Annotated in this window: 239 protein-coding genes, 5 tRNA genes, 1 other RNA gene and 2 pseudogenes (2 of these 247 running past the window's edge); 164 read left to right on the top strand and 83 right to left on the bottom strand. The window is 65.8% G+C overall.

Annotated elements, in window-relative coordinates; genetic code table 11:
• The 3 genes in view from fadD32 to H7J73_RS08960 are tightly spaced (at most 58 nt apart) and all read left to right on the top strand, a layout consistent with a single transcriptional unit that may run on beyond the window.
• Positions 1-894, top strand: the 3' end of a protein-coding gene (fadD32, locus tag H7J73_RS08970) for a long-chain-fatty-acid--AMP ligase FadD32 (protein WP_264066972.1). The gene continues 996 nt to the left of window position 1, outside the view; only the last 894 of its 1890 coding nucleotides appear in the window; the start codon falls outside the window, past its left edge; the stop codon is at positions 892-894.
• Between the two features lie 58 nt (positions 895-952).
• Complete coding sequence (gene pks13, locus H7J73_RS08965; protein ID WP_264066971.1) at positions 953-6364, top strand: polyketide synthase Pks13; 5412 nt, start codon at positions 953-955, stop codon at positions 6362-6364.
• Between the two features lie 7 nt (positions 6365-6371).
• Positions 6372-7922, top strand: a complete 1551-nt coding sequence (locus tag H7J73_RS08960) for an acyl-CoA carboxylase subunit beta (RefSeq protein WP_264066970.1) — start codon at positions 6372-6374, stop codon at positions 7920-7922.
• On the opposite strand, the gene H7J73_RS08955 is transcribed toward H7J73_RS08960, so the two are convergent.
• Positions 7919-8605, bottom strand: a complete 687-nt coding sequence (locus H7J73_RS08955) for a class I SAM-dependent methyltransferase (RefSeq protein WP_264066969.1) — start codon at positions 8603-8605, stop codon at positions 7919-7921. The genes H7J73_RS08960 and H7J73_RS08955 overlap by 4 nt on opposite strands.
• Positions 8606-8650: 45 nt before the next feature.
• Here H7J73_RS08955 and H7J73_RS08950 point away from each other — a divergent pair, with 45 nt between their 5' ends.
• Positions 8651-9070, top strand: coding sequence for a MarR family winged helix-turn-helix transcriptional regulator (locus H7J73_RS08950; protein WP_264066968.1), 420 nt, complete (start codon positions 8651-8653; stop codon positions 9068-9070).
• Positions 9071-9149: 79 nt separating this feature from the next.
• Here H7J73_RS08950 and H7J73_RS08945 read toward each other — a convergent pair whose 3' ends face one another.
• Positions 9150-10352, bottom strand: coding sequence for a PucR family transcriptional regulator (locus H7J73_RS08945; protein WP_264066967.1), 1203 nt, complete (start codon positions 10350-10352; stop codon positions 9150-9152).
• A 133-nt stretch (positions 10353-10485) separates the two neighbouring features.
• Between H7J73_RS08945 and H7J73_RS08940 the strand changes: the two genes are divergently transcribed.
• From H7J73_RS08940 to H7J73_RS08920, 5 genes are all read left to right on the top strand, one after another.
• A complete protein-coding gene (locus H7J73_RS08940; protein WP_264066966.1) occupies positions 10486-11460 on the top strand; it encodes a polysaccharide deacetylase family protein in 975 nt (324 codons plus the stop codon).
• Between the two features lie 12 nt (positions 11461-11472).
• On the top strand, positions 11473-13017 hold the full coding sequence (locus H7J73_RS08935; protein ID WP_264066965.1) for an AMP-binding protein: 1545 nt from the start codon (positions 11473-11475) through the stop codon (positions 13015-13017).
• A complete protein-coding gene (locus H7J73_RS08930) occupies positions 13014-13856 on the top strand; it encodes an enoyl-CoA hydratase (RefSeq protein ID WP_264066964.1) in 843 nt (280 codons plus the stop codon). The genes H7J73_RS08935 and H7J73_RS08930 overlap by 4 nt, the downstream gene beginning before the upstream one ends.
• Positions 13857-14022: 166 nt before the next feature.
• The gene (locus H7J73_RS08925) at positions 14023-15603 is read left to right on the top strand and encodes an AMP-binding protein (protein WP_264066963.1); all 1581 of its coding nucleotides are present in this window, start codon (positions 14023-14025) and stop codon (positions 15601-15603) included.
• A 304-nt stretch (positions 15604-15907) separates the two neighbouring features.
• A complete protein-coding gene (locus H7J73_RS08920; protein ID WP_264067108.1) occupies positions 15908-17197 on the top strand; it encodes a lipase family protein in 1290 nt (429 codons plus the stop codon).
• A 180-nt stretch (positions 17198-17377) separates the two neighbouring features.
• On the opposite strand, the gene H7J73_RS08915 is transcribed toward H7J73_RS08920, so the two are convergent.
• From H7J73_RS08915 to H7J73_RS08880, 8 genes are all read right to left on the bottom strand, one after another.
• Positions 17378-18259, bottom strand: a complete 882-nt coding sequence (locus tag H7J73_RS08915; protein WP_264066962.1) for an MBL fold metallo-hydrolase — start codon at positions 18257-18259, stop codon at positions 17378-17380.
• Entirely contained in the window at positions 18259-21432 is a 3174-nt protein-coding gene (locus H7J73_RS08910) for an arabinosyltransferase domain-containing protein (RefSeq protein ID WP_264066961.1), read from the bottom strand. The genes H7J73_RS08915 and H7J73_RS08910 overlap by 1 nt, the downstream gene beginning before the upstream one ends.
• Positions 21429-24689, bottom strand: coding sequence for an arabinosyltransferase domain-containing protein (locus H7J73_RS08905; protein ID WP_264066960.1), 3261 nt, complete (start codon positions 24687-24689; stop codon positions 21429-21431). The genes H7J73_RS08910 and H7J73_RS08905 overlap by 4 nt, the downstream gene beginning before the upstream one ends.
• An 80-nt stretch (positions 24690-24769) precedes the next feature.
• On the bottom strand, positions 24770-27946 hold the full coding sequence (locus H7J73_RS08900) for an arabinosyltransferase domain-containing protein (RefSeq protein WP_276031079.1): 3177 nt from the start codon (positions 27944-27946) through the stop codon (positions 24770-24772).
• 92 nt (positions 27947-28038) lie between these two features.
• A complete protein-coding gene (locus H7J73_RS08895) occupies positions 28039-29892 on the bottom strand; it encodes a galactan 5-O-arabinofuranosyltransferase (protein ID WP_435405451.1) in 1854 nt (617 codons plus the stop codon).
• A gap of 1 nt (position 29893) precedes the next feature.
• Positions 29894-30676 carry a decaprenylphospho-beta-D-erythro-pentofuranosid-2-ulose 2-reductase gene (dprE2, locus tag H7J73_RS08890; protein WP_264066958.1) on the bottom strand — a complete coding sequence of 261 codons (783 nt, stop codon included), beginning with the start codon at positions 30674-30676 and terminating at the stop codon, positions 29894-29896.
• Positions 30677-32077, bottom strand: coding sequence for a decaprenylphosphoryl-beta-D-ribose oxidase (gene dprE1, locus H7J73_RS08885; protein ID WP_264066957.1), 1401 nt, complete (start codon positions 32075-32077; stop codon positions 30677-30679). It abuts the gene before it with no gap.
• A 33-nt stretch (positions 32078-32110) separates the two neighbouring features.
• Positions 32111-32554 (bottom strand): GtrA family protein, encoded by a 444-nt coding sequence (locus H7J73_RS08880; protein ID WP_264066956.1) that lies wholly within the window; start codon positions 32552-32554, stop codon positions 32111-32113.
• 101 nt (positions 32555-32655) lie between these two features.
• Here H7J73_RS08880 and H7J73_RS08875 point away from each other — a divergent pair, with 101 nt between their 5' ends.
• A complete protein-coding gene (locus tag H7J73_RS08875; RefSeq protein WP_264066955.1) occupies positions 32656-33288 on the top strand; it encodes an HD domain-containing protein in 633 nt (210 codons plus the stop codon).
• Position 33289: 1 nt separating this feature from the next.
• On the opposite strand, the pseudogene pdxR reads toward H7J73_RS08875, so the two are convergent.
• Positions 33290-34687: pseudogene (pdxR, locus tag H7J73_RS08870) on the bottom strand (MocR-like pyridoxine biosynthesis transcription factor PdxR); the annotation flags it as partial.
• A gap of 50 nt (positions 34688-34737) precedes the next feature.
• On the opposite strand from pdxR, the gene H7J73_RS08865 reads away from it, so the two are divergent.
• The 3 genes from H7J73_RS08865 (at position 34738) to H7J73_RS08855 (ending at position 37534) form a co-directional block, all read left to right on the top strand.
• Complete coding sequence (locus H7J73_RS08865; protein WP_264066954.1) at positions 34738-35208, top strand: carboxymuconolactone decarboxylase family protein; 471 nt, start codon at positions 34738-34740, stop codon at positions 35206-35208.
• A gap of 79 nt (positions 35209-35287) precedes the next feature.
• The gene (locus tag H7J73_RS08860) at positions 35288-35722 is read left to right on the top strand and encodes a pyridoxamine 5'-phosphate oxidase family protein (RefSeq protein WP_264066953.1); all 435 of its coding nucleotides are present in this window, start codon (positions 35288-35290) and stop codon (positions 35720-35722) included.
• A 117-nt stretch (positions 35723-35839) separates the two neighbouring features.
• Positions 35840-37534: an HNH endonuclease signature motif containing protein gene (locus H7J73_RS08855; protein ID WP_264066952.1), complete on the top strand. Its 1695-nt coding sequence runs from the start codon at positions 35840-35842 to the stop codon at positions 37532-37534.
• 11 nt (positions 37535-37545) lie between these two features.
• Here H7J73_RS08855 and H7J73_RS08850 read toward each other — a convergent pair whose 3' ends face one another.
• From H7J73_RS08850 to H7J73_RS08825, 6 genes are all read right to left on the bottom strand, one after another.
• Complete coding sequence (locus H7J73_RS08850) at positions 37546-38211, bottom strand: hypothetical protein (protein WP_264066951.1); 666 nt, start codon at positions 38209-38211, stop codon at positions 37546-37548.
• An 87-nt stretch (positions 38212-38298) separates the two neighbouring features.
• On the bottom strand, positions 38299-39129 hold the full coding sequence (wzm, locus tag H7J73_RS08845) for a galactan export ABC transporter permease subunit Wzm/RfbD (RefSeq protein ID WP_264066950.1): 831 nt from the start codon (positions 39127-39129) through the stop codon (positions 38299-38301).
• A complete protein-coding gene (glfT1, locus tag H7J73_RS08840; RefSeq protein ID WP_264066949.1) occupies positions 39126-40022 on the bottom strand; it encodes a galactofuranosyltransferase GlfT1 in 897 nt (298 codons plus the stop codon). Before glfT1 ends, wzm begins: the two co-directional genes overlap by 4 nt.
• Complete coding sequence (wzt, locus tag H7J73_RS08835) at positions 40015-40815, bottom strand: galactan export ABC transporter ATP-binding subunit Wzt/RfbE (protein WP_264066948.1); 801 nt, start codon at positions 40813-40815, stop codon at positions 40015-40017. Before wzt ends, glfT1 begins: the two co-directional genes overlap by 8 nt.
• Positions 40816-40822: 7 nt before the next feature.
• Positions 40823-41338, bottom strand: coding sequence for a bacterial proteasome activator family protein (locus H7J73_RS08830; protein ID WP_264066947.1), 516 nt, complete (start codon positions 41336-41338; stop codon positions 40823-40825).
• Between the two features lie 2 nt (positions 41339-41340).
• Positions 41341-43305 (bottom strand): DUF6541 family protein, encoded by a 1965-nt coding sequence (locus tag H7J73_RS08825; RefSeq protein ID WP_264066946.1) that lies wholly within the window; start codon positions 43303-43305, stop codon positions 41341-41343.
• 133 nt (positions 43306-43438) lie between these two features.
• Here H7J73_RS08825 and H7J73_RS08820 point away from each other — a divergent pair, with 133 nt between their 5' ends.
• The gene (locus H7J73_RS08820; RefSeq protein WP_264066945.1) at positions 43439-44635 is read left to right on the top strand and encodes a cysteine desulfurase-like protein; all 1197 of its coding nucleotides are present in this window, start codon (positions 43439-43441) and stop codon (positions 44633-44635) included.
• A 7-nt stretch (positions 44636-44642) separates the two neighbouring features.
• Here the strand turns inward: H7J73_RS08820 and H7J73_RS08815 are convergent, their stop codons facing one another.
• The gene (locus tag H7J73_RS08815) at positions 44643-45620 is read right to left on the bottom strand and encodes an NAD(P)H-quinone oxidoreductase (protein WP_264066944.1); all 978 of its coding nucleotides are present in this window, start codon (positions 45618-45620) and stop codon (positions 44643-44645) included.
• A 65-nt stretch (positions 45621-45685) separates the two neighbouring features.
• On the opposite strand from H7J73_RS08815, the gene H7J73_RS08810 reads away from it, so the two are divergent.
• From H7J73_RS08810 to H7J73_RS08800, 3 genes are all read left to right on the top strand, one after another.
• Complete coding sequence (locus H7J73_RS08810) at positions 45686-46198, top strand: MarR family winged helix-turn-helix transcriptional regulator (RefSeq protein WP_264066943.1); 513 nt, start codon at positions 45686-45688, stop codon at positions 46196-46198.
• A gap of 19 nt (positions 46199-46217) precedes the next feature.
• Positions 46218-46307, top strand: a tRNA-Ser gene (locus H7J73_RS08805).
• 376 nt (positions 46308-46683) lie between these two features.
• Positions 46684-46995: a hypothetical protein gene (locus H7J73_RS08800; RefSeq protein WP_264066942.1), complete on the top strand. Its 312-nt coding sequence runs from the start codon at positions 46684-46686 to the stop codon at positions 46993-46995.
• A 61-nt stretch (positions 46996-47056) separates the two neighbouring features.
• On the opposite strand, the gene H7J73_RS08795 is transcribed toward H7J73_RS08800, so the two are convergent.
• Positions 47057-47881, bottom strand: a complete 825-nt coding sequence (locus H7J73_RS08795; protein ID WP_264066941.1) for a crotonase/enoyl-CoA hydratase family protein — start codon at positions 47879-47881, stop codon at positions 47057-47059.
• Positions 47882-47918: 37 nt separating this feature from the next.
• Between H7J73_RS08795 and H7J73_RS08790 the strand changes: the two genes are divergently transcribed.
• Positions 47919-48467 (top strand): TIGR03086 family metal-binding protein, encoded by a 549-nt coding sequence (locus tag H7J73_RS08790; RefSeq protein WP_264066940.1) that lies wholly within the window; start codon positions 47919-47921, stop codon positions 48465-48467.
• Here the strand turns inward: H7J73_RS08790 and hisC are convergent.
• Complete coding sequence (hisC, locus tag H7J73_RS08785; protein ID WP_264066939.1) at positions 48464-49513, bottom strand: histidinol-phosphate transaminase; 1050 nt, start codon at positions 49511-49513, stop codon at positions 48464-48466. The genes H7J73_RS08790 and hisC overlap by 4 nt on opposite strands.
• A 115-nt stretch (positions 49514-49628) precedes the next feature.
• On the opposite strand from hisC, the gene H7J73_RS08780 reads away from it, so the two are divergent.
• A tRNA-Ser gene (locus H7J73_RS08780) sits at positions 49629-49715 on the top strand.
• A 40-nt stretch (positions 49716-49755) separates the two neighbouring features.
• Positions 49756-49828: transfer RNA gene (locus H7J73_RS08775), tRNA-Arg, on the top strand.
• On the opposite strand, the gene H7J73_RS08770 is transcribed toward H7J73_RS08775, so the two are convergent.
• Positions 49794-50096 carry a helix-turn-helix domain-containing protein gene (locus H7J73_RS08770; RefSeq protein ID WP_264066938.1) on the bottom strand — a complete coding sequence of 101 codons (303 nt, stop codon included), beginning with the start codon at positions 50094-50096 and terminating at the stop codon, positions 49794-49796. The genes H7J73_RS08775 and H7J73_RS08770 overlap by 35 nt on opposite strands.
• 183 nt (positions 50097-50279) lie before the next feature.
• Between H7J73_RS08770 and H7J73_RS08765 the strand changes: the two genes are divergently transcribed.
• From H7J73_RS08765 to H7J73_RS08445, 66 genes are all read left to right on the top strand, one after another.
• The gene (locus tag H7J73_RS08765; protein WP_264066937.1) at positions 50280-50513 is read left to right on the top strand and encodes a hypothetical protein; all 234 of its coding nucleotides are present in this window, start codon (positions 50280-50282) and stop codon (positions 50511-50513) included.
• Complete coding sequence (locus H7J73_RS08760) at positions 50510-50965, top strand: hypothetical protein (RefSeq protein ID WP_264066936.1); 456 nt, start codon at positions 50510-50512, stop codon at positions 50963-50965. Before H7J73_RS08765 ends, H7J73_RS08760 begins: the two co-directional genes overlap by 4 nt.
• Positions 50966-51029: 64 nt before the next feature.
• Positions 51030-51791 (top strand): CDGP domain-containing protein, encoded by a 762-nt coding sequence (locus tag H7J73_RS08755; protein WP_264066935.1) that lies wholly within the window; start codon positions 51030-51032, stop codon positions 51789-51791.
• Entirely contained in the window at positions 51788-51964 is a 177-nt protein-coding gene (locus H7J73_RS08750) for a DUF7433 family protein (RefSeq protein WP_264066934.1), read from the top strand. Before H7J73_RS08755 ends, H7J73_RS08750 begins: the two co-directional genes overlap by 4 nt.
• Positions 51961-52260, top strand: coding sequence for a hypothetical protein (locus H7J73_RS08745; protein ID WP_264066933.1), 300 nt, complete (start codon positions 51961-51963; stop codon positions 52258-52260). The genes H7J73_RS08750 and H7J73_RS08745 overlap by 4 nt, the downstream gene beginning before the upstream one ends.
• A complete protein-coding gene (locus H7J73_RS08740; RefSeq protein ID WP_264066932.1) occupies positions 52257-52607 on the top strand; it encodes a DUF3850 domain-containing protein in 351 nt (116 codons plus the stop codon). The genes H7J73_RS08745 and H7J73_RS08740 overlap by 4 nt, the downstream gene beginning before the upstream one ends.
• A 6-nt stretch (positions 52608-52613) precedes the next feature.
• Positions 52614-52823, top strand: coding sequence for a zinc finger domain-containing protein (locus H7J73_RS33965; RefSeq protein ID WP_435405450.1), 210 nt, complete (start codon positions 52614-52616; stop codon positions 52821-52823).
• Positions 52820-52972, top strand: a complete 153-nt coding sequence (locus H7J73_RS08735) for a hypothetical protein (RefSeq protein ID WP_264066931.1) — start codon at positions 52820-52822, stop codon at positions 52970-52972. The genes H7J73_RS33965 and H7J73_RS08735 overlap by 4 nt, the downstream gene beginning before the upstream one ends.
• The gene (locus H7J73_RS08730) at positions 52965-53294 is read left to right on the top strand and encodes a hypothetical protein (protein ID WP_264066930.1); all 330 of its coding nucleotides are present in this window, start codon (positions 52965-52967) and stop codon (positions 53292-53294) included. The genes H7J73_RS08735 and H7J73_RS08730 overlap by 8 nt, the downstream gene beginning before the upstream one ends.
• The gene (locus tag H7J73_RS08725) at positions 53284-53424 is read left to right on the top strand and encodes a hypothetical protein (protein ID WP_264066929.1); all 141 of its coding nucleotides are present in this window, start codon (positions 53284-53286) and stop codon (positions 53422-53424) included. Before H7J73_RS08730 ends, H7J73_RS08725 begins: the two co-directional genes overlap by 11 nt.
• Positions 53421-54497 carry a PD-(D/E)XK nuclease-like domain-containing protein gene (locus H7J73_RS08720; RefSeq protein ID WP_264066928.1) on the top strand — a complete coding sequence of 359 codons (1077 nt, stop codon included), beginning with the start codon at positions 53421-53423 and terminating at the stop codon, positions 54495-54497. The genes H7J73_RS08725 and H7J73_RS08720 overlap by 4 nt, the downstream gene beginning before the upstream one ends.
• Positions 54498-54524: 27 nt before the next feature.
• Positions 54525-55967, top strand: a complete 1443-nt coding sequence (locus H7J73_RS08715) for a hypothetical protein (protein WP_264066927.1) — start codon at positions 54525-54527, stop codon at positions 55965-55967.
• Positions 55968-56123: a hypothetical protein gene (locus tag H7J73_RS08710; protein WP_264066926.1), complete on the top strand. Its 156-nt coding sequence runs from the start codon at positions 55968-55970 to the stop codon at positions 56121-56123.
• A 5-nt stretch (positions 56124-56128) separates the two neighbouring features.
• Positions 56129-56719: a hypothetical protein gene (locus tag H7J73_RS08705; protein WP_264066925.1), complete on the top strand. Its 591-nt coding sequence runs from the start codon at positions 56129-56131 to the stop codon at positions 56717-56719.
• Positions 56716-57048, top strand: coding sequence for a hypothetical protein (locus H7J73_RS08700; RefSeq protein ID WP_264066924.1), 333 nt, complete (start codon positions 56716-56718; stop codon positions 57046-57048). Before H7J73_RS08705 ends, H7J73_RS08700 begins: the two co-directional genes overlap by 4 nt.
• Positions 57049-57193: 145 nt before the next feature.
• The gene (locus H7J73_RS08695) at positions 57194-58057 is read left to right on the top strand and encodes a hypothetical protein (RefSeq protein WP_264066923.1); all 864 of its coding nucleotides are present in this window, start codon (positions 57194-57196) and stop codon (positions 58055-58057) included.
• Positions 58044-58469, top strand: a complete 426-nt coding sequence (locus H7J73_RS08690; protein WP_264066922.1) for a hypothetical protein — start codon at positions 58044-58046, stop codon at positions 58467-58469. Before H7J73_RS08695 ends, H7J73_RS08690 begins: the two co-directional genes overlap by 14 nt.
• 372 nt (positions 58470-58841) lie before the next feature.
• Complete coding sequence (locus H7J73_RS08685; protein WP_264066921.1) at positions 58842-59114, top strand: hypothetical protein; 273 nt, start codon at positions 58842-58844, stop codon at positions 59112-59114.
• Positions 59111-59383, top strand: coding sequence for a hypothetical protein (locus tag H7J73_RS08680; RefSeq protein WP_264066920.1), 273 nt, complete (start codon positions 59111-59113; stop codon positions 59381-59383). The genes H7J73_RS08685 and H7J73_RS08680 overlap by 4 nt, the downstream gene beginning before the upstream one ends.
• On the top strand, positions 59380-59730 hold the full coding sequence (locus H7J73_RS08675; protein WP_264066919.1) for a hypothetical protein: 351 nt from the start codon (positions 59380-59382) through the stop codon (positions 59728-59730). Before H7J73_RS08680 ends, H7J73_RS08675 begins: the two co-directional genes overlap by 4 nt.
• Positions 59727-60200: a hypothetical protein gene (locus tag H7J73_RS08670; RefSeq protein ID WP_264066918.1), complete on the top strand. Its 474-nt coding sequence runs from the start codon at positions 59727-59729 to the stop codon at positions 60198-60200. Before H7J73_RS08675 ends, H7J73_RS08670 begins: the two co-directional genes overlap by 4 nt.
• 340 nt (positions 60201-60540) lie before the next feature.
• Positions 60541-61131, top strand: a complete 591-nt coding sequence (locus H7J73_RS08665; protein ID WP_264066917.1) for a hypothetical protein — start codon at positions 60541-60543, stop codon at positions 61129-61131.
• Positions 61104-61514: a hypothetical protein gene (locus tag H7J73_RS08660; RefSeq protein WP_264066916.1), complete on the top strand. Its 411-nt coding sequence runs from the start codon at positions 61104-61106 to the stop codon at positions 61512-61514. Before H7J73_RS08665 ends, H7J73_RS08660 begins: the two co-directional genes overlap by 28 nt.
• 178 nt (positions 61515-61692) lie before the next feature.
• Positions 61693-61839 carry a hypothetical protein gene (locus H7J73_RS08655; protein WP_264066915.1) on the top strand — a complete coding sequence of 49 codons (147 nt, stop codon included), beginning with the start codon at positions 61693-61695 and terminating at the stop codon, positions 61837-61839.
• Positions 61836-62207 carry a hypothetical protein gene (locus tag H7J73_RS08650; protein WP_264066914.1) on the top strand — a complete coding sequence of 124 codons (372 nt, stop codon included), beginning with the start codon at positions 61836-61838 and terminating at the stop codon, positions 62205-62207. The genes H7J73_RS08655 and H7J73_RS08650 overlap by 4 nt, the downstream gene beginning before the upstream one ends.
• A gap of 332 nt (positions 62208-62539) precedes the next feature.
• Complete coding sequence (locus H7J73_RS08645; RefSeq protein WP_264066913.1) at positions 62540-62866, top strand: DUF732 domain-containing protein; 327 nt, start codon at positions 62540-62542, stop codon at positions 62864-62866.
• Between the two features lie 74 nt (positions 62867-62940).
• The gene (locus tag H7J73_RS08640; RefSeq protein ID WP_264066912.1) at positions 62941-63144 is read left to right on the top strand and encodes a hypothetical protein; all 204 of its coding nucleotides are present in this window, start codon (positions 62941-62943) and stop codon (positions 63142-63144) included.
• Positions 63144-63554, top strand: a complete 411-nt coding sequence (locus H7J73_RS08635) for a hypothetical protein (protein WP_264066911.1) — start codon at positions 63144-63146, stop codon at positions 63552-63554. Before H7J73_RS08640 ends, H7J73_RS08635 begins: the two co-directional genes overlap by 1 nt.
• 91 nt (positions 63555-63645) lie before the next feature.
• Positions 63646-63900, top strand: a complete 255-nt coding sequence (locus H7J73_RS08630; protein WP_264066910.1) for a hypothetical protein — start codon at positions 63646-63648, stop codon at positions 63898-63900.
• Positions 63901-63921: 21 nt separating this feature from the next.
• Positions 63922-64251, top strand: coding sequence for an HNH endonuclease (locus H7J73_RS08625; RefSeq protein ID WP_264066909.1), 330 nt, complete (start codon positions 63922-63924; stop codon positions 64249-64251).
• 93 nt (positions 64252-64344) lie between these two features.
• Entirely contained in the window at positions 64345-64677 is a 333-nt protein-coding gene (locus H7J73_RS08620; protein ID WP_264066908.1) for a DUF7213 family protein, read from the top strand.
• Positions 64674-64925 (top strand): hypothetical protein, encoded by a 252-nt coding sequence (locus H7J73_RS08615; protein WP_264066907.1) that lies wholly within the window; start codon positions 64674-64676, stop codon positions 64923-64925. Before H7J73_RS08620 ends, H7J73_RS08615 begins: the two co-directional genes overlap by 4 nt.
• A 74-nt stretch (positions 64926-64999) precedes the next feature.
• Positions 65000-65161 (top strand): hypothetical protein, encoded by a 162-nt coding sequence (locus H7J73_RS08610; protein WP_264066906.1) that lies wholly within the window; start codon positions 65000-65002, stop codon positions 65159-65161.
• Between the two features lie 206 nt (positions 65162-65367).
• A complete protein-coding gene (locus tag H7J73_RS08605; RefSeq protein WP_264066905.1) occupies positions 65368-65715 on the top strand; it encodes a hypothetical protein in 348 nt (115 codons plus the stop codon).
• A gap of 103 nt (positions 65716-65818) precedes the next feature.
• On the top strand, positions 65819-67213 hold the full coding sequence (locus H7J73_RS08600; RefSeq protein WP_264066904.1) for a terminase large subunit domain-containing protein: 1395 nt from the start codon (positions 65819-65821) through the stop codon (positions 67211-67213).
• On the top strand, positions 67210-68718 hold the full coding sequence (locus H7J73_RS08595) for a phage portal protein (protein ID WP_264066903.1): 1509 nt from the start codon (positions 67210-67212) through the stop codon (positions 68716-68718). The genes H7J73_RS08600 and H7J73_RS08595 overlap by 4 nt, the downstream gene beginning before the upstream one ends.
• Positions 68718-70637 carry a VG15 protein gene (locus tag H7J73_RS08590; RefSeq protein WP_264066902.1) on the top strand — a complete coding sequence of 640 codons (1920 nt, stop codon included), beginning with the start codon at positions 68718-68720 and terminating at the stop codon, positions 70635-70637. Before H7J73_RS08595 ends, H7J73_RS08590 begins: the two co-directional genes overlap by 1 nt.
• Positions 70634-70831 (top strand): ribosome modulation factor, encoded by a 198-nt coding sequence (locus tag H7J73_RS08585; protein ID WP_264066901.1) that lies wholly within the window; start codon positions 70634-70636, stop codon positions 70829-70831. Before H7J73_RS08590 ends, H7J73_RS08585 begins: the two co-directional genes overlap by 4 nt.
• A 183-nt stretch (positions 70832-71014) precedes the next feature.
• A complete protein-coding gene (locus H7J73_RS08580; RefSeq protein WP_264066900.1) occupies positions 71015-71605 on the top strand; it encodes a hypothetical protein in 591 nt (196 codons plus the stop codon).
• 18 nt (positions 71606-71623) lie between these two features.
• On the top strand, positions 71624-72526 hold the full coding sequence (locus H7J73_RS08575) for a phage major capsid protein (protein WP_264066899.1): 903 nt from the start codon (positions 71624-71626) through the stop codon (positions 72524-72526).
• Positions 72527-72529: 3 nt separating this feature from the next.
• Positions 72530-72766, top strand: coding sequence for a DUF7302 family protein (locus tag H7J73_RS08570; protein ID WP_264066898.1), 237 nt, complete (start codon positions 72530-72532; stop codon positions 72764-72766).
• Positions 72767-72838: 72 nt separating this feature from the next.
• On the top strand, positions 72839-73288 hold the full coding sequence (locus tag H7J73_RS08565; protein WP_264066897.1) for a hypothetical protein: 450 nt from the start codon (positions 72839-72841) through the stop codon (positions 73286-73288).
• Complete coding sequence (locus tag H7J73_RS08560) at positions 73288-73644, top strand: hypothetical protein (protein ID WP_264066896.1); 357 nt, start codon at positions 73288-73290, stop codon at positions 73642-73644. The genes H7J73_RS08565 and H7J73_RS08560 overlap by 1 nt, the downstream gene beginning before the upstream one ends.
• Positions 73631-73891 (top strand): hypothetical protein, encoded by a 261-nt coding sequence (locus H7J73_RS08555; protein WP_264066895.1) that lies wholly within the window; start codon positions 73631-73633, stop codon positions 73889-73891. The genes H7J73_RS08560 and H7J73_RS08555 overlap by 14 nt, the downstream gene beginning before the upstream one ends.
• Positions 73888-74328, top strand: coding sequence for a hypothetical protein (locus H7J73_RS08550; RefSeq protein ID WP_264066894.1), 441 nt, complete (start codon positions 73888-73890; stop codon positions 74326-74328). Before H7J73_RS08555 ends, H7J73_RS08550 begins: the two co-directional genes overlap by 4 nt.
• Entirely contained in the window at positions 74325-74936 is a 612-nt protein-coding gene (locus tag H7J73_RS08545) for a phage tail tube protein (protein ID WP_264066893.1), read from the top strand. Before H7J73_RS08550 ends, H7J73_RS08545 begins: the two co-directional genes overlap by 4 nt.
• A gap of 104 nt (positions 74937-75040) precedes the next feature.
• Complete coding sequence (locus tag H7J73_RS08540; RefSeq protein WP_264066892.1) at positions 75041-75553, top strand: hypothetical protein; 513 nt, start codon at positions 75041-75043, stop codon at positions 75551-75553.
• An 8-nt stretch (positions 75554-75561) separates the two neighbouring features.
• Positions 75562-75939 (top strand): DUF5361 domain-containing protein, encoded by a 378-nt coding sequence (locus H7J73_RS08535; protein ID WP_264066891.1) that lies wholly within the window; start codon positions 75562-75564, stop codon positions 75937-75939.
• Positions 75939-79892 carry a tape measure protein gene (locus H7J73_RS08530; protein ID WP_264066890.1) on the top strand — a complete coding sequence of 1318 codons (3954 nt, stop codon included), beginning with the start codon at positions 75939-75941 and terminating at the stop codon, positions 79890-79892. Before H7J73_RS08535 ends, H7J73_RS08530 begins: the two co-directional genes overlap by 1 nt.
• Positions 79892-81064 carry a hypothetical protein gene (locus H7J73_RS08525; RefSeq protein ID WP_264066889.1) on the top strand — a complete coding sequence of 391 codons (1173 nt, stop codon included), beginning with the start codon at positions 79892-79894 and terminating at the stop codon, positions 81062-81064. The genes H7J73_RS08530 and H7J73_RS08525 overlap by 1 nt, the downstream gene beginning before the upstream one ends.
• A gap of 7 nt (positions 81065-81071) precedes the next feature.
• Positions 81072-82268, top strand: coding sequence for a Gp37-like protein (locus tag H7J73_RS08520; RefSeq protein WP_264066888.1), 1197 nt, complete (start codon positions 81072-81074; stop codon positions 82266-82268).
• 100 nt (positions 82269-82368) lie between these two features.
• A complete protein-coding gene (locus tag H7J73_RS08515; protein WP_264066887.1) occupies positions 82369-82872 on the top strand; it encodes a Gp37-like protein in 504 nt (167 codons plus the stop codon).
• Entirely contained in the window at positions 82872-83327 is a 456-nt protein-coding gene (locus H7J73_RS08510; RefSeq protein ID WP_264066886.1) for a phage gene 29 protein family protein, read from the top strand. Before H7J73_RS08515 ends, H7J73_RS08510 begins: the two co-directional genes overlap by 1 nt.
• The gene (locus H7J73_RS08505; protein ID WP_264066885.1) at positions 83324-84451 is read left to right on the top strand and encodes a hypothetical protein; all 1128 of its coding nucleotides are present in this window, start codon (positions 83324-83326) and stop codon (positions 84449-84451) included. The genes H7J73_RS08510 and H7J73_RS08505 overlap by 4 nt, the downstream gene beginning before the upstream one ends.
• An 11-nt stretch (positions 84452-84462) precedes the next feature.
• Positions 84463-84909 (top strand): hypothetical protein, encoded by a 447-nt coding sequence (locus H7J73_RS08500; protein ID WP_264066884.1) that lies wholly within the window; start codon positions 84463-84465, stop codon positions 84907-84909.
• On the top strand, positions 84909-85982 hold the full coding sequence (locus tag H7J73_RS08495) for a DUF7257 domain-containing protein (protein ID WP_264066882.1): 1074 nt from the start codon (positions 84909-84911) through the stop codon (positions 85980-85982). Before H7J73_RS08500 ends, H7J73_RS08495 begins: the two co-directional genes overlap by 1 nt.
• Positions 85983-85993: 11 nt before the next feature.
• Positions 85994-86314, top strand: coding sequence for a hypothetical protein (locus tag H7J73_RS08490; protein ID WP_264066881.1), 321 nt, complete (start codon positions 85994-85996; stop codon positions 86312-86314).
• Positions 86311-86517 (top strand): hypothetical protein, encoded by a 207-nt coding sequence (locus H7J73_RS08485; RefSeq protein WP_264066880.1) that lies wholly within the window; start codon positions 86311-86313, stop codon positions 86515-86517. The genes H7J73_RS08490 and H7J73_RS08485 overlap by 4 nt, the downstream gene beginning before the upstream one ends.
• 60 nt (positions 86518-86577) lie before the next feature.
• Positions 86578-87948, top strand: a complete 1371-nt coding sequence (locus H7J73_RS08480; protein WP_264066879.1) for a hypothetical protein — start codon at positions 86578-86580, stop codon at positions 87946-87948.
• 23 nt (positions 87949-87971) lie between these two features.
• A complete protein-coding gene (locus H7J73_RS08475) occupies positions 87972-89024 on the top strand; it encodes a heparin lyase I family protein (RefSeq protein ID WP_264066878.1) in 1053 nt (350 codons plus the stop codon).
• Between the two features lie 17 nt (positions 89025-89041).
• On the top strand, positions 89042-89986 hold the full coding sequence (locus H7J73_RS08470; protein WP_264066877.1) for a hypothetical protein: 945 nt from the start codon (positions 89042-89044) through the stop codon (positions 89984-89986).
• Positions 89987-90039: 53 nt separating this feature from the next.
• Positions 90040-90867, top strand: a complete 828-nt coding sequence (locus H7J73_RS08465) for a peptidoglycan recognition protein family protein (protein WP_264066876.1) — start codon at positions 90040-90042, stop codon at positions 90865-90867.
• Entirely contained in the window at positions 90867-92078 is a 1212-nt protein-coding gene (locus H7J73_RS08460; RefSeq protein ID WP_264066874.1) for an alpha/beta hydrolase family protein, read from the top strand. Before H7J73_RS08465 ends, H7J73_RS08460 begins: the two co-directional genes overlap by 1 nt.
• Before the next feature lie 24 nt (positions 92079-92102).
• The gene (locus H7J73_RS08455) at positions 92103-92414 is read left to right on the top strand and encodes a hypothetical protein (protein ID WP_264066873.1); all 312 of its coding nucleotides are present in this window, start codon (positions 92103-92105) and stop codon (positions 92412-92414) included.
• Positions 92414-92854, top strand: coding sequence for a hypothetical protein (locus tag H7J73_RS08450; RefSeq protein WP_264066872.1), 441 nt, complete (start codon positions 92414-92416; stop codon positions 92852-92854). The genes H7J73_RS08455 and H7J73_RS08450 overlap by 1 nt, the downstream gene beginning before the upstream one ends.
• Positions 92851-93273: a hypothetical protein gene (locus H7J73_RS08445; RefSeq protein ID WP_264066871.1), complete on the top strand. Its 423-nt coding sequence runs from the start codon at positions 92851-92853 to the stop codon at positions 93271-93273. The genes H7J73_RS08450 and H7J73_RS08445 overlap by 4 nt, the downstream gene beginning before the upstream one ends.
• On the opposite strand, the gene H7J73_RS08440 is transcribed toward H7J73_RS08445, so the two are convergent.
• Positions 93270-94223: a tyrosine-type recombinase/integrase gene (locus tag H7J73_RS08440; RefSeq protein WP_264067106.1), complete on the bottom strand. Its 954-nt coding sequence runs from the start codon at positions 94221-94223 to the stop codon at positions 93270-93272. The two genes, H7J73_RS08445 and H7J73_RS08440, sit on opposite strands and share 4 nt — an antisense overlap.
• Positions 94224-95031: 808 nt before the next feature.
• A complete protein-coding gene (locus H7J73_RS08435; protein WP_264066870.1) occupies positions 95032-95637 on the bottom strand; it encodes an Rv1733c family protein in 606 nt (201 codons plus the stop codon).
• Positions 95638-96114: 477 nt separating this feature from the next.
• Between H7J73_RS08435 and H7J73_RS08430 the strand changes: the two genes are divergently transcribed.
• The 5 genes from H7J73_RS08430 (at position 96115) to H7J73_RS08410 (ending at position 100821) form a co-directional block, all read left to right on the top strand.
• A complete protein-coding gene (locus tag H7J73_RS08430; RefSeq protein ID WP_264066869.1) occupies positions 96115-97512 on the top strand; it encodes an ammonium transporter in 1398 nt (465 codons plus the stop codon).
• A 4-nt stretch (positions 97513-97516) separates the two neighbouring features.
• The gene (locus tag H7J73_RS08425; protein ID WP_264066868.1) at positions 97517-97855 is read left to right on the top strand and encodes a P-II family nitrogen regulator; all 339 of its coding nucleotides are present in this window, start codon (positions 97517-97519) and stop codon (positions 97853-97855) included.
• 98 nt (positions 97856-97953) lie between these two features.
• Entirely contained in the window at positions 97954-98871 is a 918-nt protein-coding gene (locus H7J73_RS08420) for an alpha/beta fold hydrolase (protein WP_264066867.1), read from the top strand.
• A gap of 93 nt (positions 98872-98964) precedes the next feature.
• The gene (locus H7J73_RS08415; protein ID WP_264066866.1) at positions 98965-100506 is read left to right on the top strand and encodes an arylsulfatase; all 1542 of its coding nucleotides are present in this window, start codon (positions 98965-98967) and stop codon (positions 100504-100506) included.
• Positions 100507-100563: 57 nt separating this feature from the next.
• Positions 100564-100821, top strand: a complete 258-nt coding sequence (locus H7J73_RS08410) for a hypothetical protein (RefSeq protein WP_264066865.1) — start codon at positions 100564-100566, stop codon at positions 100819-100821.
• Positions 100822-100828: 7 nt separating this feature from the next.
• Here the strand turns inward: H7J73_RS08410 and H7J73_RS08405 are convergent, their stop codons facing one another.
• The gene (locus tag H7J73_RS08405) at positions 100829-101686 is read right to left on the bottom strand and encodes an LLM class flavin-dependent oxidoreductase (RefSeq protein WP_264066864.1); all 858 of its coding nucleotides are present in this window, start codon (positions 101684-101686) and stop codon (positions 100829-100831) included.
• A gap of 208 nt (positions 101687-101894) precedes the next feature.
• Here H7J73_RS08405 and H7J73_RS08400 point away from each other — a divergent pair, with 208 nt between their 5' ends.
• The 5 genes from H7J73_RS08400 to H7J73_RS08380 all read left to right on the top strand — a co-directional run bounded on the left by H7J73_RS08400 (position 101895) and on the right by H7J73_RS08380 (position 106330).
• Positions 101895-102887, top strand: a complete 993-nt coding sequence (locus H7J73_RS08400) for an Lrp/AsnC family transcriptional regulator (protein ID WP_264066863.1) — start codon at positions 101895-101897, stop codon at positions 102885-102887.
• Between the two features lie 154 nt (positions 102888-103041).
• The gene (locus H7J73_RS08395) at positions 103042-104835 is read left to right on the top strand and encodes an alkaline phosphatase family protein (RefSeq protein WP_264066862.1); all 1794 of its coding nucleotides are present in this window, start codon (positions 103042-103044) and stop codon (positions 104833-104835) included.
• 31 nt (positions 104836-104866) lie between these two features.
• Positions 104867-105268, top strand: coding sequence for an SRPBCC family protein (locus tag H7J73_RS08390; RefSeq protein WP_264066861.1), 402 nt, complete (start codon positions 104867-104869; stop codon positions 105266-105268).
• Positions 105269-105272: 4 nt separating this feature from the next.
• A complete protein-coding gene (locus H7J73_RS08385) occupies positions 105273-105794 on the top strand; it encodes a M15 family metallopeptidase (protein WP_435405449.1) in 522 nt (173 codons plus the stop codon).
• Between the two features lie 266 nt (positions 105795-106060).
• Complete coding sequence (locus H7J73_RS08380; protein ID WP_264066860.1) at positions 106061-106330, top strand: hypothetical protein; 270 nt, start codon at positions 106061-106063, stop codon at positions 106328-106330.
• Position 106331: 1 nt separating this feature from the next.
• Here H7J73_RS08380 and H7J73_RS08375 read toward each other — a convergent pair whose 3' ends face one another.
• From H7J73_RS08375 to H7J73_RS08350, 6 genes are read right to left on the bottom strand one after another with little or no spacing between them, the layout of a single operon-like run.
• Positions 106332-107093 carry an SDR family NAD(P)-dependent oxidoreductase gene (locus H7J73_RS08375; RefSeq protein WP_264066859.1) on the bottom strand — a complete coding sequence of 254 codons (762 nt, stop codon included), beginning with the start codon at positions 107091-107093 and terminating at the stop codon, positions 106332-106334.
• Positions 107090-108280 carry an acyl-CoA dehydrogenase family protein gene (locus tag H7J73_RS08370; protein ID WP_264066858.1) on the bottom strand — a complete coding sequence of 397 codons (1191 nt, stop codon included), beginning with the start codon at positions 108278-108280 and terminating at the stop codon, positions 107090-107092. The genes H7J73_RS08375 and H7J73_RS08370 overlap by 4 nt, the downstream gene beginning before the upstream one ends.
• Positions 108277-109275 (bottom strand): phosphotransferase family protein, encoded by a 999-nt coding sequence (locus tag H7J73_RS08365; protein WP_264067103.1) that lies wholly within the window; start codon positions 109273-109275, stop codon positions 108277-108279. Before H7J73_RS08365 ends, H7J73_RS08370 begins: the two co-directional genes overlap by 4 nt.
• Positions 109276-109334: 59 nt before the next feature.
• The gene (locus tag H7J73_RS08360; RefSeq protein ID WP_264066857.1) at positions 109335-110627 is read right to left on the bottom strand and encodes a threonine/serine exporter family protein; all 1293 of its coding nucleotides are present in this window, start codon (positions 110625-110627) and stop codon (positions 109335-109337) included.
• Positions 110624-110983, bottom strand: a complete 360-nt coding sequence (locus tag H7J73_RS08355; RefSeq protein ID WP_264066856.1) for a DUF1622 domain-containing protein — start codon at positions 110981-110983, stop codon at positions 110624-110626. The genes H7J73_RS08360 and H7J73_RS08355 overlap by 4 nt, the downstream gene beginning before the upstream one ends.
• A gap of 29 nt (positions 110984-111012) precedes the next feature.
• A complete protein-coding gene (locus H7J73_RS08350) occupies positions 111013-111660 on the bottom strand; it encodes a TetR/AcrR family transcriptional regulator (protein WP_264066855.1) in 648 nt (215 codons plus the stop codon).
• Between the two features lie 135 nt (positions 111661-111795).
• On the opposite strand from H7J73_RS08350, the gene H7J73_RS08345 reads away from it, so the two are divergent.
• On the top strand, positions 111796-112410 hold the full coding sequence (locus H7J73_RS08345) for a TetR-like C-terminal domain-containing protein (protein ID WP_264066854.1): 615 nt from the start codon (positions 111796-111798) through the stop codon (positions 112408-112410).
• Here H7J73_RS08345 and H7J73_RS08340 read toward each other — a convergent pair.
• Positions 112407-113396, bottom strand: a complete 990-nt coding sequence (locus H7J73_RS08340; protein WP_264066853.1) for an Rv2253/PknI dimerization domain-containing protein — start codon at positions 113394-113396, stop codon at positions 112407-112409. The genes H7J73_RS08345 and H7J73_RS08340 overlap by 4 nt on opposite strands.
• Positions 113397-113537: 141 nt before the next feature.
• Here H7J73_RS08340 and H7J73_RS08335 point away from each other — a divergent pair, with 141 nt between their 5' ends.
• The 4 genes from H7J73_RS08335 to H7J73_RS08320 all read left to right on the top strand — a co-directional run bounded on the left by H7J73_RS08335 (position 113538) and on the right by H7J73_RS08320 (position 116670).
• Positions 113538-114473 (top strand): CE1 family esterase, encoded by a 936-nt coding sequence (locus tag H7J73_RS08335; protein WP_435405448.1) that lies wholly within the window; start codon positions 113538-113540, stop codon positions 114471-114473.
• A 33-nt stretch (positions 114474-114506) separates the two neighbouring features.
• Positions 114507-115892 carry a serine/threonine-protein kinase gene (locus tag H7J73_RS08330; protein WP_264066852.1) on the top strand — a complete coding sequence of 462 codons (1386 nt, stop codon included), beginning with the start codon at positions 114507-114509 and terminating at the stop codon, positions 115890-115892.
• A 101-nt stretch (positions 115893-115993) separates the two neighbouring features.
• Positions 115994-116392: a hypothetical protein gene (locus H7J73_RS08325; RefSeq protein ID WP_264066851.1), complete on the top strand. Its 399-nt coding sequence runs from the start codon at positions 115994-115996 to the stop codon at positions 116390-116392.
• A gap of 53 nt (positions 116393-116445) precedes the next feature.
• Positions 116446-116670: a hypothetical protein gene (locus H7J73_RS08320; RefSeq protein WP_264066850.1), complete on the top strand. Its 225-nt coding sequence runs from the start codon at positions 116446-116448 to the stop codon at positions 116668-116670.
• Positions 116671-116745: 75 nt separating this feature from the next.
• Here the strand turns inward: H7J73_RS08320 and H7J73_RS08315 are convergent, their stop codons facing one another.
• Both H7J73_RS08315 and H7J73_RS08310 read right to left on the bottom strand, forming a co-directional pair.
• Complete coding sequence (locus H7J73_RS08315; protein ID WP_264066849.1) at positions 116746-118197, bottom strand: S1C family serine protease; 1452 nt, start codon at positions 118195-118197, stop codon at positions 116746-116748.
• A 157-nt stretch (positions 118198-118354) separates the two neighbouring features.
• Complete coding sequence (locus H7J73_RS08310) at positions 118355-120058, bottom strand: metallophosphoesterase (RefSeq protein ID WP_264066848.1); 1704 nt, start codon at positions 120056-120058, stop codon at positions 118355-118357.
• Positions 120059-120161: 103 nt separating this feature from the next.
• On the opposite strand from H7J73_RS08310, the gene H7J73_RS08305 reads away from it, so the two are divergent.
• A complete protein-coding gene (locus tag H7J73_RS08305; RefSeq protein WP_264066847.1) occupies positions 120162-120704 on the top strand; it encodes a DinB family protein in 543 nt (180 codons plus the stop codon).
• Between the two features lie 3 nt (positions 120705-120707).
• Here H7J73_RS08305 and H7J73_RS08300 read toward each other — a convergent pair whose 3' ends face one another.
• Entirely contained in the window at positions 120708-121178 is a 471-nt protein-coding gene (locus H7J73_RS08300; RefSeq protein WP_264066846.1) for a VOC family protein, read from the bottom strand.
• Between the two features lie 190 nt (positions 121179-121368).
• Between H7J73_RS08300 and H7J73_RS08295 the strand changes: the two genes are divergently transcribed.
• Entirely contained in the window at positions 121369-121671 is a 303-nt protein-coding gene (locus tag H7J73_RS08295; RefSeq protein WP_264066845.1) for a DUF4193 domain-containing protein, read from the top strand.
• A gap of 3 nt (positions 121672-121674) precedes the next feature.
• On the opposite strand, the gene H7J73_RS08290 is transcribed toward H7J73_RS08295, so the two are convergent.
• The gene (locus H7J73_RS08290; protein WP_264066844.1) at positions 121675-122925 is read right to left on the bottom strand and encodes a cytochrome P450; all 1251 of its coding nucleotides are present in this window, start codon (positions 122923-122925) and stop codon (positions 121675-121677) included.
• Positions 122926-123083: 158 nt separating this feature from the next.
• On the opposite strand from H7J73_RS08290, the gene H7J73_RS08285 reads away from it, so the two are divergent.
• Positions 123084-124364, top strand: a complete 1281-nt coding sequence (locus tag H7J73_RS08285) for an acyltransferase family protein (RefSeq protein ID WP_264066843.1) — start codon at positions 123084-123086, stop codon at positions 124362-124364.
• Entirely contained in the window at positions 124361-125074 is a 714-nt protein-coding gene (locus H7J73_RS08280; protein ID WP_264066842.1) for an HAD family hydrolase, read from the top strand. Before H7J73_RS08285 ends, H7J73_RS08280 begins: the two co-directional genes overlap by 4 nt.
• Here the strand turns inward: H7J73_RS08280 and H7J73_RS08275 are convergent.
• Together H7J73_RS08275 and H7J73_RS08270 are read right to left on the bottom strand one after the other, a co-directional pair.
• Positions 125046-125792, bottom strand: coding sequence for an alpha/beta fold hydrolase (locus tag H7J73_RS08275; protein ID WP_264066841.1), 747 nt, complete (start codon positions 125790-125792; stop codon positions 125046-125048). The two genes, H7J73_RS08280 and H7J73_RS08275, sit on opposite strands and share 29 nt — an antisense overlap.
• A 9-nt stretch (positions 125793-125801) precedes the next feature.
• On the bottom strand, positions 125802-126320 hold the full coding sequence (locus tag H7J73_RS08270) for a hypothetical protein (RefSeq protein WP_264066840.1): 519 nt from the start codon (positions 126318-126320) through the stop codon (positions 125802-125804).
• A gap of 172 nt (positions 126321-126492) precedes the next feature.
• On the opposite strand from H7J73_RS08270, the gene H7J73_RS08265 reads away from it, so the two are divergent.
• The 6 genes from H7J73_RS08265 (at position 126493) to H7J73_RS08240 (ending at position 135840) form a co-directional block, all read left to right on the top strand.
• Positions 126493-127197, top strand: coding sequence for a response regulator transcription factor (locus H7J73_RS08265; protein WP_264066839.1), 705 nt, complete (start codon positions 126493-126495; stop codon positions 127195-127197).
• A gap of 6 nt (positions 127198-127203) precedes the next feature.
• Positions 127204-128718: a sensor histidine kinase gene (locus tag H7J73_RS08260; protein WP_264066838.1), complete on the top strand. Its 1515-nt coding sequence runs from the start codon at positions 127204-127206 to the stop codon at positions 128716-128718.
• Between the two features lie 45 nt (positions 128719-128763).
• Positions 128764-130638 (top strand): ArnT family glycosyltransferase, encoded by a 1875-nt coding sequence (locus tag H7J73_RS08255; protein WP_435405447.1) that lies wholly within the window; start codon positions 128764-128766, stop codon positions 130636-130638.
• 62 nt (positions 130639-130700) lie between these two features.
• Positions 130701-131960 carry a bifunctional glycosyltransferase family 2/GtrA family protein gene (locus H7J73_RS08250; protein WP_264066837.1) on the top strand — a complete coding sequence of 420 codons (1260 nt, stop codon included), beginning with the start codon at positions 130701-130703 and terminating at the stop codon, positions 131958-131960.
• A gap of 10 nt (positions 131961-131970) precedes the next feature.
• Complete coding sequence (locus tag H7J73_RS08245; RefSeq protein ID WP_264066836.1) at positions 131971-133926, top strand: ArnT family glycosyltransferase; 1956 nt, start codon at positions 131971-131973, stop codon at positions 133924-133926.
• A 36-nt stretch (positions 133927-133962) separates the two neighbouring features.
• The gene (locus H7J73_RS08240) at positions 133963-135840 is read left to right on the top strand and encodes an alkyl/aryl-sulfatase (protein ID WP_264066835.1); all 1878 of its coding nucleotides are present in this window, start codon (positions 133963-133965) and stop codon (positions 135838-135840) included.
• Between the two features lie 70 nt (positions 135841-135910).
• Here H7J73_RS08240 and H7J73_RS08235 read toward each other — a convergent pair whose 3' ends face one another.
• From H7J73_RS08235 to H7J73_RS08225, 3 genes are all read right to left on the bottom strand, one after another.
• Entirely contained in the window at positions 135911-136255 is a 345-nt protein-coding gene (locus tag H7J73_RS08235) for a hypothetical protein (protein WP_264066834.1), read from the bottom strand.
• A 99-nt stretch (positions 136256-136354) separates the two neighbouring features.
• On the bottom strand, positions 136355-136975 hold the full coding sequence (locus H7J73_RS08230) for a TetR/AcrR family transcriptional regulator (RefSeq protein ID WP_264066833.1): 621 nt from the start codon (positions 136973-136975) through the stop codon (positions 136355-136357).
• Entirely contained in the window at positions 136972-138045 is a 1074-nt protein-coding gene (locus H7J73_RS08225; RefSeq protein ID WP_264066832.1) for a zinc-binding metallopeptidase family protein, read from the bottom strand. Before H7J73_RS08225 ends, H7J73_RS08230 begins: the two co-directional genes overlap by 4 nt.
• 58 nt (positions 138046-138103) lie before the next feature.
• On the opposite strand from H7J73_RS08225, the gene H7J73_RS08220 reads away from it, so the two are divergent.
• Positions 138104-138712, top strand: coding sequence for a histidine phosphatase family protein (locus tag H7J73_RS08220; protein WP_264066831.1), 609 nt, complete (start codon positions 138104-138106; stop codon positions 138710-138712).
• Between the two features lie 3 nt (positions 138713-138715).
• Here H7J73_RS08220 and H7J73_RS08215 read toward each other — a convergent pair whose 3' ends face one another.
• On the bottom strand, positions 138716-139729 hold the full coding sequence (locus H7J73_RS08215; protein ID WP_264066830.1) for a hypothetical protein: 1014 nt from the start codon (positions 139727-139729) through the stop codon (positions 138716-138718).
• 178 nt (positions 139730-139907) lie between these two features.
• On the opposite strand from H7J73_RS08215, the gene H7J73_RS08210 reads away from it, so the two are divergent.
• Entirely contained in the window at positions 139908-140711 is an 804-nt protein-coding gene (locus H7J73_RS08210) for a transglutaminase-like domain-containing protein (protein WP_264066829.1), read from the top strand.
• On the opposite strand, the gene H7J73_RS08205 is transcribed toward H7J73_RS08210, so the two are convergent.
• Complete coding sequence (locus tag H7J73_RS08205; protein ID WP_264066828.1) at positions 140708-141055, bottom strand: LapA family protein; 348 nt, start codon at positions 141053-141055, stop codon at positions 140708-140710. The two genes, H7J73_RS08210 and H7J73_RS08205, sit on opposite strands and share 4 nt — an antisense overlap.
• Before the next feature lie 102 nt (positions 141056-141157).
• Here H7J73_RS08205 and H7J73_RS08200 point away from each other — a divergent pair, with 102 nt between their 5' ends.
• The 5 genes from H7J73_RS08200 to H7J73_RS08180 are packed head-to-tail and all read left to right on the top strand — an operon-like array spanning position 141158 to position 145299.
• Complete coding sequence (locus H7J73_RS08200; protein WP_276031033.1) at positions 141158-142114, top strand: ABC transporter substrate-binding protein; 957 nt, start codon at positions 141158-141160, stop codon at positions 142112-142114.
• A gap of 8 nt (positions 142115-142122) precedes the next feature.
• Positions 142123-143217 (top strand): ABC transporter ATP-binding protein, encoded by a 1095-nt coding sequence (locus H7J73_RS08195; protein WP_264066827.1) that lies wholly within the window; start codon positions 142123-142125, stop codon positions 143215-143217.
• A 2-nt stretch (positions 143218-143219) separates the two neighbouring features.
• On the top strand, positions 143220-143897 hold the full coding sequence (locus H7J73_RS08190; RefSeq protein ID WP_264066826.1) for an ABC transporter permease: 678 nt from the start codon (positions 143220-143222) through the stop codon (positions 143895-143897).
• Positions 143894-144697, top strand: coding sequence for an ABC transporter permease (locus tag H7J73_RS08185; RefSeq protein ID WP_264066825.1), 804 nt, complete (start codon positions 143894-143896; stop codon positions 144695-144697). The genes H7J73_RS08190 and H7J73_RS08185 overlap by 4 nt, the downstream gene beginning before the upstream one ends.
• Positions 144694-145299: a putative glycolipid-binding domain-containing protein gene (locus H7J73_RS08180; RefSeq protein ID WP_264066824.1), complete on the top strand. Its 606-nt coding sequence runs from the start codon at positions 144694-144696 to the stop codon at positions 145297-145299. The genes H7J73_RS08185 and H7J73_RS08180 overlap by 4 nt, the downstream gene beginning before the upstream one ends.
• On the opposite strand, the gene H7J73_RS08175 is transcribed toward H7J73_RS08180, so the two are convergent.
• Positions 145262-146200, bottom strand: coding sequence for a prephenate dehydrogenase (locus H7J73_RS08175; protein ID WP_353961993.1), 939 nt, complete (start codon positions 146198-146200; stop codon positions 145262-145264). The genes H7J73_RS08180 and H7J73_RS08175 overlap by 38 nt on opposite strands.
• A 109-nt stretch (positions 146201-146309) precedes the next feature.
• On the opposite strand from H7J73_RS08175, the gene H7J73_RS08170 reads away from it, so the two are divergent.
• The 4 genes from H7J73_RS08170 (at position 146310) to H7J73_RS08155 (ending at position 149114) form a co-directional block, all read left to right on the top strand.
• Positions 146310-146837 (top strand): tRNA adenosine deaminase-associated protein, encoded by a 528-nt coding sequence (locus H7J73_RS08170; RefSeq protein WP_264066822.1) that lies wholly within the window; start codon positions 146310-146312, stop codon positions 146835-146837.
• Positions 146827-147276, top strand: a complete 450-nt coding sequence (locus H7J73_RS08165; RefSeq protein ID WP_264066821.1) for a nucleoside deaminase — start codon at positions 146827-146829, stop codon at positions 147274-147276. The genes H7J73_RS08170 and H7J73_RS08165 overlap by 11 nt, the downstream gene beginning before the upstream one ends.
• A gap of 141 nt (positions 147277-147417) precedes the next feature.
• Positions 147418-147508, top strand: a tRNA-Ser gene (locus H7J73_RS08160).
• A 208-nt stretch (positions 147509-147716) separates the two neighbouring features.
• On the top strand, positions 147717-149114 hold the full coding sequence (locus tag H7J73_RS08155; protein ID WP_264066820.1) for an NAD-dependent succinate-semialdehyde dehydrogenase: 1398 nt from the start codon (positions 147717-147719) through the stop codon (positions 149112-149114).
• 111 nt (positions 149115-149225) lie between these two features.
• On the opposite strand, the gene H7J73_RS08150 is transcribed toward H7J73_RS08155, so the two are convergent.
• A complete protein-coding gene (locus H7J73_RS08150) occupies positions 149226-150077 on the bottom strand; it encodes an SDR family NAD(P)-dependent oxidoreductase (protein WP_264066819.1) in 852 nt (283 codons plus the stop codon).
• An 84-nt stretch (positions 150078-150161) separates the two neighbouring features.
• On the opposite strand from H7J73_RS08150, the gene H7J73_RS08145 reads away from it, so the two are divergent.
• Positions 150162-150620, top strand: a complete 459-nt coding sequence (locus tag H7J73_RS08145) for a VOC family protein (protein ID WP_264066818.1) — start codon at positions 150162-150164, stop codon at positions 150618-150620.
• 31 nt (positions 150621-150651) lie between these two features.
• Here H7J73_RS08145 and H7J73_RS08140 read toward each other — a convergent pair whose 3' ends face one another.
• Positions 150652-151233 (bottom strand): TetR/AcrR family transcriptional regulator, encoded by a 582-nt coding sequence (locus H7J73_RS08140; protein WP_264066817.1) that lies wholly within the window; start codon positions 151231-151233, stop codon positions 150652-150654.
• A 126-nt stretch (positions 151234-151359) separates the two neighbouring features.
• Here H7J73_RS08140 and H7J73_RS08135 point away from each other — a divergent pair, with 126 nt between their 5' ends.
• From H7J73_RS08135 to H7J73_RS08100, 8 genes are all read left to right on the top strand, one after another.
• Positions 151360-152094 carry an SDR family NAD(P)-dependent oxidoreductase gene (locus H7J73_RS08135; RefSeq protein ID WP_264066816.1) on the top strand — a complete coding sequence of 245 codons (735 nt, stop codon included), beginning with the start codon at positions 151360-151362 and terminating at the stop codon, positions 152092-152094.
• The gene (locus H7J73_RS08130; protein ID WP_264066815.1) at positions 152095-152532 is read left to right on the top strand and encodes a nuclear transport factor 2 family protein; all 438 of its coding nucleotides are present in this window, start codon (positions 152095-152097) and stop codon (positions 152530-152532) included. It begins immediately after the preceding gene.
• A 63-nt stretch (positions 152533-152595) separates the two neighbouring features.
• On the top strand, positions 152596-153177 hold the full coding sequence (locus H7J73_RS08125; RefSeq protein WP_308207401.1) for an NADPH-dependent F420 reductase: 582 nt from the start codon (positions 152596-152598) through the stop codon (positions 153175-153177).
• A gap of 97 nt (positions 153178-153274) precedes the next feature.
• Complete coding sequence (locus H7J73_RS08120) at positions 153275-154471, top strand: cytochrome P450 (RefSeq protein WP_264066814.1); 1197 nt, start codon at positions 153275-153277, stop codon at positions 154469-154471.
• The gene (locus H7J73_RS08115; protein ID WP_264066813.1) at positions 154468-155037 is read left to right on the top strand and encodes a TetR/AcrR family transcriptional regulator; all 570 of its coding nucleotides are present in this window, start codon (positions 154468-154470) and stop codon (positions 155035-155037) included. Before H7J73_RS08120 ends, H7J73_RS08115 begins: the two co-directional genes overlap by 4 nt.
• A 10-nt stretch (positions 155038-155047) precedes the next feature.
• Entirely contained in the window at positions 155048-155485 is a 438-nt protein-coding gene (locus H7J73_RS08110; protein WP_264066812.1) for a hypothetical protein, read from the top strand.
• A 195-nt stretch (positions 155486-155680) separates the two neighbouring features.
• The gene (locus tag H7J73_RS08105) at positions 155681-156454 is read left to right on the top strand and encodes a class II aldolase/adducin family protein (protein WP_264066811.1); all 774 of its coding nucleotides are present in this window, start codon (positions 155681-155683) and stop codon (positions 156452-156454) included.
• A 153-nt stretch (positions 156455-156607) separates the two neighbouring features.
• Positions 156608-156841 carry a hypothetical protein gene (locus H7J73_RS08100; RefSeq protein WP_264066810.1) on the top strand — a complete coding sequence of 78 codons (234 nt, stop codon included), beginning with the start codon at positions 156608-156610 and terminating at the stop codon, positions 156839-156841.
• 13 nt (positions 156842-156854) lie between these two features.
• Here the strand turns inward: H7J73_RS08100 and H7J73_RS08095 are convergent, their stop codons facing one another.
• Positions 156855-157319: a hypothetical protein gene (locus tag H7J73_RS08095; RefSeq protein WP_264066809.1), complete on the bottom strand. Its 465-nt coding sequence runs from the start codon at positions 157317-157319 to the stop codon at positions 156855-156857.
• A 146-nt stretch (positions 157320-157465) separates the two neighbouring features.
• Between H7J73_RS08095 and H7J73_RS08090 the strand changes: the two genes are divergently transcribed.
• Genes H7J73_RS08090 through H7J73_RS08080 form a run of 3 tightly spaced genes read left to right on the top strand, consistent with a single transcriptional unit; the run spans position 157466 to position 159799 of the window.
• Complete coding sequence (locus H7J73_RS08090) at positions 157466-157903, top strand: QcrA and Rieske domain-containing protein (protein WP_264066808.1); 438 nt, start codon at positions 157466-157468, stop codon at positions 157901-157903.
• Between the two features lie 54 nt (positions 157904-157957).
• Positions 157958-159322 carry a WS/DGAT/MGAT family O-acyltransferase gene (locus H7J73_RS08085; RefSeq protein WP_264066807.1) on the top strand — a complete coding sequence of 455 codons (1365 nt, stop codon included), beginning with the start codon at positions 157958-157960 and terminating at the stop codon, positions 159320-159322.
• Positions 159323-159331: 9 nt separating this feature from the next.
• Positions 159332-159799: an NUDIX hydrolase gene (locus H7J73_RS08080; protein ID WP_264066806.1), complete on the top strand. Its 468-nt coding sequence runs from the start codon at positions 159332-159334 to the stop codon at positions 159797-159799.
• Here H7J73_RS08080 and H7J73_RS08075 read toward each other — a convergent pair.
• Both H7J73_RS08075 and H7J73_RS08070 read right to left on the bottom strand, forming a co-directional pair.
• Positions 159786-160313, bottom strand: coding sequence for a lipoprotein LpqH (locus H7J73_RS08075; RefSeq protein ID WP_264066805.1), 528 nt, complete (start codon positions 160311-160313; stop codon positions 159786-159788). The two genes, H7J73_RS08080 and H7J73_RS08075, sit on opposite strands and share 14 nt — an antisense overlap.
• A gap of 116 nt (positions 160314-160429) precedes the next feature.
• Complete coding sequence (locus H7J73_RS08070; protein WP_264066804.1) at positions 160430-160867, bottom strand: lipoprotein LpqH; 438 nt, start codon at positions 160865-160867, stop codon at positions 160430-160432.
• A 62-nt stretch (positions 160868-160929) separates the two neighbouring features.
• Here H7J73_RS08070 and tgt point away from each other — a divergent pair, with 62 nt between their 5' ends.
• The 3 genes from tgt to H7J73_RS08055 all read left to right on the top strand — a co-directional run bounded on the left by tgt (position 160930) and on the right by H7J73_RS08055 (position 165881).
• Complete coding sequence (gene tgt / locus H7J73_RS08065; RefSeq protein WP_264066803.1) at positions 160930-162168, top strand: tRNA guanosine(34) transglycosylase Tgt; 1239 nt, start codon at positions 160930-160932, stop codon at positions 162166-162168.
• Positions 162169-162431: 263 nt separating this feature from the next.
• Positions 162432-164615: a putative bifunctional diguanylate cyclase/phosphodiesterase gene (locus H7J73_RS08060; protein ID WP_264066802.1), complete on the top strand. Its 2184-nt coding sequence runs from the start codon at positions 162432-162434 to the stop codon at positions 164613-164615.
• Positions 164616-164651: 36 nt separating this feature from the next.
• Positions 164652-165881, top strand: a complete 1230-nt coding sequence (locus H7J73_RS08055; protein WP_264066801.1) for a cytochrome P450 — start codon at positions 164652-164654, stop codon at positions 165879-165881.
• Here H7J73_RS08055 and gluQRS read toward each other — a convergent pair.
• On the bottom strand, positions 165871-166758 hold the full coding sequence (gene gluQRS / locus H7J73_RS08050; RefSeq protein ID WP_264066800.1) for a tRNA glutamyl-Q(34) synthetase GluQRS: 888 nt from the start codon (positions 166756-166758) through the stop codon (positions 165871-165873). The two genes, H7J73_RS08055 and gluQRS, sit on opposite strands and share 11 nt — an antisense overlap.
• A gap of 17 nt (positions 166759-166775) precedes the next feature.
• Between gluQRS and H7J73_RS08045 the strand changes: the two genes are divergently transcribed.
• Together H7J73_RS08045 and H7J73_RS08040 are read left to right on the top strand one after the other, a co-directional pair.
• Positions 166776-168140: an alpha-amylase family protein gene (locus tag H7J73_RS08045; RefSeq protein ID WP_264066799.1), complete on the top strand. Its 1365-nt coding sequence runs from the start codon at positions 166776-166778 to the stop codon at positions 168138-168140.
• The gene (locus H7J73_RS08040; protein ID WP_264066798.1) at positions 168137-169126 is read left to right on the top strand and encodes an NAD-dependent epimerase/dehydratase family protein; all 990 of its coding nucleotides are present in this window, start codon (positions 168137-168139) and stop codon (positions 169124-169126) included. Before H7J73_RS08045 ends, H7J73_RS08040 begins: the two co-directional genes overlap by 4 nt.
• Here H7J73_RS08040 and H7J73_RS08035 read toward each other — a convergent pair.
• From H7J73_RS08035 to H7J73_RS07990, 10 genes and pseudogenes are all read right to left on the bottom strand, one after another.
• On the bottom strand, positions 169123-170196 hold the full coding sequence (locus H7J73_RS08035; RefSeq protein ID WP_264066797.1) for an ATP-dependent DNA ligase: 1074 nt from the start codon (positions 170194-170196) through the stop codon (positions 169123-169125). The genes H7J73_RS08040 and H7J73_RS08035 overlap by 4 nt on opposite strands.
• 170 nt (positions 170197-170366) lie before the next feature.
• On the bottom strand, positions 170367-170654 hold the full coding sequence (locus H7J73_RS08030) for a hypothetical protein (protein ID WP_264066796.1): 288 nt from the start codon (positions 170652-170654) through the stop codon (positions 170367-170369).
• A 152-nt stretch (positions 170655-170806) separates the two neighbouring features.
• Complete coding sequence (locus H7J73_RS08025) at positions 170807-171043, bottom strand: hypothetical protein (protein WP_264066795.1); 237 nt, start codon at positions 171041-171043, stop codon at positions 170807-170809.
• A 118-nt stretch (positions 171044-171161) separates the two neighbouring features.
• Entirely contained in the window at positions 171162-172166 is a 1005-nt protein-coding gene (locus tag H7J73_RS08020) for a serine hydrolase domain-containing protein (RefSeq protein WP_264066794.1), read from the bottom strand.
• An 11-nt stretch (positions 172167-172177) separates the two neighbouring features.
• The gene (locus H7J73_RS08015) at positions 172178-173422 is read right to left on the bottom strand and encodes a L,D-transpeptidase (RefSeq protein ID WP_264066793.1); all 1245 of its coding nucleotides are present in this window, start codon (positions 173420-173422) and stop codon (positions 172178-172180) included.
• 421 nt (positions 173423-173843) lie between these two features.
• Positions 173844-174788 (bottom strand): M56 family metallopeptidase, encoded by a 945-nt coding sequence (locus tag H7J73_RS08010; protein WP_264066792.1) that lies wholly within the window; start codon positions 174786-174788, stop codon positions 173844-173846.
• On the bottom strand, positions 174785-175171 hold the full coding sequence (locus tag H7J73_RS08005; protein ID WP_264066791.1) for a BlaI/MecI/CopY family transcriptional regulator: 387 nt from the start codon (positions 175169-175171) through the stop codon (positions 174785-174787). Before H7J73_RS08005 ends, H7J73_RS08010 begins: the two co-directional genes overlap by 4 nt.
• A 76-nt stretch (positions 175172-175247) precedes the next feature.
• The gene (locus H7J73_RS08000; protein WP_264066790.1) at positions 175248-176162 is read right to left on the bottom strand and encodes a M23 family metallopeptidase; all 915 of its coding nucleotides are present in this window, start codon (positions 176160-176162) and stop codon (positions 175248-175250) included.
• A 242-nt stretch (positions 176163-176404) separates the two neighbouring features.
• Complete coding sequence (locus H7J73_RS07995; protein WP_264066789.1) at positions 176405-177064, bottom strand: DsbA family protein; 660 nt, start codon at positions 177062-177064, stop codon at positions 176405-176407.
• A gap of 217 nt (positions 177065-177281) precedes the next feature.
• Positions 177282-177413: pseudogene (locus H7J73_RS07990) on the bottom strand (DUF3703 domain-containing protein); the annotation flags it as partial.
• 234 nt (positions 177414-177647) lie between these two features.
• Between H7J73_RS07990 and H7J73_RS07985 the strand changes: the two are divergent.
• Positions 177648-178448, top strand: a complete 801-nt coding sequence (locus H7J73_RS07985; RefSeq protein ID WP_435405446.1) for a serine hydrolase — start codon at positions 177648-177650, stop codon at positions 178446-178448.
• Positions 178449-178762: 314 nt separating this feature from the next.
• Positions 178763-179797: a non-homologous end-joining DNA ligase gene (ligD, locus tag H7J73_RS07980; RefSeq protein WP_264066788.1), complete on the top strand. Its 1035-nt coding sequence runs from the start codon at positions 178763-178765 to the stop codon at positions 179795-179797.
• A 109-nt stretch (positions 179798-179906) separates the two neighbouring features.
• On the opposite strand, the gene H7J73_RS07975 is transcribed toward ligD, so the two are convergent.
• From H7J73_RS07975 to H7J73_RS07965, 3 genes are all read right to left on the bottom strand, one after another.
• On the bottom strand, positions 179907-180815 hold the full coding sequence (locus H7J73_RS07975; protein WP_264066787.1) for a sterol desaturase family protein: 909 nt from the start codon (positions 180813-180815) through the stop codon (positions 179907-179909).
• Between the two features lie 73 nt (positions 180816-180888).
• Positions 180889-181659 (bottom strand): helix-turn-helix domain-containing protein, encoded by a 771-nt coding sequence (locus H7J73_RS07970; RefSeq protein WP_264066786.1) that lies wholly within the window; start codon positions 181657-181659, stop codon positions 180889-180891.
• Between the two features lie 102 nt (positions 181660-181761).
• Positions 181762-183597 carry a CocE/NonD family hydrolase gene (locus H7J73_RS07965; RefSeq protein ID WP_435405456.1) on the bottom strand — a complete coding sequence of 612 codons (1836 nt, stop codon included), beginning with the start codon at positions 183595-183597 and terminating at the stop codon, positions 181762-181764.
• Positions 183598-183739: 142 nt separating this feature from the next.
• Here H7J73_RS07965 and H7J73_RS07960 point away from each other — a divergent pair, with 142 nt between their 5' ends.
• Together H7J73_RS07960 and yaaA are read left to right on the top strand one after the other, a co-directional pair.
• A complete protein-coding gene (locus H7J73_RS07960) occupies positions 183740-185194 on the top strand; it encodes an aldehyde dehydrogenase family protein (RefSeq protein ID WP_264066785.1) in 1455 nt (484 codons plus the stop codon).
• A gap of 36 nt (positions 185195-185230) precedes the next feature.
• Entirely contained in the window at positions 185231-185977 is a 747-nt protein-coding gene (yaaA, locus tag H7J73_RS07955; RefSeq protein WP_264066784.1) for a peroxide stress protein YaaA, read from the top strand.
• A gap of 9 nt (positions 185978-185986) precedes the next feature.
• On the opposite strand, the gene H7J73_RS07950 is transcribed toward yaaA, so the two are convergent.
• The 4 genes from H7J73_RS07950 to H7J73_RS07935 all read right to left on the bottom strand — a co-directional run bounded on the left by H7J73_RS07950 (position 185987) and on the right by H7J73_RS07935 (position 189161).
• A complete protein-coding gene (locus H7J73_RS07950) occupies positions 185987-187033 on the bottom strand; it encodes a S1C family serine protease (protein WP_264066783.1) in 1047 nt (348 codons plus the stop codon).
• 72 nt (positions 187034-187105) lie between these two features.
• Positions 187106-188179 (bottom strand): NAD(P)H-dependent amine dehydrogenase family protein, encoded by a 1074-nt coding sequence (locus tag H7J73_RS07945; protein ID WP_264066782.1) that lies wholly within the window; start codon positions 188177-188179, stop codon positions 187106-187108.
• A 54-nt stretch (positions 188180-188233) separates the two neighbouring features.
• On the bottom strand, positions 188234-188992 hold the full coding sequence (lucA, locus tag H7J73_RS07940; protein ID WP_264066781.1) for a lipid uptake coordinator LucA: 759 nt from the start codon (positions 188990-188992) through the stop codon (positions 188234-188236).
• Between the two features lie 84 nt (positions 188993-189076).
• A tRNA-Ser gene (locus H7J73_RS07935) sits at positions 189077-189161 on the bottom strand.
• An 80-nt stretch (positions 189162-189241) separates the two neighbouring features.
• Between H7J73_RS07935 and ffs the strand changes: the two genes are divergently transcribed.
• From ffs to H7J73_RS07915, 4 genes are all read left to right on the top strand, one after another.
• An RNA gene (ffs, locus tag H7J73_RS07930) (signal recognition particle sRNA small type) lies at positions 189242-189336 on the top strand.
• 41 nt (positions 189337-189377) lie between these two features.
• Positions 189378-190667, top strand: a complete 1290-nt coding sequence (locus H7J73_RS07925) for an aspartate aminotransferase type Ic (RefSeq protein WP_264066780.1) — start codon at positions 189378-189380, stop codon at positions 190665-190667.
• Positions 190668-190741: 74 nt separating this feature from the next.
• Positions 190742-191131: a DUF2784 domain-containing protein gene (locus H7J73_RS07920; RefSeq protein WP_264066779.1), complete on the top strand. Its 390-nt coding sequence runs from the start codon at positions 190742-190744 to the stop codon at positions 191129-191131.
• An 81-nt stretch (positions 191132-191212) separates the two neighbouring features.
• Positions 191213-193144: a DNA polymerase III subunits gamma/tau gene (locus H7J73_RS07915; RefSeq protein ID WP_264066778.1), complete on the top strand. Its 1932-nt coding sequence runs from the start codon at positions 191213-191215 to the stop codon at positions 193142-193144.
• A gap of 7 nt (positions 193145-193151) precedes the next feature.
• Here H7J73_RS07915 and H7J73_RS07910 read toward each other — a convergent pair whose 3' ends face one another.
• Positions 193152-194468, bottom strand: a complete 1317-nt coding sequence (locus tag H7J73_RS07910; RefSeq protein WP_264066777.1) for a class I SAM-dependent methyltransferase — start codon at positions 194466-194468, stop codon at positions 193152-193154.
• On the bottom strand, positions 194465-195853 hold the full coding sequence (locus tag H7J73_RS07905; protein ID WP_264066776.1) for an FAD-binding oxidoreductase: 1389 nt from the start codon (positions 195851-195853) through the stop codon (positions 194465-194467). Before H7J73_RS07905 ends, H7J73_RS07910 begins: the two co-directional genes overlap by 4 nt.
• A gap of 101 nt (positions 195854-195954) precedes the next feature.
• Between H7J73_RS07905 and H7J73_RS07900 the strand changes: the two genes are divergently transcribed.
• A complete protein-coding gene (locus H7J73_RS07900; protein WP_264066775.1) occupies positions 195955-196392 on the top strand; it encodes an SRPBCC family protein in 438 nt (145 codons plus the stop codon).
• Between the two features lie 89 nt (positions 196393-196481).
• On the opposite strand, the gene H7J73_RS07895 is transcribed toward H7J73_RS07900, so the two are convergent.
• Positions 196482-197258, bottom strand: a complete 777-nt coding sequence (locus H7J73_RS07895; protein ID WP_264066774.1) for an Rv3717 family N-acetylmuramoyl-L-alanine amidase — start codon at positions 197256-197258, stop codon at positions 196482-196484.
• A gap of 98 nt (positions 197259-197356) precedes the next feature.
• On the opposite strand from H7J73_RS07895, the gene H7J73_RS07890 reads away from it, so the two are divergent.
• Together H7J73_RS07890 and recR are read left to right on the top strand one after the other, a co-directional pair.
• Positions 197357-197689, top strand: coding sequence for a YbaB/EbfC family nucleoid-associated protein (locus H7J73_RS07890; RefSeq protein WP_264066773.1), 333 nt, complete (start codon positions 197357-197359; stop codon positions 197687-197689).
• Between the two features lies 1 nt (position 197690).
• Entirely contained in the window at positions 197691-198302 is a 612-nt protein-coding gene (gene recR, locus H7J73_RS07885; protein WP_264066771.1) for a recombination mediator RecR, read from the top strand.
• A gap of 13 nt (positions 198303-198315) precedes the next feature.
• Here recR and H7J73_RS07880 read toward each other — a convergent pair whose 3' ends face one another.
• A complete protein-coding gene (locus H7J73_RS07880) occupies positions 198316-199032 on the bottom strand; it encodes a type 1 glutamine amidotransferase (RefSeq protein WP_264066769.1) in 717 nt (238 codons plus the stop codon).
• Complete coding sequence (locus tag H7J73_RS07875) at positions 199025-200266, bottom strand: Mur ligase family protein (protein ID WP_264066768.1); 1242 nt, start codon at positions 200264-200266, stop codon at positions 199025-199027. Before H7J73_RS07875 ends, H7J73_RS07880 begins: the two co-directional genes overlap by 8 nt.
• 89 nt (positions 200267-200355) lie before the next feature.
• Between H7J73_RS07875 and H7J73_RS07870 the strand changes: the two genes are divergently transcribed.
• On the top strand, positions 200356-201345 hold the full coding sequence (locus tag H7J73_RS07870) for a DEDDh family exonuclease (RefSeq protein WP_264066767.1): 990 nt from the start codon (positions 200356-200358) through the stop codon (positions 201343-201345).
• Positions 201346-201357: 12 nt separating this feature from the next.
• Here the strand turns inward: H7J73_RS07870 and H7J73_RS07865 are convergent, their stop codons facing one another.
• Entirely contained in the window at positions 201358-201741 is a 384-nt protein-coding gene (locus H7J73_RS07865; RefSeq protein ID WP_264066766.1) for an SHOCT domain-containing protein, read from the bottom strand.
• A 247-nt stretch (positions 201742-201988) separates the two neighbouring features.
• Positions 201989-203809 carry a 2-isopropylmalate synthase gene (gene leuA / locus H7J73_RS07860; RefSeq protein WP_264066765.1) on the bottom strand — a complete coding sequence of 607 codons (1821 nt, stop codon included), beginning with the start codon at positions 203807-203809 and terminating at the stop codon, positions 201989-201991.
• A 192-nt stretch (positions 203810-204001) separates the two neighbouring features.
• Between leuA and H7J73_RS07855 the strand changes: the two genes are divergently transcribed.
• Entirely contained in the window at positions 204002-205036 is a 1035-nt protein-coding gene (locus tag H7J73_RS07855; protein ID WP_264066764.1) for a hypothetical protein, read from the top strand.
• On the opposite strand, the gene H7J73_RS07850 is transcribed toward H7J73_RS07855, so the two are convergent.
• The 7 genes from H7J73_RS07850 to H7J73_RS07820 form a co-directional block, all read right to left on the bottom strand.
• A complete protein-coding gene (locus tag H7J73_RS07850) occupies positions 205033-205674 on the bottom strand; it encodes a type II toxin-antitoxin system RelB family anti-toxin (protein WP_264066763.1) in 642 nt (213 codons plus the stop codon). The genes H7J73_RS07855 and H7J73_RS07850 overlap by 4 nt on opposite strands.
• 17 nt (positions 205675-205691) lie before the next feature.
• Positions 205692-206888 (bottom strand): NAD(P)/FAD-dependent oxidoreductase, encoded by a 1197-nt coding sequence (locus H7J73_RS07845; protein ID WP_264066762.1) that lies wholly within the window; start codon positions 206886-206888, stop codon positions 205692-205694.
• Positions 206885-208225, bottom strand: coding sequence for an FMN-binding glutamate synthase family protein (locus H7J73_RS07840; RefSeq protein WP_264066761.1), 1341 nt, complete (start codon positions 208223-208225; stop codon positions 206885-206887). Before H7J73_RS07840 ends, H7J73_RS07845 begins: the two co-directional genes overlap by 4 nt.
• The gene (locus tag H7J73_RS07835; RefSeq protein WP_264066760.1) at positions 208225-208908 is read right to left on the bottom strand and encodes a GltB/FmdC/FwdC-like GXGXG domain-containing protein; all 684 of its coding nucleotides are present in this window, start codon (positions 208906-208908) and stop codon (positions 208225-208227) included. Before H7J73_RS07835 ends, H7J73_RS07840 begins: the two co-directional genes overlap by 1 nt.
• On the bottom strand, positions 208896-209792 hold the full coding sequence (locus H7J73_RS07830; protein WP_264066759.1) for a class II glutamine amidotransferase domain-containing protein: 897 nt from the start codon (positions 209790-209792) through the stop codon (positions 208896-208898). The genes H7J73_RS07835 and H7J73_RS07830 overlap by 13 nt, the downstream gene beginning before the upstream one ends.
• On the bottom strand, positions 209792-211108 hold the full coding sequence (gene glnT / locus H7J73_RS07825; protein WP_264066758.1) for a type III glutamate--ammonia ligase: 1317 nt from the start codon (positions 211106-211108) through the stop codon (positions 209792-209794). The genes H7J73_RS07830 and glnT overlap by 1 nt, the downstream gene beginning before the upstream one ends.
• Positions 211109-211225: 117 nt before the next feature.
• Positions 211226-212488, bottom strand: coding sequence for an ammonium transporter (locus H7J73_RS07820; RefSeq protein ID WP_264066757.1), 1263 nt, complete (start codon positions 212486-212488; stop codon positions 211226-211228).
• 150 nt (positions 212489-212638) lie between these two features.
• Between H7J73_RS07820 and H7J73_RS07815 the strand changes: the two genes are divergently transcribed.
• The gene (locus tag H7J73_RS07815; protein WP_264066756.1) at positions 212639-213067 is read left to right on the top strand and encodes a hypothetical protein; all 429 of its coding nucleotides are present in this window, start codon (positions 212639-212641) and stop codon (positions 213065-213067) included.
• A 12-nt stretch (positions 213068-213079) separates the two neighbouring features.
• Here the strand turns inward: H7J73_RS07815 and H7J73_RS07810 are convergent, their stop codons facing one another.
• Positions 213080-213643: a nitroreductase family protein gene (locus H7J73_RS07810; protein WP_264067095.1), complete on the bottom strand. Its 564-nt coding sequence runs from the start codon at positions 213641-213643 to the stop codon at positions 213080-213082.
• Between the two features lie 115 nt (positions 213644-213758).
• Between H7J73_RS07810 and H7J73_RS07805 the strand changes: the two genes are divergently transcribed.
• From H7J73_RS07805 to H7J73_RS07795, 3 genes are read left to right on the top strand one after another with little or no spacing between them, the layout of a single operon-like run.
• Positions 213759-215024 (top strand): aspartate kinase, encoded by a 1266-nt coding sequence (locus tag H7J73_RS07805; protein ID WP_264067094.1) that lies wholly within the window; start codon positions 213759-213761, stop codon positions 215022-215024.
• A gap of 35 nt (positions 215025-215059) precedes the next feature.
• Positions 215060-216100 carry an aspartate-semialdehyde dehydrogenase gene (locus tag H7J73_RS07800; RefSeq protein ID WP_264066755.1) on the top strand — a complete coding sequence of 347 codons (1041 nt, stop codon included), beginning with the start codon at positions 215060-215062 and terminating at the stop codon, positions 216098-216100.
• Between the two features lie 25 nt (positions 216101-216125).
• Positions 216126-217271 (top strand): DUF4185 domain-containing protein, encoded by a 1146-nt coding sequence (locus H7J73_RS07795; protein ID WP_435405445.1) that lies wholly within the window; start codon positions 216126-216128, stop codon positions 217269-217271.
• Between the two features lie 152 nt (positions 217272-217423).
• Here the strand turns inward: H7J73_RS07795 and H7J73_RS07790 are convergent, their stop codons facing one another.
• Positions 217424-217582: a DUF6131 family protein gene (locus H7J73_RS07790; RefSeq protein WP_234835069.1), complete on the bottom strand. Its 159-nt coding sequence runs from the start codon at positions 217580-217582 to the stop codon at positions 217424-217426.
• Between the two features lie 239 nt (positions 217583-217821).
• Here H7J73_RS07790 and H7J73_RS07785 point away from each other — a divergent pair, with 239 nt between their 5' ends.
• Positions 217822-218097 carry a hypothetical protein gene (locus tag H7J73_RS07785; protein ID WP_264066754.1) on the top strand — a complete coding sequence of 92 codons (276 nt, stop codon included), beginning with the start codon at positions 217822-217824 and terminating at the stop codon, positions 218095-218097.
• Between the two features lie 4 nt (positions 218098-218101).
• Here the strand turns inward: H7J73_RS07785 and H7J73_RS07780 are convergent, their stop codons facing one another.
• A complete protein-coding gene (locus H7J73_RS07780) occupies positions 218102-218296 on the bottom strand; it encodes a hypothetical protein (protein ID WP_264066753.1) in 195 nt (64 codons plus the stop codon).
• Between the two features lie 118 nt (positions 218297-218414).
• On the opposite strand from H7J73_RS07780, the gene H7J73_RS07775 reads away from it, so the two are divergent.
• The 7 genes from H7J73_RS07775 to egtB form a co-directional block, all read left to right on the top strand.
• Complete coding sequence (locus H7J73_RS07775; protein ID WP_264066752.1) at positions 218415-218897, top strand: hypothetical protein; 483 nt, start codon at positions 218415-218417, stop codon at positions 218895-218897.
• 65 nt (positions 218898-218962) lie between these two features.
• Positions 218963-219415 (top strand): Fur family transcriptional regulator, encoded by a 453-nt coding sequence (locus H7J73_RS07770; RefSeq protein ID WP_264066751.1) that lies wholly within the window; start codon positions 218963-218965, stop codon positions 219413-219415.
• A complete protein-coding gene (locus H7J73_RS07765) occupies positions 219412-220980 on the top strand; it encodes a catalase (protein WP_264066750.1) in 1569 nt (522 codons plus the stop codon). Before H7J73_RS07770 ends, H7J73_RS07765 begins: the two co-directional genes overlap by 4 nt.
• Positions 220981-221073: 93 nt before the next feature.
• The gene (locus H7J73_RS07760; protein ID WP_264066749.1) at positions 221074-221502 is read left to right on the top strand and encodes an organic hydroperoxide resistance protein; all 429 of its coding nucleotides are present in this window, start codon (positions 221074-221076) and stop codon (positions 221500-221502) included.
• A 1-nt stretch (position 221503) separates the two neighbouring features.
• On the top strand, positions 221504-222151 hold the full coding sequence (locus H7J73_RS07755) for a sensor domain-containing protein (protein ID WP_264066748.1): 648 nt from the start codon (positions 221504-221506) through the stop codon (positions 222149-222151).
• Positions 222152-222247: 96 nt separating this feature from the next.
• Entirely contained in the window at positions 222248-223534 is a 1287-nt protein-coding gene (gene egtA, locus H7J73_RS07750; protein WP_264066747.1) for an ergothioneine biosynthesis glutamate--cysteine ligase EgtA, read from the top strand.
• Positions 223531-224666, top strand: the 5' portion of a protein-coding gene (gene egtB / locus H7J73_RS07745; protein ID WP_264066746.1) for an ergothioneine biosynthesis protein EgtB. It continues 169 nt past the right edge of the window; 1136 of the gene's 1305 nt are visible here — the first part of the coding sequence; the start codon lies at positions 223531-223533; its stop codon lies off the right edge, out of view. The genes egtA and egtB overlap by 4 nt, the downstream gene beginning before the upstream one ends.

The raw sequence follows: 224666 nt of genomic DNA, 5'->3' as shown, positions 1-224666 counted from the left end.
TTCCAGCCGAAGGCGATCAAGCCGTCCTACGGACTGGCCGAGGCCACCCTGTTCGTCTCGACCACCCCGATGGGTGTGGAGCCGAAGATCATCCACGTCGACCGGACCGCGCTGAACGAGGGCCGCTTCGTGGAGGTGCCCGCCGACGCGCCGACGGCCGTCGCGCAGGCCGGCGCAGGCAAGGTCGGGGTGGCCGAGTGGGCCGCCATCGTCGACCATGAGACCGCCACCGAGCTGCCGGACGGTCAGATCGGTGAGGTCTGGATCAGCGGCCAGAACATGGGCAGCGGGTACTGGGGCAAGGCTGACGAGACCTTCGCGACGTTCAAGAACATCCTCAAATCGCGGGTCGAGCCGTCGCATGCCGAAGGCGCCACCGATGACGCGACGTGGGTGCGCACCGGCGACTACGGCACCTTCTACGAAGGCGAGCTCTACATCACCGGCCGAGTCAAGGACCTCGTCATCATCGACGGCCGCAACCACTACCCGCAGGATCTGGAGTGGTCCGCGCAGGAGTCGACCAAGGCGATCCGCACCGGTTTCGTCGCCGCCTTCTCCGTGCCCGCCAACCAGCTGCCCGACGAGGTGTTCGAGAACGCCCATTCGGGTCTGACACGGGATCCCGACGACACCTCCGAACAGCTGGTGATCGTCGGCGAGCGGGCCCCCGGCACGCACAAGCTCGATCAGGCGCCGATCGCCGACGACATTCGGGCGGCGATCGCGGTGCGCCATGGCGTCACCGTGCGTGATGTGCTGCTGACCCCGGCGGGCGCTATCCCCCGGACCTCCAGCGGCAAGATCGGCCGTCGCGCCTGCCGGGCCGCCTATCTGGACGGCAGCCTGCGCACCGGCAAGATCGCCAACGCGTTCCCCGACGCGACGGACTAACACAAGAGATACATATGGACGAGCCGAAGGTCAGGCTCGACCCGAGGTGAGGCCTTCGATGTCTGAACAGAACGAGATTCCCACAGAAAAGCGCGGCGAACTGTCCGTCCCCGAGATGCGGGCGTGGCTGCGCAACTGGGTGGGCACTGCCACCGGCCAATCCCCGGACGGGATCAACGAATCCGCGCCGATGGTCGAACTCGGCCTGTCCTCGCGCGACGCGGTGGCGATGGCGTCGGATATCGAGGACCTGACCGGTGTCACCCTGAGCGCAACGGTCGCCTTCCGGCACCCCACCATCGAGGCACTGGCGCAGGTCATCGTCGAGGGTGAGCCCGTCGACGAGAGCGCGGACGGGGAAGACGAAGACTGGTCGCGGACAGCCGATCTCGACGATATCGCGATCGTGGGCATCGGCACCCGGTTCCCCGGTGACATGAACACCCCGGAGGAGACCTGGCAGGCGCTGCTGGCCGGACGCAGCGGTATCACCGACCTGCCCGACGGCCGGTGGGAAGAGTTCCTGGCCGAGCCGCGGATCGCCGAGCGAGTCGCGCGGGCCCACACCCGCGGCGGATACCTCTCGGATATCAAGGGTTTCGATTCCGAGTTCTTCGCGCTGTCGAAGATGGAAGCCGACAACATCGATCCGCAGCAGCGGATCGCGCTGGAGCTGACGTGGGAAGCCCTGGAGCACGCCAGGATCCCGGCCTCCAGCCTGCGTGGTGGCGATGTCGGTGTGTACATCGGCGCCTCGAACAACGACTATCAGTTCCTCGCGGTGTCAGACGCGACCACCGCGCACCCCTACGCCATCACCGGCACCGCGAGTTCGATCATCGCCAACCGGGTCTCCTACTTCTACGACTTCCGCGGCCCGTCGATGGCCATCGACACCGCGTGCTCGTCCTCGCTGGTCGCGGTCCACGAGGGGGTCAAAGCGCTGCGCGCCGGTGACGTCGACGTGGTGCTGGCCGGTGGCGTCAACGCGATGATCACCCCGCTGGTCACCATCGGTTTCGACGAGGTCGGCGGCGTGCTCGCGCCCGACGGCCTGATCAAGTCGTTTTCGTCTGACGCCAACGGTTACGCCCGGTCCGAGGGCGGCGGCATGCTGGTGCTCAAACGCGTCGCCGACGCGCGCCGCGACGGCGATCAGATCATCGCCGTCATCGCGGGCAGCGCGGTCAACCACGACGGCCGGTCCAACGGCATGCTGGCGCCCAACCCGGACGCGCAGGCCGACGTGCTGCGCAAGGCCTACAAGGACGCCGGGATCAACCCGCGCACCGTCGACTACATCGAGGCGCACGGCACCGGCACCATCCTCGGTGACCCGATCGAGGCCGATGCGCTGGGTCGTGTCGTCGGTCGAGGTCGCACCGCCGAGCAGCCTGCGCTGCTGGGTGCGGTGAAATCCAATGTGGGACATCTGGAATCGGCCGCGGGTGCCGCCAGTCTGGCCAAGGTCGCCCTGGCCCTGCAGCACGACAAGCTGCCGCCGTCGATCAACTACGCCGGACCGAACCCATATATCGACTTCGACGCGATCCACCTGAAAGTCGCTGACACCGTCACCGATTGGCCGCGTTACAGCGGCCACGCCATCGCAGGCGTGTCCGGCTTCGGCTTCGGCGGCGCGAATGCGCACCTGGTGGTCCGCGAGGTGCTGCCCAGCGATCTCGTCGAGCCCGAGACGGAAGCAGTCACAACTCCATCCGCCAAGGCCGCCGAATCGGCGGGCCAGTTCATCGGCGGCGTCCGGATGGACGAGTACGGCGAGTTCATCCACGATGACGACGACGCGGACGACGAATACAGCGCGGCCGGTGCCGGTTATGCCGCCGAGGACGAGCTTGAGCTCCCCGGCCTGACCGACGAGGCGTTGCGCCTACTCGAGGTCGCCCGTGAGGAGCTGGAGTCCGAAGAGCGGCCGACACCGGTTGTGCCGCTGGCAGTTTCGGCCTTCCTGACGTCCCGCAAGCGTTCTGCGGCCGGGGAGCTGGCCGACTGGATCGACAGCCCGGAGGGCCGCGCGTCCTCGCTCGAGTCGATCGGCCGGTCCCTGTCACGGCGCAACCACGGCCGCTCGCGTGCGGTGGTGCTGGCGCACAACCACGACGAGGCGATCAAAGGCCTGCGGGCGTTGGCCGACGGCAAGCAGAGCCCGCTGGTGCTCGCGGCCGACGGCCCGGTGTCCAACGGTCCGGTGTGGGTGCTGGCCGGTTTCGGTGCGCAGCACCGCAAGATGGGCAAGAGCCTGTATCTGCGCGACGAGGTGTTCGCCGAGTGGATCAACAAGGTCGACGCCCTGGTGCAGGACGAGCTGGGCTATTCCGTGGTCGAACTGATCCTCGACGACTCCCAGGACTACGGCATCGAGACCACCCAGGTCACCATCTTCGCGATCCAGGTCGCACTCGGCGAACTGCTCAAACACCACGGCGCGAAACCCGGTGCGGTGGTTGGGCAGTCACTCGGTGAGGCCGCGGCGGCCTACTTCTCCGGCGGTCTTTCGCTGGCCGATGCCACCAGGACCATCTGCTCGCGCTCGCACCTGATGGGTGAGGGCGAGGCGATGCTGTTCGGCGAGTACATCCGCCTGATGGCGCTCGTCGAGTATTCCGCCGAGGAGATCAAGACGGTCTTCTCGGACTACCCCGATCTCGAAGTGTGCGTCTACGCGGCGCCGACCCAGACGGTGATCGGTGGCCCGCCCGAGCAGGTCGACGCGATCATCGCCAGGGCCGAGGCAGAGGGCAAGTTCGCCCGCAAATTCCAGACCAAGGGCGCCAGCCACACTCAGCAGATGGACCCGTTGCTCGGCGAGCTCGCGGCCGAACTGCAGGGCATCGAGCCGCACCCGCTCAACATCGGCTACTTCTCGACGGTGCATGAGGGTGGCTTCATCCGCCCCGGTGGCGAGCCTATCCACGATGTCGACTACTGGAAGAAGGGGCTGCGCCACAGCGTCTACTTCACCCACGGCATCCGCAACGCGGTGGACAGCGGCCACACCACTTTCCTTGAGCTGGCGCCCAATCCGGTCGCGTTGATGCAGGTCGGCCTGACCACGATGGCCGCGGGTCTGCATGACGCCCAGTTGATCGCGACGCTGGCACGCAAGCAGGACGAGGTCGACGCCATGACCACGGCGATGGCCAACCTCTACGTCCACGGCCACGATCTGGACATCCGGACGCTGTTCACCAAAGCGGAGGATCCTGCGACGGACTTCGCCGACATCCCGCCGACCCGCTTCAGGCGCAAGGAGCACTGGCTCGACGTCCGGTTCTCCGGTAACGGGGGATCGCTCATACCGGGCGCCCACGTGGCCACTCCTGACGGTAAGCACGTCTGGGAGTACGAGCCGCGCGGCGTGACCGACCTGGCTGCCCTGGTGAAAGCGGCTGCGGTGCAGGTGCTTCCAGATGCCCAGCTGACGGCGGTCGAGCAGCGGGCGATTCCCGGTGACGGCGCCAAGCTGGTGACGACGTTGTCGCGCCACCCCGGCGGCGCGACGGTGCAGGTGCACGCCCGCATCGAGGAGTCCTTCACGCTGGTGTACGACGCGATCGTGACCCGCGGTGGCGCAGCGACCGCACTGCCGACAGCCGCTGCAGCCGGCGCCGCGGTGGCCGGTACCGAACTGGTGCCGACCAGCACCGCGATCGAGGCGGTCGTGGTGGACGACGCAGAGATCCTGTCCGACAACCTGACTCAGGGCGCCAACCTCGGTGCCGGTTTCGCCAAGTGGTCCCCGGATTCCTCGGAGACCGTGGGGGACCGCTTGGCCACCATCGTCGGCTCGGCGATGGGCTACGAGCCCGAGGATCTGCCGTGGGAGGTGCCGCTGATCGAGCTGGGCCTGGACTCGCTGATGGCGGTGCGGATCAAGAACCGGGTCGAATACGACTTCGACCTGCCGCCGATTCAGCTGCAGGCCGTGCGCGACGCGAATCTCTACAACGTCGAGAAGCTCATCGGCTATGCGATCGAGCACCGCGACGAGGTGGCGCAGCTGCACGAGTTCCAGCAGACGGCCAGTCCGGAGGAAGTGGCGAAGGCCCAGGCCGAGTTACTGGGCGGCGCGACAACGGCCGAGGAGATCGAGCAGCGACTGTCCGAGGTCACGCCCGCCGAGATTGCGGAGGCCGCTGAGGAACTGAACGTAAAGGCTGCCGAGACGGCGTCGACGGTTCCGGTACCGCCCCCGCCCACCAATCCGGTGCCGCCCCCGCCCACCAACCCTGGTGGACCCGGTGCACCGATCCCGCCCCCGCCCACCAACCCGGCCGGTCCGGCTGCTGCTGCCGAACCGGCCGCTGCGCCCGAGCCGAATCTGGCGGCGGCCGCTGCGGCACTCAACCAACAGGCGATCGCCGAGGCGCTCAATTCCGATGTGCCGCCGCGTGATGCGGCCGAACGGTTGACGTTCGCGACATGGGCGATCGTCACCGGTAAGTCGCCCGGCGGCATTTTCAACGCGCTGCCCGAGCTCGACGGCGAGGCAGCCGCGAAGGTGGCGCAACGGCTTTCGGAACGTTCCGAGGGCACCATCACCGTCGACGATGTCACGTCCGCGCCGACCATCGAGGCGCTGGCCACGACGGTGCGCGAATTCCTGGAGGCCGGTGAGCTCGACGGGTTCGTCCGGACCATCCGGGCCGCCGAGTCCGACGACCAGGTGCCGGTGTACGTCTTCCACGCGGCAGGCGGCTCGACAGTGGTCTACGAGCCGCTGCTGAACCGGTTGCCTGCGGGGACGCCGATGATCGGCCTGGAACGTGTCGAGGGCACGATCGAGGAACGGGCGGCGCAGTACGTGCCGAAACTCCTTGAGCTCAATGGGGATAAGCCGTTCATCCTGGCGGGCTGGTCACTGGGCGGAGCACTGTCCTACGCCTGCGCGATCGGCCTGAAGGAAGCCGGCGCCGATGTCCGGTTCGTCGGCCTGATCGACGCCGTCCGTCCGGGCGAACCGATCGAGCGGACCAAAGAGGCGACCCGCCAGCGCTGGGATCGTTACGCGAAGTTCGCGGAGAAGACGTTCAACGTGCAGATCCCGGAGATTCCCTACGAGCAGCTCGAGGAGCGCGACGACGCCGGCCAGGTCGAGTTCATCCTCGAGGCGGTCAAGCAGAGCGGCGTGCAGATCCCCGGCGGGATCATCGAGCACCAGCGCACGTCCTACCTAGATCAGCGCACCCTCGACCTTGCCGACATCCAGCCCTACGACGGCCACGTCACGCTGTACATGGCGGACCGGTACCACGACGACGCCATCATGTTCGAGCCGGCGTACGCTACCCGCCAACCCGACGGCGGCTGGGGTGAGTTCGTCAGCGATCTCGAAGTGGTGAACATCGGCGGCGAGCACATCCAGGCCATCGACGAGCCCTACATCGCCAAGGTCGGGGCGCATATGAGCCAGGCGATCAACGAGATCCAAGCCACCAAGGGAAAGTGAGCGCGACGTGACTGCTAACACCACCGCGGAAAAACTTGCCGAACTCCGCGAAAAGCTGGAACTGGCCAAAGAACCCGGTGGTGAGAAGGCCGTCGCCAAGCGTGACAAGAAGGGCATTCCCAGCGCCCGGTCGCGCATCCATGCGCTGCTCGACCCGGGCAGCTTCTTCGAGATCGGTGCGCTGGCCAAGACACCCGGCGATCCCAACGCACTCTTCGGCGACGGTGTGGTCACCGGCCACGGCACCATCGACGGCCGTCCGGTCGGGGTGTTCAGCCACGACCAGACGGTGTTCCAGGGCACGGTCGGCGAGATGTTCGGCCGTAAGGTCGCCCGGCTGATGGAGTGGGTGGCCATGGTCGGCTGCCCGATCATCGGCATCAACGACTCCGGCGGCGCCCGCATCCAGGACGCGGCGACGTCGCTGGCCTGGTACGCAGAGCTGGGCCGCCGGCATGAGCTGCTGTCCGGCCTGGTGCCGCAGGTGTCCATCATTCTCGGGAAATGTGCTGGCGGCGCGGTGTATTCGCCCATCCAGACCGATCTGGTGATCGCCGTGCGTGACCAGGGCTACATGTTCGTCACCGGCCCGGACGTCATCAAGGACGTCACCGGTGAGGACGTCTCGCTCGACGAGCTCGGCGGCGCCGATTATCAGGCCAAGTACGGCAACATCCATCAGGTCGTCGAGGATGAGAAGGCCGCCTTCCAGTACGTTCGCGACTATCTGGGCTTCCTGCCGTCGAACACCTTCGACGACGGACCCATCGTCAACCCGGGGCTGGAGCCCGAGGTGACCCCGCACGACCTGGAGTTGGACGCCATCGTGCCGGACTCTGACAACACCGCCTACGACATGCACGAAGTCCTGCTGCGCATCTTCGACGACGGCGACTTCCTCGAGGTCGCCGCGCAGGCCGGGCAGGCCATCATCACCGGCTACGCCCGGGTCGACGGACGGACCGTCGCGGTGATCGCCAACCAGCCGATGGTCAACGCCGGAGCGATCGACAACGAAGAGTCCGACAAGGCCGCCCGCTTCGTCCGGTTCAACGATTCGTTCAACGTCCCACTGGTTTTCGTGGTCGACACCCCGGGGTTCATGCCAGGGGTTCAGCAGGAGAAGAGCGGCATCATCAAGCGCGGCGGCCGGTTCCTGTACTCGGTTGTCGAGGCCGATGTGCCGAAGGTGACCATCACCGTGCGGAAGTCCTACGGCGGCGCGTACGCCGTGATGGGCTCCAAACAGCTCACCGCTGATATGAACTTCGTCTGGCCGACCGCTCGCATCGCCGTGATCGGCGCCGACGGTGCCGCGCAGCTGCTGGTGAAGCGGTTCCCGGATCCGACCGCTCCCGAGGTGCAGAAGATCAAGGCCGACTTCATCGAGGGCTACAACCTGAACCTGGCGACGCCGTACATTGCCGCCGAACGCGGTTACGTCGACGCGGTCATCGAACCGCACCTGACCCGTCTGCAGCTACGCAGTGCCATGAGACTGCTGCGGGACAAGCAGATTCAGCGCGTCCAGCGTAAGCATGGCCTGATCCCCATCTAACCCAGGTGGGCCGAGAGTAGCCAGGCGCGTACCGATGTGCGGCCGTTGCCTTCGTCACGCACCGCGTCGCCGGCGAAATCCCGGAAGCCGGTGAAGTTCTCGGCCACGTTGGCGTGGATGCGGGCCGGCCGGATCTCGTCGATGACCCAGTACTTGCCTACGGCCTCGCGCAGTTCCGCTTCGGTGACCGCGTTGACCGGGGTGCCTTCGGGCATCGTCGTGCTGTCGAAGACCAGGACGTAGTAGGACGCACCCGGCGCCGCCGCCCGGACGATGGACTGCTGGTAGCCGTCGCGCAACTCCACCGGCATCGAATGGAACAGCGTGCTGTCGACGATGGTGCCGAAGCGGCCGTCGTAGCCGGTGAAGGCGCTGATATCGGCGACGTCGAAACTCACGTTCGTCAGGCCGCGCTTGGCGGCCTCGGCACGGGCCAACTTGATGGCCGTCGGTGACTGGTCCAATCCTACTGCGGTGAAACCTTTTTCGGCCAGAGCCAGGGCGGTCGCGGCCTCGCCGCAACCGGCGTCGAGCACGTCGCCGTGGAATCTGCCGGCGTCGATCAGCGCGGCGATCTCGGGCTGCGGTTCGCCGATACTCCACGGCGGTTTGGTGCCCAATCCGACCTCTGCGGCCTCGCCGCGGTAGGAGGCCTCGAACATTTCATTGGTCGCATGTGTCATGCCCCAGGTATATCAATCACATTGATATGTGTCAATATGATTGACATGAGTTTTCTTGAGGGCCAGCCGCTGGGCTACCTGCTGAGCCGTGTCGCCTCGGCCCTGCGCACCCAGGTCGTCACCACCGTGCTGGAACCGCTGGAACTCGCATTCCCGCAATACATCTGCCTGCGGATGCTGTCGCACTCGCCAGGGCTGTCCAACGCGGAACTGGCCAGAGGCGCCAACGTGTCGAGGCAGGCGATGAACATCGTGCTGCAGCGCCTTGAGGACCGCGGCCTGGTTACGCGACCCGATTCAGTACGGTCCGGGCGGGCGCTACCCGCCGAGCTCACACGGGCCGGCCTCGATCTGCTTGCCCAGGTGGATATCGGTGTAGGCGAGGCTGAGCGCACCGTGCTGGCGAACCTCAGTGAACGGGACCGGCGGGAGCTCAAGCGGTTGCTCGCCGCGGTGGGCTCGTAGCGGGTCGACATGGCGCCTCGGTGATGCTCCCAACTGCGCCGAGCGCTCTTCCGTCTTCGATGTCGTCCCCGCTGCGTGGCTATCGCTCTTGGTTGATCTCGCTGGGAAGCGCTGGTCGCACCGCGAGGGCGACACGCAGCGAGAGGTCTTCTGGGTCGATCGGGTATCCCAGGATCTCCTCGATGCGTCGTATGCGTTGGGTCACGGTATTGGCGTGTAGCCCCAGTCTGCGGCCACACCGTGACGGACTACCCGAGGTCTCCAAGAAGTGTTGCAAGGTAGCCAACATCCGGTCACGGCTCTCGTGCTGCAGGAGGGGACCCACCCGGTCCTCCACGAAACGCCGCGCCAGATCGCCACGCTGGGAGACGAGTATCTCGACTGCCACATCCGGGAAGCAGGCGTGCTTGTTCGCCTGCGGAGCCACCCGGGCACTCAGCAGAGCCTCCTCGTGGGTGTGTCGAAAACCTTCGATCCCGGTCCGAGGAGCGCCGAAGGCTACGCCCACGCCGGGCGGCAGTTCGAGGTCACGCAGCCGGCCATACGCCGACAAAGAGATCGGCGTGAACCATCCGTGTACGCTCGCCACTCCGGCTGGCACGGCGAGATGCTGTCTGGCCAGAGCCGCGATGCAGCGGCGCATCGGCTCACCCACTTCCCCGGCACCGCTATCGGACACCGACCAAGCGACGTACCCGATGTGGGTGTCGTCGGCGCGGTAGCCGAGACCGTCCAGCAGGTTTGTCGCGTCGACCGAACCAGCGAGGACCCCCTTGACGATCTCGCCGCGTCGCGAATCGCGTTCCTGCGTCACCGAAATGCGGACCTGGTTGAAGGCGGCGACGGTCGCACTCGTCATGGCTTGCATGTACTCGAACATGCGGATCGAACCCGCCTCCAGCTCGTCCGCGCGCGACGCGTGCGGAAGCGACGAATCCCGCAGGAAACGGGTGTAGCCGCGCCAAATGCTGGCGTGCCCTACCTCATAGGACCGAAGAATTCCCGACAGCGAAGCGTCGGCCAGCGCCATGTACTCCACGAACTCGCGGGCGGCGCACGGAAGGGGCACAGCCCGGTGCGGATCGCCGAGGAAGCTTGCCCGAAGAACAGCGAAGTGCGAGACGACAGACGAGCGAAGCACTTCCCGCGTCCCCGGAGGGCTGCTGTGCAGCGCGGGAACCTGCGACCAGAGTTCGTCGGCGAGTTCGGCGAAACCCTCCACTCCGACTTCGTCGAGCCAGACGACGAATGGAGGCGACGCAAGTCCCGGATCGTTCGCCATGACCTGAGCCTATAGAGCACCGGCGATGAATGTGAGTGTGATCACACCACACACAAAAGTGTCACTTGGGCACATCGACTCCGATTGTGGCGCAAATCATGCTTGCTCTGCCCGCAGACATAAGGAGTTCGCAATGAACCGCTCAATTGACCCGCTCGCCGGATTGCGCGTCGCCGTGACCATCGACGACCAATTCCAGTGGACGGGCATCCCCTTTCCCGCCGGGCACGGACCGAAGTCCGTCAGCCAGGCGATGATCGAGGCTTTCGCCAATCACAACGTGCCCGAGGTGTACGCGTTCAACAGCACCGCGCCGACCGAGGATGACCCCGGCATCTTGAAGATCCTCGACGACTGGTGCGCCGCTGGTCACCACGTCGGCAACCACACGCATCAGCACATCAGCCTCAACTGGATCGATGCCGAGACCTACCTCGGTGATGTCGACAAGAGTGAGAAGATCCTCAGCCCGTGGCTGGAGCAGGCACCGTCGCGTTACTTCCGCTACGCCTTCGCGATGGAAGGCGACACCCTGGAGAAGACCCGCCAGGTTCAGACCCATCTCACCCGCACCGGCTACCTGTCCTCACCGGTCACGCTGTGGTTCTACGACGCACAATTCGCCGTCGCTTACCAGCGTGCACTGGCACTGGCCGACGTTGACTCCCAGAAGTGGCTCGAAGACACGCTGGTACGCACCGCCATTACTCAGGTCCGGGAGCAGGCCGCCGCAGCTGCCGGCGCACTCGGGCGCTCGCCCGCCCATATTCTGCTGATCCACGGCACCACGATCGCCGGCGTGACTGTCGACCGCATTCTCGCAGAGCTGGCCAGGTTGGGCGTGCAGTTCATCACCTCCGAAGAAGCCATGCGCGATCCAGCCAACGCCATCGGATCGCCCCTCACCACGCGTCAGTTCCGTAACTCCTCGCAAAAGTGGGCTGAGTTCGCCGGCGTGGAGGTGAAGGACACGCCACCAGCAGTCCTCGCCGAAGTCGAGGCCGTATCGGTGCTCGAAGGCCAGAGCTGGAACGAAGTGCTGGGAAACGCCACCGCCGAGTGGGCCAGGCGGATTCCGTTCACTCCCTCTCCGGCCGACTTCCACTGAATGGACGCGACAATGACCCAATCCGCTCGGATCACCTGCGGACCGTACGAAAGGTCCCTCAGTGCAGTGCAGGAACGCGCCGCACGGATAGCCACCGCCCTCGACAGCGTCGGCGTCGGTCAAGGCGACCGCGTCGCCATCGTCATGCGTAACGAGGTGGCCTTCATCGAGCTCACGCTCGCGGTGACCCTCCTTGGCGCGGCGCCGGTCCCGATCAACTGGCACTGGACCGGTGACGACCTGGCGCACGCGCTCGCAGATAGCAGCGCCAAAGTGGCCGTTGTTCACACCGATCTGCTCCCGAATGTGCAGGAGCGGGCCGGGGATGACGTCATCATCGTCGAGGCCGGCGTCCCCGCCGAGGTCGCCCGCGCCTACGGCCTCCAAACACCGCAGATCACCGGCGAATTGCCACTGCTGGAGCAGTGGAGCACATCGCCCGAGCCGTGGTCACAACCGGCGCTGCCCGCCCCGATGAGCGTGATCTATACCTCGGGAACAACCGGTCGCGCAAAGGGAGTGCTACGCAATCCCATCCAGGACGAGGACCGGTCGGCCGTCATCTCCACCGTCGCCGAGCTCTTCCATCTCAAGCCTGGTGGAACCACTGTGATCCCGGCACCGCTCTACCACTCAGCGCCCAATGTGCACGCGATGTTCGCGGTGGCGATGGGAATGAACGTCCACCTGATGCCTAAGTTCGACGCCGAAGAGTTGCTTCAACTCATCGAAAAACACCGGGTGGACAGCCTGCAGGTGGTCCCCACCATGTTCAACAGGCTTCTGCAGCTCCCACCGCAGAAGCGTGCGGCCTACGACCTGTCGTCGTTGACCGCCATCGTGCACGCCGCCGCACCGTGCCCGCCGCACGTTAAAGCGGCGATCATCGATTGGCTCGGTCCGATCGTCCACGAGTACTACGGGGGCGCGGAGATCGGCGCCTTCACCACGTGCGACTCTGGCGAGGCACTGTCCCACCCGGGAACGGTCGGTCGACCAATTGGTGACGCGGACATACGCATCCTCGATGAAGACGGTGCCGAGGTACCCGACGGGACAGACGGACAGATCTATGGACGCTGCTTCACCGGCTGGCCAGATTTCACCTACATCGGCGACGACGCGAAACGTCGTGCGATGGAACGTCACGGCTACCTGAGCCTGGGCGACGTCGGTCACCTCAAGGACGGGTACCTGTATCTCAGTGATCGATTGACCGACATGGTCGTGTCCGGCGGTGTGAACATCTATCCCGCCGAGATCGAGGGCGCTCTACTGGAGTTGGACGGCGTCGCCGACGCCGCGGTCTTCGGGATCCCAGATCCAGATCTGGGTGAGGTGATCGCTGCGTACATAGAGCCGACCCCGGGTACCGACCTCGACGTCGAGGACATCCGCGCGCACGTCGCGGCACGCCTGGCTCGCTACAAAGTCCCACGAGAAGTGGTCGTGGTCGACTCCCTACCGCGGGAAGACACCGGCAAGTTGTTCAAACGCCGGTTACGCGAGCCCTATTGGCGAGATGTGGCGGAGTTGACCGCGATGCAGGCACGATGACGTCCCTCGTTCGCCGGGACACGCCGGCACCCGGGGTCGCCCGACTTGTCCTCAATCGTCCCGAGCGACGAAATGCCCAAAATCCGCAGATGCTCTATGACCTCGACGCCGAGTTCGTAAGCGCCGCCGGAGACGACGGCGTGAAGGTCATCATTCTGGCCGGGGCCGGGCCGGACTTCTCGTCCGGACACGACGTCAGCGAACGTGACTCGCCGATCCCGGGAGATCCCGTGGCGACACTCGGTGTCGGCCTGAGTACGCCGGGGATCGAGGGTCGGCATGCCTTCGAATGCGAGGCCTATCTCGGTCTGTGTCGGCGATGGCGTGATCTGCCGAAACCGACGATTGGGCAAGCTCACGGCCGCGTCATCGCCGGCGGGCTCATGCTGCTGTGGCCGATGGATCTGATAGTCGCGGGCGAGACGGCAACGTTCGCCGATCCCGTCGTCGCCTTTGGCCTCAATGGGGCGGAGTATTTCTCCCACATGTGGGAGGTCGGACCACGTAAGGCCAAGGAGATGCTGTTCACCGGTGCGGCGGTGACGGCCCAAGAGGCCCACGAGCGCGGCATGGTCAACCACGTTGTTCCAGACGGACAACTTGACCAGTTCACCGTGGACCTGGCGACGCGCATAGCCGAGATGCCTGCTTACGGTCTGCGGCTCGCCAAGGCGAGCATCAACGCCGCACTCGATGCCCAGGGCTACGGAGTGGCCATCGATGCCGCCTTTGCCCAGCACATGCTGGGACACGCCAACAACATGGCCAAACACGGCGACATCATCCACCCCGCTGGTGTCGAGGCAATCCGTGGACTTGCACGCCGCGGCCAAAGCTGAGGCTCCTCGGGCGAGCAGCGACTGGACCAGCACACGGGTCCGCCCAACCACAACACCTCACGAGACACCCCAACAACGTCTCGCCAAAACACATCCACCAGGAGAGTCTGTGCCGAATCCCTCTGCCGCCGCGCATGATACCGAGCCCGGTAACGGGGTCCGGTCAATGTCCGATCAGCTTGAACTGTGGCTCACCCGATACGGCGCGCCGAGCGCGAACGCCACCGAGTTACTTCTTGATCGGCACAACCCGGCCGACACCGCATTCATCGAATTGCACCTGGATGGCGACTCGCTTGTGGCAGAACAGCTCACCTACGGTGATCTTGGCGACCGGTCCAAACGTCTGGCGTCCGCGCTGGCGGCGAGGGGAGTCGGCCGCGGAGACGCCGTCGGCGTGCTCATGGGTAAACGCAGCGAGCTGGTCGTGACGCTCCTGGCGATCCTCCGGCTCGGAGCTGTACATCTGCCGCTGTTCACCGCGTTCTCGACTCCGGCAATCGACATCCGCCTCACCGCGGGGAAGGCGAAAGTCGTTGTCACCGAACCAACACAGGCACCCAAGCTAGCTGGCATCGACGGACTCACCACGATCGTCGCCGGGAAACAGTTCGACTCCCTCGTGGCGGAAAGCGAGCCCATGACCGAGTCGGTGACGGTCGGCGGTGACGGAGCACTGATCCTGCTGTTCACCAGCGGTACCACTGGCTCATCCAAAGGGGTGGTGGTGCCGCTGCGTGCGCTGGCCTCGATCGTCACCTACATGCGCTGGGGACTCGACGTCGCTGAGGCCGATGTGTTCTGGAATGCCGCCGATCCTGGGTGGGCCTACGGCCTGTACTACGGCATTGTCGGACCGCTGGCCATCGGGGCGCCGAATCTTCTTCTGCACGAACCATTTTCCGCCTCACTGACTGCCCGAGTTCTCGCTGAACTCAACGTCACCAACTTCACCGCAGCTCCCACCGTGTACCGGGCCCTCTGTAAAGATCAGACCGACGTCAACGGCGTTTCGCTGCGATGCGCGTCATCTGCCGGAGAGCCGCTGACGCCGGATGTGACGCAGTGGGCCGAGCAGGCGCTGGGCACGGAGGTACGCGATCATTACGGGCAAACCGAACTGGGCATGGTGGTCAACAACCATTGGGCAGATGGGCTGCGCCGTCCGCTGACTCCCGGCTCGATGGGCCAATCAATGCCTGGCTTCACCACGGGCATCGTCGACGGTCGGATTGCGGTCAATGTGCCGGAAAGCCCGTCGATGTGGTTCAGCGGCTACCTCAACGCACCGGAGCAGACGGCTGCACGTTTCGTCGACGGCGGACGGTGGTATCTGACCGGCGACACCGGGCACGTCGATGACGCCGGCAATTTCTATTTCTCCGCACGTGACGACGATGTGATCATCATGGCGGGCTATCGCATCGGCCCGTTCGAAGTCGAGAGCGTATTGATCACCCACCCGTCGGTCGCCGAAGTTGCGGTGGTCGGGCGACGGGACGAGCTTCGGGGTGAGGCTCTCGAAGCATTCATTGTGCTCACCGACACGTCGGTGGACACAGAGGAGTTGAAAGCTGAACTGCAACAACTAGTTAAGACGCAGTTCGCGGCGCACGCCTATCCGCGCGATGTGCATTTCGTTACCCGCCTGCCGAAAACGCCGAGCGGCAAGATTCAGCGTTTCGTTCTGCGTCGGCAGATGGATGTTCAGTCAAGCGGCCACAACGCTCCGACCGAAAGTCCGTAACTCCGGATTCTGGTTCCCAGAGTGGCTGTCTAACAGTAGTTTAGCCACCTAAGTAGCGGCGCATCCCTGAGTACGCCTGTTCTAGACCACGCCCCAAAGGTCACGTGAGCGCCGAGACCCGCGCGACCGTGAGCAGGTGGCCTCACAATCCTTCGCACCGATCAAGCAGGCATCTGAGGCGCTACGTCCAAACCCACACGAAAGGCTGGTAACCCTGGTGACGCACGTTGGAGTCGAGCGAATTTCTCGAATATCAAGCCGACGAACCCCCTGGCTTGCGACCTTGCTGACCGCCATTGCCGTAATGGCCCCTGTCGCACAGACCATCCCCGTCGCGCATGCCGACGAAAGTCGATACGAGCAGTTTTATACCCCTCCTGACCCCCTTCCGAATGGCCATAGTGGCGACCTGATCCGCACAGAGCCTTCACGTTTGGTACTCGAGCCTTCCGGACAGCTCGGCGCATTTCTCGGTACCGGAACCCGAATCATGTACCGCAGTAGCGATGCACAGGGCAATCCCGTCGCAGTGACCGGCACTTACATCGAGCCGGACAACCCGTGGCCGGGAAAAGGTCCACGGCCGCTGATTGCCTACGCGACAATTCCCTACGGGATGGGTGAGCAATGCGCGCCGTCGCGGATGTTCAATCAGGGCATCCACGCATCCCTGCAAACGGGGTTCGACCTGATGTTCAACGTCGAAGAGGGTTGGATCGCAACGCTACTTGCCCGCGGCTTCGCCATAGTTGTCACCGATGGCGTCGGAGCAGGTGTGCATGGCTCGATGTCACCGCAATGGTTGAACCGCGTCGCCGGCGGCACCGCATTGATCGATGCCGCCCGCGCAGCGATGAAACTGCCGGGCACGTCGCTGGACCCACATGGCCCAGTCGCATTTTGGGGATGGCTGTCCGGCGGTCACGCCGCATTGTCGGCCGCCGAGCTGGCGGAATCATACGGACCAGAACTCGACGTGGTTGGTACGTATGCGGCCTCTGCGCCTACCGATTTGGCGACCGTTCTAGCCCCCATGGACGGAGACTTCCTGGCAGGAGCAACCGGTTACGTCTTGCGCGGCATCTTCGCGTCCTATCCGGAATTAGAACAGCCAATCCGCGACACTTTGACCCCACGCGGTCTGGAGATGCTCGACAACACCGGCCGCCAGTGCCTGCTGCAAACCGGAATCAACTACATGTTCCGCCATTTCGACGGCTGGTTCAACAACAACATCTACGAGGCCGTTGCGGTTGATCCGTTCAAGAGTCTGCTTGCCGCACAACGTATCGGCAACGTCAAACCAACCGGTCCGGTCTACTTTGAGCACAACCGCTGGGATCCGTTCGCTCCGTACATGTCAGTGCGTCAAACGGCAGCGGACTGGTGCGCCAAAGGCGCCGACGTGACCCTCTGGACCAACGAGCAACCTCCGTTCTTCAACAAACTCGATGTCAACTCGTTGGTATCGCCGTTTGTCGACGGTGAACGAAGCATGAGCTGGCTGACCGACCGGTTCAACCACGTACCGACCACGCCCAACTGTCACGAGATCGAAGCACCGCCTCCAGACGAAGAGAGCCACGCGCCATAACGCTGCAAAACCGGACTGCCGGCGGGGACTGTCGGATAAGCGGTGGATCTGACTTGGCATTGGTTACTCTGCTGCGCAACCACATCAGTCCCACTCAGCGCGCGATCCCTGGCCCGCCCACCGATGAAACCCCCACCCAACGTTTCACCGCGTTCCGGGTCAACCACCGACTACCGACAACTAGATCGCTTCGAGCCCCAACCACCGGTCGACCGCGAACGTCTCGCCGTCGGCGCGCAGTAGCGCCCCGCCGTGGCCGGGATAGTGCGCGGGCACGAGGTAGGCGCCGAGCCGCGCGGCGTCGGTGAACACCGCAGAGCGGGACCGTGTGGCAGCCGCCACGTCCACGTCGAAGGCGCACGGGTCGTCCGGGCGGACGATCTGAATGGGGCAGTGGGTGAGATCGCCGACGAAGGCGGCGCGCACCCCGGCGTCGAGCCATACCACCGATGAGCCGGGCGTATGACCCGGCGCCGGCCGCAGCGTCAGCGACGGGCTCACCTGGTACTCGCCCGACCACAAGACGATCTGCTCCTGCACGGGAATGACGCTGTCGGAGAACACCAATCGCATGCCGTCGTTGACACCGGGTCCGTCCGGGCTGAAGAACCGGTAGTCAGCCTCGGGCATCAGATAACGGGCATTCGGGAACGTCGGCACCCAGGCATCGCCGCGGCGGCGGGTGTTCCAGCCGACGTGGTCGGTGTGCAGGTGCGTATTGATCACCACGTCAACGGTTTCCGGGTGCACACCGGCCCGGCCCAACGCGGCGAGGTAGTCGGTGTCGAGGTGATCCAACGGCGGCATGTGCGGCCGCTCGCGCCCGTTCCCGACGCCGGTGTCCACCACGACAGTCAGGCCGTCGACGTGGATCACCCAGCTCTGCATGGCAATTCGCCATAGCTGCCGATCCAGGGCGACGAACGTCGGCGCCAGCAGGTCGGCATGCTCTGCCCAGGCCTGGGGCGGGGTGTCCGCGAACAGCCCCGTGCGCATTTCGATCGTCAGTTCCAGCACCCGGGTCAGTACCGCGTGACCCAGCTGGATCCGATCTCCCGGCATCAGGGCTTGATGCGGATCTGGCCCGGACTCCACAGTCCGCTGCGGGTGGCGGTGCCCAGATCGATCTGTGCGGGGCTGGCGTCGACGATGCTGCTGAACTGACGCAGCGAGCCCCAGTCGCGGCCCCAGTCGCGCGAGAGGTAGGTCGCCATCACATGGGCGCGCAGCAGCACATCGGTGATACCGAGTAGGCCGCCGTTGATGCCGTCCTCCCAGGTGTCGGTGTCCTTGCGCTTGGCGTCGTAATCCGGGGTGATCCGGAACTTGGGTACCTCGGTGACGCCGTCGGCGTGCAGCATCGGCTGCTGGCAGGGGAACGCCAGGCCGACGGCCCAGTCCATCAGCACGGGCTGCTGCGAGCCGACGAACTCCTGCACCGATTTCACGTCGGGGACCCGCGGCGGCGTGACGGCGATCCAGTCGCCTGGGGTGAGTGACTTGTCCTCGGCGATCACCCGGACATAGGTGGCGTCGGCCGGGATCTGATCGCGCGGGAACCTCAGATTGCGCCAGGACGGCGCCGGTCCCAGGTCATAGGGCGTGACTCGGCCGGTCGGGATCGGTGCGCCGGAAGGTCCGGCGTGTCCGTATTCGAGTTCGACGGACTGGCCCTGGGTGAGTCCGTTGAACACGCTGATGCCGGTGATGGTGCCGGCCGCGGTGACCACCACCAACGGATGTGCATCGTCGCGTGGGGGCAACTGGTACCACGCGGAGTTCAGCGTCGCCTGCTGCTGCGGGCCGCTGATATAGCTGCCGGCGAGCGGAACACGCGACGGGTCGAGGCCGTAGGGCAGCGGCACAGTCGAGCCGTTGATGCCAGGCGTCTTCAGCGCCACCGGCTGATTCCAGTCGTCGTCGGTACCCGGCATCGGGTTGTCCATCCGAATCGCCTCGGCGACAATGTGATCCGGTACACCGTTCGGGGTGAAGCCGACCGGCTTGTCTCCGCCGAGTGGCCCGAGTGGCCCGAACGAGCCCGGCAGCGGCGTCAGGAATCCGGCGTTGGCGTCGGGTTCCACCAGCACGTCGTCGGCCAGGCCGCAGCCACCGGCGAACGCGCGCACATTGGACCAGCCGTTGGAGAAGGTCGGATACTGGCGTACCACTCCGATCACCAGTGACGCGACGAACGCGAGCACCATGAACCCGGCCACCAGCGGGATCGGCGCGGCGGTCAGCAGCCGCGCCACCCGGCCTTCGCCGCGGTCACGGGGCGCGAAGTGCAGCCAGGCCGCGTAGATCGCGACGATGACGAACAGGGCGAGAAACAGTGTGCTGATCGTGATTCCGGCGATGGCCGGTTTCGCGTTGTTGAACGGCACGCCGTAGCTCGAGACGTACCACCAGCCGTTGGTGGTCGCCCAGCACAGCGCCAGGATGAACATCAGCGCCGCCAGGAACGCCATCCGGTTACGCGACCAGCGCAGTACCGCCGGGGACACCAGCACCGTCGTCACCGCCGCCATCGCGGCCCCCACCGCCGCGAACAGGCCGAAGTGGTGCACCCACTTGGTGGGGGTGAACATCAGGAAGAACACGGTGCCGAAGATGATGCCCATCAGGCGCCACACCGGCCCTCGGGCGACGCCGGGTATCCGCTTGCGGCGCAGCATGATGAACATGGCGGTGAACAGGCTCAGCGCAGTGATCAGGAAGCCGAACCGCCGCGACAGTGAGCCGTCGACCGTCGGCAGGATCAGGTAGTAGTAGCGCAGGTTCTCGGTGTACCAGGCCTGACTCGGCCCGATGGCGGTGCGAATCCTGGTGGCTTCCAAGACCGTCGACAGCGTCTGGTCGGCGAAGACGGCGGTCAGGATCACGGTTCCCGCGGCGAGCAGCGGCAGGATCAGCGGCCAGGTGCCCACCATTGTGCGGCGGCGAACCAGGATGCGCACGATCGGTCGGCCGCCGGCGAGCAGCGCGGCCACCGCGATCAGGCCGGTCGGCTGGATGCCGAGGGTGAAGGCGGCCACGGTGATGGCCAGCGCCGCCGGTGTCAGACGCCCGGACCCGATGGCCCGCTCGATGAGCACGTAGGTGATCAGCGCGCCGGTGGCGATCTGGCCCTCGGGACGCAGCCCGTTGTTGAACGGCATCCAGGCGGCCATCAACACCAGGCCGGCCGCCCACAGGGCGGGCCTACTGGCGATCACGGCGGGTCCGAGCCGGGGCAGCACCTCACGGGACAGCAGCAGCCAGCAGACCAGCGCACAGATCAAGTCCGGCAACCGCATCCAGATGCTGGCGTCGCTGACGTGGGTCATCAGTGCCAGCACGTTGTAGAACCAGCCGAACGGATCCTCGGGGCTACCGAACCAGCGGAAGTAGTTCGTCATGTAGCCGGCATGGTCGGCGACGCGCGCCATCTGCAGGATGTAGCCGTCGTCGGACGAGTTGGCGCCCAACACATGCCAGAGCAGGAACCCGCCGATCACTCCTGCGTCGACGGCGGTGAAGGTCCGCCAGCGGGCTGGGATGATGCGCTGCATCCGACGGCCGTCGAGTTGGTCGAGCCGCCACAGCGCCACCAACGCAACGATGGTCGCCAGTACGGCCAGCGCCATCGCTGTCAGCTTCAGCGGGGTGGGGCTGGTGGTGAACCGGGTGTCGATGGTGGCCGAGAGCGAAAGACCCTGGGGCGCAGCACCTGTCAGGTCGGTGAAGACACCGACGATGGCGGGCCGCAGGTTCGGGTCGGCGAATCCGGACGACTGCGCCGAGCCGTCGGACTTCTTGAGCCCGACGAAGGTCGCGAAGGTGCCTGCGGTGCTCGAGGTGATCTGGATCTTCTGGCAGGCGGGGGAGACCACGTCGGCGCGCGGCACGCTGGCGACCACCACATTGCGGTCGGTGATGTCGACCCGCTGCGTGGTGACGTTGACGAACAGGGCGTTCAGGGGCGCATCTTTGCCCTTGGGCGGCGCGGTGCCGAGCACCAGGCCGCCCTCGGCAGGCATATCGCGGATGACCTGGCACGGAATCGTCGCCGTCATCGATACCGGCGACAAGCTGATCAGCGGCGCGGTGACATTGGTGAGCTCGCCGGCCTGCGGCCAGTTCAGGGTGGCCGTGGTCTGGGTGACCGGCAGCACCGGGGTCGCCACCGACAGCAGGAAACCGATCAGGCCCGCGATCATCGCGACCCAGCGGGTGATCTTGACGTCACTCATGGCAGGGCCCGGATCGGTCCGCTGCGGTGCCAGCCGAAGACGCTCATGGTGCCCTCGTCGATGACGGCGTTGGGCGCCTGCGTCGCGGGGACGACGCGGTTATAACGTTCGATCGAACCCCAGTCCCGGTACCAGTCGCCTTGCAGGTACGTCGGGACCGCCGTGGTGCTCAGCAGCGCCTGGATGAACAGGAACGGGCCGCCCTTCTGCGCGGACTGCCACTGATTCGAGGACACCACAACCTGTTTGGCGTTCGGCAGGATGCGGAACTCGGGCAATTCGGCGACCCCGAGGTGCTCCGAGAACGGGCGCTGGCATGGGAAGTTCGCGGCTGTCGCGATGTCCATCAGGACCGGTGTCTGCGAGCCGAGGAAGCTCTGCGCGGTCTGCAGCTGGGGCACCCGCGGCGGGGTGAAGCCGAACCACTGATCGGTGCTGAGGTTGGGATCGTCGGCGACGATGCGGGCGACGTTGGCCTCCGGCGGCGCCCATGCCAGCGGGAAACGCAGGTTGCGCCAAGCATATTGGGCGAACACGTCGATGGGCTGGACCTGTCCGAGCGCCTGGTAACTGCCGTCCGGCCGGTGCACGCCCCACTCCAACTTCAGTGATTGGCCGTAGTGGAACTCGTGTTCCTCGTCGTAGTACCAGATGGCGCCGGCCGCGGCGACGGTGACCAGCGGCCGATCCGGGCTGCGCGGGGGCAACTGGTACCAGGCCGAGGTGGCCTTGGCGGCCACGGAATTCTCGCCGTAGCTGCCCATCACGGGGGTGCGCTGCGGGTCGAGCCCGAACGGCAGGAACACCCGCGAACCGTTGACGCCGACCGGGCCGTAGCCACCGCCGGTGCCGGCGGCGAAGCCGATCCCGACGTTCGGCTTGTCGGGGTCACCGTCGGAGTTGACCGTGCCCGGGTTGGCGACGACGGGGTGCGGCGGTGCGAGGCTGTCGCTGATCCCGTTGGGGGTGAACCCGACAGGATTCTGCCCGCCGAGTGGACCGTAGATGCCGACCGGCTGCCCCGGGACGGGCGTCAGCATGCCGGCGTTAGTGTCCGCCTCGACCAGAACGTCATCGGCCATGGCGCAACTGGCGTTCGACAGCCCAGAGCTCAGCGCCGCGGCGTTCGCCTTGGCGACGGAGTACAGCGGATAGCGCTGCGCGGCGCCCTTGAGTAGGGAGCCGACTTCCAGGACCACCATCACTACGGCCACCACCAGCAGTGGGGTCGAGGCCAGCGCGCGGTTTCGCCCGGTGTTGGCGACCTCGGTGTGCCCGGCGTAGTCCAGCCGGAAGTGCAGCCACCCTGCCAGCAGGCCGGTGAGGATGGCCAATGCCAGGAACATCGTCGTCACCGGGTGCCCGGCCAGCACCGGCTGCCGGTCGAACCAGGGAACGCCGTAACTACTGACGTAGAACCAGGAGTTGAGCCCGGATGTCGCCCAGGCCAGCACGAACAGCAGAGCGGTCACGTATAGCGCGAGATTTCGACGACTGTGCAGGCCCACCCGGGCGAACGTGAATGCGGTCACCCCGCCCAGCGCTCCGGCCAGCCCCGCGAACACGCCGAACTGCACGGCCCATTTGGTGGGGGTGAACGTCAGGAGCAGGAGCCCCACCGCGACAGCGCCGATCAGCCGCCACGTCGGCCCGCTGCCCGCGCCGGGAACGCGGCCGCGACGCAACAGCACCGCGAGCATGCCGAACAGGCAGAGCAGCAGAACCAGCACCGCGAAGCGTCGGGTCAGGGATCCGTCGACGCTGTCCTCGACGGTCAGGAAGTAGTAGCGCAGGAAGTCCTGGTACCAGGGGATCGTGGGTCCCACCTTGTACTTGATGCGGGCCGACTCGGCGATGGACGCCAGGGTCTGATCGCGGAACACCACCACGAAGATCAGGGACAGTGCGGCCGCCAACGGAATCACCGATGCCAGCACCGCCAGGCGGCCCTCCGCGCGTCTGCGACGGATGACACCGGCGACGGCGCGGCCGCCGACCAGGAGCGGGGCCAGCGCGATCAGGCCCTGCGGCGCCAGCGTCACGCTGAACACCGCGACGACGATCGCCACCGCGGCAGGCCAGGTACGTCGCGTCGCGATGGCGTATTCGACCAGCGCCCACGTCGCGATGGTGCCGAAGGCGATCAGCGGTTCAGGGCGCAACCCGTTGTTGAACGGCAGCCAGGCGGCCAGGAAGACCGCACCCGTGGTCCACATCGTCACCCGGTTGACCGCCAGCGCCCGCCCCAGCCGGGGCAGCACCCAACGGCTGAGGATCAGCCAGGTGCCGATACCGGCCAGCGTCGCGGGAATCCGCATCCACACGCTGGCAGTGCTGATGGCGGCGAACTGGGCCAGCACGGACTGGTACCAGTCGAACGGCGCCTCGGTGGCGCCGAAGTAACGGAAGTAGTTCGTGACGTAGCCGGCCTGGTCGGCCACTCGCGCGATGGTGAGGTTGTAGCCGTCGTCGGACGACAGCGCACCGATGACATGCCACACCAGCAGCGTGCCGATGACGCCGACGTCCGCCAGCCACGTGGCCCAGCCGACCCGCCACAGCCGCGTCCAGGCGTGCGCGACGCGGCGGCCACCCTGTCGGTCCAGCACGGCCAGGGCGGTGATGGAGGCGATGACGCACAGCACGCCGAGGATCTCGGCTGCGAGCTTGAGCACGGTCGGGGAGGTGATGAACCGGGTGTCGATGTCGATGCGCGCGGACAGGCCGGGCTGCGCGGCCACCTTTAGCTCGGTGAAGATCCCCGCCACCTGGGGCTTCTTGTCGGCGGACACGGTGCCGGTGGCGCCGGGCAGGCCGACGAAGTCGGCGCCGACGCTGCCGGCGTTGGCCCAGATGTGCAGGGCGCTGCAGGTCCCGGAGGCGACGGCCGACCGTGGCGCGACCGCCGCGACGGTGTCCCGGAAGGCGACGACGACGGTATCCGCGTCGGCTCGCACGAACAGCCCGTTGCGGCTCGCGTCGATGCCGTTGGCCGGCACAGTCGAGAAGACGAGGCCGCCTGCTGCGGGCAGGGTGGCGATGGCCTGGCAGGGGATGGACACGTCGAGGGCTTGGGGGGCGCCGGAGACCAGCGGTGCGGTCACGTCGGCGACGAGTCCGTCCGGGCCGGCAGCCTGTGGCCACTGGATGGTCGCGGTGGTCTGTTCGACCGGCAGCAGCGGCACGATCCCGCAGAGCAGGACGCCTGCGATACCCGCTATGACAGCGACCAGACGGGCGATGCGGTGGGCGGGCACGAGGCTCGATGGTAGGCGACGTACTTAGGTGCGTTCACGATGCGGGGCCGTGCCACGCCTGTGATTGCCTGTTTTCTCAGCTATGTCGGCCGTAGAGGTGCCGGACTCCACAGACCGCTGCGCGTTGCCGTGCCCAGGTCGAGTCGGGCGGGCTGGGCGGCGGGATAGAAGAGGTTGAGCTGCTGCAGGGAGCCCCAGTCGCGGAACCAGTCGTCCTTGAGGTAGGTCGGGACGGTGGTGGCGCGGAACAGCAGCTCGCTGATGCCCAGCGGACCGCCGCCGATGTTGTCCATCACAGGTGAGTTGGCCTCGGCGCCGAACCGGTCGGGCAGGATCCGCCACTTCGGTACCTCGGTGACGCCGTACTGGTGACCGAACGGCCGCTGGCACGGGAACGCCATGCCGACCAGCCAGTCCAGCAGCACCGGATCCTGCGATCCGACGACGTCCTGCAGGGTGCGCAGCTGTGGGATCCGGGGCGGGGTCAGGGCGATCCAGTGCGTCGGGGAGAGGTCGTTGTCCTTGGCCACCAACCGGATCCGGGTGGCGTCGGACGGGATGCCCGACAATGGGGCCCGCAGGTTGCGCCAGGCGGGCGCCGAGCCGACATCACCGAAACCGATGGCTCCCTTGGGTTCGGACTCGGCTTCGTCGCCGGTGGTCCACTGCACCATCAGATCCGAGGCGTCGAACCGGCCGGCCGCGGACACCACCAGCAGCGGTCCGGCTTGGTCGCGCGGGGGCAGCGGGTACCACGCGCTGCGCAACAGTGCAGGCTGCTGGGCTCCGCTGCGCCAGCTGCCCATGATCGGGGTGCGGGCGGGGTCGAGGCCGAACGGCAGGCGCGCGCGGGAACCGTTGATCCCGGCCGACGGGGTGATCCCGCCTCGGGAGTCTTCTTCGCCGCCGGTGTCGCTCGAACTGGAGGTGTCGGCGAAGTTGTCCTCCTGCTGACCGATGACCGGGTCCGCCGACACGTCGACGGGGATGCCGTTCGGGCTGAAGCCGGTGGAGGTGGCCGCGGTGCCCAGTCCGTCGGCGACGGGAACTCCGATCGGGGTGAGTAGGCCGACGTTCGGGTCCTGTTCCACCAGAACGTCATTGGCCAGGCCGCAGGTCTTACCGGTGAGCGCCTCGAGATTGGACCGCCCGACACTCCAGGCGGGGTACTGCTCGGTCATTCCGAGCGTCAGTGACACCACCTCGAACAGCACCAGGGCCCACGCGGCAATCATCAATGGGGCCTGGGTGATTCGGCGCCAGCGGGGCCCGTCACCGTCGGTCGGCGAGTGGTCGCGGCCGTTGAAATGGAACCAGGCGGCGACTAGGAGGGCGACCACCGACAACCCGAGCAGCATGGTGGTGAAGCCGAAGTGCCACTCGGGGAAGGAATTCGACCACGGCACACCGAAATTGGAGACGTACCACCAGCCGTTGACGGTGGCGAACGACAGGCCGGTCAGGAACAGCACGACCGCGGCAAACAGCGCCCGGTTACGTCGCGAGCGCATCGCGGCCGCACTCACGGCGACGGCGGCCAGTGCGCCCAGCGACCCGGCCAGGCCGGCGAAGACGCCGAAGTGATGGGTCCACTTCGTGGGGGTGAACATCATCGCCAGGAACGAGATGATCGTGATGCCGATGATGCGCAGGCTGGGACCCGCTGCGGTGCCGGGGATCCGGCCCTTGCGTAGCGTCATCGCCACGGAGACGGCCAGGGCCAGCAGCAGGGTCAGAACTGCGAAGCGCCGGGCCACCGAACCGTCTGGGCTGGTGGTGAACAGGCGCTCGTAGCGGATGTGCTCGTCGAACCAGGCCAGGCTCGGACCGACCGCGGATTTGAACGAGCTGGCCTGCAGCTCGCCGATGAAGGTTTGGTCGCGGAAGATCAGGATGATCGTGACGGTGCAGGCGGCCAGGATCGGCGCCAGCAGAGCCAGGTAGCCGAACCGTGAAGTATGCCGGGCGACAATCGTTTTCAGCGGGCCGATCGCGACCAACAGGGCACCGACGGCGGCGATTCCGGTGGGCCCGGAGAACAGCGTCAGGGCGCCGATGATGATGGCGATCGCCACCGGAAGCAGCCGACTGGTCGCCACCCCCCGCTCCACCGAGCACCAGGTCAGCAGGAGGCCGAGCGCGATGATCGGCTCGGGCCGCAACCCGTTGTTCAGCGGCAGCCAGAAGGCCAGGAACATGCCGGCGGCCGTCCACGCCGCCACCCGGTTGCGTTTGACGGAGGCGCCCAGGCGGGGAATCACCTCACGGCTGATCACCCACCAGGAGGCCAGCCCGATCAGCAGGGTCGGGAGCCGCACCCAGACGCTGTGGGTGCTGACATGGGCCCACAACGCCAGCAGGTCGTAGTACCAGCCGAACGGTGCTTCCGGGGTGCCGAACCAGCGGTAGTAGTTGGCCATGTAGCCGGCATGCTCCGACACCCGGGCCATCGTCAGGATGTAGCCGTCGTCGGAGGTGTTGGCGCCCACGAAATGCCACCAGACGAGCATCGCGGTGACCACGCCGTCCAACGGTTTGATCGACCACCAGTGGGTCGGCAGGAAGCGGCGGTGCCGCATGCCGTCGTCGGTGTCCAGCACGTGCAGCGCACCGAGCGCGATGACCGTCAGGGCCACCCCGACGATCATCGCCAGCATCTTCAGCACCGTCGGCGAACTGCTGTAGCGGGAGTCGATCGTCGCGGAGAGCTTCAACCCGGGCGGGGCGGGCCCCGACAGATCGGTGAAGACGCCGACGATCTGCGGCCGGAAGTCGTACCCGGTGCGCTCGCCGCGCAGCGGTTGGCCGGGGTCGTCCTGATCGGGACCCTCGACGAGGCCGACGAATTCGCCGGTGACCTTGTCGGCCTTCGCGGTGAACACGAGTTGTCGGCAGGCGGGGCTGAGCACTTGGCTCAGCGGGGCGGTGACGATAGGGGTGTTCCTGACGATGACCAGCAGGTTGTTGCCGACCCGCTCGATCAGCAGTCCCCGGTCGACGGCCTTCGGCGCCTGTTTGGGGACGGTCGAGAGCAGGACCGTCCGGGCGGCGTTCTCGGGTCCGGCCAATCCCGCGGCGGCCTGGCACGGGATGGTGATCGTCAGATCGGTGGCGACGTACCCGATGAGGGGAGCGGTGACGCTGTCCAGCACACCGTTCTGCGGCCAGTTGAGCTCCGCGGTGGTCTGTGTGACCGGCAGGAACGGGGTGGCGACGGCCAGCAGCGCGCCGAGTAGTCCGGCGACGATGGCGACCATGCGGGCAGTCCGATGGTTGGTCCCCGTGCCGTTCACGGAGCTAGATGGTAATTCCCCTGTCTGAGGGGGTGCGCCCGGCGCCCCTGCGGCCATCAATGCGGATTCCGGATGGCCAGCACGAACGGCCCGATGTCCTTGACGGTGAAGTGCGGACCGGCGAACAGCGCCGAGCCCAGGTCGACGGTGTAGCGGCGCACGTTGGGCTGGTTGGGGTAGACGTCTTCGGCCAGACGCAGTGTGTAGGAATCGCCTGCACCGCGGCGCATCAGGAAGACGGTCGGCGGCTCCCAAGGCAGTTCGTCGAGAGCCTGGACGAACGTGTCGGCGGTCTTGATGTCAGCCCAGCTGCCGATCGCGGCGGAGCGTTTGTCGAACTGCGCCAATGGGTTCGCGTAATGCGAGGTCAGACCTTGAAAGCCCAGGTAGGGGTAGAACGACAGGAAGCTGTAGTCGGCCGTCAACACCACGGTTTCGTCGCGGGGCCGTCCCGTCGCGGCCATGATGGCGGCGTCGATCTCGGCGTAGTACTTCTCGGCGCCCGGTGGTCGACGGTCGCCCCGTTGCCCGCTGCCGTCGGTATCGGTGTACGCGACGTCGAGGTCGGGGCGCAGCACGTCGGGGATGTCCTGGCTGAATGCGACGGCGCCGACCAGCCCGATTGCGGCGGCGACCGTGACGAGGTTGCGGTTCCACCGCGCGGCCGCCGCCAGGGTGACCTCGATGAAGCCGAACGCTCCTGCGGCGGCCAGCAGCACGGTCAGCGTCGGCTGCAGCCGGAACGACAGCAGCGTCGTGCCGACGAGCGTGGTCAGCATCGACAGCACCGACCACAGATAGAAGGCCACCACGCCGATGGCCAGCGCTCCGGCCCGCACGGAGGTCCGGGCGCGGACGATCAGCCAGAGCGTGCCGAGCATGCACAGCGCACCGAGCAGTGAGAACTGCATCATCGGGAAGGTCAGTACCGCGCCGTCGGCGGGCAGGTAGTGCTGGGCGCTGCCGGTGCCGGTGAGCGGTTCACGGGCGGCGCGCAACAGGAACGGCAGCCAGGTGATCAGGCCGATGACGATCGAGATCCCACCGATGACGACCAGGCGGATGATCGGTTGCCACGAGCGCCGGGTTACCGCCAGCAGGAGCGCCATCAGCGTGAAGGTGAGCGCGGCGAGTCCGAGTAGCAGTGTGTAGAACGTCGCGGTGACGCCGAGGAAGATCCCGACGCCGACGATCGCGCCCCAGCCGCCCGTTTTCGGCGCCCGCAGGCCAGACCATGCCAGCACCAGCACCGGCGGCAGCAGGACCGTGATTATCGCGCTGTAGGGCTCGGACGATGCGTAGGCCAGCGTGACCGCCGCGGTCGCGGTGGTCACGACCAGGGCGTACTCGAAGCGGATCAGCTTGGTCCAGAGCACGAATGCCAGTACGACCGCGACGGCCATCGAGGTGATCGCCCACGGCTTGTACATCTCCCACGCCGGGGTGCCGGTCAGTGCGGCCGCACGGCCGCCGATCCAGAACCAGCCCGGCGGGTAGAACGGCGGCAGACCGGCATACGTCATATCGCGCAACGCGGGGCTGTCGGCCAGGCGGGTGATGTATTCGGTGCGGAACTGCTGATCGACGGAGATACCGAACAGGTACAACTTCGTCGCGCCCAGCGGCATCGCGATGGTCGCCACGGTGAATGCCGCCAGGAATACCACCGCTGTCGCATGTGCGAGTAGCTGGCGGCCGCGGCGCCACAGCAGTCCCGCGCCCAACAGGGCGACCAGGCAGACGAATTGGCCGACGGTGGTCAGGGCGTGCAGTTGGTTCGACGACGGGAACGCCGGCCACTGGACACGGCCGATCGCGATCAGCGCGACGGCAGACAACACCACGGTGGCGACCGCTGCCACCACCATGTGGCCGAGTGTCCTGCCGGCACCTGCCAGCGCGGTTCTCATGTCAGATGGGCAGTTTGCGGAAGATGGGACGCGGGACGTGGCGCAGCACCATCATCACGTACCGGAAGGCGCCCGGCGCCCAGACCAGGTCCTTCCCCTTGGCCGACGCGGTGACCGCGAGGTTGGCCACGTACTCCTTGTCGACGGTGAACGGAGCCTCCTTGGCGCCGGTCGCCTTCCAGTGTGCAATCGTCGTCGACGTACGTACCTGCCCGGGACGGATGACCAGCACCCGAACTCCGAACTCGCGCAATGCTTCTCCCAGTCCCAGATAGAAGCCGTCGAGGCCGGCCTTGGTGGAGCCGTAGACGAAGTTGGATCGCCGGACCCGCTCACCCGCGGCGGAGCTCATCGCGATGATCCGGCCGGAGCCCTGGGCCCGCATCTTCTCGCCGACCAGCACGCCGACGGAAACGGCTGCGGTGTAGTTGATCTCGGCGATCTGTACTGCTTTGCGCTGGTTCTGCCACAGTTCCTCGGCGTCGCCGAGCAGGCCGAACGCCACGATCGCGACGTCGACATCGCCGGCGGCCCAAGCATTGTCGATCAACTCGGGATGGCTTGCGGTGTCGACACCGTCAAAGTCCAGCCATTCGACGGACTTGGCGCCGGCCGCCTCCATCGTGGCGATGGCCTCGTCGCGGCGCGGATGGTTCGGCAGGTCGGCCAGCACCACCCTTGCCGACGAATTCTGCAGGTAGCGCGCGCAGATCGCGAGGCCGATTTCGGAGGTGCCGCCCAGAAGCAGGATGGACTGCGGGTTACCGGTGCCGTCGAGGACCATTTACAGCAACTCCAAACGTCGGGCCATATCGGATGCGAAGACGCCGTTCGGGTCGGCCTTGCGGCGCACGGCGACCCACTCGTCGATGCGGGGATACATCTTGTGAAACCTCTCGGCGTTCACGCGAGAGTCTTTGGCGGTGTAGACGCGACCACCGAATTCGAGCACCCGGTCGTCGAGGCCGTTGAGGAAGGCATCGACACCATTCTTGGTGGGAAAGTCCATGGCCACATTCCAGCCGGCCATTGGAAAGCTCAGCGGCGCACGGTTTCCCGGGCCGAAAAGCTTGAACACGTTCAACACGGAGTAGTGTCCGCTGGCTTGGATCGACCGGATGATGGCTTTGAACTCCGCCATCGCATCGGGTGGCACCAGGAACTGATACTGGGCAAAACCTGCGGGTCCGTATGCGTGGTTCCATCCGCCCACCAAGTCGAGTGGGTGATAGAACTGCGTCAGGTTCTGCACCTTGTTCGTGTAGTTGCCTCCACGCCGGTAGTACAACTCGCCGATGATGCTGAACGAAAGCTTGTTCATTGCGCTTATCGGAAATACGTCCGGCACCGTCATCAGTTGCGGCGCATCGAATTTCAGCGGATTCTTGGCGAGTTTCGCTGGTAGCTCGTCGAGCTTTGCCAGTCTTCCGCGGGTGATCGCGGCCCGGCCCAGCTTCGGTGGCGGACTGATGGCATCAAACCAGGCGCTGGAGTAGGTGTAACTGTTCTCGCTACCGTCCAGGTGAACTTCGACCGTCTCATCGAGGTTCTTGGTGGCGATGCCGTCGTTGATGAAGTAGGCAGTCTCCGTGGGCGTCATCGCGATTCGGGCGCGCACGATGATGCCGGTCAGCCCGTTCCCGCCCACGGTCGCCCAGAACAGGTCTGCTTGCGCGCCATCCGGAGTCAGCGTGCGGATCTCGCCGTCGGCCATCAGGAGCTCCAGCGACAACACATGATTGCCGAAGCTGCCCGCACTGTGGTGGTTCTTACCGTGAATATCGGACGCGATGGCACCCCCGATCGTCACCTGTCGTGTGCCGGGCAGCACAGGTACCCACAGCCCGAACGGAAGTGCCGCTTTCATCAGTTGGTCAAGGCTGACTCCACCGTCGACGTCTGCGATCTTGGTGTCGGCGTCGATGGAATGCACGGTGTTTAGCCGGGTCATGTCGATGACCAGACCGCCGCCGTTCTGGGCATGGTCGCCATAGGAGCGTCCAAGACCGCGGGCGATGACGCCTCGTCGCAGAAACGACGGACTTGCTGGGCTGGCATCGGCCACCTCTTTGACTGCGGCGGCGATCAAATCAAGGTCGGGGGTAGCCAGTACTTGAGCGACTGACGGTGCGGTGCGCCCGAACCCCGAGAGGGCGCGCGAGGTCGTCGGCAGATTCGTGGACATCGTGGAACGAGGGTACCGTCTGGGCCCGCAAGCTCAGTGCAGCCGGAAGATCACAGCTCGCTGAACGATGAAGTTGATCACGGTCGCGGTGCCCTGGGCGATGACGAATGCGACCGGCACCCGCCACGGCTCACCGGCGAACTGGAAGTAGAAGACGTGGTTGATGCCGACCTGGACGAGGTAGGTGACGGCGTACAGGGCGACGACCGCGATGAACCTGGCCCGGCTCGGCGGCGCCTGGAAGGTCCAGCGCCGGTTTATCAGGTACGCGGTGGTCGTGCCCGCGATGAAGCTCAGCGTTTTGGCGACGTTGACGCGCACGTCCTCGCTGGCGTCCCAGGACGATGCGAACAGTCGCAGGAACACCAGGTACAGGCCGAAGTCGACGATCGCCGACAGCCCGCCGGTGACGAGAAAGCGCCACACCTGGGTCATCAAACTCAGGCGTGTGTCGTCCTCAGGGCGTAGTTCGGCCATCGCGCGAAAGCCTAGCGAGTCGACCGATGCCGGCGAGGGACGAGGTGGTTGAGGAGCGAGCGGTAGATCTAGCCGGGGGACCTGGCTGCAAGAATGATCTCGTGCAGGATCTGGTCGAGGCGTGGCACAACTTGCTTGCCCCCTACAGCACGACGGGCGATATCGACGGGACGGGCCGCGCCGTTCTGGCTCGCTGGGCGGAACCGCACCGCCGCTATCACACGCTCGAGCATCTACGGGGTGTTCTTGTCGCCGTGGATGAGCTGGCGCCCGCCGTCTTGCACACAGCCACGGATGTCGCTGCGGTCCGGCTGGCCGCCTGGTACCACGATGCCGTCTACGCGGGCCGCTCCGACGACGAGGAACAAAGCGCCCGCCTGGCCGAGACCGACCTGGCTGCGCTGGGGCTGCCGACCGAGCTGGTCGCCGAGGTGGCGCGGTTGGTGCGGTTGACGGTCGAGCACGACCCGGCACCGGATGACCGCAACGGTGCGGTCCTTTCTGATGCGGATCTGGCGGCCCTGGCACTGCCGCGGGCGGATTACCTGGCCAACGGCAAGGCGATCCGCACCGAGTACGCCCATGTCCGCGAGAGTGAATTCCGGGCCGGCCGGTCCCGCATCATCGAGGCGCTGTTGGCCACTCCCGCCCTCTACCGGACGCCGGAGGGGCGGCAGCGCTGGGAGCGGGCGGCGCGGGAGAACCTGGCCGCGGAGCTGGCTGCTCTGCGGTAACCGCGGCGAGAACCGCGCACAGCGCATCCACCGCTGCGGCGAAGCCGTGGTCGGCCGGCGTCCCGAAATTGACCACCACACCGTCGGGTCGGGGAACCGTTGGCGCTGCGAGCGGGTGACGCAGCCGGGACAGGCCGGCGATCCCCACCCCGGCTTCACCCGCCCGCCGAAGCACCTCATGCTCGGTGCCGTCGGGCAGGGTGAGCAGCAGGTGCAGCCCCGCAGGCACCCCGCTGACCGAGATCGCCGGCGCGAAGGCGGTCAGTCTGTCGATCAGGACCGTTCGGCGCCTGCGGTAGGTGTTGCGCATCCGGCGGATGTGCCGGTCGTAGCCGCCGCTGGCGATGAAATCGGCCATCGTCAGCTGGGAAAGCGCATCGACGTACCACTGCTGCCCGGCGACGGCGATCACGTCGTCGACGAGATCGGCGGGCAGCACCATCCAGCCCAGCCGCAGCGCCGGCGTCAGGCTTTTGCTGGCTGAGCCCAGATAGATCACCCGGTCGGGGTCGAGGCTCTGCAGGGCGCCGATCGGCTGGCGATCGTAGCGGAACTCACCGTCGTAGTCGTCTTCGATGACGTAACCGTCGGTGCGCTGCGCCCAGTCGACGACGGCGGTCCGCCGCGACGGGTGCAGTGGCACGCCGTGCGGATAGTGATGCGCAGGGGTGAGCAGGGTCGCGGGTGTGTTCAGCCCGTCCAGATCGGACACCACCGCGCCCATCTCGTCGAAGCCGATCGGCACCGTCGGCACTCCCGTCGCGGCGATGCAGTCGCGAAAAATGAAGAGCCCGTACGCTTCCAGCGCCATCGGGGCGGCGGGCCCGAACATCCGGGCCAGTACTTCGACGGCATGCCGGGTGCCGGCGCTGATCATGACGTTGTCCGGCGAGACCCGGACGCCGCGGGCACGGGCCAGATATTCGGCGACGGCGATCCGCAGCTCGGGTCGGCCGCGGGGGTCGCCCAGTCGCAGTGCCTCGGTTGGTGCGGCGTTGAGCGCACGACGGGTCGAGGCGAGCCAGGCCGCCCGGGGGAAGGCCGAGACGTCTGGGGACCCGGGCAGGAAGTTGTGGGTCGGTTCGCCGTGGGTGCCGCGGGGCCGGGCCGGTAGCTGGTTGCCGGTGGCGTTGACCACCCAGGTGCCGACACCCTGCCGCGATGCGAGCCAGCCCTCGGCGACCAGTTCGGCGTAGGCGTCGGCGACGGTGTTGCGGGACAGACCGAGGTCGGCGGCCAGGCTGCGCGACGGTGGCAGTGCCGTTCCGGTGATCAGCCGGCCGGATCGCACCGCATCGCGCAGCGCGCTGAGCAGAACCTCGCGAACTCCGCGACTGCCGGGAGTGATCGCCTCCCGCAGATCGAGGTGCAGGTCTGCGCTATTGGCCCACGAAACCACGGCCGAATTGAACCATGAATATGGGCCTTTGCGGTTCTAGCGTGGACAACATGACCGAGACACTCAGCAGGCCGACAACCCGCATCAACCTCAACCGCGTCTCGCCCGAGGTCTACGAGGCGATGGTCGCCCTCAACAACGCAGCGGCCAAAGATCTGGACCCCGGGCTGGCCGAACTGATCAAGATCCGTGCGTCGCAGCTCAATCACTGCGCGTTCTGCCTGGACATGCACACGCACGACGCCCGCAAACGCGGCGAGACCGAGCAGCGCATCTACCTGCTGTCGGCGTGGCGGGAGGCCGGGGACCTCTACGCCGAGCCGGAGAAAGCCGCGCTGGCCCTGACCGAAGAGATGACGGATCTGCCCGGCGGTGACCACGTGTCCGATGAGGTCTACGCCAGGGCGGCGGAGGCCTTCGGCGAACGTGAACTGGGCCAGGTGATTGCGATGGTGCTCACCATCAACGCCTGGAATCGCATCGGGGTGACGACTCGACTGCGCGCGCCGCGCAGGCACTAGGGCGTTCGAGGCCTTTCGGCCTTCGCGGGGGTGCCCCGCGTCCCTAGCGGGCGCCGGCGTGCCCGAAGAAACATGAGGTATGGCCATCGACGTAGCACCAGTGACCGAACTGAGCGCGGACGAGAGCTGGCAGCTCGTCTCGGCGATGGCGCTGGGTCGCTTGGTGACGGTGGCCGCGGGTCGGCCGGAGATCTTCCCGGTGAACTTTGTGATCCAGCGACGTACCGTGCTCTTCCGGACGGCCGAGGGCACCAAGCTCTTCAGTACCGTTGCCAACGATCAGGTGCTCTTCGAAGCCGACGACCACAACGTCGCCGACGCCTGGAGTGTCGTCATCCGCGGCACGGCCCACGTGCTGAACACGGCCGACGAGATCCACGAGGCCGAGCGCGCCGGGCTGTACCCGTGGATCGCCACCCAGAAGCTGCGGTTCGTCCGCATCACCCCTGGTGAGATATCTGGCCGCCGGTTCACCTTCGGACCCGAGCCCGACGTGGGTTCTGTTGCGGGCTGAGCCTCCGCGCTTGTGAAACCTGGGCGGAAATCTGGCCTCGAAATCGCCCACGTTTCACGAACGTGAGCCGCCTCTGGTGTCGGTGAGGTGTCGGTGGACAGTGGCATAATCGAACGCATGTTCGATCGGTCGTCGTTGTTGGAGCCCGCGGAGCTGTCCGCGGTCTCTGATGATGCGCTGATCGATGCGATTGCCGCTGCTGCGCGTGCGTCGGCGGCGGCGGATGCGCGTCGGCTGGCGGCGATCGCCGAGTTGGCGCTGCGGCGCTGTGGTGATGAGGACGACGAGCGTCACCTTTGGGTGTGTGATCCGGTCGCGTCCGCGGCCGCTGAGGTGGCGGCGGCGTTGAATATCGGCCAGGGCCGGGCGGTGGGCCAACTCAAACTTGCCGCGCTTCTTCGGGATCAGCTGCCGAAGATCAATGCGCTGTTCCTGGCGGGATCGATCGATTACAAGATGGTCAACACGCTGCGGTGGCGCACCCTGCTGGTCAGCGATGACAGTGTGCTCGCCGGACTCGACGCCGGCCTGGCTGACAGCGTCGTCAGTTGGGGGCCGCTGTCTGAGCAGAAGCTGGTGCAGAAGATCGACGCGCTGGTCGAGGCGGTCGATCCTGACGCGGTGTGGCGTTTGCAGGTTGCGGCGCGTGGCCGCGATATCAGCTTCGGGGATCGTGATGACAAGACCGGCACCACCTCGATCTGGGGCCGTCTGCTGGCCTCGGACGCGGCCATCGTCAAACAACGACTCGATGCGATGGCCCGGGGTGTCTGCAAGGACGATCCCCGCACTCTGGGACAACGACTGGCTGACGCGTTGGGTGCCTTGGGTGCCGGCTCGGATCATGTGGCGTGCCAGTGCGGTTCCCCGACCTGCCCTGCCGGCGCTGATGACAAACGCGGATCCAGCGTCGTCATTCACATCGTCGCCGACCAGAACGCCGTGACGGCTCAACCCGACCCCGCCCTGCACGGGCAGGGACCCCTTGCGGCGCCAGCCCACGAGAGTCAGCAGCTCGAGCCCGAGACTCAGCAGACCGAGGCGGATCCGGCACCGTGCGCGGAGCCCGAGGCTCGGCCCTTACCGGCCTCGGCGGCGGTGCGTCGCGGTGTCGGAGTGATCCTGGGTGGGGCCATCGTGCCTGCCCCGCTGCTGGCCGAGCTGATCCGCAACGGCGCGACAGTCCGCGACGTCAGCACCCCTGGCCCGGACCTGGAACCCCACTACACGCCCTCAGCCAAACTGGCCGAGTACATCCGGATGCGGGATATGACCTGCCGCCACCCCGGATGCGATCGGCCCGCCGACCTCACCGACATCGACCACACCCAGCCCTGGCCACACGGCGCCACCCATCCCGGTGACCTCAAGTGCTACTGCCGGATACATCACCTGATCAAAACCCACTGGTTTGGTGATGGTGGCTGGTCAGATCGGCAGTTACCCGATGGCACTGTGGAAGTCACCACCCCCGCGGGTAAGACCTACACCACCAAACCTGGTGCCAGCCTGCTCTTCCCGGGGTGGAATATCACCACCACCGAGGCGCCGCCCACCGGAAAGCCACCCAGCCCCCCCGATCGAACCGGGCTTGCCGTGCCCAAACGAAAACGCACCCGCGCCCAAGATCACGCGTACCGCATCCGTGCCGAACGCGAACGCAACGCTGCCCTCATCACGCAAGCCCAAGCCCGCGCCGAAAAAGCCAAAGCCCTTCTAGCCCAACGTAGAGCGGCATCGACGCGCAACGCCCCCCACCGCAGCGAAGCTGCCGCGCCAACTCCGCAAGAGGGCGACCCGCCGCCGTTCTGATTCTGGCTCTGTCAGTCCGCGACGGCAACGGCGACGGCCTGGCGGACGCCGTCGCGGGCAGCGTCGAACTTCTCGCCGACGCTCTGCCGAGCGGATGCCGCGGCCGCAGCCAGTTCGCGCCACTCCTGGTCGATGGTGTCCCTGACTTCGCCGCGCTGGATCGCGACGGTCGCCACGGTGAAGGCGGCGTCGACGGCGGAGGACAACACGGTCCCCTGCGCGCGGACCACTGATCCGGTCACTTCGGCGGTACCGCCGATGACAGCATTCGGCAGGTTCGCCTGACCGCTGATGTAGTCGCCGATCGCGGAGCGGATACGGTCACCGGCATCGGTGACGACGTCCTGCAGCACGCTGCTGCTCTGGGTGAAGGCGGCAGGCAGAGTCGCCCCACCGCGGACCGCGCCGAGCACTACAGCGGGGGCCTCGGCGACGGCGGCGGTGACACCGCTGGCCACGTAGAGCAGCTCACAGCTCAGCGCCTGACCGGCCGCGAGCTGGCGTTCGAGGACCTCGCGAACGGCGAGTGCGACGCGGGCCCCTTCTTCGGTGTCGTCGGGGTCGTCGGTATCCACTACGACGGCCTGGAGGTCCTCAAGGTCGAGCGGCGCCGCGACCGTGTCCGGGGTGATGCCCGCCGGGTCGGCAGCCATCTCGCTGATCTCTGTGTCGGTCATGAGCGCCATTGAACGCCCCGCCGCCGAAGCTGCGATGACGCCGAAGTGACCACTTGAGCCCCGGCAGGCGACGAGCTAACTCGGAAATCAGACCCAGTACGGCACGCGGGCGCGGTATTGCCGCAGGGCCAGCGCAGCGACGATCCACCCGACCACCGTCAACACGATCACCACCACCCAGTGATGCAGTTCCTGCGGCGCACCCAGCAACGGCGCCCGCACGATGTCCAGGTAGTGCAGCAGCGGATTCAGCTCGACGATGGTCCGCCACCGGCCGGCGCCCTGCGCCTCCAGGGTGGCGTCGTTCCAGATGATCGGCGTCATGAAGAAAAGCAGCTGCACGAGCGAGAACAGCAGCGGACTGATATCGCGGTAGCGGGTCGACAGGATGCCGAAGCACAGCGATACCCAAACACAGTTCAGCATGATCAGGAACAGCGCCGGGATGAACGAAAGGTCAGCCCACGACCAGTGTTTGGGGAAAATGATCGCGATCACCACGTAGATCACGATGTTGTGCGCGAACAGAATCATCTGCCGCCACACCAGTCGGTAGACGTGCACGCTCAGTGGCGTCGGCAGCTGTTTGATCAGGCCCTCATTGGCTACGAAGACGTCCGCACCTTCCAGGATCGACGCGTTGATGAGGGTCCAGACGATCAGCCCGAGGGTGACGTACGGCAGGTGTTCGGACAGCTCGAGATGGAACAGCTTCGAATAGAGCCCACCCATTGCGACGGCGGTGGTGCCGGTGGCGATGGTGATCCAGAACGGGCCCAGCACACTGCGCCGGTAACGCTGCTTGATGTCCTGCCAGCCCAGGTGCAGCCAAAGCTCGCGACGGTTGAATCCGTCGACCAGGTCGCGGCGCGCCCGGTAGAACGTTTTCGACTGCGCCGCGGCATCGGTGAAAGTCATTTGGCGAACCTTTCGCGTCTACCCAAGCGCCGCAGGCGGATCCACTCACGTAGACCGGCCGGGTCGCGGCGGGATACCAGGAAAAACCAGCCGAACCGCAGCCATTCCTGCGGCAAGAGCTTGCGCAGGCCTGGCTGGGACAGCAGATAGCCGCGATTGCGGTAGGTGAAATAGCGCTTGGTCTCATCGTCCGGGTACTGGGTGTGCATCCGTCCGCCGAGGATCGGCTTGAACTCGTCGCCGCCCTGCGGGTGCAGGTAGACCGCGTCCAGACAGGTACCGAACGGTAACCCCGAGCGCACCAGCCGACGGTGCAGTTCCACCTCGTCCCCGCGGACGAACAGCCGAAGATCGGGCACCCCAACGGCTTCCACGGTGTCGGCGCGGAACAACGCACCGTTGAACAGGGACGTGATCCCGGGAAGCAGGTCTTGGTCCGGCCCTTCGGTGCGTAGCTCGGACGCCCGCCGTCGCCACACCAGCCCGCGGCGCAGGGGGAATGCCAGGCGTTCGGGATCGTCGAGATCGCACACCATCGGCGACACCTCGGCCAACGCGTGCTGGTGCGCACAGGCCAGCAGGGTGGCCAGCACAGTGGGCCCCTGCGGCCGACCGTCGTCGTCGGCGAGCCAGATCCAGTCCGCGCCCAACGCCAGCGCGTGCAGCATCCCGAGCGCGAAACCGCCTGCACCGCCTAGGTTTCGGTGCGATCCGAGATAGGTGGTCGGGACGGGCTGGCCGGCCACCAGTTCACGCACGCCGTCGTCGAGGTCGTTGTCGACGACGATCAGATGATCGGGTATCCGGCTCTGGGTGGTCAACACGTCCAGCGACTTGGCCAGTGAATCCGGGCGGCGGTGGGTCACCACGACCGCGACAACACACTCAGTCATGCGTGTGTGCTGTCTCCTGCAAGACTTCCCGCACATGCCGGGCCGCGTCTTCGCCTTCGTACGCGCGCACGACGTCCTCGATGCCGCCGGTCATCCTGATGGTGCCGTGGTCGATCCACATCGCGGTCTTGCACAGCCGCGCCAGGAACTCATTGGAATGGCTTGCAAACACCAGGATTCCGGAGCGTTCCACGAGTTTCTGCAGTCGCGTCTGGGCCTTTTTGAGGAAGTCGGCGTCGACCGCGCCGATGCCTTCGTCGAGCAACAGGATCTCGGGGTCGATACTGGTGACCACGCCCATCGCCAGTCGTACCCGCATCCCGGTGGAGTAGGTGCGCAGCGGCATCGACAGGTATTCGCCGAGTTCGGTGAAGTCGGCTATCTCGTCGACCTTGGCCAGCATTTGTTTGCGGGTCTGGCCGAGGAACAGGCCGCGGATGATGATGTTCTCGAAGCCGGAGATCTCCGGATCCATGCCGACGCCCAGATCGAACACCGGCGCTACGCGCCCGCGCACGGAGGCGACTCCGCGGGTGGGCTCGTAGATGCCCGAAAGCAGCCGCAGCAGAGTCGATTTGCCCGCCCCGTTGTGGCCGACCAGCCCGACGCGATCGCCCATCTCCAGCGACATGGTGATGTCCCGCAGTGCTTCGATGACCACCACGTTGGAGTCATTGCGTCCGATGGTCCCGCCGGCCTTTCCGAGGAACGCCTTCTTCAACGACCGCGATTTGGCGTCGAAGATCGGGAATTCGACCCAGGCATCGCGAGTCTCGATATGCGGGTGCGTCATTGGTGATCTAGAGGTACTGCCCGGTCGCCGGCGAGCCGCCGCCGCGTGGGTCCCCGCCGACGAGGCCGGGCGGTAGTGCGCCCTGACGCATCTGCTCGAGCTGGGCGCGGGCAGCCATCTGCTGGGCGAACAGCGCCGTCTGGATACCGTGGAACAGCCCTTCGAGCCAGCCAACCAGCTGGGCCTGGGCGATCCGCAGTTCGGCATCCGAGGGCACGACGTCCTCGCTGAACGGCAGTGCCAGCCGTTCGAGCTCGTCGCGGAGCTCCGGCGCCAGGCCGTCTTCGAGTTCGCGGATGCTGGACTTGTGGATCTCGCGCAGCCGGTTTCGGCTGGCATCGTCGAGCGGAGCTGCCTTCACCTCTTCGAGAAGCTGCTTGATCATCGTGCCGATGCGCATCACCTTGGCGGGCTGCTGCACCAGGTCGGTCACCGACTTGTCGTCGTCCCCGTCACCGGGTCCGACCAACAGCGGATCGGATCCGCCGATGATTTCGATGTTGTCGTCGTCGTCGATACTCACGTTCAGTCCGTTCCTCCGCGCCACTCGTATATGCGGGTCTGGCCGTTGTCGTAGATCCTCGCCCACGACTTCGAGTCATCCAAAGACACTAGTCCGTCGGGCATCTTGAACCCGCGCACGACGGTCGTGCTGGTCAGCACATAGCGGATATTGAGCGCCTTGACGGCTTTGGCGATGCGGGGATCATGGTCGGCGTCGTCGGCGAAGGCCCAGAAGATGAAACGCTCATAACCGGGCCCCTGCTGGACGGGGTAGTCGTAGTGCGTCCACAGCGGATGCAGGCCCGCCACGGCGTACATCCATGCGGTGCCGTCGGTGTTGGCGTTGCCGATCAGCGTGTCCTTCGCCCCGGGCAGGGTGGCCAGATAGGCGAAGGCTTCCAGGTCCTTGTCGTTCATGATCACCGAGTCGTATTTCTCGCCGATCAGCCGCTTGTGGCGGGGGAAGTAGTGATAGGCCAGACCGACGCTGACACCGACCAGCAGTATCGCGGTCGACGCGATCCAGAACGCCCGGCCCGGCGCGCGCCGGGACACGCGCTCGGTGAGTAGCCGGGCGCCGGCCACCACGAGCAATACCGCCGCGAACAGAGCGATCCCGGCCATCGGGGTGATCAGCATGGTGACCACCGCGGACAGCCGGCGCGGATCGCTGTAGAACAGGTCGCTGAAGCGGCCGGTAACCGCGCCGAGTGGGCCGCCGAACGGTGCCGAGCTGTGCACGATCGACACCACCAGCAACACCCAGACCGCGGCCGGCCAGTAGACGCGCCTGCACACCAGAATCAGCCCGCCCGCCGCGGCCAGTGCGATCAGGATGTTCTGGATCGGATAGTCGTTGAGGTGCCGGGTGTGCTGCACGATCGCGTCGAACAGGCCCTTCTTCTTGCCCTCGTGGGTGATGAACGCGTGCCCGGCGATGACCTCGGCCTGCTGGAACACCGAGAGAAACTGCGGTAACAGTGCAAGTAGCGCAGGCGCCGCGACGACCAGCAGCGTCAGAAAGTCGCGTAACCGACCGCGCACCGGGTGCCACAGTGCGTCGAACAGCCACCACATCACGACGAACACCACCGTCACCACGCCGCCGGTGGTGTGCACCGAGAACACCCCGAGCAGTGCCAACACAGCGAGGGGGATCCGGTCCCGGTGTCGCAGGCAGGACATGATGAGCACCGCCGTCGGTACTGCGACGCCGTAGGCGGCCATGTTGGGCATCGAGGCGGTGTCGAATTCGACGTAGGGCACCGAGGTGAACGACGCGGCCAATGCCGCCGCTGTTGCCGATGCGCCCGCGGCGCGCCACTGACTGGTGCGCGGACGTAGCAGCGTCCAGGTCAGCACCGCGGCGCTGGCCGGGAACAGCCAGACGGCGGCAGCCAGTGAGTTCAAGGTGTATGCCGTCGTCGGGGCGGCGCCGAACACCTCGCACTGCATCGCCGCCAAGGCGTGGAACACCGACGGGTAATACAGCTGGGCGTGTGTCTCGACGTTGCGCAGATCGCCCATGTGGGTCGACGACGCCTGCCCGGTTTCGAGGATGTAGCGGATCTCGTTGGCGTGCCAGACGGCGTCCCAGGTACTTGGGATGGACTGCCAATGCGGGATTCCCTTGTAGGCGGCGATGAAGATCAGCGCGGCGCCCAAGACGGTGCCTGCAGCGACAACCAGGGCCGGTCGCAGCGTTATCACGCGGGATTCGCTGTCGTGATCTTGGTAGCGGGACAGGAGCTTGGGCAAACTCGCCGCGATCGCGGTGACGACGACGAGGGCGGCCAGCGCCGTCAAGGCGTTCCAGGGGATTCCAAGTGCGCCGAACGGAATGATGGCAAGGCCTACCACGCCATATGTGAGTGCTGGGCCAACTGCGACGGCTATCGGTAGAGTTAGCCGTGCCGCCAGCGCAACGATCGTGCCAGGTACCACCAGCAACAAGAGCGCTTGTAGCAGTCCGAACCCAAAGCTCACTGGACTAGTATGGCTGGCCAGGTGGCAGGGTTTGATACCGCGTGGGGGCGCCACTCCCGCACGCGGGTCCAACAGCAGGCGAGATGGCTCCTGGTCTCAGGAAAAGATCGAGTAACTCCGAAGGACGGCTGGCATGGCATTTGACGTCGCCCGGGTGCGTGGTCTGCATCCAACGTTGGGCGACGGTTGGGTGCATTTCGACGCCCAGGCCGGAATGCTGATCCCCGATTCGGTGGCGACGACGGTCTCCACGGCGTTCAGGACATCGAAGGCCAGTGCGATCGGTCCCCATCCCGCTGCGCGGCGTAGCGCCGCCCTGCTGGAGGCGGCTCGGCAGGCGGTCGCCGATCTCGTCAACGGTGATCCCGCGGGCGTTGTCCTCGGCGCGGACCGGTCCGTTTTGCTGAGTTCGCTGGCTGATGCGTCGTCATCGCGGGCCGGGCTCGGATATGAGGTCGTCGTCACCCGTCTCGACGATGAGGCGAACATCGCACCCTGGCTCCGGGCCGCCAACCGCTACGGCGCGAAGGTGAAGTGGGCCGAGGTCGATATCGAGACCGGTGAGCTCCCCGCCTGGCAGTGGGAGAACCTGATCACCGCGCCCACCCGTCTGGTCGCGATATCCACCGCGTCCTCGACCCTGGGCACTCTGGTCGATCTGCGGCCGGTGACCAAGCTGATGCGTGATGTCGGCGGCCTGGTGATCGTCGACCACAGCGCGGCGGCTCCCTACCGGCTCATCGACATCGACGATCTCGACGCCGACGTGGTGGCGTTGAACACGGTCGGCTGGGGTGGTCCGCCGATCGGCGCGCTGGTGTTTCGCGACCCGTCGCTGATCGACACGTTCGGCTCGGTGTCGATGAACCCGTATGCCGTCGGGCCCGCGCGGCTGGAGATGGGCGTGCATCAGTACGGCCTGCTCGGCGGCGTTGTCGCCAGCATCGAATACCTGGCCAATCTCGACGAGGCTGCGAGCGGCACCCGGCGGGAACGGCTGGCGGTGTCGATGCAGTCGGCGGCCGCCCATATGGACCAGCTGTTCGATTATTTGCTGGCGTCGCTGCGCTCGCTGCCGCTGGTGATGGTCATCGGCAGCCCCGAGCTACGGATTCCCGCAGTCAGTTTCGCGGTGTCCAACGTGCCCGCCGAGCGTGTCGTTCAGCGATTGGCGGATAACGGGATTCTCGCCATCCCGAACGCGAGTTCACGTGTCCTGGACGTCATCGGCGTCAACGATGTGGGGGGCGCGGTGACCATCGGCCTCGCGCATTACTCGACGACGGCCGAGGTGGACCAGTTGGTTCGCGCGCTCGCCTCGTTGGGCTAGACCTCGGTTATACCGCCAGCAGTACCTTGCCGGTGACCTTGCCCGACGCCAGCAGCCGATGCGCTTCGCCGGCCTGCTCGATCGGGAACAGCGCACCCGTGATGGGCCGGACCTGACCGTCGGCGAGCATCGGCCAGACCGAGTCGACGACAGCGCGCGCGATGGCGCTCTTGCCCATCGGGCCCCCAATATGCCTGCCGCGCAACGCTGTTCCGATCACTCGGGTGCGCTTGCCCACCAGCTTGCCGATGTTCAACTCGCCCTTGACCCCACCTTGCATGCCGATCACGACCAGCTGGCCGTCGAAGGCCAGCGCGTCGAGGTTCCGGTCGAGGTAGGACGCACCCATGATGTCGAGGATCACGTCAGCTCCGGCCCCGTCGGTCTCGTGCTTGATGCGGTCGACGAAATCTTCGTCGCTGTAGTTGATACCGATGTCGGCGCCGAGTTCGCGGCACAGCTCGAGCTTGGCCGCGGACCCCGCGGTGACGGCGACCCGGCTACCGAGTGCTTTGGCCACCTGGATGGCATGGGTGCCGATACCGCTTGCGCCACCATGGATCAGCAGTACCTGACCGGCAGCCAGGTGCGCGGTCATGACCAGATTCGACCAGACCGTGCACGCCACTTCGGGCAGGCCCGCCGCGTCCACGAGGGAGATGCCGGGTGGGATAGGCATGACTTGACCCGCGGGCACCGCCGCATACTCCGCGTACCCGCCACCGGCGAGCAGCGCGCACACCTCTTGTCCGATGGGCAGTTCCGCGGTTCCCCCGCCGAGTGCCGCGACGGTGCCGGATACCTCCATGCCCAGGGTCTGGCTGGCGCCCGGCGGCGGCGGGTAATGCCCGGCGGCTTGCAGGAGATCGGCCCTGTTGAGCCCGGCCGCAGCAACCTTGATCAGGATCTCGCCGTGGTCTGGTTGGATGTCGGGGACATCCCGCCAGACGAGTTGCTCAGCAGATTCAGCAACGATTGCGCGCATGGCGATCAGGCTACTACCTGCAAGTTTGTCTACCCGCGTGCGTCGCGGTCACCTAGCATGACGCCATGGAGGGGATTATTGCCGGGCGGACTGCTAGCGATATGCCGGGATTGGATATCGCAGAACAACGATCGTGGCAGAACTTTCTCGACTCGGCGCTGCGGATGTACGCCACGTTGAATCGGGGGTTGACCGAACAGCACAAACTCACGCTCATCGATGTTCGGCTGCTCGACATGCTGGACAAATCGGAGACCGGGTCGGCGCGGATGGGTGACCTCGCGGAGGCCCTGATGTCGCTGCCGAGCCGAGTGACGAGACAGATTCGCCGGCTTGAGGCGCAGGGGCTGGTCAAGCGGACCGCCAGCCCGGACGACGGCCGAGGGGTTCTCGCGACCATCACCGTCGAAGGCCGGGAACTGGTCCGCAAGGCGATGATCACCTACTGCCAGGGGGTGCGGTTGCATTTCCTCGGCCAGTTGTCCCGGCCGCAGATGGCGGCGATGGGGGAGAACTGCCGGCGCATCAGCACCGGGTTGAAGAGTTCGGGGTCCACCGCCACCTTCGGCCGCGCCTGACTCCATTAGTCTGTTCGACGGTGGCGTGGCAGAGCGGCCTAATGCACTCGCCTTGAAAGCGAGAGACGGCTAACACCGTCCGGGGGTTCAAATCCCTCCGCCACCGCCAAAATCCTGCCCGAGCGCCCGCTGGATAGCGGCCGCTAGCTCGGCTGGCTCGGCTGTGAATCGACTGACGACGACGATTCGGCAACCAGTTGGGCCGCGGTAGCTGCCGGTCGGGGTAGCTAGCGCGCTTAGGTCGCTGACGTGGGTCGATAGCTTCGAGAGTCAACCTCTGGGCGGCTCCCAGCCGGCGGGTCCGACGGGCCGGGATCGCCTGTGGATCAATCATAGGTTGTCTGTGGATCCGCTTGCGGTTCGGTTAGTTTCGCCATTTCAGGGCTACAAAGGAAGAAAGGCGCAGACATGCGGCCGATTCGTCACGAGTGATGAACCGGCCTAGTGGCGCACGCGCCCGAAATTTCTGAAAGGCGGCTTCTTCGATGGCTTCTCGTAACCTGCTGGCGCGTGTCTCCGGTACCCGTAGCCGCTCACTGGCAGCGGCGGTCGGCTGTGGCGCCATCGTCGTGATGGGCGCATTCACCGTCACCCATGGCGGTTTATCGCCTGACCCGGCGCGGATCACCTCCGACTCGGGTGACGAAACCAAGTTCCCGCCTTATTCGTCGCCCGTCGTCCCTGCGATGAAGACGGCCTCGAACATGTCGCTCGGCGCCACCACCACAACGGAAGCCCCGGAAACTGCGCTGGCCATCGAGAAGGCTGCGCCCACTCTCAAGGCCACTCCCGGCTAACCAGCAGCGATGAATTCTGGCCCATTGCCCGGTCTGTCTGGGCATGGGCCAGAACTGCGTTCTATTCGCCGGTAAAGTTCGGCGGCCGCTTGCCGAACATCGCCGTAATACCCTCGGTGAGGTCCTTCGACGGCAGGAACGCCGAGTTCCAGGCCGCGACGTAGCGCAGGCTGGCGGACACGGCGGCGGTCCGCTGCTCATCGAGAACATCTTTGATGCCGTTGACCACCAGCGGCGGGTTGGCTGCGATCTCGGCGGCGGTGGCATGCGCGGCCGCCAACGATGCCTCCGCGTCCTCGTAGACGTCGTTGACCAGACCGATCCGTGCGGCGCGCTCTGCGCTGATGTCTCTGCCCGTCAAGGCCAGTTCGCGCAGGTGCCCGTCGCTGAGAATCAGCGGCAGCCGCGCCAGGCTGCCCACGTCGGCGACGATCGCCAGCTTGACCTCGCGCACCGAGAACTTCGCGTCCGCACTGGCATAGCGGATGTCGACGGCGCTGATCAGATCCACGCCGCCGCCGATGCACCAGCCGTGCACGGACGCGATCGTGGGCGTCCGGCAGTCCGCGACCGCAGTGATGGCCCCTTGCATCGTCTTCAGTCGAGTGTGGAAATCGGCCCTCGGCTTGGCCAGCGCTCCGTCGGCCATCATCGGGCCCAGCGTGTCGCCCATCGCGGCCAGATCCAGCCCATAGCTGAAATTGCGTCCCGAGCCGGTGAGCACGATCGCTCGCACGTCGGGATCGGCGTCCAGGGCGGCGAATACTTGCGGCAGTTCGGCCCAGAAGGCCGGGCCCATCGCATTGCCCTTACCCGGACCGATCAGCGTGACCTGCGCGACCTGGTCTTTGGTCTCGATCAGGACGGATTCGTAAGCGTCAGCCATAGACGTGAGGTTACCTACCCGAGAAGGAGAAACCGAGATGGATGAACTCGCCGGCGCCCAGGCCACGTTGGCTGTTTTGGAGCATGTGCTGCAGCCGATCGGCGGTGATGACCTTGCCCGGCGGACGCCGTGCCGGGAGTACGACGTCGTCGGGCTGACCGATCACCTGCTCAAGTCGATCACCACTCTCGGTGGCGCAGCGGGGGCAACGTTCCCCGAGCGCGATCCCGGCGCCTCGGTGCACCGTCAGGTGATGGCCGTGGCGAGGCCCGCAGTGGACGCCTGGCAGCAGCGCGGGCTGGCCGGGGACGTCGATTTCGGGGCCGGCCCCTTCCCGGCCAAGGTGGCCGCCGGCATCCTGTCGATCGAGTTCCTGGTGCATGCGTGGGATTACGCCGCGGCCACCGGCCAGGAGCTGGTGGTGCCGGACGAGGTGTCGGCCTGTGTGGAGCAGTTGGCGCACACCATCATCACACCGGAGGGCCGGGCATCTGTCGGGTTCGATCAGCCGCTCGAGACACCCGCCGGGGCGGCCGCACTGGACCGACTACTGGCGTTCACCGGACGCAGATCGGCGGGCGTCTAGATCCAGTCCCTCGCGAAGGCCAGGAAAGCGTCATTCTCGTCGGCAGCGCCGATGGTGACCCGCACCCCGTCGGTGCCGTAGGGCCGGACCACCACACGGGCGGTGTTGGCGGCCTGCTCGACGAAGTCGAGTGTGCGGTCGGCCAGCGGCAGCCAGACGAAGTTCGCCTGCGACGGCGGCAGTTCGAAACCGGCCTCACGCAGTGCGGTGCTGACCCGGGCGCGTTCGGCGACGATGGTGTCGGTGCGGGCCAGCAGTTCGTCGGCGGCGTTGAGGGAGGCGATCGCGGCGGCCTGCGACAGGCTGGTCGCCGTGAACGGCACATAGACCTTGCCCAGCGCGGTGATGATGTCCGGGTCGGCGACCGCGTACCCGACCCGGGCGCCCGCCAGGCCGTAGGCCTTCGAAAACGTCCGGATGACAACGACATTGCTGTGCGCGCGGACCAGCCCCAGACTGTCGGGCAGCAGACCGTCGCGGATGTACTCGACGTAGGCCTCGTCGATGACGATCAGGATGTGGTCCGGGACGGCCTCGATGAACCGGTTGAGCTCGTCAGGCTCGACGACGGTTGAGGTCGGGTTGTTCGGGTTGCAGACGAAGATCAGCCGGGTGCGGTCGGTGACGGCGGCCAGCATCGCGTCCAGGTCGTGCGTGTGGTCCTTCAACGGAATGGCCACCGGAGTGGCACCGGCGGTGCGCACTTGCAACGGGTAGACCTCGAAGCTGCGCCAGCCGAACATCACCTCGTCGCCCACCGAGGACGTGATCTGGATCAGCTGCTGGCACAGGCTGACCGACCCGGCGCCGGCGGCGATGTGCTCCGGCGCGAAGTCGACATGCTTGGCCAAATGCTCCTTGAGGTCGACGTAGCCGTTGTCCGGGTAGCGGTTGATGGAGTCGACGGCCCTGTCGATCGCCGCCCGCACACTGGGCAGCGGACCGTGCACTGTTTCGTTGCTGGCGAGTTTGATGGCGCCCGGCACGGTCTTGCCCGGGGCGTAGGCCGGGAGGTCGGCCATTTCGGGGCGGAGGCGGGCAGTCACCCGGCTAGTTTAGGCGAGTGAGCCAGGCTCCAGACCTGCCAGTGAGCCCGGCATCGGATCTGCTTTGCCTTCCGTAGTACGCCCTGTGTACTCTTTCCCCTCGGCGGTAACGTCAGGAGGCGTGCCAGAGCGGCCGAATGGGACTCACTGCTAATGAGTTGTCCCCTCGCGGGGACCGGAGGTTCAAATCCTCTCGCCTCCGCGGCGGTTGACCTAGGTCAGCCACCAACAATTGAAGATAGGCGCCCGTAGCTCAACGGATAGAGCATCTGACTACGGATCAGAAGGTTGGGGGTTCGAATCCCTTCGGGCGCACTGAGTCTGGATCCTCGGGGGGATACCAGCCGCCGTCGCCGGTTTCCAGCCAACTAATTGGAACGCCGGTCGCAAGGGCCCACGCATTCAAATAAATTTTGCGGACGGGCCCTTTGCCTTTCTCAGCATTGGAAATAACCGTTCGGCCGACTCCCATCATGTCGGCGAGTTCCTGCTGTTGTAGTCCCGCTTCGAGCCGTGCGATCAAAAGCCGGTACGGCTGCCGGCTCGGCGGGATGTTCCCCTGTTCGAAAACTGCTGATGTCATGAACGCGATACTAAGACATAAACGCGCGCCCGCGCAATATGTGAACTAAGTCGCAAAGTCAACAACCCACGGCCTGACGGTTGATTTAGTCAGGAGTCGGCAAACATGCATGCCCCAGCAACGCGGTAAATGTGCAGCGTGTCGCGATTGCACCAACGCGACATATGTCGTTAAGTTGGGCGCATGACCCCCACCGAGACCACGGCGACGGAACTCACCGTCTCCGAAGCTGTAGCAGCACACGAGATTCCGAAGCGCTCTCTGCACCGCGCGATCGAACGCGGACAGGTGCCCGCTCGAAAGATCGGACCGATGTTCCTGGTCGACGCCGAAGCGGCTCGGCTGTACGGAGCAATCTTCGCCGCGCGCCGCGCGCTGGCCGCGTACACCGGTCAAGCCGACGAAGACGACGAATGATCGGCGCCGTCGAATCGCTCTGCACCATCGCCGGCGACGCACTGAGCGGGCTCGGAGCGAAGCTGCGCACCCGCCGCGAAGGGTTCTCTGACTACCACGCCGGCGAGTTCCTGCTGTCCGGCGCCGACGTGCGCGCCGGCCGTGTGTCCGGCCGCATGGAGTCCGACGGGCCCGACCAAACCGAGACAATCCCGGCCGACGCCGTTCGGTTCGGGCTCAACGATCTTCCCGATTCCGAACTGATGACCATCGCGGCGACCGTGCTCGAAGGCTGGACGCCGCTCCTATTCAAGGCCACCGGCGCCACAGCCTGCGCCGACCTCCTGGTCGCCGCGCTGCGCGATCGCGCTTCCCAGTTCCGGGCTGTCGAGCTCGACGCCGGCGAACCGTTCCTGACTCCTGCCCATCTGGGCGCCCACCTGACCCGCTCGGCGCAACCCGCGTCCGAGTGACGGAACGGCCGGCGCCCCGCTGCACGGAACGCCGGCCGACGACACCCGAAGGACTGACCATCGAATGTCTGAACCAACCGTACGGCCGATCTGGACCCCCGACGATTACCGCGAAACCGTGCGCGACGCAGCGAAGCACCGCGGCGTAATCGGCGAAGTCGTCGCCGTTGAGCACCAGCCGGACGCGCTCTTGCCCGGAACCCGCATCACCTGGAAACCGTATTTCGACGAGCCCGCAACCGACGGGACGATCGTCGGCGTCGACTTCGCCGACCCATGGTTCGGGCTGCTCTACACCGTCGAATGGACCGAGAAGGGGCGCACGCTCCGCGCCAACATCAGGCCGGACCGCGTGCTGACCTGGTTCGTCGACGAGGACCAGGGCGACGAGCCCGCGCCGGCCGGCCGTCACCGGGTGCCGACTGTCGTCGGGATGCGGCCGCGGCGTGCCCGGACGATCGCGCGGACGTTGATCGTCGTCGGGACCGTGATCCTCGTGATGGCGCTTGGCGTGCTGTGGGCGACGGAGGCGAAAGCGGATCCGCCCGGTATGAAATGCGTGGATCAGTTCTGGTTGATCCCGTTCCAGTCCAACCGGCGCACCATCTGCGACGGGCCGATCCAGCCCGACGGAAGCTGGAATCGGATCCGCGAGTTCTACTCGCCGGCCTACCGCGTACCGGTGCGAACCAGCTGCTACGGAACGTATTCCTTCAGCTGCACCACCACTGGCGGATACGTCCAGCCGATGACGTCGCAGGGCATCGAGCCCTACGTCGTGACACCGGAAACCGTGCTGGCCGACGAGCCCGGACACCTCGCATGAACCCCGGAAGCATGGACAACGAGCGTGTCCGCGTCGTCAACGTCAACCAAGAAACAGTGCTGGCGCTGCTTTTCTTTCCGAGCGGCCACGTCGACATCAAATCGCAGGTGCCGCGCGACCAAGCCGTCGCAATGCTCCGCGCGACGGCCGACGTCATGGAGGCCGACCAGTGATCCGCCGGCTACTGCGCGCCGTGTTCCACACCGGCCGGCACCACGTCCATACCGCGCGCCGCGACGACAACGGCGCACTGGTCACCGTGTCGACGATCGCCGCGCGGATCCGCCGCGAAGCTGCGCTCGCCTGGGCGAAAACCGTCGACGGCAGGCCGTACAGATACGGCGGAATGTCGATCGCGGTCGTCCCAGACGTCGAGCGGTTCAGCCCGCGGCTGGAAAACCTGCTCGCGCTCTACGCCGAAGGCTGCGCTCGCGCGCTGCCTGAGCAGTTGGGGGCGATGTCGGTATGACGACACACGACGTGAAGATCGAACCGCGCTGGTTCGACCGGATCCAAGGAAACGAGAAGTTCGCCGAAGTCCGCTTCGATGATCGGGACTATCAGACCGGTGACACGGTTCGGTTCTGGCGCAACGACACCGAACCCGAGTACCGCTACAGCGTCGAGCGGCGGATAACGCACGTCCTCCGCGCGGCCGACGGGCTCGCAGGTGGGTACGTCGTGCTGTCGCTGGCCGACCCGCGCGTCGACGACTACCGCAGCCGGTGGGAACGCGGGATCGCCGAGAACGAACGGCTTGCCCGCTCGAACGCCGGCCTACGCGGCGTCAACACGCGACTTCGGAACGGCGCGTGAGCAGCGATGCGGTACGGCGACGGCAAGACCAAGGGGCAACGGCTGGCGGACCGGCGCGATCCGGTAGTACGCGGCGCGCTGAAACGACGGTGCCCGGACTGCAACTCGAAGCCGGACGAGTGGTGCGTCGGGATCGCCGAGAACAGTCGCACGAAAGGCCGGCGCCGATCGCGTCTGCACTTCGCGCGCTGCCACTTCACAGCGGAGGAAGCGTGAGGACTGTCGCCGGTGGCGCCGCGGCCGGCACGCTGATCGGCGTCCTGGTCCTGGCCGTCGGTGTCACCGTCGCCGCGTGGATTGCTGTCGTGATCGCCGTGCTGGCGATCGTCGCCGGCGCCATCGACTACGTGCGAACCCATGGCTGACGGCCGGGAGTGGCCCGGATTCCAGATCCGGTTCTGCCCGGTCTGCCGGACTGAAACCGGCACGCACCGCGAGCCCGTCGGCGACAAGCGCGGCGAACTGGTGGCCTACCACGACCACAACGACAGTTCCGACGTCCGCTGCCGGATGGCCGGCGAACGCGCAGCGATCGGCGCCGTCGCGTTCACCGCCACCGACACCGGCATATCCCCGCGGCTGGCAGCCGAACGCCAACTGAGCCGGCCGCGCGGATCCCGCGCCGTCGACGACCTACTCGAACGACTCATAGAACAGGAAACCAATGCAATTCGGAATGGACGCTAAGACGTCCGAGCGCGTCGACCTCCTGGTCCTCGCGCTCAATCGGCAGGCGCAGGCGAACGATCGGCTCGCCGCTGCGCTCGAAGCACACAACGCCGCCGTCGACGTCGAGCAGAACGGGCCGCGCGGATGACCGCGACTGGTCTGCCCCGCGAGAACTGCGAAAACTGCGGGTACGCAAAGAAATACAGCCGGCAAGAGGCCGGCGAACGGCCGGCCTACTGCGCCAACCATGACAGCTGGTTGTGCGCCGGCTGCCGCGCGTTCATGGGCTGCGACGAGAAAAAGCACAAGATCGAAGCGCTGCCGCCGCGTATCGACGTGACCGGCGTCCCGGCCAACGACGGGATTTACGCGAACATTCCCGACGACGTGTATCACGCCGATCTGGGTTCGCTGTCGTCGTCCGGTGCCCGCGCGCTGCTGTCGAAGACACCCGAGGAATTCAACTTCGAACGGCGATCGCCACGGGATCCGAACCGCAACTTCGACTTTGGGCACGCCGCACACAAGATGGTTCTCGGTATTGGGTCGCGACTGGCGATGCTCGACCCGAAAGTCTGCGGGCACACCGCAGACGGGAAGCTCGCGAAAGTCCCGTCGGCGACGTCAGAGTGGAAACAGGCCGCGGCGAAGGCCCGGCGCGAAGGAAAGCTACCAATTCCGAAGTCGGACATGGAAAAAGCGCAGACCATGGCCGGCCGCGTCTTCCAGCACCCGATCGCCGCCCGCCTACTCGGCGCCGGCCAGGCCGAACACTCGATCTACTGGCACGACGACGCGACCGGCGTCCGCCGGCGGATCCGCCCCGACTTCCTCACCGAGGGTCTGAAACGGCAAATCTACGTCGAGTACAAGACCGCAACTTCCGCTGATCCCAAGCAGTTTCAACGCGCGGTCTTCGAATACGGCTACCACATGCAGCAGGCATACCAGGAAGACGGGCTCGCAGAAATCGGGCTGACCGACGTCGGCGTGCTGTTCATCGTCCAGTCGAAGACCGCGCCCTACACGGTGTCGGTCTGCCAGATCGACCCGGAAATCGTCGAGCTGGGCAGGCGCCAGAACCGCGTCGCGATCGAGCTGTTCGCGCGCTGCACGGCAGAGGATCGCTGGCCCGGCTACGAGGGGATCCAGTCCGTCGGGATGGCCGGCTGGGCGAAAAAGCAGATCGAAGAATCCCTCGAAGTTCTCGAAGTCGCATAACCCACCACCAGGAAAGGCACCAAACGCATGACTTCTACCGAAATTGAGCAGCGCGATCCCGACGCCGGGACGCTCGAAGTGTTCCCGCCGGCGCGGGCCCACGCGACCAGCGCTGTCGCGATGCTGCACGAACACGCCGAGGTGTACAACACCGCGTGGAAACTGGCCGGCCAACTGGTCCAGACGACGATGGTCCCGAAACGGTTCTTCCGGAAGCAGGGCGACGCGACCGCGGCGATCCTCTACGGCGCCGAGCTCGGGCTGAACCCGATCCAGTCGTTACAGCGCGTGATCCCGATCCACGGAATGCCGTCGCTCGAAGCGCGGACGATGGTCGGGCTACTCAAGGCGAAGGGCTATCGGGTCCGCACGACCGAGCAGTCCGACACGTCAGTGACCGTCGAGGGCATCTCGCCGGACGGCGAAAAGTACACGAGCACTTGGACGATCGAGCGGGCGAAGCTCGCCGGCTACGTCCCAACGCCGGCACCCGGAGTGAAGAACCCGCGGCCGGACGAAAAAGACGACTGGGTGACCGTCTCGAAGACGTGGGACGGGAAGACCACAACTTCGATTCTCGGGAACATGAAGTACGTCACCGACCCGCAAACCATGCTGAAAGCCAAAGGGCAAGCGGAGGTTTGCCGCGAGCTGGCGCCCGACGTGCTGATGGGTATCAGCTACAGCCGCGAAGAACTGGAATCCGAAGATCAGCGACAGTTCGATCGCTTCGAAGAGCGCGGTGCTGTGCCGGCGCGTGTCCAGCAGGCGAAGGTGACCGTCGACGAAATCTTCGCCGACGAGGTTCCGATCCCCGACCAGACGCCCGCGGATCCGGTCGAGGCCACACCTGAGCAGATCGCCGAACAGGTCGCGGCTGGTAAGTCCGCGGAAGCGGCGGCGCGTGAGCGGATCGCCGAGCGCACCGCGGCCGAGACGCCGGCCGGCGACGTGACAGAGGACCAGGGCGACGGAGCCCCGGATCCAGAACCGTCGCCGGCCGAGCAACCCGAGACGGTACCCGATCCCGTCGAGCGTGCCGAAGCTCTGGTCGCCGAAGGCAACGCGGCAGTCCAGAAAGTCGTTGAAGCCGAAGCGAAGGCGACGTCGAAAAAGGTTGCGGCGAAGCGCTCGACGGCGCCGGCCACGAACCCGGATAAGCCGAAATCACGGATGCGGCAAGCACTTGAGAAGCGGCTGTTCGCGCTACTCGGTGACGCCGGCCTGACCGCTGCCGAGGATCGCGACGGGCGGCTCGCCGTCTACCGCACGATTCTCGACCGCCCCGAAGTCGACACGACGGACGACCTCGACGACGTGGCCGTCGCGAAGGTCGCTGACCAGCTGTACGCGTGGCAGCAACAGAACGCACTCGACGAGCAGATCGCCGGCATCCTGTCCGACGCCGCGCGCGACGAGTCCGAATCCGCAGCACCCGCAGCGGATCCCACCAGTGAAGGGACCGAGTAAGTGTTTCAAACCGACAACGAGCGGTTGGCGCGAAAAGTCGCGCTACAACTCGCGATCGACAACGGGCGCGGAGCGGAAGCCGACGTGATCGTCACCGACGCCGAGAAGTTCCGCCGGTTCCTTACCGGCACCCCCACCAGCGAAGGGAACAAGTAACCGAAATGGCACTGATCACAGACAGACCCGAAAACCTGCCCAGCGGGAACGACCTCGACAACGTGGAGGATCCCGACGCGCCCGCCCCCAAGCAGCGCACCGAAATGTACCTGTCGGGAGCCCACGTCTTCACCCTCGACGACGTACCGAGCGGTCTTGAGCGGTTTACGTTCATGGTCGACGTCGAGGTCTACGAGGCTGGCGGCGTCCGCTTCACCGGCGAGGACGGCGAGACGCGAGTCCCGATCTGCAAGGTGCGTCGCATCGGCGACATGTACTTGCCGGGCACCACGCGCCCACCGTCGAAAGACGAACTCGCCGCGCAGCAGGCGGCGGCGAAAGCCCAAGCCGCTCGCGAGAAGGCAGCTCAGGAAGAGGCCGAGCGCGCCGAGCGGGAGAAGAACGAACCGCCGATGTTCACCGAGGACGGCGATCCGCTCGACCCGGATGCGCCGAAACCGCCTGCCGGCGACGGAATTGTCGACGCCGAAGTCATCGAAGACGACGAACCATGGCCGGGCGACGTCGACCACCAGGCCGATAAGCCGGGTCTGTCCGTTGTCGGGCCGGCGTTCTCGGACGGCGCGAAGTCGTGAAGCGGCCTATCGTCGTCCGCCAGTCGGAGGCGGGCCCGAACGCGAACAACGTTGGGGACTACTGGTTCACGGTGTCGAGCGGCAACGGCGAGACCACGCTGACGTCGAAGATGTACCGCGAACGGTGGCGGGCCAACCGTGCGGCGCGCGCATTCATCGCGTCGATCGGCGACACCCCAGTCACGTTTACCCGCTGGGAGGGCTACACGCCCGTGCAGGAGGCCGAAGCGCTCGCACTGGGCCGGAAACCCCGCGGGAAGCTGACGCACGTCACCGAGCGGATCCGGCACCGCGGGTTCGTCAGCACGCAGATCACGCGCACGCAGTGAGCCCGGCAGACGCCGGCCCGTCCTGGTTCAGCGAGTGCGTCGCGTGCTTCGCGATGTTCCGCGACGGGCCAGAACAGGCCGGCGTTTGCACCCGCTGCGGGCACGAAAACCACTATGCCGATGAGGATCTGTGACAGCTCCACCAATGCTGACCGATGAGCTACTGGCCCGACTGCGGCGGCACTACATCAAGCCCGGCGAGGCCCTTCCTGGCGGCGTGTTCCTACCTGAGTGCGGGTGGAACGGCCCCGGTGGTACCCGCCAGGTCGATGCGCTGTACGCGGGATTCACAACTACCAGCGGTCGAATTCTCATCGGGCACGAACTCAAGGTGTCACGCGCCGACTGGCTTACCGAGCTGAAAACACCGGGCAAGTCCGATGATTGGGCCGACCAGTGTCACGAATGGTGGCTCGTCGTCAACGACCCGGCGATCGTGCGCCCCGGTGAGCTGCCCGCCGGATGGGGCCTGATGAGTCCGGGACGTTCTAAAACACGCATGGATGTTCACACCGTCGCCGAGCGGAAACCACGCACGCACGCGCCGTCCTGGGATGCGACGCGGTCAATCATCGCCCGTCAGGACACACTGCGGGCCCAAGCCATCGGCGCGGGCATTAACGCCGGAATTGCGCGGGAGCGCAAAGAGATCGAGAAGAACTATCAACTGCGCGTCGCAGCCGAAGTAGCCCGTCTCACCCAGTACCAACCCGACGCCGAGGCATTGCAACTGAAGCTGAAAGACATCGAGTTAGCGCTTGGGGGTCCGATCGACTGGGACGCGGAAGAACGCGGCTACATCCGGCGTGGCGAGTGGGTCGGCCTGTCCGAATTGAAGCTGGTCGCCGACGCCGTTCGCGCCGCGGGATCGGTAGCCGCTGCGCTGGAAAACGTCGTGGGGCGCTACGCAAACCCTGTCGCGCGGACCCGCACTGCCGTCGATGAGCTCGACAACGCGCTTCAAGAACTGCGCAACGCATCGACGAAAGATTCACATGGGCAGGCGTAATCCGATCCACGTGATCGGCGAGCCGATGCGCAAAGGCGTCACGTGGATATCCGACGAGCTGATCCGCTCAGCGGCTCACGATGACGTGTTGGGGGCCGACGGGTTCGTGGCGATGGCGTTCTTGCTGTCCTGGGCGCCCGCAAGCGGCAGTAAACGCGCTTGGGAGACATCAGCGGCTCAACTGTCAGAGCAATTCGGTTGGGGCGCAAACCGTCGCCGCGCCACACAGGCCCTCGAAGCCGCCGTGAAAGATGGCCGGCTGCTGATACGCGAGTACATCCGCGACGGCGAGATCGTGCCCCGCCGTTGCTCATACCTCGTCTGCGCGGGGGGCCGGCGGTTCACCGAAGAGGAACACGCGCAGTGGTCGAAGGCGATCGAACTACCGTCGCGACTGGACCCCGAATGCTGACCGCACCTTGCACCAAAACAGTGCAACACCGAGACCCGGAACATGCACCAAAACGGTGCAACACAAAAGCTGACGCCATGCACCAAAACGGTGCAACATCACCAACTTTCGAGACCGGCGATCTTGCACCAGTAGGGGTGCAACATAACGACCCCGGAACATGCACCACAGCGGTGCAAGGTGTCATGCACCTTTTTGGTGCAACACAGGAAAACAGAACCTACTTACGTAGGTACGGACAACAGATCCCGTCATGCACTGCGTGCAAGACGGTCGTTTTCCCCTACCGCAACTTGACGGCCATCCCCAGTAAGCAACTCAACCCCCGAGGTAACCAACAGACCGCGAGCGCGGAGACAGGAGCGGGTAGCGATGCCCGATGAGACGAAGCGACACCCGGACCTCGATGCGTTCGACGAGGCTCTGGCAGCGTACGAAGCTCAGGCCGACGGCGACCGAGCCGGCGCCGGCGAAGACCTCGCAATCGCCAGAATCAGCGCGATCGCGAAAGCCGCCGGCTACTCGTTCGGGATGCTTACCGACGGCACGATCGTTCTCGAACCGCCGGCGGATCCGAACTGCTGCGGAGTCTGCGCCGAAGCCGCGCTCGCCGAGTTCAAGCAGCTAGGGCACGTCGAGCGATGACGACCGCGATCGAGATTCTGTCGCCCGCCGAGGTCCAGGCCGAAGCGATCGCCGCGATCCGGGCCGCGCTGCCGGCCTGCTATGGCTGCGGGCTCACCTACGCGTCCGGCCGTGAGCACCGGCCCGACTGCACCGTCGAGCCGTCGCCGCTGCTCTGCGAGGACTGCGACGCGATCCGACTCCCATCCGAGCAGGGACCGGCCTGGCACTACGACACGAAAACCCGCACGTACCACTGCAACACCCACCAGAAAGGCACCACCGCATGACAACAATCCCGGAAAGCTGGGATGGCGCCACGGCCATCTCTGCCGAACGTACCCGGCAGCTGTTCGACGAGGGATACTCGCTCGAACACGATGCCGCGCACGGCGCGATTCAGCTGATAGACGCTGCACTCGCGTACACCGTGCAAGCCCAAGATCGACTGTCAGAAGCAGCCGGCGAAGGCGTCGGTAGCGATGGGCCGGAACACTATTGGCCGTGGGATCCCTCCACGTTCCGCCCCGACGATGACGCATTGCGCAGCATCGCGAAAGCAGGCGCACTTCTCGCCGCCGCGTACGACGCGGTAGCCGCTCAACGGTCCGCCAGCGCGAGCGGATCCGACCAGTGACCGCCGGGAAGGAAAACGTCGCGATCTTCAACCCGCTCGTTCTGCCGCTGCCGTCGTGGCACCCGGACGGGCCCGACGGTGCTGTCGACGGGTACCGGATCCCGTTCGTTTTCCCCGACGATCGCACCAGCGGCCGGCAACCGAACCGCGCCGCGTACCTACGCGTCTACCCGACCGAACACGGTTGGCGGGCATCGCTGCGCAACTGCCAAGACCACGCCGAAACCGCCGAGCAGGCACGCGCATTCGCCGGCGCCTGGATCCGCGCCGCCGAAGTCCTCGAAAACGTGGCGACCGCCGAAGCCGCACGCGCCGCGGCCGACGACGGAATCGTCGACGCCGAAATCGTCGAAGACGACGAGGACCAGGACGACGGCGACCAGCTACCGGCCGGCGCCGAGTCGATGCACATCTGCGTCGAAGGCTGCTCGGAAGACGCGCACATCGCGACCGACTGGACCACACGATGAGGCGCCCGAGCCCCCAGACAAGCGCACTTCGCGATCAGATCGTCGCCACCCTGCGAGATCGCGGAGCACCAATCACAACCGATCAGATTGTGGCGCTTGCACATCCAGTCGGGCAGTGCACCAGCAGTTCCGGCGAGTGTGTCTACATGGATCGGGACCGCAGGCCGTGTCCTGGTCACTGCTGGAAACCGCGGATCTACAACTCACTTCGCGCGTTAGAACGCACAGGTGTCGTCGCGTGCCATCGCTCACCAGAGCTGTACGCGGTGAGCTGGTCTGCGGCCGGCGAGCCAACCGACGCGCAGATGAACGCGCTGCTCGACGCATTGGAGCGGGAACTGTGATCGCCGTCGGGATTGACCCGTCGCTCACGTCGAGCGGGGTCGCCGTCCTGGTCAATGGAAAGCTGATGCACTACGGCCGATACGGGCGTGAAGGGCACAACGGCGCGACCTACACGTCGCGATCACGGCGCATTCGGAAGATGATTCGCGAAGTCACCGAAGCCGCGCTCGCCGGCGGAACACCAGACGTGTTCGTGATCGAGGAACACCCGTACGCCGTGGGCAACCAGGGCAACGAGTTCGATCGAGCCGCGGTCTGGCACGGCATTTACGGCAACATGGACGCCCGCAACGTTCCCGGCGTCGTGGTAAACAACTCGACCGGCAAGGCGTGGGTTACCGGCGCCGGCAACGCGAACAAAGTCGCCATGATCGCAGTGATTGACGAGTGGTACGCCGGGCAGATCGTCCCGCCGCTGGCGAAGCTACGGAAGACCGTCGACCACCCCGACGACCTGGCCGACGCGATCGGATACGCCACCATGGGCGCCTACAAGCTCGGCGATCCACTCCCATTCGAGCCGAAAGAGCGCCACCGCACGGCGTTATCGTTGCTGCCGTGGCCGAAGATCGCGACCGTCCGATGAACCCGCCGTGCCGCCGTTGCGGGCACTTGGGCCGCTGCCGGTCGTGTGTTGCCGATCCTGAATTCGAGTTCCGACCAGCGATTCCGCGCGTCTCGGAAGACGACTGGTTCTACCTGCTGAAATACCCCGATCACACCGTCGTCCAATGCGCCGGCGACTGGGACGTCGCGCTCAAGCACCTCCGGGCGCTACGAATCGAGTACGAGGCCGAGCAGCTGGCGGCGACCGGCCGGCGCGCGGAATCGACCGTCGTCCTGATCGGCGCATACGGCCCGAACCGCGTCGGCGGACCCGAAGGCCGCGGCGGCGTCCGCTCCTTCGGCATCACCCCGACACTGATCGGCTCGATCGACGTCCCCCGCGCAGAATGGATCCCGGCATGATCCGCTACTACTTCGCTGGTCAGCGCGTCGGAAGCGGCGTGATGAGCTTCAAGGTCGCCGAATCTGGCTGGTACTGGACTCAGACAGTCGACGACGAACTCGGAGGATTCGCAATGTCACGCATCCCCGGCGGATTTTGGTCCGGCCTGCGAACGCGGCTCACGGGTCGAGTCGGCTGATGGCCTACGCCAGAAACCGCGCCGAAGCGTGCTCGTCGACCATGAACGACGGATCCGACCACGTCCACCAGTGCGAATTCGCCGCCGAACACACCGACTGGGACCACGACGGCACCCACCAATGCGAATGCGGGGCGATCTGGTGAGCGAACGCCCCGACTTTGTGATGGTCGGCGGACAGTCCGACGGGAAATTCTTCCTACTCGCGTCAAAATCGCTAAACCACGTCGAACTGAGCATGGAGCGCGATCGGATCCAGGCTTACGGGGTATGGCCGGAACCGTGGGGCCGGCCGCGGCACACCGTCACGGCCGACATGCGCGATTACGTGACGATCATCGCCGACAGCTACGCCCAAGCGTTCCGGGATCTGTTCGACGTCTGGGATCCCATGCCAGGGCGCGCGGAGATCGCCGGCGTTCGCGCTGTCACCCAGCGCGGCCGGAACATCGCTTACCACGAACTCGGCGTCGAAACGCCGGCGCTCGACGCACCGAAAGCGATCGAGCGATGACCGCTATGCCGGTGACATATTTCCAGGCCAAGTGCGATATGTGCGGCGCGCTGTATGACGGAGAGGACGACGGCAGCGCCTTCGATACCGCCAACGATGCACTCGGAGTTGCTGAATCGTGCGGCTGGCTACGCGAACGGACCACGCTGCTGACATGCCCGGACTGCTTGAAGTGCGCCCGATGCAGCGAAAGCCCCGCATGGGTTGGCGGCGCCGGCCTGACAGCACGACATAGCCAGGTTCTCTGTGAGGACTGCGAACCCGGCCCGGCCAAGCTGACGTAAAGACGGATTATCGGTAACAGCTTTCGTGAGCACGGCGACAATGCACACATGAGACGCACAGCGATCCTCACAGCCACCGTCGCCGCATTCGCGATCGCGGCGCCGGTGGCGCCGGCCAACGCCGGCGAAGCCGGATACCTGACCCGACTCGCCATCGACTACGGCTACACGATCACCGCCGAGACCACGCCGGCCGCGCTGCGAGCCGGATACCTGCTCTGCGACGAGATGCGCAACGGCGGCCACCGCGACGAGCTCTCCGCCAGCGTCTACCAGGCGATCCCGAACGCCACCCGCGACCAGGCCGGCGGCATGGTATTCGCCGCGCACGAAGAACTCTGCCCGGATGCGGGGTCGAATATCCAGAACGGATGATCGTCGGCGACATTCTCGCCAGTCCGACATAAGTCGCCTTTGCGACATATGTCCCGATATGCGACAATTGTCGCATGGCCACCACTGCATCCCAGACCAGCCCAATCGGGTTCATGGAACCCGTCCAGTTCTCCGGTCGTCCCGTCGTCCACTACGCAGCACCAGACGGCAACGGCAACGTTTTCCCAGCCTGCGGGCAGCGAATCGGCGCCTACGCGCTGCCGTGGCGCCCCGGCCCCGGCAAGGTCGTCGACTGCAAGAAATGCGGGAAGCTCTGATGACCGGCTACAAAGCCGGCGACGCGCTCACATGGACCGCCGCGCCGGCCTGCGGCGGGCACAGCCACGACCACCAGCGCGTGAGCTTCCGCCGCTACGTCGGCACCGGTTACGCCGAAGTGATGACATGCCGCGGTTCACGGACCGTGCCAATCACTGAGCTCTATCCGACACCTGAGACGAACGACGAGAACCCGCACGACGCCTACTACGCCGCCAAGGCCCGCGTGATCGAAGCGCTCACCGCACACGGCGCAACCAGCCTCGAAACCGCTGTCCAAGGATTCACCCTCGGCGATGAGCTCGACGAAGCCGCCTACATGGTCGCCGCCCGCGGCGCCGAAGTGAAATATCGGCCCGGCGTCGGCTACTGGATCGGCCGCACCCGCAACAACGGTCGCGCGACATAGACGCCCGATATTCGCGCCTCAACGACATATGTGCCCTTCCGACTATCGTCGGAGGGGCGCATTCGTATTTCCGACCAGGAGGTTTCCCCACATGGCACTACGTGACTACACCAAGACCGACACCCCGGATCCGGCCACCGACACCGGCGAGGCCACCACAAGCACCACCGAAGCCGACGCTTCCACGCAGCCGGCCGCCACGGATCCACAGCGCGTCGTCATCGAGCAGGCACCCGCCGAACCCGCCGTGTTCTACGGCGAAGGCGGAATCGTGCCCAGCGCCGTTGCCACCACAGACCCCGATCAGCCATTCACCCCGGCCGAATACAAGCCGTTCGAGTGGTAACGGGCGGGTAGGTCCGCGCTGATGGCCGGACAGCGGAACACAGCGACTCGCGACCGGCATCGCCGAGCCATACAGCGCGGACACCCCGACTGCGGCAGCACACACCACGACTGCCGACGCAAGCACCCCGACTGCGGGATCTGCGGCGAACCCATCGACTACGAGCTCCCCCACCTCGACCCGTTCGAGTTCGTCGTCGACCACGTTGTCCCGCTCATCGCAGGCGGGCCCGACGAGCTCCCCAACAAGCAAGCCGCGCACCGGTGCTGCAACCGCGACAAATCCGACCACGTCGAAGACGAACAGCAGGCCAGCACGGGCGTCGTATTCGTCACCGCTCGCACCTGGTGACCCGTTAGCCAGATCCTTTCCGGAAAGGATCTTTGATTGCAGCGCAGAACATTTCAGCAAGAGCAAAGTTTGCCCACCACCGCAGAGGACACCATGAGCGACACCGATAACACCGCCCAGCACGACACCGAGCACTTCATCGCCGACGATGGGCACTGCACCAAGTGCCGGCACGACGTCGCATTCGAGCAGCTGGACCGCGCCATTGATGCGTGCGTGAGGGTATCGGGCTGCGATGGCGTGGCAGTGGATGCCGTGCTCATCGTGGGACTACAACACGTCGAAGACGACGGCTCACGCACAGGCCACGTCGAGGTCTACCCACGCTCAGGAGCGCAACCGAGCTACATCACGCGCGGCCTGATCAGTGAGGGCACAGCACTACTCGACGCCATCTACGCCAAGGGACTGGACGACGACCAATGATCGGCATCGTCGCCAAAAACCACGACCGCATTGCCACCATCGTGCGCGACCTTGGTCTCTACGGCACGGACGTCGTGCGGATCCCACTCCGCACGATCGAATACGCAGCACGCGGCGCCGTGCTCGACACCCTGCTCGTCGACCACACCGCAGCAGACGCAGACCTCAGTGGTGTGCTGCCATGCCTGCACACCACCAAGGGCACGGTCTACTACCTCGTCACGCTCCCGATCGGCACCCAGCCGTGAACCGGTCGCAGCGTCGAGCAGCACGACGGGGCCGTGGTCCATTGGCCGGCAAGGTGTGCACGCACGGCAACGTGATGAAAACCAACGGCCGCGGCGAACCCAACTGCCCACACGGCTGCGGGTTCACTCAGCCCGACGTCGACAACCGCGGCCGGCCCACGCCCACCCTGCGCGAGCACCTGGCCGAGCAGATCGCACGCGCGCAGACACCCGACTACCGCGGACGCGGCGCATGAACAGCCCACCGGCGTCCTGGTGCCCCCGCTGCGACGACGCCTACCCCGGACCCCGACCCGCCGGCCCCTGCCCGCAGTGCGGCACACCAGCACCCACCCCGGGTGACCCCTACCCCCGCCCCCAGCCGCCTCCCATGGCATAGGCGCTGCCCCCCCTGGTTCTTCAAAAAAAAGAAACATTGTTTCGAGAAAGGCGGCACGGCACGATGGCCGATCGCGCACGGCGACCGTTGGCGGTCGTCCAGGGCGATGGGAAGGCGCCTGCGCCGGCCAAGAAGCCGCCGGCCAAGAAGCGTGCGCCGGCCAAGCCGCGGACGATCGCGCACGCAGTCAAGCTGTCCCGAAAAACGCTTCTCGAGACGCTCCGGGATCGGATCGCGGCGGCAATGGACGATCCGCGCGCGCACCCGCGTGACGTCGGAAACCTGATGAAACAACTACTGGACGTCCAGAACCAGATTGATGCGCTGAGCGCCAAGAACACCCCGACAGCCGCCGAGCCATCGGCCGTAGCGAATACCCCGAATGAGTCCTGGGACGAAGACGCCATCTAGGCGGGCGCCGGCCAAGTCGAGCACCAGGCCTGCGTCGCCGAAACCGTCGAGTCGTCCGCCGGCGCTGACGGGTCCGAAGCTGTCGGAGGTTGCGCGGCACGTCGTGCGGCCAGACGGGATCGTCGGGACGGCGTGGCCGCGGATCCGCGACACCTGTCGGAACATGGGCTGGACGTTCGATCGCTGGCAAGACGGGCTAGGCCGGCTGATTCTGGCGCTGGACGGGACCGGGCTTTACGCGTCGGACACCTCGGTGATTTCGATCCCGCGGCAGGTCGGCAAGACGTACCTCATCGGCTGCATCGTGTTCGCGCTCGCGCTGCTGACACCCGGCCTGACTGTCATTTGGACGGCGCACCGGACGAAGACCGCGAAGGAAACGTTCGCCTCGATGAAGGCGATGTGCGAAAACCCGCTGGTCAAGCGGCACATCAAGAACGTAAGCGACTCGCGCGGCGACGAGGGGATTTACCTCAAGAACAACTCGCGGATCCTGTTTGGCGCCCGTGAGAACGGGTTTGGCCTGGGTTTCGCCGGCGTTGGCGTCCTGGTGCTCGACGAGGCGCAGCGGCTCACGTCGAAGGCCATGGACGACCTGATCCCGACGATGAACACCGTCAAGAACCCGTTGGTGCTGCTGACGGGCACACCGCCGCGGCCGACGGATGCCGGCGAGGTGTTCACGATGCTTCGACAGGACGCGCTCGACGGCGAGTCCGAAGGGACGCTCTACGTCGAGTTTTCGGCGGATGAGGGCGCGGACCCGGACGACCGGGCGCAGCTGCGGAAGGCGAATCCGTCGTATCCGCATCGGACGTCGGAGCGGGCTATCCGGCGGATGCGGAAGCTGCTTACCGAAGAGTCGTTTTTGCGTGAGGCGTTGGGGATTTGGGATAAGACGACGCACCGGCCGGTGGTCACCGCGGCGCGCTGGCGGACGCTACTCAGGGTCGGGCCGGCGGACGGGATCAAGCCGAACGGGTTCGGCGTCGACATGAGTCACGCGCGGCAGATATCGGTTTCCGCGTGCTGGATCGACGAGGACCAGGCGCACACCGAAGAGGTGTGGGCCGGCGACGATACCGACGCCGCTGTCGTGTGGATTGCGGACGCGTGGCGGCGTGCCGGCCGGCGGACTGTCGTCGTCATCGACTCGGAATCGCCGGCCGCTTCGATGATCGTGGACCTGGAAAACGCCGGCGTAACCGTGGTCGTCACGACCGGTCCAAACATGGCCGCAGCGTGCGGCGCAGTGGAAAACCGGCTGAAAGCTGGCACCCTGACACATAGCGGACAAATGTCGGTAACGGACGCAGTGGTGAAAAACGGCAAACGTCGGCCCATTCGTGGCGCTGGCGGTTGGGGTTGGGATCGGCGGAACCCGTCGGACCAGATTCAGCAGGCGGTCGCGATGACGTTGGCGCTTTTCGCGGCGACGAAGAACAAAAGGGCCGTCCGACGGACTGCCGGGACAGGTAGAGAGGCGGTAGTGCTGTGACGGCCGAGCGGACCACGAAAGCGGCGACCCAGTTCAAATTCGCGATCCCAGAACTGAACGGCGACACGCTCGACCAGATAAATGGGCTGTACCAGCAGCTGGTCGACAAGACACCGCGGAATCTACTTCGCGCGTCGTTTTACGACGGCAAATTCGCCCTTCGACGGATCGGCGAAATCATCCCGCCGAGCTACCTTCGCGCGGAAACCGTGCTCGGCTGGTCGGCGAAAGCAGTGGACGCGCTCGCGCGCCGCTGCAATCTCGATAACTTCTTTTGGCCCGACGGCGACTTCGATTCGATCGGCGGGACTGAACTCTGGGACGACAACTTCTTCGCGACAAAGGCGAACTCGGGCATGGTGTCGTCGCTGCTTCATGGGCCGGCGTTCCTGATCAACACCGAGGGCGACGAACGGGCCGGCGAACCCAAGTCGCTGATCCACGTCAAGAGCGCGCTCGAAGCGACGGGCACCTGGAACTCACGCCGCAACGGGCTCGACGAACTGCTTTCCATCACCAGCCGCGACGACGACGGCAACCCGTCCGGGATCGCGCTCTACGAAGACGGTTTGACGCTGACGGCGGACCTCGACGAGGACGGCGACTGGCAGGTCGATATCCAAACGCACAAGCTCGGCGTCCCGGTCGAAGTGCTGCCCTATCACCCGCGGGAGGATCGCGCGCTCGGCTCGTCGAGGATCACCCGGCCGGCCATGTCGCAGCAAAAACGCGCGCTCAAAGCGATCATTCGCATGGACGGGCACATGGACGTCTACAGCTTCCCGCAGCTGATCTTGCTCGGGGCGTCCGGCAAGGCGTTCCGCAACAAAGACGGCACGCTCAAAGCAGCGTGGCAAGTCGCGCTCGCGCGAGTGTTTGCGCTCGAAGACGATCCCGACGAGCCCGACGCCGGCCGTGCTCGCGCGGACGTGAAACGCTTCGAAGCGGCGAGCCCGCAGCCCCATATCGACGCGCTCGAACAGATCGCGATGCTGTTCGCCGGCGAGACGTCGATCACCGTCGAAGCGCTCGGGTTCAATAACCGGGCGAACCCGACGTCGGCCGAGTCCTACATTGCGTCGCGCGAAGAACTGATCGCCGAGGCAGAAGGCGCGACGGATGACTGGTCGCCGGCGTTCCGGCGGTCGTATATGCGCGGGCTGGCGATCAAAAACGGCGAACCGACGATCCCGAAGCAGTGGAAGTCGATCGACGCGCGATTCCGGTCGCCGCTGTACCTGTCGAAAGCAGCGCAGGCGGACGCCGGCGCAAAGCAGCTCGGCGCGGGCCCGGAATGGCTCAAGGAAACCGAAGTCGGGCTCGAATTGCTCGGGCTAGACCCGCAGCAGATCAAACGCGCGCTGGCTGAGAAGCGGCGCGGCAACTCTACGAGCATTGTCGACGCGCTGATCGCGGCGAATAGTGCCGGCGACCAGCCCGCGGCCGGCGATAATGCCGCGGCCGGCGACCAGCCGGCGGATGGCGCCGCGCAACGCGCCAGCTGATGACAACCGGAGCGCCTGAACTTCGCGCCGCGCTGGTCGCAATTGGCCGCGCGCTCGACAGTGACGTCGCAAAGTTGGCGATCGCGTTGTCCCCGCTCGGCAAGAGCGAAGCGCTTCGGTACATCACCGACGCATATCCGCAAGTGGTGTCGCCGTATCTGGCTGCGGCCGGCGATCTGACCGCGACCTGGTACGAGGACCAGCCGTTGGCGATAGGCGCGAAGGCGTTCACCGCGACGCCGGCCGAGCTGCCGGCCGTCGACCAGCTGGCGGCGAATGGCCGCTGGGCGATGCTGCAACAGTCACCGTCGACGGCATTGCAGGGCACGAGCCGGCGCCAAACGTTCCAAACTCACCGCGACACCGTGATCGAGAACGCCGACCGCGAAGGCGTCCCGTGGGTTCGTGAGGCGCGGCCGGGTGCGTGCGGGTTCTGCCGGATGCAGGCAACGCGGACGCTGACTGCGAGCCGTGGCGGCGGGGCGCCAGGCCTGTATCGGTCCGAGCAGTCGGCCGGCGGGAACTTCCACACCTCCACCGTGACCGGCCACGACTTTTGCCGATGCGTCATGGTCCCGATGCGAAACGGCAAGCCGTACACCGTTCCCGGATATGTGCATGACTGGCTCGACGACTACGACGCGGTGTCGCGCGATGCGGCCGGCAACCTGTTGTCGGCGCCACAGATCGCGGCACGGATGGAGGCTCGCGCGGCCGGCCGCGGCGAAGTGTTCGACGCCGCGGCGCAGTCGGTTACGCCGGCCGCGGCGAGCCCGAAGGTTATCGACCTGAACACCGGCCGTTCGCTGGTGAAGGTCGCAAGCGAACGCGTTGCACCGGCCGCGCTGTCGCTGGCTCAGGGTGTGGTCGAGCGGTTGGCGATCGAAGCGCCTGCTCGGCAACTCGCACTGAACCGGAAACCGGCACCGCTCGCGCTAGAAGCGGCGCGGCAGCCGAAGATGCTCACCGCGGCACCTGGCACGCCGGCCGTCACACCGCCGGATCCGCACGCGATCGCCGAATGGCTCGACGCCGAGGACGTGCACCGGCGCGCCGTCGAGTATTGGCGTCGCGTCGACACCGAGGATCTGCACACGCTGCCGGCCGCGGAGGCGATCGCGGATCCGCCGGCGCCGCCGGACCTGCCGCCGGCCGCGGCGACACCTGTCGAGATACCGGGTGATGCCGCGCCCGTCGCCGACGTCCGGGCCGTCGACCGCGCCGGCGAATCCGAACTAGATCGCTCTGTCCGCGAGTTCGAAGCGGCGATCGAGGCCGGCGACGACGCTCGGATCGAAGCTGCCGCGGCGGCGATGGACCGCGCCGAGCAGGCCGAGCAGTTGGCAGCGACCAGGGCCGCGCAGCGCGCAGCGAAGGCCGAAGCCGCATCCGCAGCCGAAAATGACCGGATCCTGGCGGCGATCGAGGGCGGCGAAGATCCTGTCTACGCCGAAGCGGACGTGCTGATCGACCGGCCGTCGCAGCGGCAGAAGATCCGCGACATGGTGAAATCCGGGCTGTACGACGAAGAGGCGGCGAAGAAAACCGTTTACGGCCAAGTCGTCGAGCGGATCCGCCGGCGCGACTTCATGGCCCAAGCGCGCGCGGACGGGCACAGCGGCAAGGGTTTCGACGACCTGCTCGACTCGGTGTTCCAGCGGCGCGTCGACGAAATCTATATCGAGGCCGAGAACGCGACGAACGGGCAGATGGTGAAGCGGAAATACGCGCTCACCTACAACCCGAAAAAGTTCTGGTACGTCAACGATGCGACGGCGCGGAAGTACATGTCCGACGAGCTTGCTCAGTGGTTCGATGAGAACGGCCGGATCACGCGGCCGATCATGCGGCAAATGGTGCTCGACGGATCGAACAACTTCGACGCGTACACAGTGATGCAAGGAGACTTCCTGCAATGACGTATCGCGAGGATGCCGAAGCTGCCTTGCGCGCCGGCCAGAACGCCGAGCTCGGCGACGCGAATCCGTACAACGGTAAGTCGCCGGCGTTGGCGAAACTATGGCAGCGCGGCTATCAAACCATGCTGAAAACACGGGCCGCGGCGACGCCGGCAATGCAGGAATACCTACAAGGCCGGCCGGAATCTAGCTAGGTCTACCCGCTCGACGCTCGGCGATTCCGCGCGCTTTGGACGCGCGACATATGTCGGGTAGGGCTGTTTTGTGGGAAACCGACATATCCTGTCGACAGAGCTTGCGCCGGCACTCGGCAATGGCTCGCCCGCCGCGCACTGCGACGGAACCCACCAGACAAACCCGAACCGGGAGCAGGACACATGAAGTTCGATCGACGCAAGCTTTACCTTCCCAACGACGACGGCGGCACGGACGGCGGCGCAGACGGCGCTGGCGCGGGTGGCGGCGCTGGCGCTGGCGGGGGAGACGACACGAAGACCGGCGGCGCGGGTAACGCCGGCGGATCTGACAAGTCGTCGAAGCGCGATCCGCTCTACGCCGACTTGCCGGACGATCATCCGCTGGTCAAGGCGCACCAACGGCTCAAGGATGACAACAAGGTCTTGAAGCCCAAGGCGAAGCTCGTCGACGACGCCGAAGAGGCGAAGAAGACCGACGGGCAGAAGATCGCGGATCTGCAATCCAAGCTCGACGCACAGCCGGCCGCAGTCGCCGGCGCGCTTCGCGAGCACCTGGTCGCGCTCCATGAGTTCGACGCCGAAGACGTCGAAACGTTCCTGACCGGCAACACGCCGGAACTGCTGCTCAAGCAATCCGCACGGCTGCTCGATCTGCGCGGCGGCGGCAAGCGTCAAAACCATGTGTCCAAGGAGGGCACGAAACTGTCTCGCCCGAAGCCGAACTCGACGACTGAGTTCATCAAGTCGTTTACCAACCGCGACGGGCAGTAACCCCGAAGGGAAAGCACCATGGCTGTTTTGCAGTCGACCGACCTGTTTCTGCCGACGAACATCGCGGACGGAATCGTCGAGAAGTCCAAGACCGGTTCTACGGTCGCCGCACTGTCCGGTCAGGAGCCGATGCGGTTCGGCAAGACCGAGATCATCACGTTCGACGACGACCTGACGGCCGAGTTCGTCGAAGAGTCGGCGGCGAAGGGATCCGACGACGCGAAGCCTGGCCGCGTGACCGCGGTCCCGCACAAGGCCGTCGTCCAGATGCGGACGTCTGACGAATTCCTCTGGGAAGAAGAGGATTACCAGCTCGGCGTGATGACGAAGTACCAGGAGAAGTGCGCTCGCGCGCTGGCACGCGGCCTGGATCTGGGCCTGTACTACCGGATCAACCCCCGGACCGGCAACGCGATCCCAGCGTGGGCGAACTACCTGAACTCGACCACGAAGCGTGTCGAAGCTGGCGCGAACGCGGACCTCGACTTCGAGGCAGCCGCCGGCCTTGTGATCGGCAACGGGTTCAGCGTCAATGGCGTTGCATTCGACCCGCAGTACGCCTGGACGCTCTCAACGGCGCGGTACGCCGACGGCCGGAAGAAGTACCCGGAACTGGGGCTGGGCAATGGCCTGTCCTCGTTCGAGGGTGTGTCGGCCGCGGTGTCGACCACCACGTCGGCGAAGGCAGTCGACGGCGACGCGACCGACAACAAGGTTCGGGCGATCCTCGGCGACTTCTCGCAGGGCATCCGCTGGGGCGTCCAGCGCTCGTTCCCGTTCCGGATGCTGGAGTTCGGCGACCCGGATAACCAGGGTCGAGACCTGGCCGGCCACAACGAGATTCTGTTCCGAACGGAAATCGTCTACGGCTGGTACGTCTTCGCCGATCGCTTCGCCGTCATCGAAGACAAGGTGGCCTAAGCCATGCCGCGATTGACTAACGCGGCCGGCGTCGTCGTGAATGTCGACGACGCCACCGCCGCGCGGTTGGACTCCAGCTGGCACCCGGTTGGAGAGAAGCCCAAGGAAACCGCAGCGCAGAAGCGGAAGCGTGAGGCCGAAGAGAAGGCCGCGCAGGACCAGGAGCGCGCCGACGTCGAAGCATGGCTCGCAGCCGAGCGGGAGTTTGTTGCGGCCGGCGGAACTGCCGGCGGCGAGTAGGCGACCATGACCGGGCCAACTCCGAACGATCCAGGCTTGCCGCTGATTACACCGGCAGACCTGGACCCGTTCGTGAAGAACATCGACGAGGCGAAGGCCACGGCGATGATCGACGACGCGCTCGGTCAGGCCGTCTATTACGCACCGTGCATCAATTCACCGGAGTTCGCGCACCGGGGGATGGCCAAGTCCATCCTTCGGGGCGCGATTCTCCGCTGGAATGAAGCCGGCACCGGTGCCGTTCAGTCGCAGACCACCCTCAGCTATGGGCAGACGATTGACACCCGGCAGCCGCGCAAGGCGATGTTCTTTCAGTCCGAAATCGACCAGCTGAAAGCACTTTGCCGAAGCGACGACACCGGCGGAGCGTTCAACATTGACACTCTGCCGGCGTCCGTGACGCAACACGCGCTCGCGTGCGATTTACGGCTGGGCGGGACGACGTGTTCGTGCGGGGCGAACCTCACCGGCGCGGCCGGCTATCCGCTTTGGGAGAACCACCCCGACGACGGGTGGGGCTGATGGAGTTCATCATCCCGGAACCGTTCGAGGTAACACATTGGACGCGGCCGAAGATCGGGAAAACCCCTGCTGGACAGGTGAAGTACGGCGATCCGGTGCCGCGGGCCCGCAGGGTTCGAGCGTTCGACGCGCCGACCGCGACTGAGGTCCAGACCGGCCAGACGGCCGGCCGCACCATCACCGAATTGCTGATGGCGACGGCCGACGCCGATTGGCCGGCTGACTCCATGGTTGAGCTGTGGGACGGCCGAAAGTTCGAGGTAAACGGGCCGGTCCGAGACGAAAACCTGGGCCCTTACGACTTTCATCCGGGTTACGTCGTCGCGCTACGGAGGGTCACCGATGGGGCGACTTAAGATCCCGATCAGCGACGACCGCAAGATCCGTCGTGTCACGGTCCGGCCGGCGTGCCGACAGGTTGCGGCGACGATCGCTGTTGTCGCTGGCCGAATCGCTGGTGACCCAAACGGTTACGGCGTCGAGGAAACCGTCGGAACTGACCGGGCCCGCGAAAACGTGTTCGCGAAGTCCGGGGAGGCCGCGCACAAAGAGGCCGGCGCCGCTCCACCGCTCCAACAAGCCGCGATGCGGGTCAAGAAGTGACCACACCGCAGATGGTCGCACCGACCATGGAACCCGCGATCGCGTGCCGCGCTTACTTGCTGAGCCGGCTCGCGGATCGCGATATCGACTTGTCTGTCGGCGCAACGCCGCCGGCGGGCGAACCGACGCGTTACGTGCTGCTGAGTCAGGTTGATTCACGTCAGCGCGGACCCGTTGCGGACTACTTGCTCCGCGCGCGTGTCTTCAACGGAGACGCGTTCGAATGCGGGCAGCACACAACGCTGCTGCACGCTGCACTGCTCGGTGCTGCACAGACCCGGATCGTCTTCCCGGACGTCGGGTCTCTGTGGGTTACCGGAACCGAACACGTCTCGGGCCCTTCGGACATCGAAGACGACGACGTAGCGCTGTTCGGGCAAGCCGTTTCCGTCTTCTGGACGGTCGCACTCAAACCGATTCGAGAGGTAACACCATGAGTTCTCCCATTCCGTCGCCGTTGGGCGACTACAACCAGGTCTTTGCGGCGACTCCGAGCGGTTTGCAGACCGCCGGCGGCCTGTATATCGCGCCGTACGGGACCGAATTGCCGACCGACGTCGACGAGCCCCTGGACGCCGCGTTCAAGTCGCTTGGCTACGTGTCGAGCGATGGCGTCACGATCAGCATCGACGGCAGCACCACGCCGATCGAGGTTTGGTCGGGTGAGTCGATCGGCTCGCTGCGCGACAAGTTCCAGATCGACTACAGCATGTCGCTGTACCAGGTGCTTTCGCCGCACGTGAACGCCGCGATCTTCGGCGACGGATCCGTGACCACCGCGGCGGCGACGTCGCAGCACGGTAACCGGATGAAGGTCGCGATCAGCTCGCGTATGCCGAAGATCGCGACCCTGATTCTCGACGCGTTCTTCGAGGACAAGGCAATTCGGCAGGTCGCCGAGTTCGTCCAGATGTCCGATATCGACGACATCACGCTGGTGCATAACGAGCCGATGGCGTTCCAGCCGACGTTCACCGTTTACCGGGGGACCGGCGGCATTCACGTCACGCAGTACAGCGACGACGGTCAGAAGATCGCCGCATAGGCCGGTGGGCCCGCGCTCCGGTCTGGTGGGCGGCGCGCGGGCCCGCCTTTATGCAGTGAACCCCCACCAGACCAGCACGACCGAACCCACCAGGGAGACAACAAATGTCCAGTAAGAGCCAGCGCGACGAACCGCAGCACTCCGACTTCAATCCCGACGTCGAGGACCAGGCCGATAAGCCGGCGCCAGAGCACGTCGGGTTGGAAGAGTGCGACGCCAAGGAACCATCGGCGTCCGATCCTGAGCTGTCGATCGCCGAAGAGTGGGGCGGCGACTACCCGGCCGGCACGGCACTGTTCTGCGCGAGGTTCGACGCAGACGACTTCGACAGCGAGTGGGGCGAGGGCGACTTCTCCGAAGGTGCCACCGTGGCGATCCGCCGCGGTACTGGTACGCCTCCGCAGGGTTGGATCATTCGCCACGCGCACCTGTCCGACTTGGAGCGGACGAAGGCGATCATCGAGAAGCACGCTTCGGCGGACGCGCTGGCAATCCTGTACTCGCTCAACGACAAAACGTTCGACGCGTTCACCGAAGCCTGGGGCAAGGACGGTGGCATGACGCCGGGAAAATCGAACAGGTCTGCGCGGCGATCCGCGAGTTCGAAGCGCCGGTAAGACGGGACGTGATCGCGCTCGGCGGCGACTTGCGACTCGACGACGGCCGGTTGTCCTGGGACGACCTGCACGCCGTCATCTTCGCATCGCCGCCGAACACGGCCGTGTTCCATGCGTTTGAGCAGGGCTGGACGACAACCGATTACCTGCTGGCGATCATCGCCGACGCCGAGCACGACCTGATCTGGCAGAAGACGAAAGACGGTCAGAAGAACCGCAAGCGGCCGAAACGGATCCCGCGGCCGAAACGCGAATCGTCCGATGGCACTACGTCCTCGGGTCTGAGCCGGGTGTCGGTGATGCCAGTCGAAGAGTTCGAGCGCAGGCGCACTGAGCGTCAACGGCGCTGGGTGGAACGAAACCAAGGGAAGAAGAGGGCCAGCTGATGCAGGGCACTTACTGGCTGACAGTCCTCCCCGAAACGTCGAAGCTGCGGCCGAATATCAAGAAGGCGCTCCGCGGCGTCGATACCGATGCGGTTATCCGGCCGTCGTTCGACATGAAGGGTGCGCGGAAAGCGGGCCAGCAGGCCGGCCGCGACGTCCAGGCCGGTGTCGAGTCGCAGACGCGCGGCGGGCTTGGGAGGATGCTGCGGATCGACGGGGCCCGCTCGACGGGCCAGGCGGCCGGCAGGGAGATCAACGCCGGTCTGGCGTCGGCGAATATCGGTCGGGGTGCCGCGGCGACGCTGGCGTCGAATCTGACGTCGGGCGCTGCAAGTCTTGGCCGGCGTATCGGCGGGCTGATCGGTGGCGGGTTGAAGATCGCCGCTGTCGGTGCCGGCACGGTGGCCGCGGCCGGCCTGGGCGCCGCACTGCACGCTGGTTTCTCGCGGTTGACGGCGATCGACGACGCGAAGTTCAAGCTCCAAGGTCTCGGTAACTCCACCGAGAAGGTCCAGGCGATCATGGACAACGCCCTGGCCGCGGTGAAGGGCACAGCGTTCGGGCTCGACGAGGCGGCGACCACCGCGGCGTCTGCGGTCGCGGCCGGCATCAAACCCGGCGAAGAGCTGACGAATTACCTCAAGCTCACATCGGATACCGCGGCGATCGCGGGAACGAACCTGGCCGAGATGGGCGGCATTTTCAACGGCGTCCAGACGTCCGGCAAGGCCATGACTGGCGATCTGCGGATGCTGGCCGATCGCGGGCTGCCTGTCTTCACCTGGTTACAGGAGGCGACCGGTAAGACCGGCGAAGAGTTTTCGAAGTTCGTCGAGGACGGCGGTGTCTCGGCGCAGATGTTCCGGGACGCGGTGGCCAACAACATCGCCGGCGCCGCACAGAACATGGGCCAGTCGGTCCGCGGATCCCTGTCGAACCTCAAGGCGTCGTTCTCGCGGTTCGGTGCCGAGTTGTCGGGGCCGATCTTCGCAGGCCTGAAACCGTTGGCGATTGGGCTCACTGGGACGTTCGATTCGGTGACGGCGGCGATCAAGCCGATCATGGCGGACCTGACCGCGAAGGTCGGGCCGTGGGCTACGGACATGGCCGCAAAGATGAAGGCGTGGGCCGATAACGGCGGCGTCCAAAAGGTTGTCGATTGGTTCGGCCGGCTCCGCGACACACTGTCCGGTCTGATGGCCGGCGGCGGATCCGGTGCTGTCTCCCAGATATCGGACTCGGTGGCGAAGCTCGGGCCGGCATTGCAGAACGCGGGGCCGGCGCTGTCCGGTGTCGGCGATTCGATGAAGGCGTTCGGGCAGGCGATCGCCGAGGTCGGGCCCGAAACGCTGACGTCGGTCATGGTGCCGGCGCTCAAGCTGTTGGCCGGCGCGCTGAATTTCGTTGCCGATAACGCGTCGTGGGCGGTGCCCGTGATCGGTGGCCTGGTCGCCGCGTTCGCCGGGTTCCGTGTTGTGGGACAGGCTGTCGCACCGATCGTTAGCGCGCTCAATGGTGCGTTCCGAATCATCAACGCGCCGATTATGCTCGCACAGACTGCGGCTATTCGGGCGCAGGCCGCGGCAATGACACAGCTGACGGTCGCACTGGGCGCGAACACGGTCGCTGCTGGCACGAACGCCGGCGCGGCGAACTTGTCCGCTGCGGCGAACGCGCGCGGTCGGATCGCGACACTGGCGGCGGCGGCGGCGTCGAAGGTTGCGACCGCGGCGCAATGGCTGTGGAATGCGGCGCTGACCGCGAACCCGATCGGGCTGATCGTCGCCGCGGTGGTCGCGGCCGGCGTCGCTATCTGGGCTTTCTTCACGAAGACCGAAGTTGGCCGGAAGCTCTGGGACAAAATCTGGACCGGCATCAAGGCGACCGTTTCGGTTGTGTGGGAATGGCTTAAGACCACGCTGACGAACGCGTGGACGCAGATCGGGCCGTCGGTGATGAAGATCGGCGAGGTCGCGAAGCAGGCGTTCGGTGCGTTCGTTGGTGCTGTCAAAACGGTGTGGACGGCGATCCAGCCGGCCGTCGCGTGGGTCGGCCGGCTCTGGCTGTCGGTGCAGAAGATGAATTTCACTGTGGCGATCGCCGCCCTGAAAGGCCTCGGCGCCGTCATCGGGTGGTTGTGGACGAACGTTGTCGTGCCCGCATTCCAGGGGATCGCCACGGCGGTGCAAACGTGGTGGGCGGTAACGCAAGTCGTCTGGGCCGCAGTACAACCGGCCATCAAGGCTGTTGGCGACGTGATCATGTGGCTGTGGAACACGGTCGCGGTCCCCGCATTCGAGGGCATCAAGGGTGCGATTACCGGGTTCTGGGATGGCGCTAAGTCGGTTTGGGACATGTTTACGTCGTCGCTCGACACTGTGGGCAAGGGCGTAGGGATCTTCAAAGACGCATTCGTGACGGCGTTTAACGCGGTCAAGGACGTCGTGACGACAGTGTGGAACACGATCAGCGGGATCGTCGACAAGATCGGCAACGGGATCGGAACCGTTGTCGACAAGCTGCGCGGGATCCCCGGTATCGGTTCACTGATCCCCGGTAACGCGAACGGCCGGCCTGCCGGGTTCGCCGGTGGCCGGCCGGCGTCGGTGTCGCGCAGCGGTGTTATCAGCGGGCCCGGAACCGGGACCAGCGATTCGATCCTGGCTTTGGTGTCCAACGACGAGGGCATCGTGAAGGCGTCGGCGATGAACGGGGGCGGCGCGAACGTTGTCGCCGCGCTGAATAGCGGCTGGGTTCCGTCGCCGGAACTGCTGCACGGCATGGTTCCCGGATTCGCTGACGGTAAGGGCCCCGATATCAGCGTGGCCGAGCAGTTGGCCGGCACCCCGTACAGCCAAGGGTCGCGGTTCGACTGCTCGGGCACCGTGGGGCGCGTCGTCAACGGCGCACTGGGCATGGCTGGCGACCTGCCGACGACGAGAAACGCGCGGGAGTGGTTCGCTGCTCGCGGGTTCGTCGAGGGCTCCGGTGGGCCCGGTCAGATGTCAGTCGGCTGGTACAACCACGGGCCGAATCCGAACGACGGCCATATGGCGATGACGCTCTCCGATGGCCGGAACGCCGAATCGGGCGGCAAGAACGGGGTATTCACGATCGGCGCTGGCGCGGCCGGCGCAGACGACCCGCAGTTCGACAATCACATGTACCTGCCACAGATGTACGGCGAAGGCGCCGGCGGGTCGGCCGGCTCGCTCGGCTCGTCGACGTCGGCGTCGGCCGGGTCGTCGCGGGCAGTCCAGTCGGCGCAAACCGCACTCAAGAACGCCGGCCAGTCCGTCGACGACCGCACCTACGCGCGGGACAAGGCACAGAAGCGACTCGACGATCTGAAAACGGCCGGCAAGGACACCACCGATGCACAACACTCGCTCGACGTCGCGAACCGCGAACTCGCCGATGCTAACGATCGACAGAGCGTCGCGTCCGATCGGTTGTCCGAGGCTCAGCAGAAGGCGGCGACCGAGACCGGGGCGGCGTCGAGCTCGTCGAGCGATAGCGGGCTCGGTGATCTGGGCAAAACGTTATGGGGCGGGCTGCTCGAAACGATCGGGCTCGACGGGTCTGTGTTCTCGAATCCTTTTGAGTGGCCGACGATCAAATCGGCGATGGCCGGTGTGAACCTGCTCGGCAGCGTGCTTTCCGGTGGCACCGGATCCGATTCGGCGGGCGGCGCTGGTGGCGGTGGCGGCGACCTGCTCGGCGGATTGCTCGGCGCCGCTGATTCAACCTTGCGGACGAACCTCAACCCGGCGTCGGACCTGGCGGCGCCTGCGACGAACGTCGCACCGGACACCACTCGGCACGGCACCGGCAACGGGCAGGCGCCGGGCCCGGCCGTCGTGATCGAGAACGCCGGCATGTCACCGCAGGACGTCGCGAACAAACTCACCGCTGAACAGAACGCGCGCACGCGCACGACGAAAGTCCACTGATGCCAGACCCATTCCTCGGCGACGACGACTTCTACTTCGACGAGATCAAGCACCCGAACGACTATCTCGGCAACCCGGCGTATGCGCCGGTCGACCTCGGGCATCCGTCGTGGCAGCGGATGACGCGCTGGGAGGACATGGGCAAGTACGGCGACATCCTCCGTGGCGAGCACCCGCAATGGTTCTGGATGCACCCGGCGACGAACTGGAAGGTGTGGCACCTGGCCGGGCCGCGCGAGGGCATCGAGGGCGTGGTCCTGGCGAAGGGACTCGACGGGGTTTACGACCTGAACTTCGAGCAGCGATATTCGAACGGGCCGTACCTGATTGGCGCCGATCGTGAGCGCACCGACTACATGATGGGCGTCGTCGACTTCGGTGTGGTGATCAATCCGAACGCGAACCGCAACCGGCCGTCTGGCGGTTTCATGGCGATGCACAAGATCGAAGACAGTTTCCGGCGATCGTTCTCAGACAAGGTTCCGGGGTTCCTGGGCAGCTTCACCCGCGACCACGGGTTCCGGTGGATCCCGGCGATCAAGGGCGGACCGTGGAAGGTGAACTCGGAGAAGTCGCCGACGTCGAATGGAAACACGACGTCGATTCTCTCGGGGACGCTGCATATGCCGTGGCCGCTGTTCGCGAAGCGAGCCGAGACTGAAGTGTGGAAACCGGCGCAGGCGGACATCATTCGCGACGGCTACGCGAAGCACACGTTCCACATCGCGAACAAGGGGACGTTCGAGGCGGCGCCGAAGTTCATCGTCCGCGGGACGTCGAAAGACTCGATTCTGATCGACGGTGTGGTGGGTCACGGCGTGCGAATCCAAGACGGCAACGAGGGCAAGTACGTTCCGATTCCGCCGCTGCTGCCCGATGACGGCGATTACATGTTCGTCGATACCGACCAGGCGCGGCAGACACTCACGACGGAAAAGGAACCGATCGACGGGCAGATTTACAAGACGCTTCGCCAGTCGCAATTCCTTGAGCTGCTGCTGAAACCGCAGCTGGACGCGAAGCTGCCGGCGCAGCGGCGGACACCTGGCGGGATCGACTTTGACAACCCGATCCCGGAACGCAGCGTCGCGCATATCACCGTGACGCACACCAACCCGAACGGGTCGGTCGAAATGATTCTCCCGCAGTATTACCGGTCGTCGTGGTCCTGATATGTCGATGCTGATGCCAATGCAGCTGGCCGGCGTAGTGGGCGCCGACCCGAAGCGGGATCCGATCGCGACGTGGAACCAGGTCAATTCGCGCCGGCGTGTGATCGACGAAGAGGCGAAGGCCCCATCCCTGTATCGGCTCTGGGACAAGAAGCTGCGGTACATCGGCACCGTCCGCACGCACAAGGCGTTCGACGCCGAGCAGATGCAGCACGACACCGGCACCGGCGAAGTGGTGCTGCGCGGCGCGGACTGGCTGGTGAAGTTTGTCCGCACCGACGTTCGCGCCGAAGAGGATCTGAACTTCACCGTCGACCCGTACCCGCACCGGCGGAACTGGCGCTGGCGCTGGGGTTTCAAGGTGACCAACGTCAAGGTCGGTCGGGCCGAAGACGGCGAAGTCACTGTGACGTTGCAGATCAGCGAGAACCGGGAGCACTGGAAACACATCCTGTTCGGCGCGACGGTTTTCGCACCGCCAGAGGCGCAGGTCATCAAATGCTGGCTGCTGCCGGGCAATTGCCGAACCATCATCGCAACGACCGGGGCTGCGAACCTGGCGCGACTGTTCAATCCGGCCCTGGCCGTGTTTACAAACCTGCTCAATCCGGGCGCCTACGTCGGTGCGCTACTCGGGGCGCCGGGCAACTTCTCGATGCTCAACCACCCGATTCAGATGCAGTTCGTGAACCCGATATTCGACACCAGCCGGCTATCGGTCATCATGTCGCGCTGGCAAGACGCGCACAGTGTCACCGAGCAGATGTTGCGCGACGCCGGCTGTCAGGTCCGAACGTATATCTGGCTCGAAGAGGACGAAGACAGTCCGCACCCGGAACTTGCGATGCTGGTCGGTGAGCAGCTGGCCCGGCCGTCGCGGAACTGCATCGTGATCGCGGTCGAAGATAAGTCCGGGATTACCGGGGTCACCGGCCTGGCCGATGGCGGCGCGATCCAGCTGCTCGCCGCGACCGGCGACGATCTGATCGGGACCGTGCTCTATTCCGACCAAGACGGCGACGGCGTGAACGATCCGCTGATCCGTAAATGGTTCGGCGCGGCGCCGGCGGTCCCGTCGCTGGTGTTCCGAGACGGGCCGCGCTCGGCGATCATCTCGTCCGAGCACAACATGTATAAGTCCAAGGCGAAAACCATTATGACCGGGGGACGATCGCCCCAGTGGGCTGGTGCCCTCGCTGCCTAACCGCGCGAGGGCACCAGCCCCAAGGGCTTACTGACTCAACCAAGTTCAGACATTCCTCATCCGCTACGGGATCTCGAAGATCGCCGAAGCGATCACGTCGATGCCAGGTATGCCGGCGCAGCTTCCCGGCTCCGAAGGCGTCGAGAACGTCTACCAAAATCAGGCTGACGACCTGTTTTTCAGCTTCATCAGGTACACCGACGTGAACCGCGAATTGTCTTCTGACGAATACGGATTCCTCGAAGATTTCGTCCAGGGATCCGGCTCGGCCTACGTCATCTCGTCGCCGCTGACCATCCGCGAAGGGCTCGACAAAACGAAGCCGTTCCACGCTTTCAAGGTGTCGGTGCGCAACGCACGACCGCACCGGATCTTCATCGACGCCGATATGGGCGATCGTGCGCTGTTCGAGATCGACGGGATCCTCTCGCAGGATCACATCTCGGCGATCCGCCTCCACGAAGACGAGACCACGCCGAAGACATTCGATCTGTCGATCGGCGACGACCGCGAATCCGAATCCGGGCTAGCGCAGGTAACGAGGACGGCGCAACAGTTCTGGAACGGACTCGCGATGCTGTTCGGACAAGGGACGAACTTCTGATGGACACCCACCCCGACGACCGCTTCGCGCGGCTGGCGTTCGACATTCCGCCGGACCTACAGCCGGCGCAGGAGCTGGTTTACCTGATCGACCAGATGCTCGACAACCCGATCGACAAGCACGGCCATCACTACGACCTCCGCTACCTGAAGCCGGCGCTCGCATGGCATTTCGCGCGGTGCTGGCCGGCCGAGTTCGGCGGCGATCCGAAAATCAAGCGTCGCGAGTACCCGAACGGCTACGTCGAGTGGGTTCCGCTCGACGCGCCGGACCTGCCGGCGGATCCGCTCGACGGGCTCACTCTCGACGAAATACAGGCGCTGCCAGTCGAGCAGCGCGACGCAGCGATCCGCCGGCTACAGGTCGGCGACAGCGGCCCGGTGGCCGACCCCGACGACCGGATCCCCTGGAAGGTCCGAACGAACATTGAAATCGACGAGGAGGCACTGACATGACGATCACCGAAGCAGATATCGACGACTTCTACGCGAACCACCAGTTCCCGACCACTGGTGATGCGACGGCGCTGTTTCAGGCGATGTTGCAGTCGACGTGGGTCGGGCTGGTGGGCGATCCCGACACCCCGCCCATGGTCGGTGCGACGCTCGAAATGGTCGACGGGAAAGCCGTTATCACGACGACCGTGCTCATCGGGCCGCGCGGGTTCCCCGGCAAGAACGCGCCCATGATCGAACTGCACTGGCCGGTGCCGCTCAACGACGACGACGAAATCGACCTGCCGGTGAACTGGGGGCCGGAACTCAAGAACCACGGGTTCCTTTACGGCGGACTGGTTTACGTCTGGGATGGCGTGAACGACTTCCACGCTGCGCTACCGGGCCCGCAGGGCAAGACCGGCGCGACGCCGAAGATCACGCTCCAATACGAAACGATTCCGATGTCCGAGCGGACCCCGGAAGTGATCGCGGCCGGCGACCAGGTGATCCCCGGCGGGACACCAGAACTGCCGGTCTTCAAGATTCGATCGTTGTCGCCGCAGGGCCCGCAGGGCGTGATGGGCCCGGTCGAGGGGCTGACGAACTACGACCCGAACACCGCCGGCGGCGGGAAGTCGTTCGGCAAGGTCTTCGGTGTCCTCGCGAACAACAAGTGGGGGCCGACGGATCTGTCGACGAAGCGAGTCCAGTTCGGCACGATCCCCGAGCAGGCGTTCTCGAACTTCAATGGGCTTGCTCAGCGCGCGCCGATCCTGTCCTACACGTTGCCGGTCTGCGAGGAAGACTCTGTGCTCCGTGTCGGTGGGCACTTCTACGCGTTCGGCGTCGAGCTCGACTCGGATCCGCTGACGATCGGTTGCGAAGTGCGGCTCGGCGATCCGCTTTCCGGGCAGCTGATCGGCCGCGGCAAGGGAACCATCATCGGCTGGACACAGGTCGGGCCGCACTTCTCGTCCCCGTCGACGCCGACCGTGGCCGCGGCACCAGACAACGGCGTCGGGCTGGTCCCGGCAGGCAGCGCGCCCACGATTCACGTCGCGCTCGTCAACGACGGTCTGTTCGGTGCGTACATCTTCAACCGCACCGACGCGCAGCTCGATTGGATGCTGATTCCACAGTGAAGGACGAAACGATGACTGAGACCACCGAGACATCGCCGGCGAAGAAGCCATTCGAGAAGCGGTACAAGACAGTCGTTCCGCTTATCCGCGGCGATCGGCCAGCAGTCGCAGAGCTCGGCGCCGACGACGAGCACCAGGACGTGACGACGGCGCGCTGGCTCGGCCGTGAGTCGTTCGAGAACACCGTCGCTCACGACCGCCTGGTCCTCATCGAGTATTCCGAACGGCTGATCCCGATCGCCGATGTAGATCCGCGGCTGTCCGAAGCGCTTGGCCGGCCGGTCGGCGACTTCGACTGGTTCGAGTTCTCTGGGCTTGGCCGGCTCGACCAGGCGATGTTCGACTGGCACGCCGCGGAGTTCGTGTGGAACTGCGATCAGTGGTTGGCAGCCGAGCGCGCGCACTTCGAAGCGCTCGACGCCGAGCACCAGGCCGTCGACGCCGAAGCTGGCACCTGATGGGCGGCAAGGTCTACGACCGCCGGCCGCTGGAAGTCGATCGCGATCCGCGGAAGCAGCTCGCCGAAGAGGTCGGCCGATTCCCGAAGCTCACGCCGGAATCACTGCTCGCCGGCTACGTGAAGTCGCTTCAAGACTTCGGGATGGAGGCGCTGAGGCAGGTGATCGGAATCGACCTGCCGCTGTTTTTCGCCTGGCTCAAAGGGCTGATTCCCAACTTCGACTTCACTAGTTTCCCGACCCCGGAACAGGCATGGACGTCGATCATTCACGCGTTCCTGGATCCGCTTTCCGGTATCGGCGACGCGATCACGAAGGCATTCTCGGGAATCACGCTGGTTGATCCGGGCACCGCGGCCAACAACGTGTGGAATGCGATCACGGGCATTCTCACCGTGGGCAACAACGCGCAAAACGTCGGCAACAACGCCATGCGTGAGATCAATGCGCTTAAGGCCCGGTTCTTCGCCGGCGACGGCGCCTACTACATCGACAACCTGGACTACGCCAGCTCGCCGTACCTCCCATCGCCGTATGTGAGGTACGAATCAGGTCCGGGGGCGGGAACATTCGGGCCGAACGGCTCTAGCGCCTTGGCGTGGAAGGCAGCGGGGGCCAGTGCGCGAACCTGCTGTTACCGCAACCCAGACATGCACATCAGCACCGGCAAGTTCGGTGCCGCGATGCTCCTGGAGACCGTCTCTGAGCGTTCCGGACCGATGAACTACCTCGGGGCTGTGAACAGCTCCGGGAACGGGATTGCACTCGGACGGTCATTCAACCAAGCCGGACTAGTCACGGTCTCCGCGGGCGTCCCATCCGCCCTCATTTCCCCGCTGTCATACACCGAGGACAAAGGCGACTCGTGGGAGATCTACTACGGCACAACAGCAGACCCCAGAAGCGCGCGCATCATCCTCAACGGCGGCGCCGCGGTCGTCGTCGCCGACACCGGAATCACGCTGGACAACGACATCTATCTGTATCTCGGCGGGTCGGCCGTCAACTTCTTCTTCACCCAAGCGGTGCCCGCCCGCGTCGGGTCCTTCACCTTCTTCGAATCCAACCTGTAGAGGAACGAACCATGGACGACCAAAACCTAGCCCCAGCAACCGTGTTCGACGAGACCGGTCACGTCGAACTCACTGACTATGACGTGATGTTTGCGGTGTTCCGCGAGTTGTACGAGGGGCAGCTCGGGAAGTGGCGCGGCAACATCATGGCGCACCGCACCACAGCAGACGGCGGCCCCGGATACATCCTCGAGCTCAACCCTGAGCCGTCCCGGCTGGACCGCCCTGGCTTCACTGTCTATCTCCATGACCATCTGCAGAAGATGCCGTTCGGTGTGATTATGGCGATCACGCCAGCGGATTTCGCCGAGTACCAAGCATCCCTGCTGTGATCCGTCGGCTGCTCGACCGGCTCGACACGTTCGGGACCGACGACCCTGATTTCCACGAAGGGCAACCCGAAGATCGGTGTCCGGTCTGCGAGTGGCCGACGATCGACCATCCGGGGCATGAGCGTTGGAACGGTCGCTGGACTACTGGCGCGGCGAAGTGGCCGCACCGGCGGGCGGCTGCCGTCGCACTGCTGATCGGTTAGGCGCCCCACCGGCAACCGGCAATTAGGTCTAAAACGACATATGTCGGGCACACTTGGGGCATGGCTGAGCTGAAAGCGTTTCGCCTCAAGGGCTGGTGGAAGGTCGGCGTTGCCGACGATGTCGCCGACGCGGACGAGAAACCCGAACTCAAGGGATTGAATGCCGGGTTCACCGTCACCCCGGCCGCGAAAGGCTTCCCGGTCATTAAGGCGACGACTGCGGAACCGCCAACGCTAATCACGTTGAACCCTATAGAGGGATTCATCGTCTCTGGACGGGTCGCGGTCCGCAAAAACCAGTTCGACATCATGTTGTGGGCGAAATGCTCTGCCCTCAATATCGGCGATACCCCGCTGACGTACACGCTGCGCCCGCATGACGCGACATTCAATGGGCAGAAGCTATCCGGTCTGCCCTCAATCACCATCATCGCTCCCACGATTGCCGATGACCATGATGACGAGCTCGACGGCGAAGTCGTTGCCGATCTCGCCGAAGTTGACTGGTTGGAGACTGCGCCGGCGGTCGGTGGAGGGTTCAAGATTCGCGCGGTGCCCAATGGCTGGGACTTCGACGACGAAGGCAAGCTGCGGTTCTATGCCGATGGGACTGAGGTCGGCGAGGGCCGGGAAATTCCGTTTGCCGATATCGTCGGCACTGCTGTCTCCAACATCGTTGGAAACTACACAGACGAAGCAGTCAGCATCTTCGATCGCATGGAAGTTCGGCCGGACTTTGACCGCCGCAAAGCAATTGACAGGCTGATCAGGGATTACAAGGGGTATGGAATTTGGGATCGTCTCGATGTGTTCTGCCCGCTCGCGGCACATAGGCAACAGGCGGCGTTACTGAACTGGCTACCAGACAAGATCGAAGAGACAAATCTTCGCGCATACAACTCTCCGCTTTTCATACCGGACAGAGGTTTTAAGGGCAACGGAACGAGCAGCTACCTGGCGAACGTGTCCATTGAAGCGGTCAACACTCACGTGACCGACATGTCGATAGGGCTGTGGCTGACTACCCCTTCGACGGCCGGCGGATGGGATCTGTGGTTGACCGCCGGCTGGAATGTCGCCTTCCAGGCGGCGGCCAGCGCCGTGACTTGGCGCACCGCGAAGCCCAACGGCCTCACTGCGCCCATCAGTGCCACAGCACGGCCGGGCCTTTACTTCCTCACCCAAGACGCACCCAACAGCGCACACCTGTACAAAGAGGGATCCGAGATCGCAGCGGACACCCGCATGTATTCGGACACCGTCACGCCTAACCCGACTTCGCCGCTACTGCTGTTCTCATCCAACGGCGTGGAATCCTTCAGTAACGCAACCCTTTCGTTCGTATCGATAGGCGGCGCGATGGATGCGACAGAGCAGTCGCTGGCCTATCGAGCGCAGACCACTTTCATGCGATCGGTTGGTGTCGCCTAATGCTCGTCTTGTCCGCTGAGCAGATGGCGAGAGTCATCTATAAAGACCAGTCTCCGTATGCACTGTTGCGGCCGATCAGATTGATCGACAACAGTTACATGCTGCCCGAATCCGTCCTCGCGGAACCCGAATTTGCCTGGTGTCGACGCATTCTGAGTGAAGGTCGAATCATTCCAGCGTCTCAACTGACCATCGACCAGATCGCCCGCTACGACTACCGAGTCGTCATCAGCGGTGAGCAAATGGCACTCAGGCTCGATAGTTCGGCCGACCATCCCGAGTCCTACGGATCTCCCATGCCCAGGCTGTTCGACATGCCGAATCAGAACCTGTACTACTTCGAGTCGCATCGCAATCAGGACCGTCCGTCAGCGGATCGAAAGAACGGTCGGCGGCGAGTTGAACTCGAACAGCGACGCGATAGCGGCGTCTATTACGTTGCCGGCAACACCCTTTGGGCATCATGGTCCACACTCATCACTGATCAGCGAGCAGGCTTCGACGGGCCCAACACCAGCATCATCCACCAGTGGCATCAACACCCATCCTCGGCGATAGCCCCTCCACCGTTCGCGGTCTACCTCGATAGCGGCAACCTTGTCATCGGTGCTCGATCATCCGCTGGCGGCGTCGCGGCCTATACAGGTCCAGCGCCCGCGAGTTGGGTACCAACAAGGTTCGTCGTGTCTGCCACCCTCGGCGCTTCCGGGCATCTGAGCGTGTGGCTCAACGGCGACCAGATCATCAACGTCGACACCCCCATCGGCTACTACCACGAGGGCCTGCCGTATCTGGCCTACGTGAAATCCGGGATCTACATGAACAACACCCACACCGTGGACGCTCTCTACCATGCGAACATCGAGTTCGGTCTCGATGACCTGTCGTCCCGAATTGGGCTGCCTTTACCGATATTTGGTGATCCCGCGGGCTGGCCACGCATACGGGGGCCAGCCCGGAAAGCCAGTCCGAACCGCAAGTCGTCACGCAAAGCGTTCGTGAGTTCACCGCAACCCCGAGTATTTCGCACCGCAAGCCCGAGTTTGCGGGCGTCCCGAGACCTCTACCCACACTGAAAAGGGAGGGCAACCCGATGGGTTTTATCGCCTACATCAAGAAGACCTGGGTCAACGACGATACAGCGCTGGCCGCGGAAAGCTTCCAGCCTCTAGAGGACGCACTGCAGGCTGTTGGCCAAGAGGTGATGACCCTCGCGAAGAAGGCCGATATCCAGCCCTTCGGTCCGGGCACCGGACTATGGACGAAGCCGGCCGGCGCCAAGCTGGTTGAGATCCTGCTGAATGGCCCCGCTGGCGGCGGAGGCGCCGGTGCCCGCGAACCCTCGGGTACCCCGTCGTGCGGCGGCGGAAGCGGCGGCGCCGGCAGCATCACCCGAGTTGTCGTCCCTGCGGATTCGCTGCCGGCGACAGTGCCTGTGTTCGTCGGCACTGGCGGCGTAGGCGGCGCCGCTCAAACCGTCGACGGTCAGCCAGGCGCCAATGGCTCATCCGGTTCTGGTGCAACCACTTTCGGTGTCGCCGGAACCGGTGCGGGCGTTCTGTTCGCTGCGGCGCGTGGCACCGGCGGCACCGGCGGCGGGGCTGGTGTCGCCGGTGCGGCGGGTTCCGCTGGCGCTGGCGGAACAACCCCGGTCGGGTCGGGCGCGGCCAGCTCGGCGACCGGGACTGCTGGTACTGCCGGTGGGAGTGGCGCGAACTCTGGCGGTGGGTCTGGCGGCGGCGTGAATGCCGCTGGTGTCGCGAGCAACGGCGGCGCTGGCGGGTCCACCCCCATCGCCGCCGCCGCAGCAGGAGTCGTCCCCGGCGGGGCCGGCGCGGCGGCGACCTCCCCCACCAGTTTCTTCGGCGGCGGTGGCGCCGGCGGCGCAGGCAACGCCGCCGGACCCGGCGGATCTGGCGGCAAAGGAGCAACTCCCAGCGGTGGTGGTGGCGGCGGTGGCGGATCGGTAAACGGCTACCCATCCGGTCCCGGTATGGCCGGCGGCGACGGCTACGCCCAGATCACCACGTACGGCTGATTGGCGACGCGGCAATTGCCCCAATAACGACATATGTCGGGCAGACTCGAAGTATGAGTGATCCGACTTGGCTGCCCGACGTGCTTCGCGCCGCGGGCTTGCAGTGCGATATCTATCCGGGCGCGTTCCAGCGCGGGCACGGCGACTTCGGCGAAATCTGGGGCGTCGTCTGCCACCACACCGGCAGCTTCGGCGAGACGCCGCGGGGGATCGCCGAGCATCCGACGTGGGGGCTGGCGTCGCAGCTGTACCTATCGCGCGACGGTAAGTACACGCTCTGCGGTGTTGGCGTCGCATGGCACGCCGGCGCCGGCTCCTGGCCGGGCCTGCCGGCCAACAACGCGAACTTCCGCACGATCGGCATCGAAGCGGCCAACGACGGCGGCGGCACACCTGGCAAGCCGCATCACATCCCGTGGAGCGACGAGCAGTACGGCGCTTACGTCCAGGGCGTCGCCGCGATTCAGAAGCAGCTCGGCCAGCCGGCGTCGCATGTTCTCGGGCACAAGGACTGGGCCGGAGCTGCGCAAGGCAAGTGGGATCCGGGCGGCATCGACATGAACCTGTTCCGCGCGGACGTCAATGGCCGGCTGACGGGGCAGGTTGTGGTCCCGCCCCCGCCCCCGCCGCCTGTCGTCGTGGTGCCCGGCGTTCCGGTCGAGTATGCGAACTTCGGCGTGATCCGCCGCGGCGACAAGGGGATCCGCGTCGTTTCGCTGCAAACGCGCCTCAAGCGGAATTACTCGCGGATCGTGATCGACGGCGACTTCGGGCCCGACACCGAGGCGAAGGTCCGCGACTACCAGCGGATTCATCCGCCGCTGGTAGTCGACGGCCAGGTCGGGCCGGCCACCGCGGCAATGCTGAAGCTGGTCGGCTGATGGCATACCAGGCGCCCCGCAAGGTCGGCGATCGCCACCCGCTGATCCCGAAGGCAAAACGCAAGCTGTCCGGCAACAGCTACGGCAAGGCGCTGATCGGCGATATCTCGGACGTCTACACCGAAGCGTTCGGCGCTGCGCTGCGCACGTTCGGATCCAATGTTCACGACCAGGTGCTCAAGGGGCGCCGGCCGGCACCTGACGTGAACACGCTCGGCATCTTCGACTGGGCGATCCAGAAGCAATTGCAGATCGAGCCGGCGCCGGCCGCGCCGCCGGCCGTCCCGAAGGAACGCGCGATCGGCTACATCTGGCGCGGTACCGGCGGCATCGTCGGGCAAGACCTGGTGTACCTGGTGCTGCAACAGTGCGCGGACCTGGTGGAAATCGTCGATCCTCCATGGGACGCGACCATGGGCGGGATCCCTGTCGGAACCGCCGGCGGAATCGGCGACCCGTCCATGTGGTCGGCCGTCCAAGTAACCGTCGCGTGGGCGCAAACCGACTTCATCGCGCGGCGTGCGGCGAACCCGAAGATCCGCATCGTGATCGGCGGCTACTCGGCCGGCGCGATCGCCGCGGCCATCTTCAAAGCGTGGCTGCTCGAACACTTCCCCGAGAACTACGTGTGCTCATTCAGCTTGGGCGATCCGACCCGGCCGTTCGGCGGCGGATTCTTCGGGCAGCCGGCCAAGTGGGGCCGCGGCATCTCGACGATCAGTTACGGCGATCCGGGCGATCCGCGGCACTGCTGGCTGGCCCATGAGGGCGACATGTACACGCAGATTCCGGGCGGCGTGGTCGGCGACATCATGGACGACGTTTTCGAGGAAGTGACCCGGTTCGCGTTCCGCGATATCGCGCAGGTCGCAATGCGAATGATGACGGCGATTCCGACCATCGCGGAGAAGGCCGGCATATCGCTGCCGGCGGCGTTCGCCGCGCTGGCGACCGGGCCAATCGGGATCGCCGGGTTCGCGCTGCCTCTGCTGCTGGCGTCGATCGGCGGGTTCGTCCCCGGCGGCGACCCGGACAAGCTCACCGGCACCGCGGCGGCGGCGAAGGCCGCGACGATCGGGCTCACGTTCCTATTCCAGGGCACCGGGCCGCATATCCGCTACCACCTCGACGAGGCATGGCCGGGCGGTCCCACGTTCGTCCAGCTCGCCGTGATGCACGTCCGCGACTGGGCCAGCCGGCCGGCCGCGTAGCTCCACAACCGAAGGGAAATCGTCATGCTCTCGAAGTACACCCCGTCGCAGAAGGCGAAGGCCACCGCGGCGTTGCTGTCGTCGCTGGCGCTGTTCCTGCTCTCCTTCGCTGCATTCGTTGCCGACGTGCTGCCGACGGGCTCGGGTGCCGCGGCGGCGATCGCTGCGGGCATCGCGATCGCGTGCGCGTGGCTGGTCCGCCTAGCGACGTTCCTCACGGCCAGCGCGCCGACGTTCGACCAGATCGCCAAGAACGTTGACGACGTTATCGACCTGGTGGAGGAGATCCGGCCAGCCGCGATCGATCCCGCCTACGGCCGGCACGCCAAGCCGTAATGACTTGGAGGCAGATCGACCCGAGAAGCTGGAGGCGGGCGCAGCTCGTCACCTTCCTGATCGCGGTTGTGTGGGGCGCCGACTACTGGTTCACGCCGAGCGGTTCGTCGGCGCTGCTGACCACTCTGGAAGGCGCGATGCCGCTTCCGGTGTGGGGATCGCTGCTCATTGGTGCCGGCGCGGCTGGGTTTGTCGCCGAAATTGCGCTCGGGGATGAACCGTTGTTTCCAACGGCTCAGCGCGCCCGGTGGGGTTGGGTGACCAACGCTGCGCACACAATTCTGTTTGGCGTGTACTTCGCGCTGGCGTCCAGCTCATTGGTGGACGTCATCACGAAAGACGGCGACGGGGGCACCTACGGCTGGCGGACGCCGGCGCTGTGGTTCGGGTTCGCCTGGCTGAACGCGCAGTTTGTCCGTCGAGTCAAGGGCAACAGGTGATCGACAAGCTGCTCGAAAATGCGCCGCTATGGGTGCTCATCGCGGCGATTATCTGGCTCAAGCTGCCTGATTGGGCGGAACGGTTCGCCATCGTTGGTCGGCTACTTGAGCCACTGTCGAAGCGTTGGCAGGAGAAAGCCGCACGCAACGAGCGGAACCGTCGCGAAGTGATGGAGGCCGAAGCGCGCCGGCTCGCACCCGATTACGCCGAAATGGAACGCCGGCTCAAACGGATGGACATTCGGCTCCGGTTGGTCGAAAAGTCAAATGAAGTGAACGAGGCGTTTATCCGATATGACGCCGACTGGCACTTCAACGACGAGATGGCAGCGGTCGGCAGGCCGGAATGCGTGCCGGCGCCGAGGATTAGCCACAGCCAGTTCGAAAGGCAGTACCGCGAGGGTTGGCGACCCGACTAGGCCAGCCGTTCGAGGCCGCGCAGCCGCGCTGGCGGTGCATCGCTGGCTGCCATCATCGCGGCGCGCACTTCGGTGTCGTCGACGGCTATGTAGAGCTGGGACGTCGCGAGGCTGGCATGTCCGAGCAGCTGTTGCACGGCCGGCATGTTCCGCGACCCGCGGTAAGCCAGGGTGGCGAACCGGTGGCGCAGCTTATGCATCGTCCACCCTTCTGCCGCCATGGCCCGCGACACCAGGACGCCGACAGTTTTCGGCGCGAGGTGCCCGTCGCCGAATTTGGCGCAACCGTTGCGGAAATTTCCGCCGCCACCGTTAGGAAACAGGTAGCCGGTGGTCTTGGCGCCGGGGGTATGACCGGCCGCGCCAAGTGCTATCGCGTCTCCGAGCTCGTCAGAGCAGGGCAGCGTTCGCAGCTTTCCGCCCTTGCCGTGCACGACGAGCTGATAACCGTCGAACCCTTCGATCAGATCCGTGGTCGCGACTTGGGCGACCTCAGCGCGACGCATTCCGAGTTCGGCGGCGAGTCGCAGCATGAGCATCACGCGTGGGTCCGCGGCTATCAGCGCGCCCCTGTAAACCCGGTCGGGTGCGGGCCGCGGCGCGGGCGGGCTGGCCTTGATCGCCGGCAGCGAGTCGGCTGGATTGGCGTCGAGCAGGCCGGCTTTGTGCGCCCACCCGAAGAACGACACGGCAGTGTTGCGATATCCCCGGCGAGTTTCCTGGGCCCAATGCTGCTGCGCAGCAAAGAACCGCACTAGCGAATCGCCGGCGAGCTCTTGGGGTGACACGCCGACGCCGGCAGCGATTCGCCGGACATGGGCGGCGCGCGTATTTCGGGTAGTGACGGGATAGCCGGCGGCGGCAAGTTCCGTCAGATAGCCATCTAGGAGCGGTTTCCAGTGGTGCGGCGTCGGGCGTGGTCTCGGCCCAGTCGCCTTTTTCTCAGGAATAGTGGCAACCCCTTGTGAAGTTGGTACGAATTCACTGTCTACCAAAGCGGGGGCAATTTGCCGACGTTGCGGCATTACAGGAAGGTCACAGTTCTGCTGGCAAACACTTTTAATGCCGCCGACGATCGCGGGCTCACGCAACCTCGTCGCCGGACCATGGACCTTCGACAACGTTATTGTCGTCCGTGTCCGTTTCTCCCAGCAGCATGTGCACAGGATTAACTCCTATACAGAAGGTTAGGGGTTCGAATCCCTTCGGGCGCACTCACAGTTTTGACGACGACAGCTTTACTCCCGGCTTCTCCTTGCAGGGTTGGTCAGCGAGTCCATGCCCGCTACGGCGGAACGCTGAACCTCTTCGATGACCTCCGCATCGGTCCCTATCGACCCGCCCTGCCGACCCAGCCCGCCGTCTCCGGTCGCTATCCCATCGACATGCCGGGAACAGGTCCCCGTGTTTCGATGATTCTTCATCCGCGCAAGGAAGGGCCCTGACGACCAGCAGCGGCAAGACCCCACCGACCGATCCGCTCAGCCACGGCGAGCGCCGAACGGCGGTGATCGCGGCTTCTCTTCTGGTGGCGGTGATCATCGTGGGCGCGGCGGTGTGGGCCGCCGTCGGTCAGAGGGCGGACCCAAGTCGATCCGGCGATACGTGCGTGACAGTGCCGATGGCCAGTTCGATGGGTGGCGGAGTCGAACGCGCCTGCGGTAAGGCCGCGCAAGACTGGTGCCTAGCAGCTGAGGCCGTGCACGATGCCCATGCAGAAGCCGTCCAGGCCGAGTGTCGTCGAGCTGGGATCAGGGCCTAGCGCCCCCGCGGTGGCCGGCTGGTTCCGCCTTCGCTTCTGCCGCCACCGGCGAAGGCCTCCATCTCACGCTCCAGTTGCGCGCAGCGGATCTGGTCGATCGGCGAACGCAGCATCGCGATGGCAGCGACCAAGCCAAGCGCCACGGCACCCCACAGGCCCGCGCCGGCGGCGATCGCATCGAGTCCGGCTTGGTAGGCCGGCATCGGCGGATCGACGGGCACTCCCGAGTCGTCCACCCAGATATCAACGTGGGCACCGGCTTTGAGCGTTCGATCGCCATTTATCCAGGCGGTTCGGCTGACCGCACGCTCACCCCCTCGCGCACCGTCATCGCCGACCGTCCACAGCGCGAGGACGGGCAGAGTCGTGGTGTGTGACAGATGTGGCATCGGGTCCGTCTCGACCACCGATGCGGTGACGATATGGCGTGCCAGGGATTGCTCGGCGTAGAGCTGAGCCTGCGATTGGTAGACGGCGGCGCCTTCGGCGACGCATCCCGGGCCGGCCGCCAACGCGAGCAGACTGGCGAACAGGATCAGGCAGGCTTCGACCCGGTCGGTCCAGCGGAGCAACGGATTGCGACCGAATGCGCGCGCAAACAATCGCCAACGGCGGCAAAGCGCGAAACCGTGCATGAGGGCCCCTGCGTTCGCAGGCTGTTACATTAGTCGAACCTTCGAATTCTGATCCGTTCGACAAATCATTTCAATAACCAAACGGCGGAAACCGTGGCATCCGGTAACCGCCTTGTCGGATACGGCGCCAGGGCGGCGCGGGTAGCGATGTTGTGACACCGAATATGCTGTGTTTCAACGGTATTCGAGAGTACGGAAGCGTCAGGGCGCCGGTGGGTTGTCAGCGGCTTCTCCGTCAGCCGGCCGTGAAGTTGCTATGTATGTTCTGTCCGTACTCTGCTAAATCGCATAAGAATCACAATGAGTGAACTGTTGATTTCCGATGAATAGTCTGGGAATTGAATTGCGATATCCAGATTTAACAAATGAACATCTAATAGAAACTCCTCGAGCGTAGATATTTGGCCACTTGCGTGCCAATAACGCTCCCAAGGAGGGCTGGCAATGAACCCCTATCCCGATTGGCTCAATCCCGGAGACAACGCGTGGCAGTTGGTGGCCGCCACACTCGTCGGGTTGATGAGCCTGCCCGGCATCGCGGTTCTCTACGCCGGCATCGTCCAGAAGAAGTGGGCGGTCAACACGATGCTGATGGCCTTCACCGGTTTCTCCTTGGTGTTGGTCATCTGGGTGCTGTGGGGCTTCAAGATGGGTTTCGGGGACCCCGCGAACCTGGGGCCCGGGATACTTGGATCGTTCATCGGCAAGCCACGATCCATCGTGGGCACCGCTAATCAGGGGCAGGCGATCATCCCGCTGCTCGACGGCGCGATGCCGAAGTTCAGGTTCTCCGAGAGCACGTTGGCCTACTTCCAGTTCGTCTTCGCCGCGATCACGCCGCTGCTGTTCCTCGGCAGTGTGATCGGCCGGATGAACTTCAAGGTCTGGCTGATCTTCGTACCGCTGTGGTCGACCTTCGCCTACTGCGTCAATGCCTTCCTGGTGTGGGGCGGCGGCTTCTGGGCGCAGGCCCACGCCGGCGCCAGCAGCCTGTTCAGCACCGGCGCGCTCGACTATTCCGGTGGCTATGTGATCCACTTGGCCGCGGGCACAACAGGATTCGTCGCCGCCTGGGTCATCGGGCCCCGACTGGCCCGCGATCGCGAGCGGGCGGTGCCGAACAACCTGCCGATGGCCGCCGTCGGTGCGGGCATCCTCTGGTTGGGTTGGAACGGGTTCAACGGCGGCGACCCGTACTTCGCCGGCACCAATGCGTCGCTGGCGGTGCTGAACACGAACGTGGCCACCGCGGTGGCGCTGCTGACCTGGGTGCTCTGGGACATCTTCGCCAGTCGTGAGAAGAAGCCGACGTTCCTCGGTGCCGTCAACGGCATGATCGTCGGCCTGGTCGGGATCACGCCGGCAGCCGGCTTCGTGAACACCTTCGGCGCCATGATCATCGGCGTGGTGGCGTCGTCGCTGGTGTGGATGTCCTGGAACTGGCTGGGCCGCACGCGGTTGTTCAGCAAGGTCGACGACACGCTGGGCGTCGTCCACACCCATGGTGTGGCCGGCTTGCTCGGTGGCCTACTGGTCGGTGTACTGGCGGATCCGAACGTGACCGTCTATCTGGGTAACGGCAAGGACGTCAGTGACGTCACCGCAGCGGGGTGGCTGTGGGGCCACCATCCAGCGCAGATCTTGGTCCAGCTCTGCGCTGCGCTGACCATCATCGTCTGGGACGCCCTGATCACTTTCGCCATCCTGAAATTCCTCGGCCTTTTCATGAAGTTGCGCGCGCCCGACGAGGTGCTGGAGGAAGGTGATATCGCCGTGCACTCGGAGGAGGCGTACCCCGAAGAGTCGCTCGTCGGGGGTCGGCTGGACACCTCGAAAGCCTGAGGCCATGAAGCTCATCACCGCCATCGTTCAGCCGTTCACCGTCGATGACATCCGCACCGCCGTGGACGAGGCGGGTGTGCACGGCCTGACTTTCGTCGGAGTGCAGGGCTACGGACGTCAAAAGGGACACACCGAGGTCTATCGCGGGGCCGAGTACAAGGTCGACTTCGTTCCCAAGGCGCGGATCGATGTCGTCGTCGACGACGAGCACGTCGACGCAGTGGTGGACGCGATCGTCACTGCCGCCCGGACCGGCAAGATCGGTGACGGCAAAGTCTGGGTGACCCCGGTCGAGGCGCTGGTGCGGGTGCGGACCGGTGAACGCGACGCCGAAGCGCTGTGACGCAAGGGTCCACCGAGTGTGGACGTACCGTCGCCACGTGATGGCGCGATTCACGAACTTCGTTTGACAAGGCACCAGGCTGTGTCGAGGCTGGGTTGATGGCTGGCATCGCCGAGACCGACCCCGTCCTCGAAGGTTCGGGTATCGAGGCGCCCGTCGAACGGAATGTGCGGCGGATGTTCGGCTTCCTCGAGCGCTTCGCACCCGCGGTGGGAGCCAAGGTCGCGGTCGAACTGTGGTGCACACCGCCCGTCATGGACGCCAGCTTGAAGATGCCGCCCGGGGTCCCGGCGGGATCAGCCGTCGAGGCGTTCTGGGATGGCCATCGCGTGGTGGGCGCCTCCTGGGGTGAGGGGCCGCCGGTATACCTGGTGCACGGCTGGGGTGGCTGCCAGGCGCACCTCGGTGTCTTCATCAAACCGCTTGTCGCTGCGGGCCATCGCGTCATCGCGTTCGACCTGCCGAGTCACAACGACTCCGGCCCAGGCCAACTCGCGCCAGGACGAACCACGATCGTCGAATGTGCCCGGGCGGTAAAAGCTTTCGTGCAGACCCACGGCCCGGCCCGGGCGATCATCGGCCACTCCCTCGGTGCCAAGGCCGCCGCCCTTGCGGTGGCAGAGGGCATGCCCGTCGAGCGCATGGTGTTCCTCGCACCCATGGGTGACTTTTCCTTGTACCTCAACACTTTCGCGATGCGGCACGGCTTCGGCCCGCGAATCCGAACCGGCCTGCACCGCCGCCTCGACCGGCGGCTCGGCATCCCTCTCGACGATACTGACATCGCCGCAGTGGCCGGCAGGATCTCCCATCCGCCGCTGCTTCTGGTGCACGATCCGGACGATCCGGACAGCCCATATCGGGCAAGCGAGCGCATCGCCGAGGTCTGGCCGGAGGCACGGTTGGTGACCACCCGCGGGCTGGGACGGTTGGCGCACTACCGCATTCTCCGGCATCGCCCGGCTATCACCGTTGCCCTCGACTTCATCGGAACTGCACCCGCTATGAAGCTGTGAATGCGCCGCAACAGCCGTCCGCTCGCCCCGTTCGGCGGTAGCGTTCGCCCTTGAGGCCCGACTCGGTCGGGTCACGACGAGAGCGGTGCGCCAGTGTCTGGACAGCGGAAACCCAACATCGTCATGATCATGGCCGACGACGTCGGTATGTGGAATCTCAGCGCCTACCACCGCGGGATGATGGGGGGCTCCACGCCGAACATCGACAGGATTGCCGGCGAGGGCGCACTGTTCACCGACTATTACGGCCAGCAGTCCTGCACAGCCGGTCGGGCGGCGTTCATCACGGGCCAAACACCTTTTCGGACAGGTCTTTTGAAGGTCGGCATGCCTGCCGCCAAACAGGGCCTGCAGGACTCGGATCCCACCCTCGCCGAGCTGCTCAAGCCGCTCGGATACGTGTCGGCGCAGATCGGGAAGAACCATCTCGGCGACCGCAACGAGTACCTGCCCACTGTCCACGGGTTCGACGAGTTCTACGGCATCCTCTATCACCTCAATGCGATGGAGGAGCCCTACGACACCGAGTACCCCAAGGTCGACGGGTTTCACGACCGCTTCGGTCCGCGCAACATCGTCGACACCAAAGCGAGCGACGTCGACGATCCGACAGAACATCCCCGCTGGGGCCGGGTGGGTAAGCAGACCATCGTCGATGGCGGACCCCTGCCCCCGCATCCGGGGATGGACGACGCGGCGACCGTCAGCATGGAGGATGTCGATCCCGAGCTGGTGCGCCGATCGCTCGACTTCATCGATCGATCCGTGGCGGCCGGCAGCCCGTTCTTCCTCTGGCACAACTCCACTCGATGCCATGTCTGGACACATCTCGATCCACAATGGCAGGGCAAGAGTGGCTTTGGGCTCTACGCCGACGCGATGATGGAGCTGGACTGGGAGGTCGGTCAGATCCTCGACCAGCTCGACGAACTCGGAATCGCCGACGACACCATCGTGTTGTTCACCAGCGACAACGGCGCCGAGGTGTTCAGCTGGCCCGACGGCGGCAACCACCCGTTCCGAGGCGAGAAGGGCAGTACCTACGAAGGCGGTTTCCGCGTACCGATGGTGGCCAAATGGCCCGGTGTCATCAAGCCCGGAACCGTCGTCAACGAGATCATGGCCCATGAGGACTGGGTACCCACCCTGGTGGCCGCAGCCGGTGAGCCGGACGTCAAAGCGAAGCTGCTGACCGGGTACGACGCAGCCGAGAAGACCTTCACGGTTCACCTCGACGGTTACGATTTCACGCCATACTTCACCGGCGAGGTGGCAGAGGGGCCGCGCCGAGAGTTCTTCTACTTCAGCGATAACGCCGATTTGATGGCGGTGCGCTACAACGCCTGGAAACTGAATTTCAAGACGATCGTCGGCAATCTGTTCACCGGCAAGGAGGACACCACCAACGTCCCGGTGGTGACCAACCTCCGCCAGGACCCGTGGGAGCGCTACCAGACCGAGAGCATGCTGTACGGCCGCTGGTGGGGCGAGAAACTCTGGGCGATGGTGCCTGCGGTGAACATCGTCGGAGAGTTCCTCGCCACGTTCGTCCAATATCCACCCAGCCAAGCCTCGGGAACGCTGAGCGTCGAGAAGGCGCTGGCACTGCTCCAAGACGGCGCTCTCAAGAACTGAACAACTCTCGGCACCGCGGTCCGCGTGGTGCTTCTGGCGATCGGCGAAGGGTTTGACATGAAGAAACTGGCAGCAGTGTTGGTGATGGCCTCGGGGATGGTCCTCGGGTCGGTAGCAGTCACGCCGGTGGCGCAGGCTGACGTCTGTGCCTCCGCGGGCGGACGCCATGTCTCGGCCGGCGGCTGCACCAACGTCGCCGGCGACGCCGCGGCGGCGGCCATCGTGTCGCAGGATTATCCGTATGTTCCAGGCGAGATACCTTGCTACACAGCAGAAGGCGTGCCCTACTACACGCCACCCGGGGACCCCTGCTAGGAACCGTTCACAGGAGGGCGTCGGCGAGACGGTCGAGCTGGTCGAGTGAAGCCACCGTGGGGTGGAACAACAGTCGGTCGAACCCGAGATCGCGGTAGGCGCACACGGTGGCTCGGGCGTCGTCAGGGGTTGCGATCAGGTCGTCGATATTGAGCTGTGCATAGGCGGGTTTGAATCCGTAGTAACGAGACAGGTGATCACGTCCGCCCTGGATCACAGCGTCATTCCCCAGGGCGAAGTTGACCGACGCGTGGATCTGCGGGTGTCCAGGCCGGCCGGCGGCGTGCCAGCCGGCCCGGACACGATCGGCGAATTCCGACTGCCATGGGTACTCGCGTAGCGCACCGGCCACCCAGCCGTCGCCGACTGTGGTGGCGCGGCGCACAGTGGCATCTGATCGCCCGCCGAAGAGCAGCGGAATATCAACGGGCGCAGGGGATATCGGGCTGTTGCCACTGACGGCCTCACCTCGCCACGCTTGCCGCATGACCGGCACCTGTTCGTCGAGCAGTCGACCGCGCTTTCGGTAGTCGACGCCCACTGCGGTGTAGTCGTCCTCGCGGGAACCGACTCCGATGCCGATGGACAGCCGGGGCCCTGCCGCGTCCGCCAGGCTTGCCAACTGCTTGGCCAGCAGAACCGGCGGATACATCGGCGCCAGAAGGACATTGGTGACCAGCGTGAGGTCGGTGGTCGCGCCTGCCGCCAACGCCAGCGCGACGATCGAATCCATGCTGGGGTAGATGAGCCGGTCGATGGTGGTCACCGACTCGAAGCCGCGTTCTTCAGCCCGACGGGCCCACTTGACCATCAGGGGGCCGGGAACGCCGGCGCAGTGGTTGGGCAGTCCGATGCCGATCTTCATGGTGTTTCTCCTTGCAGGTGGTGGTTTACGGCGGCGAACTGTGCGGCGTGGTCACCGTTACGGGCGGCGTACCGAAGGGTGCGGGCGGCGTCGGTTGTCGGTCATACGCATGACTCCAGAGTCGGCGTCGGACCACAGTTATGGCCAGTGTCTGGCGTCATGGCGGCAGATATCAACACCTGCGACGGCTGACTCGTAGTATTCCGTCATGATTGCTCCGCTGGACGGCAAGATTCTGCACGCGCTGCAGCTGTCACCGCGGGTGTCTTTCCGGCGGATCGGTGAGGTGATCGGTGCACCCGAGCAGACCGTGGCCCGCCGCTACCGCAAGCTGCGGCACGACGGTGCGGTGCGCGTGATCGGCGTGGTGAACCCGCAGATATTCGGCGAAGCCCAGTGGGTGGTGCGCGTGCACGCCAAACCCGACGACCTGCCCCGGTTGTCCGAGGCATTGGTCCGGCGCCGGGAAGTGACGCATGCGAATGTGCTGTCAGGCTGGACCGAACTGGTATGCGTCATTCGAGCGCCGTTGGGGGACAGTGCCGATGGGCTGTTGCAGCGTCTGCCGCGCACCTCGGCGGTGCTGTCCTTGGATATCGATCTGGTGTTGCACGAGTTCGGGGACGCGACCGGCGCTGCATGGACCGCCTACGGACACACCCTCACCGCCGAGGAGGCGCGACAGCTGGTGCCCCCACCGGCTTCGGCGCCGCCGAGCGGGCCCGTGGCGCCCAGGGAGGAGGATCTCCCGCTCATCGAGGCGCTTGCGGAGGACGGCCGGGCACCACACGCCCGGCTCGCCGAGCACATCGGTTGGTCATCGGCGCGGGTGAAGCGGCGCCTGGCCGCACTGGAGGCATCGGCGACGCTCACCTACGACGTCGACGTGCTGCCCGACCGACTCGGGTTCGGGGTAAACGCGATGCTGTGGCTGACGACGGCACCGAGTCATCTCGCCGAGGTGGCAGAACAGATCGCAGCGCACCCCGAGATCGCCTCGGTGTCCGCGATCAGCGGCCGCAACAACCTCATGGCCATCGCCATCTGCCGTGACGTCGAGCACCTGTACAGCTACCTGACCCGGCAACTCGCGGCCATCGACCGAGTGCAGGGCTATGACATCAGCATCCGCACGCAGCGACTCAAGCAGGCAGGCTCGCTGGTCACCGGCGGGCGACTCGTCAGCGTCCGGCGGAGTTGATGCTGCGGCAGCCGATGTGAGGCAGACATCTGATGCGTTCCCATCTGTTGGCGAGGAACCGCACATCAAGTACACAGAAATCCATCCGTCGTTGTCTCCTGACTTGTACCGTCTGCAGCACCGTCAATTCCGGGGTGCGAATGGAGATCGTCGAGTGACTACGGTTAAGCAGGTTTGTCTGGGAGTTGCGGTCGCCGGGGTGATGGCTGGTGCGGGCGCGGCGCTCGCCACTGCGGAGGCCTCCGCCGCCCCCTCCGACGGCGGCTCGGGCTCGCGCAGCTCGGCCGACGGAGCCGCCAGCGCTGCGAGCTCGGCTCCGAAGGTCACGCGCGGTGCCAAGGCCGTGGGTGAAACAGCCCCTCGGACAACGGGACAGCCCGCCGCAGCAGCCGTGAGCGACACCACGGTCACCACCAAGACCATCCGGTCGACACCCCGCCGGGCCGGCGCGGCAGAGGCGACGGTAGCGCCGTCGATAGTGGGAGGCACCGACACAGCGCAGCCCGTACTCAAATCCGTGGCGACCACCTCTGCGTCGGCCACCATCAAAGCGACCTTCGATCTGGTCACCCCGGCGCCGGTCACCCCGGCCCCGGCGCCGCTGCCGGTAGTGCCCGCCGCGCCGACGACGTCGATCGGCGTCAGTTCGTCGGCCAGCTGGAGTGCCCGTAACCGCAGCGTGCAGGCAGCCGTGATCGCCGCCACTCGAGTCGTCGACCCAACCAAACAGCATGTGCTGCTGATCGGTGTGGACGGCACGAACCTGAGCCGGATCCTGGCCGACCCCGCGAATCAGAACTTCTTCGCGCTGATGGGCGACGGCACCACCGCCGCGGCGAGCATCGTCGGGCACACCACCATCTCGAACCCGTCGTGGACGTCGATCCTGACGGGGGTGTGGGACACCAAGAGCGGCGTCGTCAACAACATCTTCACCCCGGGTACCTACAACTCCTGGCCCACGGTCTTCAACCAGCTCGAAGGGTTCAACCCCGACATCGAGACCAAAGCCATCGCCGACTGGAACGTCATCACCGATATCGCCGGCGCCGGTTCGCTTCCCGCCGACCAGATCGTCTACATCCCGCAGATCTCCGGCGATACCGACTGGTCGCAGACCGACGCGGCGGTCACCGCGGAGACCATCAAGTCGCTGCAGGGCGGTGTCGGCTACGAAAACGTGCCGAACTTCATGTTCACCTACCTGGTCCAGGTCGACGAGAACGGCCACATGTACGGCGGAGCGTCACCACAGTATGCAGCTGCCATCGAGCGCACCGACACCAATATCGGCGACATCATGGCCGCGGTGAAGGCGCGCGAACTCGCCACCGGTGAGGAATGGACGGTCATCGTCGTCACCGACCACGGCCACCAGCCGCAGCAGGGCTTCGGGCACGGCTTCCAGTCCCCGGACGAGACGTCGACATTCGTCATCGCCAGAGGCTCGGACTTCGACGCCGGACAGATCAACACCAAGTACCGGATCGTCGACGTCACTCCCACGATCGTCACGCTGTTCGGCAGCACCCCGACCGCCGACGCCGACGGGGTGTCCCTGACCTCGCTCGGCCAGAGCCAGGTCAACCCCGTCAATCTGCATCAGGCGCTCAACGACATCATTCAGATGAACGGCTACCCCGACATCCCGACGGACGTGGCGCTGTCAGTGCGGACGATCTTCGGGGCGATCCCGTACTACATCAATGGCGCGGTGGTCGCCGTGACTGATCAACTGCAGGCCGTTGCCGACCAGGGCATCCCCGTGGTGAGCGCTCTCGCAGGCATCGTGCTCATCCCGGTGCAGTTCATCGGCAACACGCTGGTCGCCATCACCCAGGCCCTTGCGGAGGTGGTCGGCCGGCTGACCGGTGCCGGCGTCATCCCGCCGAGCACGTCGACCACCCAGCAGTTCGATCTGCCGCGACAGGCCGCCGTCCTGGTTTGATCCGTCGCCGGCCGGGGCATAGCGCTAAGCCATGAGGCTGGCGCTGCGGCAACACCTGTTGACGGTCGAGCGGACGATGGCCGTCCCGGCTGAGGCAGCGTGGCACGTGCTGACCGATCTCGAAGCGTGGCCGCGGTGGGGCCCCTCGGTCCAGCGGGCCGAGCTCGCCGGCTCCGGGCCGCTGCGGCTGGGGTCGTGCGGCACGGTGTGGACTGCGGTCGGGATACCGCTGCCGTTCGAGATCACCGAGTTCGAAGACCAACGGCAGTGGGCGTGGAAGATCGCCGGACTGGCAGGTACCCGGCACACTGTGGCGCCGACAGACGGTGGGTGCCGGGTCGCCTTCGGCATGCCGATCTGGGCGCCGATCTATCTGACGGTGTGCGCTCTGGCGCTGCGGCGCATCGAGGACCTCGCCAGCAAGCAGGTCTAGGTTGGTGACCGTGAAATTGGTTGCGGGTCTCCTGGCGGTGGCGGCTACGGCTGTCACGTTCGGTGTTGCGGCGCCGGCCGCCCGGGCCGACCCCGGCGACGGTTCCCTGCCCAACGGTGACGCATTGACGCCGTTCGACGTGCAGGACCCAGCGGTTGGCCGCCTCGACCCGGCCCTGTTGGCCGCCATCCAGAACGCCGCCACCGCGGCTGCCGCGGACGGGATCACCATGACCATCACCTCCGGGTGGCGTTCGCCGGAGTTCCAGCAACAACTGCTCGACGACGCCGTGCAGACCTACGGCAGCTTTGCCGCCGCTCGGCAGTACGTGCAGACCCCGGCGATGTCCAAGCACGTCATCGGTGAGGCCGTCGATATCGGTGGCCAGGATGCCGACCGTTGGCTGATCGCCAACGGCACCCGGTTCGGGCTCTGTCAGATCTACGCCAATGAGCTGTGGCACTTCGAACTGGCCGCCGATGGGCAGGGCAATTGCCCTCCTTTACTCGCCAACGCTGCGGGCTAGCTGCGCAGGCTTCGAGGCCCAGCTGTGATCTCGCCGGGAGCGCCACGGTAGAACCCATCGTGAGAACCCTCGTGACCTGCGCTTAGAAAGTGAAGCGTAATTGACGGCATCTTCTCAGGTTCTCCATATACAGCAGCCGTAAATTTCCGGGCACAAGGTGATTAGAAATGCCGAAAACTAGGTACCCAGACCCGGTAATGGTGACGCGTGACAGCGGCTCGCTGCTCCATTCATCTCGCTCGGGTTTTGAAAATGAAGGAGCAGTGATGACCGATCTCATGCACCGGTCCACCGACACCGATCTCCTGCACGAGCTCGGCGATAGCTACCTAGCAGCGTTGGAAGCCGCCAAGGATGTGAGCTTCAAGATCGAGCATCAGATCGAAGCCAGCCTGGCCGCCGGACATTCCCTCGCCGATCTCAGCGAAGCTTCGGGGCTTTCCGTCGGACAGCTTGAGTACATCCTGGTCTCTGCCGCGGTCCAGGATCCGATCCGGATGAACCAGCGCAACTGCGGTCTCCGCGCCGCTGGCTGAGTTAAGTGATCGTCAGACCACCGTCGACGACGATGGTCTGACCGGTGACATACCCACCGGCCGACGACGCCAGCCACACTGCACTAGCAGCGAGTTCGCGGGCATCGCCCAGTCGCCCGAGTACCAACCGAGGAGCCTGGCTTTCCAGGTAACCGGGCTGGTATTCGTCGGTCATCTCAGAGAGAAAGAACCCCGGCGCCAGCGCATTCACCCTGATTCCCTTGCGCGATCCCCATTGCTGGGCGAGGTCGCGCGTCAACCCGATGATCGCCGCTTTGCTTGCGCTGTACGCGGCCTGCGGTAAACCGGCTGTGGTGATGCCGAGCACGCTGGCGATATTCACGATCGCACTGCCGGGTTGCATCACCCGGCCACAAGCCTGCGCCATCCAGTAGGACCCGTTCAGGTTCACGTCGACCACGGACCGGAACTGCTCCGGCGTCTCCCGGGTGGCGGGCACAGCGGTCCCGACGCCGGCGTTGTTGATCAGGATGTCGACGCGGCCGAAGGTCTCGACGGCGGCGTCGACCAACCGTCGGCACTGGTCGGGATCGGCTACGTCGGTGGCCACCGGATGGACCCGGCGGCCTGCCGCTTCGACGAGCGCCGCGGTCTCGGCCATCCGGTCCGCGCGCCGTGCTCCCAGCACCAGATCGGCGCCGGCCTCGGCGAAGGCTTGGGCGAACGTGACACCGAGTCCCGATGAGGCACCGGTGACGATGACGACCTTGTCGTCGAGTCGGAAGCTGTCGAGAATGCTCATGACGAGTGCCCTTCAGGATTGCGAAGCACTTGGCGGGCAATCGCGTACTTGTGCACCTCGGTGGGCCCGTCGTACAGCCGGAAGGCCCGCATATCGGAGAAGATCATGCCCACCGGGGTTTCGTCGGAGATGCCCATGCCGCCCAGGATCTGCACGCAGCGGTCGGCGACCTTGAACAGTTCCTCCGACACGTACGCCTTCACCATCGAGCTCTCATGCCTGCCCTTGGCACCGCCGTCGAGTGTCCAGCAGGCCCACCAGATCGCGAGTCTGCATTGCTGCAAGGCGATTTCGTTGTCGGCGATCATGAAGCCGACCCCCTGGTGCTCGCCGATCGGCTTACCGAACCCGGTCCTGGTGCGGGCGTGCTCGACGGCGATGGACTGGGCTCGCGACGCGGCGCCCAACCAGCGCATGCAGTGGGTCAGCCGGGCCGGCGCGAGCCGCAGCTGCGCATACCGCAGCGCCTGGCCGACCTCGCCGAGCAGCGCGGAAGCGGGCAGCCGCAGATCGTTGAAGCGGACCACGCCGTGGCCTTGGACGTAGTTGCGGTCCATCGTGTTCATCACACGTTCGATCTCGATGCCGGGGGTCTGCCCGTCGCACAGGAACAGCGTAGGTCCGTCCCCACCAAACGAATTGGGAGCGACCCGCGCCATGATGATCCAGGTGCGGGCGCCGTCGGCGCCGGTGATCAGCCATTTGAGGCCGTTGATCACGTACTCGCTGCCGTCGAACACGGCTTCGGTGTTGAGCTGATTGGGATCCGAGCCTGCCCCGTCCGGTTCGGTCATTGCGAACACGGAACGCTGCCTGCCGTCGATCACCGGGACGAGGAACTCGGCTACCTGTTCGTCGTTGGCGATCTTGTTGAGCAGGAACATGTTTCCCTCATCGGGCGCGGCACAGTTCAGCGCTACCGGGCCCAGGGTGGACCAGCCGGCGGCCTCGAAGAGCACCGCCTGATCGAGGTGGGACGGTTCGCGTCCGCCGAAGCGGGTCGGCGCCTGGAACGTGAGAAGTCCGGCCTTGCGGGCTAATTCGACCATTTCGGTGCGCAGCTCTTCATTGGGGCCGTGCCGGGTGAGCCGGGGATCGGTTTCGTAGGGCACGATCTGCTCGGCGACGAAGGCCCGGATCTCGTCGCGCAGGGCCGCGGTCTCGGCGGGGATTTCGAAGTCGATCATGTGTGCCTTTCGATCAGCCCATGCGCACGCTCGAACAGTCGCAGGGTCGCGTTGTGCAGGTGTTCGCCGATCTCCATCGGCGCCAGGCCGGCGCAGGCGCGGGCCAGGCTGCCCTCCAGGATGATGCCGAGCTTGAAACAAGCCAGCACGGTGTACCAATTGATCTGTGCGAGATCGCGAGTGGTGTTCTTGGCGTACTGCCCGATCAGCTCGTCCGGGGTCGGTAGCCCGTCGGTTTCCATCAGCGCACTGCCCAGCACGCCCTCCTGGCCGGGGTAGCGCCAGGTTGCCAGCATCCAGCCGAGATCCAGCAGCGGGTCCCCGATGGTGCACATCTCCCAGTCGACGATCGCGACGACCTCGGGGCCGGTGCGGGAGAACATCACGTTCGCAACGTGGTAGTCGCCGTGCATGATGCCCGGTGTCCAGTCGGTGGGCCGGTGTTCCTCCAGCCAGCCGGCGACGGCGTCGATGCCGGGGATATCGGCGCCGGGATAGTTGTCGAACCCCTGGTAAGACTCGAGGTCCGAAAGCCACCGGGGCACTTGGCGTTCCAGGAACCCCTCGGGCTTTCCGAAGGATTCCAGCCCGGCCGCCACGTGGTCGACCGCGCCGAGGCGGGACAGTGCCTCGGCCATCGACAGACCCATCTGATGACGTACACCGGCGTCGCCGGCGTGCAGCGCAAGCAGTTCGGAACCTGCGTTGAATCCGTCGATGGGTTCCATCAGGTAAAAGACGGCGTCACCGAGCACGCCGGGGTCATCGCACACGGCGATCAGGTGCGGATGCGGGACGTCGGTTCCGGCCAGCGCGGCCAGGACCTGCGTTTCGCGCAGGATGACCTTGTTGCTGACCGGGCGCAGGTGTTTCGGCCCGCGGCGCAGGACGTAGGGCCGGCCTGAGCGCTCGAACCGCAACAGGATGTTCTGCGTTCCGCCGCCGATCTCGGTGACGTTCTCCAGCGGGCCCTCGCCCAGGCCGCGACCGGACATCCATTCAGCGATGACTGCAGGATCGACCACGGCGATAACCTACCGTACGGTTGGTTGGGTCACGTGCGCTGTGCCCGGGAGTTGAAGGCATTGAAGACACTCCAGCCGACCAGCGTGCCGAGTGCGATCGAGAAGATCGCCGCGACAGTCTCGCCGAGGCTGCCGACATCCGCGCCGCCACCGGTGGCGGCCTCGCTGAGCGATTCGAAGCTCAAGGCCCCCGGCACCAGCGACCAGAACGCCGTCAACATCATCACGATCGCCGGTGGCGAGGTCCGGACCCGCGCCGCCACCATCGCGAACGGCACAGCCAGGAAGGCCCCGATAACGCCCCCGCCGTAGGGCGAGGACAGCACCGTGCTGCCGAGCTGCTGGCCGAGCAGTGCTACCGCGACGGCCGCGGTCAGCCAGAACAGGGAGCCTTTCGGCGCGGACAGGTAGATGTAGAGCCCGAATCCGATCACCACGATTGCCGCGTACAACGCCCACGGTCCCATCTGCGGCGACGGCGCCTGGGGCGCCACGCGGCCGGCGATATGGACCCCGATCGCGACGCCGAACACCAGCAGCATCAGCTGAACCACGCCGTAGACCAGCCGGCTGGCGCCCCCGATGATCTGGGAACTGGCCACTTCCATCGCGCCGATGGTCAGCGACATACCCGGCAGGATCGCCACCAGGGCGGGCGCGATCACCCGCAGCAACCCGTCGTTGGCGGCGTCGGCGACGAACCAGGTGGCCAGCATCGTGACAACCGTCGCAGCGAGAGTGGGCAGCACGGAGTTCAGCCAGGGGAACGGTCTGCCGATGGTGATGATGGCGCCCACCACGACGCCGAGGAAGAGGTAGCCGGGCAGCGAAGCCCAGGTCGGGTTGATGACCATGCCGAAGCCGACAGTGGTGATCGCGTAGCCGATCACCGACGTGACCGCCCCGAAGCGTGGATTCATGGCCCTGGCGGCATCGACGGCCTTCACCGCGTCGGAGGGGGTGATGGCGCCGAGCTCGGCGAGTTCGGCGATGGCGTCGATGCGGCCGGCCAGATCCAGCTGAACCGTGGCGTGTGTGGACGTCTCCACCTCGTAGCCGACGGTCCCCACTTGAATGACCAGCACGGTCGGCAACACGATCGTCCGCACGGTGTCGGTGGTGTAGCGGGCGGCGATCTTCAGCAGGCGGGCGGTCACCTGCTGGGTGGGCTGTTCCACCTCGACCAGTGCGATACCGATCGCCCGCAGCATCGACGCGACCTCGGCCGCGTCATAGGAGTCGGGACCGCTGAGCGCTCCGTGGGCTTCCTTGCGCATGGCGCGCAGCATCCGGTGTATCCGGCTTGTCGACGGTTCGGTCATCGCGATGCGCTCGCCTCGACGGGCGTCTGCTGCCAGGGCCAGCGTCCGGTGATCTCGAGTTCCAGCGAGAAGCTGAGGAACGTCCGGATGGCGACGATCCCGGCCAGCACCGCGACACTCTGCGCATTGGGCGTGATCGCGACCGTGCGGATGATGTCGGCGGCCACCAGGAACTCCAGGCCGAGCAGAATCGTCCGACCCAATTGGTTGCGGAAGTTGCGGTAGACGTCTCCGGTCTTGCGCACCATCCGGCCGATCGCGATACCGGCCGCCAGGACCGTGCCCAGCGCGATGATCGCCACCCCGACGCCGTCGATCACCTTCCCGACGGTCTCGACGATTTCGATGAAGTTCATGGCGGCAGGCTAACCGGGCCGACGGCAGTTCAGGTGCCGGCGGGCAAAACTGCCGTCAGCTCGACGAGATCGTCGAAGGTCTCCGTCAGCGTCCGGCTCATGAAGTCGGGCAAGTCCTCGACCGCCGTCTGATCGAGCGTCTCGTTCATCCCCATGCTCTGCCATGCCGTCGAGGTCACCGCGGCCCACACCGCGGCCATCAGCGCCACGGCCGGATCGTCGGGAGTCGTCCCGATCCGGCGCGCCAGCACCTCGGCGGTGGCCGTCGACCGCAGCCGGATCGTGCCGAGCTGCAGGCTCCTGGCGAGGTTGACGATGCGCAGCAGGGTACCGACCCGGGCCGCGGTCATCGTCCCTTCGCCGCGGGCGGCCTTGTCGAGCATGGTGATGTTGGCCGTCAGCAGGGCGTGCAGCGGCGGGGTCTCCAACGGGATGTGCGCCAGCTCGTCGTTGACGGCATCGGTGAAAGTGTCCAGCAGCGACAACAGCATCATGTCCTTGCTGGGAAAATAGTGCGCGACCGTGCGAGGTGAGACCTCGGCGGCACCGGCGATTTGCTCGATGGTGGTCCGCTGGTAACCCTGGCGGTCGACCAGATCGAGCGCGGCAGCCACCAACGTCGCGCGTGTCCGCTGCTTCTTGCGTTCTCGCAGCCCCGACTGGACCGGAACCCCCATAGCAGCGATGGTAGACGGGTTCCGAGGAGGGGCGTTGGCTCCTCGTAGCGAAAGTCTGTTCGCGATGGGGAGTAGTAGGGGAGTGTTAGAGGTCAGGATGGCAACCGACTAATCCGGTGAGGGTGTGCAGCTGCTATGGCGTTGAACTGGGACGGCGACGCGCAGCCTCCGGAGATGGGTACCGGCCTCGTGGAGGGTTCGGTCCCGCCGGAACTGCGTGATCGTGTCATGGCTGCCGGTATCGACGAGTTGACTCGTTGGGGGATCGAGCGGTTCAGCCTGGGGGCGCTGGCCGCGCGCCACGGCATCGACGAATCGGAAATCGTCAAGTACTGGGGCGACGGGCAGCATCTGGCTCTGGACGTGCTGTTGCGCTGGGACGGCACTCAGAGCGTGACGCCGGATACCGGCGCATTGCGCAGCGACCTCAAGGCCCTGAGTCTGGTGGTGGCGAGCTACGTCAACACCGCATTGGGCCGGAGCCTGCTGCGCGCGCTGGTGATGGAAGACCACATGTTGTATTCCGACGACACGCGCCTGACGTTCTGGAAAGTGCGGCTGGGGACGCTGCGGACCATCTTCGACCGCGCAGCCGAGCGCGGCGAACTGCGGGACGGGATCAATCTCGTGGCAGCGGTTCAGCTGTTGGTCGCACCCATCAACGTGCGGGCGCTGTACACCGCCGAACCCGTCGACGAGGAGTACTGCACCGACGTCGCCGACTTGGTGTGGCGGGCGGTCAAGCGCTAGTCACCTACCCGGTCGACGGCCACGTCGAACGTCTCGTTCTCACCACAATCGCCGGTGAACTCGCTGGTGGAGGTGCCGGGAAGATTCTTGATGGGATCCGAATTCGGTTGGGGCAGAGGAAGATCCACGGTCAGCTTTTGACGGACTGTGCCTTTCACCTCACCGCCGGCGGTGCAGGTCCCGTCTACCTCGACGCCCCAGATCCATCGGTCGGTGGTGAATTGGTAGACCTGCACGTTGTCGCGGCCCACGTCCTGGCGCGAGGTGAACAGTGACCCGCAGTCCAGCGAGTTGCGGGCGCAGATGGTCCGGATGTCCACTGGGTTGGGCGGTGGCGAGTCGCCTTCGCCGCGCCTGGTCTGGCTGAACGTGTACTGGCCGTGCAGCCCTTCGGGGGCCGCGGGGATCCGCGGCGGGAGGGCGGCGGGGTCCACGCCCGCCGGTACCGCACTGCCGACCCGGGTCAGTGTGAGTGGGGTCTGCAGCACCGTCGCGCACCCGGTGCCCATGTACATGTCGGTCTGGGAGCCCACGAATGTGCCGTCCGGACCGGGCGCCAGCGACCAGCTGGTCAGGTGCGGCGCAGTTCCGCCGCCGGGGCAGCTGCCCGCTTCGGCCATGTGGGCTTCGATCCACCGGCCGCCGACGAAGTCGAGCACGACCTTGATGTCGGTGCCGCCGTCGCGCAGCCGGGCCGCAGTGGCGACGCAGCCGGTGTCGGGGCACGCCGAATGGAATGACCAGGCGAAAGCCGGGATGGGATCGGCCGGGACCGGCTTACCGTTCTTGGTCTGTGCCTTGGCGTCGTAGTCGATGCGATAGGTCCCGTTGATAGTGGGCCCCGAGGTGTCTGCCGGTGGTTCCTGGCCCGCTTTGGGGGCCGACGAGATCTGCGACAGCGTGCCGACCAGGACCGCTGCGGCGGTCGCCACGACGGCGAGCAGACCGACCAGCGCGACGATTCGTTTCTGGCGACTGGTGCTCAATATCGGCCCTGACGTGTGACGCCCATGTTCCCCGTTCCCCTGTGGCCACAGATCACGTGCAGCATAGTGCCCGCCGGGCCCAGGGTTGGCCGGCATCTGTTGTTCACCTGCCGGCCAAGTGATGTGTCGATACTCATCCGCATGCCAGCCTGGGCCAACGAGTTTCGGATCCGGATTGCGGCGGCCACCCTGAGCGCCGTCCTCGCCGCGATGGGCGGTCTGCTCAGTGCGCCCGCGTGGGCGGCCGGCGATATCGACGGCCGGTTGACGTTCGGTGGCCTGCAACGCACCTATCTGGTGCATGCGCCCGCCGGGCTCGATCACCCGGCGGGCCTGGTGCTCAACCTGCACGGCGCCGGGTCCACCGGTGCTGATCAAGCGGCGATCTCGCACTATGACACCGTCGCTGACCAGCTCGGGCTCGTCGTGGTGTACCCCGACGGCATCGACCGCAGCTGGGCCGACGGCCGCGGTGCGTCGAAACCCGACCGCCAGGGTGTCGACGATGTCGGATTTCTGTCCGCGCTGGCTGATCGGCTGGTCCACGATTACGGGATCGCCCCCGGCCGGGTCTTCGCCACCGGAATGTCGGCGGGCGCGTTCATGACGAACCGGTTGGCCTGCGACCGTGCCGATCTCGTCGCCGCCATCGCCCCTGTCTCGGGCACGCTCGGCGCCGGGGTCGGATGTGCGCCGTCGCGGCCGGTGGCCGTCCTCGAAACTCACGGCACCGCAGATCCGGTGGTGCCCTATGACGGTGGCACCATGACCGGTCGCGGTGGCGTGAGCGACATCCTGCCCGCGACCGGGATGGCCGCGCGCTGGCGCGATGCCGACGGTTGCCCGGCTCCGGTCCAAGACGGCCTGCCCAGCGCAGGCGACGGCACGTCGGTGCGCCGCCTGACGGCGGCGCCGTGCGCTGACGGAACTGCCGTCGTCCTACTCAGTGTCGACGGCGGCGGCCACACCTGGCCTCGCGGGAATTTCGCGCTGCCCGCCGATACGGTCGGGTTGGCCACCGGTGCCACCGATATCTCGCTGGCCAGCGGACAGTTCTTCCTGATGCACGCCAGATAGCGGCCCGTCGGCGGTGGCGGCTACCATTCGCCCATGCCCCTTGGGGACGGCCAGCTGTTCGCCGGCTACACCGTTGTGCAGCGCCTCGGTTCAGGTGCGATGGGGGAGGTCTACCTCGTCCAGCACCCCAGGTTGCCCCGTCGCGATGCCCTGAAGGTGCTGCCGGCCGAGTTCACGACCGACGACGAATACCGCTCCAGGTTCCACCGGGAAGCCGACGTGGCGGCGACGCTGTGGCATCCGCACATCGTCGGGGTGCACGATCGTGGCGAATTCGAGGGTCAGCTGTGGATTTCGATGGACTACGTCGAGGGCACCGATGTCGCGCGCCTGCAGCAGGAGCGGTACTCCGCCGGGATGCCCCCGAACGACGTCGTCCGGATCATCACCGCCGTCGCCGATGCGCTGGACTACGCGCACCAAAACCAGCTGTTGCACCGCGACGTCAAACCCGCCAACATCCTGCTATCGCGCCCGGAGCTAGGAAAAGAGCGAGTTTTGTTGGCGGACTTCGGCATTGCCCGACGCATCGATGATTCGAGCGGGCTGACCGGGACCAGTATGACGGTGGGCACCGTGGCCTATGCCGCACCGGAACAGCTCATGGGGCAGACGATGGACGGGCGAGCTGATCAATATGCGTTGGCGGCCACTGCTTTCCACCTGCTGACCGGGACCACGCTATTCCAGCATCCCAATCAGGCTGCCGTCATCAGCCAGCACCTCACGTCGCCGCCACCGCCGATCGCCGCGCGGCGGCCGGAGTTGTCGAACCTCGATCCGGTGTTCGCCAAAGCGCTCGCCAAGGCGCCGGAGGACCGGTACGCGAGCTGTATGGAATTCGCCGAAGCTCTGGGGCGTCAGATCGGCGGTGAGTCCGGTGGCGATCAGGCGACCATGGCCGCACACCCCGTGACCTCGCCCCACCGCAGGCATGCGGCTGCGACCGCCGCACCTACGATGCGCCGACCGGCGATCCTGGGTGCGGTCGGAGCACTCGGGCTGGTCCTGATCGGCGGCACGGTCGCCGCGGTGATCGTGACGAAGAACAACCGCCACGAAGCCGCGGCCCGGCCCGCACCCACACCTGCTGCGTCTGCGGCGTCACCGGCGCCGGGCACCGGGGCGCCCGCCGTTCCGGTCGTTCTGATCGGTGCGGACTGCGAGACTCTCGGTGCGGCCGGCCAGTCCACTTCAGGACAGACCGCCTACTGTGCGCGCCTGGCCAGTACCGGCGACACCATGTGGTCGCTGTACAACGGCCAAGTGCCTTCTCCCACGGTCACTCCCGGCCCGACCGACCAGGTGTACCCACCGGGTATCGAAGAGCAGGTCGCGGTGTGCATGCAGCAGACGGGCCATCCGCGGGTGCAGTGTCGAGACGAGATTCGGGAAGGTAACCTGACCGGTCCGGCGTAGGCGAGTACCCAGAGCGCCCGAGACGGCTGGGTGATCCCGAACACTGGGAGAACACGGCGATATCCCTACGCCGGCGCGGCGCGGTGGCTTACTGTCCGATCATGAAGCTGTGGTTACTGGCCTGGGCAGGGGTCGTGGCGCTGTCCGGTCTCACCGGGATCACCGCCGCGCACGCTGAACCTCCGCCACCCTGCAGTTTCACCCTCTCTGCGCCGGAAGTCGTGCAGGTCGACGGTGTCGCGATGGTGACGGCCACACTCGGCCCGGACGCCTGCGGGTTCCCTGCGGGACCGTCACTGAGCATTGCGTGCCTGCAGTTGCAGGGTGTCGATACCGGTGGCACCTGCACCCAAGCGCACGGCTCGGATCCGGCGCAGATCTACGTGCCGTACCGACCGGGCGGCACCTACGCGTCCTCGGGCCGGGGCTGCCCCTCCTGGGCCGGTCAGTCGCCCGCCCAGTGGTGCCAGATCCTCGGTCCCGTCACCGCGACGCTGTAGGTCGGGCGACATTCAGCAAGTTCCCAGCACCAAGGGCGCAGACTGGAGTGGTGATGCGAGACGGCTTGGGAAAGGGCGAGACCAGACCGCGGCGAACCAGCCCACCGCCGCGGCGAGAGTTCTGGGAACTGTGGTGGGTGCGGGTCGCGGTGGTCGCCGTGGTGGCGATATCGGTGATCGTCGTTGCCGTCCTGTCCGATCCCAGCCACGCCTCCTGGGAGGCGAAGACCTGGGAACTCGTCCACGAGATGGCTGCCGCCACCGTCGGACGCCGCTAGGCAATGCAGACAAAAGTGCGGCCCCGGAAGAAATTTCCTCCGGGGCCGCACTTTTCGGCAACCTTGTCGTTGGCTTTAGGTCTGCGACTGGCCGAGGGTGACCTGCACCGTCTGCGACGCACCGGAGGCGTCCTGGTAGGTGAGGGTCACGTTGTCGCCGGGGGCCATCGAGCGGACCGCCGCGACCAGCGCGTCGGAGCTGCCGATGACCCGGTCGTTGACCTTGGTGACCAGCACACCGCTGGGCAGTCCGGCAGATGCGGCCGGTCCGCCGTCGGTCACCTTCGCGACTGCGGCACCGGGGGCGCTGGAATCGCTGCTGAGTTGCACACCCAGTGACGCGTGGGTAACCGTGCCGCTCGAGATCAACTCGTTGGCAATGCGTTTGGCCTGATCTACCGGGATCGCGAAACCGAGGCCGATCGAGCCGCTCTGGCCACCGCCGCCGCCTGCTCCGGGACCGCCGCCGCCGCCCAGCGAGGCGATCGCCGAGTTCACGCCGACCAGCTCGCCGTTCATGTTCACCAGCGCGCCGCCGGAGTTGCCGGGGTTGATCGCCGCGTCGGTCTGGATCGCATCCATCACCGAACTCTGGCCGGTGGATTCGTCACCGGTGGCGACGGGACGGTCCAGGGCGCTGACGATACCTGTCGTCACGGTGCCCTCCAGGCCGAGAGGCGAGCCGATCGCCACCACGTCCTGGCCGACCTTCAGATCCTTCGACGACCCAAGCGTGATCGGAGTCAGGTCCGAAACACCTTGGACGCGAACGACAGCGATGTCATCGGTCGGGTCGGTGCCGACCACGGTGAACGGCACGGTGCGGCCGTCGGAGAACGTCGCGGTGGCCTGTGCGCCCTGGCCGGGGGAATCCTGGCCCGACGGGCCCTGGCCGCCGGAGAAGTCCGGACCGTCCGGGCCGCCGAGACCGCTCGGCATGTTGCTCTTGGCCGACGGGCCCTGACCGGCACCGCTGACCGCGGCCACCACATGGTTGTTCGTCAGGATCAGGCCGTCCTGGCTGAGAACGATGCCGGACCCCTCTTCGCGGCCGTTGCCCATGGTGATCTGCAGCTTGACCACGCTCGGGAGCACCTTGGCGGCGACTTGCTCGACCGACCCGGCAGGCAGGGCAGCCGCGGGGGTGGCCGGCGTAACCGACTGGGAGGCAGCCGGGATGGCGGCGCGAAGCGCGCCGGGCCCGTCGGAATGGCTGACCGCCGCGATGGCCCCGACACCACCGGAGACCACCGCGACTGCCGCAGCGCCGGCCATCACGGCACCAGCGCGGGATCGCTTGTGTCCCTTTCGATTCGCCATCTGAATGGGCATCGTCGGGGTGGCGTCACCCTCATGGATCACCCGGTAGGGATCGTTGAACGGCCGCGGCGCCTGCGTCGCGTAGCGCCAGTCGTAGGGCTGGTATGCACCATGGCTGGGTTGGCCCGAATACTGCTGGCCCGCAGGGTGACTCGAATCGGATCGGTAGCCTGGCTCGCGACGTGAGGACCGCGGGTGTTTCTTCATAGCGTGACGTTCTTCCCTCGACATAGGACAGCAAAGTTGCAAGACCTACTATGAACGCACCTGCTGAGACCCGACTGAGAGCTGTATCGATATCGTCCAAGACTTTTGGTCACCGGCAGATCACGACGTCGCACATTCTCGTCCGTTAAGCAAATACTCAGGTGCGCACCTGGCGGCGGTAGGTCACCGTGTCGAACTCCCGACCGTATTCGTCGACGGCCGTGACGTCCATCTCACTGACGAAGGTGTCGGGGCGGACGTCGACGCGGATGAAGGCGTAGTTGCGGAATCGGACCCGCGACCAGGCCACCGCCTCCGGCTGCTCAGCGCCATGGGAATTCCAGACGTAACTGTTCGGTACGAAGGTGTCGGCGAGTTCGTGCCCGCGGTAACTTTCCTGCTCACCAGGTTGGAAGTCATACCGGGGGCGACCACCGCTACCGACGGTGTAGTAGACGGTGCCGTCGGTTTCGGGATAGACGATCGCGTTGTCGCCGGCGACTCGGGTGGGAGCGTCGGCACGGATCGGGTCGGTGCGTTCGAAGACATGGTTGTGGCCCTGGAGCACCAGATCGACCTGATACCTGTCGAACAGGGCGGTCCACGCCGCGCGCACGCCGCCGTCGCTGGCGTGCGCGCCGGTGGTCGAATACGCGCAGTGATGGAAGAAGCAGACGATGAAGTCGACCGCCGGGTTGGCCCGATGGGCAGCCAGTGTGCGCTGAGTCCAAGAGTTTTGGGCGCCATGTGAATATCCGGTGTTGGCGGTGATCTCGTAGCTGACGTCGTTGGCGTCCAGCGAGAGCACCGCGACGTTGCCGTAGACAAAGGAGTACACCGACGGGCAGCCGCTGGGCCCGTTGCCGGGGAAGTCCAGCCGGGTCAGATGCCCGCCGTAACCGTGGATCGGATAGGCGGCTTCCATGTCGTGGTTGCCGGTGGCGAACATCCACGGGGTGGTCGCAGCGCTGGCTTCGATCAGACCGAAGTAGACATCCCAGACGTAGGGGTTGAACTTGTCGAAACCCGAGGCCAGCTTCCCGCCGGACGGCACGAACGTCGGCGGCTTACCCGCTCCGGACGGATCGGCGTAGGCGATATCACCGGCCAGCACATGAAAATCCGGGTGGGCCGCGACGACCTGGTTCAGCAGATTGGTGGTGTGCGGCACGCTCGGGTCGTTGTCAGACTTGTAGTAGCTGTCGTCGTAGTCCCCGGCGGCCAGGCCGGGCGGCAGCACCGGTGTCTCGTCGGTGCCCTGATCGCCGAGCATGGTGAACCTGAAGGGCGCCAGCGCATCTCGTGTATTGGGCATCGCCGTCGTCGCCGAGAGGACCTCCGAGGTGAATCCGTCCTCGGTGCGCCAGCGGTAGAAATGCGGCGTCCGCCCGGCCAGCCCGTTGACCGGGACGTGCGCGTAGAACTGCTCGGCCGCAAGTACTCCGCCGTCGCTGGTCGGAATCTGGGTGACCAGGTTGCGGATTTCGGCCTCGACACTCGCCCCCAGCTCCGGCGTGGGGCCGTGGTCGACGAAGACTCTGGTGGCCTGGGGATTGCGGGAGAGTTGCGCCGCGAGGCGAAGCTGGCTGGCGGCGTCGCCACCGAACCCCACCCGCCGGTTCGCCACCGACAGCGGCGCATCCGCGGCGTAGGCGCGGGTACCGAACGGAGCGACGCCGAGGGCGGCCACCGCCGCCGCGGCGGCCGAACCGCGCAGGAAATTCCGTCTCGACACCAGGTGGCGGCGCAGATAGTCCTGATGCCAGTCGTACTGCTCGGCCATGGTCATGCTGGCGGCCGCGCTCTGCGGTATTCCGGTGTCGGGGATGTCCCCGGGAGCGCTCACCCGTTTCGTCGGCATCCTTCGATGCTCGCGCACCCGTCTCGATCAGGCTGCCCGAGCAGCAGAACCGACGAGAAAAACCTCGGTGAACCTCTGCGACGGGGAGATTAGGGTGGGGCCGGTGAGCAGTGACGAGGGCGATCCGCCGCATCCGGTTCCGGACGACAAAGACTGGACCTGGGTGCTGGAGCACCCGTGCCCCGATTGCGGATTCGTCGCGGGTGGGCTGTCGCGGGAGGCGATCGCGGCCGAGATACTCGCCTCCACTCCGCGGTGGCAGTCCGCGTTGCGCCGCGCCGATGCGGCCGTGCGGCCGGAACCCGAAACCTGGTCGGTGCTGGAATACGCCTGCCACATCCGCGACGTGCACACCATTTTCGCGACGCGCGCTCGTCTCATCCTCGACGAGGACAACCCCGAGTTCGAGAACTGGGACCAGGACGCCACGGCCGTCGAGCACCGGTACTGGGAGCAGCGCGCCGAGGTGGTCGCCGGCGAACTCGACGAGGCGGCGCGCCACGCCGCGGCCGCCTTCAGCGGTCTGTCACCCGCGCAGTGGTCACGGGTCGGGCGGCGCAGCAACGGCTCGGTGTTCACCACCGAGACGCTGGGCCGGTACTACCTGCACGACGTGGCGCATCACCTGTACGACGTGGGTGCCTGAAGCTCAGGAGGAACCCGGGCCCGACAGATCCGGCACGTTCTGCATCAGCTCGATGCGGGTGCCGTCCGGATCCGTCAGATAGATGAAGCGCGGGGATGCGGGATCGGCGGCGTCACCGAGCACGGTCCGGGTCTGCTCCACCACCGTTCCGCCCGCGGCGACGATCGCCTCGGTGAGACCGTCGATGTCCTCCACCCGAAAGGAAAGATGGGTGAACCCGAGCTCGTTCATCGGTTTGCGTTGCCCCGAACCGGTGATCGGAACGTCGACCCACTGCAGCAGTTCGATCCGGATATCGTCGCGGATCAGCATCGCCGACCGGAACCTGCCTTCCAGCTCCATTGTCGCGGCAACCTCGTTGTTGTCGAAGTCGAGTTGGTAGAGCTGGGTAAACCCGAAAACGTCGGTATAGAAGCGAACGGATCGGTCGAGGTCGGTGACGCCGATTCCGATGTGCGAGAAGCCCTGGATCACCTTGGCAGTCTGACAGAGCACGGGGCCCGCGAACAGCCTGCGTAAACTTCTGGTTTCGCGGCCTGACATGGATGTTTGTGGCGGTCTGTGGCGGGTATCTCATTCGCCGATAACCCGGGCACCAAAGCGGGCGGTGCTGCGTTGTCATCTACGCGAGTTACCCAAAACCGTTTTTGAGGAGTTGAGCCACATGGCTACGGACTATGACGCCCCGCGAGTTACCGACACTTCTGATAGGCCGGACGACTCGATCGAGGAACTGAGGGCGCGGTCGAAAGAGGCCGACTCTGCCGTGATCGACGTCGACGAAGCAGACGCGGCCGAGTTCTTCGAGCTGCCCGGTGCCGACCTGTCCGGGGAAGAGCTGTCGATGCGGGTCGTCCCGAAACAGGCCGACGAATTCACCTGCTCGAGCTGCTTCCTGGTGCACCACCGCAGTCGGCTGGCCGGCCAGAACGGCGCGGTGATGCTCTGCTCGGATTGCGCTTTCTGACGTCTAGACCGCGACGGGTAGCGCCGACATTCCGCGCAGGGTGATGTTGGGCTTGTAAGTGGGTTCCGCGGCGAGCCGCGCGTGGGGAAAACGCGCGGTCACTGCGGACAACACCGTGCTTGCTTCGAGTCGCAACAGGGGAGCGCCGAGGCAGAAGTGCGGACCGTGACCGAACCCCAGGTGCCGCAATGCTTTACGGTCGGGGTCGAACTCGTCGGGCCGCTCGTTGGCGGCCGGGTCGCGGTGCGCGGCCCCCAACAGCAGCACCATGGTGTCGCCTTTGGTCACCGCATGATCGGCGACGGTGATGTCCTCGGCGGCGATCCGCCCGAGCAACTGGGCCGGCGGGTCGTAGCGCAGGGTTTCTTCGACCACCCTGGCCGAGCGGTGCGGGTCGGCGCCCAGCGCAGACCATTGCGCCGGCGCCCGCAGCATCGCCAGGATTGCCGTCGCGATCAGGCTCACCGTCGACTCGTGCCCGGCGATGAGTAGCAGGTTGCACGTCGAGATGATCTCGTCGACGCTGAGTTGGTCCCCGGATTCCTCGACGGCGATCATTGCCGAGATCAGATCGTCGGACGGGCTGCCGCGGCGGTGTTCGATGAGCTCCCGGAAGTACTTGCGCAGCCAGCGGCCCGCATCCATCCGTTCTTGGAAGCCCTCCGGGGTTTCGCCTGTGAGCGAGATGAAGGGGTCGATCGATTGGCCGACCAGCGCCGAGGCCCGGCCGAACTGTGGCTCGTCCTCCAGCGGCACCCCGAGCAGGCGGCAGATCACGGCGACCGCCAGCGGATAGGCGAGGTCGGTGATCGCATCGAAGCGACCCTGTTCTTCGATCGTGTCCAGCAGGCCGTCGACCAAGTCGACGATGTCGGGCTCAAGCTGGTTGATCACCTTCGGGGCGAATGCCTTGCTGACGAGCTTGCGCAGCCGCGTGTGATCGGGCGGGTCGAGAAACAGGAACGCCGGGGTGCGCCGCCGATCCACCAGCCCGGCCAGCCCGAACGGTCGCGGTGGCTCACCGGCGGCGATCTGTTGCTGAGCCAGTGCCGAGGTATGCCGGTCGCTGGAGGACAGCGGGTGGCGCAACGCGTCGTGGCATTCCCGGTAGGAAGACAGCACGGTCAGGTTGAGTTCGGGCAAGCGCAGCGGGCCGTGCTCACGCAAGGTGCGATACAGCGGGTAGGGGTCGATCCGATTCTGTGGATCGAGAACCTGCGTGAACAGATCCCGCGAGGTGTCCGCGGTCGTCATCCTCCCATTGTGCAGGGCAACACCGCCCGATGCCGGGTGGTCGAGCCGAAACATGAATACCATTGCACCCCAACTATATTGACGCATGCGTCGATATAGCGCCGCCTGCTGGCTAATTCCGGAGAACTGGGCGGGCCGGTGACCGATAGTCTCGGGGTATGGCCCGCGAGCTGTCCGCCGACTTCTACCGCGTGGTGGCGGTGCTGATCGTCGTGATCGGGCATTGGCTGGTCTCGGCGGTCACCTACCGCCACGGCTGGTTCGGCAACGACTACCCACTGGACGTCCTGCCGTGGACACAGTGGCTGACCTTGATCTTCCAGGTGGTGCCGGTGTTCTTTCTGGTGGGCGGTTACTCCAGCGCCGCCTCGTTCACGCGGTGGCGCACCGACGGCGGCGGGGCGACGGAATGGGTCAGGCGGCGCCTCGGCGCGATCCTCGGCCCGACCACCGCCTACGTCCTGGTGGTGCTGGCCGTGGTCGCGGTGCTCAGCTACGGCGACGTCGGGCGCTCACCGCTGGCGTTCGGCGGCTGGGCGGTCGCCATGCACCTGTGGTTCATCCCGGTATATCTAGTCGTGCTGGCACTGACGCCGCTCGCGTCGGCCGCCCATCAGCGCTGGGGCCTTGCCGTCCCAGCGGTGCTGGCCCTTGCCGTACTCGCTGTCGACGTCGTCGCGCGCATCGTGCCGCTGCCCGCGTTCGCTGCGGTCAACTACATGTTGTGCTGGGCATTCGTCTACCAACTCGGCATCTGTTGGCGCGCAGGTGTATTGCGTGGCCGCCTGGCCGTGACGCTGGCCACCGTGGCAGCCGTGGTGGTCGCCCTACTGCTCACGCTGCACTGGTATCCGGTCAGCATGGTCGGGGCGCCGGGCGCGACGGCCCAGAACAACTTCCCGCCGACCGTCGCGCTGCTGGCCTTCGCGACTTCGCAGGCCGGGTTGCTGGTGGCGGCGGCGCCCGCGGTGACGGGTTGGCTGCGGGGTTCGCGGTTGCGCGGGCCACTTGCGGCAGCGAACACGACGGTGATGGCGCTGTACCTGTGGCAGATGATCCCGGTGGTGGTCGTCGCACTCGTCGGCTATCCCACCGGACTTCTGCCGCAGCCGCCGACCGGAACCGCGGCATGGTGGTTGTTCCGGGTGGTGTGGGTGCTGATTCTCTCGGTCGCACTGGCCGCCGAGCTGGCGCTGTTGTGGCTGGGCCGGTCGGTATTCGAGCGCCCGCTGCCCACGATCGGCATTCCGCTGCCCGGCTGGTGCGCGCCGGTGCTGCTGGTGGTGGGTGCGTGCCTCGCGGTGCCGGCGCTGGCCCGGTTCGCGGTCTACGGATTCGCCCCGGGCGGCGTGTTTCCGACGGTGTACGCCGTGCTCTACGTTGTTTCGGTCGTGCTGCTGAGCCTGACGGCGGCCCGTCGCGCCGGGAGGTCCCGATGATCGATCCCGTCGCCAGCATCGCCGAGGCGCCTGTCGGCGCGCGGGTCGGCGCGTTCTTCGACCTGGACGGCACCCTGGTCGACGGCTTCACCGCGGCAGCGCACGCCGGTCACCGAATTCGCAACGGCCAGTCGGGTATCGGCGAACTCCTCGGTGTCTTCGAGGCCGCGGTCCGCTACCGGTGGGGGCGAATGGAATTCGATCGCCTGTTGGTCCGCGCAGCCGGCTATCTGCGCGGCGAATCGCTGGCCTCGCTCGACGAACTCGGGCAGGACATCTATCTGCGTCGCATCGACGCCCGCGTCTACCCGGTGATGCGGCAGGTGGTGCGCGCGCATCAGGACCGTGGGCACACCGTCGTGATGATCTCGTCGGCGTTGACCATCCACGCCGAACCGGTGGCCGCAGCGTTGAGCATCCCGCACCTCATCTGCAACCACTTCACCGTCGACGAGGACGGCCGGTTGACGGGCGGGGTGGTCAAGCCGGTCATCTGGGGAGCCCGCAAAGCCGATGCCGCCGCACTCTTCGCGGATACCAATGACGTTGCACTGCAAGAGAGTTACTTCTATTCCGACGGATACGAGGATCTACCCCTGATGGAGGCCGTCGGTCATCCGCGACCGGTGAATCCCCGCCGCGGGCTGGCGGAGGCAGCCGCCAGGAACGGCTGGCCGGTGCTCAAGCCAGGGATCCCCAGAACCGGGTGAGCATGCCCGCGCCACGCGCCGGGTCCTGCAGCATCCACCAGTGCCCGAGGCCTTCGAGCACCTCGACGCGGGCACCGGCCCGGGCCGCGGCGCGTCGCCGCATCTCCTCGGTACCGACGTAGGTGTCCTCGGCGGCCAGCACCGCAAGGCCGGGTCGAGTCGCCGCCCGGGCGAGGTTGCGGCCGAGTTCATGGACCACGGGCGCAGTCGCGGAACGGTACAGCGCCAGGATCGCGCGGTTCATCTGCGGCCCCGCCGCGGCGGCCAGCTCGGTGGCGACGTCCAGGGGAATACCCAAGGCGCTCAGTGCTTGCGCGCGTTCGGCGACGGTGCCCGCGGACATCGTTTCGACCAGTTCCTCACCGGCACCCGGCGTCTGCCACACCTGCGCCAGGTCGTGCCACACGTATTCCTCGTCGAAGAGTCCGACGACGTCGCTGACCCAGCTGTGCACCAGCTCCGGGCGCTCCATCACCGCCGTCAGCACGTGCCCGCCACCCCAGTCGTGACCGACCACGTCGACCGGCTCGTCGAACTCGGCGAGCGCCGCAACGAGCCAATCGCGGTATGCCACGTGGGTGGCGGGAAAGTCGTCGGGCAGCGGTGCGCCGAAGCCGGGCGGAGACAGACACACGACGTCATCGCGGCCGAGTTCGGTGATCAGCGGTCCCCAGATCGCGGCGGTCTCCGGATTTCCGTGCACCAGAACAACTGTCATGCAGGCAATCTAGCGCCCGGGGGTGATCGACGTCGCGGTGGTGCTGCCATCGGAGGTGGTTGCCTTGATGGTGGCCGTGCTACCCGCCTCCAGCGGTACCCGGCCGCGGCGGGTGCCGGCGTTGATGAGGTACGACTGGGTGAAACCGTCATCGCTGCGGGCAGTGATCGTGGCATCCGAAATTTCGGTGACCGTGCCGGTCTGGGTGAGCTGGGTGGTGAAACCACCGTGTCCGTCGGACACCACGAACTCGCCGTGCAGGGCATCCGCCATTCCCCCGCCGCCCCAGGGCCCGCCGCCAGGGCCCCCCGGACCGAAGCCTGGTCCGCCGCCTGGTCCGCCGAAGCCGGGTCCCGAGCGCCCACTGTCGGCGGCGTCGATGACAGCGGCGCCACCGGCGGCCAATACCACTGCGATTCCGACGGCGGCCACCGTCTTGTTCCTCGACCAGTGCGCGGATCCTGGCGTAGGGGCGCCCCACACCGGTTCGGTCGCGTGAGGAGTGTCGGTCTCCACAGATGAGTCCATGGCACCACCGTGACGGCCTTCGCTGTGAGCCCGCTGTGTGAGAAGTCTGTGTGCCGTATGTCTGCGTTGTGCCGTCGGATTCACAGCGCGCGCATAGGATCGACACAGGGACGGCCAACTCCGCACCCGAATACTGGGAGCCATGATGCCTGGAGCTGCCGAGAGAATTGTGATGCGCCGTGCTGACGGTAACCCGATCGGTGTGCTGGTCGTCGACGACGAAGCCGTGCTGGCCGAGATGGTGTCGATGGCGCTCCGTTACGAAGGCTGGAACATCACCACCGCAGCCGACGGTAACGCCGCGATCGCGTCGGCGAAAACCGCCCGGCCCGACGCCGTCGTGCTGGATGTGATGCTGCCGGATATGAGCGGCCTGGAAGTGCTGCGCAAACTGCGCGAACAGAACCCGCACCTGCCGGTGCTCCTGTTGACCGCCAAGGATGCCGTCGAAGACCGGATCGCCGGGCTGACCGCGGGCGGCGACGACTACGTCACCAAGCCGTTCAGCATCGAGGAGGTGGTGCTGCGGTTGCGGGCGCTGCTGCGTCGTACCGGTGTCACCACCGAGGACAGCGGCGCCCAGATCGTCGTCGGCGACCTCGTCCTCGACGAGGACAGCCACGAGGTGCGACGCGGAGGTGACCTCATCACCCTGACGTCGACCGAATTCGAACTGCTGCGGTTCATGATGCGCAACGCCAAGCGGGTGCTGTCGAAGGCGCAGATCCTCGACCGCGTCTGGAGTTACGACTTCGGCGGCCGGTCCAACATCGTCGAGCTCTACATCTCCTATCTGCGGAAGAAGATCGACAACGGGCGAGCTCCCATGATCCATACGCTGCGTGGGGCCGGCTATGTCCTCAAGCCGGCCGCCTGAGGACTGATGGAGGCCGAGCACCCCGTCAGATCACACAGCATTTGGTCCCGGCCCAGCACCTGGTCGTTGCGGACCAGGCTGCTCAGCGGGCAGGTCCTGTTGCTCGCGCTGGTCTGCATCGCCATCGGTGCGGGCACCGAACTGGCGTTGAGTCAGTACCTGGTCCATCAGCTCGACGGGCAACTGGTCGATGCCGCCCGGCGTTCGGCGATGATCTCCGGATACCCGCCGCCGCCGCCCCGCCCAGATGGCAGCGGGCCCATCCGCCGGCCCGGCCCTGGCCCCGAGTTCCTGGATGCGCCCGGGCAACCGGTCGGTCTGGTGGCGGCCGTGATCACCTACGACCACACCATGCAGGCCGGGGTGCTCACCCGCTTGGGCGCTCGAGAAGGCCTGTCGCAGGCGGCCCAGACCCAGGTCGCCGCCATCACTCCGCGCGACCGCCCGGTCACCAGGGATCTCGACGGCCTCGGCCGCTACCGGCTGATGGCCACTGTCAACCGCCTCGGCGAGGTCATCGTCTCCGGGCTGCCGCTCTCCGACGTCGACGAGACGATGTTCCGGGTGCTGGTCATCTTCGCCGTGGTGGCCGCCGTTGCCCTACTGGCCGCGACGACCGTGGGCATCGTCGTCATCCGTCGCGCGCTGGCGCCGCTGACCCGTGTCGCCGCCACTGCAGCACAGGTCGCCGGGCTCCCCCTGGATCGCGGCGAGGTGACGCTGCCGGTGCGCGTGCCCGAGCGCGACGCCAACCCCAGTACCGAGGTCGGACAGATGGGATCTGCCCTCAACCGGATGCTCGACCACATCTCGGCGGCCCTCTCGACGCGCCAGGCCAGCGAGACCAGGGTCCGCCAATTCGTCGCCGACGCCAGCCATGAACTGCGCACCCCGCTGACGGCCATCCGCGGGTACACCGAACTGGCGCAGCGCCGACGCGACGAAATGCCCGACGAGGTGGCCCATGCGATGGGCCGCGTGCAATCCGAGGCGCAGCGGATGACCCGGCTCGTCGAGGACCTGCTGCTCTTGGCGCGCCTGGATTCCGGGCGGCCACTGGAACGTGAGCAGGTCGATCTTTCCCAGCTGGCTGTCGATGCCGTCAGCGACGCGCACATCGCAGGACCCGATCACCAGTGGAATCTCGACCTGCCCGACGAACCGGTGCTGGTCACCGGCGACGGGGCCAGGCTGCATCAGGTGCTGGCCAATCTGCTTGCCAACGCGCGCTCACATACCGGGCCGGGCACGACGGTGACCGTGGCGCTGTCGACCGACACCGAAGGTGTCCTGCTGCGGGTCGCCGACGACGGTCCCGGCGTCCCACCCGAGCTGCAGTCCGAGGTGTTCGAGCGGTTCACCCGAGGCGATACCTCCCGATCCCGCCGGGCCGGCGGCACCGGGCTCGGGCTGTCGATCGTCGCCGCCGTGGTCAGAGCCCACCACGGCACGATCGTCGTGCGCAGTGTCCCCGGCGATACCGAGTTCGTCGTGCGACTGCCCTTCACAGGTGGCGCATAGCAACTACCCATCTCGGGGCAATTTTGGTCGGCCACTCTGGATAGAGTGACGATCACTGCGCCAGCCAGTCCTGCGACCGCCACCGGCGTCCTGGATTTTGCCGAGCTACCGCCTACGCCGGCCCGACTCCGCGAGATTGCGGCGGTCGTCGCCCTGCTCGCCGGTACGGGTCTGCTGTACCTGTGGAATCTCGGCGCCAGCGGCTGGGCCAACAGCTTCTACGCCGCGGCGGTGCAGGCCGGCTCCCAGAACTGGACGGCGCTGCTGTTCGGGTCGAGCGATGCGGCCAATGCCATCACCGTGGACAAGACGCCTGGTGCGCTGTGGGTGATGGGTATTTCGGCCCGGTTGTTCGGTTTCAACTCGTGGAGCATGCTGGTGCCGCAGGCGCTGTTCGGGGTGGCTGCGGTGGGCGTCCTCTACGCCGCGGTGCGACGGGTGTCCGGGCCGCGCGCGGCCCTGCTCGCCGGTGCCGTTCTGGCGCTGACGCCGGCGGCGGCCCTGATGTTCCGTTTCAACAATCCCGACGCACTTCTCGTGCTGAGCCTGGTGGCGGCGGCCTACTGCGTGCTGCGCGCCCTCGATGCCACCAGCAGCGCGTGGTGGATGCCGTTGGCCGGCCTGGCCATCGGTGTCGGATTCCTGGCCAAGATGCTGCAGGCGTTCCTCGTCGCACCGGGTTTCGCATTGGTGTTCCTGCTCGCCGCGGACCTGTCCTGGCGCAGTCGGCTGATGCGCATGCTCGCCGGGGGAGCCGCGCTGGTGGTCTCGGCGGGCTGGTATCTGGTCCTGGTCGCCGTCTGGCCGGCCTCAGCGCGACCGTATATCGGCGGCTCACAACATAATTCGATACTCGAGCTGGCTCTCGGCTACAACGGTCTCGGCCGCTTGACGGGTAACGAAACCGGCGGACTGGGCAACCTCAACTTCGACGTCGGTTGGGCCAGGCTCCTGGGTGGTGAGATGGCCGGTCAGATCAGCTGGCTGCTGCCGGCCGCGCTGATCGCCACCGTCGCCGGCGTATGCATCACGTGGCGGGCGCCGCGGACCGATCGCACCAGGGCGGCACTGCTGCTGTGGGGCAGTTGGCTGCTGGTCACCGCGGTGGTGTTCAGCTATATGAGCGGCATCATGCATCCCTACTACACCGTGGCACTGGCCCCGGCCATTGCGGCGAGCCTGGCCACCGGCACCGCCCTGCTGTGGCGCCGGCGGGCCGATATCCGGGCGGCGACCACGCTGGCGGGGATGGTCCTCATCACTGCTGTGTTGGGTTTCATTGTCCTCAAACACAATTCGGAATGGCTGCCGTGGCTGCGCTGGACGGTACTGGTGGTCGGCCTGGCCGCGGGCCTGCTGATGCTCGTGATCGGCCGGTTGGCTCCCTCGGTGGTGCGGGTGCTGGCAGCGGTGGCGCTCGTCGCGGGCCTGGCCGCGCCTGCGGCCTATTCGATCGCCACCGCTGCAACCCCGCATCACGGTGCCATTCCGTCTGCCGGACCGTCGGCGGGGTTCGGCGGGCCGCCGGGATTCCTGGACGCCAGCAAGCCCGGCGCCGAGCTGGTCGCTCTGGTGAACGCCGATGCCGCCGACTACACCTGGGCGGCCGCTGCGGTCGGCTCGAACAACGCCGCGGGTTACCAACTGGCTACGGGTGCACCGGTGATGGCGATCGGCGGGTTCAACGGCACCGATCCGGCGCCGTCGCTGGCCGAATTCCAGGCTGACGTCGCCGCCGGCCGAATCCATTACTTCGTGGGCGAATCGTTGATGCATGGGTGGGGCGGCAGGCCCGGCGGGTCCGAGGGCACCGGGTCGGGCGGCAGCAAGGACGTCGCACAGGAGATCAGCGCCTGGGTTTCGGCGAACTTCCAGGCCAAGACAGTCGACGGGGTCACGGTCTACGACCTGTCTGCATGATTCACAGCCGCCGCATAGCAACTACCAACGTCCCCCCCACAGCACGAACCGAAGATGGAGACATGACCATCACACTTGAGCCGGAAACCACGACACCCGGCTTCACCGCGCGGCCCAACGCCGCCCACATCGCCGTCCAGGCCGGTGTGCCCGTGCTCGACGTCGTCGTCCCGGTCTACAACGAGCAAGTGGCCCTTGCGGATTCGGTGCGCCGGCTGCATCGCCACCTCAGCGATCAGTTCCCGTTCACCTTCCGGATCACCATCGCCGACAACGCCAGCATCGACGCCACCCCGGCGGTCGCGGCCAGCCTGGCCGAGGAGTTCGCCGAGGTCCGGGTCTGCCGACTGGAGCAGAAGGGTCGCGGCCGGGCGCTCCACACGGTGTGGTCGACCTCGGATGCGCCGGTGCTGGCCTACATGGACGTCGACCTGTCCACCGATCTGGCGGCGCTGCTGCCGCTGGTGGCGCCGTTGATCTCCGGGCACTCCGACGTGGCCATCGGCACCCGCCTGTCCCGGGGCTCGCGGGTGGTGCGCGGGGCTAAGCGGGAAGTGATCTCGCGCTGCTACAACCTGATCCTGCGTTCGACGCTGTCGGCCCGCTTCTCTGACGCACAGTGCGGTTTCAAGGCGATCCGCGCCGACGTCGCGCACGGTCTGCTGCCCCATGTCTCCGACACCGGCTGGTTCTTCGATACCGAACTGCTGGTGCTCGCCGAACGCAGTGGGCTGCGCATCCACGAGGTGCCCGTCGACTGGATCGACGACCCCGACAGCCGCGTCGACATCGTCGCCACCGCCGTCGCCGACCTCAAAGGCGTGGCCCGGCTGCTGAAGGGGTTCGCCTCCGGCGACATCCCCGTCGCGGCGATTGCCGCCCAGTTCGGTTCCGATACCGCGTCCGCGCCGAGGTCGATGCTGCGTCAGGCGGTGCACTTCGCCGCCATCGGTATCGCCAGCACCGCTGCCTACCTGCTGTTGTTCCTGGTCCTGAGCGGAACGCTCGGCGCCCAAGGCGCCAACCTGGTCGCACTGCTGATCACCGCGGTCGCCAACACCGCCGCCAACCGGCGCTACACCTTCGGGGTGCGCGGCCGGACCGGGGCCGCCAAGCACCACTTCGAGGGTCTCGTCGTATTCGGGATCGGCCTCGGCCTGACCAGCGGCGCGCTGGCTCTGCTGCACACCGTCGCCGACCCGCACCGGGCAGTGGAAGTCATCGTCCTGGTGGGAGCCAATCTGCTGGCCACCGTCGTCCGCTTCGTCCTGCTGCGCGGCTGGGTGTTCCACCCGCGCCGGACTGCCCAACACTCGAACTGAGGGACTGATCATGACCACCATGCAAGATTCGGCGACCACCATCCCGGTTGCCCCCGAGGACGTCGCTGTGCGCCGCAAACGTGGTCCGCGCTGGCTGCTCGGCGCTGATGACCGACCACGCTGGGAACGACCCGGGTTGCTGGCCCTGCTGACCGTGACCGCGGTGCTCTACCTGTGGGCGCTGGGTTCACTCGGCTGGGCCAACGAGTTCTACGCCGCGGCCGCCCAGGCGGGCACACAGAGCTGGAAGGCACTGCTGTTCGGCTCCCTGGATCCCGGTAACTCGATCACCGTCGACAAGCCACCAGCTGCCATGTGGGTGATGGCATTGTCGGGCCGGCTGTTCGGCTTCAACGCCTGGAGCATGCTGGTTCCGCAGGCGCTGATGGGCGTCGCGTCGGTCGGTCTTCTCTTCGGTGCGGTGCGACGTACCAACGGCCCAGGGGCCGGACTGCTCGCCGGCGCGGCCCTGGCGCTGACCCCGGTGGCGGCGTTGATGTTCCGGTTCAACAACCCGGATGCGCTGCTGGTCCTGCTGCTGGTCCTGGCCGGCTACTGCGTGGTGCGGGCCCTGCAGGGTTCGCCGACCCGCTGGGTCGCGCTCGCCGGCGTTGCGCTGGGCTTCGCGTTCTTGGCCAAGCTCCTGCAGGCGTTCCTGGTCATGCCTGCCCTGGCGCTGGTGGTTCTGGTCGCGGTGCCCGGCAGCGTCTGGAAGCGGCTCGGCGACGTGCTCGTCGGCCTGGTCGCCATGGTGATCTCCGCCGGCTGGTTCATCGCGCTGGTCAGCTTGTGGCCCAAGGATTCCCGGCCGTACATCGGCGGGTCCACCGACAACAGCCTGCTCGAACTCGCCTTGGGGTACAACGGCCTCGGCCGCGTGCTCGGCGGTGACGGCAACCCGACTCAGGGTGCGTCCGGCGAACCTGGCGGTGGTGGGCCCGGTGGTGCGATGTTCGGCGGCAACACCGGTCTCTACCGGATGTTCGGCCAGGCGATGGGCACCGAGATCTCCTGGCTACTGCCCGCCGCGCTGATCGGCCTGCTCGCCGGGCTGTGGTTCACCCGGCGCGCGCCGCGGACCAGCATGGCCAGGGCCGGCCTGCTGCTGTGGGGCGGCTGGATGGTCGTGAGCGTCGTGGTGTTCAGCTTCATGAAGGGGATCATGCATCCCTACTACACGATCGCACTGGCGCCCGGTGTGGCCGGCGTCGTCGCGATCTCCGTCGCCGAGTTGTGGCGTGGCAGGCAGTTCCGCAGCTCTCGTATTGCGTTGGCGCTCATGCTGGTTGCCACCGGAGTCTGGAACTTCGTGCTACTGAACCGAACCCCGGAATGGCTGCCATGGCTGCGGTGGGTGGTGGTCGTCGGGGCGATCGTCGTCGCCGCGATCCTGATCGTCGGCGGGCACCAGCTGGGCCGCTACACCGCGGCGCTGGCGATGGCCGGGTTGCTGTTCGGACTCGCCGGGTCGGCCGCCTACACCGTCGAGACGGTGCTGAACGGCCACGGTGGGCCCATGCCGACGTCGGGTCCGGCCCGCGCCGGAGATGGCTTCGGGGCTCCCGGTGGACCGGGTGGACCCGGCGGGCCCGGTGGTGGCGGTGGTTGGGGTCAGAACCAGTCGTCACCGCAGCTGGAGTCGCTGCTGACACTCAGCGATACCCGTTGGGCCGCTGCGACAGTGGGTTCGCACCTGGCGGGCAGCCTGGAGCTGAACACCGGAGCGTCGGTGATGGCGATCGGTGGCTTCAGTGGCGGCGACGAGTCGCCGACGCTGGCTCAGTTCCAGCATTACGTCAGCCAGGGGCAGGTGCACTACTTCATCGCCGGCAACGAGCATGGGCGCGGACCCGGCTCCGGCGGTGACGACAACAATGCGGCCAGCCAGATCACCGAGTGGGTGAAGCAGAACTTCGCCGCGCAGACGATCGGCAGCAGCACGGTCTACGACCTGTCCGTCAAATAAGCCCTTGCCGACGTCAAACCGAGTAAGAAGTCGGATATGGATTCCAAACCGCCGATCGCGGTCATCGAAGCTGCCCATGCCGAGCACCTGACGACGCTGCCATTCGAGGACACAACCGATTTCGAGGACGCCGACCGCGGGTTCATCGGCAAGCTGACCCCCTGCGTGGTCGAGGCTGCCGATGGCCGGGTGGTCTGGGACAACGACGTCTACAGCTTCCTGACCGGGGATGCGCCGACCTCGGTGCATCCCAGCCTCTGGCGGCAATCCACGCTGGCGGCCAAGCAGGGGCTCTACGAAGTGGTCGAGGGCATCTACCAGGTGCGCGGGCTGGATCTGTCCAATATCAGCTTCATCGAAGGCGATACGGGCGTCATCGTCATCGATCCCTTGGTGTCCACCGAGACTGCTGCCGCAGCGCTGAGCCTCTACCGCGAGCACCGCGGGGACCGCCCGGTCGTCGCGGTTATCTACACGCACAGCCACGTCGACCATTTCGGCGGCGTCCTCGGAGTGACCACCCAGGCCGACGTCGATGCGGGCAAGGTGGCGGTGCTGGCCCCGGAGGGGTTCGTCGAGCACGCGGTGCAGGAGAACATCTACGCCGGTACCGCGATGACCCGACGGGCGGCCTACATGTACGGCACCGTGCTCGATCGCGGCCCGCAAGGCCAGGTCGGCTGCGGGTTGGGCCAGACGCCGTCGACCGGCGAGGTGGCGATCATCGTGCCGACCGTCGACATCACCACCACCGGGGAAACTCACACCATCGACGGGGTGGAGATCGAGTTCCAGATGGCACCCGGTACTGAGGCGCCCGCGGAGATGCACTTCTATTTCCCGCGGTACCGCGCGTTGTGCATGGCCGAAAACGCCACGCACAACCTGCACAATCTGCTGACCCTGCGTGGTGCTCTGGTGCGGGATCCGCACGGTTGGTCGGGCTACCTGACGGAGGCCATCGACAGCTTCGGCGATCGCTCCGACGTCGTGTTCGCATCCCACCACTGGCCGACCTGGGGCCAGGAACGGATCATCGAATTCCTTTCCCTGCAACGCGATCTGTACGGCTACCTGCACGACCAGACGCTGCGTCAGCTCAACCAGGGCTTCACCGGCATCGAGATCGCCGAGACATTCCAGATGCCGCCGGCCCTGCAGAAGGCGTGGAACACCCACGGCTACTACGGCTCGGTCAGTCATAACGTGAAGGCGATCTACCAGCGCTACATGGGCTGGTTCGACGGTAATCCGGCCCGGTTGTGGGCGCACCCGCCGGAGGCCTTGTCGCCGCGTTATGTGGCCGCCATCGGTGGTGTCGACCGGGTGGTCGAGGTCGCCCAGCAGGCGTTCGATGACGGCGATCTGCGTTGGGCCGCAACGCTGTTGGATCACGCCATCTTCACCGACGAGAACCATACCGGCGCGCGGGCGCTGTATGCCGACACCCTGGAGCAGTTGGCCTACGGTGCGGAGTGCGCACCGTGGCGCAACTTCTTCCTCGCCGGCGCCACCGAACTGCGGGTCGGGAACTTCGGCACACCCACACAGACCACGTCGGTGACGATGCTGTCCCAGCTTTCGCCGGAGCAGATGTTTGATGCCCTCTCGCTCAGTGTCAACGGCCCTGCAGCGTGGGATCTTGACCTGGCCCTTGATATTTCGTTCGCCGATCTGGGTGCCAACTATCGGCTCACACTGCGCAATGGGGTGCTGGTGTACCGGAGGACCGCCGCCGACGAGTCGACGGCGGGGGTGACGTTGAAGCTGGCGGCCACGGTCAGGCTGTTGGCGTTGGCGACGGGTGATTTCACCTCACCGGGCCTGGACATCGTCGGTGACACCGAGGTACTGCAGCAGCTGGTCGGTGTGCTGGACAAGCCGGATCCGAGTTTCAACATCATCACGCCCTGAGCCTCGCCGGGGGCGACTCAGGGTTGGCCGCCGGGAAGTCGGGGTTCGAATTGCCCGCCTAGCGAGCGAATTACCCTTCGAGCCAGTCCCAGTCGTCCGGTGAATCGGCCACCTGCGCGCGAATTCGGCGTGCTTCGGCGCGCAGGGTCATGACCCGCTTGTGAATTCGATACTCCGTGGCGCGCGGCATCGTGAGGGGACCGTACATTCCGCGGCCGAGCCGTCGCACTCTCCCGTGTCTGCGCTCCCAGCGCAGCCCGTCCGAGACTGATTTGGGCGGATCACCATGGATGACGAAACCCTGCCAAATGAGGCCATCGATCAAACCGCTGATGCTCGTGGGTCCATGCTGAGTCAGGAATTCGGTGAGGGCGTACCGCAGCTCGATCCCGCGCAAGATTCTCGTGCCGTCCATGCCGATACCTTCACATGAGCGTCCGACACGTTGTTCGAATTCGCTCGCTAGGCGGGCATTTCGACAACCTACTTCTTCCGCGGCGCGCCCATCACCGCGTCACCGCGCGCCGATACCCCGCAGACAGAAACTCACCAGGTGATCGATATCGGCCTGGTCGGGGCGGTGGCCGGAGCCAACGTACCGGCGCATGGTCCCCGTGGTGCACAGGAAGATGCTGTCCACGTCGCGCGATGGATCGGAATTTACCAGTGCTGCAACGGGTTCGGTGAGCAGGGCGCGCATCGGGAACAGGATCTCGCTGTCGGCGACCTGCTGGTTGGCCGTCGCCGACATCTGGCTGATCGCCGCCCGGCTGAAAGTGAGCAGATGTGGGTCCGCGACCTGGGCCAGGCACCCTTCGATCCAGCGGGTGATTTTCTCCGCCGGTTCGGTCTCCTTGGCCATCACATGCTGCAGATAGGAGACTGTGATCGCCACCCCACGCTCCATCACCGCCAGGATCAGCTCGTCCTTCCCGGCGAAGTAGCGGTAGAACGCCTTGTTGGAAGACCCGGCCTCGGCGACGATATCGGCGACCCGGGGCGGCTCGGGGGCCATCCGTTCCATCACCCGCACCGTCGCGGCCAGGATCTTCTCGACCTCTTCGGTGGCCTCCCGTTGTCGGTCGTCCAAGGCGCGGGCCACCGCACCGGAAACCCGGGTGTCCGGCCGCGTCATGGCGCCAGGTCTTTCGCGGTCTCGCGGACCACCCGGTGGACGAATCCCAGTTTCGCGGTCACTGGCGGCGGAATCACGAAGGGGTACAACGGATTCTTGCCCATCGCGGTGTTGGCCCTGTTGAGCAACAGAGATATCCACTTCCAGTCGAACAGCAGCCGCTCCACCGGCACGTCGGCATACGACTCCAACGGCTCGATATCGCGGGGCGCGGCGAAGCGGACCTTGTCTGCGACCAGCACCATGCCCGCTTCACGGCAGGTGTCGATGGTCTCCGTGATGTGCAGGTAGTGCGCAAAGCACTCGGCGAAATCCTCCCAGGGATGCATCGTCGCGTATTCGGAGATGAACGAATCCTGCCAGTCCTGCGGGGCACCGAGCGTGTAGTGCCGGGCGATTTCTTCGGAGTAGCTGACCCGCTCATCGCCGAACAAGGTTCGGCACTCGGCGAGATAAAGCGCTGCGCCAGAACCATTTTCGACCAGAATGTGCTGGTAGTAGTGGCCGACCTCATGGCGGAAGTGGCCCAACATCGTCCGGTAGGGCTCGCCGAGTGCCACCCGCAACGTCTCGCGGTAGGCATCCAGGGTTTCGACGAGATCGATGGTGATCACTCCGCCGGCGTGGCCGATCAGCACCTTCTCTCCGGTCGTGTAGCTCGACAACAGATCAAAGGCCAAGCCGCCGTCGCGCCGCCAGAACGGCTCGATCGGCAGACCGATATCGGCGAGCTGATAGACCAACCGGCGCAGCGCCGCCGCCGTGGGAACAAGCTTCTCTCTGGCGATCGTGTCATCGGTCTCCGGTTCGCGCCGGATCAGCGAATCGGACAGGCAGCGCCCCCGCTGATACGCGGAGTCGTCCTCGGCCGGGACCAGCCAATTGCACCCCAAGGTGCTGGACTGAGTGCAGCGCACCCACCGCTGCCCGTCGATCACGGCGGCTTCGCCGGAGATGGCGACCATCGACTTCGACGGCAGGTGCAAACCCACGCCGGCCTGGCAGTTGGGGCAGTGATCGGCCTCGAACGGCGTGAAGCTGTGACACACCGGGCAGTCGAAGGCGCGCATGGGCAATATCGTTACACGGCGCGTGACGATGACAGCCCGATAAAGAAGGACGACGACAATGCAACTGCTCCTGGTCCGGCATGCCTTGCCGAACCGCAGTGAGGACGGCCAGGGCGCGGACCCGGAGTTGTCCGCCGCCGGCATCGAACAGGCGAAGCGGCTGCCGGACGCGCTGGCCCGGTTCCCGATCGTGCGAGTGGTGAGCAGCCCGCAGCGGCGCGCCATCCAAACCGGGCAACCGGCGGCCGCCGCCCGCGGCCTGACCATCGAGATCGATGAGCGGCTCGCCGAATACGACCGGGACATGACGCACTACGTGCCCATCGAACAACTGCGGACCGAACGCCCGGAGGATTGGGCACGGATGGTCGAGGGGCGTCTCCCCGGCGGCGTCGACGAAGACGCATTCCGGGCCCGCATCACGGCCGCGCTGGCCGATATCGTCGCCGCCGCCGATGCCGAGGACACCGTGGCGGTGTTCAGCCACGGCGGGGTGATCAACGTGCTGCTGCACGAGATCCTCGGCACTCGGCGGATGCTGTCCTTCCCCATCGACTACGCGTCGGTGACCCGCCTGCTGTACGGGCGCAGCGGTCAGCCCACCGTCGCCGCGGTCAACGGCACCGAACACGTCTGGGATCTGCTGCCTCGCAACCAGCGCTGGTAGGGGTCAGTCTTTCGAGGATCCCGCCCGCGTCTTCTTCTGCACGCCGGGTGCGTCGTGGGCTGCGCGCGTTGACGCTGCCGCCACCGCCGAGCCGGGGGCGGCCTTGGGAGTGGCGGAACGTTTGCCCGTCGGGGCCGGACCGGCGGTCTTGATCGGTGTGATGTCGGTGGTCTCCGCCGGCGAATCGACTTCGGGCGCTGCTGCCTTCGGGACGGCCGACTTGGTCGACGTGCCCTGCGACGGACCCGTCGAATCGACGTTGAGTGCCACGGTGGCCTTGGTCAGGTCGGGCACCGCGGCGGCGCTGGATGTGGGTCGGCTGGCCAGCGCGTCGGAGATCAGGTGTTGCGCACTCTCGATCCCCGTGACGATGTCACTCGCACCCTGCCCCAGGGCCTGCACGAATCCCGCCGTGCCGTCGATCGCGGCGTTGACGATATTGCTCAGATTCAACGTCAGGAAGGCGTTGACCAGATCCTGGGTGCCCACGATCACCGACGTCGTGAGGGCGTTACCAGCGGCAAGGACGCCGTTCACCACGGAGAAGAAGGCGGCCGGGGCCGCAGCCTGTAGGGCGGTCTGGATCACGAGGGCCATCTGGTTACGCTCGATGAGCGAGTTCAGCAGCGGTTGCCCGACCGCAACGACGCCGTCGCGGACCGCGGTCGAAAAGGTGTTGAGCGCACCGACGAAGTCGAGTTGCAGCAGCTGTTGGGTGATGGTCACCGCGGTCTGTGGAATCGAGACGAGTGTGTCGAATGCGCCGACGCCGGCCTGTCCGAGTCCGTTGAGATAGATGACCCAGTAGTCGATCCGGTTCCTGATGTCCTGCCGGACGATCGGCAAGGTGAGGATATAGGGCAGCTCGAACGCGGTGGTGTGTACCGCAGGCGCGGAAATGGCGGGGACCGCCATGGTCGGCGTCGCGGTGATCGGATTGACCGGGGCCATCGCGATGGCCCCGGCGCCCACGAGTGCGACACCGGTGGTCAGCCACGGGCGCAGAGAAATTTCCATATTGACCCCTCGAATAATTAATCGACCCGGCAAACCTATCCCGTCGGTCGAGGTCTCACAGCGGAAACACGCCCCGACCCTCGACATGCGCGCGGGCGCCAGACGGTTTTAACTCACCATTGGCCGGGTAGAGATCGCGTGGCCCTGAGGCTTCCCTTCAAAAGAAAGTGTGCCCCCCATGAAGCGTGAAGTCGGCGCGGTGCTCGATGTCGAGATCACCGCGGCAACAACACTGGAATTCCAGATCGCGGTCGCTCCACACCCCGATACCGAGGTGTACGAAGCCCTGTCATTCGTCCTGGACGGTCAACACATCCAGCCGATGGAGATCAGCGGCGCCCATGGCAATCGGATCCACAAATTCGATGCTCAGCCGGGTCAGCTGCACGTCGAGTACTCGGCCACCGTCATCGGCCAGACTCACCCGGCGCCGGTCAGCGAATATGACCTGTCGATGTACCTGCGTCCCAGCCGCTATGCCGAGGCCGATAAGTTCTACGGGTTCGCCGCAACGGAATTCGGCTCGTTCGTCGAATCGGCAGACCTGCTGGAGAAGGTGTCGTCATGGGTCGGCACCCGGCTCAGCTATGTGCCGGGTTCCAGTGATCCCATCGACGGCGCGGTCGACACCCTGCTGGCCGGAGCCGGGGTGTGCCGGGACTACGCGCACCTGGTGGTCGCGCTGCTGCGTGCGGTCAACGTGCCGGCCCGACTCGTCGCGGTCTACGCCCCCGGGCTGTCGCCGATGGATTTCCACGCTGTCGCCGAGGCCTACGTGGAAGATCACTGGCGAGTGGTCGACGCGACCTGCCTGGCGCCGCGGCAGACCTTGGTGCGCATCGCTACTGGACGCGACGCCGCCGATACCGCGTTCCTGGACAACCACAAGGGTTCGATCAATCTGAACAACATGATAGTGACGGCCGTCGTCGACGGAAATCTGCCCGTTGACCCGGTCGACGACCTGGTGTCGATCCGCTAAAGGAGCCCGGCCTTGAGGTTCTTCTTCGCCGCCCGCCGCAGCTGGAAGATCCGGGCCGCGCCGGCCAGTACCGCGATCAGGCCACCGAGTACCGCGGCCAGCAGGATGGCGACCCCCAATGGCAGGCTCCAACTCCACCCGAGGAAGGCGAACCGTGCGGATTCGGTGTTCTGGGCGATGAAGATCAACAAGATGATCAGGATCAGGAAGCCGGCGATCAGAGCTGACCATAATGCCGACGCGCGAGTGAACTTCACTGCTGATTTCGGGTTGGGCTGGGCGGCGACGGGGATATCCGCCGGGACGGCCGGCGGTTCGGGCGTCGCGTACGGATCGCTGCTCATGGAATCATCTTTGCCCTTTACCCGCCCAAAAGAAACCACGGAATTGATTCGCAGTGCGATAAAGGTCGGCGTAGCTGCGACTATGCCGTTAGTGTCGATCTCATGACCACGCTGCGAAAACGTGTGCGTAGCTGGCCGCCTGCGGTGACGATCATGGTTGCTGCACTTTTCTTGGCTGGTTGCGGGAGTGCGAATCCGCTGGGCGGCGGCGCGATATCGGGAGATTTGAAGTCCATCACGGTCGGCTCGGCCGACTTCCCGGAGTCGAAGATCATCGGGGAGATCTACGCACAGGCGCTGGAGGCCAACGGGTTCACGGTCGGCCGGCAGTTCGGCATCGGCAGTCGCGAGACCTACATCCCGGCCGTGAAGGACCATTCGATCGACCTGGTGCCGGAGTACACCGGAAATCTGCTGCAGTACTTCGACAAACAGACCACGGCGACCACGCCCGACGCCGTCGAGTTGGCGCTCGTCCGTGCCCTGCCCGGCGACCTGTCGATCCTCACGCCGTCACCGGCGAACGACACCGACACCGTGGCCGTCAGCAAGGCCACTGCGGACAAGTGGAACCTGAAGACCATCGCCGATCTGGCCGCGCACTCGCCGGAGGTCAAATTCGGTGCCCCGTCGGAATTCGAGACCAGGGCCGAGGGTCTGCCGGGGCTGAAAGCGAAGTACGGGCTGGACATCGCGCCGGGGAACTTCATCTCCATCAGCGACGGGGGTGGCCCTGCGACAGTCCGGGCACTCACCGACGGCACCGTCACCGCGGCCGACATCTTCAGTACCTCGCCGGCGATCCCGCAGAACAATCTCGTGGTGCTCGAAGATCCGAAGAACAACTTCCTGGCCGCCAACGTGGTTCCACTGGTGAGCTCGCAGAAGATGTCGGACCAACTCAAGACCGTGCTCGACGCCGTATCAGCCAAGCTCACCACCCAGGGTCTGATCGAACTGAACGAAGCGGTCGAGGGGAACAAGGGGGTCGATCCCGACGAGGCGGCCAAAAAATGGGTGCAGGACAACGGTTTTGACAAGCCGATCCCGGAAAAGTGAGCGCCTAGATGATCACCTTTGACCAAGTCACGAAGAAGTATCCGGACGGTACCGTCGCCGTCGACAGCCTCACGCTCGACGTTCCCGACGGGACGCTGGCGGTGTTCGTCGGCCCGTCCGGGTGCGGGAAGACGACGTCCATGCGGATGATCAACCGGATGATTGAGCCCACCGCGGGCACGCTGAGCGTCGATGGCAACGATGTCACCAAGGTCGACGCGGTCAAACTGCGGCTCGGTATCGGTTACGTCATCCAGAGCGCGGGTCTGATGCCGCATCAACGAGTCATCGACAACGTCGCCACGGTGCCGGTGTTGCGTGGGGAGTCGCGGCGCTCGGCACGCAAAGCCGCCCTTGGCGTCCTGGAACGGGTGGGGCTCGACCCCAAGCTCGCCAACCGCTATCCGGCGCAGCTTTCCGGCGGCCAGCAGCAGCGCGTCGGGGTGGCCAGGGCGCTGGCCGCCGACCCGCCGATCCTGCTGATGGACGAACCGTTCTCCGCCGTCGACCCGGTGGTGCGCGAAGAACTGCAGGCCGAAATCCTGCGCCTGCAGAGCGAACTGCAGAAGACCATCGTCTTCGTCACCCACGACATCGACGAGGCCATCAAGCTCGGCGACAAGGTCGCGGTCTTCGGGCCCGGCGGCACTCTGCAGCAGTACGACGAACCCTCACGACTGCTGACCAACCCTGCCAACGATTTCGTCTCCGGTTTCATCGGTGCCGACCGCGGTTACCGGGGACTGCAGTTCCGGCACGCCACCGGCCTGCCGCTGCACGACATCGCATCGGTGACCGAGGCGCAGATCGACGCGCTGAACCTCGGCGCCGGCGAGTGGATGCTGGTCACCCGTGACGACGGCAAGCCCTACGCCTGGATCAACGCCGACGGGGTTGGGCTGCATCGGGACGGAAAAGCGCTCTACGACAGCACAATCGCCGGTGGTTCGCTGTTCCATCCGGACGACAGCCTGCGCCAGGCCCTCGATGCCGCTCTGTCGTCGCATGCCGGTATCGGCGTCGCCGTCGACGGGAACGGCAAGGTGATCGGCGGGGTTCTGGCCAGCGACGTGATCGTGGCGCTGGAAAACCAGCGGGGTTAACCATGACCTATCTGCTGACGCACCTGGACAAGGCGTGGGCGCTGACGCTGATACATCTTCGGCTCTCACTGATCCCGATCGTGCTCGGTTTGATCATCGCGGTGCCGCTGGGTGGGGTGGTGCAGCGTGCGACGTTCCTGCGACGGCTGACGACCGTCACCGCCAGCATCATCTTCACCATTCCGTCGCTGGCGCTTTTCGTGGTGCTCCCGCTGATCATCCCGACCCGAATTCTCGACGAGGCCAACGTCATCGTCGCGCTGACGCTGTACACCACCGCGCTTCTGGTACGGGCGGTACCCGAGGCGCTGGATGCCGTGCCCCCGGCTGTGCTCGACGCCGCCACCGCAGTCGGCTACAAGCCCGTCACTCGATTGCTGAAAATTGAACTGCCGCTGGCTCTTCCGGTGCTCGTCGCCAGCCTTCGGGTGGTCGCCGTCACGAATATCTCGATGGTGTCGGTCGGCTCGGTGATCGGTATCGGGGGCCTCGGTACGTGGTTCACCGAGGGCTATCAGGCCAACAAGAGCGACCAGATCGTCGCGGGCATCATCGCGATCTTCGTGCTCGCCGTCGTCATCGACACCCTCATCATGCTGGCAGGCAAAGCTCTGACGCCCTGGACCAGGGCGACTCGAGTCCCGCGGGCTACCAAGCTGAAGGCGCTGGTGACCAAGTGAATTTCCTGGATCAGGCGCTGTCCTATATTTTCACCGCCGCACACTGGGGTGGCCCGGCCGGGCTGACCGCGCGGATCCTGGAACACCTGCAGTACACCGCTGTCGCGGTCGTGGTGTCGGCGCTGATCGCCATCCCGATCGGGATGATCATCGGGCACACCGGCCGCGGCACGTTCCTCGTCGTCACCGGTGTCAACGCCTTGCGCGCACTGCCCACCCTGGGAGTGCTGCTGTTGGGGGTGTTGCTGTGGGGGCTGGGTCTGGTGCCGCCCACGATCGCACTGATGCTGCTGGGCATTCCGCCGTTGCTGGCAGGTACCTACTCGGGTATTTCCAACGTCGACCGCACCGTCGTCGACGCCGCCCGGTCGATGGGCATGACGGAGACGCGGATCCTGCTGCGGGTCGAGACTCCCAACGCCTTGCCGCTGATCCTCGGTGGGTTGCGCACCGCCACGCTGCAAGTGGTCGCGACCGCGACCATCGCGGCGTACGCCAGCCTCGGTGGCCTGGGCCGTTATCTGATCGACGGCATCAAGGTGCGACAGTTCTACATCGCGCTGGTCGGGGCCCTGCTCGTGACGGTGCTCGCGCTGATCCTCGACGCGGTGCTCGCCTTTGCGGTGTGGGCCTCGGTGCCGGGTTCGGGCCGGCTTCGAAAAGGGTCGAGCCGGATGCCCCAGCCGTTGCTCGACGACGAGGTGGCGTTCGAAAGCCGGCCCGCCGGAAAGCGGCCAATCGAGACGAGTTCCGGACCGCCCTATAAACGAGGCGATCCGTCGCTTACGGTAGATGAGTGAGTGCAGCCGATGACGAAAAAGAAGGCGCCTGGCCCGCGGTTTTGACGTGGCGCGCGCACGACGATCCCCGAATGGAATCGGTGCGGGTGCAATTGTCCGGCAACCGGATCAAGGCATACGGCCGGATCGTCTCCGCCGCTACGGATTCCATTCCGGCGTTCAGCGCGTCTTATGACCTGGTGACCGATGAGACAGGGGCCACCAAACGATTGTCGCTGACGGTCACCCTGGCGCAGCGCGAACGGCAGCTCTCCATTGCGCGCGACGAAGAGAACATGTGGCTGGTCCAGGACCATTCCGGTAAGACTTCGCGCGAGGCCTACGGCGGCGCGCTGGACGTCGATGTGGTGTTCAGCCCGCTGTTCAACGCGCTGCCGATCCGGCGTACCGGTCTGCATCGGCGCGCCGAGTCGGTGACGCTGCCGGTGGTCTACGTGTGGCTGCCCGACCTGACGGTCAAAGAGGCTGCCATCTCCTACACGAGCGCGGGGCCGGACACCACGGACGGCATCAAGCTGCATTCGCCGGTCGCCGATACCACGGTCACCGTCGACGCCGACGGCTTCATCGTCGACTATCCCGGGTTGGCAGAGCGGATCTGATCACCCCGCCGGCTCGGCCGGCGGCCGCGAGTTCGTCGCGCCAGTTCTCGGCGCCGATCGTGATCGCCATGATGTCCGGCCGCGAGAAGCTGTCGTAGCGGATCCGGGCGGAGTGGCCCGCGTCCACCAGTTCGGCCACCGATCGCCGGCGCGCCAGCGAGTCCCTGGCCTTCGTCAGAAGCTCGATGGTGTGGTCCAGTACCGGCAGCAGGTCCGCCTGGTTGGCCTCGCACATCGCCCGGACCAGATCGGGTGCCGTCGCGGCCACCCGGGTGCTGTCGCGGAACGAGCCGGCCGCCAGGGCGAACGCCAGCGGGATCTCGGCGGCGGTGATCGCGAGTGCCTCGGCGGTCAGATGTGGCAGATGTGAGATCGCTGCCGCCGCCGCGTCGTGCTCGTCGGAGCGGGCGGGCACGACGACCGCGCCGCAGCTCAGCGCCAGCTCCATCACGGTCGTCCACACTTGACCGTCGACATGCTCGTCGACGGTCAGGACCCATGGGGTGCCTCTGAAGAGCCCGGCATCGCCGGCCGTCCAACCCGAGTGCGCGGTGCCGGTCATCGGGTGACCGCCGACGAAACGGGGAAGCAGACCCGCTGCCCGCACTTCGTCGTGCACGGCCTTCTTGACACTGACGACGTCGGTCAGCGCGCAGTGGGGCGCCGTCTCGGCGATATGCGTGAGCATGATGGCCAGCGCAGGCATCGGGACCGCCAGCACGATCAGGGCGTCGGTCTCAGCGGCGCGCCTCAGGACCGCGTCGAGGTCGGTGGAGGCGTCGAAACCGTCGAACGTCGCGGCCTGGGCGCCGTCTACCGAGCGGTTGTAACCGAACACCGTCCGGCCCGCCGCCGCGGCCGCCCGCATCAACGAACCGCCGATGAGCCCGAGTCCCAGCACGCAGACCTGGGTTTCAGAAGGGGTTGTCACGATCCAAGGTTGACATATCCGTGCACGTGGCTATCGACCCGCTGGTCAAGGGGCCTGGCGGGGGCTAGCGTTAGCGCTCATGGGACCACAGCGGGCGCAGAAGCAGGACGCTTCACCAGCCCAAGACGCCCCCGACGGATTCGGCGTGGCGGTGGTGCGCGAGGAAGGCAAATGGCGGTGCACGCCGTTGAAGCCCGTGTCGTTGACCAGTCTGAGCGCGGCCGAGACGGAGCTTCGAGAGTTACGCAGCGCCGGTGCGGTTTTCGGGCTGCTGAATATCGACGACGAGTTCTTCGTGATCGTCCGGCCCGCCCCGGCCGGGACCCGGCTGCTGCTCTCGGATGCGACGGCGGCGCTGGATTACGACATCGCCGCCGAGGTGCTGGAGAAGCTGGACGCCGATATCGACGACGAAGATCTCGAGGACACCGATCCCTTCGAGGAGGGTGATCTCGGCGTGCTCGCGGATATCGGTCTGCCCGAAGGGGTCCTCGGTGTGATCGTCTCCGAAACCGATCTCTACGCCGACGAACAGCTGAGCCGCATCGCCCGCGAGATGGGCTTCGAGAGTGAACTCTCGGCGGTGCTGGACAAGCTTGACCGATGAACAGCTGATCCGCCTCGCGCTCGCCGCGGCGGGTTCCGCCGGCCCGCGTGACGTGCCGATCGGGGCCGTCGTCATCGATGCCGCGGGGACCGAGCTGGCGCGGGCGGTCAATGCCCGCGAAGAACTGGGTGACCCGACGGCGCACGCCGAGATCCTCGCGCTGCGGGCCGCAGCGGCTGTTCTCGGTGATGGCTGGCGGCTCGAAGGCGCGACCCTGGCCGTCACCGTCGAGCCGTGCACGATGTGCGCCGGTGCGCTGGTGATGGCCCGGGTCGCCCGGGTGGTGTTCGGGGCGTGGGAACCCAAGACCGGGGCCGTCGGATCGCTGTGGGATGTGGTGCGCGATCGGCGGCTCAACCACCGTCCGGAAGTGCGCGGCGGCGTGCTGGCCGATGAATGCGCCGCCCCGCTGGCGGAGTTCTTCGCCCGGCAGCGGTGAGTCACCTACTCCTCGCGTTCTCCTCGTGAGCAGACGCAAACTGCCCGTCGACACGCCGTTTTCAGGGGTCTTTTGTGACTGCTCGCGCGGGGCTCGACCAGCGATTAGGGCGGCAGGCCGCGCTTCGGTAAGCTGCCACACGGTGGCGTGTCCGAGCGGCCTAAGGAGCACGCCTCGAAAGCGTGTGACGGGTAACCCCCGTCCGAGGGTTCAAATCCCTCCGCCACCGCCATAACCGCCCTCCTGTTCACTCAGGTAAGGGTGGTTTTGTGTTGCGGGGACTATGGCGATCGCGTCCCGGGCGTCGGTTTGAACATCGACGGCCTCGCCATCCGCCGGTGATACCGACTGAAATTTGAGAGGTCTTGCCAGACCGGTGACCACGCGGCGAGGCCCACTACTAGATTGGTTGGTCTAACGCCGCGCTAAGGGAGCTAGTAATGACTGCCACTGTCTCGACCCAACCCCGCTACCAAGTCGTCAACCCGGCTACCGGTGTCGCCGGTGAGGCCTTCGATCTGGCCACCGATACCGAGGTCGAAGCCGCACTCGCCGCGTCTGCCGAGGCCTACAAGTCCTGGCAAGCAGTGCCGATCGAAGAGCGGGCGAAGGTCGTACACCGGGTCGCCGAACTGTTCAGAGAGAAGGCAGCGGAACTGGGGGCCATCGCGACCGAGGAGATGGGCAAGCCACTGTCGGAATCGGTGGGCGAAGCCGATTTCTGCGGGGATATCTTCGACTACTTCGCTACGGAGGGGCCGGCTCTGGCCTCCCAGCAGGAGATCAAGACGGCCGCCGAGGGCAAGGCCTACGTCCAGAAGCTGCCGATCGGACCGCTGCTCGGCATCATGCCGTGGAACTACCCGTTCTATCAGATCGCCAGGTTCGCAGCTCCGAACCTGGTGCTGGGCAACACGATCATCCTCAAGCACGCCGAGTCCGTGCCGAAGTCGGCGCTGGCCGTGCAGAAGATCATGGACGAGGCGGGCGTGCCGCAGGGTGTCTATATCAACATCTTCGCGTCGTATGACCAGATCGAGACGATCATCGCCGACCGTCGCATCGCCGGTGTCTCACTGACCGGTTCGGAGCGGGCCGGGTCCGTGGTGGCGGCGATCGCCGGCAAGAACCTCAAGAAGTGCGTGCTCGAGCTCGGCGGCTCCGACGCCTACGTGGTGCTGGATTCCGACGACGTCCAGGCATCGGCGAATCTGGCCTGGGACACCAGGATCGGAAACACCGGCCAGGCTTGTAACTCCAACAAGCGGATGATCGTCTCAGGCGACATCTTCGAGGATTTCGTCGGTCAGCTGGTCGAGCGTGCCAAGGATCTCAAGCCCGGTAACCCGGCCGAAGAGGCGGAGGGCACGTTCGCGCCGCTGTCGTCGCGCAAAGCCGCGGAGATTCTTCACGAGCAGGTGCAGGACGCAGTCTCCAAGGGTGCGACGCTGCACGCCGGTGGTGTGCTGGGAGAGGGACCGGCGGCCTATTACTCGCCTGCTGTCCTGACCGGGATCACCCCGGAGATGCGGGCGTACCGCGAAGAACTGTTCGGTCCGGTCGCAGTGGTCTACTCGGTCGACAGCGACGAGGAAGCGCTGACGCTGGCCAACGACTCCGACTACGGTTTGGGCGGAGCGGTGTTCAGCACTGACCGGGCCCGCGCGGAGAAAATTGCGCAACGCCTCGAAACCGGGATGTCCAATGTCAATTCGCCCGCCAACGAGGGCCAGGAAGTGCCATTCGGCGGCGTCAAGCGCAGTGGCTTCGGTCGTGAGCTGGGCCCGCTGGGCATGGACGAGTTCTGCAACAAGCGGCTGTACTTCGTCTCCGACTGAGTAACCGACGAGGTAACCGACTGGCTGACAGTGCCCCGCGTCGCGTCCTGGTGGCGTAGTACGCGGGGCACTGCGCCCTCGACCGCTATTTGATCTGAGTGGTCCGTGGAATCACGCCGGACCACCTCGAATGGTGAATCCGGTGGGGTCGTCGATCTGATCGATCGCCGCCGCCATCGCTTCCGGGGTGAACGCGGGGTCGTCGATGCCCGCGGTCACCGCGAGGAACACCCGCGAGACCTTGCTGCCGCCGACCCGGTAGATGTGGGCGGTGCGGTCGCAATCGTGATGAGCGAGGTACACCACGACGGGAGTCACCTTCTCTGGATCGAGGTCCTTGACGACGTCGGCCATGGTGTCCTCGGTCATTCTGGTGCGGGCGATCGGGGAGACGGCGTTGACGTTGATGTTGTTCCGAACCCCTTCGATGGCAAGGACGTTCATCAACCCGACCAGCCCGGCTTTGGCGGCGCCGTAGTTCGCCTGGCCGAACTGACCGAATAGGCCCGAGCCCGAGGTCGTCATGATGATGCGGCCGTAGTTCTGCTCCCGCATGGTCGGCCACACCGCCCGGGTCACATGGAAGGCGCCGTGCAGGTGTACCTGAAGAACCGCGTCGACGTGTTCGGTGGTCAGGTTCTTGAACGCCGCGTCGCGCAGGATCCCGGCGTTGTTGATCAGTACGTCGATCCGCCCGAACGCGTCGAGTGCCGCTGCGGCGATCGCCTGTCCGCCTTCGTATGTCGATACCGAGTCGGTGTTGGCGACGGCAGAGCCGCCCGCCGCGGTGATCTCGTCGACCACGGCCTGGGCGGCTGATGCGGACTGCCCGCTGCCGTCGACGGCGGCACCCAGGTCATTGACGACGACGTGGGCGCCACGGCGGGCCAGTTCGAGGGCGTGACACCGGCCGAGTCCCCCGCCCGCCCCGGTGACAATGGCGACGCGATCTTCAAAGGTCATGGTCGGCACATGGACTCCTGGCGATAACGTGATTCTCCATCGGGGCGATTGACATTATCATTGGTGGTATAGAGCATTACCGGCATGTCGCCCGATGAACCCGCGCTCGCGATCGCAGATTTCTACCACGTCGGCATCGTCGTGCCCGACCTCGATTCGGCAGCGCAGCGATTGACCGCGATCGCCGGCTATGCGTGGACGAAGCCCGTGGAGTTCGCGTTGTCGGTGGTTACCGCGGCAGGAGAATGTGATCTGGTGAACCGATTCGTGTACTCGCTGCAGGCGCCGCACCTGGAATTGGTGCAGGAGGTTCCGGGGACGGTCTGGACCGCGCCGGCCCATCACCTGGGTTACTGGGTGGACGATATCGGTTCGGCCGCAGCACAATTGGAGCAGGCTGGATGCACGCAGGAAGCCCGTCCCAGCGGGCAGGCGCTCTCGACGTTCGCCTATTACACCGACCCGGCCGGTATCCGGATCGAACTTGTCGATCGCGCCCTGTTTCCGGATTGGCCGGCGTTCCTGGCTGCGATGGCGGGCTAGGTTACCGGCCGACGTCGAGTTTCACAGTGCGTCAAGCGGCACCGCTGCCGCGGGAGACGGCGTTGTCGATGAGGACCACTGCGATGGCTGCGGCAGTGGCGAAGGTGTCGGTGTTGAGGACTCGGTTGCGGGCCGAAGCGCCATCCAGGAGCAGTGCCAATTGTTCGCCGAGCTGTTCGGGGTTGGTGGCGTCGGCCTCGCGCGCGGTCTCGGTGAGCCGCGCGGCGAAAGCCGTCTTGTAGTCGCAAGCGCGCACACGTGCCGGGTGGTCCGGGTCGTGGATTTCGACGGCCGCCGCGATGAACGGGCACAGGGGCGCGTGAATGTCGAAGGCGGCGAGGAGTCGTTGGCGAGGTGTCAGGTCGGTGCGGTCGAACACCTCGGGCAGAAGGTCGGGATCGAATCGCCGTAGGTGTTCGGCGATCAGCTCATCCTTGCCGGCGAAGTGCTGGTAAAACGTGCGCTTGGACACCTGGGCCACCGCGCAGAGCTGGTCCAGGCCGGTGCGGTTGATGCCTTGATCGCGGAACAGCTGATGGGAAGCGCTGAGGATGCGCTCTCGTGCACCCCTGCCACGACGCAGGCCTCGCGGCCCCTTCTCCACCTCCGTCATGCATGCAGCGTAGCCCGGTTTGGTACTGATCGGTGTACATAGCTTGCGTTCCCCCTGGTCGGCGGATACGTTAAGCACTCTGATCGGTGTACATAACATCGGCACCGTCAACGAAATGGAGTGATCATGGGAAAGCTCGATGGCAAGGTCGCGGTGATCACCGGCGCGACAAGTGGCATGGCGCTGGCCGGTGCCAAGTTGTTTGTCGACGAGGGAGCTCACGTCTTCATCTCGGGCCGAGAGCAGGACGCGCTGGATCAGGCCGTCGAACAGATCGGGCGGAATGTGACTGGCGTGCAAGGCGATTCGGCCGACCTCGGCGATCTGGATCGGTTGTTCGACACGGTCAAACAGGACAAGGGCGCGATCGACGTGTTGTGGGCAAGTGCCGGGACAGGCAAGCAGGGCCTGCTCGGCGAGATCACCGAGGAGGACTTCGATGCCGCGTTCATGTTGAACGCGCGCGGCACGCTGTTCACGGTCCAGAAGGCGCTGCCGCTTTTCAACGATGGCGGCTCGATCTTCATGACCGGGTCCAACGCATCACTGCGGGGCTACCCCAGTTGGAGTGTGTACGCGGGAAGCAAGGCCGTGCTGCCTGCCTACGCACGGGTGTGGGTGTCGGAGTTGAGGGACCGCAAGATCCGGGTGAACGTGCTGACCCCCGGTCAGGTCGGCTCGCCGATGTTGGCGCAGGTGATGAATGAGGAGCAGATGGCTCAGTTCGAGTCCGTGATCCCGCGGCGAGAGATGGGCCGTCCCGAGGAGATCGCGTCGGCCGCGTTGTTCCTCGCCTCTGACGATTCGAGCTATGTCAATGGCCAGGAACTGGTTGTCGACGGCGGGACCACGGTGATCTGAGTGAGCGACAACGGCATGACGACCTTCGCCTCGCACCGTGACACTGTGGAGGCCTTCGTCGACAGCATGCACGGCGGCGCAGACACAGACGCCCTTTCCGGAATCCTCGCCGAAGACGTGGTGCTGTACGGCCCACTCGGCGATGAGCCGGTCACCGGTCGCGAGGCAGTCCTGCAAGCCATGCAGGGGGTCGGCGCGGCGGCTGACCTCACCTACATCGAGATCCTCAGCGGCAAGACGCACCACGCGGCCTACTTTCGGCTGCAGATCGAAGACACCGTGGTCAATGGAATGGACTACATCCTGCTCGACGCAGACGGCAAGATCGCCGAGGTGACCATCTGGTGGCGCCCGCTGCCGTCCGGCGTCCAGATGCAGAGGCACCTCGCAGGTCACCTCGGTATGCAGCCCTGGGATCTTCTCGCCCATACGGAGTAAGGGCGCCGCTCGATCTCGAACGGGCCGTGGCCATCTCGGGCCGAACCCGGCTACCAATCCACCATCGGCGCCCTGGCCGTCCGGGGCGGCAACGCCGTCGAAATCATAGGTCGCGATACGGCCAAGGCCGCAGCCCTGGCCAGTGCGCTCGGCAATGGCGCCACGGCGGGAGACTTCGGCGCCACCCCGGCCGGGGAGATCGTCATCGTGGCACTGAGATACGCCGATGTCGTTCCGGTCGTCATCCGGTACGGAAATGCGTTGGCGGACAAAGTCATCGTCGATATCAGCAACCCCTTCAATGCTGCGGCCGACGGGCTCGCCATCCCCGCTGACACCTCGATCGCGCAAGAAGTCGCCAAGGTGGCCCCGGCCGGCGCCCGCGCGGTGAAGGCGTTCAACACCGTCTTCGGCCATGTCCTCAAGGGGGATCGGAGACTGGATGTCTTCTTCGCCGGCGACGATGTGCAGGCTAAGGCACATGTGTCGGAGTTCATCGAGAGCCTCGGGTTGCGCCCGCTGGATGTGGGCGGCTTGAACATGGCGCACTGGCTGGAAGGAACAGGCCTGGTCCTCATGGGCCTCGCCCGTCATGGGGTGAAGAACTTCGAGGTGGCTCTCAGCGCGACCGAATTCCCTAGCTGAGCCGCGTCCGGACGCCGATCCCGAGCAGCGGACGGGCACACGATCCCGCCTCAGCTAACTGGTAGCGCGACTATCGCTTCGTCCGTAGTGTGTTGTCATGACGCAGGCAACTGAGGTCCCGCTGTACATGCGACGGGACGTGCTCGATCCCAGCCCGGCGCTCGGCGAGATTCGCGACTCGACACCGGTCCGGAAACTGCGGACCGCGATGGGCATGCCTGCCTATCTGGTGACGCGCCACGAGGACGTCAGGGCTGCATTGGCTGATCCGCAACGGTTCTCCAACCACAAGCCGCCTGGCTGGGCCGGAGGCCCCCACTTCGACGCCGACGAGCACGCCAAGTTGACCGCGGGCAACCTATTGGCGCTCGATCCGCCTGAGCACCAACGGATTCGGCGCATGCTCACCCCGGAATTCACTGTCCGCCGAATGCAACGGCTCGAACCCCGCATCGTCGAGATAGTCGATCAGCATCTGGATGCCATGGAACAAGCCGGGGCACCTGCGGACCTGATCGCACGCTTCGCGCTGCCGATCCCGTCGCTGGTGATCTGCGAGTTGCTCGGGGTGCCGTACGAGGATCGCGAGGAATTCCAGCATCGCGCCACCCGGCAGCTGAACTTCAGCATCCCGGTCAAGGAGCGGATGGCGCTCGGCGACGCCGCCCGCGAGCACATGATGTCGTTGGTACAGCGGGCCCGGCGCGACCCCGGCGACGACATGCTCGGCATGCTGGTGCGTGAACGCGGCACCGAGGTCACCGATGACGAATTGGTCGGTATCGGCGGCCTGCTCCTGCTGGCCGGCCACGAGACCACGTCGAACATGTTGGGGCTCGGCACTATTGCGCTGCTGCAACGCCCGGAACAGCTGGCGGTCGTCCGCGATGACCCCGATGCGGTCGGGCCGGCTGTCGAAGAGCTGATGCGCTATCTGTCGGTGGTGCAGAACGCCATCGCCCGCGTCACCACCACCGATGTCGAGATCGACGGTGTCGTCATTCCAGAGGGACAGATCGTCATCCTGTCGCTGCCGGCGGCCAATCGAGACCCGCGCTTCATCGACCACCCCGATGCTCTGGACATCGGTCGCGGTGCGCCCGGTCACCTGGGGTTCGGCCATGGCGTCCACCACTGCCTCGGTGCACCCCTTGCCCGGATGGAGATGCGCATCGCGTTCCCCGCACTGTTTCGCCGTTTCCCGAACCTCGCCCTCACGGAAGAGGTCCACGACATCCGCTTCCACGCCTACAACCTGATCTACGGTGCGCAGTCACTGCCGGTTACGTGGTGACCGCTCCGGCGCTGCGGGCTGATGCCGCACGAAATCACCTGCGGATCATGACCGCCGCCTCCGCGGCCTTCGAGCAAGACGGGCCCGGCGTCTCGCTGGATGACATCGCCCGGCGCGCCGGTGTCGGGATCGCCACGCTGTACCGCCGTTTCGGCACCCGAGAGGACCTGGTGAAGGCCGTCGCCGAACATGTCTTCGCCGCCGAGATCGCCACCGCGATCGTCGAAGACGGGCCGGATCCGTGGACCGACATCGTCGCGACCATCACTCGCACCGTCGACGCGTTCGCCGCGCATCCGGTCCTGGTTTCTCTGGCCAGGGAACACGCGGTGATGGGGATGGACACCATGGCCAGCTATCGGGCCGCAGTCGAGCGCGTCCTGGTGCGAGCCCGGGATGCCGGCGTGGTGCGGGCAGATCTGCAGGCGGCTGATCTAAAGGCCGTGGTCGTGATGGGTCTGGCGATCGCGCACCACACCGATTGCGGCACCGGGAGCCGCTCCCGTCACCTCACCCTGCTGATCGACGGGCTACGGCCCACCGGGGTGCCGCTGCCGGGGGCGTAGGTTCTTACTCGTGCCGTCCAGCGGGTTTTTCGCAGCGATCGTCGTCTCCGCAGCGCTGCTGACAGCGGGGTGCGGGGGACACACTCCCGCGGCCGAGGCGCCCTTGGCGCCGGCGTCCGCCGTGTCGGCCAGCGCGCTGCCCGACCGTCAGGGTGAACTGGGCGGGCTGACGGCCAAAGGGCTGATCGACGCGCTCAACCAGGCCGGCTTCGCCGCCCCCAATCCGGTGAACGCGACGGCGCAGGACTGTCCGTCCGCCGGTTGTGATCAGTCGGTCGTCACCGACACCGTCAGTATCAAATCGTTCCCGACGACCGGCAAGGCGGAGATCTACGCCAAGGATCGGGGCTTGTTCCAGGTGACGACCCTGGTCGTATCGTTCGCGCCGCCGATGGCGCCTGCCGATCAGGACCGCTACCGCACCGAGATACTCAAGCTGATCAACTGATTCGGGCCGCCGCACGCGGTAACCACACCTTTGCCGTGATCGTCGACGTAACCGGTCGCGAAGATCACGGTCCACATAGCGGGTTCTGGGCGGGGTGGCGCCGTCGACACCACCAATCCGTAGCGCGGCCTGAGGTAGCAGACGCAGACGCGGGCGTTCTGTGCAGCCTGCGCAGGACGCTGAGATGATGGGGTGATGACCGACCTGGTAACCGACCCCGACTATCTCGACCCGGCGGCATACGAGCCGGAAATCGACGATCCTGCGGAACTGCGTGCGCACCGTAAACGTCGACTTGCCTTGGCCTACCGCGTTTTTGGTGCGATGGGCTGGGGAACTCTCGGCGACGGGCATATCTCGGCGCGCGATCCGCAGCGCACCGACGCTTTCTGGCTCGGCCGCTATGGCGTGCCGTTTCGTGACATGACCACCGACGACCTCGTGCTGGTCGGTCTGGATGGGAGCGTCGAGGGCGGCGGCCACATCAACCCGGCCGCATACTGGATCCACGCTCCCGTCCATGAGGCCCGGCCCGAAATCGTTTCTGCGGCCCACGTTCATACGCCCTACGGGACGCCGTTCTCGGCGACCGTCACCAAGCTCGAGCCCGTCTCTCAGGAGTCGTGCATCTTCTTCGAGGACCACGAGATCTTCGACGACGAGGAAGTCGACATCAAGTCCACCGACGGCGGCAAGCGCATCGCCACCGCGATCGGGGGCGCCCGAGCGGTGATCCTGCGCAACCATGGCCTGCTGACCGTGGGCTCCAGCGTCGACGTCGCGACCGGATATTTCCTCCTGATGGAGCGCTGTGCGGAGGTACAGGTAAAGGCGCATCACGCGTGTCCGGTCAGTGCGGAGGCGGCCCGTCTGGTGCACGACGATTTCGGCGATCAAGCTGTCTGGCAAGTGTTTCAGTGGGCGCAACGCTCGCTGGTCCCGGATCCCGCCGTCATCGCGGGGCGGTAGTCGGTCACCGAGATTCACAGCGCTATCGCCGAGAGGCCCCAGGTTTCTCCAAGGTGGACACGGTTTGCTGTGAGCTCGTTGGGAACTCAGGCGGGGCTTTTCTGGTTTGCGCAGTGCTGCGCGGCGTGCCTCTGATGGATAGGGAGACAATCGGTGACACGCACGAAAAACAGTCGGACCAAGCTGCTCGCGGCCGTGATCGGCGGGGGCGCTCTAGTGGCGATGGGCCTGTTTACCGCCATTGTCGACGATGCGCCGGTCTCCACTGCCCCGTCGAGTGTGGCAGGGCAGATGACCGAGGGCGTCACCGTCACGGAGACGACGCCGGCGACCACCCTGGCCATCGCCAAGGCGGTTCCCGCCGTGAAGGCGACCGCCTACAAGTAGGTTCTCAGCCTGGTCAGACCGCGTCCATCGGAGGTCCGTCGCCGGAGTTCTGGTCGGCGAGTGACGTGGCGACCGGCGTGCCGTCGTTCACGACACCCATGACGGTGACGGTCTCGTTCACCGAAAAGGGATTACCCGCAACGTGATTCGGAATGCCATCGCTGCTGAACCGGGCGGTGGCCGGGGTGATCTTGAACGTGGTGGTGGTGCCGTCGGTGCTTCTGGTGGTGATCGACTCAGGTGACACCGCGACAACCTGACCCACCAGTTGCACGGCGCCGTCACCGAGTGCGGGGGCTGTTGTGGGTGGGGACGGCGCCGCTATGTCGAGTAACGCCCACACTGCCGCTGCGGAAGCGCAGGCAGGCAGCACTGTGAACAGAGCCAGTCGCTTGGCCCGGCCGCTGTCCTTGCGGTGTGCAGCATGCGTACGGTGAGGTCGGTCAGAAACGGTGGTGCGGAAGGTCTGCGACTCCATGGCTCACCTTTCCGTATATCGGCACCATCAACTACTGATGCGCTGTCGCACGCTCAAATACCCGGGCTTATCGGGTGGCAAACAATCAGCTCGCCGAAATCCCCGGTAATCCGCGGCTGGCTGCTCTTGTGCGTACCCTCGGAGATATGTCGACTCTGGGTGAAATCAGCGCCAATCGGCGAGCAGTCATCGCGGCTGTGCCGGCGGCAGTGGCGTTGCCGTGTTTCCTTGCGGGCTGCGCGTCGGAGGCGCCCAAGTCCGCTCCGGTCGAAGGCAGCTCGACGGCCACCGGCGGTCACCAGATCGACGCGACCGAAGTGCCGGTCGGCTCGGCCGTCATCGTGGCCGGCGCCAAACCGGTGGCCGTCGCACAGCCCACCGCCGGGCAGTTCGTCGCTTTCTCCGCGACGTGTACCCATCGTGGCACCACGGTGGCCGCGCAACCCGGGAGCACGACGTTGGTGTGTCCGTCACACGGCAGTCAATTCAGTGCTGCGACAGGGCAAGTGCTCAAGGGGCCCGCAACCGCACCGCTGGCCTCCGTTCCGGTTACGGACGCCAACGGAGTTCTGACGCTCGGCTGAGAGTCAGGCCGGTTCTGCGCGTGCCGGTGCGTAACCGTGGGTACTCACGACCTCATGCAGTTCATGTCGCCCACGGATTCGGTTTTTCTGCTCGGGGAATCGCGCGAACACCCGATGCACGTCGGCGCGCTGCAACTGTTCACACCGCCGGAGGGCGCGGGGCGTGAGTTCATCCGCGAGCTCTACGACGGCATGGTCACCCAGACCGACTTCCAACCGACCTTCCGCAAACATCCGGCAACGCTCTTCGGCGGCATCGCCAACCTCGGCTGGGCGTTCGACAACGACATCGATGTGGACTACCACCTCCGACGCTCGGCCCTGCCGTCACCGGGACGGGTCCGCGATCTGCTGGAGCTCACGTCGCGGATGCACGGCACGCTCCTCGACAGGCATCGGCCGCTGTGGGAGGCCCATGTGATCGAAGGACTGTCCGACGGCCGGTTCGCGGTCTATATCAAAATCCACCACTGCCTGATCGACGGTATCTCTGCTCTCAAGCTCACCCAGCGCACCCTCTCGGAGGACCCGGACGATCACGAGATCCGGGTGCCATGGACTTTGAAGCCCTTGAAGCCCTTGAAGCGCGAGAAAAAGGAACAGTCGCTCCTGCAGACGTTGACCGGCGCGGCGGGCACGGTGGCCGGTCTGGCCCCTTCGACCTGGTCCTTGGCGAAGGCTGCCCTGGTGGAGCAACAGCTGACCCTTCCGTTCAATGCCCCCAAGACGATGTTCAACGTGAAGATCGGTGGTGCCCGACGAGTGGCCGCGCAGTCCTGGCCGCTGGAGCGGGTCAGGAAGGTCAAAGAGGCGGCCGGGGTCACCATCAACGACGTCGTGCTCGGGATGTGCGCCGGGGCGCTGCGGTCCTACCTCGTCGAACGGAACGAACTGCCGGACGCACCGCTGATTGCGATGGTGCCGGTCAGCCTCCGGTCGGATTCGGAGGCCGACGCCGGCGGGAACATGGTCGGTGCGATCCTGTGCAACCTGGGCACCGACGCCGAGGACCCGGCAAAACGACTGGAAGTCATCAGCAACTCGATGCACGGCAACAAGGAGGTGTTCTCGTCCCTGCCTCGGTTGGAGGCGCTGGCGATGTCCGCCTTGAACATCGCGCCGCTGGGGCTGTCCGGCGTTCCGGGTTTTGTCGGCTCCACCCGTCCGCCGTTCAACATCGTCATCTCGAATGTGCCTGGGCCGCAACAGTCCATGTACTGGAACGGCGCCCGCCTGGACGGCAACTACCCCCTGTCGATCGTGCTGGATGGCCAGGCCCTGAACATCACCCTGGCCAACAACGGCGACAACCTCGACTTCGGGCTGGTCGGCTGCCGGCGCAGCGTGCCGCATCTGCAGCGCCTACTGGGGCATATCGAGACCGCCCTCAAGGATCTCGAGCGCGCGGTCGGCGCCTAGTCTCGGTGGATGCCGAAACTCAGTGCGGGACTGCTCCTTTACCGGATCAACGACAATACCGTCGAGGTCCTGATCGCCCATCCCGGTGGACCGTTCTGGGCTCGTAAAGACGACGGTGTGTGGTCGATTCCCAAGGGGGAGTACGACGTCGGCGAAGAACCTTGGCACGCCGCACAACGCGAGTTCGCCGAAGAGCTAGGCCTGCCGGCTCCCGCCGGACCGCGGATCGACCTCGGCGAGGTGCGCCAGGCCGGTGGCAAGGTGGTCACCGCGTTCGCGGTACACGCCGACCTCGATATCACCGACGCTCGCAGTAACACCTTCGAGCTGGAATGGCCCAAGGGATCCGGCCGCGTGCGGGAGTTCCCTGAGGTGGACAGGGTGGCGTGGGTTCCGCTGGCGGTCGCCAGGGCGAAGCTGTTGAAGGGCCAGTTGCCTCTTCTCGATGTCCTGAGCGGCGCGCTTACGGGCAGGTGATCGCGATGTCGAAAGACTTGGTGACCATCGCCGTGGGGTTGGCGGTGTCCATGCCGGTCGCCTTGCCGGTGATCTTGTAGGTGTTGCCGTCCTTGGTGGCCGACGCTTCGCCGCCAGGGACGCCGGGGGTGTAACCGAGCACGACGCCACCGACGTTGCCGAGACCGACCTGCTTGACCTCCGGCGGATCAGCATCGGAGAGCTGTGCGCCGAGGCCACCCGTCGTGTTGCCGATGGCGATCTGGATGTTGCCACCGAGGTTGGTGCACACCACGGTGCCGTCCACATTCTGGGCGGCGCCGTCGATGCTGAGAGTGGCCGCTCCGGGCGGCGGGTTGCCCTTGGCGGCGTCCGTCGCGGACGTCACGGCGCTCGTCGCGGAACTCGCCGCGGTCTTTGCGGTCTCGGTCGCCGAGCTGGCGTTCTCCGAGGCGGATTTATTGCTGGAACAGCCGGCCAAGCCCCCGACCACAACCGCCGCACTACCGACGGCGACTATCAGAGCACGCTTCACAACGGTCCTCCTTTGATGTTGTGATCCGTCGGCGTCGGCGGACCTGCCTTGCAGTATGGATCGCCCTCGGGAGGAGGTCCGGCGAATGGCGGAATCATCAGGTACGCCGGTCCGGCCTAACAAGCCACCTTGATGGCGAAGGTGCTGTTGCTACGGAAGCTGGGGTTGTCGGTGTTGAAACCGTCGGCGGTGCCGGTGATCGAATAGGTCGCCCCGGTCATGCTCACTGCGGCGTCACCGGCCAACCCCTGGGTGTAGCTGCCGGTGAAGCCGCCCAGGTCGGTGATGGTGACGGCCGTGACGGTCTGTTTGTCGCCGTTCGAGACCACCACCGTGGTGCCGGAGTTGGTATTGCCGGCGGTGATCGTCATGGTGTGGCCGGCCGGCGTGCAGTCCACCGACTGGAAGCTACCCAGCTTCTGGTCGTTGATGGTCACCTCGGCGGTGCCGGGCACCAACGCTCCGGGTTGCCTCTGCTGTTGCGGCGGCGATGAGCAGCCTGCGGCGATACCGACGATCAGCACAGCCCCGGTGAACCACACTGACTTCTCCACCGCACGAATGTAGCGGCCGCGGGCCGGGCCCCGTGCCGGAAATCTGTACGAGGTCCGGTTGAATGACCGTTGTGGGCAACTTCTTCACGGTGCGCGACGATCTGCCGGGGCGGCGTGGCCGGACCGGCGTGATCCATACGCCGCACGGCGATATCCACACGCCGGCCTTTGTCGCGGTCGGTACCAAGGCCACGGTCAAGGCCGTCCTGCCCGAGACGATGAAAGAACTCGGAGCACAGGCAGTGCTGGCCAACGCCTATCACCTCTATCTGCAGCCGGGTCCCGATGTCGTCGACGAGGCGGGTGGACTCGGGACGTTCATGAACTGGTCGGGACCGACGTTCACCGACAGCGGTGGTTTCCAGGTGCTGTCCTTGGGGTCGGGGTTCCGCAAGGTGCTGGCGATGGACACCGAGCGGGTCCAGGCCGACGACATCATCGCCAAGGGCAAGGACCGGCTGGCCCGCGTCGACGACGACGGGGTCACCTTCACATCGCACCTGGACGGATCGACGCACCGATTCACCCCCGAGGTGTCGATGGGGATTCAGCATCAGCTCGGCGCCGACATCATCTTCGCCTTCGACGAACTCACCACCCTGGTCAACACCCGCAGCTACCAGGAGCAGTCGGTGCGTCGTACGCATGACTGGGCGGTGCGCTGCGTGACCGAACACCGCAGACTGACGCTGGCACGGGCCGGCAAGCCGTATCAGGCGCTGTTCGGTGTTGTGCAGGGCGCGCAGTACGAGGACCTGCGACGTGAGGCGACCCGTGGGCTGGTCGGCATCCGCGACGAGGACGGGCGGGGATTCGACGGCTACGGGATCGGCGGCGCGCTGGAAAAGCAGAACCTGGCCACGATCGTCGGCTGGGTCACCGACGAGCTTCCCGATGACAAGCCGCGGCACCTACTCGGGATCAGCGAGCCCGACGATTTGTTCAACGCGGTTGCCGCCGGTGCGGACACCTTCGACTGTGTCTCGCCGTCGCGGGTGGCCCGCAACGCCGCGGTGTATTCGAACGACGGCCGGTTCAACATCACCGGCGCCCGGTACAAACGGGACTTCACGCCGATCGACGCCGAATGCGACTGCTACACCTGCGCGCACTACACCCGCGCCTACTTGCATCACTTGTTCAAGGCCAAGGAGATCCTGTCCGCCACGTTGTGCACGATTCATAACGAGCGGTTCATCATCCGGCTCGTCGACCGGATCCGGGCGTCGATCGGTAGCGGCGATTTCGACGAACTGCGCGATCACGTGCTCGGCCGCTATTATTCGCAGCGTCCCGCCTGACGGGGCCGGAGGAACTTTTCGCCCGTAATACCTGTGCTCGTAAATCCGCGCCAGGACACGGGGAGCGCTTAGACTGGCGGCGGTATTTTCTGGTCCAATCTCGCTACTTGCCGCGAGAATTTCAGGCGCGGGGATCGGGGCGCGCCATGCGAAATTGCGGACGATTGCGCGCTGTCGATCTTGCTGGAGCACTGGCGATGCGCCTCGGCGCCGCCGTAGCTTTCCCGCTTTTCTCCGAATGGGGCGGCGAGGTCATGTGAGGTATGGCCAAGAACCTCACTCTGCTGGCATTGGCTGTGTTCGCGCTGATCTGTGCGCTGGCCGCGGCTCGATCTGCTCTCGGGCTCCGACGCACAGCGTGGGGGATCTTGGCTTTCGGCCTGGCAGCCTGGGCCGTTGCCGACGTGATCCGGATTGGTCAAGTCCGACTGTCCGAACCCGAGCGATTTCCGCGGCCGGTGGATTACCTCTATCTCGCATTCAGCGCGTCGACTGTGCTGGCAATGGCGCTGTTTCCGGCCAAACGGACAGGGCAGCGACGGCTGCGTTTTGCGCTCGATGCCACCACGACGGTGCTCTGCTTGTCGTTGCTCTTGTGGGTGACGGCACTGCACCGGGTTTACGACAGTTTCGTGGGGCTGAACACAGCAGTTGTCGTGACGATGCTCTTCCAGATCGGGGACCTGGTTGCCCTGACCATCGCCCTTCTGGCGCTCGTCCGCGCAGATGTCCGCGATCGACGGGTGTTGTGGTTGCTTGTCGCCGCGCTCGGGTTGCTGACCGTCACCCACAACGCCTACGCCCTTCACGTAGCTGAGGCCGGCTACCAGATCGGCTCCATGGCCGATATCGGTTTTGCGGCGGCGCTGATCGCTTTCGCCGGTGCAGCAATACTGAGCCGGCGGCCCGCACCCCCTCCACGGCCTGCTGCGGCGCTTCCGTTGGATTCGTCGCTGTGGCTGCCATATGTGCCGCTGCTGTTGGCGGGCACTGTTGGGCCAGCGCTGATCATGTCGGGGCTGGAGCGAGTTCTGGTCCCACTAGTCGTTGTCGCGGTCTGTCTACGACAAGTGCTCACAGCCAGGGAAAATCGGCGATTGCTGGCCGCGGCGGCGGAACAGGCGCTGCGGGATCCGTTGACCGGCCTGGCCAATCGCACCCTGTTCTTCGACCGGCTGGCGCACGCGATGATGCTGGACCGCCACGACGATAGGTCGGTGACGGTTGTCTCGCTTGATCTCGACGATTTCAAACTTGTCAACGACAGCCTGGGGCACCCGACCGCGGACACCGTTCTGGTTCTCGTCGGCAAGCGCATCAGCGCATGCGTGCGGACGGGTGACACCGTCGCACGGCTGGGCGGCGACGAGTTCATCCTGCTCTTGGAAGGCCCGGCCGACCACGCCCACATGGTTGCCGAGCGCATCGTCGCGGCGTTCGCAGAGCCGTTCGTCATCGACGGGGAGAGCATGCTGATGCGCCCGAGCGTCGGCATGGCGGTCGCTTCGTCAGCCGAGCCCGAGCTGGCGCCGGAGACCTTGGTCAACCGCGCCGACATCGCGATGTACGCCGCGAAGCGCTCACGGTTGACGGGGTTGCACACGTTCAGCTCGGAAATGACTTTGTTAGAACCCGATGTGGCCTATCAGGTGGACAGCGCCGACAGGCAGCTGTCCGACGGTGTCGCGCAGGTTCGCCTACTGGGCGAGTTGCGCCGCGCCGTCGACGAACGCGGCCTTGACGTGGTTTACCAGCCGAAGTTGGAGTTGAGCACCAACCGAATCGTCGGGCTGGAGGCGCTGCTGCGATGGCCGCACCCGCAGTTGGGCGAGCTGCGGCCGGATAGCTTCATGGCGCTGGTGCGCCAGCACGGCCTGATGCGGCCGGTGACCGAGCTGGTGTTGGAGAGAGTCTTCGACGACGCGGCGCGTTGGGCCTCGTCGGGGCTGCACCCGCGAGTTGCGGTCAATCTGTTCGCGCCGTTGTTACGCGATGAGCGCCTACCCGACGCACTGCGCGACGCGCTGGACGAACATGGTCTTGCGCCGGAGATGTTGACTCTCGAGGTGACCGAAGACCTGGCCCTCGACGAGGTCAGCCGGGTGACCGCTGTACTACACCGGCTGCGCCGCCATGGCATTCGTGTCGCGATCGACGACTTCGGCAGTGGCTATTCGGCGCTGTCCTATCTCCGCGATCTGCCCATCGACGAGGTCAAACTGGACCGGCACTTCATCAAATCGGTAACCAGGGATGCGCGGGCCGCGGCGGTGGTCCGTGCGGTAATCGACCTCGCCCGTGACCTGGACATCAGCGTGGTGGCTGAGGGCGTTGAGGGCGCCGAGACCGCCGTGTGGTTGCGTGAGCACGGTTGCGATATCGGGCAGGGCTACTACTTCGGGAGGCCCGCCGCTGCCTCGGAGATCCCGCAGCTGATCGGCAGGTGAGCCTGCGCACTGCGTCATGCGTGCACAATCGACAGGGTGACTGCTTCTGGCCTCGCCGAACCGCAGGGGCTGCTGTTGCGGCTGCTGGATCCAGCCAATCGCGCCAACCCGTACCCGCTGTACGACGATATCCGCGCCCGCGGGCCGCTGGTGTTCCCCGACGGGAACCTGGTGGTCTTCTCCCGCTACGCCGACTGTGACGAGGTGTTCCGGCATCCGTCCTCGGCCAGCGACCGGTTGAAGTCCACTGTCGCCCAGCGAGCGATCGCGGCAGGCGAACCTGCTCGCCCCTTCGGCCAGCCGGGCTTTCTGTTTCTCGACCCGCCGGACCACACCCGGTTGCGCAAGCTGGCCCAGAAAGCGTTCGCGCCCAGGGTGATCAAGGCTCTCGAAGGTGAGGTCGCCACGCTGGTGGAGGCGATGCTCGATGACATCGCGGCGGCCGGCCGGTTCGATGTGATCACCGACCTGGCGTACCCGCTGCCGGTTGCGGTGATCTGCCGGCTGCTCGGGGTACCGATCGAGGACGAACCCGAGTTCGGTCGGGCGTCCGCGCTGCTGGCCCAGTCGTTGGATCCGTTTGTCACCTTCACCGGTGAGCTGCCTGCCGGCTTCGAGGAACGGCTGAAGGCGGGAAAGTGGCTGCGTGAGTACCTGCGCGGCCTCATCGACCGGCGACGCAGCGATCCGCGGGACGATCTGATCTCGGGCTTGATCGCCGCCGAGGAGGACGGCGACCAGCTCACCGAGGAGGAGATAGTCGCGACCTGTAATCTGCTGCTGATCGCCGGGCACGAGACCACGGTCAACCTGATCGCGAACGGCATTCTGGCGATGCTGCAGAACCGCCGGCACTGGACGGCGCTGGCGGCGGACCCGCAGCGTGCGGCGGCCATCGTCGAGGAGACCCTGCGTTATGACCCGCCGGTGCAGTTGGCCGGCCGGGTCGCTGCCGAAGAGTTGACCATCGGCGGTACCACCGTGCCCAAGGGGGACAACATGATGTTGCTTCTTGCTGCGGCGCAACGGGATCCGGCGATATATGCCGAGGCGGACGTCTTCGACCCAGAGCGGGCCAACCTCCGCCACCTCGGGTTCGGGCACGGGGCGCACTTCTGCCTGGGTGCTCCGCTGGCCCGCCTTGAAGCCAGGATCGCGTTCACGGCGCTGACCGCCCGCTTCCCGCAGGCCCGCCTCGGCAGTGAACCTGTCTACAAACCGAATGTCACCTTGCGAGGGCTGTCATCGCTGGATGTCACTGTCTGACCGGCTCGTAGATCCAGGGCAGGCGAGGCAGCCGCGCCGGGTCGAATTCGTCGAGCATGCCGCCGGGGTTCGTCGCGGTGAACCCGAGCGACGCCGCGATCTCGGCCATCGCAGTAGCCCGTCCGATATCGGAAAGTGATACTGCGCCATCGCGTTTCGCCAGCCGCTTGCCCGCAGTGTTGAGCACCAGGGGCACATGCGCATACACGGGCGTCGGGTAGCCCAGCAGCGTCCCCAGGTATGCCTGTCGCGGCGAGGAGGACAGCAGATCGTCGCCGCGCACCACCTGGTCGATGCCTTGTGCCGCGTCGTCGACGACGACGGCCAGGTTGTAGGCGGCCACCCCGTCGCCGCGCCGCAGGACGAAATCGTCGACCACGCCGGTGTACTCACCGTGCAGCAGATCGATCACGGAGTACTCGTGGGTGTCGGACCGCAGTCGCAGGGCGGGTGGTCTACCCCCCGCACGCCGCTGGTCCCTCGCGGTATCGGTGAGGTCGCGGCAGGTCCTCGGGTAGGCGCCCTCCGGCGCATGCGGTGCCCGTGGTGCCTGCAGGATATCTTTTCTGCTGCAATAACATTCGTAGGTCAGGCCCCGGCTGCTCAGCTCGTCGACCACGGACTCGTAGCGGTGGACGTGCTGATGCTGAAACTCCGGCGGCTCGTCCCACGCCAGGCCAATCGCGGTCAGGTCGGCGAGCTGTCGGGTGGCGGTATCGCTGGATGACCGGTCGTCGAGGTCCTCGACTCGCAGCAGAAAGCGCCGGCCGGTCGAGCGGGCGAACAGCCAGGCCAGCACGGCGGTGCGCAGATTGCCGATGTGCAGATCGGCCGACGGGCTGGGAGCGAACCTGCCCGCGCCGGCGGTGCGGGTCACGTCGGAGAATCTAATGCATGCGCACGCCAAGTCGATGGGCCTCGGCTCGCCACCCGCTGATCTACGAGATCAATACCTGGCCCTGGCTGGCGGACCTGCGCGCCACTGCGGGTACATCCGTTGACCTGTCGTCCGTGCCCGAACAGTATTGGGACACCATCGCCGACGCCGGGTTCGACGCGGTGTGGCTGATGGGGGTGTGGGAGCGCAGTCCGGGCGGTGCAGCCATCGCCCTGCAAGACCCCGATCTGGTCGAGACCTTCCAGGCGGTGTTGCCGGACTGGAGTCCCGACGACGTCGTCGGATCCGCCTACTGCATCCGCGACTACGTCGTCGATGCCCACCTCGGTGGTCGCGATGGTCTGGCCGTGGCACGGTCGGAGCTGGCCGCCCGGGGGCTCGCCCTGCTCCTCGACTTCGTGCCCAATCACGTCGCCCCCGACCACCCATGGACAGCCACGCACCCCGAGTACTTCGTGATGGACGGTGCGGTGCCGGCCAAGGGCAAGGATCCCTACTTCCCGGCATGGGCAGATGTTGTGCAGCTCAACGCCTTCTCGGCCACGCTGCGCGATGCGATGGCGCAGACCCTGTGCGACATTGCCGGCCAATGCGATGGCGTCCGCTGCGATATGGCCATGCTCACCATCAACGAGGTCTTCGCCCGCACCTGGGGCGATCGCGTCGGCGCCGCTCCCGATCAGGAGTACTGGCCAACGATCATCGGCGCCGTTCGGGCTACTCACCCGGGGTTCGGCTTCATCGCCGAGGCCTACTGGGACACCGAACATGCCTTGCAGGAGCAGGGTTTCGACTTCTGCTACGACAAGAAGCTCTACGACCGCCTAATGGACGGCGACGCCGCGGGGGTCCGGGCACACCTGTCGTCCGATCCGGCCTATCAGGAACGGCTGGTGCGGTTCGCGGAGAACCACGACGAGCCACGCCTGGCTGCCATCGCTGATCCGGCCCGGCAACGGGCCGTCGCCGTGGCGACGCTGACGCAGACGGGAGCCCGACTGGTCCATCACGGACAGCTGGAGGGCCGCAAAATTCACGTGCCGGTCTTTCTGGGTCGCGGTCCTCGTGAGGAGATCGACGACGACCTGGCCTCGTTCTATCGATCGTTGCTGATGATGTTGCACGACAGTTCGTTTCGAAGCGGACAGTGGACGTTGTGCGACGCTGTGCCACCGCTGCTGGCCTGGTGCTGGGAAGGGGAGCGGCGCTGGTCGGTCGTGGTGAACCTCAGTGACGGGCCTGCGGCGGGCCGGGTGTCCGCGCCGTGGGGCGAGTGGGGGATCGAGCTGGGTGCGTGGGGGTGGCAGTTTTCAAATGTCCGACCGGACCGGCCCAGTGATGCACTACCTTGGGCCCCATGAAGGTTCTGGTCACCGGCGGCACCGGTTTCGTCGGGGCATGGACGGCCAAGGCCGCGCAGGATGCGGGCCACCAGGTCAGGTTCCTGGTACGCAGCCCGGCCCGCCTGGGCACCAGTGCGGAGCAGATCGGCGTCGATATCAGCGACCACGTCGTCGGCGATATCGCGGACTCGGAGGCGACCGCCGCGGCACTGGCCGGCTGTGACGCCGTCATCCATTGTGCCGCAATGGTTTCCACAGATCCATCGCGCGCCGACGAGATGCTGCATACCAACCTCGAAGGCGCTCGCAACGTGCTGGGTGGGGCCGTTGCAGCGAAGTTGGATCCGATCATCCATGTGTCGAGCTTCTCGGCGCTGTTCCGCCCCGGCTTGGAGGTGCTGCATGCCGATCTGCCCGTGGTCGGTGGCTCCGACGGCTACGGCAAGTCCAAGGCCGTGGTGGAGGCGTACGCGCGGGGTCTGCAGGATGCTGGTGCGCCCGTCAACATCACCTACCCCGGCATGGTGCTGGGACCACCGGCCGGCGATCAGTTCGGCGAGGCAGCCGAAGGGGTGGAAGCCGCCGTGAAGATGCACGGTGTCCCCGGCCGTAGCGCCGCCTGGATTGTCGTCGACGTGCGGGACCTCGGCGCAATCCATACCGCTCTGCTGGAGCCGGGTAAGGGGCCGCGCCGTTACATGGCCGGCGGGCAACGGGTGACGGTAAGCCGAATCGCGTCGTCGATCGGCGCTGCCGCCGACCGCCGTCTGGTGGTGGTTCCGGTTCCGGATGTCGCGCTGCGTGCGCTCGGATCCTTGTTCGACGTGATCGGCGACCAGTTGCCGTTCGAGACCCCGATCAACTCCGCGGCGATGCAGTATTACACCCAGATGCCGGAATCCGATGACACCCCCAGCGAGCGGGACCTCGGTGTCTTTCAACGTGATCCGGACGAGACGGTAGCCGATACCGTCGAGGGGTTACAGCGCGTCGGCCGGATTTAGCCGAGGCCGGCGACGATATCGGCGAGACGGAACGCCGTCGGCTGTTCTAGCTGTGCGTAAGTGCAGGACCGCGGATCGCGGTCGGGGCGCCAGCGGTTGAACTGAGCGGTGTGCCGGAACCGCGACCCCTCCATGTGGTCATAGCGGACCTCGACCACCAGTTCGGGGCGCAGCGGAACGAACGACAGGTCCTTTCCGACGCTCCAGCGCGAACCTTCGTTCTTGCGCGGCGTCCGCTCGCCGTCCAGATGCGCGGCCCAGTTCCACGGGTGGTCGTCGAAAGAGGTGACCAGGTGCTGTAATTCGCTGAAGAGGCTGTGTCGTTTCGCCATGGGGAAGGCGCCGATCACTCCGACCGAAGCCAGCGTGCCGTCGTCGCTGTAGAGCCCCAGCAGCAGCGAGCCGATCGCGTCGGGACCGGATTTGTGGAGCCGGTAGCCGGCGACCACACAGTCCGCGGTCCGCTGGTGCTTGACCTTGAACATAACCCGCTTGTCCGGCTGGTAGGTGATGGTCTGCGGCTTGGCGATCACACCGTCGAGACCGGCGCCCTCGAATTCCGCGAACCATCGACCGGCGGTGTCCGGATCAGTGGTGGCAGGCGTGAGGTGGACCGACTGCCCGGCCCCTTGCAGGGCAGAGATCAGCGCGTCGCGGCGTTGAGCGAAGGGCCTGCCGGTGTAGTCGTCGTCGCCGAGCGCCAGCAGATCGAACACGATGAAGGACGCGGGAGTCTGCTCGGCCAGTTTCCGCACCCGCGAATCGGCGGGGTGGATGCGTTGTTGCAGCGCTTCGAAATCCAGCCCGGTGTCGGTGGCGATGACGATCTCGCCGTCGATCACACACCGAGTCGGCAGCTCTGCTTTGATGGCCGCCACCAGTTCAGGGAAGTACCGTGTCATGGGGCGTTCGTTGCGGCTGCCCAATTCGACCTCGTCGCCGTCGCGGAAGCAGATCGACCGGAAGCCGTCCCATTTCGGTTCGTACGACAGTGCACCGGGATCCACAGGTATCGCGGCCACCGACTTGGACAACATCGGCGACACCGGCGGCATGACGGGTAGCTGCATCACCCGAGACTACTGGGTGGCTCGGATGCACAGACCAGTAACGTCGTCGGCGGTGGTGTCCAAGAAGCGGGGCCCGATCTGATCCGATCCACCAGATCACCTATTGGCCAGAGCTTTTCGAGGACAGGGGACCGCGTCGGCTTCTGCGAGTGGTCGTCAGTGCAAGGGTCTCACCGTGGCGCGCTCTCGTCGCCTGGTTTTGGAGGATCGGCGGGCGGTACCTCGTCGAACACGGTGTTCTTTTGCCGCTGCTTCCTCGATTGCCAGAACGCAATGACCCCTCCGAGCGCCAGGCCCGCGGCCCCTGCGGTGAGAACGGAGGTCTTGGTGTCCGCTGCGGCCGCGGTCAGGGTCACAGAACCTGACGACATCGGGTGAGCGGCCGAGATCCCCGCTCCTGATATCCAGAAGGCCAGCGCGACGAGACTCGTCACGACGATGCGCCCGGCTGCGTTCATGGTCCTCATCTCGATTGCGCCCCGTTTTGCTTAGAGCCCAGTGTATGTTTCGCCGTACCGCGTATAGGGGTGGTACGTACGTAGTCAGACGGTACATACCGCCGCCGCTATCTGAGCGGGGCATGTCGAACTGAAAACGGCTCAGCCCACGCTCAGGGCAAGGACTCCAGCCGAAACCGCAAGGCCATAACTGTTCTGGCGAGGCGCCAGTTCGAAGGCCCGGCGAGCCAGGGCAGATCCGGCCAGCGTCGAATCCCACCCGCGACGCCGACCGCCACTGCGGCCACCGCGCCGATCCAGATCGCCACCGGCAACCGACTCCAGTCAGCCTGGGCCCGTGCCAGTGTGAGGAAGGCGGCGATCGCGATGCCGGTCGTGAGCACACTCAACCGGTCACCGGTGCCCCGCCGGCGTTTCTGACCGCGCCAGGCTAGGACGCCGTCCGCCGTGGGACCGTCAGCAGTAACGCTGCCACGGCGAGGTTCACCACCGTGACGACGGTGCTGGTCACGTCGCATCGACGAGGATGCGGATCGCGATGTCGTCGACGGCGACTGCGGTGTTCGCCAGAATGACCACTGCCGCGCCGTGTTCGCGATCGAGGGCGAGCATGCTGGAGAACCCGCCCGTGCCGCCGTTGTGCCAGGTGACATCTACGTTGCCGGCCCGCAGGGTGAACCAGGCGTAACCGACACGGCTGCCACTGCCGGCATCCCAGCGCGGTTCGAGCGCGCTGAGGCCCGGCGTCCGCCGATCGAGCAGCGCCTGCGCGTAGCGGGCCATGTCCGTCGGAGTCGAGCGCACTCCGCCGGCGGGCGAGTACGCGTTCAGGGTCCAGGCCTGCTCGCGTTGGCCGTTCGCGCTCCATCCGGTCGGCGCATCCGGGGCCAGCTCCGCCGCGGAGACGGGGACGAACGTGCGCGTCATCCCGAGCCGCTGGAGCAGAGCGCGCTCGAGTAATGCCGGGTAGCTGGTCCCGGCATGCGCGGCGAGCGCCTCACCGAGCAGGGCGGCGCCGAGGTTCGAGTACGAGAAGGAGCCGCGGTCGGTGAGTTTCGCCGCACGTGCCTGGGTGAGCAGTGTCGCGAGATCGGCGGTGTAGGGATTGCGATGCCGCAGCACCGCAAAGCCGCTGGCGATGAGATCGCGCGGCCGGTCGGCGATCCGCGGCAGGCCTGAGCGGTGGCTGGCGAGTTCCTCGAGCGTCACATCGGCTGCCGCACTGCCGCCCAGATCGAGCAGGCTCCCGAGCCGGGCGCCTGGGGTGAGCTCGCCGTCCGCCACGGCTTGCGCAAACAGCAGGGCCGTCATCGTTTTCGTGATCGAACCGATCTCGTAGACGGCGTCCGGGCCGGCGCCGAAGTGCGCCTCGACAGATGTCCGGTTGCGGATGTACACGACGCTGACGCGGTCGCGCAGCCCCTGCAGGAGGGGTGCGACACGGCCAATCAGCCCAGGATCACCGGTGGCGGGACCGGTTGTGGGCGGGGTCGGGCGACTGACGATTCGCACGTACGACGCTCTTAGCCCGTGACTACGGCGTTGCCCGTCTTCCATTGATTCCAGGGGATGTTCCAGTCGCCGAGTCCGTCGGTACCAGACAAGGTGGGGCCCACCGTATTGAGGACTTCGACGATATCGCCGCGTTTGGTGTTGTCGTAGAACCACTTTGCGTTCTCCGTGCTGGCGTTGAGGCAGCCGTGGCTGACGTTCGAGCGTCCCTGGCTTCCGACCGACCAGGGGGCGGCGTGGACATAGATTCCGCTGTAGGACATTTGGGTGGCCCAGTTGACGTCGGTGCGGTATCCGTCGGGTGAGTTCACTGGGACGCCGTACGTCGAGGAGTCCATCACCAGGAACGAGTAACGATCGCCAATGATGTACGTGCCCCGGTCCGTGGGACTCGCGTTCTTGCCCATGGAGATCGGCATGGTCTTGACGACGTTGCCGTTGACTCGGACAGTCATCGTCTTGGTGTTGTCGTCGGCGGTGGCGATGACCTCGTCACCGATCGTGAATCGATTGACGACATTGTCCTGGCCGAACAAGCCGTCGCCCAGATCGACGCCGTAGGTGTTGACCTGCACCTCGACCGACGTGCCTGGCTTCCAGTATTGTGCTGGCCGCCAACGGACTTCGCGGTTACTGAGCCAGTAGAAGGCGCCTTCGACAGCAGGGTTCGTCGTGACCTTGATAGCGCGTTGAGCGGCGAGACGGTCGGAGATGTTCTCGTCGAAACGCACGGCGATGGGCTGTCCGACGCCCACGACCTCCCCGTCTTTCGGGAGCGCGTAGGGCATCGTGAGGTTCCGCGGTGAGTGGGTTTCGAAGGTGGCGGTGGTCCTGGCTTTGCCGCCGAGCCCCAACGCCTCGGCGTTCAGTGTGTACTGCCGGTTGTACCCGAGCGGTTCTGCGGAACTCCACGTCAAACCGTCGGGGCTCAGTTTCCCGGCAACGACCCGGCCCTGCTCATTGACCAGCGTCACCGCTCCTAACACTCCGGCGCCGGAGGTCACGGTGACCGGGGATTCGACGGGAACCCCGATGGCACCGTCGGTCACCGAGACTTGCAGCTTCGGCGCGAGCAGGTCTGCGTACGGCGTTCCCTTGTCGACGATCTGGGCGTTACGCTGCTGCTGCGATGCCGACGACGAGTCGGTGCTGCACGAGATGAGCCCCAGTGCGAGGCCGGCGATACTCACGAGCAGCAGCGTCGTCGTCAACCAGATGGCTCGACGCTGTCTCGCCGCGGAATCGATGCGCCTCATGAGTGCCATCCCGTTCGTATCGCCAAAGCGGTCACCGCCTCATCTTACGTACTATCTACGTAGACGAGATCCCAAGCCGTGCAGTGGTGCGACGGATCGGCTCGTTGTGCGGGTCGCAGTGCGTGCATGTTCCAGCACCTGTTCACGTACGTAGTGTCATAGTAGATTGGGATCTGTGAAAGGCGCCCTCGACGTGGACTGTCACGGACCGAGTTCGGGTTGGGACCTTCCGGGGCGCCCGCAGCGAGGGGCCCGGCGGGCCGGCCGATGGATCGCGACGGCACTGTTGGCGGCTCTCGCACTGGCGGCGGTGGTGTTGTGCGGCGCAGATCCGTCGGCTGGGAACCGATCGGGAATGATTGGCGTAGAGCATATTTGGTGGTGATCGATGCGGCCAGCGGTGCGCGCTGAACTGCATCTCCTAGGCAAAGCAGATCAAGGCACCTGACAGCGATAATGCGGCGATGGCCACCGGTGTCCCAACCATCGCTGCCACTGCTCCGGTCAATGTGGCGCGAGTTCGGATTCTGGCCAGCCCCTCTTGTGGATCCGTGAGACGCTCGGCCCGAACGAGCACCGCACCGCCGGCCGCGGCCAGGCCATGGGCGGGCGTACCGGCGCCGGATAGCGCCAGCAGACCGGCCAGTAGCGGCTGACGGCCATGCCGACGAGCGGCGGCGTCATCGGCACACATCTCCAGCAGCGAGCCGATTTGTGCAGCGGCACTGCCGAAGAGCGCGACCTTGGGCAGAGCCGCAGCCAGGCCCCGCACGGCGGCCACGACGTAGGCGTGGCGTCCATCGAGATGAGCGCGCTCGTGGGCGACCACGGCAGCGAGTTGTATTTCGTCCAGCGTTGCCAGGGCGGCGGTGGTCACCACGATCGCCGGTGGGCGGCCCGCCACGCAATACGCCGCAGGCTCGGACGCCTCGATCACCACGACGTCGCTGCCGTCGGACCTGCCGACCAGGCGCACGGCGTCCGCGTGCTCGAAGGTGTGTCTACGCATCCGGCGCAGAGCGCCGCCGACTCGCATGCAGATCGCAATCACACTCCCGACGACAATCGCCACTGCGACGGTCGCAACGATCCGGGCCGGCCAGCCGGCGTGGCCCAGGATGATTGCCTGGAGGCGTTCAAGGCATGACAACAGAAGGGCATCGGGGCTGCCCCAATGACCGGCGGCTTCGACCAACAGCATCGCAACTGCAGCGATCGAGCATCCGATCACGGTGACGACAGCAGTGAGCCAAGCGGTTATCGCCAACCGTGGGGCACCGCCATCGGCGGTGATCCGCAGAAGTAGCTTCGATCCTGCGACCAAGACCACCACGACGTACAGCAGCAATGCCACGGCGACCGTCATCGCCGGCTCGACTTACGGGCGAGGCGTCGCAACGCAGCACGCAGGTCGGCGGATTCTTCGGCATCGATCTGCGCCACGAAATGACTGAGGACCGCTTCCGAGCGGCCGCCGCCACTCAGTGCCTCCAACATCAGGCGGGCGCTGTGTTCCTCGCGAGTCAGGGTTGGCCGGTAGCGGTAGGCCTTGCCGTCCCGTTCGCGCGACAGCCAGCGCTTGCTGTGCAGGTTGTCCATCGTCGACATCACCGTGGTGTACGCGATGTGACGCTCGGCGCTCAATTCGTCGAAGATCTCCCTGACCGTGGTATCGGTTTCGGGGTCGCGGTTCCATAGGCGATCCATGATGTCCGCCTCGAGTTCTCCGAAGCCACGCACCCGAGCCATGATCGAACCTCCTGGGTTAGTCAGTAGGCAGCTTACGGGGCCGATCGGTACGGATCACCCTGCTGAACGTTCGCCCCTAGCCACCCGACACGCCGCGCTCGCCCAACCATGACATGGGGTCGGTCTTTTCGATGCCTTCTCGATGGACCTCGAAGTGCAGGTGCGGGCCGGTCGAGTTGCCTCGGTTGCCTATGGTGGCGATCTGGTCGCCGGCGGTGACGCGTTCTCCGGTCTGCACGATGGCCGTGTCGATGTGGCCGTAGAGCGTGACAGTGCCATTCACGTCGCGGATTTTGACCCACATGCCGTAACCCGGTGTCGGTCCTGAGGCGATCACCTCGCCATCGGAGGCCGCGTAGATCGGCGTACCGACGGCGTTCGCGATGTCGAGCCCGGCGTGCAAGGTGCCCCATCGTGTTCCGAATCCCGACGTCAGGATGCCCAGCGCGGGAAAGACGAACTGCGGGCGTCGCAAGCGCGCTTCTCGCTGAGCCCGCTCCTCGGCGAAGGCGATGGCGTTGGAGAACTCCTCGCGGTGTATCACAGAATCGAAAGTGTTTGCCACTGAGGCAATTTGAATACCTGAGGCGCCTGGAAGGTGGTCCTGGGGTGGCATGGTGTCGGCGACCAGTGCCGGATCGGTCCGCCCCTGCGGTGCGTCCACCGCGGCGTTGGCTCCAGCGGCGAGCGCACCAGCGGCGAACGCGACGATCAGCAGCCTGCTTTGCGTTGCGCCGGCAGCCGGCGGATCCTTGCGATGTGTCGGAGGGCGGGCGCGTCGTGGGGCCGGCCGCGATGCGCGGACGGCAGGACACGATGGCATCAGTACCCAGGGCGACTCCTCTGCACAGTCGTGCAGATCGTCGAGTTCGAGTGCCGTCAAGACCTCGATGTCGGTGATGAAGGGACCGCCGCGACTGGATGCCAAATCCGCCGATCCGCCGAACTCGTCGACGGCAATAATCTCGGTTACGCAGGCATTATGTCCCATTGGGCGAGCGCCCTTGATCTAGGTATGTAGGGCGTAGATAGGTAATCGGCGAACGAACGACCAGCGGTGGGGCGGCTGAAAGTCGGTGGTGCGAAGACTGGTTCGTCAACGGCAGGGGCGTCGGATTCTGACCCTCGGGCGTATCCGCGATTGTCGCCACGGCCCAGTCACGCGAGGCGCGCTGCATGTCCGTCTTCCTCCTTCCCGCGCGGTGATCGTTTGGCGATGACCTACCTTGGCGGTTACTCGTTCAACGCTTGATCGACGGCGGTCGACAAGTCCTCGTAGGTCCTGAAGTTCACCCGGTTGCCGTCGAGGAAAATGGTCGGAGTGCCCTGGACGCCGAGCGCCTTACCGTCGGCGACATCCAGATTGATCCGGTCGAGTGTCGCGGGGTCTTGGTAGGCGGCATCGAAGGCGACCAGGTCGACGCCGAGCTCCGTGGCGAAACCTCGGAAGAGCGCATCTGCCGGAGTCTGTTGTTCACCCCATTGGCTCTGCGTCTCGTACATCTTCTTGTACATCGGCTCGAATTCTCCTTGCTGCGCGGCCGCTTCCACCGCACGGGCCGCACGCTCGGCGTTGAAGTGTGACTGAATTGGGAAGTAGCGAACGACGAAATTGACACGGTCGCCGTACTCGGCTCGAAGCTGTTCGACGAGCGGGAACGCCGCCCGACAGGCTTCGCATTCGAAGTCGAGGAACTCGACGAAGTTGACGTCGCTCCCTGGTGCCGTGTTGAGACGTCGACTGTTGTCGCGGACCAGTCGGCCGACGTCTTCCACCTGTGCCTGCGCCGCGGCCGGTGTACCCCGGTCCCGCACCGAGAGATAAACGCCTGCCCCGATGATCAGGGTGATAACCGCAAAGGCGGTCAGCAGAGTTCGTGTGACAGGAGCCATCGGGGCACATCCTTCTTACGCGTAGCGATCGCTGGTGCGACACAGGTACCGGGGAGGGCAGCGGCTGTTCCTAGGGGATGTTGCCGGGTACGGCAGCGGTGGCTCGGAATGCGCTTGACGATGCATCGCTGCCGACTATATACGTAGCAAGACCGTAGGTGGTCTTACCGGCCGGCGGGACGAACGAGTAACCCGGAGGTCATGGTGGCCGCGGCACTCAGTCGCGTGTCAGGGCGGCTAGATCCGCGGGGAGTGTCATCGGGGTCATGAGACCGGCGTCGATGCGGCCGGTATTGCCGATAGGATAGCGTCGGCTCAGCGATCCCGGCGCGGCTATTATCAGCCGAAGGGTAACCCTGCCCGAATCTGTTCTGCGTGAGGCAAGTCGAGGCACAGCAGTTCGCATTGATCGATCGGCAGCACCGCCATCACAACATATTAATTTATGTTGATATGTCCTGGTCGGACCGTTGACGGCGCCCTCAGGTGGGAAGTCGGCAATCTACGTAGTGAGAACGTAGAACGCGGTGTTTCCACGGCGTGCCTCCTACCGCCGTCTGCTGGCGGCTGACAAGCTACGTCCGTGAAGTCGCTCGTCGCCATTCTTCTCTCGTTGACGGCGGTGCTCTTTGTTCCCGCACCAGTGGCGCGAGCCGACCTGGCGCAGCGCATTGCGCAGGCGGACGCCTACCTTGCCACGCGTCCTGGCACGGTCGGCTACGTCCTGAGAGATCGGGCTAATGGGCTCGCTCACCGCAACGACGCGGCAGGCACGCCGATCTGGACCGCATCCACCATCAAGCTCGCAATGGTGGTCGACCTATTGACCCGGGCAAGCGCTGGTCAGATTGCGTTGACCCCTGCCGATCAGCAACTCATGGTCGACATGATGCACTCGTCTGACAGTGACGCCGCCGACACGCTCTGGGAACGGTACAGCGGACCGGACAACATGGCGTTCAACCGCAATTTCGCGACCTACGGCATGACCAATCTGCAACCACAGCAAGGCTTCAGCAGCACGTACCCGTATTGGGGATTCCAGAAATCCACCACCGAAGACCTCGACCGCCTGATGAGTTACACCCTCACCAGACTGCCGCCCGCACAAACCGCGGCCATCGTGTCGGAGATGCAACACCTCGATGCCAACCAGCAGTGGGGGGTCTGGGGGGCGGGCCCGGCCATGACCCCCGGCAACAAGAACGGATGGTCGCAAGAGCAGGGCGGCTGGGTCGTCAACAGTGTCGGCTTCGCCGGCCCCCAACAGCGTTTCACCCTGGCAATCATGAACTCCCTGGAGGGCGAGGGTGGCTACAGCGATGGCGTCGAGACGACGACTCGACTGGCTCAGATACTCCTCGCGCCGGACCGGTCTGGCTGAGCGCTATCGGCAAGCCGATATGCGAGTGACGTAAGCCGTCATTCCCCCGGGTCTGGACTGCAGTCGGAGGCGGCAAGGTCGCGGAGATACGACGAGGCGCCAACGTGCTCGGCATCGGGGAAGGATGACCCGCCGCCTCGGACCTGTGGACGAGTATTCGACGCAGCCGGCCTCGGCCATCAGTCCATCCACCATTCTTGGGCACTCCGACGTGCGAAGATCACGGAGAGTTCAGTCAACTAGACGGGAGCTGGCGTTCCGCGATGGCGATGTGCCGTTGAACCACGACCACCACGAAGTATTGGAATTTTGAGATGGCCACTGCTGCAGAAGAAATCGATGTCGACGGTATCAAAGTACGACTGTCCAACCCGGATAAGATCTACTTCCCGCAGCTGGGCGCGCAGGGCACCAAACGCACCCTCGTCGAGTACTACCGCACTGTGGCGAGCGGCCCGATGCTGGCAGCGCTGCGTGATCGGCCCACCCATCTGCAACGCTTCCCCGACGGCATCGACGGTGAGGAGATCTACCAGAAGCGGGTGCCGCAGAAACACCCGGACTATCTGCAGACCTGCGAGGTGACCTTCCCGTCGGGCCGTACCGCCGATGCCCTGAAGATCACGCACCCGTCGGCGATCGTGTGGGCGGCACAGATGGGCACCGTCACGCTGCACCCCTGGCAGGTGCGCTGCCCGGACACCGAACATCCCGACGAACTGCGTATCGACCTGGATCCTCAACCGGGCACGGATTTCACCGATGCCAGAACTGTGGCCGTGGACCTCCTCAAGCCACTCCTCGACGAACTCGGTCTGGTCGGTTACGCCAAAACCTCCGGCGGCCGCGGCGTGCATGTCTTCCTGCGGATCGCCACCGACTGGGATTTCATCGTGGTGCGGCGGGCCGGGATCGCGCTGGCCCGCGAAGTGGAGCGGCGCGCACCGGAATTGGTGACGACGTCGTGGTGGAAGGAAGAGCGCGGCGAGCGTATTTTCATCGACTTCAACCAGAACGCCCGTGACCGGACGATGGCCTCGCCGTATTCGGTGCGGCGCACGGCGATCGCGACGGTGTCGACACCGTTGTCCTGGGCGGAGCTGGCCGGCGCCGCCCCCGACGACTACACCATGGCAACAGTCCCGGATCTCGTTGCCTCCCGCGATGATCCGTGGTCCGGTATGGACGACACCAGGCAGTCGCTGCAACCGCTGCTGGATCTGGTGACAGCCGACGAGGACCGTGGGCTCGGCGATATGCCGTACCCGCCGTCGTATCCGAAGATGCCGGGGGAGCCGCCGCGCGTGCAGCCGAGTAAGAAGGTGGCGGCCAACTGGGATGATGGTTGAGGATCCCGTGAGTCCCCGGCCAGACCCGCGAGAGCACCTCCGTTGTGGGGCGCCGGCCTCACCTCTGGCGGGGCGGTGATCCGGGTCTCAGACTCGGGCGCCGATGTCGTCATGGCGTGGATTCCGTTCGGCGTGAAGACATGTCGGCGTCGGTGTCGACAAAATGGCACGCGCCGCGAGCGGTGAACGGTTCGACGAGTTGTCGGAAATACGCTGTCGGGTAGTGGGGCTTAGCGGCCATGCCGAGATCGTCGGTAGTGAATCCGCGTTGCGGATCATACGAATACGTTCGGTAGAGATGGTCCCAGACCAGGGTGAACAGCCCGAAGTTGACGTCACCGACACCCGCCCACTTGAGATGGTGAAACCGGTGACCTTCATTGAGGGCCAGTACTGATCGAAGAGTTCCGACGCGGTAGTCGACGTTGGCATGCTGGAGGAGCAGCTGCACGGCAACACAGACCGCGAGTACCGAGGCCACTTGCACGGGGATCCCCATGATGACCAGCGGTAGAACCCCGCCGATCATCTCAACCGTCTGATGCAGCGGATGCTTCATCAGGCCATTGAGGCCGTAAAACCGGCGAATGCTGTGGTGCACGGCGTGCAATCGCCACATCCAGCCGACCTTGTGGCTGGCCAGGTGGATGGTGGTGATGCCGAAATCGGCAACCAGCACCGCCAGGAACACCTGTACGACGAAGGGCAGCGAGGAAGGCCACCAGTGATGGGAAGGCGCAATCGCGGCCAGGAGGGGAATGACGGCGACACTGGCCAGGATGAAGGTTTCATTGACGACAGCGTGGGCGGCGTCACGGCCCGCATCGTCGAGCCCGGTATTCCATTCGTCGCGGTAGGGCAAGATTCGCTCGGCCGCGAACGAGCAGGCGACTGCTGTGATGATGAGGCTGATCAGCCAAAGTTCTGACGCGCCATGGGCGGCCAAATAGACGGCGGCGCCGTTGATCCCGATCAGCATGAACGGCACATAGCCGTACCGGATTACGTTCTTCACCATGCCGACCACAGTGGCGCACGCCGGCGCTTCGTGGCTTGTACAGATTCGTCGTCTTCGTCAGATTGCGGGCGGTCTAGGCCCACACCAGGTTGCGGCTCGCTTGACTAGGCGACAGGCCGAACATCTCGTGGCAGACCCGGTTGGCGTGGGCGCTGTCAGTGAAACCGGCCGCGTGGGCGGCATCAGTCAGCGACAGACCCCGCTGCAACGCTTCGACGGCCAACCGTAGCCGTACCCATCGCACATAGGTGGGAAAAGATTCCCCCACCTGCTCGTTGAACAGGCGACTCAGTCGACTCGGCGAGAGCGCGACTGCGCTGGCGATCGTGGACAGATCGACACGTTCTGGAAGAAGCGCCGGCACCAGCTCGACAGCTGCGCGCACGCTGGGATGCCAAGCCGTGCAACCGAATCCATCGTCTTGATGCTGATTATCGACGATCCGCTCAAGAATCAACGCCGGGTCAGGGGTCGATGATTCTGCCCAACTGAGCGCCTGCCCCGCCGCAGCCCACCCACTCGCGTCGTCGGTATAGCGGACGAGCTTTGCCACTTCAGACACGATCGGAGCTGCAGGGTCGACGAAGACGAGCGCGCCGCTGACGATTGGCTCGACGATGCGGATGGAATGGTCGCACCCGGACGGAATGATCGCGGCCGACGTCACCACCTGGTTGTTGCGCCCATCGGTCAGCTCGAAGCTACCCGCCCAAGCGCGCACGATTTGCGTCGCCACGTGATGATGACCGCGGGCATCTGACAGCGCTCCGACGTAGCACAAGGCGCCATCGGCGACTGCCAGCACGCCTGACCACGGAGCGGCTCCGATCTTCTCAGCCTCCATCTCCACAAGGTCTCACAGTTGACACGCCAACCGCAGCCCGCCCGCCTCGGCGGCCCGCAACCAACGTCATGTCCCGCAACACCTAGCCCTCCTGGTCCACGCTTAGCCCGTCGGGATCACCGGCAACGTGATCGACGACGGGTGCGCGCTGTCGTGCAGGATCGCTTGTGTCGCAACGGCAGTCGCGGTGCTCTGCCCGAAGGGTTCGCCGGTGTTCGGGTTCGGGGCGAACTGTGGGTAGTCGCTGCTGGAGATCTCGACGCGGATCCGGTCGCCCTTGGCGAACTCGTAACTCGTCGGCCACACGGCGATCGTGTACTTGTACGGCACGCCCGGTGTGATGGGTGTCGGCGCCGACAGCGAGTCGCGGAACGACGCGCGGATGATCCCGTTGTTGAGGTTCACACTCTGGCCATCGGGTTTCACCACGTCGAGCTTGGCGGTGAAATCGGTGTCGGGAGCCGATGACGTCGCCCACAGCGTCACCGTCGTCGGCCCGGTGATCTCGGTATCGGCCGCCATCGGGTCGCTGCTGTAGACGAGCACATCCGAACGCTGCTGCACCGGACTCTGGTCGTAAGGTCCCTGCGGGCCGGACTGTGGGCCGCAGCAGGAATGGCCGCCGAGGCTCGGGGCTGGATAGTTCGGGTCGTAGGTGTAGCTGTCGGGTGGCTGATCGCCGGGCGCGGCCGGTGTGAGCGCGCCTTGTCGCGCGGCCTTGTCGCCGGCGCCCGAGAGGTAGTAGGTGGTCCATTTCGTCTGTGGCAGTGGCCAGGACGACGCAGTCTTCCAGGTGTCGGCGCCCATCAGGAAGTAGTCCACGCGCGGCTTGCCCGCCACATCCGACGGCTTGCCTTTCAGGAAGTGGTCGAACCAGTCGAGCATCAGGTCGTTGATCGGGCTGTTGGCCACTGCCCCGATCTCTTTGAGCATCGGGGCGGGTGAATCGTCTGGCCGGCCCCAGTCGACGTGGTCCCATGGACCGATCACAAGTCGCTGGTTGTCACGCGCCTCCTGGGTGCCACCGTGGGCGGCCATCCCGGCGAAGTTCTCCACGCCGCCGGCCAGGAACGCGTCGTACCAGCCCTCGAAGTCGAGGACGGGCACGCCAATATCGGGGTAGTGGTCGCGGATGCTCCAGCGGGTCCAGTAGTCATCACGCGCCGAGTGGCGAATCCAATCGAAGTACCACGGCGCGACGTCGGGGCTGGCCGGTTGCATCGGCGGCAGGTCCTTGAACGGACGGTAGTCCATCCACCGTGTCGGGTCGGCGGTGGCGGCGGCCAGTTCCGCGACGGTTGCCGTGTCGCCGCGGTTCTCCGCGGCCGTCGTGGCGATCGACGCCATCGCCCACGGCTGGACGAACGCCAGCCGGAACTCGCCACCCTCATACGTCCAGCCGTCGTAGTAGTCGGACGCGGTGTTGGCGGGCACGATCGTCGTCAGATGCGGTGGCTTGGTGGTCGCTGCCAACCATTGCGTGGCCCCGACATACGACGACCCGTACATGCCGACCTTGCCGTTGGAGCCGGGCAGTGCCGCCGCCCACTCGACGCTGTCGTAGCCGTCATCCTGATCGTGGGCGAATTCGGTGAAGCTGCCGCCGGACGCGCCTTGGCCCCGAATATCTTGTACCACAACGAGATAACACTGCGAAGCGAACCAGTCCGGCGTTTGATAGCGGCCCGCCGCCTGCGCTTCGGTCTTGCCGTACTGGGTCCGCATCAGGATGACGGGGACGGGATCGTTCGTCCGCGGCCGGTACACGTCGGCGCGCAGGACGGTCCCGTCGCGCATTGTCGCGGGAGCGTCGTCCTGTTTGGTCACCTCGCATGGGCCGCGGTTGTGGGCCGGTGGCCAGTGGCCCACCGCGGTCGGCTCCGATGTGTGCCCGCCACAGGCCGCGACCAGCAGCGCCGTCGCGGCGATGGCGATGATTCGTTGCGCCCGCACAGGGGTGAGGTTATGCGCTGTGGCTGGCAGTCGATCGGTCGGACCTTGACTGGGGTGATGCGCAAATGCTAAGCAAGTGCTCAGCATTTGCGCATCGGGCGCCGGCGCCTTCGGAAGGGGTCCCACAATGACGCTGCAGGCGGTTTTAGACGACATCCAAAAACGTCCCGGCACGGGCGACGTGATCCCGATCATCGATCCGGTTTCCGAGGAACAGATCACCGAGTTCACCGATTGCGGTGCCGAGGGGGTCGATGAGGCGGTCGCCCGCGCGAAGGCGTCGTTCGAAGCGGAGGGCTGGTCCGGACTGCCCGGAACCGAACGAGCCAAGATCCTCTGGCGTATCGCGGATTTGATCGACGAACACGCGGCTGACTTCGCGGAGATCGACTCTGCCAACACCGGCATGATGAAGATGCAGGCGGAGTTGGTGGTACCCACCTGCGCGGAGTTCTTCCGCTATTACGCCGGGTGGTGCACCAAGATCAACGGCACTGCGTACAACGTGCGGTCCACCGGCATCGCCTCGGCCGGTTACGTCGACCAACACGCCTACACCCTCAAAGAGCCCTACGGTGTCGTCGGGCTGATCTTCCCGTGGAACGGTCCGATCTTCAATGCCTGCGCCAAGATCGCGCCCGCGCTCGCCGCAGGCTGTAGCAGTGTGGTGAAACCCGCTGAAGAGACGCCACTTTCGGCACTGCTGCTGAACACGCTGATCCACCAGGCCGGCGTACCCGAAGGCGTGGTGAACCTGATCACCGGCTACGGGCACACCGCGGGCGCGGCCATCAGTGCGCATCCCGACGTCGAGAAGGTTGCGTTCACCGGCTCGACCGAGGTCGGCAAGATGATCGTGGCCGCCTCAACGGGCAACCTCAAGAAGGTCATGCTCGAGCTCGGCGGTAAGTCACCGGTACTGATCTTCGACGATGCCGACCTGGACAAGGCGATCTTCGGGGCGGCGATGGGCATCTTCGTGCACTCCGGGCAGGGTTGCGTGTGCGGTTCGCGGATCTTCGTCCAGCGCGGGGTCTACGACCAGGTGGTGCAGGGGATCGCCGGCGTCGCGGACATGATGAAGTTCGGCGGCCCCGCCGAAGAGGGAGTCATGAGTGGACCGCTGATCAGCGCCAAACAGCTCAGCCGGGTAATGGGATTCATCGACGAGGGCAAGCGGGACGGCGTCGAGGTGGTGACCGGTGGATACCGGCTGGACCGCAAGGGTTACTTCGTCCATCCCACGGTGCTCACGAACGTCGATCCCAGTATGCGGTTGTACCAGCAGGAGATCTTCGGGCCGGTCGTATCGATCCTGCCGTTCGATGACGAAGACGAAGCCGTGGCAATGGCCAACGACACCACCTACGGGCTGGCGGCTACGGCCTGGACCACGGACGTCGGTCGCGCGCACCGGATCGTCAAACGCTTGCAAGCAGGCAGCGTGCAGATCAATTGCCAACTTGTGTTCGACCACGACGTGCCGTTCGGCGGCTACAAACAGTCCGGTTGGGGCCAGGAGTTCGGCAAAGACGGCCTGGAGGCCTACCTGAAGCAGAAGTCGGTCTGGGCTCAGCTCTGATACTGGGTCCAGCGGGCATCGGATAACCTGCCCGCTGTGCTTGTGCTGCTGCCACCCTCGGAGACCAAACGCGACGGCGGAGACGGACCACCGCTACAGCTGGATTCGTTGAGCTTCCCGTCGCTGACGCCGCTGCGCGAAGCTTTGATCGACGAGGTCGTCGCTCTGGCGGCGGACGTTCCGGCGAGTCGGCGGGCGCTGAAGATCGCCGCCACCCTGGACGGCGAGATCGAACGGAACGCGGCGCTGCGAACCGCGCCGACGCTGCCCGCGATCCACCGCTACACCGGAGTGCTGTACGACGCACTGGACTTCGGCTCGCTGAAGGGCGCCGCTGCTGAGCGGGCGCGTTCCCGGCTGGCCGTCGGATCGGCTTTGTTCGGACTGGTTCGTGCCGACGACGCCGTCCCCGCCTATCGACTCTCGGCAGGCTCATCGCTGCCGTCGGGTGGCACGTTGGCCGCCCGCTGGCAGCCGCTGCTGGAACCCGAACTGCGGCGGTTGGCCGCCGAGGAGCTGATCGTCGATCTCCGGTCCGGTTCCTACGTGTCGCTCGGCCGGCTACCGGACGCGGTCCGGGTCGACGTCGTCAACGAGGCCGCTGACGGAAAGCGAACAGTGGTAAGCCATTTCAACAAATCGCACAAGGGCCGACTGGCGCGCGTGCTGGCGGGCACCAAGGCTGAGCTCACCGATGCCGCGGGCGTCACCACCATCGCGCGACGGGCCGGGTTTCAGGTGGAGCGGCGCGGCAACGACCTGACGATCGTGCTCAGCAGCTGACCCGAATGCCTAGGTGACGGGGCCGCTGCCGAGGGTCACTTTGGCTTCGCGGGCCTGGTCCGAGCGGTCGAGCCAGGTCAGATCGATGACATTGCCCGGGTATCGCTGATCGAGGACCTCGGTCAGTGCGTTCGCCGAATTGATCGGAGTGCCGTCGATGGCGGTGATGATGTCGCCGGGCGCCACACCGGCCTGGTCGGCGGGGCCGCCGCGCAGGATCGTCCGGACCGGCAGCCCCGGTCCGTTGTTGCCGCCCGGTCCAGCGTTGATGCCGATGCCCAAAATGGCGGACGGGCCGATGTGCACGGTCGGCGACGGCGCACCTGAGCGAATCTGGTCGACGATGCCGAGCGCCTTGTTGATCGGGATCGCGAAACCTTCGCCACCCGGCGTGCTTTTGCCCATCTTGAAGTTCAGTGTGGCGGCGGCGTTGAGCCCGACCACCTGGCCGGCGCCGTTGACCAGCGCGCCGCCGGAGTCGCCGGAGCGCAGATTGGTCGATGATTCGATCAGGTCGCCGAGTTGGTGCGAGCTGCCGGTCAGTTCGTCGTGCGCGTCGATGCTGCGTCCGAGCTGGGTCACCGCGCCCTGTTCGTGGGTGAGTGGTGCGCCGGTGCCGTTGGCATTGCCGATGGTCAGGACGGGATCGCCGATCGCGACCGAGGCCGAATCGCCGAGCGGTGCCGTCGGCAGGCCCGAGGCGCCCCGCAGCTGCAGCAGCGCGATGTCGTCGTCGCGGTCATAGCCGACCACGTCGGCGTCGAAGGTCTGGCCGGTGGCGATGCTGAGCACCTTGATCGAGTTCGCGCCCTGCACGACGTGGTGATTCGTCAGGATCTGGCCGTCCGGGGTCAGGATGAGACCGGTGCCGTTGCCGATTACGCCCTGATAGTCGACGGTCGTCGTGATCTGGACCATCCCGGGCTCCACCGCGGACACCAGGGCGGAGTCGTCGACGGGCGCGGCTGCCGCCGAACCGATGGGGGCGATCAGCGCGAACAGGGCCGTCACCGATGCCAGAGCGGCCCAACGCATCAGTCGTGTCAACGCGGTCATGCCCTGCCTCTCGGCGATCCGGGGTGGATCGTTACCACTACATATTGCCCGGTGGCCGCGAAATCAACCTGTCTAGGCGGGTACCACACCTCTGGGCAGGATCAGCGGCAGATCGGTGTAGGTGACGATGCCCGGCGCCGCTGCGACGACGGCCGGGATGGCGTTCAGCGGCGGCGTCGCGGTCATGATGTGGCCCAACACCATGAACTCTTCCAGCGTGGTGGCCTCGAAATACGGCGGCGGCAGGAAGCCCACCTTCATCGTCACCGTCGGGCGCCCGGCCACCTCGATGACCCAACCGTCCTGCTCGATCGGCCAATCCGGTTCCAGTGTCTGGCCCTTCTTCCACAGGACCGAGAGCTCGACCCTGGTGACGCCCGCCACGATGCCCTTCCAACTGGCATGCACGCCGGCCACCCCGCCTGCGGGGATGGTCCACGAGCCCAGGTCGAGGTCCTCGGTGGTCTGCGCGTACTCAGCGTCGCAGCGGACCTCGTCGAGTTCGATACCCAGCGCGTCGCCGATCATCCGGACCGCCTCGCCGAAGACTCCAGTGCCGTGTGCGGTCATCGCCTGCAGATCGGGATGGTCGATGGGCTGACCGAAGCCGACCGGCTTCTCGGTGTCGGGTGAGTCGTAGAACGTGGTGTCGGCAGCTTCGTTGACGGTGATCTTGTCGACGCGGTCGCAGATGCCCGCCGCCACGATGGCCAGCTGATTCACGTAACCCGGGCTGATCCCCGAGCCGAACATCGTCGAGCCGCCCCGCGCACACGCGTCGGCGATCTTGTCGCGGCCGTCACCCTGGTTGTGGCCGGTGATGAAGGACGCCGTGGCGACGACGTTGACGCCGGCCTCGAGGATGCGGACGAGTTCGTCGACGTCGATCCACATCGGGTTGTAGACCACGACATCGGGCTTGAGTGCGAGCAGCGCGGTTACGTCGTTGCTGGCGGTGACGCCGAGCGGCTCGATCCCGCACAACTCACCCACGTCCTTGCCGGCCTTATCGCTTGACCAGGCATAACAGCCCACGAGCTCCAGTCGGGGATTGGCGGCGATGGCCTGCACAGAGCTCTTGCCGACGTTGCCGGTGGTCCACTGCACCACTCGATACGAAGAGTTGTTGCGCGAATTGTTGAGCACTCGCACAGCATAGGGTCGGCCGATGGATCGGCGGGCCTGAATGATTGACGATTTTCAGTCGTCGGAGACGGCCACCGTGCCTGATCCGGCGGAGCCGCGACGGCGGTTGGCGTTCACTGCGCGGGACTTACCCAGCGGACGTCGATTACGCAGACCGGCCGGGGACTTCTCGTCGGAGTCGGCCTCGATGGCGTCCACCGTCTCGTCTGCTGGGGACTCGGTGACTTCGGTGTCGGACGGCTGGGTGCTGTCGGCGGCCGCGGTGTCGTCCACTGTCGAATCGCCAACGTGTGTTGACGCTTTCTCGCGGGACGCCTCGTCTTTTTGGAGGTCCTTTTGAAGGTCCTTCTTCGAATCCTTTTTCGCCTTGAGCGGTTTCGGCGGCGGTGGCGGCAGCTCCGCGGCGAAGGCCAGGTAGAACGCGAGCGCGCCCAGGACGGCGATGGCGGCGGCACCCCCGTACACGCCGAACAGCCACTGGCCGTAGGTATCGAGGTTGAGCCAGATCTCGGCGATCGCGGTACCGACGATGAGTACGGCGGCCACCACGTGGGCCACGATCGACCACACCCGCAGCGACAGGGCCAGCTGCGGTGTCCCGAACTCGGGCCTGCGGGTCCTGATGAGAGTGAAGACCGCCGGAAGCGCGGTCAAGCCGATGATTGCGCCGGTGACGATGCGCATCGCCGTGCCGAGCCCGTGCGAAACGTCGCCCATCATCTCCCACCACCGAGGGAGCACGAAAGCGAAGTACAGCACAGCGGCGAGGAGGAAGGACAAGCCATGCCACGACATCGCGAGACCGCGCCGCATACCCCTCCTTGGGTTGGTGTGCCCGGGGTGTCAACCGTGTGCCGGAACAGCTACACGCACGATCGACACCCCGGGAACTGAGCGCGGAGGATAGGGGATTTGAACCCCTGAGGGCGTTAACCCAACCCGCGTTCCAGGCGAGCGCCATAGGCCACTAGGCGAATCCTCCGTCGGCAATGGTAGCGGAGGCCACTGGGTGCCCCGTCACGGCTGCGGTGCAGGGCCCCCGGTTCGGCGTATTAGACTCGCCGTGGACCCCGCGCGGCGTCTATCCTGTGAACTCCCCCAGGGCCGGAAGGCAGCAAGGGTCAATGGGCTCTGGCGGGTGCGCGGGGTCCCCTGTTTTTTGGTTCCTACCTACCGTCTTCACGGTGAAAGGCCTCCGGTGTCGTTCCTATCCCTCGGCCTTGAGGAACTGCGGGCCGAACACGAACAGCAGCAGCACAACTATGCCGAGCTGCAGGCCAAGAAGCTGACGCTGGATCTGACCCGCGGCAAGCCGTCGCCTGAACAGCTCGATCTGGCCAACGCACTTCTCGAGTTGCCCGGCCGTGACGACTACCGCGACGGTGACGGCACCGACACCCGCAACTACGGCGGCCAGCACGGACTGCCCGAGCTGCGGGCGATCTTCGGCGAATTACTGGGCATCCCGGTGCCGAATCTGATCGCCGGTAACAACGCCAGCCTCGAGATGATGCACGACATCGTGGTGTTCTCGATGCTGCACGGCGGGGTCGACTCGCCGCGGCCGTGGATCCAGGAGCTTCACGAGGGCAGCGGCATCAAGTTTCTATGCCCGTCGCCGGGGTACGACCGGCATTTCGCCATCACCGAGACCATGGGAATCGAGATGATTCCCGTGCCGATGCTCGAAGACGGCCCCGACGTCGACCTGATCGAAGAGCTCGTCGCCGTCGATCCGACCATCAAGGGCATGTGGGCCGTCCCGGTGTTTTCTAATCCCACCGGCGCGGTCTACTCGTGGGAGAACACCCGGCGGCTGGTCCAGATGCAAACGGCGGCAAAGGATTTCCGGATCTTCTGGGATAACGCCTATCCGGTGCACACGCTGACCCACGATTTCCTACGGCAGATCGACGTGCTCGGTCTGGCTGCCAAGGCCGGCAACCCCAACCGGCCGTACGTCTTCTCGTCGACATCGAAGATCACCTTCGCCGGCGCCGGCGTCAGCTTCTTCGGGGGCTCGCTGGGCAATGTCGCCTGGTATCTGCAGTACGCCGGGAAGAAGTCGATCGGTCCGGACAAGGTCAATCAGTTGCGGCACCTGAAATTCTTCGGTGACGCCGACGGCGTTCGTCTGCAGATGCAGCGCCACCAGCAGTTGTTGGCCCCGAAGTTCGCACTGGTCGCGGAGATTCTCGAAGACCGCCTCGGCGAGTCCAAGATCGCCTCGTGGACCGATCCCAAGGGCGGATATTTCGTCAGCCTCGACGTGTTGCCCAAGACGGCCCGGCGCACCATCGCGTTGGCGAAGAATGCGGGTATCGCCGTCACCGAGGCGGGCGCGGCTTTCCCGTACCGAAAGGATCCGGAAGACAAGAACATCCGGATCGCACCGTCGTTCCCGTCGCTGCCGGATCTGGCGGCGGCGATCGACGGCCTGGCCACCTGTGCGCTGCTGGCGGCCACCGAGTCGATGCTCCAAGACTAGAACCGGAATAGTTCGGCCCGCAGTCTCGCTATTCTTCGTGATGTAAATCAGTAGCTCCGCGGAGATGCAGAGATATGAAGATTGCTTGCGCCGTCCTCGTCGTCCTCACCGTGGCGGTCCACTTTGCCTTCATCGCCTACATGGTGACGGGTGGATTCCTGGCCCTGAAGTGGCCGAAGACCATCTGGATGCACATTCCCGCGGTGATCTGGGGGATCGCGATCGAGCTGATCGACTTCGTCTGCCCGCTGACCGCCCTGGAGCGCCGGGCCCGGCCCCGAGCGGGGATGGGGCCGATGCCGGCCGACGGGTTCATCGACCACTATCTGACCGGGGTGGTGTACCCGGCGAGCTGGGCCAATCTGGTCCTCGTGCTGGCTCTGCTGACCGTCGTGACGTCCTGGGTGTTGTTCGCGCGGTCACGGCGGCGGCAGACGATCTCGGCCGGGCGCGCCAGGTCCTGATTGTCTGGCTCCTCCGCATCACTCGTGCCTCGTTCTGCATCGTCGTCTCGACTAGTCACCGCGGGTAGGTAGCCTTCTCCCGTGGCTCTCTACCGCAAGTATCGACCGGCAACCTTCGCCGAAGTGGTGGGGCAGGAACATGTCACCGCACCGCTGTCCATCGCGTTGGAGGCGGGCCGGATCAACCACGCGTACCTGTTCTCCGGCCCGCGTGGGTGCGGCAAGACGTCCTCGGCCCGCATTCTGGCCCGCTCGCTGAACTGTGAGAAGGGTCCGACGGCCACCCCGTGCGGGGTCTGCGACTCCTGCGTGGCGCTGGCCCCCAACGGCGGCGGGAGCGTCGACGTCACCGAACTCGACGCGGCCAGCCACGGCGGGGTCGACGACACCAGAGAGCTGCGTGACAGGGCGTTCTATGCGCCCGCGCAGTCGCGGTACCGCATCTTCATCATCGACGAAGCGCACATGGTGACCACCGCGGGTTTCAACGCTCTACTCAAGATCGTCGAGGAGCCGCCGGAGCACCTCATCTTCGTATTCGCCACCACCGAACCGGAGAAGGTGTTGCCGACCATCCGGTCGCGTACCCACCACTACCCGTTCCGGCTGCTCGCGCCGCGCACCATGCGCACGCTGATCGAGAAGATCTGCGCTTCCGAAAGTGTCGACGTCGACGACGCGGTGTACCCGCTGGTGATCCGGGCCGGTGCGGGTTCACCACGCGACACGCTCTCGGTTCTGGACCAGCTGCTGGCCGGGGCGGACGGCAACCACGTGGCGTATCAGCGGGCGCTGTCGCTTCTCGGTGCCACCGATATCGCGCTGATCGACGATGCGGTCGAGTCGTTGGCAGCCGGTGATGCTGCGGCGCTGTTCGGCGCCGTCGAGTCGGTGATCGACGCCGGCCACGACCCCCGTCGGTTCGCCACCGATCTGTTGGAGCGGTTCCGGGATCTCATTGTGCTGCAAGCAGTTCCGGATGCCGCGGCGCGCGGTGTGGTGGAGGCGCCCGAAGACGAACTGGACAAGATGCGCTCGCAGGCCGACCGGATCGGGACCGCGACCTTGACTCGTTTTGCCGAGGTCGTGCATGCCGGGCTCGGCGAGATGCGCGGCGCCACCGCACCCCGGCTGCTGCTGGAAGTGGTGTGCGCCCGGCTGCTGCTGCCGTCGGCCAGCGATACCGAGGCGGCGTTGCTGCAGCGGGTCGAGCGGATCGAGACGCGGCTGGATATGTCGATCCCCACCGATCGGTCCGCGGGCTCCGCTGCGCCGGTGGCCGCGGGTAAGCAGTTCGTCCGCAAGACCGTCGCCCAGGCTGCACCGCCCGTCGCACCCGCGGTGCCCGTCGAGCCCAAACCGGTGGTGGTGCCTACGGTCGTTGAGCCGGAACCAGAGCCCGAGCCTGAAGTGCCCCCGGCGCCCGAGCCAACCCCGGCGCCCGAGCCAACCCCGCCGCCCGAGCCAGCCCCGGTGACCCCGCCGCCCCCGCCGGAGCCGCCCTCCGCACCGGAACCCGAGCCGTCGGTACCGCCCGCCCCGCAACCGTCACCGGTCGCGGGTGAGCCGGATGCGGCCGCCGTCCGCAGCATGTGGACGACGGTGCGCGAGAAGGTTCGTCAGCGCAGCCGAACCACCGAGGTGATGCTCTCGGGTGCCACCGTGCGAGCGGTCGACGGCGACACGCTGGTGTTGAGCCACGAGTCTGCTCCGCTGGCCAGGCGACTCTCTGAACAACGCAACGCCGACGTGATCCGCGAAGCGCTCAAGGACGCCCTCGGCGTGGCCTGGCGTGTGCGCTGCGAGACCGGGGCGCCAGAGCCGGCACCGGTGGCCGCGGCAGCGCCGGCGGCCGTGCCGGTGGTGGATGCCCGTGCGGTCGTGCGCGCCGAAGAAGAGAGCATGCTGGCTGAGGCGGCCGAGCCGGGGGATGCCGGCCCGCGCCGAGATCCCGAGGAAGTGGCGCTCGAACTGCTGCAGGCCGAATTGGGCGCTCGCAAGATCGAGGGTTAGCGCGCAGCTAGGCGTTCCACCACGGTCGCAACGGCAGCTCGCCGTTGCCGCCGTTGGCATCGAGCTTGACTGCCAGGATCTGGTGCAGCTGAACGACATTCGTCTCGAAACCGAGCCGCGAGCCAGCCATGTACAGTCCCCACACCTTGGCCGTGGGCAGTCCGACCTCTTCGACCGCCTCGTCCCAGTGCTCGACGAGGTTGCGGCACCAGTCCCGCAACGTCATTGCGTAGTGATGCCGCAGGTTCTCCTCGTGCACCACCTCGAACCCGACGTCCTGGGCTTCGGTGATGATCCGCCCGGATCCGGTGAGCTCGCCATCGGGGAAGACGTAGCGGTCGATGAACCCGCCGGCGGCGGCCCCGGTCCGGTTGTCGTGGCGGGTGATGGTGTGGTTGAGCAGCAGGCCGCCGATGCGCAGCTTCGACTGCAGGAACCTGAAATACGCCGGGTAATTCCCCACGCCGATGTGTTCGGTGAGGCCGATCGAGGAGACGGCGTCGAACTGCGTCTCCCGGACGTCGCGGTAGTCACTGTGGCGGATCTCGGCGAATTCGCCCAAACCCTGGTCGATGATGGCCTGCCGGCCCCAGGCGGCTTGCTCGGCGGACAGTGTGACGCCGATGGTCTTGACACCGTGCTTGGCGGCGTAGCGCACCATGCCGCCCCAGCCGCAGCCGACGTCGAGCAACCGGTCGCCCGCCTTGAGTCGCAGCTTCTCGAACACCAGCCGGTACTTGTTCTCCTGGGCCTCCTCCAGTGAGGCATCGGCCGTCGGATAGCACGCGCAGGTGTAGGTCATCGACGGCCCGAGCACCCACTCGTAGAAGGTGTTCGACACGTCGTAGTGGTGATGTATCGCCTCGGCATCGCGGGTCTTGCTGTGCCGCAGGCCTTCTGCCATCCGGCGCCAGCGGGGGAGGGCTTCCTGCGGCGGCGGGGCGATCGGCAGCAGATGCTCGAAGCCGATCGAGCGGACGACATTGGCGAGGACCCGCGCCGGTGGACGCTTGAACTGCAGCTTCTCCGTGAGCGCCTTGAGTAGCTCGTACGGGTCGCCGGGAGGGACACCGCGCATCTCCAGCCCGCCCGACACGTAGGCCCGCGCCATGCCGAGGTCGCCGGGAGCGGTCGCCAGGTACGTCGTCGCCTGGGGCGTCAACAGATCCAGCCCCAGCGGCGCGTCATCCGGGCCTGCGGTGCTTCCGTCGTAGGCGGTGAACTTCAGTGGCAGCTGTCCACCCTCGGCGAAGATCTGCAGGATTTCGGCCAGGGAGAGCTTTCCCGTCGCCGAGTTTGCCGTGTTCTCTTTGAATGTCGTCATCGTCGTTGCACCGCCTTCGAGTAGAGATCGAGCAGCCGTGAATCGGGATCGTAGGCCTTTTTGACCGTCTTGTATGTTTCTCCGCCGTAGAGCTCGTCGAACTCTTCGTGTGAGTAATAAGCATCCGAGTACAGCGACTTATGCCCGTCGAGATCGCTGACCTTGCGTTCGATCAGCCGGTTGGTATAGCCCTCCTCGGGGCCCACCGGTACCGAAGACCAGAAGCCTACGTTGACGTAGGTGTGGCCGGCGCGGATGGGATACAGCGGCCAGGCGCCTGCTCCCTGACGGTCCCGCAGCTTCAACGGGCACAGCCAGATCGGCTCGATCGGGACCTCGTCGAGGAACCATTGCAGAAACTCCGCGGTCCGTTCGATGGGCAGCTCGACATCCTGTACGACACGCTCGCGCGGCGGTCGGCCGTGGCGTTTCTCGATGCGGTCGGCGATGTCGAAGCGCTGGTCGTAGCCGATCAGCTTCCAGTAGAAGCTGCTGCGGCGCAGGCGGCGCGGCCAGAACCGGCGGATGGTCGGATTCTGCGCGCCGAAGGCCCGCGAACACCAGAACCAGTCGGTATCCCAGCGCCACAGGTAATCGTGAATCGTCAGGCGGTCGTCCTTCTCACCGGTGCTGTGTTGGATCGACCGGTAGTAGATGTCCTTGCCGGTGTAATCGCTGACGGGTCCGGGAGTCGCCGTCTGCACACCCAGGCACAGGTAGGACTCGTCGGCGCTGAACACCACCCCGTCGAGGTAGTCGATGCGTACACCTTCGTAGCCACCGGTTTCGACGATCCGGTCCATCGCGGAGATCAGCTCGGTCAACGAGTGGAAGCGCACGTGCTTGACCGCGACGAACGGGCGCACCGGCTCGAGCTCGATCCGCAAACGAACTGAATAGCCAAGCGTGCCATAAGAATTCGGGAAACTTCGAAACAGGTCGGGGTGCTGGTCCGCCGAAGCGGTGATGACTTCGCCGGTGCCGGTCAAGATGTCGAGCTCCAGGACGGACTCGTGGGGCAGGCCGTTGCGGAATGACGCCGATTCGATGCCGAGGCCGGTCACGGCGCCGCCGAGGGTGATGGTCTTGAGCTGCGGAACCACCAGCGGGGACAACCCGTAGGGCAGCGTCGCCGCCACCAGATCTTCGTAGGTGCACATGCCGGCGACGTCGGCGGTGCGCGCGTGCGGATCGACGGAGATCACGCCCGTCAGACCGGACACGTCCAGGCCGGGGGCGTCACTCTTGGCCCTGGTCCGGAACAGGTTCGAGGTGGGTTTGGCGAGGCGGACCGTAGCCTTCGGTGGGATGACGCGATAGCTAGCGAGTAGTCGCTCGACGCCAGCGGCGTGAGCTGCCAGTGCGTCAGTTGCGGGAACAGACACGCATATACGCTAGTCCGAGGCAGCAGCCGATGCGACCGCACGGCTGCAGAATCACACTGCGGCGTCATGTCGCGGTCACCGCAAACAAGGAGTTCTTCCTGATGGGACAGGTCAGCGCGTCCAGCACGGTTCTGATCAACGCCGAGCCCGACACGGTGTTCGCCGCTGTGGCCGACTACAACGAGGTCCGCCCCAAGATCCTGTCGCCGCAGTACAGCGAGTACAAGGTGCTGCAGGGCGGGGTCGGGGCCGGGACGGTCGCGACGTGGAAACTGCAGGCGACCAAGTCTCGGTCGCGCACCGTGCAGGCGTCGGTTGACGTCGCCGGCCACACCGTCATCGAGAAGGACGCAAATTCGTCGATGGTGACCAACTGGACCGTCGCGCCCGCCGGCCCCGGTGCCAGCGTCACCGTCAAGACGTCGTGGAAAGGCGCGGGCGGCATCGGGGGCTTCTTCGAGAAGACCTTCGCCCCGCTCGGTCTGAAGAAGATCCAGGCCGAGGTGCTGGAAAACCTGAAGAAACAGGTCGAAGGCTAGATTTCGGCGTTGAGATGGAGCCGAGTGCCAGGAAGTGTGAGCAACTCGCAGCCGGCTCTATCTCGATGACGGCTAGATCTCGATGACGGCTAGGCAGTCCGCGCCGGCTGTGTCGCCAGGAAACCAGCGATGCCCTTGACCACCGCATCGGCGTATTTCTGCTGGCCTTCGGGGGTCTTCATCAGTGCCGAGTCGGCCGGGTTCTTCATATTGCCCATCTCCACCAGGATCGACGGATACTGCGCCAGATTCAGCCCGGTCAGATCCGCGCGCCCGTAGAGCCCGTTGGAGCCGATGTAGTTGGCCGCCGGGATGCCGGAGGCTACTAGCTGATCCCGCATGATCTGTGCGAACCGCACCGACGGGCCGGCCTGGGCGTTGTTCAGCGGCGGGTCGGAATAGTTGACGTGGAAGCCACGGCCGGTCGCCGGGCCGCCGTCGGCGTGGATGCTGACGATCGCATTGGGTTGCAGCGCGTTGGCCATGGCGGCGCGCTGGTCGACGCACGGGCCGAGACCGGTGTCGTCGCCGCGGGACATCGCCGTCCGCACGCCCAGCGCGGTCAGTTCCTGCCGGATGCGCAGGACGGTGTCCCAGTTGAAGGTGTGCTCGGGGAACCCGTCGTCGGTGGTGGTGCCGCTGGTCTGGCAGTCTTTGGTGCCGCCGCGTCCGGTCGTCACCTGGTTGCCGATGGAGCTGTCGTTGGCGCCGTTGTGGCCGGGGTCGAGGAACACGATCATGCCCGCGATATTCGCCGGGGCACCGTATGCGGTGGGGCTGATCACCGGGGAGAATGCGGTCGAAGCCGCGATCAGGACGCCGACGACGATCTGCGCGCCGACACGAAGCCAGGCTGGTACGTGCACGGCGCCACCGTAGCCCGGCCGCGTCTAGGCTTGAAGGACTGAACGCGTGAAAACACCGATGCGCAACCAAGTCGAGACCAATACGCAAGGGGACTGTCATGCAACCCGGTCAACCGGACATGTCGGCGCTGCTGGCCCAGGCTCAGCAGATGCAGCAGCAGCTGATGGAGGCCCAGGAAAAACTCGCCAACACCGAGGTGCACGGACAGGCCGGCGGCGGTCTGGTGCAGGTGACGGTGAAGGGCAGCGGCGAGGTGGTGGCCGTGAACATCGACCCGAAGGTCATCGACCCCGACGATGCCGAGACACTGCAGGACCTCATCGTCGGCGCCCTGGCCGACGCTGCGAAGCAGGTGACCATCCTGGCGCAGACGCGGCTCGGACCGCTGGCCGGCGGGATGGGCGACGCTCTGGGAATTCCGGGGCTTTAGCGTGTTTGAAGGTCCGGTCCAGGACCTGATCGACGAACTGGGCAAATTGCCGGGCATCGGTCCAAAGAGCGCACAGCGCATCGCCTTCCATCTGCTGTCGGTGGAGCCGCCGGATATTGACCGGCTGACCGCGGTGCTGGGCCGCGTGCGCGACGGGGTCACCTTCTGCGCGGTGTGCGGCAATGTCTCCGACGACCAGCGCTGCCGGATCTGCAACGACCCGCGCCGCGACGGCACGCAGGTGTGTGTGGTCGAGGAGCCCAAGGATGTCCAGGCCGTCGAGCGCACCCGCGAATTCCGTGGCCGCTACCACGTTCTCGGCGGCGCACTTGACCCGTTGTCGGGTATCGGTCCCGAGCAACTGCGAATCCGCGAGCTGCTCAACCGAATCGGTGAACGTGTCGACGGCGTGGACATCGCCGAAGTCATCATCGCCACCGACCCGAATACCGAAGGGGAAGCCACCGCGACCTATCTGGTCCGGATGCTGCGCGATATCCCCGGCCTCACCGTCACCAGGATCGCCTCGGGTCTGCCGATGGGCGGTGACCTGGAGTTCGCCGACGAGCTGACACTCGGCCGCGCCCTGTCCGGCCGCCGCCAGATGGTCTAGGGAACCGCGCGGCCTAGACCCGGCGGGGAGCGGCCAGGCGTTCGCGGCGCAACTGGTCGACCTCGGTCAGCGGCAGGGGCGCCAGATCGCCGACCACCCGCGACAGCAGCAGATCGGCCAGCTCCGGGTTGCGGGCCAGACACGGCCCGTGCAGGTAGGTGGCGACGACGCTGCCCTGCACCGCGCCGTCGTACCCGTCGCCCAGACGGTTGCCCGCGCCCTTGGTCACAGCTGCCAGCGGACGGGCCGCGGAGCCCAGAACTGTTCCGCCGCGGTGGTTTTCGAACCCGGTCAGTGGTTCCTTCAGGCCGTCGATCAGTGGTGTGGAAGCCACTTCGCCGATGGTGCGCGACGCCTGCGGTGAGGTCGTGACGTCGAGCATTCCGACGCCCTCGACCCGCTCACCGGCCGAGGTTTCATACCAGTGCCCGAGCACCTGGATCGCCGCGCAGATCGCCAGCACGGGGGCGCCGCGCTCTGCGGCCTCCTGCAGCCCCGGATAGCGCAGCAGGTGTTTGGTCGCCAGGCGCTGCGCGTAGTCCTCGGCGCCCCCCAATGTGTAGAGATCCAACGATGACGGCACCGGATCGGCCAGCGTGATCTCGACAATCTCGGCGGCAAAACCGCGCAGCCGCAACCGCTGTCGCAGCACGACCGCGTTACCGCCGTCGCCGTAGGTGCCCATCACATCGGGCAGCACCAGCCCGATCCGGATCTGCGAGTCAGCCACGACGTTCCACGATCCTGTTCAACGCCAAGAAAGCGGTGTAGTTGGCGACGACCTCGACGTGACCGGGCGGGCATGAGGCGATGGCGGCCACCGTGTCGTGTACCAGGGTGTGCTCGACACCGGCGTAGCCCAGCCGGACGCCCAGGTCGGTCCCGCGCTCACCGGCGGCCACCACTGGTGTCTTGTGAAAGTGCACCCCGAACTGCTCGAAGCGCACATCCCACAGCCAGGACAGGTCTTCGCCGTCGGGAACCTGGCCGTTGACGGCGATCACCACGCCGGCGGCGTGCTTGTCGACCATCGACAGCGCTTCCTGCCAGCCGGCCGGGTTCTTGGCCAACAGCATGCGCACGGTGTGCGCGCCGAGCCGGACCGTGCGGTAGCGACCGGCCACCTCGTCGACCAGCGACACCGCGGCCACGGCCTCTGCCGGCGAAGCGCCGAGAGCGACGGCCGCGGCGACGGCCTGAGCGGCGTTACCCCGGTTCACCTTCCCCGGCAGGGACAGCTGCATCGGCAGCGTCAGCCCGTCGGGCCCGTAGAGGTTGTCGTCGTCGAAGCGCCACTGCGGGCTGGGCCGCTTGAAGTCGGTGCCCGTCGAATACCAGTGGTCGCCCTCGCGGACGATGATCTCGCCACTGCGCGGGCAGCTCACGGAGTCCGCGGCCCAGCCGCCGCCCGCGGCCACCCACACCACGTGCGGACTGTCGTAGGCGGCCGACGTCATCAGCACATCGTCACAGTTGGCGATGACGACGGTGCGCGAGTGTCGGGCCAGGCCGGCCCGCAGGGTCCGTTCGATGTGGTTGATCTCACCGACGCGGTCCAGCTGATCGCGCGAGAGATTGAGCAGGACGATGGCGCTGGGGTCGATCGCATCCGCCACATGCGGCACATGCATCTCGTCGACCTCCAGGACAGCGAGTTCGGCGTTGCGCGCCGCAGCCAGCGCGGCGATCAGGCCGGCGTCCATGTTCGCGCCCTCGGCATTGGTCGCGACGGGTCCCGTGGTCGCCAGCGCGGCCGCGGTCATCCTGGTGGTGGTGGACTTGCCGTTTGTGCCGGTCACGACGACGGCGCGGCGGTCCTCGCCGAGCTGCCGGAGGATCGATCTGTCCAGTGTCATCGCCACGAGGCCACCGATCATCGCGCCCGCGCCGCGTCCGGTCACCCGCGAAGCCCAGCGCGCACCTGCGCCGGCGGCGAGTGCAAGACGTCCCCGGGCGGTGATCACGCTCGCAGTTTAGTGGGACCCTCCCGACACGATCGTGCACAGCGCAGTGAAGGTCCGGGATTGTCAGCGCTCCGTGCCATCCTGAGTTTGTGAGCCATCTCTGGGGCCGGCCTTCCGCGGAGCCGGGCGACGGCTGGGCGGTGATCGACCTCGAGACGTCAGGTTTCCACCCCGGTACTGCACGCGCCATCAGCCTGGCCGTGCTGGCGCTGGACGAAGACGGGCGCATCGAGCAGTCCGTCGTCAGTCTGCTCAATCCCGGTGTCGACCCCGGACCCACGCACGTGCACGGTTTGACGTCGGAGATGCTCGAAGATCAGCCCACCTTCGACGAGATCGCGCCCGACCTCCTGGCGCTGCTGAAGGGCCGCACCCTGGTTGCCCACAACGTGGGCTTCGATTATTCGTTCCTGGCCGCCGAAGCTGAACTGGCCGGTGTCGAACTACCCGTCGACAACGTGATGTGCACGGTCGAACTCAGCCGACGGCTCGAGCTCGGATTGGACAACTTGCGGTTGGAGACCCTTGCCAGGCATTGGGGCGTCGACCAGGCGCGGCCCCATGATGCTTTCGACGACGCGCTGGTGTTGTCCCGAGTCCTGCTTCCGACGTTGCAACGCGCGGCTGTGCACGACATCTGGCTGCCGGTCCGGCCAGTCACCCGTCGCCGCTGGCCGAACGGCCGGGTCACGCATGACGAACTGCGCCCGCTGAAGATGCTGGCATCCCGGATGCCGTGCCCGTATCAGAATCCCGGCCGCTATGTCCGTGGGCGACCACTGGTCCAGGGCATGCGCGTCGCCCTGTCTGCAGAGTGCCGCCGCACCCATGAGGAACTTGTCGAACGCATCCTGCACGCCGGCCTGGCTTACTGCGACACCGTCGACCCCGAAACCTCGCTGGTGATCTGCAATGAGGCCGCACCCGAGCAGGGCAAGGGATATCTGGCCCGTGAGCTCGGGGTGCCGGTGGTGCCCGACACCGAATTCATGGACAACGTGCACGGTGTCGTCGGTGGCACCGGTATCGAGCAATTCACCGATGCCACCGTCGACGGTGACCAGTTCGCGCTTTTTTGATTGTCCGAATAATTAGGCCAGTGCTTTGGCTTTCAGGCCATCGAACTCAGCCTGGGTGATCGTGCCCGCGTCGAGCAATTCCTTCGCGTGGGCGATCTCCTCGGCGGGAGAGCGACCTGCCGCCTGCTTGATGTAGTCGTCGGTCTGCTTCTTCGCCGACTGCGCCGCAGCTCGCGCCCGATCGGCCATCCCGTTACCGCGGGCGATCAGGTAGACGATCGCGGTCAGGTACGGGAACACGATCAGGAAGATCACCCAGATGGCTTTGATCCAGCCGGATGTCTTGTGATCACGCCAGAACAGGTCCGTCAAAATGTTGAACAGGATTATCAGGTACGCGATGAACGCGAAGATGACAATCGTCGACCACAGAAAATGCCAGAACGTATCCCACACTTCGGCTACTCCTTAACCGTTGAGCTGACGTCTTAACCGTTGAGCTGACGTCGGACAGTTTCTGACGCCGCCGAAAGTTTAGTCCCGAACCGGGACAGCCATGACAAACGTAGTAATGACAAACGCAGTAATGGAGACGAACTGGTCGCTTTCATCGCCGCACCGGTGAATAGATCACGGGACAAAGCGAGCTGGTGCCACCCAACTCTGTTCGACGCGGCCCCTGTCCGACGCGCCGGCCGCTCGGCTAGCGCGACGCGCGGTTCACCGCCGACACCACAGCCCGCAGCGACGCCGTGGTGATCGACGTCGCGATCCCCACTCCCCAGACGGTCTTGCCGCCGACCGACGCCTCGACATAAGCCGCAGCCTGGGCTTCCTCGCCGGAAGACATCGCGTGTTCGGAGTAATCCAGCACGCTGACGTGGAACCCGACGGTGGCCAACGCATCGACGAAGGCGGCCAACGGACCGTTGCCCTCGCCGGTGATTTCGCGCTCCTCGCCGTCGACCTTGACCACCGCGGCGATCTTGTCGGTGCCGCCGTCGATCTCGGCTGCGTCGACGCGCTGCCGCATCCGCTCCAGAGGGCGGATCGGCGCCAGGTACTCCTCGGCGAATGCGTCCCACATCTCCTTGGGCGACACCTCGCCGCCCTCACCATCGGTGATCCTCTGGATGGCCTGACTGAACTCGATCTGCAGGCGCCGCGGCAGGGACAGGCCGTGGTCGGCCTTCATGATGTAGGCGACGCCGCCCTTGCCGGACTGCGAATTCACCCGGATCACGGCCTCGTAGGTGCGCCCGACGTCCTTGGGGTCGATCGGCAGATACGGCACCTGCCACAGGATGTCATCGACATCCGAATCCTCTTCGTCGGCAGCGACTTTCATTGCGTCCAGGCCCTTGTTGATGGCGTCCTGGTGGCTGCCGGAGAATGCCGTGTACACCAGATCGCCGCCGTAGGGATGACGCTCGGGCACCGGCAGCTGATTGCAGTACTCCACGGTGCGGCGGATCTCGTCGATATTCGAGAAGTCGATCTGCGGGTCCACGCCGCGGGAGAACAGGTTCAGCCCCAGCGTGACCAGGCAGACGTTCCCGGTCCGCTCGCCGTTGCCGAACAGACAGCCCTCGATCCGGTCAGCGCCGGCTTGATAGCCCAATTCAGCTGCGGCTACGGCAGTTCCACGGTCGTTGTGTGGATGCAGCGACAGGATGATCGAGTCCCGGCGAGCCAGGTTCCGGCTCATCCACTCGATCGAATCGGCGTACACGTTGGGGGTGGCCATCTCGACGGTCGCGGGCAGGTTGAAGATGATCGGGTTCTCGGGGGTCGGCTTGATGATGTCGGCGACGGCGTCACACACCTGCTTTGCGTATTCCAGCTCGGTGCCGGTGTAGGACTCCGGTGAGTACTCGAAACGCCACTGGGTACCAGGGTGTTTGGCGGCTTCGTCGACGCACATCTGCGCGCCGTCGGTGGCGATCTTCTGCACGGCGGCACGGTCGGCCCGGAAGACCACTCGGCGCTGCAGGATTGATGTGGAGTTGTAGAAGTGCACGATCGCCTTGGGCGCGCCCGCGCAGGCCTCGAAGGTTCGGGAGATCAGCTCGGGGCGGCATTGGGTCAGCACCTGGATGGTCACATCGTCGGGAATCGCGCCCTGTTCGATGATCTCGCGAACGAAGTCATAGTCGGTCTGCGAGGCCGACGGGAAACCGACTTCGATCTCCTTGTAGCCCATCCGGACCAACAGGTCGAACATCCGGCGCTTACGGGCCGGGCTCATCGGGTCGATCAGTGCCTGGTTGCCGTCGCGCAGGTCGACCGCGCACCACATCGGCGCGGTGTCGATGACGCGATCCGGCCAGGTCCGGTCGGGCACCCGGATGGGCTCGACCTCGCCCGCGAAGGGCCGGTACCGGTGGACGGGCATGGACGATGCGCGCTGGGTGTTCCATGCGGGTTGGCCGGGGTTGGGGGCACCGGCAGGGGTGCTGATGGTGCGCACCGACGAGTAGGCGTCAGCGGATTCAGAATTGGTGGAATCAGAGAAGGTGGTCATGGTGGTTGCTCCGGAAGGTCGAGGGGGGACACTCAGACCGGCGGATCGTCAAACACCCGCGACGGGAAGCCGGTCTGGATCAGACCCCGTCGCGGCGTCCGAGGAGGAGCACCCGCTGCACACGAAGGACTGTACTCGCCCGCGCGGGTTCGCCAAAACCCGGGCGGGCGCGGCCTGTGCCAAACTGTGCCGGTGAAGCGCATGGTCGCTGGTCTCGGGGCCGCCACCCTCGTTTTCACCGGTTGCGGCCACTACGTCGACGGCGCTGCGCGATCCGGCCCGCCGGCCGCTGATCCGGCCTTCTTCTTCGCGGGCGACGTGTCCGTCTACGGCCAGACGGTCGGCGCCAACGACAAGACCCTCTTGAGGTATCTGCGCGCGATCCGGCGGATCGACGTCTGCGGCCTGACCGATCGCCAATCGCTGGCCAAGATCGGCGAAATCAGTTCTCTGGGAACGCTTTACGCACTCGACGAGTGTGATGTCGAAATCAAGATGCCCGGTGCGGCCGCCGGCAGATATGTCAGTGTGGAGGTGACGATGGACCGGGTCACGGCGCCCCCGGTGTTTCGCGCCGGCCCCACCCCGATCTACGAGACCGCCAAGGATTCGTGCGAGTACCTGATTCCGCTGGACCTCTCGGAACTGCCCGGTGCGGAGCCGTTACACAAACCGGACCAGCCGTACCTGCGGATCGGCTCGCTGGGCGCATCGGACTGTGGCCTGACCAAGAAGGTCGGGGCCGCGGTCGCCGAGCGGGTCGCGGAAGGGCGACTGCCGGCTCGAGACGGTGCCGCCGTCTATCCCGCACCGCTGGCCGAACGCGACCCGTGCGAGGTGCTGCCGCTACTCGGGGTGGAGGTCGACGACTGGGACGTCAGCCGGACCCTGCCCTACCAGTGCGAATTCGGTATCTGGCGAGCCGGTTACGCCGATGTGCTCTCGGTGCGGGTGGCGCTGGAGCCGAAGATCGTCGACATCGCCACCGAAGGAAGGCAGCACCAGGTCCGCGACGGCGCCGACATCTATCTGGACGCGACGTTCTGTTCGGCCGTGTCGTTCGTGGGGCCGCCGATGCAACGCCGGTTGGCCGGCGGGGATTTCGTCGATGTCCCCAACACCGTGGTGCGCCCGGCGGTGGTCGTCGACAGCGGTGAGGCCGGGTGCGCCGGCGACGACAAACTGGTGGTCGGTATCGCGGCGGCGGCGGCGAAGTTGTTCGGCTAGATGTGTGAGTCGGGAAAAGCGATCACCGACAGGAACCGGATGGGCACAGCCACCAGATCCACCGGCCCGTGGGCACCTTCACCGTCGATCTGCAACGAATCGCCGGGATGCAGCCGATACACCGACCGGCTGTGGCTGTAATCCATGACGCCCTCGACCATGTAGATGAACTCCGTACCCGGGTGCTGGAACATCGGATAGGTCTTGCTTTTCGCCGACAGCGTCACCATCAGGCATTCCAGCCGTTTGTGTTCTCCACGTAGCGAGCCGAGGAGTTCGTACTCGTGGCCCTCGCGGGTTCCGTTGCGGACGATGTGTGCGCCCGTGCCGGCTTTGACGAACGCGGCCGGCCGCTCGACTTCCGCGCCGCGGAACAGGCTGGTGACCGGTACGTCGAAACCCTTGGCCAGCAGCGCCAGCGTGGATAGGCTGCACGAGGTCTGGGCGTTCTCGATCTTCGACATCATCGCCTTGGAAATGCCGACGCGGGTGGCCATCTCCGCGACGGACAGCCCCTGCTGCTGACGCAACGAGCGCACGTTGCGGCCGATCGCCGCTTCGAACTCGAGTTCACCGACGTCCTGCTGCGGGTCGCGCTCACGTGCCGTCCCGGACTGGTTACGCAGGAGGTCGGTCACCTGATCAGCCTAAACGCCTAGCGCATCTCCCCGGCCCCGACATACGGGTAGGGCGTCTTGAGTAGATCGCCCTCGGCGAACCGGGATAGCCGGAAGTCGGTCTCGGGAATGCGGGGGTCGTTGCTGTGGCCGTCGATGACCAGATCGGCGATCAGGCGCCCGACCGCGGGCGAGATCTTGAAACCATGCCCGGAGAATCCGGCGGCGACGACCAGGCCCGCCAGATCGGTACGGGAGATCACCGGGTTCCAGTCGGGGGTGATGTCATAACAGCCGGCGTAACTGCTGCTGATCGCCGCATTGGTCAACCCGGGGAACCGGGTCCCGACCTTGTCGATGGTGAGATCGACGAAGGCCTCGTCGGCGCGGTTGAGGTAGTTGTCCGGGTCGACGACCTCGATGTCGGCCAGGTCGCTGTTGCCGAACAGCAAGTCCTTGCCTTCCGGACGGACGTATTGCAGCGACACCAGATCGGAGAAGACGGGGAGCCCGCTGGTATCGGCGCCGGGGGAGACCATGACGATCTGTTCCCGGTGCACCCGGATCGGGACGTCGAGGCCGTGATCGGGCCGATACGGCTCGAGAAAGGCCCGGGTCCAGGCGCCGGTGGCCACGACGACGGTGCCTGCCGACACCTCGGTTCCGTCGGTCAACCGGACGCCGGTGACGCGGTCCCCGGCGATGATCAGACCGGCCACTGCTGCGCCCTGCCGGATGCGCGCTCCGGCGGCACGGGCCGCGACGGCGAATGCCTGTGCAGTTTGGTACGCGTCGCCGTATCCGCCGCGGGCTTCCCAGCCGAAGGCGGCGAACGGGGATAGGTCCGCGTACGGCCAGAGCCGGGTCACTTCGTCGGCGTCGATCTCCTCAGTCTGCACACCGACGGCGCGCTGGGCCTCCAGGCTCTTGCGCATCGACTCGACGTTCTGCTCCCCCACACCGACGACATAGCCGCTCTGGTGGAAGCCGATATCACTACCGAACAGTTCCCGGGCGTTCTCGAACACCTCAAGGCCGGCGGCAGCCATCGCCGCCAGCGAACTGACTCCGTAATGGCAGCGGACAATACCGCTGGATTTCCCCGTCATCCCGGAACCGACGGTATTGCGTTCCAGCACAAGTACATCGACGACACCACGCTGGCTCAGTGCCCATGCCGCGGCGGCACCCTCCAGCCCGCCGCCGACGATGACGACTTCGGCGGTTTCCGTCACGAGCCCAGTCCCGGAATCCAGGACGTGCCTGCCAGTGGTACGCGTGCCATCGCGGCCGCCTCGATGGTCACGGCGACAAGGTCCTCGGGCTCGAGATGCAACAAATGGGCCTTACCGCAGGCCCTGGCGATGGTCTGTGCCTCCATCGTCAGTACCCGTAGGTAGTTGGCCAGTCGCCGGCCTCCTTCGATCGGGTCGAATCGGGCGGCCAGTTCTGGATCCTGGGTGCTGATACCCGCGGGATCTCTGCCGTCCTGGAAATCGTCGTAGAAACCCGCTGCGCTGCCGATCTTTTCGTACTCGGCAGCGTAGCGCGGGTGGTTGTCGCCGAGGGCGATCAGCGCCGCTGTGCCGATCGCGACGGCGTCGGCGCCCAGGGCCATCGCCTTGGCCACATCGGCTCCGGTGCGGATTCCGCCCGACACGATGAGCTGTACTGCGCGGCGTCCAGGAGCTGCGCGGTGCACACCGAGTTCCTGCAACGCCTGCACGGCCTGCGGCACGGCGGCCAGGGTGGGGATGCCGACGTGCTCGATGAACACGTCCTGGGTGGCGGCGGTGCCGCCCTGCATGCCGTCGACGACGACGACATCCGCACCGGCCGCCACCGCCAGCTTGACGTCGTAATACGTTCTGGTGGCACCGACTTTGACGTAGATCGGTTTTTCCCAGTCGGTGATCTCGCGTAGCTCGTTGATCTTGATGGTCAGGTCGTCAGGGCCGGTCCAGTCGGGGTGCCGGCAGGCCGATCGCTGGTCGATGCCCTGGGGCAGGGTGCGCATCCCCGCCACCCGCTCGGAGATCTTCTGTCCGAGCAGCATGCCGCCGCCACCGGGTTTGGCGCCTTGGCCGAGCACCACCTCGATAGCGTCCGCCTTCCGCAGATCATCGGGATTCATCCCGTAGCGCGACGGAAGATACTGGTAAACCAGGTTTTTGCTCTGGCCGCGCTCCTCGACGGTCATCCCGCCGTCGCCGGTGGTCGTCGACGTTCCCACCTCGCTGGCGCCGCGACCGAGCGCTTCCTTGGCTGGTCCTGAGAGCGCGCCGAAGGACATCCCGGCGATCGTCACCGGAATGGCGAGGTGCAGTGGCGCTGTGGCGGAGCGGTTACCGAGCACCACATCGGTGCCGCACTTCTCCCGGTAGCCCTCCAACGGATAACGGGACATCGACGCGCCCAGGAACAGCAGGTCGTCGAAATGCGGAAGTGGCCTCTTCGCGCCCCAGCCGCGGATGTCGTAGATGCCGGTATCGGCGGCCCGCTGGATCGCGGCGATCGTGGCGCGGTCGAAGGTGGCGGACTCTCTGAGTCCCCTGGAAGCGTAATCAGTCATCAGTAGGCACTCGCGTTGTCGACGTGGAAGTGGTACAGGGTGCGCCCTGAGCCGTAACGGGTATACGCCGCTGGGTCGTCATCATCGAAACCCGCTGCCTTGAGCAGGCTTTCGAGTTCCTGGTAATGCTCGGGCCGCATCTCCTTGGCGACGCAGTCAGCGCCCAGTGACGCAACAGCACCGCGGACATAGAGGTGCGCCTCGTAGATCGAGTCGCCGAGTGCTTCACCGGCGTCACCACGGACCACCAGTCGACCGGCCTGGGCCATGAACGCGCTCATGTGCCCGATGTTGCCGCCGACGACGATATCGATACCTTTCATCGAAATGCCGCACCGCGCAGCGGCATTGCCTTCGATGACCAGCAGTCCGCCCCCTCCGGTGGCACCGGCGGACTGGGAGGCGTTGCCCTTGACCCAGACCGTACCGCTCATCATGTTCTCGGCCACCCCGGTCCCGGCATTGCCGTCGATGGTGATCTCGGCCTGCTGATTCATCCCGGCTGCGTAGTAGCCGACGTGACCGGCCACGGTCACCGCGACCGGTGCGTCCAGGCCGACGGCTACGTTGTGGGCGCCGGCGGGATGCTCGATGACGAAGTGGCCGGACAACCCCGGCGCGTGCAGAGCCTGGTTGACCTTGCGCAGTGGCGTCGTCGCCAAGTCCATCACTATCGGGTCCATGCGTACACCACCTCCGGTTCGGGTTCCCAGATGGCGGCGTCCTCGACGCCGGGAAGCCCTGCCAGCGCACGGTATTCACTGGCCATGGCCACCCAGTCTGGGGTCTCGGCGATCACAGCCGGCTTGCAGGCGATGGCGTCGCGTACCACCGCGAAGGAGTCGTGGTTGGACACCAGCAAGGTGTAGAAGCCGTCGAAGGTGGCACACAGTTCCTTCAACGCCGTCTCCACGTCGCGCCCGGCGGCCAGCTGCTGCGCCACGAAGCGGGCACCGACCTCGGTGTCGTTCTCGCTGTCGAACCGCACTCCGGCCGCGATGAGGTCCCGCCGGATCGTGGCGTGATTGGCGAATGAGCCGTTGTGGACCAGACACTGGTCGGGCCCGACGGCGAACGGATGGCAGCCTGATGCGGTGACGGCAGATTCGGTGGCCATCCGGGTATGACCGACGCCCTGCCAGCCCCGCGCGCTGGCGAGATCCCATGAGTCGCTGAGCCGGGCCGGGTGTCCGACGCCTTTGAGGACGGCCAGGTCGGTACCGAAGCCGGCCACCAGGGCATCGGGATAGACAACCCTGGCTGCGGCCAGCAGCACCTCGGAATCGACGTCCGCGGACAGCAGGGAGGTGATGTCCACCGCGGTTACCGTTACCGCACAAGATAATTCGGATCCTACCGCAGCGGCGATGTCCGCGGGGGCAGCGTCGACGTCGACCAGGGAGACACAGCCGCGCCCCACCGGCGACCAGCTCGGGTCGCCGTACACGGCGACTCCGGTGGAGTCCGAGCCGCGATCGCCCATTTCGCACAGCATCCCGGATAGCAGTTCACCCAGGCGCGGATGCAGTTCGGGGTTGCGCAGATGCAAACCGACAATCCCGCACATCAGAAGGCCGTCAGATACTGGTCGAGCTCCCACGGACCGACCGTGGAGTGGTAGGCGAAGAACTCCTCGCGCTTGAGCGTCGCGAAATATTCGGCGATCCCATCGCCGGCCGCGTCAAGCACTCCGGAGATCACCGGGTCGGCGGTCAGTTCGTCGGCGGCGTGCAGAAGGGTGGGCGGCAAGGTCGGACTTCCTTCGATGATCGAGCCGATCCCTCCCGGGTCCAGCGAACGTTTGATGCCGTCGATCCCCGCGCCGAGTGCCGCGGCGATGGCCAGGTACGGATTTGCCGACCCGTCCCCGCCGCGTAACTCGATTCGCTGGTCGTCGGGCACCCGGATGTAGTGGGTGCGGTCGTTACCGCCGTATGTTGGATTTCTGGGCGCCCAGGAGGCGCCCGAGGCCGTCGTCAACGCGCCGGTTCGCTTGTAGGAGTTGACTGTTGGTGCAACGACCGCTTGCAGCGCGCAGGCGTGATCCAGGATGCCGCCGATGAACGCATACGCCGTCGGTGAGAGTCCGAGACCCTTCTCGTCGGAGCTGTCCGGGAAGGCCGGTGTCCCGCTGCGGGTCAGCGACAGATGCAGGTGCAGGCCGCTGCCGGTTCGGTCGGCGAATGGTTTCGGCATGAAGGTGGCGATCATGCCCCGCTCTGCGGCGATCATCGATAGCAGGTAGCGCAGTGTGATTACCCGGTCGGCGGTGGTCAGTGCGTCGGCGAACTGGAAGTTCTGTTCGAACTGGCCGTTGCCGTCTTCGTGATCGTTGGCGTAATTCGACCAGCCGAGTGAGTTCATCGCGGTCGAGATCGCGGTCAGGTGGTCGTACATCCGCGTGACGCCGCGGGCGTCGTAACAGGGCTGGGCCGCAGTGTCGGCGGTATCGGCAGTGGCCAGGCTGCCATCGGCGTTACGGGTCAGCAGGAAGTATTCGACCTCGGCACCCACCCAGGGCTCGAAGCCGGCGTCGGCGGTGCGCTGGACGAGTGATTTGAGGATGATCCGTGGTGCGTACGGCCATGGTTTGCCTTCGACGTGTGGATCGCAGTGCACGATCGCCAGGCCGTCCTTGATGAACGGAATAGGGGTGAACGACGCCGTGTCCGGCAGCGCCATCAGATCGGGATCCTTGGGCTCCTGGCCCATCGCACCGACGGCGTAGCCGGCGAATCCGACTCCCTCCGTGGCTAATTGATCCACTGCTTGGACCGGGACCAGCTTGGCGCACGGTTTGCCGCGGAGGTCGACGAACAACGCCAGGATGAACGTGGTTCCCGATTCCTGCGCAAGCGCGGCGAGTTCGGTGCTGTCGGTCATCATCGTCCTTGTCTCTTGTTGGGAATCAAAGTATCACTAGAAGAAACACCGCGCGAGCTGAAAATCCCGGTCGCCGAACGCATGCGTCGACGACCGGGACGTCAGATGGTTGAGCGCTCAGGCGTATTCGAGCTCGTACGCCGCATCGCGGTGGGCGAGACTGTCGATGCCCTTCTCCTCTTCCTCCGCCGAGATGCGAATGCCCATCGTCTTCTTGATGGCGAAGGCGATGGCGAAGGACACCACGACGCTGTAGACCAGAACCGCGCCCGCTGCCACCGCCTGTCGCCATAGCTGGTCGAATCCGCCGCCGTAGAACACGCCGCTGACCGCGCTCGGCATTCCGTCGCTGGCGAAGAAGCCGATCAGAAGCGTGCCGATGACACCGCCGACGAGGTGGACGCCGACCACGTCGAGAGAGTCGTCGTAGCCGAACTTCTCTTTCAGCCCCACGGCGTAGATGCAGATGGCGCCCGCGATCGCGCCGACCGCGATGGCGCCGAGAGGGGTGACCGCACCGCAGGCGGGGGTGATGGCGACCAGACCGGTCACTGCGCCCGAGGCTGCGCCGACGCCGGTGACGTGACCGTCCTTGAACTTCTCCACGGCCAGCCAGGCCAGCGTCGCCGCGCAGGTCGCCACGAACGTCGTCACCATGACGATCGAGGCCGAGTTGCCTGCGGCCAGCGCCGAGCCGCCGTTGAAGGCATACCAACCGGCCCACAGCAGACCCGCGCCGAGCAGGGTCAGTGGAACGTTGTGCGGTTTGCGGAGCTGCCCGAACATCGCGGACTTGCCGAGCACGATCGCGACGGCCAGCGCGGCGGCACCGGCGTTGATGTGCACCGCAGTGCCACCGGCGAAGTCGACCGCATGCAGCTTGTTGGCGATCCAGCCGCCGACCGAGTTTTCGGTGACCACGCCGTCGAAGGCGAACACCCAGTGTGCCACCGGAAAGTAGACCAGTACGGCCCAGACGGTGGCGAACACCATCCAGGCGGCGAATTTCATCCGGTCTGCCGCGGCTCCGGAAATCAGCGCGACGGTGATGGCCGCGAACAACGCCTGAAACAGGGCAAACAGGCTGACTGGCAGGCCGGAGACGGTGGTCTGGGACTGCAGCAGGTCCTTCATGCCGTCGAACTCGGTGAAGCTGCCGACGAAGCCGCCGTAGGTGGTGCCGAAAACCATCGAGAAGCCGAACAGGACCCAGAGGACACCGACGATGGCGACCGCGCCGAACGTCATCATCATCATGTTGGTCGAGCTCTTGACCGAGACCATGCCGCCGTAGAACAGCGCGAGCCCGGGAATCATCAGCGTCAGGCCGATGATGCAACACAGCATGAATGCCGTGGTGCCAGTGTCAACTGGATCCATGTGCGTACTTCTCCTGGAGTGATGCGGCCGCCCCTCGGCCGTTCACCCTTAGTGACCGATGTTTCTGTTACGTAGACAGGCGTCCAGTGTTGCGGCCACGTAAAAGTCCACAGGGAATCCACAGCGGATTTGTTCTTTACAGTGGGCCCGGTGAGGAATCTCGATCGGCGCTGGTTGGTAGCCATCGTCATCGCCGTGGTTGCCGTCGGCGTGCTGGCGTATCAGCTCTTTTTCAACAGACCGCCCGAAGACTGCAAGGCGGTCAAGGACCTGCTGGATTTCAACAACTCGCAGGGCCAGATCATCGCGAAGAAGACCGGTGACGGCGCCCTGCCGCTGGCCGACTACCAGCTGTGGGCCGACGGTATGACCCAACGCGCCGAGCAGGTCACGTCGGCCGACTTGTCACCGCACGCCATTCGGCTGGCCGAGCTCGCGACGCAGTTCGTCACGAAACTGCCGCAGGTACAGAATCCCGCGCCGGGGCAGAAGGCCCCGCCGGCCGCCTACGAGATGGCGGCCCTCAACGACCAGATCACCAGTGAGACCAAAACGCTCACGGACAAGTGCTCGGGCTAGGTGTACTGACTGCTAAGTCCCCAGGGCGGGCCAGTTGAGCACGATGTCGTCCAGCGCCAGCCGTTCCCTCGGTAGTGCATCGCGTTCGGCGATCTCCGGTGCGACGGTGTCGTAGTCGCCGAGGGTGCCGACGGCGATGATCATCAGCGGCCACAGGCCGTCGGGAATGAGCTCCGCGGCACCTTCGACGTCGAATCCCGCCATCGGATGCGCGATCAGACCGCGCGCAACCGCCTCGATCAGCAGGTTCGCCATCGCGGCACCGGCGTCCACCCCGGAGTACAGCGCAGTCCTCTCGTCCGGGCCCTCGTCGGCGGACACCAGGATCAGCGCGCCCGCCGCGGTCGCGTAGCTGTTCCCGCGGTTGAGCAGGTCGGTCAACGTGCCGAACATCTGGTCGCCGCGAAGCCCGACCAGGAAGCGGACCGGTTGGCGTTTACCCCAGGTAGGAGCCCACCGTGCGGCCTCCAGCAGGCCGGTCAGGTCGTCGCTCGCGAGCTCGGCGACAGGATCGAAAGCTCTGGGACTCCACCGTTCCGCAAGGAGGAAGTGGATGGGGACCGACGTGTCAGCCATCCGGTTGGCGGGGGCTTCTGGCACGTCATGAGGGTACTGGCCGGAAAAATGGGGTGCTCGTCTCGCTTATCCTTAGTACGAACAAACCTCCGGTATCGGCGTGAAAGGGCAGACAGTGGCGCTCGTCGTGCAGAAATACGGCGGATCCTCGGTGGCCGACGCCGAACGGATCCGTCGCGTCGCCGAGCGCATCGTGGAGACCAAGAAGGCCGGGAACGACGTGGTAGTCGTCGTTTCCGCGATGGGTGACACCACCGATGACCTGCTGGATCTGGCTCGGCAGGTATGCCCGGCGCCGCCCGCGCGGGAAATGGACATGTTGCTGACCGCGGGCGAGCGGATCTCCAATGCTCTGGTGGCGATGGCCATCGAGTCCCTCGGCGCCCAGGCGCGCTCGTTCACCGGCTCGCAGGCCGGCGTGATCACCACCGGCACGCACGGCAACGCCAAGATCATCGACGTCACCCCGGGTCGACTGCGGTCCGCGCTCGACGAGGGCCTGATCGTCCTCGTCGCCGGCTTCCAGGGGGTCAGCCAGGACAGCAAGGACGTGACCACGCTGGGCCGCGGCGGCTCGGACACCACTGCGGTGGCCCTGGCTGCGGCGCTACACGCCGACGTCTGCGAGATCTACACCGACGTTGACGGCATCTTCACCGCCGATCCACGGATCGTGCCCAATGCCAGGCACCTGGACAAGGTCAGCTTCGAGGAAATGCTCGAGATGGCGGCCTGCGGCGCAAAGGTGCTGATGCTGCGCTGCGTGGAATACGCCCGCCGCTATGACGTTCCCATCCACGTCCGGTCGTCGTACACCGACAAGCCCGGAACCGTCGTCACCGGATCGATTGAGGATTTACCCATGGAAGACGCCATCCTGACCGGAGTAGCCCACGACCGAAGCGAAGCCAAGGTCACAGTCGTCGGTCTCCCCGACGTTCCCGGGTACGCCGCCAAGGTGTTTCGTGCTGTCGCCGACGCGGATGTCAACATCGACATGGTGCTGCAGAACATCTCCAAGATCGAAGACGGCAAGACCGACATCACTTTCACCTGCTCGCGCGACAGTGGCCCGGGCGCGGTGGAGAAGCTCGCGTCGCTGCAGGACGAAATCGGTTTCACCCGTGTGCTTTACGACGATCACATCGGCAAGGTGTCGCTGATCGGTGCGGGGATGCGCAGCCACCCCGGCGTCACCGCCACCTTCTGCGAGGCGCTGGCCGGGGTCGGCGTGAACATCGACCTGATCTCCACCTCGGAGATTCGAATCTCGGTGCTGGTCAAGGACACTGAGCTCGACAAGGCGGTACTTGCGCTGCACGAGGCGTTCGGTCTCGGCGGGTCGGAAGAAGTAACTGTGTACGCGGGGACAGGCCGCTAGGCCGGGCGAGCGAAGCGACGGGAAAGCAGACAGAGATGGTCAATATCGGAGTAGTCGGCGCGACCGGACAGGTCGGCCAGGTGATGCGCACCCTGCTCGAGGAGCGCGACTTCCCGGTGACGGGTATCCGGTTCTTCGCCTCGTCGCGCTCGGCCGGCAAGAAACTGTCGTTCCGCGGGCAGGAGATCGAGGTCGAGGACGCCGAGACCGCCGATCCGACTGGGCTGGATATCGCACTCTTTTCCGCGGGCGCGACGATGTCACGCGTCCAGGCTCCGCGGTTCGCCGCTGCCGGCGTCATCGTCATCGACAACTCCTCGGCGTTCCGCAAGGACGGCGACGTTCCGCTGGTGGTCAGCGAGGTCAACTTCGACAGGGATGTGCGTGACGTCCAGCTCCCGAAAGGCATTATCGCCAATCCGAACTGCACCACCATGGCCGCGATGCCGGTGCTCAAGGTGCTGCACGACGAGGCGGAGCTGACCCGGTTGATCGTCTCGAGTTATCAGGCGGTCTCGGGGAGCGGTCTGGCCGGCGTCGAGGAACTCGCCACCCAGACCCGGGCCGTCATCGACGGTGCCGAGCAGTTGGTGCACGATGGCGGCGCGCTGGATTTCCCGGCCCCCAACAAGTACGTCGCGCCGATCGCGTTCAACGTGATCCCGCTGGCCGGGGCATTGGTCGACGACGGCTCCGGTGAGACGGACGAAGACCAGAAGCTGCGCAACGAGAGCCGCAAGATCCTCGGCATCCCGGAGCTGCTGGTCAGTGGTACCTGCGTGCGAGTACCAGTTTTCACGGGGCACTCGCTGTCGATCAATGCTGAGTTCGCCAGGCCGCTCTCGCCGGCACGGGCCCGCGAGATCCTGGCCGACGCGCCCGGTGTGACGCTGGCCGATGTGCCCACACCGTTGGCGGCAGCCGGTGTCGATGATTCTCTGGTGGGCCGCATCCGTCAGGATCCAGGGGTGCCGGATGGTCGCGGGCTGGCGTTGTTCCTCTCGGGAGACAACCTCCGAAAGGGCGCTGCGCTGAACACTATTCAGATTGCCGAGCTGCTGGCCGCCCAGCTCTGACCCGCTGGTGCGCCGACGCGGAAAAGTGCGAGTAGTTCTCGCGGTTTCGTCGATCTCGGCGCTGCTGTTGAGCCTGTCCGGACCGGCCCACGCCGACCCACCGGACCCTGCGCCCGCACCGATACTGGGCCCGCTGGCGCCCGGTCAGGTGGTGCGGATCGGTCCAACGGCCGGCACGGGTACACCGACCCGCGATTACGGTATCGGTGCCACCGATCTGTGCGAATTCATGGAATTCCCCACCGAACTGCTGCAGGTGTGCGGCGACAGTTTCGCCGGCCAGGGTGTCGGCTTCGGCGGGTGGTTCTCCCCGATCGCCCTGCACGTGGAGCGCGCGTCGATCGCGGACCCCGACGGGGTGCGATACACCGGCGTCACCGGAGTGGACAAGCCGCTGCTCGCCGACCCGACACCGCCGGGCTCGTCGCAACTGCCTGCCGGGGTGGTGTCGATCAACCGGCAGAACTACCTACTGGTCACCACGACGAAGAACTTGGTACCGGCGACGTCACGGCTGGTGAAGGCCGATGCGGCGCAAGGTGATTGGCAAACGGTGAAGGGTTCACAGCGCGATGCCGCATATGCCGGCGGTGGCCAATCGCAGATCAGCGGTTACTACGATCCGATCCCCACCTCGGACTCGTCGACCGGCTGGGTGTACATCGTCGCCAACAGCTTCGACCGCACCGGATTGGTGACGCTGTATCGCGTTGCGCCGCAGGAGTTCACCGATCGTACGAAATGGCAGGGCTGGTCCGGGTTGCCCGGAGTGGACGGCGGCTGGCGTCGGCCGCCAACTCCGCTGTGGGGTGATCGGATCGGCGAGATGAGCGTCGAGCAGATCGACGGCAAAACCGTGCTGTCGTACTTCAATGCGAGTACCGGGAACATGGAGATGCGGGTGGCGGACGACCCGACTTCGCTCGGCTCTGCGCCTGTGACGACGGTGGTGCAGGCATACGACTGGCCCGACCCTGCCGAAAGTCTGCCGCCACCGGATGACAACCAGCTGGCTCAACCGTACGGCGGATACATCTCGCCGGGGTCGACTCTCGACGAGGTGCGCGTCTTCGTCAGCCAGTGGAACACCGCATCGCGCGACCGGGCGCCGTACCGGGTTCTCCAGTTCGCGGTCAACCCGTTCAAGCCGGGTGCAGCGCCAATTTCCTAGCGCGAGAAATGGTTCGGCCCCGCCACAGGGGGGACTTGGCGGGGCCGAACAGGGGGCCCGATGCGGGGGGAGTGCGCGGGCCACCTGGTCAAGATTCTTACATCGCAGTCAGTGCGCCAGCTGACACATGAGTGTGAGGACGCTGTGTGCGGTCAGAACCATACTTTTCGGCCACCGACCGGACGGCCCACCTGGCCCAGGATCAACAACACCACGCCGATGACGAGCAGGATCCAGCCGATGGTGGCAATGATGGCGGGGACGGGCAGCAAGTAGCCCACGAGGATGAGGATGACGCCTAGAACTATCACTGGATGCTCCTGTTTTTGACGGTTGCGACAAAGAGCGGTTACCCAGTTGCTCGATCAAATAATCGCCCGGCACTTCCGGCGATAAAAATTTGCAATATCGTTACCTGTGGACAATTGCTGGCAAACAGTAGATAGTGGCTAGACCAGGCTCGAAAGCGAGAATCGACTCCTGACGGCAAAGACAATATAGCCGATCGAAGTTATTTTCGCGTAGGACAATTTGTACCCAAGGAGGATCCATGGCAAATGTCATGCACTTGCCGGGGGTGCGCCGGCAAACTCCCAAACCGGGGCGGACGGGATCTGCTGAGCGCCTTCGCGAGCTCGGCGACGTCTACCTCGGTTCGCTGGCCAGGGCCAGAGAGCTCAGTGCGGACATGGAACGTGAAATCGTGATCGCCCGCGATTCCGGCCGATCGCTGGAAGAGGTGAGCAAAGCTTCTGGCCTGTCGGTGGCCCAGATCGAGTACGTGCTGGCCTCCGTCGATTTCCAACGCCGGGCACCCTCGCTGTAGACCGTCAACGCCTGCGCTTGAAACCCGGCCGGTGGTCGTTGAGCGTCTGTACGAGCTGCCATGACCCGGGTCCGTAGTACGTCACCTTGAGTCCTTCGGTCACTTTCAGGATCCCGTCGGCCAGGAACTCGAACGAATCGTCGTCGCTGAGTTCCTTGCCGGCCATCGTCAGATCGTTGAGTTTCAGTGCGAACGCCATGCCTGAAGAGTGTGGCATGGTGACCTCGCGCGTCGTGGCCGCAAACCGCGACCCTTCACAGCCAGTTCATAACCGGAACCTAACCAGCGCTGTGGGTCGTGCGTGGATCATGCAGGTTATGAGCGAAACACCGCAATACGAGACGGAACCGACCACGTCCCCGGTTGTGACCCCACCCCCACCGGCAACTTATGACACACGCCCCGCCTACGTCGAGCCCCGCAAGCCCAGTCGGCTCTATCAGGTCGCCGCCTGGGTGGCGATCGTGGCGGGTTCGGTGTTCATCGTCGCCGTCATCTTCTTCACCGGTTTTGCGCTCGGTGTGCATTCCGGTGGAGGGCATCACGGACATCACCGTCAGGACATGGGGGAGACGCGTCAAGAGGGTCCGCCGATGATGCCGATGCGGCCCGGCTTCCTGTTCCCCGGGCCGGGTGCATTCGGGCCGGGCGGCCCGGGGATGTTCCCCGGCGGTCCAGGTCAGATGGGACCGGGTGGACCGGGGGGCCAGGGTGGACCCGGCTTCGGACCGGGTCCCGGCAATGGCGGCCCAGGCCAGAGTCAGCAGCCTCCCGCGCCCGGGCAGCAGCGCCCATCGTGAAGGCTGCGTAGCCCCGGAGACGTTCTTTTCTTGACTCATTCCAGAAAAGGGGCATACTCGGCAAGGTGACCACGACGACCCGCGAGCCCAGCTTCCTGTTGAAGGGAGCTGGGCTTCGTGTTACCCGGCCCAGGGTCGCTGTGCTCAATGCCGTTGCAGCTGCGCCACATTCAACGGCTGACGAGATCGCAGGACAGGTCAGGGGGAGCCTTGGCGCTGTCTCGACTCAAGCCGTCTATGACGTCCTGCGCGTGTGTGTCGGTGCCGGGCTCCTCCGCCGACTAGAACCCGCCGGGGCCTCCGCGCTCTACGAAACCCGAATCGGCGATAACCACCACCACCTGGTTTGCCGCACCTGTGGCCGGGTAACCGATGTCAACTGTGTTGTCGGAGCCGCGCCGTGTCTGCAGCCGTCCGAACTGGACGGTTTCGATGTCGACGAGGCCGAGGTCGTGTTCTGGGGAACCTGCCGCCCATGCCGATCAGCCAGCCCATCACCAGAGGAGATTCAACGATGACCGGAAGTTTCACCACCAGCAATACCGGCGTCCCAATCGAGGACGACAACCAGTCGCTGACCGCGGGAACGCAGGGCCCGATCCTGTTGCACGACTGGTACCTGATCGAGAAGCTTGCCCAGTTCAACCGGGAACGGGTGCCGGAGCGCGTCGTGCACGCCAAAGGTTCAGGTGCATACGGTGAACTCGTCGTCACCAATGACGTCAGCAAGTACACCAAGGCCAAGCTGTTCCAGCCCGGTGCCAAGACCGAGTCGCTGGCCCGGTTCTCGACGGTCGCAGGCGAACAGGGCAGCCCCGACACCTGGCGCGACCCGCGTGGTTTCTCGTTGAAGTTCTATACCGAAGACGGCAACTACGACCTCGTCGGCAACAACACCCCGGTCTTCTTCATTCGCGACACCATCAAGTTCCCCGATTTCATCCGCAGCCAGAAGCGGCTGCCGGGCTCGGGTCTGCGGGACCACAACATGCAGTGGGATTTCTGGACGCTGCGTCCTGAGTCGGCCCACCAGGTGACGTGGCTGATGGGTGATCGCGGCATCCCGAAGTCCTATCGACACATGAACGGCTATGGCAGCCACACGTACCAGTGGATCAACGAGGCCGGTGAACGGTTCTGGGTGAAGTACCACTTCAAGACCGACCAGGGCATCGACTTCCTCACCCAGGAACAGGCGGACAAGCTCGCTGGCAGCGACCCCGATCTGCACCGGGCCGATCTCTACAACGCCATCGAGGAGGGCAACTTCCCGAGCTGGTCACTGAAGGTTCAGATCATGCCCGTCGACGAGGCCGAGGGCTACCGGGTCAACCCGTTCGATCTGACCAAGGTCTGGTCGCACAAGGACTATCCGCTGATCGACGTCGGCACGTACACGCTGAACCGCAATCCGGAGAACTTCTTCGTCGACATCGAGCAGGCGGCGTTCGAACCGTCGAATATTGTTCCCGGCATCGGCTTTTCGCCGGACAAGATGCTGCTCGGGCGGGTCTTCTCCTACGCCGACGCCCATCGCTACCGCATCGGCACCAACTATGCCGAGCTGCCGCCGAACCGGGCCAGGGCCGCCGAAGTGAACTCCTACTCCAAGGAGGGTTCGATGCGGCACACGTTCAACGGGCCGGAAGTGCCAGTGTACGCACCGAACTCCTACGGCGGTCCGCATGCGGACCCGTCGCGTGCGGGTGACGGCGGGATGTGGGAATTCGACGGGGCGGCGGTGCGCGCCGGCTACATCCAGCATCCCGAGGACGACGATTTCAGCCAGGCTGGGACCCTGGTCCGGGAGGTGATGGATCCGGCCGCACGGAAACGGCTGGCCGACAACATCATCGGGCACGCGTCGAACAACGTGACCGAGGAGGTGCTGGCGCGGGTCTTCCAGTACTGGACCAATGTCGACGCGGAACTGGGCGCCAAGGTCGAGGCCGGCGTCCGGGCCAACCTCGCCAGTGCGGACGGCGCGGCAGAGCAATCCTCAGCCAAGCCGCAGGAGGGCCAGAGTTCTGCCCCCGGCACTTCCGAGGAGCGCAGCGCCGTCGAGGTCGGCGCACAGTCCTAGCTCTTTCTGCAGCGCTCTCTCTGCAGCCCAAAGGTGCCCCCGGTCCAGCTGACCGGGGGCACTGCTGTGGTCAGGGCTGGCATGATCGAGTCCATGACCATCGAAGCCATCTACACCGCAGAATCAACCGCCACGGGCGGTGGCCGCGACGGCCACGTCAAGTCCTCCGACGACCGGCTCGACCTGGACACCCGCCCGCCCAAGGAGATGGGTGGCAGTGGCGAGGGCACCAACCCCGAGCAGCTGTTCTCCGCCGGTTACGCCGCCTGCTTCCTCAGCGCGCTGCGACTGGTCGCCGGGAAGGCCAAGACCAAGCTGGACGACGCCACTGGCGTCACGGTCCAGGTGGGTCTCGGCAAGACGCCGGAGGGCGGCTTCGGCCTGACCGCCGCGATCATCGCCTACCTGCCCGGGCTGGAGCAGGAGGTCGCCGATGATCTCGTCGAGCAGGCGCATGAGGTGTGCCCGTACTCGAATGCGACGCGGGGGAACATCGACGTCGATATCTCGGCCAAGGTCTAGCTTGCCCAGCAAACTGGTCGCCGCGACTGCCGTTGGTATCGGGGTCGCGTTGACGCTGTCGGCTCCCGCCTCGGCCCGGCCGTCTGATCCCGGGGTGGTGTCGTACGCGGTCCTGGCCAAGGGGTCTGTCGGCAATATCGTCGGGGCCCCGATGACTACTGAGTCGGTGTTCACCGATCCTTTTCAGGGCTATTCGGTCGACATCCCGGTGTGCAACAACTGGGCCGATATCGGATTGCCCGAGGTGTATGAGGATCCCGATCTCGCCTCGTTCAACGGGGCGACGGCGCAAACCTCCCCGACCGATGACACCCACTTCGTCAAACAGGCGATCGGCGTCTTCGCCACCCCCGACGCCGCCGGCCGGGCCTACCACCGCGTCGTCGATCGCACGATCGGATGCTCAGGCCAGACCGCGTCGATGCGTCTCGATGACGGCACGACCCAGGTGTGGACGTTCAGCGGTGGCGCACCCGGGCCCTCGGATGCCGCATGGATCAAACAGGAAGCCGGCACCGACCGGCGCTGCTTCACTCAAACCAGGCTGCGCGAGAACGTTCTGCTCCAAGCGAAAGTCTGCCAGTCTGGCAACGGCGGTCCTGCGGTAAACGTCCTAGCCGGTGCCATGCAGAACACCCTCGGCCAATAATTTGGGGCCACGTCGCCGCCGGATTTGGGTACACGTCACCTTCGTGTCACCGAAAACAGTGCTGAGTTTGTCAGTGGTCTCACCGAAGATGGAGCGATGACGTTTGTCTCCACGTCACCGCACACCGCGCCGCCCCCGGATGGCGTGCGGGAACTGACGGGCTCGGTAGACGCGGCGCACCGCGTCGCCGAGGCAAGCCTGATCAACGGACCGGTGGGCCAGGTGGGCCTAGAGGTCGAGGCCCACTGCTTCGATTTGACCGAGCCGCGGAGGCGCCCGGGCTGGGAGCAGCTGCGGGCGGTCATCGAGAGCCTGCCCCCGCTGCCGGGAGGTAGCGCGGTCACCGTCGAACCCGGCGGGGCTGTGGAGCTGTCAGGGCCGCCGTTCGACGGTCCGCTGCCCGCTATCACCGCGATGGTCGCCGACCGCGCTGCGCTGCGCGCCGCGTTCGCCAAGGCCGGGTTCGGTCTGGTGCTACTCGGCGCCGACCCGTTGCGGCCGCCGAAACGGGTGAACCCCGGGTCCCGCTACCAGGCGATGGAACAGTTCTTCGTGGCCAGCGACACCGGGGCCGCGGGCGCGGCGATGATGACGTCGACAGCTTCGGTGCAGCTCAACCTCGACGCCGGTCCGCAGGAGGGATGGGCCGGAAGGGTTGCGCTGGCCCACGCGTTGGGACCAGTCATGGTCGCGATCGCCGCCAACTCGCCGATGCTCGGCGGAAACTTCACCGGTTGGCAGTCCAGCCGCCAGATGGTGTGGGGTCAGCTCGATTCCGCGCGCTGTGGCCCCATCCTGGCCGCCAGTGAAGACGATCCCGCGACCGATTGGGCGCGCTACGCGTTGAAGGCCCCGGTGATGCTCGTCCGGATGCCGGACGACGGCGCCGCGCCGGTGCTCGACTGGGTGCCGTTCGCAGACTGGGCTGACGGGGTGGTGCAGCTCGACGGGCGCAAGCCCACCACCGCGGACCTGGACTATCACCTGACCACGCTGTTCCCGCCGGTGCGCCCGCGCGGGTGGCTGGAGATCCGGTACCTCGACAGCATCCCTGATGGCCTGTGGCCAGCACTGGCATTCACCCTGACCACACTGCTGGACAATCCGCAGGCTGCCGCGGTCGCCGCCGAAGCCGTCGAGCCGGTCGGCACCGCGTGGGACATCGCGGCCAGGGCCGGATTGACCGACCGGCATCTGTTCACCGCCGCCAACAGATGTGTGACCACCGCCGCCGAATTCGCGCCGCCGGAGCTCGCTGATTCCGTGCAACGACTGCTCGAGCTGGTCGAACAGGGACGTTCGCCTGGTGATGACTTCTCCGACCGCGTTATCGACGCCGGCCTCGTGCCCGCGGTCGACCGACTCGCCCGGGAGGAACCATGAGTGACAGACAGGCGCTGGCCGACGGGTTGACCGTCGCTCGCGACCGCACGCTGCGGCTCGTCGACTTCGACGACGCTGAATTACTCCGCCAGTACGACCCGTTGATGAGCCCGCTGGTATGGGACCTCGCCCACATCGGGCAGCAGGAAGAACTGTGGCTGCTGCGCGGCGGCGACCCGGCCACCCCGGGAATGCTGCCACCGGCGATCGAGGACCTCTACGACGCGTTCGTCCATTCCCGCGCCAGCCGGGTGGCGTTGCCGCTGCTCTCGGCCGCTGATGCCCACAAATACCTGCGGACGGTTCGGGCCAAGGCGCTGGATACCCTCGATGCGCTGCCCGATGAACGCGCCGACAGTCCGTTGCTCGGCGGACCCGACCCGGCGTTCGCCTTCGGGCTGGTCATCAGCCACGAGAACCAGCATGACGAGACCATGCTGCAGGCGCTGAACCTGCGGTCGGGGGCTCCGCTGCTCGGCGGCGGCGGTCACCTCCCGCCCGGTCGGCCGGGGGTCGCCGGCACGTCGGTGCTGGTGCCCGGTGGTCCGTTCGTCCTCGGTGTCGACGCGGCCGACGAACCCTACTCACTCGACAACGAGCGGTCCGCGCACGTCGTCGACCTCCCCGGCTTCCGGATCGGTCGGGTGCCGGTCACCAACGCCGAGTGGCAGGCGTTCATCGACGACGGCGGCTATCGGCGCCCGGAGCTGTGGTCGGCGCGCGGCTGGGACCACCGCTGCCAGGCCGCGCTGGTGGCCCCGCAGTTCTGGCTGCCCGAGGGCACCCGAGCCCGGTTCGGCCACGTCGAGGCGATCCCCGGCGACGAGCCCGTCCAGCACGTCACCTTCTTCGAGGCAGAGGCCTACGCCGAGTGGGCCGGCGCCCGGCTGCCCACAGAGATCGAATGGGAGAAAGCCGCTGCTTGGGATCCCGAGGCCGGGGCTCGGCGCCGGTACCCGTGGGGTTCGGCGCCACCATCCGGCGAAGTGGCAAACCTGGGGGGTGGCGCACTGCGGCCGGCCCCGGTGGGGGCCTACCCCGGCGGAGCCTCTGCCTATGGCGCCGAACAGCTGCTCGGCGATGTCTGGGAGTGGACCACCTCGCCGCTGCGGCCGTGGCCCGGCTTCACCCC

Origin of the sequence: Mycolicibacterium komossense, assembly GCF_025822605.1 — a bacterium.
GTDB lineage: Bacteria > Actinomycetota > Actinomycetes > Mycobacteriales > Mycobacteriaceae > Mycobacterium > Mycobacterium komossense.
This window is presented reverse-complemented; position numbering and strand designations above follow the sequence as displayed.

Bases quoted from the DNA above. Each gene is read 5' to 3' on its own strand.
- H7J73_RS08895 (WP_435405451.1), bottom strand. From the start codon at position 29,892: ATGAGAACCGCGCTGGCAGGTGCCGGCAGGACACTCGGCCACATGGTG.
- H7J73_RS08605 (WP_264066905.1), top strand. From the start codon at position 65,368: ATGGCCGATCGCGCACGGCGACCGTTGGCGGTCGTCCAGGGCGATGGG.
- H7J73_RS08250 (WP_264066837.1), top strand. From the start codon at position 130,701: ATGACCATCACACTTGAGCCGGAAACCACGACACCCGGCTTCACCGCG.
- ligD (WP_264066788.1), top strand. From the start codon at position 178,763: ATGGCCACTGCTGCAGAAGAAATCGATGTCGACGGTATCAAAGTACGA.
- H7J73_RS08880 (WP_264066956.1), bottom strand. From the start codon at position 32,554: ATGGCCGAACTACGCCCTGAGGACGACACACGCCTGAGTTTGATGACC.
- H7J73_RS08010 (WP_264066792.1), bottom strand. From the start codon at position 174,788: ATGACGGTCGCCGTGGCATTGCTGCTGTACGTCGTGGTGGTCTTGGTC.
- H7J73_RS07840 (WP_264066761.1), bottom strand. From the start codon at position 208,225: ATGACTGATTACGCTTCCAGGGGACTCAGAGAGTCCGCCACCTTCGAC.
- H7J73_RS08035 (WP_264066797.1), bottom strand. From the start codon at position 170,196: ATGCAGCTACCCGTCATGCCGCCGGTGTCGCCGATGTTGTCCAAGTCG.
- H7J73_RS08790 (WP_264066940.1), top strand. From the start codon at position 47,919: ATGGATGAACTCGCCGGCGCCCAGGCCACGTTGGCTGTTTTGGAGCAT.
- H7J73_RS08040 (WP_264066798.1), top strand. From the start codon at position 168,137: ATGAAGGTTCTGGTCACCGGCGGCACCGGTTTCGTCGGGGCATGGACG.
- H7J73_RS08450 (WP_264066872.1), top strand. From the start codon at position 92,414: ATGACTTGGAGGCAGATCGACCCGAGAAGCTGGAGGCGGGCGCAGCTC.
- H7J73_RS08155 (WP_264066820.1), top strand. From the start codon at position 147,717: ATGACTGCCACTGTCTCGACCCAACCCCGCTACCAAGTCGTCAACCCG.
- H7J73_RS08410 (WP_264066865.1), top strand. From the start codon at position 100,564: ATGAAGAAACTGGCAGCAGTGTTGGTGATGGCCTCGGGGATGGTCCTC.
- H7J73_RS08865 (WP_264066954.1), top strand. From the start codon at position 34,738: ATGACCGAGACACTCAGCAGGCCGACAACCCGCATCAACCTCAACCGC.
- H7J73_RS08915 (WP_264066962.1), bottom strand. From the start codon at position 18,259: ATGCCGGGAGATCGGATCCAGCTGGGTCACGCGGTACTGACCCGGGTG.
- H7J73_RS08405 (WP_264066864.1), bottom strand. From the start codon at position 101,686: ATGAAGATCGGCATCGGACTGCCCAACCACTGCGCCGGCGTTCCCGGC.
- H7J73_RS08945 (WP_264066967.1), bottom strand. From the start codon at position 10,352: ATGGCGAACGATCCGGGACTTGCGTCGCCTCCATTCGTCGTCTGGCTC.
- H7J73_RS07910 (WP_264066777.1), bottom strand. From the start codon at position 194,468: ATGACGACATTCAAAGAGAACACGGCAAACTCGGCGACGGGAAAGCTC.
- H7J73_RS08590 (WP_264066902.1), top strand. From the start codon at position 68,718: ATGACAACCGGAGCGCCTGAACTTCGCGCCGCGCTGGTCGCAATTGGC.
- H7J73_RS08545 (WP_264066893.1), top strand. From the start codon at position 74,325: ATGAGTTCTCCCATTCCGTCGCCGTTGGGCGACTACAACCAGGTCTTT.
- H7J73_RS08530 (WP_264066890.1), top strand. From the start codon at position 75,939: ATGCAGGGCACTTACTGGCTGACAGTCCTCCCCGAAACGTCGAAGCTG.
- H7J73_RS08390 (WP_264066861.1), top strand. From the start codon at position 104,867: ATGAGGCTGGCGCTGCGGCAACACCTGTTGACGGTCGAGCGGACGATG.
- H7J73_RS08760 (WP_264066936.1), top strand. From the start codon at position 50,510: ATGATCGGCGCCGTCGAATCGCTCTGCACCATCGCCGGCGACGCACTG.
- H7J73_RS08375 (WP_264066859.1), bottom strand. From the start codon at position 107,093: ATGAGCATTCTCGACAGCTTCCGACTCGACGACAAGGTCGTCATCGTC.
- H7J73_RS07775 (WP_264066752.1), top strand. From the start codon at position 218,415: ATGAGCGAAACACCGCAATACGAGACGGAACCGACCACGTCCCCGGTT.
- H7J73_RS08620 (WP_264066908.1), top strand. From the start codon at position 64,345: ATGAGCGACACCGATAACACCGCCCAGCACGACACCGAGCACTTCATC.
- H7J73_RS08135 (WP_264066816.1), top strand. From the start codon at position 151,360: ATGGGAAAGCTCGATGGCAAGGTCGCGGTGATCACCGGCGCGACAAGT.
- H7J73_RS08045 (WP_264066799.1), top strand. From the start codon at position 166,776: ATGCGCACGCCAAGTCGATGGGCCTCGGCTCGCCACCCGCTGATCTAC.
- H7J73_RS07920 (WP_264066779.1), top strand. From the start codon at position 190,742: ATGAAGATTGCTTGCGCCGTCCTCGTCGTCCTCACCGTGGCGGTCCAC.
- H7J73_RS08480 (WP_264066879.1), top strand. From the start codon at position 86,578: ATGGCTGAGCTGAAAGCGTTTCGCCTCAAGGGCTGGTGGAAGGTCGGC.
- H7J73_RS08625 (WP_264066909.1), top strand. From the start codon at position 63,922: ATGGCCGGACAGCGGAACACAGCGACTCGCGACCGGCATCGCCGAGCC.
- H7J73_RS08080 (WP_264066806.1), top strand. From the start codon at position 159,332: ATGCCGAAACTCAGTGCGGGACTGCTCCTTTACCGGATCAACGACAAT.
- H7J73_RS08690 (WP_264066922.1), top strand. From the start codon at position 58,044: ATGGGCAGGCGTAATCCGATCCACGTGATCGGCGAGCCGATGCGCAAA.
- H7J73_RS08205 (WP_264066828.1), bottom strand. From the start codon at position 141,055: ATGAGCAGCGATCCGTACGCGACGCCCGAACCGCCGGCCGTCCCGGCG.
- H7J73_RS07950 (WP_264066783.1), bottom strand. From the start codon at position 187,033: ATGACCGCGTTGACACGACTGATGCGTTGGGCCGCTCTGGCATCGGTG.
- H7J73_RS08800 (WP_264066942.1), top strand. From the start codon at position 46,684: ATGGCTTCTCGTAACCTGCTGGCGCGTGTCTCCGGTACCCGTAGCCGC.
- H7J73_RS08555 (WP_264066895.1), top strand. From the start codon at position 73,631: ATGGGGCGACTTAAGATCCCGATCAGCGACGACCGCAAGATCCGTCGT.
- H7J73_RS08295 (WP_264066845.1), top strand. From the start codon at position 121,369: ATGGCTACGGACTATGACGCCCCGCGAGTTACCGACACTTCTGATAGG.
- H7J73_RS08200 (WP_276031033.1), top strand. From the start codon at position 141,158: ATGACCACGCTGCGAAAACGTGTGCGTAGCTGGCCGCCTGCGGTGACG.
- H7J73_RS08470 (WP_264066877.1), top strand. From the start codon at position 89,042: ATGGGTTTTATCGCCTACATCAAGAAGACCTGGGTCAACGACGATACA.
- H7J73_RS08085 (WP_264066807.1), top strand. From the start codon at position 157,958: ATGCAGTTCATGTCGCCCACGGATTCGGTTTTTCTGCTCGGGGAATCG.
- H7J73_RS08955 (WP_264066969.1), bottom strand. From the start codon at position 8,605: ATGACACATGCGACCAATGAAATGTTCGAGGCCTCCTACCGCGGCGAG.
- H7J73_RS08330 (WP_264066852.1), top strand. From the start codon at position 114,507: ATGCCCCTTGGGGACGGCCAGCTGTTCGCCGGCTACACCGTTGTGCAG.
- H7J73_RS08940 (WP_264066966.1), top strand. From the start codon at position 10,486: ATGAACCGCTCAATTGACCCGCTCGCCGGATTGCGCGTCGCCGTGACC.
- H7J73_RS08280 (WP_264066842.1), top strand. From the start codon at position 124,361: ATGATCGATCCCGTCGCCAGCATCGCCGAGGCGCCTGTCGGCGCGCGG.
- H7J73_RS08345 (WP_264066854.1), top strand. From the start codon at position 111,796: ATGGCGTTGAACTGGGACGGCGACGCGCAGCCTCCGGAGATGGGTACC.
- H7J73_RS08560 (WP_264066896.1), top strand. From the start codon at position 73,288: ATGGAGTTCATCATCCCGGAACCGTTCGAGGTAACACATTGGACGCGG.
- H7J73_RS08460 (WP_264066874.1), top strand. From the start codon at position 90,867: ATGGCATACCAGGCGCCCCGCAAGGTCGGCGATCGCCACCCGCTGATC.
- H7J73_RS07765 (WP_264066750.1), top strand. From the start codon at position 219,412: ATGACCGGAAGTTTCACCACCAGCAATACCGGCGTCCCAATCGAGGAC.
- H7J73_RS08615 (WP_264066907.1), top strand. From the start codon at position 64,674: ATGATCGGCATCGTCGCCAAAAACCACGACCGCATTGCCACCATCGTG.
- dprE2 (WP_264066958.1), bottom strand. From the start codon at position 30,676: ATGGTCCTCGACGGCACCGGTAACCCGCAGTCCATCCTGCTTCTGGGC.
- H7J73_RS08630 (WP_264066910.1), top strand. From the start codon at position 63,646: ATGGCACTACGTGACTACACCAAGACCGACACCCCGGATCCGGCCACC.
- H7J73_RS08740 (WP_264066932.1), top strand. From the start codon at position 52,257: ATGACGACACACGACGTGAAGATCGAACCGCGCTGGTTCGACCGGATC.
- H7J73_RS08230 (WP_264066833.1), bottom strand. From the start codon at position 136,975: ATGACGCGGCCGGACACCCGGGTTTCCGGTGCGGTGGCCCGCGCCTTG.
- lucA (WP_264066781.1), bottom strand. From the start codon at position 188,992: ATGCGGCGCGGTCTCGCGATGTCGTGGCATGGCTTGTCCTTCCTCCTC.
- H7J73_RS08575 (WP_264066899.1), top strand. From the start codon at position 71,624: ATGGCTGTTTTGCAGTCGACCGACCTGTTTCTGCCGACGAACATCGCG.
- H7J73_RS08320 (WP_264066850.1), top strand. From the start codon at position 116,446: ATGCGAGACGGCTTGGGAAAGGGCGAGACCAGACCGCGGCGAACCAGC.
- H7J73_RS08030 (WP_264066796.1), bottom strand. From the start codon at position 170,654: ATGAACGCAGCCGGGCGCATCGTCGTGACGAGTCTCGTCGCGCTGGCC.
- H7J73_RS08610 (WP_264066906.1), top strand. From the start codon at position 65,000: ATGAAAACCAACGGCCGCGGCGAACCCAACTGCCCACACGGCTGCGGG.
- H7J73_RS08360 (WP_264066857.1), bottom strand. From the start codon at position 110,627: ATGACCGAACCGTCGACAAGCCGGATACACCGGATGCTGCGCGCCATG.
- H7J73_RS08350 (WP_264066855.1), bottom strand. From the start codon at position 111,660: ATGGGGGTTCCGGTCCAGTCGGGGCTGCGAGAACGCAAGAAGCAGCGG.
- H7J73_RS08490 (WP_264066881.1), top strand. From the start codon at position 85,994: ATGGACGACCAAAACCTAGCCCCAGCAACCGTGTTCGACGAGACCGGT.
- H7J73_RS08140 (WP_264066817.1), bottom strand. From the start codon at position 151,233: ATGACGGAGGTGGAGAAGGGGCCGCGAGGCCTGCGTCGTGGCAGGGGT.
- wzt (WP_264066948.1), bottom strand. From the start codon at position 40,815: ATGACGCACCCGCATATCGAGACTCGCGATGCCTGGGTCGAATTCCCG.
- H7J73_RS08855 (WP_264066952.1), top strand. From the start codon at position 35,840: ATGTTCGATCGGTCGTCGTTGTTGGAGCCCGCGGAGCTGTCCGCGGTC.
- H7J73_RS08325 (WP_264066851.1), top strand. From the start codon at position 115,994: ATGAAGCTGTGGTTACTGGCCTGGGCAGGGGTCGTGGCGCTGTCCGGT.
- H7J73_RS08920 (WP_264067108.1), top strand. From the start codon at position 15,908: ATGGCCCCTGTCGCACAGACCATCCCCGTCGCGCATGCCGACGAAAGT.
- H7J73_RS08695 (WP_264066923.1), top strand. From the start codon at position 57,194: ATGCTGACCGATGAGCTACTGGCCCGACTGCGGCGGCACTACATCAAG.
- H7J73_RS08495 (WP_264066882.1), top strand. From the start codon at position 84,909: ATGGGCGGCAAGGTCTACGACCGCCGGCCGCTGGAAGTCGATCGCGAT.
- H7J73_RS08675 (WP_264066919.1), top strand. From the start codon at position 59,380: ATGACAACAATCCCGGAAAGCTGGGATGGCGCCACGGCCATCTCTGCC.
- H7J73_RS08925 (WP_264066963.1), top strand. From the start codon at position 14,023: ATGTCCGATCAGCTTGAACTGTGGCTCACCCGATACGGCGCGCCGAGC.
- H7J73_RS08090 (WP_264066808.1), top strand. From the start codon at position 157,466: ATGTCGACTCTGGGTGAAATCAGCGCCAATCGGCGAGCAGTCATCGCG.
- H7J73_RS08580 (WP_264066900.1), top strand. From the start codon at position 71,015: ATGAAGTTCGATCGACGCAAGCTTTACCTTCCCAACGACGACGGCGGC.
- H7J73_RS08640 (WP_264066912.1), top strand. From the start codon at position 62,941: ATGGCCACCACTGCATCCCAGACCAGCCCAATCGGGTTCATGGAACCC.
- H7J73_RS08315 (WP_264066849.1), bottom strand. From the start codon at position 118,197: ATGAAGAAACACCCGCGGTCCTCACGTCGCGAGCCAGGCTACCGATCC.
- wzm (WP_264066950.1), bottom strand. From the start codon at position 39,129: ATGACTTTCACCGATGCCGCGGCGCAGTCGAAAACGTTCTACCGGGCG.
- H7J73_RS08245 (WP_264066836.1), top strand. From the start codon at position 131,971: ATGACCACCATGCAAGATTCGGCGACCACCATCCCGGTTGCCCCCGAG.
- H7J73_RS08540 (WP_264066892.1), top strand. From the start codon at position 75,041: ATGTCCAGTAAGAGCCAGCGCGACGAACCGCAGCACTCCGACTTCAAT.
- H7J73_RS07970 (WP_264066786.1), bottom strand. From the start codon at position 181,659: ATGGAGGCTGAGAAGATCGGAGCCGCTCCGTGGTCAGGCGTGCTGGCA.
- H7J73_RS08170 (WP_264066822.1), top strand. From the start codon at position 146,310: ATGGGACCACAGCGGGCGCAGAAGCAGGACGCTTCACCAGCCCAAGAC.
- H7J73_RS07890 (WP_264066773.1), top strand. From the start codon at position 197,357: ATGCAACCCGGTCAACCGGACATGTCGGCGCTGCTGGCCCAGGCTCAG.
- egtA (WP_264066747.1), top strand. From the start codon at position 222,248: ATGACGTTTGTCTCCACGTCACCGCACACCGCGCCGCCCCCGGATGGC.
- H7J73_RS08750 (WP_264066934.1), top strand. From the start codon at position 51,788: ATGAACCCCGGAAGCATGGACAACGAGCGTGTCCGCGTCGTCAACGTC.
- H7J73_RS08515 (WP_264066887.1), top strand. From the start codon at position 82,369: ATGCCAGGTATGCCGGCGCAGCTTCCCGGCTCCGAAGGCGTCGAGAAC.
- H7J73_RS07835 (WP_264066760.1), bottom strand. From the start codon at position 208,908: ATGGACCCGATAGTGATGGACTTGGCGACGACGCCACTGCGCAAGGTC.
- H7J73_RS07760 (WP_264066749.1), top strand. From the start codon at position 221,074: ATGACCATCGAAGCCATCTACACCGCAGAATCAACCGCCACGGGCGGT.
- H7J73_RS08290 (WP_264066844.1), bottom strand. From the start codon at position 122,925: ATGACGACCGCGGACACCTCGCGGGATCTGTTCACGCAGGTTCTCGAT.
- H7J73_RS08425 (WP_264066868.1), top strand. From the start codon at position 97,517: ATGAAGCTCATCACCGCCATCGTTCAGCCGTTCACCGTCGATGACATC.
- H7J73_RS08215 (WP_264066830.1), bottom strand. From the start codon at position 139,729: ATGGAAATTTCTCTGCGCCCGTGGCTGACCACCGGTGTCGCACTCGTG.
- H7J73_RS08930 (WP_264066964.1), top strand. From the start codon at position 13,014: ATGACGTCCCTCGTTCGCCGGGACACGCCGGCACCCGGGGTCGCCCGA.
- H7J73_RS08815 (WP_264066944.1), bottom strand. From the start codon at position 45,620: ATGCGCGCAATCGTTGCTGAATCTGCTGAGCAACTCGTCTGGCGGGAT.
- H7J73_RS08370 (WP_264066858.1), bottom strand. From the start codon at position 108,280: ATGATCGACTTCGAAATCCCCGCCGAGACCGCGGCCCTGCGCGACGAG.
- H7J73_RS08850 (WP_264066951.1), bottom strand. From the start codon at position 38,211: ATGACCGACACAGAGATCAGCGAGATGGCTGCCGACCCGGCGGGCATC.
- H7J73_RS08910 (WP_264066961.1), bottom strand. From the start codon at position 21,432: ATGAGTGACGTCAAGATCACCCGCTGGGTCGCGATGATCGCGGGCCTG.
- H7J73_RS08570 (WP_264066898.1), top strand. From the start codon at position 72,530: ATGCCGCGATTGACTAACGCGGCCGGCGTCGTCGTGAATGTCGACGAC.
- H7J73_RS08095 (WP_264066809.1), bottom strand. From the start codon at position 157,319: ATGGAGTCGCAGACCTTCCGCACCACCGTTTCTGACCGACCTCACCGT.
- H7J73_RS08950 (WP_264066968.1), top strand. From the start codon at position 8,651: ATGAGTTTTCTTGAGGGCCAGCCGCTGGGCTACCTGCTGAGCCGTGTC.
- H7J73_RS08220 (WP_264066831.1), top strand. From the start codon at position 138,104: ATGCAACTGCTCCTGGTCCGGCATGCCTTGCCGAACCGCAGTGAGGAC.
- H7J73_RS08365 (WP_264067103.1), bottom strand. From the start codon at position 109,275: ATGTCCGGTCGCGGCCTGGGCGAGGGCCCGCTGGAGAACGTCACCGAG.
- H7J73_RS08285 (WP_264066843.1), top strand. From the start codon at position 123,084: ATGGCCCGCGAGCTGTCCGCCGACTTCTACCGCGTGGTGGCGGTGCTG.
- H7J73_RS08000 (WP_264066790.1), bottom strand. From the start codon at position 176,162: ATGGGACATAATGCCTGCGTAACCGAGATTATTGCCGTCGACGAGTTC.
- H7J73_RS08765 (WP_264066937.1), top strand. From the start codon at position 50,280: ATGACCCCCACCGAGACCACGGCGACGGAACTCACCGTCTCCGAAGCT.
- H7J73_RS08820 (WP_264066945.1), top strand. From the start codon at position 43,439: ATGGCATTTGACGTCGCCCGGGTGCGTGGTCTGCATCCAACGTTGGGC.
- H7J73_RS08455 (WP_264066873.1), top strand. From the start codon at position 92,103: ATGCTCTCGAAGTACACCCCGTCGCAGAAGGCGAAGGCCACCGCGGCG.
- glfT1 (WP_264066949.1), bottom strand. From the start codon at position 40,022: ATGACTGAGTGTGTTGTCGCGGTCGTGGTGACCCACCGCCGCCCGGAT.
- H7J73_RS07820 (WP_264066757.1), bottom strand. From the start codon at position 212,488: ATGGATCCAGTTGACACTGGCACCACGGCATTCATGCTGTGTTGCATC.
- H7J73_RS07810 (WP_264067095.1), bottom strand. From the start codon at position 213,643: ATGGCTGACACGTCGGTCCCCATCCACTTCCTCCTTGCGGAACGGTGG.
- H7J73_RS08355 (WP_264066856.1), bottom strand. From the start codon at position 110,983: ATGAACTTCATCGAAATCGTCGAGACCGTCGGGAAGGTGATCGACGGC.
- H7J73_RS08190 (WP_264066826.1), top strand. From the start codon at position 143,220: ATGACCTATCTGCTGACGCACCTGGACAAGGCGTGGGCGCTGACGCTG.
- H7J73_RS08810 (WP_264066943.1), top strand. From the start codon at position 45,686: ATGGAGGGGATTATTGCCGGGCGGACTGCTAGCGATATGCCGGGATTG.
- H7J73_RS08755 (WP_264066935.1), top strand. From the start codon at position 51,030: ATGTCTGAACCAACCGTACGGCCGATCTGGACCCCCGACGATTACCGC.
- H7J73_RS08225 (WP_264066832.1), bottom strand. From the start codon at position 138,045: ATGCGCGCCTTCGACTGCCCGGTGTGTCACAGCTTCACGCCGTTCGAG.
- H7J73_RS07800 (WP_264066755.1), top strand. From the start codon at position 215,060: ATGGTCAATATCGGAGTAGTCGGCGCGACCGGACAGGTCGGCCAGGTG.
- H7J73_RS08525 (WP_264066889.1), top strand. From the start codon at position 79,892: ATGCCAGACCCATTCCTCGGCGACGACGACTTCTACTTCGACGAGATC.
- H7J73_RS08725 (WP_264066929.1), top strand. From the start codon at position 53,284: ATGGACGCTAAGACGTCCGAGCGCGTCGACCTCCTGGTCCTCGCGCTC.
- H7J73_RS08720 (WP_264066928.1), top strand. From the start codon at position 53,421: ATGACCGCGACTGGTCTGCCCCGCGAGAACTGCGAAAACTGCGGGTAC.
- H7J73_RS08120 (WP_264066814.1), top strand. From the start codon at position 153,275: ATGACGCAGGCAACTGAGGTCCCGCTGTACATGCGACGGGACGTGCTC.
- H7J73_RS08685 (WP_264066921.1), top strand. From the start codon at position 58,842: ATGCCCGATGAGACGAAGCGACACCCGGACCTCGATGCGTTCGACGAG.
- H7J73_RS08240 (WP_264066835.1), top strand. From the start codon at position 133,963: ATGGATTCCAAACCGCCGATCGCGGTCATCGAAGCTGCCCATGCCGAG.
- H7J73_RS07785 (WP_264066754.1), top strand. From the start codon at position 217,822: ATGGCAAATGTCATGCACTTGCCGGGGGTGCGCCGGCAAACTCCCAAA.
- H7J73_RS08195 (WP_264066827.1), top strand. From the start codon at position 142,123: ATGATCACCTTTGACCAAGTCACGAAGAAGTATCCGGACGGTACCGTC.
- H7J73_RS08380 (WP_264066860.1), top strand. From the start codon at position 106,061: ATGACCGATCTCATGCACCGGTCCACCGACACCGATCTCCTGCACGAG.
- tgt (WP_264066803.1), top strand. From the start codon at position 160,930: ATGACCGTTGTGGGCAACTTCTTCACGGTGCGCGACGATCTGCCGGGG.
- H7J73_RS08645 (WP_264066913.1), top strand. From the start codon at position 62,540: ATGAGACGCACAGCGATCCTCACAGCCACCGTCGCCGCATTCGCGATC.
- H7J73_RS07830 (WP_264066759.1), bottom strand. From the start codon at position 209,792: ATGTGCGGGATTGTCGGTTTGCATCTGCGCAACCCCGAACTGCATCCG.
- leuA (WP_264066765.1), bottom strand. From the start codon at position 203,809: ATGACCACCTTCTCTGATTCCACCAATTCTGAATCCGCTGACGCCTAC.
- H7J73_RS08105 (WP_264066811.1), top strand. From the start codon at position 155,681: ATGACCGACCTGGTAACCGACCCCGACTATCTCGACCCGGCGGCATAC.
- H7J73_RS07900 (WP_264066775.1), top strand. From the start codon at position 195,955: ATGGGACAGGTCAGCGCGTCCAGCACGGTTCTGATCAACGCCGAGCCC.
- H7J73_RS08475 (WP_264066878.1), top strand. From the start codon at position 87,972: ATGGCGAGAGTCATCTATAAAGACCAGTCTCCGTATGCACTGTTGCGG.
- H7J73_RS08715 (WP_264066927.1), top strand. From the start codon at position 54,525: ATGACTTCTACCGAAATTGAGCAGCGCGATCCCGACGCCGGGACGCTC.
- H7J73_RS07780 (WP_264066753.1), bottom strand. From the start codon at position 218,296: ATGGCGTTCGCACTGAAACTCAACGATCTGACGATGGCCGGCAAGGAA.
- H7J73_RS08770 (WP_264066938.1), bottom strand. From the start codon at position 50,096: ATGACATCAGCAGTTTTCGAACAGGGGAACATCCCGCCGAGCCGGCAG.
- H7J73_RS08935 (WP_264066965.1), top strand. From the start codon at position 11,473: ATGACCCAATCCGCTCGGATCACCTGCGGACCGTACGAAAGGTCCCTC.
- H7J73_RS08795 (WP_264066941.1), bottom strand. From the start codon at position 47,881: ATGGCTGACGCTTACGAATCCGTCCTGATCGAGACCAAAGACCAGGTC.
- H7J73_RS08145 (WP_264066818.1), top strand. From the start codon at position 150,162: ATGTCGCCCGATGAACCCGCGCTCGCGATCGCAGATTTCTACCACGTC.
- H7J73_RS08430 (WP_264066869.1), top strand. From the start codon at position 96,115: ATGAACCCCTATCCCGATTGGCTCAATCCCGGAGACAACGCGTGGCAG.
- H7J73_RS08150 (WP_264066819.1), bottom strand. From the start codon at position 150,077: ATGACCTTTGAAGATCGCGTCGCCATTGTCACCGGGGCGGGCGGGGGA.
- H7J73_RS08335 (WP_435405448.1), top strand. From the start codon at position 113,538: ATGCCAGCCTGGGCCAACGAGTTTCGGATCCGGATTGCGGCGGCCACC.
- H7J73_RS08015 (WP_264066793.1), bottom strand. From the start codon at position 173,422: ATGAGGCGCATCGATTCCGCGGCGAGACAGCGTCGAGCCATCTGGTTG.
- H7J73_RS08585 (WP_264066901.1), top strand. From the start codon at position 70,634: ATGACGTATCGCGAGGATGCCGAAGCTGCCTTGCGCGCCGGCCAGAAC.
- pks13 (WP_264066971.1), top strand. From the start codon at position 953: ATGTCTGAACAGAACGAGATTCCCACAGAAAAGCGCGGCGAACTGTCC.
- H7J73_RS08270 (WP_264066840.1), bottom strand. From the start codon at position 126,320: ATGGACTCATCTGTGGAGACCGACACTCCTCACGCGACCGAACCGGTG.
- H7J73_RS08860 (WP_264066953.1), top strand. From the start codon at position 35,288: ATGGCCATCGACGTAGCACCAGTGACCGAACTGAGCGCGGACGAGAGC.
- H7J73_RS08400 (WP_264066863.1), top strand. From the start codon at position 101,895: ATGATTGCTCCGCTGGACGGCAAGATTCTGCACGCGCTGCAGCTGTCA.
- H7J73_RS08655 (WP_264066915.1), top strand. From the start codon at position 61,693: ATGGCCTACGCCAGAAACCGCGCCGAAGCGTGCTCGTCGACCATGAAC.
- H7J73_RS07960 (WP_264066785.1), top strand. From the start codon at position 183,740: ATGACGCTGCAGGCGGTTTTAGACGACATCCAAAAACGTCCCGGCACG.
- H7J73_RS33965 (WP_435405450.1), top strand. From the start codon at position 52,614: ATGCGGTACGGCGACGGCAAGACCAAGGGGCAACGGCTGGCGGACCGG.
- H7J73_RS08635 (WP_264066911.1), top strand. From the start codon at position 63,144: ATGACCGGCTACAAAGCCGGCGACGCGCTCACATGGACCGCCGCGCCG.
- H7J73_RS08505 (WP_264066885.1), top strand. From the start codon at position 83,324: ATGACGATCACCGAAGCAGATATCGACGACTTCTACGCGAACCACCAG.
- H7J73_RS08900 (WP_276031079.1), bottom strand. From the start codon at position 27,946: ATGGTCGCCATCGTCGCCGGACTACTCGGCGCGCTGCTGGCCGTCGCC.
- H7J73_RS07975 (WP_264066787.1), bottom strand. From the start codon at position 180,815: ATGGTGAAGAACGTAATCCGGTACGGCTATGTGCCGTTCATGCTGATC.
- H7J73_RS08260 (WP_264066838.1), top strand. From the start codon at position 127,204: ATGGAGGCCGAGCACCCCGTCAGATCACACAGCATTTGGTCCCGGCCC.
- H7J73_RS08465 (WP_264066876.1), top strand. From the start codon at position 90,040: ATGAGTGATCCGACTTGGCTGCCCGACGTGCTTCGCGCCGCGGGCTTG.
- H7J73_RS08705 (WP_264066925.1), top strand. From the start codon at position 56,129: ATGGCACTGATCACAGACAGACCCGAAAACCTGCCCAGCGGGAACGAC.
- H7J73_RS08500 (WP_264066884.1), top strand. From the start codon at position 84,463: ATGACTGAGACCACCGAGACATCGCCGGCGAAGAAGCCATTCGAGAAG.
- H7J73_RS08420 (WP_264066867.1), top strand. From the start codon at position 97,954: ATGGCTGGCATCGCCGAGACCGACCCCGTCCTCGAAGGTTCGGGTATC.
- H7J73_RS08730 (WP_264066930.1), top strand. From the start codon at position 52,965: ATGGCTGACGGCCGGGAGTGGCCCGGATTCCAGATCCGGTTCTGCCCG.
- H7J73_RS08275 (WP_264066841.1), bottom strand. From the start codon at position 125,792: ATGACAGTTGTTCTGGTGCACGGAAATCCGGAGACCGCCGCGATCTGG.
- H7J73_RS07995 (WP_264066789.1), bottom strand. From the start codon at position 177,064: ATGGCTCCTGTCACACGAACTCTGCTGACCGCCTTTGCGGTTATCACC.
- H7J73_RS08510 (WP_264066886.1), top strand. From the start codon at position 82,872: ATGGACACCCACCCCGACGACCGCTTCGCGCGGCTGGCGTTCGACATT.
- H7J73_RS08060 (WP_264066802.1), top strand. From the start codon at position 162,432: ATGGCCAAGAACCTCACTCTGCTGGCATTGGCTGTGTTCGCGCTGATC.
- dprE1 (WP_264066957.1), bottom strand. From the start codon at position 32,077: ATGTCCACGAATCTGCCGACGACCTCGCGCGCCCTCTCGGGGTTCGGG.
- H7J73_RS08235 (WP_264066834.1), bottom strand. From the start codon at position 136,255: ATGGACGGCACGAGAATCTTGCGCGGGATCGAGCTGCGGTACGCCCTC.
- H7J73_RS08265 (WP_264066839.1), top strand. From the start codon at position 126,493: ATGCGCCGTGCTGACGGTAACCCGATCGGTGTGCTGGTCGTCGACGAC.
- H7J73_RS08210 (WP_264066829.1), top strand. From the start codon at position 139,908: ATGAAGCGTGAAGTCGGCGCGGTGCTCGATGTCGAGATCACCGCGGCA.
- H7J73_RS08520 (WP_264066888.1), top strand. From the start codon at position 81,072: ATGCTGATGCCAATGCAGCTGGCCGGCGTAGTGGGCGCCGACCCGAAG.
- H7J73_RS08005 (WP_264066791.1), bottom strand. From the start codon at position 175,171: ATGGCTCGGGTGCGTGGCTTCGGAGAACTCGAGGCGGACATCATGGAT.
- H7J73_RS08680 (WP_264066920.1), top strand. From the start codon at position 59,111: ATGACGACCGCGATCGAGATTCTGTCGCCCGCCGAGGTCCAGGCCGAA.
- glnT (WP_264066758.1), bottom strand. From the start codon at position 211,108: ATGACCGACAGCACCGAACTCGCCGCGCTTGCGCAGGAATCGGGAACC.
- H7J73_RS08310 (WP_264066848.1), bottom strand. From the start codon at position 120,058: ATGCCGACGAAACGGGTGAGCGCTCCCGGGGACATCCCCGACACCGGA.